Origin of the sequence: Bradyrhizobium sp. PMVTL-01, assembly GCF_051861855.1 — a bacterium.
Taxonomy (GTDB): domain Bacteria; phylum Pseudomonadota; class Alphaproteobacteria; order Rhizobiales; family Xanthobacteraceae; genus Bradyrhizobium.
Genome location: NZ_CP193982.1, coordinates 786515 through 1011204 on the forward strand (window position 1 = coordinate 786515; position 224690 = coordinate 1011204).

Below are 224690 nucleotides of genomic sequence, written 5' to 3' on the forward strand. Positions count from 1 at the left end.
AGGTTCAGCCCCAGCACGGAGATCAGGATGGCGACGCCGGGAAATACGGTGATCCACCAGGCCTGGCGGATCACGGTGCGGCCGGCGCCGACCATGTAGCCCCATGAGATCAGGTTGGGATCGCCGAGGCCGAGGAACGCCAACGAGGATTCCAAGAGGATCGCGGTCGCCACCATCAGCGAGGCCAGCACGATCACCGGCGACAGCGCGTTGGGCAGGATTTCGCGCAGGATGATCCAGCTGTGCGACTGCCCGGTCACGACGGCCGCCTGGACATATTCGCGCGTGCGCAGCGACAGCACCTCGCCGCGCACGAGGCGGGCGACGGGCGGCCAGCTCACCACCGCGATCGAGACCACGATCGAATAGATCGAGGGCTGCAGGATCGCGACCAGCACGATGGCGAGCGCGAAGCTCGGAATGGTCTGGAAGAACTCGGTGAAGCGCATCAAGGCGTCGTCGACCTTGCCGCCGAAATAGCCGGCCATGGCGCCGATGGGAACGCCGACGAGCAACGCGACCAGGGTCGAGACGAGACCGACCAGCAGCGAGACGCGGGCGCCGAAGATCATGCCGGCGAACACGTCGCGGCCGAGCGCATCGGTGCCGAGCGGCACGGTCGAGAGCGTGAAGGGCGGCAGGAACGGCCGCTGCACCATGCGCCAGGGCGAGTTCGGGAACAGCATCGGTCCGAACACGGCGACCGAGATCGCAAGCAGGAGGATGATGAGCCCGATGACGCCGCTGGGGCTCTTCAGCATCGATCTCCAGAACTGTTTCATGTGGCGTATTCGATGCGCGGATCGACCAGGCGATAGACGAGGTCGGTGATGAGGTTGAAGATCAGGACCATGGCCGAGCAGATCACGAAGACGCCGAGCAGCAGGTTGTAGTCACGCTGCAGCAGCGCGTCGTACATCAGCCGCCCGATGCCGGGCCAGGCGAACACGGTCTCGGTGATGACGGCGCCGCCGATCAGCGTGCCGGAATGTACGCCGGCGAGCGTCACGACCGGCAGCAATGCGTTGCGCAGCACGTGGCGGCGCTGGATCACGGCGTCGGAGAGGCCCTTGGCGCGCGCCGTCTTGACGAAGTCGAGCCGCTTCACCTCCAGCATCGAGGCGCGCGTCATGCGGGTGTATGTCGCCATGAAGAACAGGCCGAGCGTCATCGCCGGCATGATCAGGTGTTTTGCGACGTCGACCGCATGGGCAAGGCCGGTGAGGTTGGCGCCGACGGTCTCGTAGCCGAAGCTCGGCAGCCAATCCATGGTGACGGAGAACAACAGGATGCTCATCAACGCCACCCAGAAGATCGGCATGGCGTAGAAGATCAGCGCGAATACGGTGATGGCCGTGTCGAGGAACGTTCCGGCAAAGCGCGCGGCGAAGGTGCCGAACAGGACGCCGAGCGTCAGCGAGATCGCGAAGGCGGTCAGCGTCAGCAGCAACGTCGCGGGCAGCCGCTCGCCGATCAGCCTGGCGACCGGCGCCTGCTGGCGGAAGGAGAAGCCGAGGTCGAGGGTGGCGACCCCCTTGACGTAAATGAAGAGCTGCTCGGGCAGCGGCTTGTCGAGGCCGAACTTCTCCCGGAGCTGCTTGACGAAGACCTGGTCGCTGGCGCCGGCTTCGCCCGCCATCACGATCGCGGGATCGCCGGGCGCAAGCCGGATCAGGAAGAAATTTAGGACGACGATCGCGAGCAGGACGATCACGCCCTTCACTACACGCTGAGCGACGAAGGAGAGCATCTAGCCACGTATGCCGGTTGGTCGAGGCGGTCTCGCCGCGAGGAACACCTCTCCCCGTCGGGGAGAGGTCGCGCCGAAGGCGCGGGTGAGGGGGATCAGGTCCCACGAGAGAGCGCAACCCCTCACCCGCATCGCATCTGGGGATGCGATCCGACCTCTCCCTCCGGGAGAGGTGGACACCGCCGATGCCTGAGTGTCTCGATACGATTTCATCGTGGATCAGTTCGTACCCTGGAACGACACCGCGGCAGGAAATTTACCGCGGTTTCGCATGCAGCCCCTCACTTGTCGAGCCATGCGTCCTTGAAGCCGTCATTGACCCCGATTCCCGTGGTGATCAGGTTCTTGACCTTGCAGCGCATGATGGTCGGGAATTGCAGCTCCAGCATCCAGGCCACCGGCACGTCCTCGACCAGGATCTTCTGTGCCTTGTCGTAGATCTCCTTGCGCTTGGAGTCCGGTGTGGCAACTGCGCCGTCGGCGAACAGCTTGTCGATCTCCGGGTTGGAGTAGCCCTCGACGTTGTTGAAGACCTGCCCTTTGGCGATGTTGCTGGAGATGTAGTTGCGGCCGACGCCGAGCGCGGGATCGCCATACTGGTAGAGATAGGTGAAGGCGATGTCGTAGTCCCAGTCGGCGATCTTCTGGTTGCCGCCGGCAACGTCGGTGGCGATGGTCTCGATGTTCATGCCGACGTCCTGGAGGTTCTGCTTCACCGCTTCACCCCAGCGCTGCCAGGTCTCGCCATAGGCGAGCGGCAGCAGGCGGATCTTCTCGCCCTTGTAGCCGGCTTCCTTCAGCAAGGCCTTGGCCTTGGCCGGATCATACGGATATTTCTTCACATCGTCCGTGTAGTATTTGATGGCCGAGGACGAAGGGCCGGTCGCCACCTTGCCGAGCCCGTTCCAGATCACGTCCTTGGCGAAATCGCGGTCGATCGCGTACATGATTGCCTGCCGCACCCGCTTGTCGGCGAGCGGACCCTGGCGGTTATTCAGCCACAGCCAGGCGAGCGGCGAGAAGAACTCCCAGCCGGCGCCCGTGACGCAGGTGTCTTTCAACTTGGACAGGCGCGGCACGTCGAAATTCTCGACCGAGCCGCCCGGCAGCACGTCGACCTTGCCGGTCTCATACGCCACCGAGCGCGCGGCCGCGTCGGGGATGATCTGCCAGTAGATCTCGTCGAGATAGGGCTTGCCCTTTTCGTGGTAGTTCGGGTTCTTGACCAGGCGGATGAACGAGCCCTTCTGCCACTCCTTGAACATGAAGGGGCCGGTGCCGATGGGCGCGTTGTTGTAGGGGTTGGTCTTCCAGTCGGTGCCTTCGTAGAGATGCTTTGGCACCATCGGCATCGAGCCGACCTCGAAAATGCCGAGGAACGGGCCGAACGGCTGCTTCAGCGTGAACACCACCGTATAGTCGTCCGGCGTCTCGATCTTGTCGACCTGCGCCAGATTGGTGCGGGCACGCGCATGCGTCTGCTTCAGCATCTCCATCGAGAACAGCACGTCGGCGGCGGTGAAGGGCTTGCCGTCATGCCAGGTCACGCCCTTCTTGAGCTTGAAGCTGTAGGTCTTGGCGTCCTCGCTGACGCGCCAGCTTTCGGCGAGCTCCGGCAGCGGCTCGAGCTTCGGGCTGTAGCGCAGCAGCCCCTCGAAGATGTTGCCCGAGACCATCTGGACCGGGCCGTTCTGCACCATCGCCAGCATCAGGCCGGGCGGCTCGGGCTGGATCACGGCATTGATCACGCCCCCCGGTTTCGGCTCTTGCGCCAGCGCCGGGGCCGTGAGGCCGCAAGCGAGGAGGAGACAAAGCAACACGCGTTTTGGCATATCGTATCTTTCTCAAGCGCGGCCAGCCGTAAACGCTTCGCGACGTCCTCGCGCGCAAAGCGACGGCCGGCCCATCCCAGTCCCCATCCGATATCGAGGCTCACACAGTCTCGTTCGGCGCCGCAAGATGAAAGTCTCGACAGGGTTCGCACAAAAAATGTACAGCGCGTCCTGTTTTCCCTTGCCTCCAGGGGAGGGTAAGAACTGTCACCGCAATCCCGCGCGCCGGAATCCCTCCAGATAGTGCTCGCGATCGGCTTCACTGGCCCATGGCAGTTGCGTCGCGATCCAGTGCAGCGAGATGCCCGGCTGGGTGCGGCGGAGCTCGCCGAGTGCCATCTCCGCTAGCGCGCTGTCGCCGGTCATGCCGGCCGAAACGGCGAGAACGCGGTAAGCGCCGGTAAGGTCGCCGCGGTGGCGAATCGCCTCGCGCGCGAGCGCGATGGCTTCGTCATACTGCCGCTCGGTGAAGCGCGCATAGCCGGCGATGCCGTGATAGATCGCCAGCGACGGATCGCGCGGCGAGAGCCGGATCGCCGTCTGCGCCGCCGCAAACGCCTCTTTCGACCGTCCGGCATAGGACAGTGCCAGCGCGTGGTAGCCTTGCGCCAGCGAGAAGTTCGGGTTGAGCGCCAGGGCCTGCTCGAACTCGGACAACGCGTCGGCGAGCCGGCGTGTCGAGAAGTAGACGCTGCCGAGCGCGGCATGCGCCCAGGCATCTTCGTGGTCGCAGCGCACCGCTTTGAGCGCGGCGGCTTCCGCCGCCGGAGCAACCACGGCCAGCTCAGCCCAGCCAAGATGCACGCCGAACATCTCATTCACGGCCAGCACTGACAGCGCCTGGCCATAATTCGGATCGATGGCGATCGCGCGCTCGAGCAGCGCCCTCGCGGCATCGTGATCCTGCCTGGTCACGCGCCAATAATGCGACAGAGCCCGCATCAACAGGTCCCACGCGTCCAGGCTTGCGGGCGGCTTGCGATGGCTGCGAAAATTCTCCGCGGCGTGGATGTGAGGCTCGATCGCTGCGACGATGGCGTTGGTGATCTCGTCCTGCACGGCGAAGACGTCGACGAGCTCGCGATCATAGCGCTCGGCCCAGAGATGGCTGCCTGACGTGGCGTCGTTGAGCTGCGCGGTGATGCGCACGCGGTTGTCCGCCTTGCGCACGCTGCCCTCGACGATGTAGCGGACGCCGAGTTCCTCGGCGATCTGCCTGATGTGGACGGCGCGACCCTTGTAGGTGAAGGATGAATTGCGGGCGATCACCATGAACCACCGCTGCTTCGACAGCGCCGTGAGGATGTCCTCGCTGATTCCGTCGCCGAAATAGTCCTGTGCGGGATCGCCGCTCATGTTCTCGAAGGCGAGCACCGCGATTCCCGGGCGGTCCGTCACGGCGCGCGGCCGGGCCATGGCAGGTTCAACGGGCACTGGCGCGGCCGGCACGTCTTCCCGGACATCGCCGACGAAACGAAAGCCCTTGCGCGGAATGGTCTTGATCAGCCGCTGGGTCGCGCCGTCGTCGCCCAGCGCCTTGCGCGCAGCATTGATGCGGCTGTTCAGGGCGGAATCGGAGACGATCCGGTCGCTCCAGATCTGGCTGATCAGGTCATCCTTGCTGACCACACGGGCGCGCTCGGCAACGAGGTAAAGCAGGAGATCGAACACCTGCGGCTGCAACGGAACGGCCACTCCGGCGCAGGTGAGCTCCCGCAGATCGCTGTCCAGCACGTTGTTTTCAAAGCAAAATCGCACGTTTCTGTCGTCTCAAGCAAAAATCAAAGTCGTCTCAGGCGAAAATCAACCCCCCGCGAAAGCCGGAGGACGTCCGATCCGGCATGGTGCGAAGACCAAACAGTGCCGATGCCTCGGCACAACGGAGCGTTCTATGACCCAACTTGATCACCAGGTTCATTTCATCGGCCCGGAGGTTGCGGGCTCGCGCGTTTTCAGGTTCATCGCCTTTCTGTACGGAATTGCGGCATATCTCGTCTTTTTCGTCACCGTGCTCTACGCCATCGGTTTCGTCATGGGGGTGATGGTACCGAAGACAATCGACACCGGAGCCGAATCGCCCGTCGTTCGCGCGGTCATCATCAATCTGCTGCTGATGTCGCTATTTGCGGTTCAACATAGCGTGATGGCGCGTCAACAGTTCAAGGCGTGGTGGACGCAGTTCGTCCCCCAGCCGGTCGAGCGCTCGACCTATGTGTTGTTCGCGAGCCTGTCATTGCTGCTCCTGTTCTGGCAGTGGCGCCCGCTGCCCACGATCATATGGCAGGTCGAGAACCCGGATCTTGCCGTGACGGTGGTCACGTTGTCCTTCGCGGGCTGGGTGCTGGTGTTCACCTCGACCTTCATCATCAACCATTTCGAGTTGTTCGGCCTGTCTCAGGTGACCGATCATCTCGTCGGCAGGGAAGCCGCGCCGCCGCGCTTCAAGACGCCGCTGCTCTACAAGTTCGTCCGTCATCCGATCTATCTCGGTTTCATCATCGCGTTCTGGGCGGCGCCGGTCATGACTGTGGGCCATCTGCTGTTCGCGGCCGTGACCACGCTCTACATCTTCGTCGGCATCGCGCTGGAGGAGCGCGACCTCGTCGATCTCTTCGGCGACGAGTACCGGCAGTACAAACAACGGGTGTCGATGCTTATTCCCTGGCGCAGATCGGTATAGTCTCTGCCTCGCGCCACGCGTCCACCGAAAGGAGGACGCGTGGCGCCCCGACACGCGATATCGATCCCTCATCATGGAGACGACCAAATGAAACATGTCGGAAACTGCTTCTGCGGCGCGGTCACGGTCGAGGTCACGGGCGCGCCGGAGGCGATGGGCTATTGCCATTGCCGCTCCTGCCGGTCCTGGTCCGGCGGACCGGTGAACGCCTTCAGCCTGTGGAAGCCCGAAGCCGTGCGCATCACCGAGGGCGACCAGCATGTCGAGACCTTCGCCAAGACGCCGCTCAGCCAGCGCAAATTTTGCCGGAAGTGCGGCGGCCATCTGATGACCAATCACCCGCCGCTCGGCCTCGTCGACGTCTTCACCGCCACCATTCCCACGCTCGCATTCGCGCCCGGCGTCCACGTCAATTACGCCGAGACCGTGCTGCCGATGCGCGACGGCCTGCCCAAGCTGAAGGATTTCCCGGCCGAGTTCGGCGGCAGTGGCGAGATGATGCAGGAGTAGAGACGCGCTTTCTTCCTTCTCCCCTTGCGGGAGAAGGTGGCGCGAAGCACCGGATGAGGGGTTCCCTCCACTCATCGGACTATTCGTGAGGAGGGAGACCCCTCACCCGGCTTCGATGCTTCGCATCGAATCCACCCTCTCCCGCAAGGGGAGAGGGTGCACTGCCGCTGTGGCTCGCTACTTCATCCCCGCGCGCCGCAATCCTTCCAGGTAATGCGCGCGGTCCTCTTCCCGCAGCATCGGCAGCTCGCGCGTGATCCAGGCCAGCGATATGCCGGGCTGGGTGCGGCGCAGGCCTTCCAGTGCGGACGCCGCGAGCCCGGGATCTCCTGACATGCCGGCGGCGGCGGTCAGCACGCGATGGGCCCCGACGAAATCGGCGCGCTGCCGCATCGATTCCCGCGCCATCTGCATGGACTGCTCGTAGTTACGGCCGATGAACTGGGCATAGGCGGCGACGCCGCAATAGATCCCCGCGAGCGGATCGCGCGGGCTCAGCCGCAGCGCGCGGCGCGCGGCGGCATCGCCGTCCTGCCATCGCCCCGCGTAGCACAGCGTCACGCCGTAGAAGGCGTGCGCCATCGCGCAGTTCGGATTGAGCCGCAAGGCCAGCTCGAACTCGGCCAGCGCGTCGTCGAAGCGGCGGCGGAACAGGTAGGTGTAGGCGAGGCCGAGATGGGCAAAGGCGTCCTCGCGATCGGCCTCCACCGCCGCAAGCGCGGCGCGTTCGGCGACCGGCACGGTCGCAGCCATGTCGGCCCAGCCCATGTGTGCGCCGAAGATGTGGCTGGTTGCCAGCAGGCCAAGCGCCTTGCCGTAGGCCGGGTCGATCGCGATGGCCTTCGCGAGCAGCCCTTGCGCCGTCGCATTGTCCTCGCGGGTGATGCGCCAGTAATGCGACAGGCCGCGCATCAGGAGGCCCCAGGCATCGAGGCTGCCCGGCGGCTTCTGCTGGGCGCGAAAGCTCTCGGCGGCATAGAGCTGCGGCTCGATCGCGGCGACGATCGCCTCGGTGATCTCGTCCTGCACGGCGAAGATGTCGGCAAGCTCGCGGTCGTAGCGTTCGGCCCAGAGATGGCTGCCGGTCGAGACGTCGTTGAGCTGGGCCGAGACGCGCAGGCGGTCGCCGCTCCGTCGCACGCTGCCTTCGACCACGTAGCGCACGCCGAGCTCGCGCGCGACCTCGTGGATGTGCACGGCGCGGCCCTTGTAGACGAAGGAGGAGTTGCGCGCGATGACGAAGAACCAGCGCAGCTTCGACAAGGCGGTGATGATGTCCTCGCTGATGCCGTCGGAGAAATAATCCTGCTCGCGGTCGCCGCTCATGTTGGTGAAGGGCAGCACGGCGATGGCGGGCCGGTCGGGCAGCGCGAGCACGGCCTGCGGCGACGGGGTGAGGCGACCGAGCTCCGGCGGAACCTTGCCAAGCTGTGTCTGCACGTCACCGACGAAGCGAAATCCCTTGCGCGCGATGGTACGGATCAGCGCCTGGTTCGCTCCATTGTCGCCGATCGCCTTGCGGGCCGCGTTGATCCGGCTGGTCAGGGTGGATTCGGAGACGCTGCGCCCGTGCCAGATCTTGTCGATCAGCTCATCCTTGCTGACCACCCGGTCGCGATTTTCCATGAGATGGACGACGAGATCGAAGACCTGCGGTTCCACGGCAACGGGAACCTCCTCGCGGCTCAGCTCGCGCAGGTCGGTGTCGAGGAGATGATCGCGGAATAGAAACTGCACGTCGAGACTCAGATCCCACAGCGATATCGGCAACAAAAAAATCAAAATCCTTGAAGTCTGTGAGTCCGCCGAACGGTCTTTCCGGTTCACCACGATCGCGTGATGGCAGCCATGCGATTTTCGAAGAGGGATGCAACTCGAATGAGAATCTGGCTGCTTTGGTGATTGTCGCGGGCGCTCTCATTGATGGACGGCCTGTCGTAGTCAGGGATGAGGAAGTGACATCCGGGACCGGTCGTTGCGCAACTCCCGGATGTCACTTCCGCCTTCGCTCGTTGCGCTACGGGGGACAAGGCGTTCATCCGGGCTACAAGACTCCAGGATCAGAAGTACGCTGAATGGAGGTTTGGCCAGGAGCATGGCTCGCGAAGTCGTCATTGCGAGCGCAGCGAAGCAATCCAGAATTCTTCCACGGAGGCAGTCGGAATTGCTTCGTCGCAACAGCTCCTCGCAATGACGGTGCTGGGACAGCGCGGCATCGTGCCGGCTAACGCCCGAGCGACGCCGAGAACATGTGACGAACTGCGAATGTCCATTGCCGAACATCGCGACCTGCGTAAGCTACCCCCACACAGAACAACAGCCACGAAGAAACGGCCATGCCCGCCTTTCACGCCTCGACCACCGTGCTCGATTCCATGCTGTTCCGCGACGCCTTCGGCACGCCGGAGATGCGCGAGGTGTTTTCCGATGTCGCGCTGGTCGGCCGTTATGCCGAGGTCGAGGTGGCACTCGCAAAGGCCGAGGCCGCGTGCGGCGTGATCCCGCGGGACGCTGCCGATCAGATCGCGGCGAGGACCGACGTCGCCGCCCTCGACTTCGATCTGCTCAGGCAGGAGACCGACATCGTCGGCTATCCGATCCTTCCTTTGGTGCATCAGATGGTGAGGCAATGCGGTGAGGCCGGCCGCTACGTGCATTGGGGCGCGACTACGCAGGACATCATGGACACCGCCGTGGTGCTGCAACTGCGTGCGGCGCTCGGGATCGTCGAGCGCGAGATCGCCGAACTGCGCAAGATCCTGGCAGACCTCTCGAAGCGCTATCGCGACACGCCGATGGCGGGTCGCACCCATCTGCAGCAGGCGCTGCCGGTGACCTTCGGCTACAAGACCGCGATCTGGCTCGCGATGTTCGACCGCCATGCCGAGCGTCTGGCGCAGTTGAAGCCGCGCGTCCTGGTCGGACAGTTCGCCGGCGCGGCCGGCACGCTGGCCTCGCTCGGCGACAAGGGTTTTGCGGTGCAGGAGGCGCTCTGCGCCGAGCTGAAGCTCGGCGTTCCCGCTTCGACCTGGCACGTCGCGCGCGACGGCTTCGCCGAGGCGGTCAATTTCCTGGCGCTCGTCACCGGCTCGCTCGGCAAGATCGCGCTCGACATCATGATCATGGCCTCGACCGAGTTCGCCGAGGTCTACGAGCCCTTCGTCAAGGGCCGCGGCGCCTCCTCGACCATGCCGCAGAAGCGCAACCCGATCTCCTCTGAGCTGATGCTTGCGGCGTCCAAGGCGGTGCGCCAGCACGCCGGCCTGATGCTGGACGCCATGGTGCAGGATTTCGAGCGCGCCACCGGTCCCTGGCACGCCGAATGGATCGCGATCCCGGAAAGCTTCGTGCTGACCGCCGGCGCGCTGCACCAGGCCAGGTTCGCGCTCGCAGGCCTCATCGTGGATGAAAGGAAGATGAACGACAATCTCGCCGTCAGCCGCGGCCTGATCGTGGCCGAAGCGGTCATGATGGGGCTTGCGCCGCAGATCGGGCGGCAGGAGGCGCATGAGGTGGTCTATGATGCCTGCCGCGAGGCCAACCACAGGGGGATCAGCCTTGCCGATGCGCTGTCCGCAGATTCCCGGATATCGAGCCGCATCGACCGTGCCACAATCGAGGCGCTCACCTCACCGAAAAATTACCTCGGGCTTGCGCCCGCCATGGTCGACCGGGTGCTGCGATCCTCAACGCGTTGAAAACCAAGATGCGTGAAACACGTATCTTTCCCGTCTCGCAAGGCGCTCGCATACTTGTGTCTCGCGATGCTAGACTTAGATTGAACGAGAGACTTTCGGCAGAGGACCCGGCATGACCGATCAACGCATCACCGCCACTCCCATCGATCCCGCAAAACTCGACCGGCTGGCCGAGGTGGCGGTGAAGGTGGGCCTGGGCTTGCGGCCGGGACAGGATCTGCTCCTGACGGCGCCGGCGATCGCGCTGCCGCTGGTGCGGCGGATCGCTGTGCATGCCTACAAGGCCGGCGCCGGCATCGTCACGCCGATCTTGTCGGACGAGGAGATGACGCTGGCGCGTTACCGCCATGGCCACGACAACAGTTTCGATCGCGCCGCCGGCTGGCTCTACGAGGGCATGGCCAAGGCATTCTCCGACAACACCGCGCGGCTTGCCATCGTCGGCGACAATCCGATGCTGCTGTCGGGCGAGGATCCTTCCAAGGTCGCACGCGCCAGCAAGGCCAACTCGATGGCCTATCAGCCGGCGCTGGAAAAGATCGTCAATTTCGACACCAACTGGAACATCATCGCCTATCCGAGCCCGTCCTGGGCCAGGCAGGTCTTCCCCGGTGATCCCGAGGACGTCGCCGTCGGCAAGCTCGCCGACGCGATCTTCGCTGCGTCCCGCGTCGACCGCGAGGACGCGATCGGCAATTGGGCGAGCCACAACGCCGTGCTGCGCGAGCGCACCAACTGGCTCAACGGCCAACGCTTTCGCGCCTTGCAGTACTCCGGGCCAGGGACCGACCTCACCATCGGGCTTGCCGACGGCCATGAATGGGAAGGCGGCGCGTCGCTGTCCAAGAACGGCATCAGCTGCAACGCCAACATCCCGACCGAAGAGGTCTTCACCACGCCGCATTGCCGCCGCGTCTACGGCCACGTCGTGAGCTCGAAGCCACTGTCCTACCAGGGCACGCTGATCGACAACATCGCGGTGCGTTTCGAGGACGGCAAGATCGTCGACGCCAAGGCCTCGCGCGGTGCGGAGGTGCTCAACAAGGTGCTCGACACCGACGAGGGCGCGCGCCGGCTCGGCGAGGTTGCGCTGGTACCGCATTCCTCGCCGATCTCGCAGAGTGGATTGTTGTTCTACAACACGCTGTTCGACGAGAACGCCGCCTCGCACATCGCGCTCGGCCAGTGCTACTCCAAGTGCTTCGTCAATGGCGCCCAGCTCACGCCGCAGCAGATCGCCGCGCAAGGCGGCAACCAGAGCCTGATCCATATCGATTGGATGATCGGCTCGGCCGAGACCGACATCGACGGCATTCTCGCCGACGGCAGCAAGGTCCCGGTGTTCCGCAAGGGCGAGTGGGCGAAGTAAGGCGATTCACCTCCCCCCGTCGGGCAGCATATGGAAGCAGCTACCCTGCGGCCCTCCTTCGAGACGCCCGCTTTGGGCGGGCTCCTCAGGATGAGGCCGGAGTGTGTGACAGTCGCTTCAGCGGCCACCGATGTCGATTAGCCCTCATCCTTGAGGAGACCGGGGAGCGGTCGTCTCGAAGGACCAGGCGCGCGCACAGGCCGTCCTCACGCCGCCGCGTTGCACAGCATCGGGTGGTTGTCGATGCCGAGGGTCGCGCACTTTGTCGCACCTCGGGAAAGTTGGGTTCATGTGCGCGGAATCACAGCGAAATCGTGACGTTAACCGTCTCGTTCCTGCAACTTGCAGCTGATTTTCGGACCCCGCGTAAGAAAGAATTAAAAACCGGCTACTAGCGTTCCCAACATCTTTTCGAAACGATCCGGGCCGGGGCCCGGCCATACATATTGATATCCCTGGGGAAGCGGATGACGCGCGCATTGATTGAAATCGGTAGTAGCAATGTGGAGCTCGAGCTGCGGCCGATCGAGCCGTCCTGGATCATCGAAGGCAATCCGGTGTCACGCTCGCGCGTGCTGTCGACCAGCGCCGACGGCACCGCCCAGACGATCATCTGGTCCTGCACCGAAGGGCGCTTCAACTGGTACTACGACATCGACGAGACGATCATGATCATGGAAGGATCGATCGTGCTCGAAAGCGACGGCATGCCGCCGAAGCGCTACGGTCCTGGCGACGTCATCTTCTTCCGCGACGGCGCGCATGCGAAATGGCATGTCGAAGGCCACGTCAGGAAGATCGCCTTCTGCCGCAAGTCCAATCCGGTGATGATCGGCTTCCTGATCCGCGTCGTCAACAAGCTCAAGAAGATGTTCGCCTTCGGCGACGAGCGCCGTCCGGCGTCGTTGATGGGCGCCGGCTAGTCAGCTTTCGAATTTCAAGGACGCTTCCCAGCGGCCACGACGAAGAGGGGTCGGGATCAACATCCCGGCCCCTCTTCTCGTCAGGGTGCAGATCCTGTCACGACGGCAATTCGAGCCGGTAAAAGTCGGTCGCGGTCTGCGAGAACAGTGCCGTCTTCTCGGCGTCGCTCAAAGGCGCGGCGATGCGCTTGAAGGCATTGAAGATCACCTGGTAGCTGCACTGGCCCTTGTCCGGCGGAAAATTGCTCTCGAACATCGCGCGCTTCACGCCGAACGCCTCGATGCAGGTCTCGACATAGGGCCGCCATGCCGCGGCAAGCTCTTCGGATGTCGGTGGCTTCTCGCGCAGATGGAAGTCGTAGCCGAGCAGGCACATCGCAAGGCCTCCCAGCTTCACCACCACGTTTTCGCATTTTGCGATCTCCCGGATCGAGGCGCGCCATTGCGGGAACACCTCCTCGCGCCGTCCGGCAAAGCGGCCGACGCCCGCCGGCCCGCCGCAATGGTCGAGCACGATCCTGGTGTCGGGGAAGGCGCGTGCCAGCTCGGTCAGCTCGCCGATCTGCGGATGAAACAGCCAGGCATCGAAGCTGAGGTTCAGGGGAGCCAGGCAGGCAAAGCCCGTGCGAAAGGCCGGGTCCTGCAACAGCCCTCTCGGCCGGTTGGCATACATGCCGGCGACGACGGGGTCTTCGTCCCAGGCGGAGGAATGCCGGATGCCGCGGAAGCGGCCGTTGCCGGCGGCGATCTCGGCCTCCAGCACCGGTTTTGCGGCGTCCCCCAGCAGCAGATTGGCATGGCTGACGATGCCGGCACAGATCGCGGCCTTGCCGTAACCACCGCTCGCACTCATCGCCGCGACGCCATTGGCGAACTCGACCTCGCCGACGGGCCGGAACGCCTCAGGCCCATGCGCCCGATACATCGAGCGGCAGTCGACATAGACGGTGGCGATGACGTTGTGGCCGGAGGCGATGTCGGCTGCCATCTCCTCGATCAGATAGCGATGTCCGCGATTCCAGAGATGGTGGTGAGGATCGACGATCGGCCGCAAGGGGTCGATGATCTCTTCCTGATGCAGCGCGAGCCAGTCCTCGCGCGGCTCGACGAATAGCCCGCTCGTGTTGGCGGGCATACCGCTTGCAGCCATCGGCGTTCACTCCCTTTGTATCTTGTGGCGGAAGCCTAGCAGTTCGTCCTTGCCTGCAGCAGCGCGCTTTGCTCAGAGCACCATGGCAGCAGCGGAGGAGGTGCGCGGAGTGCGCGGCGGCAATTTCAACGGGGACAATGCTGCTTGGCCTCATCCGGAGGAGACCGCGAAGCGGTCGTCTCGAAGAGCGAGGCGCTTGCTCCGGCCGTGACCAGGAAGCCATCTGCGATAGCTCTGCCCGCAAGCGGGAGAGGTTGCAGCGAGTTCGCAGCCCGACGATTCAACCAAATCCATTTGCCTTGCGCCGTTTCGCCCTCACGTCGACCACAAGCCGCCAATCGGTTGCGGTCGCTGGCTTGACCTCGCCGAGCCAGTGGAAGGAATCGTCAGTGATCTCCGTAAAGCTCCAGCGCGTCTGGTCGCCCGCGTCGGTCGTGCCTTCCTGCACGATGTCACCGCCGCGCGGACGGCCGATCTGCTGGCGGAATACGCTGCGACCCGGATCGAACCAGGAAATCCGCCACGCGGATATGGCGGGATCATAGACCCGCAGCGTCGTGCCGTACCAATTTCCGGCGATCGGAAAGGCGGGTGTGCCCGCAGGCCGGGGAATGATCCAAACATCCTGAACGGCGCGGCCCTCCAACACCCAGCCGAAATGGATTTCGCCCGGCGCGGTATGTTTCGTCGCGTCGGGTCCGTGGGCGGTGATCTCGGCCTCCCAGTCGCCGACGAAGCGGCCGTAAAGCTGGAGCGCATCGGCGTGCTCCGGGTTCGGTCCATCGGCGTGTAACAGTCGCGCAAAGTCCGTCATGGCAATCTCCTGTCATGCCGAGATCAGCACGGCCGGATCGCGGAGGACTTGGAGAAAATTGCCGTCGGCCATTCGTCAGGTCTTGCGCGGGGATAGACGCGCCATGCTCCTGTCGGTCCTCTCGTTAGTCCGGCTCCTCCCCGCACGTTCCGCCCACCAAATGACGATGACGGAGACAATGACGAAGCTGGCACCGAGCAGCATCATGCGTGAGAACGGCTCGCCGAGCACGACAGTTCCGAGCAGCACCGCGATCACCGGGTTGACGAACGTGTAGGTCGATACCAGCGAGGTCGAGACGTTCTCCAACAGCCAGTTGTAGGCGGCGAATCCGGTCACGCTGCCAGCGATGATCAGCCATAGCACCGCTGCGAGCGAAGTCGGCGAGACGTTGCCCGGCCTGAAGTCTTCGACCTCGCCCGTCAGCCAGCTGATCGCGAACAAGACGATGCCGCCGATCGACAGCTGCATGCCCGACAGCAGGATCGCGGACGTCTCGCTCGACATGCGTCGCGACAGGACGGTCCCGACCGACCATGAGAAGGCCGCAAGCAGCAGCCAGACGACGGGAAGAATGCTGATGCCGGCCTGCTCGACATTCTGCCATGCCACGAGGCCGACGCCGAAGAAACCTGGCACCAACGCGAGCAGGGCGAGGGGCCTGGGCCGCTGATCGCCGGGGAACAAGGTATCGATCAGCAGGATCCAGAACGGGATCGTGGCGAGCACGATGGCTGCCACGCCCGATGGCACCGATTGCTGCGCGTGGGCAAGCACGCCATGGCAGCCGACGAAGAAGAGCAGCCCGCACAAACACGCCGCCGCCCATGTCTGCGCCGACACGTTCGCGACCTGCCGGCCGGTCATCGCCAGCAGCACGATGCCGCCACAGAAGGAGCGCAGCGCCATCAACAGAAAGGGCGGAATCGATTTCAGGCCCAGCGTGATGGCAAAGTAGGTGGAACCCCACAGCAAATAGATGGCGGCGAATGCGCCGATGACCAGGAACCTTCTGCTCATGGATTGCTCCGACCGAAGACGACCTCGAAGCAACCAAGTCGGAGGAGGTTGATGCGTTCCGGCGTCGCGCCTCAGACGCCGTCGAGGATGATGACCGTCGGCTTGGTCGGCAGCGTATCGCGCGAGATCCGGAACGAGCGATCGATGCGCTGATCGATTTCGAACTGCTGGCCGATCCGGCGCATGAAGTCGTCGAGCGGAGTGGCGAAGCGGTGCATCGGCAGCACCACGGAGGAGCGCAGGCGTCTGGTGATTTCGGAGACGCCGTCGAGCGACATGGTGTAGGTGCCGTCGATCGGCACCATCACGATGTCGAGCCGGCCGATCTGGGCGAAATGGCTGTCGTCGAGCTTGTGGTGGAGGTGGCCGAGATGGCCGATGCAGAGGCCGGCGACCTCGAAAATGAAGATCGAGTTGCCGTCGCGGATCATGTCTGTGCCGGCATCGTCGCCGAAATAGCGGCGGATATCGGTGGTGACGTTGCGGATGAAGGCGTCACCGATGCGCTGGGAGACAATGGCCGGCTTGCCGTCCTCGCCCCAGCCATGCAGCACATGGGGGATGCGCTTGTCCGGAAACAAGGAGTAGTGCGTGCTGTGCGCCCGGTTCATGGTGACGACGTCGGGCAACCGCCCTACCTGATAGGCGCCGCTATAGTCGGTTGCGATGCGCAAGCCGCCGGGTGTGTCGATGAAATAGGTGGAATGGCCGGCATAGGTGATCTCGACTTCGGGCACGGCCGCCGCCTGCCGGAAGGCGACCGGCGTGACCCGCGGCGCGGCGTTGGCCATCGCCAGGCATTCGCTGCGCTGGGGCTGCTCGGCGAGAGCAGGCGAGAGGAGCAAGCCGAAGAAGGCAAAGATCGTTCGGACCAGTCGAGGCATAACGCGATCATCCGTTGCGCATTCGGCGATCCGAAGAGTGTATTGTCTAATTTGGGCGACGTCATGCGCCGCTACGGCAGCCGCGCCAATCCGCCGCTTGCCTCGACCAGCTTCACGGCCTTCTCATCGAATGAAACGAAGGTCTCGGCTCCAAGCCAGTTACCCTCGTGGGCCATGACACCATCGGCGAAATCACCCCCGGCATCGAGGAACGCCAATCCGGCCTCGGCCGCGGGCCGGTCAACAACCGTATTGGAGGCGTCGATCAAGCGGCGGATCGAAGCCGCTATATTGGCCCCCGAAGTCTTGTAGCCTCGAGAGAGAACCCAGGTCAGCTCGCACAAGGCGGGCATCGAAATGGCTATGAGATCTGCCTTCTTGAGAAGCGCTTCGGCCACCTTGCTCTGTTCAGCATGATCTCCGACCAGAACCCTCACCAGCACATTGGTATCGGGTGTTATCTTCATCGCTTACCGGCCCAGCCGTCAGCGATGACTTCGTTCATTTCGTCAATCGACAGCGATCGATCGTTCGTTTTTCCTTTCAGGAAACCGAAGGCATCCGAAATCTTTCCGGTGGGGCGAGCGGCCTTTACCTCGACTCGTCCGCCAGGAAGTTTCTCTATTGAGATCTTGTCGCCCGGGTGTACGCCAAGATGTTCCAGGAGATCCTTCCGAAGCGTAACCTGCCCCTTTGCCGTGACAGTGAGCGTAACCATTGGAGCCTCGATCCTTGCTACCCACCTACTACCTACTACCCACATAAGTAAGGCAATTTAGCCTTACCTTCAAGGCGGGTGGCGGCGAGGAACCCCACTGCCGCTCTTACTCCCGTCTCGGGCTGAACTTCCAGGTGACGGCGACGAGGGCTGCTGTGATCAGCCCGCTGATCAGGCCCGCCAGCGGGAGGGCGAGCAGTAGCGCCGCACTCGCCGCCCAGCCGATCGAGGAGAAGGCTTCGGCAAAGGTCGCAAGCCGCGACGAGGTCTGGCGGCGGCGGAATTGGCTGCGCCGCGCCTGGGTCCGGAACCAGAGCTGGATCGCGGTCGCCGACGCCGCACTGACGATGATCGCGCCGGCACTCACGGCGGCCTGGAACGGTGAGGCGAAGGCCAGCGCTCCGACCAGCGGGCAGAAGATGGCGGCGATTGCGATCAGCACCACCTCGATCTTGGCGCGGATGATGCTCGACGGCGTCAGCGGCGCACTCGCGACCAGATCGGGCGCGTCCTCGCCGGAGATCGTCAGCCAGGCGAGCCCGCCGGCGAGCTGTCCCGCCGCCATCACGATCACGGGCGTGATCAGAGTCAGCGCCGCGGAGCTTTCGGCGAAATTGCGCCAGAGCAGCAGTGCCGGCGGCACCAGATAGAGCAGCTGCATCAGGGTCTGCGAGATCAGCCAGGGATCGCGCCAGAGCAGAGAGAATTCCTTGCGCCGCAGCGCCTGTTGCCGCGATCCGCAGCGGAACGCGCGCTGCGTCGCGCTGCGGCGTCCGGACCTGCCGTAAGCGGCGGCGTCGATCGCGGTGTCGGCAAAGCGGCCCGAGAAGATCGCCATGACGCTGCCGAGCAGCACGAGCGCGAGCGCCAGAAGCAGCAGCAGCGCCTCGTTGTCGCCCATCGTCGCCCGCGCCGGCCACCACCAGATGCTGTCGATGTCGGGGGCGTGGGCGGCCATGCTGTCGGAGGTCAGGATGGTCAAGCGGGACAGCGTCCCGTAGGACATGATCGCGGCGACCTGCAGCGCGATCACGAAGCCGGCGCCGATGATGGCGGCGAGGATCTGCGCCACGAGGCGCGTCCGCGCCGGGCCGATCAGGCGGAACAAGAGGATGGTGACGGCAATCGCGATCGCCGCGGCCGACAGGCCCATCGCGATGACCACGCCGAACGCCGCGAGCCAGCGCGGACCCCCGCCGATCACAAGAACGTCGATGAAAGGCGTCGAGAACAGCAGCGCCATCGCGGTGACGGTGAGCGCGATCGCGGCGATGCGCACCGAGAACAGATTGGCCAGCGTCGCTGGCGAGGACATGATCAGGTCGAGATCGGCGCGGGCGTAGAACACCCGCGTCACCGATTCGATCGCCTGCGACAGCATCAAGGTCCAGGCGAGAAAGATCGTCGCCGTGATCACGATCAGCGAGGATTTGTCGAGCGGCAGCTGCAGATCGGCGAAGCGGCCGATCACCGCCCAGGCCGGCACGTGCAGGAGCGCAGCGAAGAACAGCAGGCCGATCACGGCCGCGCGCGCCCGCGTGCGCCTTCCGCCGGTCATCATGGCAAACCATTCGCGCCAGGCGAGCCGCAGCTCGTGGCGGGCGAACCAGGACAGGGCGGTCGCCGAGCTCATGCGGCTTCCTGCAGCGTCACCAGCGCGATGAAGAGATCTTCCAGGCTGGTGTCGGCATGGCCGTTCTGCTGGCGCAGCTCGGTCAGCGTTCCTTCTGCGACCAGGCGGCCCGAGGCGATCACGCCAATGCGGTCGGCCATGCGCTCGGCCACCTCGAGGATGTGCGTGGTCATGATGACGGTGCAGCCGGCGCGGACGCGCTCGCTGAGCAGACCCTTCACATGGCGGGCGGAGACGGCATCCAGTCCCGTCAGCGGCTCGTCGAGAATGATGAGACGGGGATCGTGCACCAGCGCGCCGGCCAGCGCCACCTTCTGGCGCATGCCCCTGGAAAAGCCCTCGCAGCGCTCATGCCGGTGCGGATCGAGACCCAGCGAGTCGAGCAGCGCCTCGGCGACCGGTTCCGAGATCGACGGTGCGATGCCCCAGAGCCCGGCGACGAATTCGAGATATTCGAGCGGGGTCAGCTTGTCATAGATCATGGGTTCGTCGGACACCCATGCCATCACCTGCTTGGCGGCAACGGGGTTTTGGAGCGCATCGATGCCGAAGATCGAGACCGCGCCGGCGTCGGGCCTGAGCAGGCCCGCAACCATGCGCAAAGTGGTGGTCTTGCCGGCGCCGTTGGGGCCGACCAGGGCGTAGAATTCCCCGGCGTGAATGGTGAGATCGAGGCCGTCGACCGCCAGACGGTCAAAACGCTTCGTTAACCCTCGGACTTCCAGCGCCGAGTTGTCCGGCTTCATGACGGCCATACCATCCCGCTTTTGCATCGCCCGCGACCTTGACTTGAAGATGTTTCGGCACCGTGAATCTACGGCCGACAAATTCGGTCATCCGGATTGGACTAAAGGCAACTCACCTTAACAAGTCACCGTTTGTTGACAGCGCACGGGCGTTCAGGCTGAATTGGCGCCGGGACAAATGGAGCTAACGCGGCGAAACGACTGCGTAGCGACTGGACACAAGATGCGGCGAGGCGGCCAAAAGATCCGCCGGTTGCATCCGGAGGATGCGCGGCGATGCTGGATTTCGTTCAGCAGCTGGTCAGCGGTGTTGCGCTCGGCTGCGTCTACGGCCTGATCGCGCTCGGTTTCGTGCTCGTTTACAAAGCGACCGAGGTCGTCAATTTCGCGCAGGGCGACCTGATGATGCTGGGCGGCTTCTTCGCCTTCACCTTCATCGGCATGATGGGCCTGAACTACTGGATCGGCTTTGCCGGTGCGGTGGCCGCCATGGCGCTGTTCGGCATGCTGGCCGAGCGCGTGGTGGTGCGGCCGATCCTCGGCTATCCGCAATTCTCCATCATCATGGCCACGATCGGCCTCGGCTATTTCCTGCGTTCGATCGCCGGCATGATCTGGGGCACCGACGATCTGAAGATCGAGACGCCGTTCAGCCAGGGCGTGCTGCGGATAGGCTCGCTGGTGCTCGCCTACGACAAGCTGTCCGTCATCGCGGCGACGATGATCCTGTGCACGCTGCTCTATCTGTTCTTCAACAAGACCACGCTCGGCACCGCGATGCGCGCCAGCTCCGAGAACATGCTCGCGGCCTATTACATGGGCATTCCGGTCAAGCGCGTGGTCTCGATCGTCTGGGCGATCAGCGCGGCGGTGGCGACCTGCGCCGGCGTGCTGCTGGCGCCGATCACCTTCATCCATTCCAATGTCGGCCTCGTGCTCGGTCTCAAGGCCTTTCCGGCCGCGGTCCTCGGCGGCTTCGGCTCGATCCCGGGCGCCGTGGTCGGCGGCGTGCTGATCGGCGTGATCGAGAGCATGGCCGGCTTCTATCTGGCGGAGGGCTGGAAGGACGTCGCGCCCTACATCGTGCTGCTCACCGTGCTGCTGCTCAAGCCCGAAGGCCTGTTCGGCCTTCACGTCCGCAAGAAGGTCTGAACGCCATGCGCTTCCTGTTCAAGACCGACTACGAGGACGACATCAAGCTGTTTCCGCATTCCGGCTACGTCGTCTCCTACGGCATCCTGATCGCGCTGCTGCTGATCGCGCCCTACGTGCTCTCCAGCTATCTGATGAGCCAGCTCGTCTTCGTCTGCATCTATGCGACCGTCGGCGTGGCGCTCCTGATCCTGACCGGCTTCACCGGCCAGGCTTCGCTCGGGCATGCCGCGTTCCTCGCGATCGGGGCCTACACCGCGGCGTATTTGCAGAAATACAACGTGCCCTTCCCGGTCTATTTCCTCGCCGCCGGCGCCTTGACCGGCATCGTCGGCGCGATGGTCGGCTTTCCCGCCCTGCGCCTCACCGGCATCTACCTCGTCATCGCCACCATCTCCTTTGCCCTGATCGTCGAGGAAATCCTGGCGCGCTGGGAGAGCGTCACCAACGGCAACGAGGGCATGCGGGTCAAGACGCTGTCGCTGCTCGGCGTCACCGTGCCGCGCGACAGCCCGACCTTTTATTATCTCTGCCTTGCCGTGCTGGTGCTGACCATCGTCGGCACGCTCAATCTGCTGCGTTCGCCGACAGGCCGCGCCTTCGTCGCGATCCGCGACAGCGAGACCGCGGCGCGCAGCATGGGCATCAACGTCGCGCTCTACAAGGTCAAGTCCTTTGCGATCTCGGCCGCGATCACCGGCTTTGCCGGCGTGCTGTTCGCGCACAAGCTCTCCTTCATCTCGCCGGAGATGTTCACGCTCCAGCTCTCGATCGAGTTCATCATCGTGATCCTGATCGGCGGCACCTTCTCTCTGCACGGCGCGGTGCTGGGCGCGATCTTCATCGTGATGATCGATCCCTTCCTCACTTATCTCAAGGACGACATGCCCGGCATCATCGCCGGCGTCGCCGCGACATTCGGCGCGGGCCCGGCGACCGCGGGCAACATCCAGTCGAAGGTCGCGGCCTTCGCCTCGCTCAACGGCCTGAAGGGCGCGATCTACGGCATCATCATCGTTCTATTCGTGCTGTTCGAGCCGCTCGGGCTCTACGGCCGCTGGCTGAAGATCAAGCTCTTCTTCCAGCTGTTCCCGCTCTACAAGCGCGCCACCTTCAAGCGGCAGAAGATCTACGTGAAGTCGGAGCGCAACCGATGAGCTATTTCCGCGCCGAGAACCTGTCGCTGCATTTCGGAGGCCTCAGGGCCGTCGATGCGGTGTCGTTCGCGGTCGAGAAGGGCGAGATCCTCTCGATCATCGGTCCCAATGGCGCCGGCAAGAGCTCGATCTTCAACCTGATTTCGCGAATCTACCGGCCGACCTCGGGTCGCATCTTCTTCGAGGACCAGGACATCACCGAGCAGCCTCCCTACGACATCGCAAAGCTCGGCATCGCCCGCACCTTCCAGAATATCGAGCTGTTCGAGAACGCGACCGTGCTGTCGAATTTGCTGGTCGGGCGTCACCGCCATTCGACCACGCAGCTCTGGCAGGAGCTCTTGTTCCTGCCGAGGGTGCGCTCCAACGAGAAGGTGCACCGCCGCCGGGTCGAGCAGGTCATCGAGTTCCTCGACCTCGAGCCCTATCGCGACAAGCTGATCTCGGGCCTGCCCTACGGCGTGCGCAAGGTGATCGAGCTGGCGCGTGCGCTGTGCTCGGAGCCGAAACTGATCCTGCTCGACGAACCGTCCTCCGGCCTCAACGTCGAGGAGACCGACGACATGTCGTTCTGGATCCGCGACATGAAGAGCGAGCTCGGCGTCACCGTGCTGATGGTCGAGCACGACATGTCGCTGGTCAACCGCGTCTCCGACCGCGTCATCGCGCTGAACTATGGCCGCGTATTGGCGATGGGCTCGCCGGCCGAGGTGCAGCAGCATCCCGACGTCGTCGCGGCATATCTCGGAGCCTGACGCCATGGACGCCGCGGTGACCCCCGATATCATCTTGAAGCTCTCCAACATCGAGAGCTATTACGGGCCGATCATGGCGATCCGCGGCATCTCGCTGGAGGTGCCGCGCGGCCGCATCGTCACGCTGCTGGGGGCCAATGGCGCCGGCAAGACCACGGTGTTGAAGACGATCTCCGGCATCCTCGATCCGCAGAAGGGCGCGATCGAGTTCATGGGCAAGCCGATCCAGCGCATGGAAGCCGACCGCATCGTGCGGCTCGGCCTCAGTCACGTGCCGGAGGGGCGCGAGGTGTTCCCGTTCCTCTCGGTGCGCGAGAACCTGATGATGGGCGCCTATCCGCGCAAGGATCGCGATGGCGTCGCCGAGGACATGGAGCGGGTCTACGGCTATTTCCCGCGGCTGAAGGAGCGCATCAACCAGCCGGCCGGCCAGCTCTCCGGCGGCGAGCAGCAGATGCTGGCGATCGGGCGCGCGCTGATGAACCGGCCGACGCTGCTCTTGCTCGACGAGCCCTCGCTCGGCCTGTCGCCGCTGCTGGTGAAGGAGATCTTCACCATCATCCGCCGGGTCAACGAGGAGCAGGGCATGTCGATCCTGCTGGTCGAGCAGAACGCCAAGGTGGCGCTGGAGACCGCGCATTACGGCTATGTGCTCGAGATCGGCCGCATCGTCATGAACGACAGCTGCGACCGCTTGATGCATTCCCAGGATATCCAGGAGTTCTACCTTGGCGCCAAGGAAGCGGGCGCGCGGGGCGAACGGCGCTGGAAGAAGAAGAAAACGTGGCGTTAGATGGATAACCCCTCCAGCGCACAGACCGCCGGCAAGGCAGGCAGCGGAGGGAAAGGCGACAAGGAGGAGAGGTGCATGGCCCGACCGGCGGTGCTGACGGTCGCTGATACGATCGCAAGGAGCTTCTTGCGCGCAGCGGAGACGCGGGGCGAACGGCCTGCGATCCGCGAGAAGAAGTTCGGCATCTGGCAGCCGACCAGCTGGCGCGAATGGCTGGAGATCTCGAAGGAGACCGCCTATGCGCTGCGTGCCATCGGCTTCGTGCCCGGCGACGTCGCCTCCATCATCGCCAATGCCGTGCCCGAATGGGTCTACGCCGACATGGGCATCCTGTGCGCCGGCGGCGTCTCGTCCGGAATCTATCCGACCGATTCATCCGCCCAGGTCGAGTATCTCGTCAACGATTCCGCGACGAAGGTGGTCTTCGCCGAGGACGAGGAGCAGCTCGACAAGATCCTCACCTGCCGCGCACGCTGCCCGTCCCTGCAGAGGATCATCGTGTTCGACATGGAGGGCCTCGGCGGCTTCTCCGACGACATGGTGATGTCGTTCGACGAGTTTCGCGCTCTCGGCCGCAACCACATGGTCGGCCGCGAGGCGCTGTGGCAGGAGATGATCGACTGCCGCGGCGCCGGCGATCTCGCTGTTCTCGTCTATACTTCCGGCACGACCGGCCCGCCCAAGGGCGCGATGCATGCCAACCGCAGCGTGACGCACCAGATGCGGCACGCCAACGACTTCATCCCGGCGCGCGAGGACGAGGACCGGCTGATCTTCCTGCCCCTCTGTCACGTCGCCGAGCGCGTCGGCGGCTATTACATCTCGGTCGCGCTCGGCTCGGTGATGAATTTCGCCGAAAGCCCGGAGACGGTGCCGGACAATCTGCGCGAGGTGCAGCCGACCGTCTTTCTCGCGGTGCCCAGGATCTGGGAAAAATTCTATTCCGCCATCACCATCGCGCTAAAGGATGCGACGCCGCTGCAGCAATGGGTCTATCGCCGCGCCATCGACATCGGCTATCGCATGGTCGATTGCCGGCTCGAGGGCAGGGCGCCGCCGCTGTCGCTGCGCATCGCCAACCGGGTTGCCTACCTGGTCGCGTTCCGCAACATTCGCCGCATGATCGGGCTCGACCGCTGCCGCATCGCCTTCACGGGCGCGGCGCCGATCGCGCCGGAATTGATCCGCTGGTATCTCGCGCTTGGCATCGACATGCACGAGGTCTACGGCCAGACCGAGAATTGCGGCGTCGCCACCATGATGCCGACGGACCGGATCAAGCTCGGCTCGGTCGGCACCGCCGTGCCCTGGGGCGAGGTCGCGCTGTCGCCCGATGGCGAGATCCTGATCAAGGGCGACTTCCTGTTCATGGGCTACCTCAACCAGCCGGAGAAGACCGCGGAGACGATCGATCAGCGCGGCTGGCTGCATACCGGCGATGTCGGCACCATCGATAATGAGGGTTTCGTCCGCATCACCGACCGGATGAAGGACATCATCATCACCTCCGGCGGCAAGAACATCACCCCGTCCGAGATCGAGAACCAGCTCAAATTCTCGCCCTACATCTCCGATGCCGTCGTGATCGGCGACAAGCGGCCGTATCTCACCTGCCTCGTGATGATCGACCAGGAGAATGTCGAGAAGTTCGCGCAGGATCACGACATCCCCTTCACCAACTATGCCAGCCTGTGCCGGGCGACGGAGATTCAGGACCTGATCTGGCGCGAGATCGAGGCGGTCAATGCCAATTTCGCCCGCGTCGAGACCATCAAGAGGTTCTATCTGATCGAGCGCCAGCTCACGCCCGAGGACGAGGAGCTGACGCCGACCATGAAGCTGAAGCGCAGCTTCGTGAACAAGCGCTATGCCGCCGAGATCGACGCGATGTATCGCGAGCGCGCGGTGGCGTGACGCGCATGCCGACTTGAGATAGCGAAGGAGCGACGGCCCCGCCCTTCGCACAATACGGGCCCAAAGGAGAGGAGTCGTCAATGTCGAAGTCGTTCAACGCGTTCGGCCTTGCTATGGGCGCTATCGCGCTCAGTTGTCTGCCGGCCGTCGCGCAAACCAAGGTCACCAATGCAGGCATCTCGGCAAGCGAGATCGTCATCGGCACCCATCAGGACCTGTCGGGTCCGATCAAGGGCTGGGGCGTGCCCGTCTCCAACGGCATGAAGATGGCCGTCGAGGAGGTCAACGCCGCCGGTGGCATCCACGGCCGCAAGATCCGCCTGGTGGTCGAGGACAGCGGCTATGATCCGAAGAAGGCCGTGCTGGCCTCGCAGAAGCTGATCGAGCGCGACAAGATCTTCGCGATGGTGGGGCCGATGGGATCGCCCACCGTGCTCGCCGCGCAGGATATTTTGCTCGATGCCGGCGTGCTGCAGCTGTTCCCGCTGACGGCGGCCGAGTTCACCTTCAAGTTCGACCCGGCCAAGCCGCAGGAGCGGCTGAAGTTCAACAACCTGCTTCCCTACGTCGAGAGCACGCGCGCGGCGCTCAAATACATGATTGAGGCAAAGAATTTCAAGAAGCCGTGCATCATGCATCAGGACGACGAGTACGGAAAAAACGTGCTCGATGGTTTTAACCAGCAGCTCTCCGCCATGAAGATGCAGCCGGCCTCGATCACAAGCTACAAGCGCGGCGCCTCCGACTTCTCGGCGCAGGTCGCCAAGATGAAGTCCGACGGCTGTGACCTCGTCGTGCTCGGCGCGGTGCTCCGTGAGCCTATCGGCACGATGACCGAAGCGAAGAAGCTCGGATGGGACGTCACCTTCCTCGGTGCCACGCCCGTTAACGTGCTCGAAGTGCCGGCGCTCGGCAAGGAAGTGGTGGAAGGCTTGTATGCCGCTTCGAACTTCGAAATTCCCTACGAAGACACCGCGAAGGGAAAGGTGAAGGACTGGCTCGTCAACTACAAGAAGATGTTCAATGCCGACGCCAACACCCAGGCGATCATCGGCTACAATGCGGTGATGACGTTCGCGCATTATGCCGACAGGGCTGGCAAGGATCTCACTGGCCAGAAGATGCTCGACGCGCTGGAGTCCGGCGACAAGTTCCAGGACATCTTCAATTCGCCGCCGACGGTGTTCTCGAAGACCAATCATCTCGCCACGACCATCACCCAGGTTCAGCAGGTGAAGAACGGCCGCTGGGTTCTGGTGAAGGACAATCTGATGTTTTGATCTCTTGCGGGCATTGATGGTGCACCCTCTCCCCTTGTGGGAGAGGTGGCTTCGCGTGAGCGAAGCCGGGTGAGGGGTCTCTATCCACACGAACGGTTTGCGCGTGGAGAGAACTCCTCATCCGGCGCTTCGCGCCACCTTCTCCACAAGGGGAGAAGGAAGAAAGCACGCCGCGGTCAATGCCCTACGATCCCCCGCCCGCCGTCCCCGAGTTCACCGGCGCCAGCTCGTCCTCGCGGCAGCGCCGGCCGTCGGCGGCTTTGGCGAAGGCGAAGGTTCGCTGGATTCTCAACCGGCGGGTGACGTTGAAGGCGTCTGCGGAACGCTCCTTGTTGCCGGCGCGCGGTTGCGGACGGCCCGTCCCGGCGTCCCAGCAGATGCCGGTGCAGCCGGAGGCGACCTTGCTGCATGTGGTGAAGGGGCCAGCACCACCATTTCGATCTCGCCGGTGACCTGCGCCTCCTGGTCGGTCACCTGGCTGTCGACCGCGTAGACGCGATTGATGCGCAGAAAATTGCCGCAGGAATTGGCTGCGTGGATCCGCGCGGCGCAGAAATCGACGGCGTCGGTGGGCGGGCGAGTGAGCCGCGACCTGCCGGCCGAACACCTTTCTCGGATCGCCCCTGGCGGCGCGGATCTCGTCGGTCTTGCGCGCGAGTAGTCGGCGAGACAATCCTCCGCAGGCTCGAGGGGCGGCGCTTCGCGCCGACCCGTGGGCTCCATCCGGGCTACAAAAGATCAGTGCGCTTCGGCGGGCGCCATCGACAGCCGCACCGGCTCGTCGACATATTTCATCACGGCCGACTGGTAGACGACGAACAGCGGCTGGTAGCTGCGCGCAGCCTCGTCCTCGACCATCGCCATGCGGCGGTTGTCGAGCATCAGCCAGTGGCCGTCCAGCCTTGCGGCCACGACCGCATGCTCTTCGCCGACCCTGACGTCACGCACCACGACGAGGCGGAGGTCGTCGGCGGCGACGCCGGCAAGCCGCAGTGCAGCCAGCTTGGCGATGGCATAGTCCTCGCAATCGCCGGCGCCGCGCGCGAAGGTCGCAAGCGGCGAGCTCCAGACGTCGTCGTTGCCGTCATTGGCGGGGTGGATGGCGAGATTGATGGCGCGGTTGGTCTCGCCCAGCAGGGCACGGCCGTCGCGGGCCCGGGCCTGGTCGACGATGGCGAGCAGCTTGAGGGCCGCGGGCGACGCGCAATTGTCGCGGTCGCCGTCGCACAGCGCGAGCTGCACCATGTCGTCGTCGAGCCTGGACTTCAGCGCAGACCATTTCTGCTGAAGGCCGCCGGACGAGATGGCAAAGGCGAACACGCCGAACGGCTCGGCCGATTTGCGCACGATGACACCGGCGCCCGGCGACAGCAGCGTGCCGGCGCGAAGCTCGGCGGCCGATCCGAATAGGACCAGTCCGCAGAGCACAAGGATTGCGCGCCAGGCGCGCGAGCGAGCAGCGGTCTCCATCTGACATCCCCTTGCGGCTTCGCCCAGGTCTCTCTCGACCTCGACGTGCCGGGCTTTGTTGCTTTCGCGGAGATAGTGCGAGACGGGCCGTTTTGCTCTGCTTAACGCGCCCCGCAGGGGGCGCAAAACCGTGGGACAGGCTGAAACAAGCCCGCCCAAATTGCGTAAAACTTTACGAATCGCCGGATAGGAAGTAATCGGTCTCGGCGAAAATGAGTTGATTGCAAGCGTGGGTTGTAGAGGCGCCGATGCTGCGTCTCAGTAGCCAACAAGGCCGCGATTTCACGGGGTCTGTGAGTTAGGTCGCAGATTTGGCTTCGGCATTTGCTGCAGGACGCCGCGGGGAACCCTTGGGAAAAGCTGACGTGAGTATCGGCTGTCCGATCTTTACAGTAGATTACTTCGGATGCTTGTAAATGTTCGCAAAAAAGCCTAATTCGACTGCATAATACTGCAAATATTACTTCGCTTCCTCGTGGGAGTCGCGGTTTTCCGGGCGTTCGTAGGGTCAGGTGATGCGAAATCACACAAGCAATAGAGGGTTTCGCTAAGGACTTGGTAATGCTAAGCAAGCTTAACCGGTCGATACTTACATAATTATTAACCCTTTTACGGTGCCCCGTTGAACTACGCTGGCAAATTTGACGCCGCGATCCCCCACCACGGCGAAGGTTCCCGCACGCCTGCCTCTGTCAATGTCGACTCTTTTACCGCCAAGGCGCACGGTCAGGTGCCCGATGGGGCCGTCGTTGTTCCCGATCCAAACCTGATCTTCAACGGCGAGTTCAAGCGCTCGGGTCTCGACCTCGTGCTGTCCCACGAGGGCCGCGAGTTCCTCGTTCACGATTATTTTAGAGGCGACAAGCGTGCCGCGCTCGCCTCGTCCGATGGCGCCCACCTCACCGGCAGCGTCGTCAACGCGCTGACAGGGCACGTCCAGGTTGCCCAGGCTACGCCGGGCACGGCTGCGGCCCAGGTCATCGGCCACGTCACGAAGCTCTCCGGCAGTGCGACCGCGATCCGCAACGGTGTTTCGGTCATCCTCAACAATGGTGACAATGTCGAGAAGGGCGACGTGGTGTCGACGGGCGCGGATTCGACGCTCGGCATCACCTTCGTCGACGGCACCGTGTTCGGCCTGTCCTCCAATGCTCGGATGGTGCTGAACGAGATGGTCTACGACCCCAACGGGTCAAACAACTCCTCGCTGCTGAGTCTGGTCGCAGGCACCATCACCTTTGTCGCCGGCGAAACCGCCAAGCACGGCGACATGAAGGTCGACACGCCGGTCGCGACCATGGGCATCCGCGGCACCGCGGTGCTGACCCAGATCAACTTCGTCGTTCCCGCCGGCGGCGGCGACCCGCAGCCGCAGGCGAGCTTCCAGGTGCTGGTCGAGCCGAACGGCACCACGGGTTCCTACATCCTGTACGACAAGATCACGCTGCTGCCGATCGCGACGGTCAACCAGGCCGGCCAGATGATCCAGATCAGCGGCGGCAACGTCTCGATCGGCAACGCGCTGATGTCGCCGGACATTCAGAAGCTGATCACGGACGTGTTCACGCTGAAGTTCACCGACAACAACAGCAACACCAAGCTGACAACGAACTTCACCGACACGCTCACGCCGATGAGCCTGGAGGTGGTGTTCAAGTCGGCGTCCGGTCCGGTCGTGACCGCGACCTTCGTCCATCTCAATCTGCAGGGATCGCAGGTCGCCACCGCCTCCACGCCGCAAGCCGAGCGTATTCCCGGGCAGCCGATCGCGCAGAGCTTCGACGCCGACGGCAACGTGAAGACGGCGTTCGCGTTGACCGAACGTGCCAATGCGACCAGCGACACGCATGCCGACACCATTTCCGGCCTGATCAGATTCCTCGATCAAAACCTCGGCGACCGACCAACGGTGAGCATCAGCCTCGCTGACGCGCCGAACTACAGCTACAAGAACGCCGGCCAGCAGGACGTCACCGGCTCGCTCAGCGCTCTCCAGAAGCAGGACATCGCGGCAACGCTGATCCAGATCGGCGTGGTTCCCGACGGCGGCAACAACAACAACGGCTCGGCGGTCTGGACCTATACGATCCCCGACAATGTCTTCGATTTCCTCGCGGCCGGCGAAACACTGACACTGACCTACATGGTCCGCGTCGATACCAACTTCCAGGTCAACCCGGAATCCGCGTTCATCCCGATCACCATCACGATCACGGGTACCAACGACAAGCCGGTGATCACCGGCAGCGTTCCGACCATCACGTTCGAAGGCGGCACCAGCGTGCCGGGCGGCCCGCTCATCAGCGATGAGGCGACCTCGGGCACGCTGAACTTTGCCGACGTCGATCTGACCGACAAGCATACGGTGTCCGTGGCGCTGACCAGCGCGACGCTGCCTGACGGCAGCACCGTTCCGCCGGGTCCGCTCGCGGCGTTCCAGAAGGCTATGTCGGTTGCGATCGCCTCGGGGGCCGACAGCACCGGCGACGGCACCGGCACCATCAACTGGTCGCTGGCCGACCTTCCGGTCTACCTTGCCGACTTCATTCCGAAGGGCGAGGTGCTGACGCTGGTCTACACCGTGACGGTCAGGGATTCGCAGGGCGCGACCGCGCAGCAGACCATCACCGTCACGATCACCGGTACCGATGCGCCCGCTGTGGTGTGGATCGCGACCGAGAAGCCCGGCGCGCCCTCGGGCGGCTTCTGGAAAGATGCCGCGAACTGGGCGACCGGCACGCTCCCGACCATCGACGACGACGTCATTGTCATCACCGATCAATTGCACGGCCTGACGCCGTCCTATCCGGCCACGATCGACGCGCCCGCCTATGCCAAGTCGATCACGATGAATGATTTCGGCGGTCCGCCGCCGCAGTTGATCAACAAGAACTCGTTGACCATCGCGGGCTCGCTCGACATGAGCGCGGACTCGATCTTCACCAACGCCGCGACCGGCACGGCGTCGGTCGGCGGCCTGGCCGAGATCCTGAACACCAGCGTATTCACCAATGCCGGGCACTCGACGCTCAAGGCCGGCGGCGATTTCGCTGTCGGCGCCACGATCACCAATTCCGGCACGCTCGAACTGTTCGGCGGCACGTTGAAGACGCTGGCCGAGATCCACAATGCCGGCGGCATGCTGAAGACCGATGCAGGCACGACGCTGATCGTCGACGGCACGACCGTCGAGGGCGGAACCATCACCATTCTCGGCACGCTGGAGCTCGACGGCGTCAGCCTGATCGAGAACGGCACGCTGAACAATTCCGGCACGGTCAACGTCAAGGCCACCGCCGAGTTCGTCGGCGAGACCGTGGACAACGCGTCGAGCGGTGTGATCGAGGTGCTGGCAAATGGCTGGCTGACGATCCATCAGGGCTCGAGCGTCACCAATGCCGGCCAGATCACCATCGACGCCTCCGGCAGGCTGGTCGTCAGCGACGCGACCATCGGCGGACCCGGCGTTGTTATCGGCAACGGCGAGGGTGAAGGCGGTCCCATCTTCAACGCTGGTCTCAGCGGGGCTGGCACGATTACCATCGATGGTGAGATTGATCTCACCGGCGACGCCGTCCTGAGCAGCGGCATCCTCAACAACAACGCCCTCTTCAACGTCAGCGGTACCGGCAATGCGCTGAGCGACGAGACCGTCACCAATTCCGGTACCATCGAAGTGCTGGCTGGCGGCGCGCTGGCAATCGATCCGGGCTCGAGCGTCGACAATTCAGCCGGCACGATCGTTGTCGATGATGGCGCCGCACTGACTCTCAACCGCGCCACGATCAGCGGTGGCGCCATCAACAATTACAGTGTGCTGGGCGGCACGATCTACGTCACCGGCAACAGCAGGATCGACGGCCATGCGACGGTGGCCAAGGGCATCCTCACGGTCGACAGCGGCATCACGCTGACGCTCGACGAGGCGACCGTGTCGGGTGCTGCGATCACCAATCGCGGAACAGTCAAGGTCGATGCCGGCAAGAAGCTGACACTGGCAGGATCGAGCCTGACCGGCGGCACGCTCGCACTGTCCGGTACGCTGGAATCGACCGGCATCAGCGGAATCCACGGCGCCAACCTCAACAACACCGGCACCCTGTCCGTCACCAGCGGCACGCTGACGATCGATCTCCACGCCTTCACCAATCACGGCCTGATCGAGGCAGTGACCGGCAGCACGCTGAAGCTGACGACGACAACTGTCGCCAACGCGGGCGGCACGATCTCGGTCGTCGGCACGTCGAAGCTCTATCTGACCGACGCTTCGATCAACGGCGGCAATCTCGGCAATGCCGGAAATCTCTACAGCGTCGGCCTCAATACGGTCACTGGCGGCGTCACGAACACCGGCGGCACCGTCGAGGTCCAGAGCGGCACGCTCAACCTGGCGGGCGGCATCACGGGCGTGGGCACGCTGATCATCGACGACGATGCGACGCTCGAGCTCGGCGGCGCGGACGAGCAGACCGTCACCTTCGCGGGCGGCGCCAATACGCTCAAGCTCGACGACACCAGTCACGACTTTAACGGCACCGTCGCCGGTCTCGCGGCGGGCGGCGGCACCTTTACCATCACTGGCGATGCCAACATCAATTCGGCGAGGGGCGACGCGCTCGACTTCACCGCATCCGGCGGGACGACCGTCAGCCGCGGCAACATCATTCTGACGCCGACCGGCGCGCTGACCGGCGCGACCAACGGCATCGTCGTCACCCAGAACGGCATCGGCGACATCTCGCTGACGACGGTCGGCGCCATCACCGGTCAGACCGGTAACGGAATCGTGCTGCACGACGGCGCGGCCGGCGCCGGCGACATCACGGCTACGGTCGGCGGCGACGTGTGCGGCGCGGTCGGTCTCGACGTCGTCTCCCATGGCGACGGCAACGTCAGCATCTCGAACAACGGGCACATCACCGGCGCGACCTCGTTCGGCATCAATATCGACCAGGACGATGCGGGCGCGACCGGCTCGGCGTACATCACCAACACCGGATCGGTGGTCGGCGCCAACGGTTCTGCCGCGATCTCGATCCAGGAGAACGGCACCGGCGCGGCGTCCATCACCAATTCCGGCACCATCGGGGCCGACGATGCCTGCGCCGTGAGCTCGACGACCTATGCGATCGTTGAGACCGGCGGCGAGATCACGATCAACAACACCGGCCACATCAACGGCAATATCTCGGTTGCCACCGCCACGTTCTGTAATGATGCGAGCGGCATTTGGACGGTCGCCGGCAGCGGCGTGTTCGGCGATGCGTCCTCGATCGTCAACCATGGTGCCATCGATCTGCACTGTGCCTCGATTTCCGGGGTCGACCTGACCATCGAAAATGATGGCGACATCGACAGCTGGGGCACCGCGTCGATCACGGGCGACATCACCAATGCCGACACCGGCTCGATCGAGGTCCACACCGGGACACTGACGCTGTTCGGCTCCCTGTCGGGCTCGGCCACCGGTTCGGTTGTCGTCGACGCCGGCGCGACGCTCGAGGTCAAGGGCACGGTGTCGCAGACGATCACGCTCGCCGGCGACGGCGCCGAGCTTGAGATCGATACGACGGATTTCGGCGGCTCGATCGCGGAGCTGTCCGCGACCGACAAGATCGACCTGACGATGATCAAGTGGGGGCCTGGCACCAGCGCGGTCTATGTCCCCGATGCCGACGATCCCGCGAGCGGTGGCGTGCTGACTGTCACCGGCGACGATGGCCAGACCATCAGCCTGACGCTCGTCGGAGATTATCGCACCGCACACTTCACGGGCAGTGACGAGGGTGGCCACACGCTGATCACCATCCATGCGGATGACGACGCGCCGGTGCTCGACACCGACCATGCGACGCTGACTGCAGGTTTCGCCGAGCGTGAGAGCACCACCGGCTCTGGCGCGTCCGACCCGGTGCCGGCTGCGACCGGTTCGATCGACTTCACCGATATCGATCTGACCGACCGTCCGACGGCGACAGTCACCGGTCAGGTCGTGACCTCGCTCGCTGCGGACGGCACCACTGACCTCACCGCGTCGCTCACGCCTGGCCAGATCGCCGCGTTGAAGGACGCGCTGACCTATGGGCAGACCGGCAAGAACAACGGCACCGTGACGTGGAGCTATTCGATCGCCGACAACGCGCTCGATTTCCTCGCCAAGGACCAGACCGTGAAGGTTGTGTCCACCATTACGCTGTGTGACGGCCAGGGCCAGAAGGTGACGGCGGACGTCGTTGTCACGATCACCGGCACGAACGACGCGCCGACGCTCGACGACACGACGCTGGCCTCGGCCGCGGGTAACAACAGCGATCCGGGTGGAAGCACCATCAGCAGCCTCTTCACGGACAAGCTCCACGACGCCGATGCCGGCGCGACCTTCAAGGCCATCGCAGTGACGTCCGATACCGCCACGGCGGCGCAGGGTGTCTGGCAGTACGAGCTCGCCGGTACCCATCAATGGGTCGATATCGGGGCGGTCAGTGACACGAGTGCGCTGGTGCTGAGCCCGGACACTCTGCTTCGCTTCGTGCCGGCCAACGGCTTCACCGGGATGCCGGACGCGCTGGGCGTGCATGCCCTCGACAATACCTATGTCGGCGGCATCACGACCACTTCGGCGACAACGACAGCCGATATCACGGCCATGAGCACCGACGGCACGGCATCGGTGTCGGACGAGCTCACCACAATCGGCACGAGCGTGACGGCGCCTTCCGCCAGCGGCCCGCTCATCGACACCGAGCACTTCCAGGTCGAGCATATCCGCGAGAACAGCAACGAGATCATCACCGGTCTGGTGGTCACAGACACCGATTCCGGCGCCGCGGCGGACACTTTCACGGTCTCGGTGTCGACCTCGCATCCAGATACCAGCAGCGTCAGTGTCTATCCGGTGTCCGGTTCGCTCGCCCAGATCAATGCCGGCCTCGCAGAAGGTGCCGGCGTCACCTACGACCCGACCGGCGCCAGCACCGATCAGTACCCCGTGCCGCCGGACACCGACCGGATCACGCTGACGGTCACGGACACGACCAAGGGCCTGTCCGACACCGTCAACTTCATCTTCGTCGAGGGCGCCAACAGCCAGGGCATCACTCTGGCAGGGGCCGCCGGCAAGGACGTGATCTTCGCGACCGACTCGAGCGACACGCTCATTGGTGGCGGCGCCAAGGACCAGTTCGTGTTCGCGCCGACGTCGGCGCAGCAGACGGCCCAGCACACCGTGAACGATTTCGAGGTCGGCCTCGACAAGATCGACCTGCGGCAGTTCACCAGTCTCACGTCATGGATGCAGGTATCCTTGCTCGCGGGGCAGCAGGGCGACGATACCTTGCTCACGCTCGATAACAACGACAAGATCCTCCTGAAGAACACTGTTGTCGGCAGTCTCAACGCCGGCGACTTCATCCTACATGTGAGTTAGAGGCGGACACTCCGGGGAAGCGGCTCATCATTCCGCTTTGATCGCGACAAAAAAATCCTTATCTTCCGTCGCCGAACCATTGGCCATTTGCCTCACGGCGATCCAAGATCAGGCCCCAAGCGGTTGCGGGAAACTCGACCAGCATGAGACGTCTCAAGATCCTGCGGCGGTGGTTTGCGCAAAAGTTCGGCCTTGCGCGGCTGATGTGCCTTGCGCTGCTGGTCGTGTTCGCCGCCGCCCGCCTCTGGGACCCGCCGCCGATCCAGGAATTGCGGCTGCGCACCTTCGACATGTTCCAACTGATCGACCCTCGCCACAAGACGATACGGCCGGTCACGATCGTCGACATCGACGACAAGAGCCTTGCCAAGTTTGGCCAATGGCCGTGGTCCCGGACGCGGATCGCGGACGTGATCACCAACCTCACCAACAACGGCGCGGTCGCGATCGGCTTCGACGTGGTGTTTTCAGAGCCCGACCGGCTCAATCCGGACCTGGTCGCCGGCCAGATGCGCTATCTGGACGACGCCACCCGCACCAGGCTGCGCGAGCTGCCGAGCAACGACCAGATCCTCTCGGAAGCGATCGAGCGCTCGCGCGTGGTGCTGGGCGAGACCGGACAATCGGAAATCACGTCGGAAATCGACAAGACGCTTCCCTTCACGGGGGTGGCGACGGTCGGCGAGGAGAATGCCGAGAAGTTTCTGTTCGAGTTCCCCGGCCTGTTGCGCAACGTGCCCGTGATCGAGAAGGTCGCCGCCGGTCGCGGCCTGTTCACGATCAGGACCGAGCGCGACGGGCTGATCCGCCGCGTGCCGATGGTGATGCGCGCCCAGGGCAACATCATGCCCTCGCTCAGCCTGGAGGTCCTGCGGGTCATCACCAGCACGCCGACGCTGCTGGTCCGGACCGACAAGTCCGGCGTGCGGGCCATCCGCCTCAAGGGCGTGGAGATCCCGACCGACAGGAACGGCCAGCTCTGGGTGCACTACGCCCGCTATGATCCCTCGATCTACGTCTCGGCCGCCGACGTGCTCGACAACACGGTGTCGCCGAGCAAGATCGCCGGCAAGCTCGTGCTGATCGGCACCTCCGCGGTCGGCCTGAACGACATCAAGACGACGCCGGTATCCCGGGCCATGCCGGGTGTCGAGATCCACGCCCAGGTGCTGGAGAGCGTGCTCACCGGCGCGATGATCTCGCAGCCGAACTATGCGCTCGGAATCGAGCTGATCGCCGCGCTGTTCATCGGCCTGCTCGTCATCATCTTCACGCCGAATCTCGGTCCCGTGCGCCTCGTGCTTGCCGGTGCGATGTTCGCCGCGATCCTGGTCGGCACGTCCTGGTTCTTCTACGCGCAGTACCGGCAGCTCATCGACTTCACCTATCCGCTGCTCTCGACCACCGCGATCTACCTGACGCTGATCTTCGCCAGCTTCGTGCGCGAGCAGCGCCAGCGGGTGCAGATCCGCGGCATGTTCGCGCAATACATGTCGCCGGTGCTGGTCGAGCAGCTGGCGCAGTCGCCGGAGAAGCTCGTGCTCGGCGGCGAGGAGCGCGAGATGACGATCATGTTCTCCGACGTGCGCGGCTTCACCACGATCTCGGAAAGCTACAAGCACGATCCGCAGGGGCTGATCGCGCTGATGAACCGCTTCCTGACGCCGCTGACCGACGTCATCATCGAGCGGAAGGGCTATATCGACAAATACATGGGCGACGCCATCATGGCGTTCTGGAACGCGCCGCTCGACGATTCCGAGCACCAGGTCAACGCCTGCGAGGCCGCGATCCAGATGCTCGAGAAGATCGACGAGGTCAACAAGGAGCGCGAGCAGGAAGCCGCCGAGGGCGGCCACGTCTATATCCCGCTCAAAGTCGGCATCGGCCTCAACACCGGCATCGGCGTGGTCGGCAACATGGGCTCCGACCTCAAGAAGAACTATTCGGTGCTCGGCGACAGCGTGAACCTCGCCTCGCGCCTGGAAGGGCAGACCAAGGAATACGGCTTCCCGATCATCGTCGGTTCCAGGACGGCGCTCGCCGCCAAGGACAAGTTCGCGATCCTCGAGCTCGACTTCATCATGGTCAAGGGCAAGACCGAGCCGGAGGTGATCTACGCCATAGCCGGCCGCGAGGACGTGATGCATTCGGCCGCCTTCCAGCGCCTGCGCAACATCACCATCGAGATGCTCGGCTGCTACCGCAATCGCGACTGGCAGGGCGCGATGAACGCCATCGAGCGCGGCCGCCGCAGCGAAGACGCCGACACCCTGGAAAAGCTGTTCAAGCTGTACGAGGCGAGAATCAAGGATTTCCAGATCAATCCGCCGCCGGAGGACTGGACCGGGGCGTACGCGCTGCTGACGAAGTAGGGGGCAGGTGGGTCGCTGCCGGTGCCTCACACTCCGTCATTGCGAGCGGAGCGGAGCAATCCAGAGTGTCCCGGCGGAAGGATTCTGGATTGGTTCGCTCGCAAAACGAGTTTGACGCGCCTCTGTGGGCCAAACGTCAACTCCCGTAGGGTGGGCAAAGGCGCCTAGCCGTGCCCAGCAAGCTTTCCGGATCGAATAGAGATGGCGCGCTTCGCTTGCCCACCCTACGGCAGCTGCGTTCGCCCTCACTCCACCCCGATCGTCGTCAGGTCCTGAAACCAGTGCTGCGCCTGCACGAACTGCTTGATCTTGGGCGACAGCGCATGCGGGTTGGTGTCGTGAACGACCCAGACCAGCACGGCGTCATCCACGATGAGCGCATGCGCCTGCGCCAGCAATTCATCCTGCTTGGCGCTGTCGAAGGTCTGCTTGGCCTCGTCGATCAGCGCGTCGACCTTCGGATTCTTGTAGCCGCCCCAGTTGACGCCGACAGGCGCGATCTGGCCGGAGTGGAAGAAGCGGACGATGGCGTAGAGCGGATCGGACGTGACATAGGCGATGTTGTTGGCGGTGATGCCGGCGTTCATCTCGTCCGCCGCGCCCTTGCGCCAATGCGTGTAGAGCGTCTCGAGCTCGACCACCTTGAAGTCGATGTCGATGCCGATCTCTTTGAAACTCTGCTGCAGGAATTCGTTCATAGGCAGCGACAGCATCTGGCCGGTGCCGCCCTGCGCGATGATGAAGGTGGTCTTCAGCGGCTTTGCCTTGGAGTAGCCGGCCTCCTCGACGAGCTTCCTCGCAGCCGCCAGATCATATTTCAGCTCGAAGCTGGGCTTGCCGAACCACGGGCTGGACGGGTCGACCTGGCCCTTGGCGGGTTTGGCGAGGCCGTTCATCAGGCCGACGACCTCGTCGCGGTTGATCGCGAGGTTCAGCGCCTTGCGCAGGCGGATGTCGGTCCAGGGCGAGCCCGGCAGCACGCTGAGGTGATAATTCCAGACATGCGGCGTGACGTTGTCGACCAGCTTCATGCCGGCCGCCTTCAGCTGCGGCACGGCATCAGGCGCCGGCGTTTCGATCAGGTCCACTTGACCGGCGAGCAGCGCATTGGTGCGCGTCAGCGCTTCCGGCATCGGCACCAGCACGATCTTGTCGACCTTCGGAATGCGCTTTGTGTTCCAGTAGTCCGGATTCTTGCTGAGCTCGGCGAGCTCGCGCGGCACCAGCTTGGTCAGCTTGAACGGGCCGGTGCCGGAGGGCTGGCTCGCGAACTTGTCCCAGTCCTTGCCGAGCTTTTCATACTGCGCCGGGCTCGACACCAGGAACCACAGCATCTGATAGGGGAAGAAGGAATCCACCGTCTTGGTGGTGATCTCCACCGTGAAGTCGTCGATCCTGGCGTAGCTGGCGACGGAGGGGAGGCGGGTCTTCACCTGCGCGCTCTGCCGCTTGTCGAATTGCGGCGCCTTGTCGTTGAGCACCTTGTCCAGATTCCAGATCACCGCATCGGCGTTGAACTCGCTGCCGTCGTGAAACTTGACGCCCTTGCGAAGGCTGAAGCGCCACTTGGTCTTGTCGGCATCGTCCACTTTCCATTCGGTGGCGAGGCCCGGCACCAGCTTGCCCGGGCGGTCGGCGACGTCCATCTCCCAGGCGACCAGCGGATCGTAGATCGTGTAGGCCGTGAACTGATAAGCGCCGGCGCCGCGATCGGGCTGGCCTGTCGTCAGCGGAATGTCCGCCATCGAGATGCCATAGCGCACCACCGTTTCGGCGCGCGCCGAGATCGCGGAAACTGTCAGCGCAAGCACGGCAAGACAGGTCGATAGACGAATACGCATGGCCCAAAGCTCCAGGGAGGATCTGAGGCCAAACCTGCAATCTTGATGCCAGAATAGGCAGCGGGGCTGCTTTGTCTTCAATCGATCACAAGGACTTGTCGTCGCAGGGGCAATTTGCAGAATAAGTTTCTCCTTGGCACAGCCATTGCATACGATTGCATCAAAATTAATCATCGAAAGCCGAAGAAGGATCGAGGCGATGCTTATCAAGAACAAGAAGACACGGGCGGCGCTGATCGCGCTCTTGGCGCTTGGCAGCGCGGCCGCATGGCCGCGCGTGGCGAGTGCGGAAACTGTGCTGCGCATCGGCATGACCGCTGCCGATATTCCGCGCACCCTCGGCCAGCCCGATCAGGGTTTCGAAGGCAATCGCTTCACCGGCCTCACCATGTATGACGCGCTGACCGGCTGGGACCTGTCCTCCGCCGACAAGCCGAGCGTGGTGATCCCCGCCCTTGCCACCGAGTGGAAGGTCGACGATGCCGACAAGACCAAATGGACCTTCAAGCTGCGCCCCGGCGTCACCTTCCATGACGGCTCGCCGTTCAATGCCGACGCCGTGGTGTGGAACGTCGAGAAGGTGCTGAAGCAGGACGCGCCGCAATTCGACGCCAGCCAGGTCGGCGTCACGGCCTCGCGCATGCCGACGCTGGCCTCCGCGAAGAAGATCGACGACATGACGGTCGAGCTCACCACCAAGGAGCCCGACAGCTTCCTGCCGATCAACCTCACCAATTTGTTCATGGCGAGCCCGGCGAAGTGGCAGGCCTTCTACGACAAGGCCGAGGGCGCGGATGCCAAGGCGAAGTCGCAGGCCGCCTGGACCGCGTTCGCCAAGGACGCCTCGGGCACCGGCCCGTGGAAGATGGCGAGCTTCACCCCGCGCGAGCGGCTCGAGCTCGTCAAGAACGCGAACTATTGGGACAAGGCGCGCGTGCCCAAGGTCGACAAGATGGTGCTCCTGCCGATGCCGGAGGCGAACGCGCGCACCGCGGCGCTGCTGTCCGGACAGGTCGACTGGGTCGAGGCGCCGGCTCCGGACGCGCTGCCCGAACTCAAGCAGCGCGGCTTCAAGCTCTACGCCAACGAGCAGCCGCATGTCTGGCCGTGGCAGTTCTCGCGCGTCGAGGGCTCGCCCTGGAACGACATCCGCGTGCGCAAGGCCGCCAATCTTTGCGTCGATCGCGAAGGCCTCAAGGACGGCCTGCTCGCCGGCCTGATGGTGCCCGCGACCGGCACCTTCGAGCCCGGCCATCCCTGGCGCGGCAAGCCGGCCTTCGAGATCAAGTACGACAAGGCGGCAGCGCAGAAGCTGATGCAGGAGGCCGGCTTCGGCCCGAGCAAGAAGCTCTCGGTGAAGATCCAGACCTCGGCCTCCGGCTCGGGACAGATGCAGCCACTGCCGATGAACGAATATCTCCAGCAGGCGCTCGCCGAATGCTATTTCGACGTGAAGCTCGACGTCATCGAGTGGAACACGCTGTTCACCAACTGGCGCCGCGGCGCCAAGGATCCCAGCGCCAACGGCTCGAACGCGACCAACGTCACCTATGCGGCGATGGACCCGTTCTTCGCGCTGGTGCGCTTCCTGCAATCGGGCATGGCGCCGCCGGTCTCGAACAATTGGGGCTTCATCAACGATCCCAGGTTCGACGAGCTGGTGAAGAAGGCGCGTCAGACGTTTGACCCGGCCGCGCGCGACGCCGCGCTCGCCGAGCTGCACGCGGCTTCCGTCGATGACGCCGCCTTCCTCTACGTCGCCCACGACGTCGGCCCCCGCGCCATGAGCCCGAAGGTGACGGGCGTCGTGCAGCCGAAGAGCTGGTTCATCGACTTCTCGCTGGTGTCGATCCAGTAGGCATCTGGCGGCTTGCTCAGTGCACCCTCTCCCCTCCTGTCCGCCGAAGCCTTGGCGAAGGCGGATACGGGAGAGGGTGGCTTCGCGGCAGCGAAGCCGGGTGAGGGGTCTCTCTCCGCGGATACCCCTTTCGCGTTCGTAACTACTGTATCCGCGGATAGAACCCCTCATCCGGCGCCGTAGCCGAAGTTTCGCTTCGGCGTCGACTTAAAAAACGGCCGCCGGAGGCGGCCTATGCCACCTTCTCCCACAAGGGGAGAAGGAAGAAAGAAGACCCGTGCTCGCCTATACCGCCAGACGCATTGTCTATGTCGTCCCGATCGTCATCAGCGTGGCGCTGGTGTGCTTCCTGCTCGTGCACATCACGCCGGGCGATCCGCTGGTCGCCGTGCTTCCCGCGGACGCCTCGCAGGAGCTCGCGGCGCAGCTGCGCGCCGCCTATGGCTTCGACCGGCCGCTGCCGGTGCAGTTCGGGCTCTGGCTGCTGCGAGCCCTGCATGGTGATCTCGGCAATTCCATCGCGACGGGGCGCCCGGTGCTGGCCGAAGTCATGCGCGCGGTCGGCAACACCGTCACGCTCGCGATCGCAGCGGCGATCATCGGCTTCACCATGGGCATCCTGCTTGGCCTGATCGCCGGCTATTTCCGCGAGACGTGGATCGACAAGGTCGCGACCTCCTTTGCCATCGCCGGCGTTTCCGTGCCGCATTACTGGCTCGGCATGCTGCTCGTCATCATCTTCTCGGTCCAGCTGAACTGGCTGCCCGCGGTCGGCGCCGGCCCCAGCGGCTCGAACTCCTGGGCCTGGGACTGGGCGCACTTGAAATATCTCGTGCTGCCGGCGATCACGACATCCGTGATCCCGATGGGCATCGTCACCCGCACGGTGCGCGCGCTCACCGGCGATATCCTCAGCCAGGATTTCGTCGAGGCGCTGCGCGCAAAAGGCCTGCGCGAAACCGGCGTGTTCCGCCACGTCATCAAGAACGCCGCGCCCACCGCGCTCGCGGTGATGGGGCTCCAGCTGGGTTACATGCTTGGCGGCTCAATCCTGATCGAGACCGTATTCTCCTGGCCGGGCTCAGGCTTCCTGCTCAACTCGGCGATCTTCCAGCGCGACCTGCCGCTGCTGCAGGGCACGATCCTGATTCTGGCCCTGTTCTTCGTCTTCCTCAACCTGCTCGTCGACATCGCGCAAGCCGCGATCGACCCGCGCATCCAGCGGGGCTAGCCAATGAGCCCAGCTGTCGCCATGCAACCGGTGCGCTCCCTCCCCCGCCTGCGGGGGAGGGCTGGGGAGAGGGTGTCTCCTCTAGGGAGAACCCCCCAGAGGAAAAAACCCTCACCCGGCGCGTTGCGCCGACCTCTCCCGCAAGCGGGAGAGGTGCACTGCCTTGCGGGCTTGCATCGCTTGAAGCAATCCGCACCGGGAGCCAGTCAATGAGCGAGCTTCCGTTGTCAGCCACCGCCGATGCCGCGCTGCAGGCCGCGCCCGCCACCAAGGCACGCGGCTATTGGGCAACCGTCGGCCGCCGCATCATGCGGGACAAGGTCAGCATGGCCTGCGCGCTGGTGCTGCTGCTGATCTTCCTCTCCGCGATCCTCGCGCCATGGCTCGGCCTCGAGGACCCCTACAAGGGCTCGATGATCCGCCGCCTCCGCCATATCGGAACGGTCGGCTATCCGCTCGGTACCGACGAACTCGGCCGCGACATGCTGGCGCGGCTGATCTATGGTGGGCGGCTGTCGCTGGTGATCGGCATTTTGCCCGTGATCCTGGCCTTCTGCATCGGCACCTCGCTCGGCATCATTGCCGGCTATGTCGGCGGCAAGCTCAACACCGCGATCATGCGCACCGTGGACGTGTTCTACGCCTTCCCGTCCGTGTTGCTGGCGATCGCGATCTCCGGCGCGCTCGGGGCCGGCATCCTCAACTCCATCGTGGCGCTGACGATCGTGTTCGTGCCGCAGATCACCCGCGTCGCCGAGAGCGTCACGACGGGCGTGCGCAACATGGACTTCGTCGAAGCCGCGCGCGCCTCCGGCGCCGGCGCCTTCACCATCATGCGCGTGCATATCCTCGGCAACGTGCTGGGCGCGATCTTCGTCTATGCCACCAGCCTGATCTCGGTCTCGATGATCCTGGCGGCCGGTCTCTCCTTCCTCGGCCTTGGCACAAAACCGCCGGAGCCGGAATGGGGCCTGATGCTGAACACGCTGCGAACCGCGATCTACGTCAACCCCTGGGTCGCGGCACTCCCCGGCGCGATGATCTTCGCGGTCTCGATCTGCTTCAATCTCCTTTCGGACGGCCTGCGCAGCGCCATGGACATCAGGAACTGAAGCAATGGGAAAGATTCTGATTGCGGCAATGCCGGTACCACACCTCTCCCGTGGGGAGAGGCATAGGCCGCCTTTGGCGGCCGTTCTTAAGAACGCCGAAGCGAAGCTTCGGCTATGTTGCATCGTAAGATGCAATCCGGGTGAGGGGTTACGCTCGACCGAGTTTGCGGCGCCCCCTCACCCGGCGCTGCGCGCCGACCTCTCCCCGATGGGGAGAGGTGAAGGAGCGCGGCCATGAGCGAAACCAACACATCTGTCGAAATGCTGGAGCAGTTCGAGGACCGCGGCGGCCTCGCGCAGCCGCTGCTCCAGGTCAACGGCCTGACCAAGCATTTCCCGGTGCGCGGCGGGCTGTTCGCCGCCAAGCGCACCGTGCGTGCCGTCGACAATGTCTCCTTCTCCGTCGCCAAGGGCGAGACGGTCGGCATCGTCGGCGAGTCCGGCTGCGGCAAATCCACCACCGCGCGGCTCCTGATGCATCTGATGCCGCGCGATGACGGCGACATCATCTATGACGGCATGACCGTCGGCCAATCCTTGTCGCTGCGCGAGCTGCGCCGCGGCATGCAGATGGTGTTCCAGGACTCCTACGCCTCGCTCAATCCGCGCCTCACAATCGAGGAATCCATCGCCTTCGGCCCGAAAGTTCACGGCATGGCGGATGGCACGGCCAGGGCGCTGGCGCGCGAACTGCTCGGCAAGGTCGGCCTGCGTCCGGAAAACTTCGCCAACCGCTATCCGCACGAGATTTCCGGCGGCCAGCGCCAGCGCGTCAATATCGCCCGTGCGCTGGCGCTGTCGCCGCGGCTGGTGATCCTGGATGAAGCCGTCTCCGCGCTGGACAAGTCCGTCGAGGCGCAGGTGCTCAATCTGCTCGCCGATCTCAAGCGCGAGTTCGGCCTGACCTATCTCTTCATCAGCCACGACCTCAACGTGGTGCGCTACATCTCCGACCGCGTGCTGGTGATGTATCTCGGCGAGGTCGTCGAGCTCGGCCCGGTCGACCACGTATGGGACAGCCCCGCGCATCCCTATACGCGTGCACTGCTGGCCGCGATGCCGTCGTCCGATCCTGACAAGCGCACTGAGAAGCCGCCGATCACGGGCGATCCGCCCAATCCGATCGACCCGCCCCCGGGCTGCCGCTTCCACACCCGCTGTGCGTTTGCGGAGCCGCTCTGCGCAAATGCAGCACCAAAGCTCACGGCGGTCGATACAATGGGCCACGAGGCCGCGTGCTACATGGCGATCCCGGGTTCAGGCCATAGCCGCGCGCCCGGAGGGGAAACAGCATGACAAGACCGACACCAAAAGAGATCAAGCCGATCGCGCAAGTCGCGGGCATTCCCGTCGACGATGAGACCGCAACGCGCATATCGGGCGCCATCGGCCCCGCCTTCGAGGGCTTTGCCGCGATCGCCGGGACCTTGCCGTTCGACCTCGAGCCCGCGTCCTACGTGGTGGCGCAGTCGCAGAAGGTGTCGAAATGAACGCCGACCCTGCCCTGATGACGCTCACCGAGGTCGCGCGTGCGATCGCGATGAAGCAGCTGTCCTCGCATGAGGTGACGCGTGCGCTGCTGCACCGCATCGCGCAATGGCAGCCCCATCTCAACGCCTTCATGTCGATCGAGGCGGAGGCCGCGCTGAAGGCGGCCGAAGCCACCGACGCCGAGCTCGCCAAGGGCAATGTCCGCGGTCCGCTGCACGGCGTGCCGCTCGCGCACAAGGACATGTATTACGACGCCGGCCACGTCGCGACCTGCGGCTCGCTGATCCGCCGCGATTTCGTCCCGACCGTGTCGTCCACGGCCTTGCAGCGCCTGAAAGACGCCGGCCAGGTCCGCCTCGGCACGCTGCATCTTGCCGAATTCGCTTACGGCCCGACCGGGCACAACGCCCATTACGGCCCGGTGCGCAATCCCTGGAACGTCGCGCACATCACCGGCGGCTCGTCGTCCGGGTCCGGCTCGGCGGTTGCCGCGCGCCTGACCTATGCGGCGCTCGGCTCGGACACCGGCGGCTCGATCCGCATGCCCGCGCATTTCTGCGGCGTCACTGGTCTGAAGACAACCTGGAGCCGCGTCAGCCGCGCCGGCGCAATGCCGCTGTCGCAATCGCTCGACACCGTCGGCCCGCTGGCGCGCACTGCGGAGGACTGCGCGCTGCTGCTGGCGCTGATGGCCGGTCCCGATCCCGAGGATCCGACCTGCAGCCACGCGCCGCTGTCGGACTATGTCGCCGCCACGAAGGGTTCGCTCAAAGGTCTCACGATCGGCGTGCCTGCGTCGTTCTATGTCGACGATCTCGACAGCGAGGTCGCGCGCGTGCTGGACGAGACCATCGCGGTGCTCAAGCGCGAGGGCGCCGATATCGTCAAGGTCGAGCTGCCCGACCAGCGGCAATTGTCCTCGGCCAGCCAGCTCGTGCTCGCCGCGGAAGCCGCCGCCTTCCACAAGCGCTGGATGATCGAGCGCCCTCAGGATTACGGCGCGCAGGTCCTGATGCGGCTGCAGAACGGTCTCACGGTGCCTGCCATCACTTACCTCGAGGCGATGCGCTGGCGCGGCCCGGCGCTTGCCGCGCACAATGCGGCGACCGCGGGCGTCGACGCGGTGATCGCACCGGCATCCCCAGTGCCGGCGCCGTCGATCGAGGAGAGCGATGTCGGTGGCGGACCGAACGCGCCGGCGCTGTTGCAGCGGCTGACGCTGTTCACCCGTCCGGTGAATTTTCTCGGTCTGCCGTCGCTCACTGTGCCATCCGGCTTCACCAAGAGCAGCCTGCCGGTCGGCATGCAGCTGATCGGCCGCTCCTTCGACGAAGCGACCCTGCTCACCATCGGTGCGGCCTTCCAACGCGCCACCGACTATCACGACCGGATACCCAAGCTGCCGTCATGACCAAGCTCGTCGAGATCTCAGGCCTCAACATCCGCTTCACCGGCGAGCGCACGGTCTATGCCGTGAACGATCTCAATCTCTCGCTTGGTGATGGCGAGGTGCTGGGCCTGCTCGGCGAATCCGGTTCGGGCAAGAGCGTGACCCTGCGTGCCCTGATGCGGCTGTTGCCGAAGAAGCGCACGCAGATTTCGGGCACGGTCAACGTCATGGGACAGGACGTGCTCGCCATGAACGACGAACAGCTGTCGTGCTTCCGCGGCCAGACCGTCTCGATGATCTTCCAGGAGCCCGCGCTAGCGCTTGACCCCGTCTACACCATCGGTGCGCAGATCGCCGAAAGCGTGGTACGCCACGAAGGCAAGTCTTATGAGGAGGGCAGGGCACGTGCGCTGGAGATGCTCGACGTCGTGCGCATTCCCTCGGCGAGGCGCAGGTTAGATGCCTATCCGCACGAGATGTCCGGCGGCATGCGCCAGCGCGCGATGATCGCGCTCGCGCTCGCCTGCCGGCCAAAAATCCTGCTGGCGGACGAGCCGACCACGGCGCTCGATGCCACCGTGCAGATCCAGATCCTCCTGCTGCTGCGCGAGCTGCAGCGCGAGTTCGGCATGTCCGTGATCTTCGTCACGCACGACATCGGTGTCGCGATCGAGATCTGCGACCGCGTCGCGGTGATGTATGCCGGCCAGATCGTGGAGCAGGGGAGCCTGCGGGACATCGTCCGCAGCCCCGTGCACCCCTACGCCAAGGGCCTGCTTGCCTCGACAATCCACGGCGCCAAGCGCGGCGCGCGGCTCGAGACCATCCCCGGCACCCCGCCCTCGCTGGCCGAGAAACCCCACAACTGCTCCTTCGCCCCGCGCTGCGCCGTGGCGCAGCCGCGCTGCCTCGAGCAGTTGCCGGCAAATGTCGAGGTCGGCCCCGGCCGGGCAGCCAGGTGCGTGCTGGCGGAGCCGGTGGCGGCGACGTAGTTCGTTCTCCAGCTCAAGTGCATCCCCGCGCAAAACTGCCTCCCTCCCGCCTTGTGGGAAGGGCGGGGGAGAGGGGTCGCCAAGGAAATGGTCTGACCCTCTGCGATCCTGCCGCGCGGACTGATCGAGACAGTCTCCGTTGTCACAAACCGGGCCGAGTCCTGATGGTTTAGACCGGGTTGATCCCTGCTGTTGGCGCGTCGCTCGCGGAACCCATTCAGACCCCATTCATCCCGGTTCCGGTTCCATCCGCCCGTTCACGGAGAGGGACTTCAACTTATGTACATTTCTGGCCAAAGCCTCATCGTCATCCTGTTCGTCGGCCTGGTCGCCGGCTGGCTTGCGGGCAAGGTGGTCCGCGGGAGCGGGTTCGGCATCATCGGCGACATCGTGATCGGCATCGCCGGCGCGTTCGTCGCCACCTTCCTGTTCCCGAAGCTCGGTATCCATCTTGGCGTCGGGCTGGTCTCCGAGATCATCTATTCTGCGATCGGCGCCATCATCCTGCTGCTGGTTGTCCGCCTGGTTCGGGGTGGCGGGCGGCTCTAGCCACAACCGACCTGGCGCCTCCCCGTCTTGGTAAAGGCGTCAGGTCCGCAAGAAAAAGCCGCAAGCCTGTGAGATTCCGGGCTTGCGCGCGGGGCCATCAGGGGTAGTAGATGTGGCAACCAGGGGTTTGAATTTGAATTCAACCGCGCTGACGGAGGGGGCGAGAACGCGATGTTAATCCAGGTCAATTACTCCTGAAATTGCCTTTGAAATCAGGGGGCTTGCCCCATACCCGAAAGAGATCAGACTGATGGCAGCCGTACTCGGCGTTCGCCGTTCAGAGCTTGCTGACGCGCTGCGCGCCTGTCGCACGGCGTTCGTCGGCGTCGGCCTGATGAGCTGCGTGATCAACCTGCTCTATCTGACCGGGTCGATCTTCATGCTGGAGGTCTACGACCGGGTGCTGCCGAGCCGCAGCGTTCCAACCCTGGTCGGCCTCATCATCCTCGCCAGCTTCCTCTACGTGGCGCAGGGCGTGCTCGACATGATCCGCAACCGGATCCTGGGGCGGATCGGAACCTCGCTCGATGATGCCCTCAACAAGCGCGTGTTCGACACCATCGTGCGCCTGCCGCTGCTGGTCGGGAGCCGGAACGAGGGCCTGCAGCCGCTGCGCGACCTCGACAATGTCCGCTCCTTCCTCGGCGGCATGGGCCCGAGCGCGTTCTTCGACCTGCCCTGGCTGCCGCTCTACCTCGCCATCTGCTTCGCCTTCCACGTCATGATCGGGGTGACCGCCCTGGTCGGCGCCATCATCCTGGTGGGCCTGACACTGGTCACCGAATTCTTGTCCCGCCAGCCGGCCAAAGAGGCGATGGGCCTTGCCGCGCAGCGCAACGATCTCGCCCAGTCCAGCCGCCGCAACGCCGAGGTGATGGTGGCGATGGGCATGAGCGGGCGGATGAACCAGCGCTGGAGCGAGGCCAACGAAAAATATCTCGCCGGCAATCAGCGTGCGAGCGACGTCGCCGGCGGCCTAGGGGCGGTCGCGAAAGTGCTGCGCATGATGCTGCAATCGGCGGTGCTCGCCGTCGGCGCTTATCTCGTCATTCACCAGGAGGCGACCGCGGGCATCATCATCGCCGGCTCGATCCTCTCCGCCCGCGCGCTGGCGCCGGTCGATCTCGCCATCGCGCACTGGAAGTCGTTCGTCGCGGCCCGCCAGAGCTGGCAACGGCTCACGCGCCTTCTGGAGCAGATGCCGGCGCAGACGATGCCGACCCAGTTGCAGCCGCCGACCAGCCGCCTCACGGTCGAGGGCGTCACCATGGTGCCGCCGGGCGACCAGCGCCTCATCGTGCAGGACGTCAGCTTCGCGCTCGCCGCCGGCAACGGTCTCGGCGTGATCGGGCCGAGCGGCTCCGGCAAATCCTCGCTGATCCGCGCGCTCGTCGGCGTCTGGCAGCCGGTGCGCGGCAAGGTGCGGCTCGACGGCGCGGCGCTCGATCAATGGTCGAGCGACGTGCTCGGCCGCCACATCGGCTATCTGCCGCAGGACGTCGAACTGTTCGGAGGCACCATCGCGCAGAACATCAGCCGGTTCGATCCCGAGGCCACCTCCGACGGCATCATCGCCGCCGCCAAGGAGGCCGGCGTGCACGAGATGATCATCAAGATGCGCGAGGGCTACAACACGCAGGTCGGCGAACAGGGCACGGCGCTGTCCGCTGGCCAGGCGCAGCGAGTCGCGCTGGCCCGCGCGCTCTACGGCAGCCCGTTCCTGATCGTGCTCGACGAGCCCAACTCCAATCTCGATACCGAGGGCGACGAGGCGCTGACCCGCGCCATCCGCTCGGCGCGCGAGCGCGGCGCCATCGTCATCGTGGTGGCGCATCGCCCCATCGGCGTCGAGGCGGTCGATCAGATCCTGGTGCTGCGCGATGGCCGCATGCAGGCCTTCGGCCCGAAGGAGCAGGTGCTCGCCCAGGTGCTGCAGCCGCGGGTGACGCCGCCGGCCCCGATCAAGGTCGTCAGTGAAGGCGGAGTGGCCAAATCATGAGCACGATGGCGATCGGCGGCGCGAAGCCCGCCGCCAAGAAGACCGTGCGTGATTCCATCAGGTTTCACCTGATGCTCGGTCTTGGCATCGTGCTGGTCCTCGTCGTCGGCCTAGGTGGCTGGGCGTCGACGGTGCTGATCTCGGGCGCGTTGATCGCGCCGGGCCAGATCGTGGTCGAATCCAACGTCAAGAAGGTGCAGCATCCGACCGGCGGCGTGGTCGGCGAGCTGCGCGCCCGCGACGGCGACGTGGTCAAGGCCGGCGACATCCTGGTGCGGCTCGACGACACCGTCACCAGGGCGAATCTCGCCATTGTCGTCAAGAATCTCGACGCCGCGCTGGCGCGCACGGCGCGGCTTCAGGCCGAGCAGCGCGGTCTCGACAAGATCGAGTTTCCGCAATCCCTGCTCGATCGCAGCAGCGATCCCGACGTCAAGGCGCTGCTCTCCGCCGAGAGCAAGCTGTTCGACGTCCGCGTCAACGGCCGCGCCGGCCAGAAGGCGCAGCTCCGCGAGCGCGTCCTGCAGCTCAACGAGGAGATCGAGGGCCTGTCCGCGCAGGAGACGGCCAAGGACAAGGAGATCGCGCTGGTCCAGAACGAGCTCACCGGCGTACGCGATCTCTACGACAAGCGTCTGGTGCAGATCTCGCGACTGACCCAGCTCGAGCGCGACAGTGCCCGTCTCAACGGCGAGCGCGCGCAGTACATCGCCTCGCGTGCGCAGGCCAAGGGCAAGATCACCGAGACCGAGCTCCAGATCATCCAGGTCGACAAGGACATGGTCAGCGAGGTCTCCAAGGATCTGCGCGAGACCAACGACAAGATCGGCGAGCTGATCGAGCGCAAGGTGGCCGCCGAGGACCAGCTTCGCCGCGTCGACATCCGCGCGCCCCAGGACGGCATGGTGCTGCAATCGACCGTGCACACCCTGGGCGGCGTCGTCACCGCCGGTGACACTCTGATGCTGATCGTGCCGCAGGCCGACGACCTCCAGGTCGAGGCCAAGGTCAATCCGGTCGACATCGACAAGCTCCAGATCGGCCAGAAGACGCTGCTGCGCCTGTCGGCCTTCAACCAGCGCACCACGCCCGAGCTCAACGGCGTGGTCAGCCGAGTCTCGCCCGACGTCACCACCGAGCAGCGCACCGGCCAGAGCTACTACACCATCCGCGTCTCGATGCCGCCGGAAGAGATCGCCCGTCTCGGCGACGTCAAGATCATCCCCGGCATGCCCGTGGAAGCCTTCGTCCAGACCGGCGACCGCACCATGCTGTCCTACCTGATGAAGCCGCTGCACGACCAGCTGATGCGGGCCTTCCGGGAGAAGTGACGCGCGGAAGCGCGTCGTCTTGCCTCGTCATTGCTTCGCCGCGCTCGCAATGACGACTTGGTTGTCAGTTTGCTATACTGCGATTGCAAGCAGCAACCCGGCGGTCGAACAATGCAATCCCCACCCTCCATCGCTACCAAATCCTTCTCCGATGCGTCGGCGGCCGTCGCCCGGCTCGAAGAGATCTACGAGCGTAACACAAAATTCCTGCGCGACCGGTTCGAGGCTTATGTCGGCGGCGAAGCCGTCACCACGCGGGTGCGGGCCTACTATCCCTTCGTCCGCCTCACCACCGCGACGCATGCGCGGCTGGATTCGCGGCTGTCCTACGGCTTCGTCGCCGGGCCCGGTGTGCACGAGACCAGCGTCACGCGGCCGGACCTGTTCCGCGCCTATCTGACCGAGCAGATCGGTTTGTTGATCCAGAACCATGGCGTGCCCGTGGAGATCGGCGAATCGGCCGAGCCGATCCCGATCCATTTCGCCTATCGCCGCGACATCAACATCGAGGCCGCCATCACCACCAGCGAGAACTCGTCCGTCACGCGCTCGCTGCGCGATGCGTTCGACGTGCCTGACCTCGCCACCATGGACGATGCCATCGCCAACGGCACCTTCGAGCTGCAGCCGGGCGCGCCCGAGCCGCTGTCGCTGTTTCGCGCCGCCCGCGTCGACTACTCGCTACGCCGGCTCTACCACTACACCGGCACCGATCCCGAGCATTTCCAGAACTTCGTGATCTTCACCAACTACCAGTTCTATATCGACGCCTTCGCGCAGCTCTGCCAGCAGCGGCTTCAGGCTGGCGAAGCCGGCCTCGAGGCCTTCGTCGCGCCCGGCAACGTCATCACGCACGCCGGTGGCGTGACGACGACGGGGACAGCTCCCGTGCGCACGCCGCAGATGCCGGCCTATCACCTGGTCGAACCCGATTATCGCGGCATCACGCTGATCAACATCGGCACCGGCCCGTCCAATGCGCGCAATGTCACCGACCATGTTGCGGTGCTGCGCCCGCACGCCTGGCTGATGCTCGGCCATTGCGCGGGCCTGCGCAACACGCAGCGGCTCGGCGACTACGTGCTTGCGCACGGCTATGTGCGCGAGGACCATGTGCTCGACCGCGAGCTGCCGCTCTGGGTGCCGATCCCGGCGCTTGCCGAGATGCAGGTCGCCCTCGAGGAAGCCGTCGAGGACGTCACGGGCCTCGAAGGTTTCGAGCTCAAGCGCCTGATGCGTACGGGGACCGTCGCGAGCGTCGACAACCGCAACTGGGAGATCTCGGGGCCCGAGGTAATCCGCCGCATGTCGCAGTCCCGCGCGGTGGCGCTCGACATGGAATCGGCCGCGATCGCCGCCAACGGTTACCGCTTCCGCGTTCCCTACGGCACGCTGCTGTGCGTCTCCGACAAGCCGCTGCACGGCGAGATCAAGCTCGCGGGCATGGCCAGCGAGTTCTATCGCCGTCGCGTCGGCCAGCATCTCGAAATCGGCCTGAAGGCGCTGGAGCGGCTCAAGCAGCAGGAATCGGAGCGCCTGCATTCGCGAAAGCTCCGCAGTTTTGCCGAAGTCGCGTTCCAATAGGACGGCGTCCCGTCGCTTTGCTGCTGACATGGCGGGGAATTTTCAGCATTGTAGGCGCGGGGGCCGACCGGATCTATTTCAATGCCGCTGACGCGCGACAAGATCATCGGCCATGACCTCGAACGGCTGGCCTTCCGTTTCACCATGCTGAACGATGGCGATGTCGTCGACTGCCAGATCAGCGACGCCGCCATGGACGAGCTCGCGGGCATGCAGGGCACCGAAAGCAGCGCGCGGCAGGCCCAGTTCCTGTCCCTGCGCGAGACCATCGAGCGGATCGCGTCGGACCTCTACGACGAGGCGCCGAGGGTGCAGGGCTATGTGGTGCGGATTTTCATGCGGCATCTGGGGCGGTAACTGTCGTGCCATCTTCCGTCGTCCCACCCTCCGCCGTCATGCCCCGGCTTGACCGGGGCATCCGGTACGCCGCGGCCGGTGTGGCGAGAGCGAGCTCTTCAACGCCGGCCTCTGGAATACTGGATCGCCCGGTCAAGCCGGTCGATGACAGCAGTATTGTTGCAAGACCATCTCGACCCACTGTGAAGACCACGGCAGTTCACCCCTCAAGCTTCCTCAGCAACAACTTCAACGCCGTCGCTGCAAACGCCTGCATGTTCGCAAACCGGTCATTGCTGCCGGTCTCCAGCGTCATCACCCCTGACGCAGGCCCCGCGACCGCCATGCAGCTGTGGCCGGCGGCGTCGCCGTAGCGGTTGCCGGTGGGGCCGGCGGCGCCGGTCTCGGACAGGCCCCAGTCGCTGCCAAAGCGGCTGCGCATCTGCTCGGCGAGCAGCTTTGCGTAAGGCTCAGATGAGGAACGAAAGCCCTTCATTCCTTCATCCGAAATATCCATCAGCACGCGCCTGGCATCGCGGGTGTAGACCACGGCGCCGCCGAGGTAATAGGCGGACGCGCCGGGCACCGCGAGCAGGCTGGCCGAGATCAGTCCGCCGCCGGACGATTCCGCCACCGCAATGGTCTGTTTGCGCGCGATCAGTTTCGCCGCGACCTGTTCCGCAATGCCGATGAGCTCTTTCATCCCAAGACCCCTTGTTCCTTCGCAACCGAGCTCAGCCTTCCTAGCATATGACAGCAGGCTTGGCCGAGTTGCGGGCGACGGACAGGCCTGCTTGAATGGCAGGTACAAAACGAGACATGCGAGGAAACGTGAGAAGGGAGACGTCATGGCGTCCCTGATCGCCGGCGGCATCGATTGCGACGTGCATCCGGCCGTGCCGCATCTGACCAGCCTGCTGCCGTACCTCGACGACTACTGGCGCGATCAGGTGACGACGCGCGGCATGGTCGACCTCGTATCGCAATCCTATCCGAAGAATTCGCCGATCACGGCGCGACCCGACTGGCGCCCCGAGAGCGGCAAGCCGGGCGAGAGCCTCGAGGCCATGCAGCGCCATGTGCTCGATTCCTTCCGGCTCAAGCATGCCATCTGCAATCCGCTCTATGGCGTGCAGATGGTGTTCTCCGAGGACATGCAGGCCGCGTTCTGCCGCGCGCTGAACGACTGGCTCGTGAAGGAATGGCTCGATCGCGATTCACGGCTGCGTGGTTCGATCGTGATTCCCACGCAAAGCATCGAGAAGGCCGTCGCCGAGATCGAGCGCTGCGCGCAGGACAGGCGCTTCGTGCAGGTGCTGATGCTGGTGATGGGCGACACGCCGCTCGGCAAGCGCGCGCTGTGGCCGATCTATGAAGCCGCGGAACGGCTTGGCCTGCCGATCGGCATCCACGCCGGTTCCGCCTATCACAATCCGCCGACTGCGGTGGGATGGGGCTCTTATCACATCGAGGATTATGTCGGTCAGGCCCAGGCGTTCCAGGCGCAGCTCACCAGCCTGATCGTCGAAGGCGTGTTCGCCAAATATCCGCGGCTGAAAATGGTGTTGCTGGAATCCGGCGTCTCCTGGATCGCGCCCTATCTCTGGCGGCTGCACAAGTTCTGGCGCGGGGTGCGGATGGAGACCCCGTGGGTCGATCGCGCACCGCTGGAACTTGTGCGCAGCAACATCCGCTTTTCGTTACAGCCATTTGATGCGCCGCCGGAACCCGAGACATTAATTCGCCTGTTTGAGCATATGCAGTCGGACGAATTGGTCTTATTCTCCACGGACTATCCGCACTGGCAGTTCGACGACCAGGACGCGCTGCCCGAAGGTCTGTCCCCCGATCTCGTGCGCAAGATCATGATCGACAATCCGTATGCGACCTATCCCCGCCTGACGTGAGCCCGCTGCCAAAGGAGGCAAGGCGATGAATATCCAGTTCCGCGAGAACCAAGAAGCCGCTTCCCCACTGACCGTCAAAACCGCGATCGCGGACTGCGACATCCACCCGGCACGCGCCACCCGCACCGAGCTCTATCCCTATCTCGCCAAGCGCTGGCAGCATCATCTCGAGATCTACGGCGTTCATGCCTATCAGGGCATGATGGAGGGCCCGCCCTACCCGAAGGCGCAGCCCAACGCCTCGCGCCGCGATGCCTATCCGCCCGAAGGCGGCCCGCAGGGCTCCTCGCTCGCCTTCATGCAGAAGCAATTGCTTGATCCCAACAATGTGCAGCTCGGCGTGCTCAATCCGCTCAACACCGGGCAGGGCATCCGCAATCACGAGCTCTCGGCCGCGCTGTGCTCGGCGATCAATGACTGGCAGATCGACAAATGGACCAGCAAGGACAAGCGGCTGAAAGCGTCGATCGTCGTGGGCAATGAGGACGGGCTGTCGGCCGCCGCCGAAATCCGCGAGCGCGCCGGCGACAAGAATTTTGTGCAGGTGCTCTTGCTCAGCCGCAATGTCGAGCCGCTCGGCCAGCGCCGCTACTGGCCGATCTATCAGGCCGCGGAAGAGGCCGGTCTTCCCGTCGGCGTCCACGCCTTCGGTTTCGGCGGCAACCCGATCACGCCGTCGGGCTGGCCGAGTTACTACATCGAGGAGATGGTCGGCCACTCGCAGTGCCAGCAATCGGCGCTGGCGAGCCTCGTGCTGGAGGGTGTGTTCGAGCGCTTCCCGAAGCTGAAAATGGTGATGATCGAGGCTGGCTTCGGCTGGGCGCCGTCATTGGCATGGCGGCTGGACAAGGCCTGGCAGCGGCTGCGCAGCGAGGTGCCGCACGTGAAGCGGCCGCCGTCGGAATATATCCGCGAGCAGGTGTGGTGGACGACGCAGCCGATGGAGGATCCTGAAAGCCGCGAGGATCTCTTCGACGTCATCAAATGGATCGGCTGGGACAGGTTGCTGTTCGCGACCGACTATCCGCATTGGGACTACGACGAGCCCTCGCGCGTGCTGCCGGCGGGCGTCAGCGAAGCCAACCGCGAGGCGTTCTATCTCGGCAATGCGAAGAAGCTGTACGGCATTTCCTGATGGCAAGACACGTCATTGCCGCGGTCGATGAGCTTCCGCCCGGCACGCGAAAATTCCTGGAGATCGACGGCCGGCCGATCGCGGTCTTCAACATCAGGGGCGAATATTTCGGCCTGATGAACCGCTGCCCGCATCAGGGTGCGGCATTGTGCGAGGGGCCGCTGATCGGCCTTGCGCAGTCGAGCAATCCCGGCGAGATCGAGTACACCAAGCTCGGCGAGATCATCCGTTGCCCCTGGCATGGCTGGGAGTTCGATATCCGCACGGGGCAATCCTACTGCGATCCCCGCCGCTTCCGCGTGAAGGCCTATCCGGCCCATGTCGAGCCCGGCGCAAGCGTGATGAAGGGCCCGTATGTGGCGGAGACGATTCCTGTGAAGGTCGAGAGCGATTACGTGGTGGTGGAGCTGTAGCCGCGCCGGTGGTGCGCGCCCGTTCTTACGGGGTCGGGACGAGCTACGCTCGCCCTGAGAGGATTTGCGGTGAGGGGCCTCTCTGAACACGAGCGGTCGTCGAGAGACCTGTACCCCCTCACCCGGATCGCAAGAGCGATCCGACCTCTCCCCGCAAGCGGCCCGCAATCGGGGAGAGGTGACGACAGCCCGTCAATGCCCCGCAACCGGCTCCGCCGTCGTATCGTATGTCGGCACCGCCTTACCACCGCCGCGATACACGATCGAGGCCGCGATGATGCCGAGCAGCGCCGCGAACATCAGCCAGGCGCCGGGCGCGGCCTTGTTGCCGGTGGTGTCGATCAGCCAGGTCGAGGCGAACGGCGTGAAGGTGCCGAACAGCGCGGCGGCGAGCGCGAAGGCGAGCGAGAAGCAGGTGGTGCGCACATGCGCGGGCACGATCTCCACGAGGGCGCCGAGCATGGTGCCGCTGTACATTCCGAAATAGAACGAGAACATCATCTCGACGGCGAGCAGCTTGCCGAAGGTCGGCGCGGACACCAGCCAGGACAGCGCCGGATAGGCGGTGAGGAGCGAGAGGCTGGCGATCCCGATCAGCACCGGCTTGCGGCCGATGCGGTCGGACAGCGCGCCGCCGACTGGATTCCAGATGAAGTTGGTGACTGCCACCAGCAGCGTCACCAGCAGCGCGTCCTGCGTCGACAGCTTCAGCACCGTCTTGCCGAAGGTCGGTGTGTAGACGGTGACGAAGTAGAACGTTGTCGTGGTCAGGACCGCGATCATCATGCCGAGAATGACGATGCGCCAGTTGGCGAGCGCGGAGGCGAACACTTCGCTGGCCGTCGGGTGCTTCTTCATGGCGAGGAAGGCCGGCGTTTCCTCCAGCGTGCGCCGCAGGAAGAAGATCAAGGGAATGATCAGGCAGCCGACGAAGAACGGAATGCGCCAGCCCCAGGACGCGACGGTGTCGGCCGGCATCACCTCGGACAGGAGATAGCCGAGGATCGACGCCACGAAGATCGCGACCTGCTGGCTCGACGACTGGAACGAGGTGTAGAAGCCGCGATTGCCGGGCGTGGAGATCTCAGCGAGATACACCGACACGCCGCCGAGTTCGACTCCGGCGGAGAAGCCCTGGAGCAGGCGGCCGATCAGCACGATGACGGGCGCCGCGATGCCGATGGTCGCATAGGTCGGGCAGAACGCGATGACGACGGTGCCGAACGCCATGATGCCGAGCGTGACGATCAGGCCCTGGCGCCGGCCGATGCGGTCGATATACGCGCCGAGCACGATCGCGCCGACGGGGCGCATCAAGGCGCCGAGCCAGAACACGCCAAACGTGTTGAGCAGCGAGGCCGTCTCGTTGGTCGAGGGGAAGAACGCCTTGCCGATCGCGGCGGCGTAGAAGCCGAACAGGAAGAAATCGAACTGCTCGAGGAAATTGCCGCTGGTGGCGCGCAGGATCGCGCCGATGCGCGACTTGATCTCGGGCGGATTGGTTGAGGCGGCTGGTCCAGCCATGACGTTGCTCCCCGTGGAAAGGCGTGGCCGGACCGGAACTCATGTCACGGCTGGGCGACAGATTGGTCTGCGGCAATCTGCCCTACCCCTTCCTGCGCGGGGCGGACCGAGTCAATCCGTTTCGCCACGAAGCTGCTGATTTTCAGGCCTTATTTTGCGTTGCAGCAACCAGCCATTGGCGGAACGCGGTCAGCTTCGGCGTCTCGCGGCGGCCGTCCGGTGCGACCAGGTAGAAGCCGGCATCGGCCGGCAGCGCGATCTTGAACGGCACCACCAGCCGGCCCTTGGCGATGTCGTCCTGCACGTAGGAGGTCCGCCCCATCGCCACGCCGATGCCGTCGATCGCGGCCTGGATGGTCATGAAGATCATGTCGAAGGTGATGCCGGGGTGCTGCGCGATATTGGCCGGCAGGCCTGCCGCCGTCAGCCATAGCCGCCAGTCGTCGCTGTTGGCGTTGGAGGTGTGCAGCAGCGGATGGTTGCGCAGATCCTCGGGCCGGCGCAGCGGCTTCTCGCCGCGCAGCAGCGAGGGGCTGCACACCGGAAACAGCTCGTCGGCCATCAGCCAGTCGGCGCGCAGGCCCGGCCACTGGCCGCGGCCGTAGCGGATCGCGGCATCGACGTCATCGCGCTGGAAGTCGACGAGGCTGGTCGAGGTGGTGATGCGGACGTCGATGCCGGGATGCTGCTCCTGAAAATCGGCCAGCCGCGGCAGCAGCCATTTTGCCGCGAGCGAGGCCAGCGTCGACACCGTCAGCACCTTGTCGTCGTCCTTGCGCAGGAGACGATCGGTGGCAAGGCGCAGATCGTTGAAGGCGGCGCGCACGCCCGGCAGATAGTCACGCGCCTCCGGCGTCAGCGCCAGCGCGCGATTTTGCCGGATGAACAGGCGGATGCCGAGCTCCTCTTCGAGCCGGCGGATCTGATGGCTGATCGCGGTCTGGGTCACGTTCAACTCGCTGGCGGCCAGCGTGAAGCTGAGATGGCGCGCGGCGGCCTCGAACGCCCGCAATCCGTTCAGCGAGGGCAATCTGGCAGTCATCTGGCAGCAGGATGCATGACGTTATTTCATGCGAAAGGGTACAAATTGTCGTTTGTCGTAGCGGACTTAGAAGCAGATATTGGCGGCCAACTTAGCTCCAGGAGCTGAAAATGTCTACGTTGACTGACAATTCGATGACAAATCATCATGCAAACGGCCTGATCCATCAGATCGGCGAGACGCTCCACGTCTGGCACGAGCGCTACCGGACCCGGCGCGAGCTGACCCACTGGACTGCCCGCGACCTCCATGACGTCGGGCTGTCCTGGTCCGACATCGCCGACGAGGCCCACAAACCCTTCTGGCGGGCCTGATTGGCCGCCAGGCCGGCGCCGCCTGATCATAGGGGCGCCGGCGGTCCCTTTTCGTGAAGGGCTCGTGTCATGAGCACTCTCCGTCTCGAAGACCTGAAGCAATATTCGGACACGTTGCGCACCCCGGACGGTACCGCGCTGAACGTTCGCTTCGTCGAGCCGCGCGACACTGATGAGCTGCAGCATTATTTCCGCTCGCTCTCGACCCGCTCCCGCTACAACCGCTTCTTCGGCGCGATCAGCGAATTGCCGAAGGGCCTGCTGCACGACTTCCTCGAGGTCGGTGAGCGCGAGCGTTTCACCGTCGTCGCGACCATGATGGTCGACGGCTACGAGGCCATCGTCGCCGAGGCACGCTATGCCTTGCATGCGGAAACTGCGACGCTCGAATTCGGCCTTTCGGTCGATGACCGCTGGCAGGGCCACGGCATCGCCACCGCGCTGATGAAGAACCTCGAATGCCGCGCAGCCGCGCTTGGCGCTGAGCACATGTTCGGCGATACGCTGCGCTCCAACGAGGCGATGGTTTCGCTCGCGCGCAAATCCGGCTTCGCCTTCGTCAATCATCCTGATGACTGGAAGCTGGTGCGCTTCGACAAGGAAATCAGCGTCGCACCGAAGGAGATTCCCTGCGCGAGCTGGCGCATCGCCGCCCTTTCCCGTCAGGCCGACAGTCCCTCAGCCTCGGCCTGACACCACTGCAAGCCCGGCCTGGTCATCCAGAGCCGGGTATTTTTTTGCCTGCAGTCTCTCTCCAGCGTCATTCCGGGGCGCGCATAGCGCGACCCGCAATCCATTTCACCGGGTGTCCTGCGGCCCCATGGATTCCGGGTTCGATGCTCCGCATCGCCCCGGAATGACAGCTACTTCCCCGTGAACACCGCTTTCCGCTTCTCGATGAACGCCTGCACCGCCTCCTTGTGATCGGCGGTCGTTGTCAGCCGGACCAGCCGTTCGGCCTCATGGTCGCGGGCGGTTTCGAAGTCGAACAGCAGGGCCTCGTCGAGATTGTCCTTCATGTAGCGTAGCGCGAGGCGCGGGCCTTCGGCGAGTGATCTTGCCAGCGTGAACGCCTCATTCTGCAATTTGTCGTCGGGCACAACACGGTTGACGAGGCCGATCGCTTCGCAGCGCGCGGCATCGACGCGCTCGCCGGTGAACATCAATTCGCGCGCCCGCGCGGTGCCGACGAGGCGGGTGAGCAGCCAGGCGATGCCGTAGTCGCCGGAGAGTGCGATGCGGGCGTAGCCGGTGGCGACGAAGGCCGATTGCGCGGCGATGCGGATGTCGCAGGCCATGGCGATGGCAAGTCCGGCGCCGACCGCGGGGCCGGGCAGGGCGGCGATGGTCGGCTTGCGCACCGACACCAGCGCGCCGGTGAGCAGCCGCTGCCGCTCCTGCAGGTCGGCGATGCGGTCGTCCAGCGACATCTCCAGCTTTTTGGAGTCGCGATGCGCGCCCATGCCCTTGACGTTGCCGCCGGCGCAAAAGGCTTCGCCCGCGCCGGTGAGCAGCAGCGCGCCCACGTGCGGATCCTCGGCGCAGGTCCGGATCATGGTGCGCAGCGCCGGCGTCAGCGCGTCCGACAGCGAATTACGCGCCTCCGGCCGGTTCAGCGTGATGATCGCGACGCGGTCGCGGATGACGCAGAGAAGCTCGCTGGTGCCGGTGTCGATGGTGGTTTCGGTGGTCATGTCGCCTCACTCCCTTCGTCATTGGGAGCGAGGCGAAGCAATCCAGTCTGCTTCCGCGGAGACATTTCTGGATTGCTTCGCTTCGCTCGCAATGACAGTTGCGATTAAGTTATTGTCTCAAAACTTCTCCACCCAGGGCCGCAGCTCCAGCTCCCAGCTCCAGGCGCTGCGCGGCTGCTGCAATACATTCCAATAGCTCGCCGCGATGGCATCGGGATCGAGCATTGAATCCGGCTTGTCGGCAGGCTCGGTGCGCGCCGCGCTGCGGATGCCGCCGTCGATCACGAAATGCGCGACATGGATGCCTTGCGGCGAGAGTTCGCGCGCCAGGCTTTGCGCCAGCCCGCGCAGCGCGAACTTGCCCATCGCGAACGAGGCGGACTGGGCGTAGCCCTTGACGCTGGCGGAAGCGCCGGTGAACAGGATCGCGCCGTGCTGGTTCGGCAGCATGCGCTTGGCCGCCTGCTGCGCCACCAGGAAGCCGCCATAGGCGCTGACCGCGATGGCCTGCGCGACGTCGGCCGGGATCAGGTCGACGAACGGCCCGCGGGTGCGGCCGCTGGCATTGTAGACGACGAGATCGGGCGTGCCGATCTCGCGCTCGACCAGGCCGAACAGCCGCTCGACCTCCTCCGGCTCGGTGGCGTTGCAGGCGTAGGCCTTCGCGCCGGTCTCGCTGCAGAGCGCGCCGAGCTTCTCGATTTTTCGCGCGGCAAGTGCGACGCGGATGCCCTGGGCGGACAGCAGCCGGGCCAGAGAGGCGCTCAGGCCTTCGCCGGCACCGACGATAAGCGCGATCTTGTAGTTCGGGTGTTCCATGGCGTGATCTCTCAGGACGGGGAGCCGCTGATCTATGCATGGGTCGCGCGGACAACCAGCCAAGAACCGACGGCCCGCTGATCACAATTCCGCAGAGCGAATTGCTCCATCACGGCGATCATGCCTCCCTGACAATTTGCGGCTTTATCGCGCTTCCTGGCTGGAGCATGATCGACATCATCCAAAGCGGCAAGCGCCAAAACAGCCAAAATGTCCGCGGGATGGAAACGAAGAGGACGATCATGGTCAAGCCGGTCAGAGCGCAGCCAGGAAATGCCTCGGCCGAGCCATCCGGCCTGCTGGCACCCGACACCACCGGCATGAATTTCTATCGCGCCGATCCGGCGCTCACGGACCTGCTTCGCATCCATCTGCCGGACAATCTGTTCCGCCACATCGAGCCGCATCTCGATCGCCTCGGCGAGCTCGCCGGTGGCCGGCTCGACGAGTGCGCGCGGCTAGCCGACCGGCACACGCCGGTGCTGCATCAGCGCGACAAGTTCGGCCGCGACGTGCAGTCGATTGAATATCATCCGGCCTATCGCGAGCTGGAGAACGCCGCGTTCGGCCAGTTCGGCATCCACGCGCTCTCGATCCGCAAGGGCATCATGGGCTGGCCGGACAAATATCCCGTCGTTGCCAAGCACGCCTTCACCTTTCTGTTCAACCAGACCGAGTTTGGCATGGGCTGCCCGATCAACGTCACTGACGGCTGCGCGAAACTGCTGGCGAATTTCGGCAGCGAGGCACTGAAGTCGAAATATCTTGATGGCCTGACCTCGACCGACATGAGCAAGCTGACGCAAGGCGGCCAGTTCATGACCGAGAAGGAAGGCGGCTCCGACGTCGGCACGCTGACCACCCGCGCCGTGCAGGAGGGCGATCATTGGCGCCTCTATGGCGAGAAATGGTTCTGCTCGAATGCCGATGCGAAAGTGGTGATGCTGCTGGCGCGCCCCGAAGGCGCAGGTCCGGGCACGCGCGGCGTCGGCCTGTTCCTGATGCCGCGCTTCCTCGACGACGGCTCGCAGAACCACTACCGGATCGTGCGCCTCAAGGACAAGCTCGGCACGCGCTCTATGGCTTCGGGCGAGATCAAGCTCGAAGGCGCGATCGCCTATGCGGTCGGCAAGCTCGACCGCGGCTTCGTGCAGATGGCCGAGATGGTGAATTCCTCGCGGCTCTCCAATGGCGTCAAATCCACCGCGCTGATGCGCCGGGCCTATCATGATGCCATGACCGTGGCGAAGAATCGCGTCGTGTTTGGCCAGCGCATCATCGACCTGCCGCTCGGCCGCCGCCAGATGCTGAAGATCATGCTGCCGGTCGAGCAGGCGCTGTCGATGAGCTTTCTCACCGCCGACACGCTCGACCGCGCGGAAGCCGGCAGCCAGTCTGCCGCAGCGCTGCTGCGCATCCTGACCCCGACACTGAAATTCCGAGCCACGCGCGATGCGCGAAAAGTCTGCGGCGATGCGCTCGAGATGCGCGGCGGCATCGGCTACATTGAGGAGTTCGCCACTGCCCGGCTGTTGCGCGATGCGCATCTCGGCTCGGTCTGGGAAGGCACCGGCAACATCGTCGCGATCGATGCGCTCCGGCGCGCAGTCGGCCGCCACGGCGCGGAATCCGCGCTATCAGCCGATCTGCATGCCCGGCTCGACGACAGCGCCGCGGTGCCGCAAGCCTGGCGCGACAATCTGCGCGGCCTTGTCGATCGTGCAGTGGGCTTCGCGCGCGAGGTCGCGGGCAAGTCAGAGAACGAAGCCGATGCGCGCCGCGCAACGAGCCTGCTCTATCACGTCGGCAGCGCGGTCGCGCTCGCCTGGGAAGCACATCGCATCCACGAGATGCGCGGCGACGCGCGCCGCCTGCTGTTGTCGCGCCTCGTGATCGACCACCGCGTCTCGCCGAGCGGTCCGTTCCGGCTGACGGAAAATGCCGCGCAGGCGAAGATCGCCGCATTGCTGCTCGGCGATCGCGATGCCGGCATGAGCGAGGTTGGCGAACTGGTTCTGGCAGCGTAGGCTCTCCCTTCATCTCTCCCATTCGAGAGGTGAAGTTCCTGCAAGCAACGAAACAAAAACAACGAGGGAAACACCGATGAAGGCCGCTGTCCTCTATGAAGTCAACCAGCCGCTGGTCATCGAGGATGTCAGCCTGCCGAAGCCCGGCCCGCGCGAGGTCCTGGTCCGCACCGCTGTGGCCGGCCTCTGCCACTCCGACCTGCACTTCATGGAAGGACTCTATCCGCATCCGCTGCCGGCGGTGCTCGGGCATGAGTCTGCCGGCGTGGTCGAGCAGGTCGGCTCCGACGTGACTTACGTGAAGCCGGGCGATCACGTCGTCACTTGTCTCTCGGTATTCTGCGGCACCTGTGACAATTGCACCACCGGCCGCACCGTGCTCTGCACCGATGCGACGGTGAAGATGCTGCCGGGCGTCTCCAACCGCATGCAGTGGTCGAAGCCCGAGAAGCTGCACCAGTTTCTCAATCTTTCGTCCTTTGCCGAGCAGATGCTGGTGCACGAGAACGCGATCGTGAAGATCCGCAAGGACATGCCGCTCGATCTCGCCGCGCTGATCGGCTGCGGCGTCATCACCGGCTACGGCGCGGTGGTGAACACGGCGAAAGTGACGGCCGGCGAGACCGTGGCGGTGATCGGCTGCGGAGGGGTCGGCATGGCGGCGATCAACGGCGCGCAGATCGCGGGTGCCGGACGCATCATCGCCATCGACACCAATCCGGCAAAGCTCCAGCTCGCGACCAAGCTGGGCGCCACCGACATCATCAATCCTGCCGACGGCGACGTCGTGAAGCAGGTCCGCGACCTCACCAATGGCGGCGTGCATCACGCCTTCGAGGTGCTCGGCCGCAAGGAGACCGCGGAGCAGGCGTTCGGCATGCTCGCCGCCGGCGGCACCGCCACCATCGTCGGCATGATCCCGTTCGGCCAGAAGATCGAGCTGCACGGCTTCGATTTCCTGCGCGAGCGCAGGATCCAGGGCTCCTCGATGGGCTCCAACCATTTCCGCGTCGACATGCCGCGGCTGGTCGATTTCTATCTGCGCGGCCGGCTGCATCTGGAGGACTGGATCTCGGCCAAGCTGAAATTGTCGGAGATCAACGAGGGCTTCGCCAACATGAAGGCCGGCAAGACGCTGCGCAGCGTGATCGTGTTCGATAGTTGACGCTTCACCTCACCCCGCTCTTTGCCGGGAGAGGTGAAGAGCTCACCGCGACACGTGCGCCGACACGGCCAGCCATGTCCCGTTCTTCTTCGCCCAGCAATCGGTATACCGCCCCGTCGCCTGCTGACCGTCCGCCGTGGTGTAGCTGGTCGCGGCGTGGATGATCGCGAAGTCGCCCATGATGCGGATGATGACGTCGTACGCATGCAGGTTGCGGATCGCGATCGGCCGCGCCGTCTGCTCCAGGAAGGCGGCGCGATCGACCAGCGTCTTGTCGGGATTGGAGCAGTAGAACTCGGGGGCCAGGATCTCGTCGAAGCGCCTGACGTCGCAATTCTGAACGGAGGCGACGTAGTCGCGATTGAGCGCGGTGAGCTGTTCGAGGTCCTGGCTCATTGTGCTTCCTCCCTCTCTGTCATTCCGGGGCGCGCGGAGCGCGAACCCGGGATCGCGATGTTTACTCCGTCATTGCGCGCGCAGCGAAGATTCCATGGGGAGTGGATAGCGACCAGGTCTGAGGCCAGACTGAGGTTGCTACATCCATTCGACCTGAACTCCGTTCCGATCTGCCCAAGGCGCTTCTCCCGCTCTGGGTGTTGGAGGATGATGCGCAGTTTGGCCTAGCGCTGCAATCGATGTTTGATGGCGATTGACGTGTCTGACCGGTGGTCATCGGGTCGGCCGACAACAACGTCGGTGTCATCGCCCGGCTTGACCGGGCGATCCAGTACGTCGCGGCGGAAATGTGAACGAACTGCTGCCGCAGCGTACTGGATGCGCCGGTCAAGCCGGGGCATGACAGCCGAGTGTGGGGCCGCTACGCCGCGCCGATCAATATCCCCACCGCCAGCACGATGGCGCCGCCGAGAACGATCTGGAACACCGCCTGGAGGAACGGCGTGTCCATGTAGCGCGAGCGGATGAAGGCGATCGCCCATAATTCGAAGAACACGACGACGCAGGCGATTCCCGTCGCGATCCAGAACGCGTTGGCCCATGTGTCGGGCACCAGATACGGCGCGGTGTGGCCGAGTCCGCCGAGCGTCGTCATCGCGCCGCAGGTGACGCCGCGCAGCCAGGGCGAGCCGCGCCCCGTCAGCGAGCCGTCGTCGGACAAGGCTTCCGCAAAGCCCATGCTGATGCCGGCGCCGATCGAGGCGGCGAGGCCGACGAGAAACGTCTGCCAGTTCTGATGCGTGGCGAAGGCCGCCGCGAACAGCGGCGCCAGCGTCGAGACCGAGCCGTCCATCAGGCCGGCGAGGCCCGGCTGCACATATTGCAGCACGAACATGCGCCGGCGCGTGCGGTCCTCCTCGGCGCGCACGTCGGGCTTCAGGATCTCGTCGGTCAGCCTGGCGGCGGTGTGCTCGTGGCCCTTCTCGGCCTCGGCGAGGTCGCCGAGCAGCCGGCGCACATTGACGTCTTCGGCCTGCTCGGCGGCCTTGGCGTAGAAACGCTCGGCCTCGAGCTCCATGGTCTCGACTTCCCTTCGGATCGTGTCGAGCGGCAGGTTCTTGGTCAGCCAGATCGGCCGGCGGCGCAGAAAACCCTTCACGTCCTCGCGGCGGATCGGCGGCAGATGCTGGCCGAAGCGCTGCTCGTACATTTCCAGCAGCATGTGGCGATGGCCGCGCTCCTCCTCGGCCATCTGCTCGAACAGTTTTGCCGAGTCCGGATAGCGCTCCTTCAGATCCTCGGCGAAGGTCATGTAGATGCGGCTGTCCTCCTCCTCCGAGGAGATCGCGACCGCCAGCACCTCGCGCTCGGTCAGATCGGCAAAATTCTTCACGGCGGCCCTGTTTTTCAAGTTTAGAATTATTCTAAACTATATAATGCGCCGCCGTTTCGGGGTCAAATCAGGCCTTGCCGGCCTTTGCGAGGAAGTCGAGCAGCAGCCGGCTCACCTCGGCTGGCTGCTCCTGCTGCACCCAATGGCCGGCGCCATCGAGGAGATGGCAGCCGAGCATCTTCGTGCAGCCGCGTCCCTGCATCGCCTCGAATACGCCGGGGCGCTGATAGGTGCCCCAATCCTGCTTGCCGGAGATGAAGCAGGAGGGCACGTCGATGCTGCGACCGGCGAACAGCTGCATCTCGCTGTTGAGCATGCCCGACGTGCCGTAGCGATACCATTGCAAGCCCCCCTGGAATCCGGTGCGACCGTATTCGGCGCTGTAATAGGCAAGATCGCTGTCCGGCAGCCATTGGTTGGCGGCGATCGCGGCGGGCGACGGCATCTCCTTGGCGACCGTCTCGGCCATGGTCTCGTTCAACTCCATCACATAATAGCTCGGCAGCTTCGCCAGCTCGTCCGCCGTCCACGCCTTGAGCGGATATGGCTTGTTGTCGGTCCAGTCCGCGCTCTTGTGATGATAATACGCGCGCAGGAAATCATGCACGCCCTGCGGCGCGTGCTGCATGTCGTCGTTGGCCGGACGTGTCGAATAGTACCACTGATAATGCTTGCGCGGCCGTGGCAACCCGGCGAGCTCGCGATGCACGGGGTCTTCGGTTGGCGGCTTTGCCGGCGCATCGACCGTGTTGAATGGCAGCGGCGGCGCTCCGCCGAACGGCGCGCTCATCAGTGTCACCGAGCGAAACACGTCGGGCCGGATCAGCGCGCACCACGCCGCGACCGGGCTGCCGAAATCGTGCCCGGCGAGATCGACCTGCCTGTAGCCGAAGGCCGACACCAGAGCGAGCGCATCGCGCACGAGGTTGAGAAGAGAGAACGGCGCGAGATCGCCGTCATAGTCCGCGGTCCATCCCGTGGTGCGGCCATAGCCGCGCTGGTCCGGCGCGATCACGTGATAGCCGGCATGTGCGAGCGACGGCATCACCTTGCGCCAGGAGAAGGCGAGTTCGGGAAAGCCGTGCAGCAGCAGGATGCACGGCCGACCCCTGGTCTCGAACCCGGCTTCGAGCACATGCATGCGCAAGCCGTTGATGCCGTCGACATAGCGCGAGCGGATTCCCGCCGGGAGGGGAATGTCGGGAAGATCGGCCATCGTTTCCTCCGTGGGCGTCTCTTACCCCCGCCTGGAGAGGCCCCCCTCCAGGGGAGGATGGGAGTTCGCGGTGCAACCGCCTTACATCAAACCGCCGCACACACGAACGCGTTGCCCTTGCGCTTGATCTTCCCCACCGACGGCGACGGAAAATGCGCGGTGCAGCACAGCGTGTCGGTCTCGCAATAGCGCTCCAGGAGCTGCGGCGCGTCGTGGCCGCCCTGGCCGGATCGACGTCGAACTTGATCGACAGCTCCGGATAGAGCGTCTGCAACGGTGAGTGCATGAGGTCGCCGGAGAACACCGCGTCGTCCTTGCCGCGTCCCATCGTGACCGCGATATGTCCCGGCGTTGGCAGGATGCGGACGTGATCGCCGATCTGGTGATCATTCCCGACGAGCTCGTGCCTGTTGGCCTCGACCACCGGCAGCACGCTGTCGACGAAAGGCGGAATCTCCGTCTTCGCATTCTCGGCGGACCAGTGGTCGTATTCCTGCCTGGCGAAGACGTAGCGCGCCTTGGGGAAGGTCGGCACCCAGCGGCCGTTCTCCAGCCGCGTGTTCCAGCCGACGTGATCCACGTGCAGATGCGTGCACATCACGAAGTCGATGTCGTCGACCGAAAACCCCGCGGCGTTGAGGCCGCGCAGATAGGTGTCGTCGGTCTTCATGTTCCATTTCGGCCGATTGGGGCGCGGCTTGTCGTTGCCGATGCAGCTGTCGATCAAAACGGTGTGGTGCGGCGTCTTCACCACATAGGACTGGAAGCACAGCATCAGCACGTCGTTGTCGTCGAGTGCCTTGGCCTGCCGCATCCATGCCCGGTTCTGGGTCAGCACCTCCGGTGTCAGCCCCGGCAGCATTTCCAGCGCCGGGACGAACGAGGTTTCCTGCTCGATGACGCGATGGATGGTGAGATCGCCGACCGCGTATTTCAGGCTCATGAGAACTCCCGCGTATGTTACGCCCGAGGCGGCACCGAGATCTTCACGGAGGGCCGCTCCAGCATCTTCTGATGGAAGGCGTCGAGCTTCGGATAGGCCTTGCGCCAGCCGCAATCGGCGAAGCGGAAGTCCGCATAGCCGAGCACGCAAACGAGGCCGATCTGCGAGATGTCGAACGGGCCGTTCAGCACCTCGGGCATGTTCTCGAAGCGCGCCATGCCGGTCCAGGCCCGGTTCCAGTGATCGTCCGACCACGCCTGCCACTGCAGGCCCTGCGGCCGCACCATCTTCTCGTATCGGCACAGCAGCATGGAATCGAGCATGCCGTTGATCAGCGAATGATTGGTCTTGGCCTCCCAGCGCCGCGGCCCGTGATCCGGGATCAGGCTGCCGCCGGCGATCTCGTTGAGATATTCGACGATGACGTAGGAATCCAGGATGACGTCACCGTCATTGGTGATCAGCACCGGCAGCTTCTTCAGCGGCGTGATCTTCGAATAGTCCTCGTTGGCGGTGCCCGGCGTCACGGTCGCGGGTGTCAGCTCGATCTTGTCGATCAGCCCGAGCTCGATCGCGGCGATGCGCACCTTGCGGGCAAAGGGCGAGGCGGGGGAGAAGGTGAGCTTCATGGCGAGCATCCCAAAATGAAAGCCGTGGTTCGTCATTGCGAGGAGCGAGGCGACAAAATTGCGAAGCAATTTTGCGCTGGAGCGACGAAGCAATCCAGACTGTCTCTGTAGGACGATCTCTGGATTGCTTCGCTTCGCTCGCAATGACGGGGAGAGGGCGGAGGCTTACGCCGCGACGATCTCCTGGCGCTGCTCGCCGAGGCCCTCGATGCCGAGCGTCACGACGTCGCCGACATTGAGGAAGGTCGGCGGCTTCATGCCGAGGCCGACGCCGGGCGGGGTGCCGGTGGTGATGATGTCGCCCGGCAGCAGCGTCATGAACTGCGAGACATAGGAGACGCACTTGGCCATGGAGAAGATCATGGTCTTGGTCGAGCCGGTCTGGCGGCGCTGCCCGTTGACGTCGAGCCACATCGACAGGTTCTGCACATCCTTGATCTCGTCCTTGGTCGCGAGCCAGGGGCCGACCGGGCCGAAGGTGTCGTGCGACTTGCCCTTGGTCCACTGGCCCAGGCGCTCGATCTGGAAGGCGCGCTCGGAGACGTCGTTGCAGACGCAATAGCCGGCAACGTAGTTCAGCGCGTCGGCTTCCGAGACGTATTTGGCGCGGGTGCCGATGATGGCGGCGATCTCCACCTCCCAGTCGAGCTTGGTCGAGCCGCGCGGCTTCTCGACCGCGTCGTTCGGGCCCGAGAGCGAGGTGTTGGCCTTCATGAAGATGATCGGCTCGGTCGGGATCGCAGCGCCGGTTTCCTTGGCGTGGTCGCTGTAATTGAGCCCGATCGCGACGAATTTCGAGATGCCGGTGACCGGCGCGCCGAACCGCGGCTTGCCGGAGACGGCCGGCAGCGAGGCAGGGTCGAGAGCCGCCAGCTTCTTCAGGGACTCCGGCGAATAGGCCTCGCCCGTGAGATCCTTCACATGCGCCGACAGGTCGCGCAACTGGCCGGATTTGTCGATCAGGCCGGGCTTTTCCGCACCCTTTTCGCCATAACGTACAAGCTTCATTCTCGTTTCTCCCTGAAAGATGGACCGATCGGTTAACAGCTTCATGGAACAGCGCGGCGGGAAATTCAACCGCTCAAAACGGCGTGCATTGCAGCCCTTCATTCGGCAGGGTGGGTTAGTCGAAGGCGTCACCCACCCTGCGAAGCCTACGATTCCAGCCCCACAAACCTGAACGCGTCCCCATCCCGCTTGATATGTCCGGCCGAGAAATGTCCGCCGATCACCAGCGTCGGGGTGTCGGCAAAGCGCGAGAACACCTCCTGGCGGGTCGCCGCTGATTGGGCGGGATCGGTATCGACGACCGAGCACCAGTCGAGACGAGCCATCTGGCAGGGGTGATGGGCGACGTCGCCGCTGAGCAACGCCTGTTCGCCGCTGGATTCGATCAGGACGCTCATGTGCCCGGGGCTGTGGCCGGGGGTCGGGATCACGCTGATCTCCTCGCAAATCCGGTGATCGCTCGGGATCAGTTCGACCCGCCCCGCATCGAGGACCGGCTTCACGGAATCGTTGAACACCGCGACCTTGTCCGCCTCGGCCGTATAGTCGCGCCAATAGTCGTACTCGGTCTTGCCGAACAGATAGCGTGCGTTGGGGAAGGTCGGCACCCATCTGCCATCGACCAGCTTCGTATTCCAGCCGACATGGTCGACGTGAAGATGCGTGCACAGCACCGTGTCGATGCCGTCGGGGGGAAAGCCCGCCGCGATCATGGTCTCTAGGAACGGCGTGTTGCGGTTGTTCCAGACCGGGACGCCGCGGCCCTGCTTGTCGTTGCCGAGCCCGGTGTCGACCACGATGCGGCGCGTCGGCGTCTCCACCACCAGCGAGTGGATCGACATTTTCAGCCGGCCCTCTTCGGTGGCGAAATGCGGGATCAGCCAAGGCAGCTTCTGGATCTCATCATGGGTTGCGGCCGGCAGGATGAAGCGGGTCGAACCGACCGTCTCCATTTCAGCGAGTTTCGTGATCTTGACCTTGCCGACCGTCCAGTGCATCGGGCGTCCCCCTGTTCTTGTTTGCGCCTTCACCGTCTTGGCGCCGAAAGATGCGCATTTTCGGTCAGGGAGCGCAATGGATCATCTGGCGTGACGTTGCGTTATCCGGGGAACCGGAACCCGCGCCGAGGGGAGCCCATGCCAGAGCTTGCAATTTCCGCCGAGAAAGTCGCCTTCATCATCGAGAAGGCCCGCGAATTCGACGTCAAGGAAGGGGATGCCGATCCCGATTCGGGCTCGAATCCGAGCGATGACGATGCGGTCGATGTGCTCGAGGATGACGGCTCCGATCCCGTCGCCAGCGAGCTCGGCGGCTTCATCGTTGCCCTGAACGAGGACGAGCAGGTCGACCTCGTTGCGCTGACCTGGCTCGGTAGGGGCGACGGCACGATCGATGATTGGGATGACTTACGAGCCCGCGCGGTGGAGGCGCGGTCCGAGTATCGCAAGCCCCGGCACGAAACGGTGCACTATCTGCTCGGCGAGCCGATGCTGGGCGACCTGCTCGCCGATGGTCTCGATGCCTTCGGCATCGACTGGACCGACGAGCGCCTCACCGCCGATTCCTCCGATCCCAGCGAACGGGACGAGGACGAGCCGACGAAGCGGCGGTGATCTTGTTTACCTCGCCCCGCCAGGTAGCGGGTCTCTCGCCTCTCCCCGCTTGCGGGAAGAGGCCGGATTGCATCGAAGATGCAATCCGGGTGAGGGGGAGTCTCCGCGAGTCCGATTGCCACCGTCTTTGCGGAGAGAGCCCCTGACCCAACCCTCTCAGCGCGAGCGAAGCTCGTCGCGGCCCCGTAAGAACGGGGAGAGGGAGAGGACCAGTTACAGCGTCCCCGGGAACGCGCCGCCATCGAGCAGGATGTTCTGCCCCGTGATGAAGCCCGCCTTGGCGCCGCAGAGGAAGGCGCAGGCATAGCCGAACTCGTCGGGCTGGCCGAAGCGTCCCGCGGGATTGAGCTTGGCGCGCTCGGCAAGGATCTGCTCGGGCGTCGTGCCGCGCTTGTCGGCCTCGGCCTTCGCGGTGCCGGTCAGGCGATCGGTCTCGAACGGGCCCGGCAACAGGCCGTTGATGGTGACGTTGTTGATCACTGTCTTGCGCGACAGGCCGGCGATGAAGCCGGTGAGGCCGGCACGCGCGCCGTTGGAGAGGCCGAGGATGTCGATCGGCGCCTTCACCGCGGCCGAGGTGATGTTGACGATGCGGCCGAACTTGCGCGCCATCATGCCGTCCACGGTCGCCTTGATCAGCTCGATCGGGGTCAGCATGTTGGCGTCGATCGCCTTGATCCAGTCGTCTCGGGTCCAGTTGCGGAAATCCCCGGGCGGCGGGCCGCCGGCATTGTTGATGAGGATGTCCGGATCGGAGCAGGCCTTCAGCACGGCTTCGCGCCCCGCCGGCGTCGTGATGTCGCCGACGATCTCGGTGACCGTCACATCAGGATAGGCCTTCCGGATCTCGTCGGCCGTCTTCTTCAGCGCTTCGGCGCCGCGCGCCGTCAGCGTGACGTGAACGCCGGCTTCCGCCAGCGAAATGGCACAGGCGCGGCCGAGGCCCTTGCTGGATGCGCAGACGATGGCGCGGCGACCTTTGATCCCAAGATCCACTGTTTCACTCCCGAAAATAGCAGGCTGGTTTTGGACTGGCCGCACTCTAGCCAATCGTAGTGTCGCTGATAAGGGATCGGCCCGCGTCAAAATGCATGCGCGCCGGCGCAAGCGATGCAAATGCGCCTGATCAGATCCGCCGCTCCTGCTTCAGGCGGTCGATCACGGACGCCGCCTCCGGCGGCAGTGACTTGACTCCCATCTGGCCGACCGTGGAGAACAACGGCCGCAGATGCGAGCCGGCGAGGAATGGCGGCTGGTGGTTGGCGGGCACGATCCGGTCGAACACCAGCACCAAGGTGGTGGCGACGAGGCCGACCCTGACCGCTCCGAGGGCGGCCCCGCCGAGCCGGTCGCCGATGCCGGCCTCACCGATGGTGTCGTTCAGCGCGATGCGGCCGATATGGCCGAACAGCATGCCGACGACGACGAAGATGCCGAAGAACCAGATCCAGTTCTGCAGCAGCGGCGCGTTCGGATTGCCTGCGATCTGCGGCGCGATCAGCGGCATCAGCGCGACCGCGATCGGCGCGGCGAGCAGATAGGCGAGAATGGTCATGACGCTGCGCAGCAGGCCGGTCCTGAAACCGAGGCCCACCGCAACGGCGAACGCGGCGTAAACGGCAAGATCGAAACTGTTCATGAGCACAACCCAGGATAGATAGAACGAATGAACGCCGGGCCGGTCGTTCCGGTTTCAGATCGTTAAAATCGTCTGTATTGATGGCTGCAAAAGACCAGGGGCACGCTCGAGGACATCGTCATGCCAGGCCTATTCGACGTCAGTAAGGAAACCATCCTCGTCACGGGCGCCAGCCAGGGGCTGGGGCGGCAGTTTGCCCGGGTGCTGGCGGCGCATGGCGCCGCCGTCGCGCTCGCCGTCACCGACACTGCCTCGATCGCGAAGGCCGTCGATGCGGCGGAAGCCGCGCTCGGTCCGGTCACGGTGCTGATCAACAATGCCGGCATCGCCATCGAGAAGCTCGCGACCGAGCAGACCGAGGCCGATTGGGATTCCGTGATCGGCGCCAATCTCAAGGGCGCCTATTTCCTTGCGACCGAAATCGCCCGCCGCATGATCGCGCGCAAGCAGGACGGAAACATCGTCAACATCGCCTCCGTGCTCGGCACCGGCGTGCTCAAAGCGGTCTCGCCTTACGCGATCTCCAAGGCCGGCATCATCCAGGCGACGAAAGCGATGGCGCTGGAGCTTGCGGGACAAAACATTCGCATCAACGCGCTCGCGCCCGGCTATATCGACACCGAGATGAACCACGCCTTCTGGTCGACGCCCGCGGGCGAGCGATTGACAAAGCGCATCCCCCAGCGCCGCGTCGGCGCCGAGTCCGATCTCGACGGCGCGATCCTGCTGCTGGCATCGAAGGCGTCGCGATATATGACGGGGAGCGTGGTGACGGTGGACGGCGGGTTCCTGCTGAATTGAGACTCCCTTCGCCTCTCCCCGCATGCGGGGAGAGGCCGGAATTTGCGTGAGCAAATTCCGGGTGAGGGGAGCCTCCGCGTGAGGGGAGCCTCCGCGTCTCCAGATGTTGACACAGGTACAGCTCCATCCACATCGTCATTGCGAGCGCAGCGAAGCAATCCAGGCTGTAGCCGCGGAGGGTCTCTGGGTCGCTTCGCTGCGCTCGAACTGACGCGTCGTTCGCCCGTTACGACATCAACCGCATCAACTTCTCCAGCCGCGCGATCTTGCCGCCATAGGGCGGATAGAGATCGGCGAGGCGGTTGAACTTCGAGCGGTAGAACACCGGCTTCAGCTTGCTGAACGTGCGAAAACCCCATTCGCCGTGATAGACGCCGCTGCCGGATGCGCCGACGCCGCCCATCGGCTGGTTGATTTGTGCGAAGTGAAACAGGCAGTCGTTGACGGTGACGCCGCCGGAGATGGTGCGCGCCAGCACCTCGTCGCGGGCCACGCGGTCCCTGCCGAACCAGTACAGCGCGAGCGGCCGCTCGCGCGCGTTGACGAAGGCGATCGCCTCATTTGAATCGCGAGTGTCCAGCACCGGCAGCACCGGGCCGAAGATCTCCTCCTGCATCACCGCCATGGCTTCGGTCGCACCGAGGATCAGCGTCGGCGGGAATTTGCGGTGCGCCTTCCAGTTCGGATCGTCCGCCTTCGCCAGCGCGTGGTCCATGACCTTCTTCCTCAAAAGGCGTTTGCCCCGATTTTTGTTGCTGCAAGCTGGCGCTTTGCGGAACTTCTGGCAAGTCCGGGGCAAATCGACCGGAATCCGGTCCCTCTACCTGTCATAAAGTCGAAAAAAACGTCCGCGCAGCCCTTTCCAAAGGCAGCCCGCCTTGATACATACCCCCCGCACCCGACGGGCTTTGCCCCGGGTAGCCTTCCAAGGAAGCCTTTGGGACGGAAGAGAAAAGCCACGCGAACAGCGCCGGCCCTCATCCACCGTCCCCGGCTTTTCGACGAAGGCAAAGCGACGGTTTAACGCGGGGTGGAGCAGCCCGGTAGCTCGTCAGGCTCATAACCTGAAGGTCATAGGTTCAAATCCTATCCCCGCAACCAAATTCGGATTTTACCGGATCCGATACGAAAACGGCCCGCTCGATGCGGGCCGTTTTTGTTTTTGGAGCCGCCTCAGTCGCGCAGAGCCGCTCGACCAAATCGGCTTTCCCGGATGTCACCGCAATAGCTATACCGTCGCCATTGCCCCTGCCGTCCTACCTTCCATCAAGTGAGCTATCCGATGATCGAGGTCGAGCTTGTCAACGTGTTCACTCAGTTGCGGCAGGGCGGCAATCCCTGTCCCATTGTCATCGATGCATCGAACCTTCCTGCTGCGGGGATGCAGTCGGTAGCTCAGCATTTTAAGCACGAGTCGGGCTTCGTTCTGCCGACGGCAGGCCCGTCGGCTGCCTGCTCGGAGGTTCTGTGGCGGCCGTGGAGTCGCATGTCTTGCAGCTCTGAGCAAACGAGGGCCGCGGCCGGTTGACACATCACTTCGCGCCGCGATCGCGATCGCCTCAGTGGCGCGCGGCCGCTGCAGCAGAAGGCCGGGGCGACGCTGAACGAGATGCTCGCCCGCGGCGACGCGCTGACCTGACCTTCGGCGTTCAACGGTTTGGCGTGCGATCATACCGCCACACCGTTATTTTCGCTCGAGGAGCGTCTTTTATTTCATAATCAAATCAATGGTTTATTCTTAAGAATCTACTGTGCATGGGGTTGTTTTCGATATTTTCGTCAGCCGGTCGCCGCTTCGGCGCGGTCCGGCGGTGGCCGGCGCCGTCGCGGGCGAACAAAGTCCCTTGCGCGGACACAGAGGTCGGCTACCGTGGGCGGGCAGCTGTCCATCGGGTCAGGGTGACCTTTTGATTTGCATTTTTTAGCATTCCATTTCGCCGGCGCCGCCACGGCGCGACGCCCACCGGAAGAGGGGGGCCATGATTACAAAGGACCAGTCAGCACTCCATGCGCCGATCGAGCGCGACCTGCGGCTCGATCTGTTCCGTGGCATCGGGTTGTGGATGATCTTCCTCGACCACATCCCGCACGACGTCGTGGCCTGGCTGACCTTGCGCAATTACGGCTTCAGCGATGCCGCTGAGTTCTTTGTCTTCATCTCCGGCTACCTGGTCGGCTGGATCTACGGGCCGATCGTCGCGGGCGGCTGGTTTCTCGCCGCGCTCAAGCGGTTGTGGCGGCGGGCGGCCGAACTGTATGTCGCCCACATCATGCTGTTCCTGCTGTTCACCGCGCAGATCGCGCGCACCGTGCGACGCTTCGACAATCCGATGTACGAGCACGAGTTCAACGTGTTCAATTTCCTGTCGCATCCGGACGAGTTGATCGGCCAGGCGATCCTTCTGAAATACAAGCCGGTCAATCTCGACGTGCTGCCGCTCTACATCACGCTGGTGTTGGCCTCACCCTTCATCGTCTGGTTTCTGGTGCGCCGGCCCAACCTGACGCTCGCCGGCTCCGTCGTGCTCTATGTGCTGTCGCGCTGGTTCGACTGGAACATCGCCTCCTATCCGCCCGGCACGAAATGGTACTTCAATCCGTTCTGCTGGCAGCTGATGTTCGTGTTCGCAGCCTGGTGCGGTATCGGCCAGATCGAGACGATTGCGAAATGGGTCTGGTCCAGGACGACGATGGCGCTCGCGGCGGCGTGGCTGGTGTTCGCGCTGCTGATCGTGATGACCTGGCACATCCACGCGCTCGAGGCCCTGATCCCGAAATGGATGATCAAGCTGATCTACCCGATCGACAAGACCGACCTCGACATGCTGCGGTTCACGCATTTCCTGGCGCTGGCGATCTGGGTGACCTATTTCATCTCGCGCAAATGGCGGGCGCTGCATAGATCCTGGCTGCGGCCGGTCATCCTCTGCGGCCAGCATTCGTTGCCGATTTTCTGCCTCGGTGTGTTCCTGTCGTTCTCCGCGCACTGGATCCTGACGCAATACACAAAGGGCGTCTGGGAGCAGTTCGCCGTCTCCATCGCCGGCATCGTCATCATGGTCGGCGCGGCCTGGCTGCTTGGTCGGGCCGAGCGCGTGCCGAACCTGTTCGTGAAGGTGACGGAGATCGAGCAGCCGGAGCTGGCTGCCGAGAGCGGCGCAAGCGCCACCGTCGCCCCTGCGAGCCGCTGAAGTATCGCGCCGCCTGCTTCTCACGGACAGGTCCAACGGAGAGCTCAATGTCCAGACGTTTGTTGACGATCGCCGGCACTCTCCTGTTTCTCGTCTGCGACGCAGCGGCACAGGCGCCGTCGCCCGAGGCGATGAGCGTGGCGCGCAAGCTCGTCGTCACCTTGAAGATTCCCGACCAGTATCGCGCCTTGCTGCCACAGCTTCTGCTCAAGCTGCGGCCCGTGGTCTCCCAGGACAGGCCGGAGATCGAGCGCGACTACGATGCAGTGACGGCGCCCGGCTCGGAGATCTATGCTCCGTTCGTTGCGTCCATAGTCGAGCAGATCGCGGCGCTCTATGCCCAAACTTTCACGGTGGACGAGCTGCGCCAGATCGACAGCTTCTACGCCGAACCGGCGGGCCGAAAGCTCCTGGAGAAGTCGGATGCGCTGGCGCAGGCGAGCGGGCAGATCAGCCAGGACGTCAGCCAGAAGGCCGCAGACGAATTGAAGCAGCGTCTCATCGAGGCGCTGCGTCAGAAGGGGCACAAGCTTTGAGGTTCGTCCCGGGGCGATCGGCACGAAGCTTTCGAGGGGATGACCGCCGCGGTCGGTGGCAACGGCATGAAGCCGGTAATCGATCGCTTGTTCGGCTTCGACGCATTGCCCAATGCGCTGCGGCTGATGCAGCAGGGCGGCCATTTCGGCAACATCGTGGTGGAATTTTCCTGAGGTCTGTTCGTCTCAATACTTCTTCACCGCTGCTCCGAACGCCAGCCAAAGCGCGGTCGACGCGAGGCCAAAGCTGCCGAGCAGGAGGAAGGTCGGACCGTAGCCGATCCATTGCGCGATCCAGCCGCCGAGCGCGGGACTGAGGCTGCCGCCGACACCCTGCACCGTGATCACCGCACCCTGGCCTAGATTGATGCGGCCGGTGCCGTTGAGCGAACGCGCGATCATGCCGGGGACGGCGACCGTTTGCAGTCCGGTGCCGATGCCGTCGAGCACCTGCATCGGCACGACGCCCCACCATCCCGTGACGAAGAAGGCGAGCACGCCGCGGACCGGCAAGAACATGAAGGAGACCAGGATCACCGGCCAGTAGTTGCGCTTGCCCGCGACCTGCATCGCGATGAGCGAGGTCACGATCATCACGCCTTGCGCGATCACGACAGTGGTCGCGACGAAGCTCGGTCCGTTGGCCTGTCCCTCGGCCACGGCCGCAAGCCCGTAGAGCGGCACGATCGCCGCATTGCCGAGATGGAATAGCGCCAGCGCCAGCGCCAGCACCAGAAGCGGCTTGTGCTTGAGGAGGACGGACATGCCGTCCGGAGGAGCCTTGCTGTCGTCTTCCCGGCTGCCGCGTGCAGCCCGATCATCGATCGATTTCGCCGGGATCATCAGCACGCAGGCGATCGCGATGGCGCCGAACACGGCCGCCAGCACGAACACGGAGACGTAGCCGAAGTTGTAGCCGAGATAGCCCGACAGTGCCGCGCCGACCATGTTGCCGGCGTGGTTGAAGGCCTGGTTGCGTCCGTTCAGCGCGTTGAAGCCCTTTTGCCTGGCAATGCCGAGCGTGATGCCGGTGACCGCCGGAACGATGGCGGCGCTCGCCAGCGATTGCGCGACCTGGGAGAACGTCACCGCCCAGAAATTTTGCGAAATGAGGATGATCGCGGAGGCCGCGACCACGCAGATGCCGGGAATGACGACCCACATGCGCTTGTTGCGGCTCGCATCGATGAAGCCGCCGATCGGCGTCGTGATCAGCATGCCGGCGATGTTGCCGATCGTCATGGCGGTGCCGATCAGCCCGCTCGCCCAGCCGCGCTCCTGCAGGAACACGCCAACGAAGGGGCCGATGCCGGACTGCATGTCGGCCATGAAGAAATTGACTGCAAACAGCGGCCAGGTGCGGGTTGCTGGGGGGCGCGATGTCATCGAGACGCTGAAATGTTCCTGCCGTCGAGTAGGTCTCGTGCAAAAGCCGATCGTGATGACCGGCCAATTGCGCCGGCATGGACCAGAACGTAACCTGCGATAATAGCGTTGGTTCCTAACCGCTTGCCTCGGCGGGACGATGTCGCGTCACGCCTTTCCGGCTTCTATCGGATCCTGACCATGCCCCTCTGGACTTGCGAAACCTGCGGAGCGCAATTCTCGGACAGCGGACGACCGCCCGAATGCTGTCCGATCTGCGAGGACGAGCGGCAATTCGTGAACTGGAAGGGACAGACCTTCCTGACGCGCGAGGCGCTGGCGGAAGGTCACCGCGTGGTCTGGCGCGACGATCTCGGCCTCACCGGTCTCGGGCTCGAGCCGGGCTTTGCCATCGGCCAGCGCGCGCTGCTGGTGCCGCTCAGCGACGGCTGCATGATGTGGGACTGCGTGCCGCTGGCGACGCCGGAGGCGATCGCTCATGTGCGCGCGCTCGGCGGGCTGAAGGCGATCGCGATCTCGCATCCGCATTATTATGGCGCGCTCGCCGACTGGAGCGATGCCTTCGGCGGTGTGCCGGTCTATCTGCACGCGGACGATGGCCAATGGGTGACGCGGCCACATTCAAGGATCGTGCACTGGACCGGCGATCAGCACCGCATCTCCGACGATGTTCTGCTGCTGCGCACCGGCGGCCATTTCGCCGGCGCCACCATGCTGCACTGGGCACGCGGCGCGGAGGGCAGGGGCGCGCTGCTCACCGGAGACATCGCGCAGGTGACGATGGACCGCCGCTTCGTTAGCTTCATGTACTCCTACCCGAACTACATGCCGCTCAACGCAGCCGCGGTGTGGCGGATCGCCGACGCCGTCGAGCCGCTCGCCTTCGAGCGCATTTATGGCGCCTGGTGGGGACGCAACATCGCCAGCGGCGCCAAGGCCGCGTTCGCGGCATCGGTGGCGCGATATCTCGCGACCATCGCCTGAAACCGGCGCCGCCGACCGGATTCATCTTGCTGATTTGGAATAAATGGACTAAAGGTACAGTTATTGAGCGTGGCGCGATGGCCGCATCTGCGGGCCGGCACAATCGATGCATCGGCGTTTCCGCGGCGCGTTGTGGAGCCGCGTGACCGAGGATGAGACGCAAAATGGCTGAGCGCGACTACGAGATCTTCGAGGCCGGCGACGTCGCGCTCCAGTCCGGCGCCGTCGTCCCGAGACTGAAGCTCGCCTACAAGACTTACGGCACGCTGAGTCCGGCCAGGGACAACGTCATCCTCTATCCCACGTCCTTCAGCGCGCAGCACTTTGACACCGAGTGGCTGATCGGGCGCGATGGCGTGCTTGACCCCTCGCGCTATTTCATCGTCATTCCGAATCTGTTCGGCAACGGCCTGTCATCGTCGCCATCGAATTCCGCCGCGCCGTTTCCGCAAGTCACCTATCACGACGCCATCGCCGTCCAGCATCGCCTTCTCGCCGAGCGCTTCGGCATCACCAAGCTCGCGCTGGTCTATGGCTGGTCGATGGGCGGCATGCAGGCCTATCACTGGGCGGCGCTGCATCCTGACATGGTCGAGCGCGCCGCGGTCGTCTGCGGCAGCGCGCGTTGCGCGCCCTACAACTATGTCTTCCTGGAAGGCGTAAAGGCGGCGCTGACCGGCGATCCCGCTTTCCAGCATGGCCGTTTCGTCGAAAGGCCCGTCGCCGGCTATCGTGCCATGGGGCGCGTCTATGCCGGCTGGGCGATGTCGCACGGCTTCTATCGCGACGAGCTCTGGCGCGAGGCCGGATTCACCTCGCTTGAGGATTATCTCGTCCGGGCCTGGGACCGGACCTTCGCCCGGCGCGATGCCAACGATCTGCTGTCACAGATCGGCATCTGGCAGCGCGGCGACATCAGCCGTTGCGAGGCTTTCGGCGGCGATCTCGATCGCGCGCTCGCGGCAATCACGGCGCATATGCTGCTGATTCCGGGCGCGACCGATCGCTATTTCGACGTCCGCGACAACGAGGATGAGCTCGGCAAGCTGGTCAACGCAAAGTCGGCCGTGCTGCATCCGATCCCGTCGCTGCACGGCCATCGTGCCGGCAATCCCGTCAACAATTCGCGCGACCAGGCCTTCATCAAGGCCGAGATCGCAGCGCTCCTCGCCAAGTAGCACAGGCATCCGATCATGACCGACGCGACCGTTTCAGAGCCTGGGCATCGCCTGAAGCCGCTGAGCCCGGCGATGCTGCGCGAATTGTCGGTGCGCTCGAACCTCAGGGGGGCGGCGCAAAGCCTCGGCCATTACGGCGTGATCGCGCTCGTCGGCACTCTGATCTGGTTGGTGACCTCGCGCTACGGCGCGCTCTCGGCGCTGCCGCTGATGGCAGTGCAGGGCTATGTCGTCGCCTTCCTGTTCATGGCGGTGCACGAGACCGCGCACAAGACCGCGTTCCGAAGCCGCGGCTTCAATCTCGCGGTCGGCTATCTCTCGGCCTTCATCATCGGATTGCCGTACGAATATTACTGCCTGTTCCACTGGGACCATCATCGCTACACCCAGGATCCGGAGAACGATCCCGAGCTGATCGTCGGGGTGAAGCCCACGTCGGACGCCCAACTCGCGATCGTCTATAGCGGCGTGCTCCAGGTCGCCGGCCGTCTTCGGCTGATGCTCGGCCATGCCGTCACCGGCAAGGTCGTCGTGCCCTGGATCCCCGAAAACAAGCGCGCCACCATCGTGGGCGAGGCGCGCGCCTATGTCGCGCTCTACGCACTGTTGCTCGCGCTGGCGCTGTGGTTCGCCTCAGTGCTGCTGATCTGGGTCTGGATCGTGCCGCTCGTGATCGGGCAGTTCTTCCTGCGGCCCTATCTCTATGCCGAGCACACCGGTTGCGACCGTACCCGCAGCGCCTTTCAGAACACCCGCACCACCTATACCGCCGCCATCGTCAAATGGTTCGCGTGGAACATGCCCTACCATGTCGAGCACCACGCCTACCCGTCGATTCCGTTTCACGCCCTGCCGAAGCTGAACGAGATCGTCGACGGCGAGATCGTCCATCGCGGGCGTGGTTACATCCAAACGACGCGCGAGACCTGGGCCTGGCTTCGCCGGCAGCGGCAAACCGGCTGACGAACAGCTTGCATAAACGCAAAAACTCCAGCCGCGAAGCGACCGGAGCTTTGTCGTAAGAGCGAGATATCAGTAAATCCCGTAGGCGCAGACGTTCACGACCCGGACGCGCACGCCGTGACGGGTCTGGACGACGCGCTCCTGGTAGCAATTGCTGACGCCGCTATTGACGTAGATGCCGCCATAACCCCAGCCCGGGCCCCAGCCATGACCCCAATGATGGAAGCCGTGAGCCGAAGCGGCGGTGGGCGCGAGAGCGGCAGCGCCGAGCGAGCCGGCGGCGATCAGACCAAGAGCAAGCTTACCAAACATCTTCATTCTCCAATGTGGCGCGAAGCCGTTGTTGTGTCCCTGCATCTCGGTCGGGTTGAGCCGCGAATGCGTTCACGGCGGTGCTTGAGAATCGTGTTTCAGGATTGTTTCGTCCGCTGCGGAAAGGCGCGCCGCCGTCAGGCTTTCCGCGCCGCCCCATAGCGCGCGGCCATGACCCGGGTCATCTCGGCCATCTTCTCGCGGAGGTCTGCGGGCTCCAGCACCTCGGCCTCGGGACCGAGCCGCAGCAATTCGGCTGCGGCGTGCCATGACGTCTTGCCGGTCGGCACCCGCGCGATGCGCCAGCCGTCCGCATCGGTGACATCTTCGATCTCCGTGCGCGCCTTGACGTAAGGCTGGCTCAAGGCGTCCAGCAGCTTGACGCCGAATGGCGACAGCCGGACGACCGCGACATTGGGATGCATCTCCGCTTCCAGGCGAAGTGTCGCGGCCTGCCAATATGCAGCGAGATCGAAATTGGCGGGACGCTCGAAGCGGTCGTCGAGCGCAGTACAGTCGAGCACGCGCGCGACGCGATAGGTCCGCACGCTGCCGTCGACCCGCCCGGCGAGATACCAGCTGCCGCCCTTGAGCACGAGGCCGAGCGGGGCGACACGGCGCTGCTTCTCCGAGCGCCAGCTCCGATAGCGGATTTTGATCAGCGTCCCGCGCAGCACAGCGCCCGCGACGGTGCGAAGATGGGTTGGCTCCTCCGCCTCGCCGAACCAGCCGGGCGCATCCAGGTGAAAGCGCTCCTGCATGCGGCCGGCGTCTTCGCGCAAGTTCGCGGGCAGCGCCGCCATCAGCTTGTTCTGCGCGGCGATCATTGCCGCGTCCAGCCCCAGCGCCGCCGCCGGCCCCGGAAGTCCCGCGAGGAACAGCGCGCCGGCTTCGCTCTGCGACAGGCCGTTGAGCCGGACGCGATAGCCGTCGAGCAGACGATAGCCGCCCTCCGCGCCGCGGTCGGCATAGACAGGGACGCCGGAGGCCGCGAGCGCGTCGATGTCGCGATAGATCGTGCGCACCGAGACCTCGCAGGCCTCCGCGAGCTCGGGCGCGGTGACCTGTCCCCGGGCCTGGAGAGTGGTGAGGATCGACAGCATCCGGCTCGCGCGCATGCTTTCTTAAAACATACCTGACACAGGATGTCAGGTATGGATCGGTAAAAGATGCGCCTCGCCAGACGGCACCCGAGGAGCCCCGCCATGATCGATTCGAACCGCATCACGCTGTATTATTCGCCACAGACACGCGCCACCGGCACGCGGGTGCTGCTGGAGGAATTGGGGGCGCCCTACGATCTCCATGTCCTCAACATGAAGGCCGGCGAACAGCGTCAGCCGGCCTATCTCGCCCTCAATCCGCTCGGCAAGGTGCCGGCGGTCCGCCACGGCGAGGCGCTGGTGACCGAGCAGGTGGCGATCACGATCTATCTCGCCGATCTGTTTCCGCAAGCGGGCCTCACGCCCGCGCTGAACGATCCGCTGCGCGGCCCCATATTTGCGCTGGATCGCCTATTACGGCGCCTCGTTCGAACCGGCCCTGATCGACAAGTTCATGCACCGCGAGCCGGCGCCGATCACGCAATCGCCCTATGCCGACTACGACACCATGCTCGGTGCGCTGGAGGCGCAGCTGTCGAAGTGCCCGTATCTGCTCGGAGAGCGGATGACGGCTGCGGACGTGCTGTGGGGCGTCGCCTTCAGCTGGACCATGATGTTCGGCATCGTGCCGAAGAAGGACGTGTTCGTCCGTTATGCCGAGCGCATGACCGCGCGCCCGGCATTCCAGCGCATCACTGCGGCCGATGAGGAGATGGCGGCGCAGCATGCCAAGGCGGCTGGGGTCTGAGCCGGCGCCTCAATCTCCGCTGTGGTCCCGGACAAGCGTAAGCGCGGATTGGGCGCGCTTGTCCGGGACGACGGCGGGGCGATTCAAAACCGCGGCTCACGCTTCTCCGCGAACGCCTTGATGCCTTCCTTGATCTCGTCGCCGCGCATGCTGTCGCGGTGGCGCCGGTCGGCGGCCTGCTCGTCGAGCTCGCCGCGCGCGAACTCGTTGATCGCGCGCTTCATGCCGCGCATCGCCTGCGGGGCGTTGCCGGCGAGGATATTGGCGAGCCTGTCGACCTCCTCGTCAAGCGTCTCTTCCGGCACCATGGCGGTGAGATAGCCGATGCGCAGCATCTCCGGGGCGCTGATCTTCTGCGCGGTCAAGAACAGCTTCTTGGCATTGTCGACGCCGAGCCGGGTGACGTAGCGTTTGATCCCGCTCGGGTAATAATGCAGCCCCAGTCGCGCCGCCGGCATGAACATCTCGGCGGTGTCGACGCCGATGCGGAAATCGCAGGCGAGCGCGAGGTCGGTCGAGCCGCCATAGACGCCGCCGTTGAGCCGGCAGATGGTCGGGACACCCAGGTCCTCGAGACGGTTGACGACGACTGCGAAGGCCGAGCCCGCGCTCTGCTGCTCGTTCGCGCTCACCGCGCGCTCGGCGACCGAGTTGAGGTCATAGCCGGCGGAGAACGCGCGGCCCGTGCCGGTCAGCACCAGCACGCGGATGGCGGGATCTGCCTCGACACGGTCGAACAGTTTCAGCAGTTCGCCGAGATCCTCGGCCTGGAGCCGGTTGAGATGCTTCGGTCGGTTGAGGCGGATGGTGGCGCGTGCGCCCGCGATGTCGAGCACAGGGCTTGAGGCCGCGTCGGCGGTATCCGACATTCTTGTCTCCTTTCATTTGTTCTCGAGCGCGCGCCGTTTGGCCTCGGCATCGATGGTCTCGGCGAGATCGGGATGCCGCGCCATCAGCACGCGGAAATCGACGAGGTCGAGCACCAGCAGCCGCGACACCTTCGTGGTCGAGACGTTGGCGCCCCGCATGTTGTTGCCGAGCAATGCCATCTCGCCGAAGAAGGCGCCTTCGCCGAGCTGCACCTTCTTGCCCGGCAGGTCGACCTCGACCTCGCCGGCGGCGATGAAATACATGCAGTCGCCCTGCGTGCCCTTGCGGATGATCATGGTGCGCGCCGGCAGCTCCATGGTGCGCAGCATGTGGGTGACGTCGGCGATGGCGGCAGGTCCGAGCGCGGCGAAGAACGGCACCTTGCTGACGGATTCCCAGGTCTTGAGGAAATTGTCGCGGCGGGTCTCCGCGGCAAAGCCGGTCGCCAAGATACCGGTCCAGAGGCCGAACACGCCGAGGCCGGAGATCATCACCAGCGCCGCCACGATGCGACCCAGCGGAGTGACCGGCACGACGTCGCCGTAGCCCGTCGTGGTGAGGGTTACGACCGCCCACCACAAAGCGTCCGGGACGCTGCCGAACGTCTGCGGCTGCACGTCCCGCTCCAGGAAATATTCGGCGACGGAGGCGAGGAAGACCACCATCAGGAAGATCACGAGCACGCTGACCAGCGGTCCCGATTCCAGCACCAGCACGCGGCGGAGCTGACGCAGGCCGGGAATGCCCGGCACCACCTTCAGCCCCCAGAGCACGCTGAGCAGCCAGGCCGTCTTCGGCTCGACGCCGAGAACCAGCGCGGCCGGCACGGCCAGCGCCCCGACCGCGTCGACGATGCCGGCCGAGGAGGACATGTAAAGCGCAAGGCGCCCCGTTCGCGCCATGTGGCGCAGCCGGACCACCCATTCGAACACGAAATAGACGAGACAGGCCCAGAGCAGGCCGTGGACCCAGCCGCGCGCCTCATTGGCGCGGTTATCCGTCAGCAGCACCATGCTGAGCACACCGACGCCGACGGCCACATAGGCCGCCTTGGTCATGTTGCGGCCGGCCGTGGCGGCCGCAAACTGGGCCAGAGCGGAGATCAGCGGCTTGAACATGCAGGAAGGCGGCTCGTCTTGGTTCTTGGGCCCCGGCTGGGATCCCGGCGCCAAAGTGCCCGCCCGCGCCAAGGCCGTCAACGACGGGCGCGGGCGGCAGCATCGTCGAATCGGGGAGCGAAGGCGGGGACGGCGGCCGGCCGAGTCGCTACCTGAAATGCGGCGGCTCGTCGTAGCCGCGGCGGCTGCTGAAGAACAGCAGGACCATCAGGCCGATGCCGACGATCACGGAAAATCCTGCCCCCAGGGCGAGGGCCACATAGCCTTCCGTCGGGATCGGCTCGCCTTCGACCGCCATCGCGGAATAAGCGAAATAGCCGACCGCCCCGAGCATTCCCAGGAGGAAGATCATGAGGAGGATACGCATGGTGCGTTTCTCGGGTTGTATCTGATAGCCAACGGTTGCGGATTGGGCCGGTTCCTGGCGGCCGGCCCTTGATGAGAGGGGCCCCTTCGACAGTTCCGGGCTTGGTGGCCGCGCATTGCTTATGCCGCCTCGGCGGCGGTCCGCGCGCGCCTCGTCCCTCGAGACGACCGCTCCGCGGTCTCCTCATCAGGATGAGGCTAAGCCCCACCGGTATCGTCCCTGCCGCGTACTCCGCCCTCATCCTGAGGAGCCCGCCAAAGCGGGCGTCTCGAAGGATGGCGGCAGGGAAAATCCGCCCGGCCCTCGAGGGCTGCCATCAAGCGCTCTGCGCGGTCTTCACCACCACGACATTGCTGTCGTCGTGCGAGGGCCCTGCGGCGTCGCGGCCGGTCTTGTCGGCTTCGCCGGCGTGGCGCTTGAGATAGTCGCGGCGCATGCCGATCTCGTCGCGGACGAATTCGTAGCCGAGCTTGAAGGTGTCGAGTCCGTCGGTGCTGATCGTACCGTCTCTGAGCCCGATAACGGCGCCGCGTAAGATGCCTTCCAGCTCGTCCTGCAGACATTCGAGCTGGTCCAGCGAATGGGCGTGCTCGATGCGCTCGCCGATGTCGAGAATGGCGGTCGAGAGTTCGCTGGCCTTCTCCGGCGCGATCCTCGTGATCTTGGCGTAGATCGCGGCGAAGATCGAGCCGATGACGCTGAGCGCGGCGGCGCCCAGATACATCAAGTCGCTGTACTTATCCATGAACGACTTGGTGTCGTCGTTGATGTAGTCGGCCGCACCCTGATGCGCCATCACGAAGGCGTCCTTCTCGACGGAGGCCGGCTCGATCCTGCTGGCGAAGCCGTTGTCGAGCCCGAGGGCGGACTTGTTCTCGTAGATGGTGCGTGCCAGTTCGCCCGCCGTGGTCACCGACATCCGGGATTGCGTGACCAGCAGCCATTCGAGCCCGATGGTCTCGAGATCGTCGTCGGGAATTTCCGGCGAGGCCGACAGCGTTCCTGCCGTCAGCGTCTCCTCGGAAATGCCGGGGAATTTGCGGGCCAGCGCCTTGGCTTGGTCGATCGCGTTGAGGGTGAAGCCGCCGCGTTTGGCGACCTGCTCATAGCTCTTATCCCGCACCGCTTTCGAAGCGTGGACGATGGCGATCACCGCACCGAGGCCGTTTGCCGGCGCAAACAGCTTGTCGAGCGTTGCGCCCTGCGGCGCCAGCTGGACCTTTGCGGCATCAAGCCCGTCGGGAATGTCGAGGATGCCGCGGACGAAGGCGAGAGAGGATTCGTTCTCGGCGAGGACCGCAACCTTCTTCTTCTTCAGCTCGGCGAGCGATTTGATCTTCTTGTTGCCGGGACCGAGCAGGAGCACGAGGTCGTGCTCGAGGATCGCAAGCGTGCGCGCCCGCAGCGGCACCTTGGCATCGGTGCGCAGCACGGCGAGGTCGGCCTGCCTGCGGTCGAACTGCGCGAGCGCCTTGGCGTTGTCGGGATTGTTGACGATCTTGATCCGGAAGCGGGAGGCGTTTTTTTTCATCACCGTCGCGAGCTTGGTAGCGAACAGCGCCTCTTCGCTGTTGGGGGCGCCGACGGCAAAGGTCAGCGTCTCCGAACTGTGCAGCAGGGCACGGCCGCCCCAGACGGTGGCAAGCGACAGCAGCAGGGTCAGCACGATGTAAAGCAGCACCTGCTGCTGATTGGTCTTGATCACCTTGGCACGCCGCGGCGGCGGCTCGGTCGGGGATGAGGTCGGGCCTTCAGTACTCATGGCAGCACTCTTGGCCTTATTTTTCGGCGGTGGGCGGCTCGCTCTTGTGAGCGATGCGGATGCCCCGTAATTCGTAAACGCCTGAAAAGAGAACGATATTCTCTGCCACCGATGATAGCGCGCCGATACCGGAATGCAAATTTCGAGCCGCAGGTAACCTTACTCGGCGCGGGAGCAGCGATTGGTCATCCTATCGCCAGTTAGCCACAGTTTACGATTTTCCGGTTCCCCCCGGCTGCATTCCGCCGCGGGAGATGTCATAAATTATCCGTCCCGGCGATTTGGCCGGTCCAAGAAGAAGCTGCGCTGAACGCTCCAATCTTTCTTGTCACGTCAATGAGGGCGTCAGCTTTGTCGTTTCCATCCCTGTCATCGGCGGTTCCGGTCGAAGCGCTCATTGGCTGGATGCTGTTGCTCACCTTCAAGCACATCATCGCCGATTTCGTCCTCCAGACGGCCTGGATGGCGCATGGCAAGGACCAGAAGCACGGCTGGGCCCTGCCACTGCTGGTGCATTGCCTGGTCCACCTTGCGGTGGCACTGCCGCTGATCGTGATCGTCGCGCCGAAATTCTGGTTCGTGGCCTTCATCGACTTCGTGATCCACATCACGATCGATCGCGCCAAGGGCTTCGTTTCCGCCAATTTCGGGGTCGACCTTGCGCATCCCTGGTTCTGGACCCTGATCGGCATCGACCAGGCGCTGCACCACCTGACCGGCTTCGGTCTCTCCATCTTCATGGCGGCGAACTGAGGGGGCCACGGCTGGCTGCTCGGCCTTCATGGTTCGAGACGCGCCGTTGAGGGTCGGGCATTTCACCAAGAGCCAGGGCCTCATCCTGAGGGCCCGCCGAAGGCGGGCGTCTCGCAGGACGGCCGCAGGGAAGCTGCCGGCCGGACCCGTCTGATTCGTGGCCAGGGCGCAAGGGAGCCCCGGGTGACTACCGCCCGGCGTGGTTAACCTTTCATTAGAGAATTGCGCTGCATCTTCCCGACACGAGGGAGAACTGCAATGTTTTCAAGCCGCGACGCCTTTGAAAGCGATTTCTGCCCGGTTCGCGACGAGCTCCTTGGCGAGATGTATCGCGCCAGCGAGAGTGGCCTGCCGAGGCTGGTTGAGAGTGTTTCCCCTGACGCGCGCGCCAGGCTGGCGCTGTTCTGCTACCGACGCAGCCATCTGCACTCGCTGGCGGTCGCGATCGCAGCGAGCTGCAGGGAGCGCGACCTGATCGACAACGGCGGCCGCGTCGGCTCGACGCTCTACGCACTCTCGCGTGAGAGATCGGTCAAATCGTCGCCATCGCTGTCGGGTGGCCGCAAGCCGATCACGCTGTCGACCAAGCCATTGTCGGTGCTCGCACCACTCGATGACGAGATCGACGACGAGATCAGCGAAGCCGTCCCGGCCTAAATCGGTTCGATCGCAGGAAGCTTGAACTTCCGCCGCGCCATCGCGCATTCGGCATCGCCCGGCATGCAGGTGCGGCACACCTCCGGTCGCACCTCATAGATGCCGCAGGCGGTCGCTTGTCCGATCTCTCCCTGCAACGCCGCGCAGCGATCGCCCTCGCAGCGCATGCCGGACTGGCGGTCGTTGACCAACACCTCCGGAATCGCCGCAAGCTCCTCGTCGCTCTCGATCGAGAAGCGCGGCCAGTTCTGCGAATAGCCGCAGCAGGCGCCGCAGCTCTGGCAGCAGCTCGACAGATCTGTCTCTTGCATCTCGCTCACGTGTCCTTCGGCGGGCCCCAGACCAGGCTCTGCCGCCATTTCGCGCGCAGCACGTCGCGCCTTTCAGGATATCTCTCGTCGAGATAGGTTGCGTCCACCACGCGGTCCGTGCGGAAGCTGCGGAAATCGCTGCGCAGCTCGCACCAGGCCGCGAGCAGGCGCACGGCTTCGAGATAGCCGACAGAGATCGGCCAGATCATGCGTTCGCTGGCCCGGCCCTGCTCGTCGCGATAGCGCAGCATGATCTTCTTGCCCTCGTGGATCTGGGTGCGCGTGCGCACCATGTCGAGGCGATCAGGCTCCCTGTTCCAGCTCGGCCGCGCCCGGCTCGCCGGCTCCAGCACGAAGGGACGCAGGCGCTCGGGGACAGTGTCGGCGATCTTGGCCATCAGGTCTTCGGCCGCGCGCGCCAGCGCCGAATCGGCATGGCCCGCAACCCATTGCGCGCCCAGCACCGCCGCCTCGATCTCGTCGGGCGTCAGCATCAAAGGCGGCAGGTCAAAACCCTTTTCCAGGATGTAGCCCATGCCCGCCTCGCCGCGGATCGGCACGCGCTGGCCGATCAGCGTCGCGATATCGCGGTAGATCGTGCGCTTGGAGGTCTCGAGCTCGGCCGCGATCGCGTCCGCCGTCAGCGGCTTACGCGTGCGCCGGAGCAGCTGGATGATCTGAAACAGCCGGTCGGCACGTCTCATGACAATTCTCTTCTCGAACGACGGATCAGAAATCGGCGCATGGCTGCTGACAGGATGTTGGCAGCAGGGGGCTTCTATACCGGGACAACACATCGACTGAAGAGGGTTTGTCCATGATCACTCCAATCCATCTCGGCCTGGCCGGTCCGCTGTGGCGGGCGCAGCAATGGCAGGACCAAATGTTGCGGGCTTGGGCGTTTGGCCGCCTCGTTTCGCTCGATCTCATGGCCGTCGATCTCCGATTTGCACTGGCAAGCGTGGTGGCACGCTCGCTGACCCAGGCCGCGGACGCGCTGGTCCGTCACTTCATGGGCCGCGCCTGGCAGGGGGCCCGTTTCGCAGAAGATATCACGGCTGCTGCCACCATGGTGGCAGCAGCCCGTCACTAGGTTCCGTCAAACTTGGCAGGTTCAGGAGAGCTTTCATGATCACGCTTTACGGCTTTGGCACCGGCTTCGGCCTGCCGGAAATCAGCCCCTTCGTCACCAAGACGGAGGTGCAGCTCAAGATGGCGGGACTGCCGTACCGGAAGGAGCGCGCGATGCCGCCCGCTTCGCCCAAGGGGCAATTGCCGTTCATCGACGATGGCGGCGAGGCTGTGGCCGATTCCACCTTCATCCGAGCCCATATCGAGCGCCGCTACGGTTTCGACTTCGACGCCGGCCTCTCCTTGGCCGAGCGCGCGCAGGCCTGGGCGTTCGAGCGGATGATCGAGCATCATGTCTATTGGGCCCTGGTCGGCGCGCGCTGGGTTGATCCGGTCAATTTCGCCAAGGGCCCTGCGCATTTCTTCGACGGCGCGCCGGAGCACAACCGCGAAAAGCTGCGCGAGGACGCACAGTTCCGCGTCGCCGAGAATTATCTGCTCTCCGGCCTCGGCCGCCATGCGCCTGATGACGACATCGACCTCGCCGTCCGCTCGCTGTTCGCACTTTCGGTGCAGCTCGGCGACAAGGCATATCTGATGGGCAACAAGCCCTGCGGCGTCGATGCGACCGCCTTCGGCGCCCTCGCAGGGATCTTGACGCCGTTCTTCGAATCCGGGCTGCGGCAGCGGGCCGAGGGATTTCCGAACCTCACGGCGTATGTCGACCGCATGATGGACAGCTACTATCCGGAGTTCGCCTGGACCCCGCTGCGGCAAGCGGCGTGAGTCTGCTGCAATGAAGCTCCTCTCGCGCTCCGAAGGAGGTCCGTTCCCTCCCCCACAAGGGGGGAGGGAACGGAGAGAGCGGTGATGTTGGCTTAATTGCTTCGACTTCGCGCTCGCTGATATTCAAGCCAAAAACAAAAGAGCCGGCCCATCGGGCCGGCTCTCGTCTTTTCGCAACCGCTGTCTGCCTTACTTCACCAGCGTGTACTTGCCGTTCTTCACGGTGAGCAGGATGCGCGAGCGCTCGTCGAGGCCGTAGCGGTCCTTTTCGGTGAAGTTGTAGACGCCCTGGCTCGCCGCCAGCTCCTTCTCCGTCAGCAAGGCCTGACGGATCGCCTCGCGGAATTCCGGAGTGCCGGGTTTTGCGGTTTTCAGCGCGGTCGGGATGACGCGCTTCAGGATCTCGAACGCATCGTAGGAATGACCGGCGAACTGGCTGCGGCTGTTCGGGCCGTATTTGGCTTCATAGGCCGTGTTGAGCGCGAGGCCGGGCTTCTTGGTGGCGGCTTCGTCCGGCTGGTCCTCGGGGTCCATGACGGGGCCTGATGCCATCAGCACGCCCTCGGCCGCTTTGCCGGCGATGCGGATGAAGTCCATGCTGGCGGCACCGTGGGTCTGGTAGATCAGGCCCTGATAGCCGCGCTCGCGCAGCTCGGTTTGCGGCAGCGCTGCCGCGGTGCCGGAGGCGCCGACCAGGATCGCGTCGGGATTGGCCGCGACGAGCTTGAGCACCTGTCCGGTCACCGACGTATCGGGACGGGCGAACCGCTCCTCGTCGACGATGGTCATGCCCATCGGCACGGCCTGGGCCTTCAAATCGTTGAACCAGAGGTCGCCGTAGGAGTCGGAATAGCCGATATAGCCGAGGGTCTTGATGCCCTTCGACTTCATGTGATCGTACAGCACCTTGCCGACGATCGGGATCGGCTGCGGCATCGCCACCGACCACTTCATGCGCTCCGGCGTGATCGGGAAGGGGGCCAGACCGAAGTGCGGAATGCCGGCTTCTTTGGCGACGTTGGAGACCGCGATCGTCGGCGGCGTCAGCGCCGAGCCCATGATGATGTCGGCCTTGGATTCGGTGACGAAGCGGCGGGCATTGGTGGTCGCGGTGGTGGGATCGCCGCCGTCGTCGAGCACGATCACCTTCAGCGGCACGCCGCCGATCTCCTTCGGCACGAATTCCAGCGCGTTGCGCTCGGGAATGCCGAGGGCGGCGCCCGGGCCGGTCGTGGTCGTGGTGATGCCGATGGTGATTTCGCTGGTCTGGGCCAGCGCGGGCAGCGCCGGCAGGGCGAGCGTCGCCGCGGCAATGGCGGCGGTCAGGTAAAAGCGTTTCATCTATTCCTCCCTTGACGTGTTTTCTCTGAAAGCAGAAATCAATCGTGAATTCAGCTCCGTCTTTTGGTGATGCGGCGATTTAGCTTCCCGTGAATTTGGCGATCATCTCCGCCGGAAACGGTGCCGATTTCAGCTTGTCGGGGTTGGCAGGATCGCGGCCGACCAGGACGCGGGTCTCGAACCCCTCGATCGCCAGCGAGTCCCCCTTGTAGACGTTGTGCTTCACCTCGAAGCTCGAGCGCTTGATGCTCTCGATCCTCGTCTCGATGGTGATCCAGTCGCCATAGGTCGAGGGGATGTAGAACTTGGCCCGCGTGTCGACCATGGGGATGCCCACCAGGCCGTATTTGCGGACCAGGTCCTGCTTGGAGAATCCTGCGACCTCGAACAGGGTCGAGGTCGAATCGTCGAACATCGCGAAATAGCGCGGGTAATAGACGATGTTGGCGGGGTCGCAATCGCCCCACTGGATCTGGACCTCGCGCCGGTTCACGAACATGCGTGGCGCCTTATTTCGGCGCCATGCGCAGCGAGCCGTCGAGGCGCACGACTTCGCCGTTCAGATATGCGTTCTCGACCATGTGCAGCGCGAGCGCGGCGAACTCGTCGGCCTGGCCGAGCCGGCGCGGGAAGGGGATCGCTGCGGCGAGCGAGTCCTGGGCTTCCTGCGGCAGGTTCGCCAGCAGCGGCGTCAGGAACAGGCCGGGCGCAATGGTCAGCACGCGCACGCCGAACTGCGCGAGCTCGCGCGCGATCGGCAGCGTCATGCCGACGATGCCGCCCTTGGAGGCCGAATAGGCCGACTGGCCGATCTGGCCGTCATAGGCGGCGACGGAGGCGGTGTTGATGATGACGCCGCGCTCGCCGGTCGCCTGCGGCTCGAGCTTGGACATCTCGGTCGCGGCGAGGCGCAGCATGTTGAAGGTGCCGATCAGGTTGACCTTGATCACCTTGTCGAAATCGGCGAGTGCCATCGGGCCGTCGCGGCCGACGACGCGCTTGGCAACGCCGATGCCGGCGCAATTGACCAGCACGCGGGCCGGGCCATGGGCCTTGGTCGCCTGCGCGATCGCAGCTTCGGCCGAAGCGGCGTCGGAGACGTCGCAGGTCACGGCCACGCCCTTGATCTCGGCGGCAACGGTTTCCGCAAGCTTGGCATTGAGGTCGCAGACCGCGACCCTGGCGCCCTGCGCCGCCAGTTTTCGCGCGGTGGCAGCGCCAAGTCCTGATGCGCCGCCGGTGACAATGGCTGCCTGATCCTTCAACAACATGGCGTTCTCCTTTGGCGATTTTAATTCAGACGCGATCGTATCCGAGCGCTCGGTGCGCTCCCTCGCCCCGCTTGCGGGGAGAGGTGAAGAATAGAGCCGACTGGTTCATTCCCATTGTCATATTAGCCGACCGATATCACACGGTCCGACGGATTGGCAGCATAGAGCTCGTCGATCAATGCGGTGCGATGTTCCAGCACCGCGCGCTGGTTGATCGAGCCCTTGTCGGTGACCTCGCCCTTGTCGATCGAGAGCGGCGTGTCCATCAGGATCGCCCGCGTGATCCGCGTCGAGGATCCCGTGGCCTGGCTGAGGAAACGGGTCAGGCGCTCGCGGAAAGCCTCGCGCACCAGCCGGTCGCGCGTGGCGACGACGAGATCGTCCGCCGGCAGCGTCGGGTTGATCAGGCGGCAACCGTCGAGATCGAGCACGACCAGCGCGGAGATCTCGTCGCGGTTGATGCCGGCGATGACGACGTCGCGCACCAGCGGCGCGCAGGCCGCGGTGAGGCGCGCGCGCAGGGGGCCGACGCTGACCCAGGTGCCGCTGGCGAGCTTGAAATCTTCGCTGACGCGGCCGTCGAAATCGAAGCCGGCGTTGAAATCGTCAGGGTCGGCCGGCTTGAGCGCATCGCCCATCTTGTAAAATCCTTCCTCGTCGAAGGATTTTGCGGTGATGTCGGGTTGGCGCCAGTAACCGGGCATCACGTTCGGCCCCTTGGCGCGGACCTCCAGCTTGCCGTTGTTCGGCACCAGCTTGGCGTCATTACCGGACACGGGCAGGCCGACATGGCCGGAGCGGCTGGTGCGCGGATTGACCGACATGAAGAACGGCGCCGTCTCGGTCGCACCCAGGCCGGTCAACATCGGCACGCGATAGCCCTTTTCCTTTACCGCGAGCTCGTCGAGGCTGTTCCAGACGAACGGCGACAGCGCGGCGCCCGAGAAGAACATCGCGTGCAGCCGGTCGAAGAACTTTGCGCGCAGGCCCTGGTCGTCGCGCAAATAGGGCAGCAGCGATTCATAGCCCTTGGGCACGTTGAAATAGACCGTCGGCGAAATCTCCCGGAGATTGCGCACCGTCTCCTCGATCCCGCCGGGCACCGGCTTGCCGGCGTCCAGATACATCGAGCCGCCATTGTAGAGCGTCAGGCCGATATTGTGATTGCCGCCAAAGGTGTGATTCCACGGCAGCCAGTCGATGATGACGGGCGGCTCGTCCTTGAGGAAGGCGAGCGTCTCGCGCAACATCACCTGGTTGGCGCAGATCATGCGCTGGGTGTTGATGACGGCCTTGGGATTGCCGGTCGAGCCCGACGTCAGCAGGAATTTTGCGATCGTGTCGGGGCCGATCTTGCCGTGGACCGCGTCGAGATCGCCGCGGATCGGCGTCGCCATGAGGTCTGCGAGCAGGGTGACGTCGCGGCCCGGCACGGCGCCCCATGAGGCCGCGATCTCGGTGCCGAGCGAGACATTGGCCGCGAGCGCGTCGGCGAACTTGTCGGCGTCCTCGGCGAAGACGAGGCCCGGCGTCAGCAGCTTCATCAGGTAGGACAGCTTGCCGTAATCCTTCGAGACCAGCGAATAGGCCGGTGACACCGGGCAGAACGGAATGCCGGCATAAAACGCGCCGAAGGCCAGCAGCGCATGGTCGATCGAGTTGCCGGAGAGAATGACGACCGGACGCTCGGCCGACAGGCCGCGCGCGATCAGGCTCGATGCAATATGCCGGCTCGCGGTGAGCAGCTCGGCATAGGTGATCTTGCGCCAGCCGCGGCCGCCTTCGCGCTCGGCCATGAAGACGCGGTCCGGCGTCGTCGTCGCCCAGTGGTGCAGGCGGTCGGTGATGCGGTCCGGATAGTCGCCGAGCGGGTGCTTGGGCCTGAGGTAAATCGTGCCGTCGTCGCTCCGCTCGACATTGACGACGGGATCGCCGAACGAAATGGGCCGCAGCGGAGAAGTGCTCGCGCCGCGCTCCATGCTGGAAGAGGACGGCTGCGCGCTCATGACTTGGGTTTCACCTTCGCGGTCTTGTGCTCGAGGAATTCGCGGATCCTGCGCTTTGCCTCTTTATCGCTCTGCGCGACGGTGGCCATCAGCGATTCCATCAACAGGCCCGTTTGCGGGTTGGCTTCCGCGATCATGGGCAGCGCCTGGAGCACGGCGAAATTCGTGAGCGGCGCGTTGGAGGCGATCTTGGTCGCAAGCTCGAGCGCCTTGCCGAGCCCGTTGGCGGCCTCCGTGACATATTGCGCGAAGCCGTAGGATGCGCCTTCGGTCGCGCTGTAGACGCGGCCCGTCAGCATCATGTCCATCATCCTGGCGACGCCGATCAGCCGCGGCAGCCGCACCGAGCCGCCGCCGCCGACGAAGATGCCGCGCTGGCCCTCCGGCAGCGCGAAATAGGTCGAGGGCTCGGCGACGCGGATATGCGCCGCGCAGGCAAGCTCCAGCCCGCCGCCGATCACGGCGCCCCTGAGTGCCGCGATCACGGGCACGCGGCTGTACTGGATACGGTCGAACACCCGGTGCCACATCTGGGAATGCAGCAGCCCGCCGGTGGCGTCATGCTCGGTCAGCTCGGACAGGTCGAGGCCTGAGGAGAAATGGTCGCCGATGCCGTGGATGACCACCGCGCCGATGTCCTCGGGCAGCGAGGCAAAACACTCGCCGATTTCCAGGATGATGCCGTCATTGAGCGCATTGCGCTTGGCCGGCCGGTTCAGCCCCACGGTCAGAACCCGGTCCGCCCGCTCGATCCTCAAAAGCCCGGAGGCACCCGCGCCAGCGGTCTCGGCGTTTCCCTGTGTCATTTGCGTCCTTGTCAGAATAGTTATGTTGTATAACGAATTTTGGCAGAGTCAAGGTCTCACCCGCCCCTTGAGGGGGCGGGTCGCTCGCGCTTCAGCGCGAGCGGGGCGGGGTGACAGTCCCTCAACGCCAACGGTGTCTGCGGTGAGATCACCCCCCGCGCGCCTTCCGCTGCGCTCCTCAGCGGAGGGTAAAAAAAGACAGTCCCTCACACCACCTGATGCACGTCGATCACCACGCGGTCCGCATGGCGCGCGGCCGAGCCGACGAAAATGTGCTCCATCAGCCAGCGATACGTCTTGTGCCCGGTTTCAAACTTCGGCACGGTGCGGAAATAGATCAGCTTAGGATCGACCGGCTCGCCGCGCTTGAGCTTCTGCAGGAGTTCGACGGGCCCGAAGCGCATGCCCTTGTTCTCGATATAGACGACGGCGCCGTCGTCGGTTTCGAAGGCGTACTTGGCCTCTAAGTCGATCAGCTCGTTGGGGCGGATGGTCTGGAAGTCGGCGCCGAAGGGCAGCACTTTTCCGGTGATCGCGCCCGTCACCTCGCCGCCGATGATCGGGATGATGCGGCGGACGCCGATCCCGGTCTCGCCGGCGGTGACGACGTCCCCGATGCGCGCGGTGATGGTGAAGACGTATTTGGTTTCGAGTGTGGGGGTGGTCATCGCTCAACTCCAATCGGTCACTCCAAGCGCGGTGCCCTTCGTTCTCCCCTTGTGGGAGAAGGTGGCGCGAAGCGCCGGATGAGGGGTTGCTTCCGCAAACGCGGGGTGCATGCCGAGAGAGACCCCTCACCCGTCTCGCCGCTATTGCGGCGAGCCACCCTCTCCCACGAGGGAGAGGGAAGCGACCGCGCCGTGCGGCATTCAATCTCATCACCTCTAATGCGCCATCATCTGCATCGGCAGCCACGTCGCCAGCAGCGGGAAGGCGATCAGGATCAACAGCCGCACCAGATCCGTCGCTACGAACGGGATCACGCCCTTGAAAATGGTGGAGAACGAGACGTCCTTCACCACGCTCTTGATGACGAAGACATTCATGCCGACCGGCGGGTGGATCAGGCCGAGCTCGACTGTCATGACGATGATGACGCCGAACCAGATCGGGTCGAAGCCGAGATGCATGATGACGGGAAAGATGATCGGCACGGTCAGGATGATCATCGCCATGGCATCCATCAGGCAGCCGAGCACGAGATACATCACCATGATCAACGCCAGCACGCCGTAGGGCCCGAGGCCGAGACCGGTGAGGAACTCCGTCACCTTCTGCGGCGTCTGCGTCACCGTGAGGAAATAGCCGAAGATCAAGGCGCCGATCAGCACGGTGAACACGGCCGCTGCGGTGCGCGTCGCCTGCAGCAGCGAGGCCAGCACCTTGTCGCGGTCGAGCCGTCCGGTGACCATGCCGATGATGAAGGCGCCGGTGGCGCCGACGCCGCCGGCCTCGGTCGGCGTGAAGCGCGGCAGGAACGGCAGGCCGTAGAGGCCGCCGATCACGAATACGAACAGCAGCACCGGCGCCCAGATGTCCTTCAGGCCGGCAAAGCGCTCGCGCCACGGCAGCACCTTGCCCTTGGGCAGGAAATCGGGCCGGAAATATCCGATCAGGAAGATCGTGATCATGTACATGGTCATCGCCAGGAGGCCGGGGATGATGCCGGCGATGAAGAGTTTTCCGATGTCCTGCTCGGTGATGATGCCGTAAACCGCGAGCACGGTGGAGGGCGGCAGCATTGCGCCGAGCGTGCCGCCCGCCGCGATCACGCCGGTGGCGAAGGATTGCGGATAGCCGAAGCGGCGCATCTCGGGATAAGCGACCGCGGAGAACGTCGCGGCAGTCGCGACCGACGAGCCACAGATCGCGGCGAAGCCGCCGCAGGCGCCGACGGTGGCGATGCCGAGCCCTCCGCGCAAGTGTCCGACGAAGCCGTTGGCGGCGCGGAACAGCTCGCGGCTCATGCCGGAATTGGAAACGAACGAGCCCATCAGCAAGAACATCGGGATGACGCCGAAGGTATAGTCGGTGACAGTACGCATCGAGGTCTGGCCGACCAGTTTCAGCGCGGCCGTCCCGTTGACGAGATAGGCGAAGCCGGACACGCCGACGAGGCCCATGGCCATGCCGACGGGCACGCGCAGCAGCATCAGGACGAAGAGGGAAACGAAGCCGATTAAGGCGACGGCATCGGTGCTCATGGTTACTCCGTCGCCTTCAGCTTGGGATCGTGCATGTCTTCGGGATGGAAGATCAGCCGGTAAGTGCGGATCGCGATCAGCAGTACGGCCGCGCCATCGCCGATCCAGGCGACCGCGAAGAACGGCCAGGTCGGCATGTGCATGTCGAAGGTCTGGACGTTGTCGTTGTAAGTGCCGCGTACCTTGTCGAACAGCGTCCAGGTCTGCACGGTCACGACGAACAGCAGCACCAGCGTTGCGAACACGTCGATCCAGCGCTGATAGCGCGGGCTGACATTGCCCCAGACGAGATCAACGGTGATGTGGGTGCCGCGATAGGAGGTCGCGGCGATGCCCCAGAAGATGAGGATGCCGAGCAGCATGCGGCCGATGTCGAAACTGTCGGGGATCGAGTAGTTCAGCGTGTTGCGCAACAGCACCGACAGGAAGATATCGAGCGCGACGAGGCCGACGAAGCCGGCCGCGATCCATTCGATCGTGTCGATAAAGCGATCCATCCAGGCGCGCTTCATGGGTGTGTCCCGTGTGATGCCATTCTCGCTCTCGACTCGCGGTTCCGGGTGAGGGGGACTCTCCACGAGTCCAACTCTCACCATCTATGCGTATGCAGCCCCTCACCCCAACCCTCACCCCGTAAGAACGGGGAGAGGGGGAGAGAGAGCCTGCCATCGCCTCACTCCGCCAGCGCGTTGTACTTCTTCAGCGACGCCTTCAGATCGCTAAGCGCCGCATCGGGATCGGCGCCGGCCCTCTTGGCGCCGTCGCCCCAGGTCTTGACCAGCGGCTCCGCGGCCTTCTTCCAGGCGGAGGTCTGCTCGGGCGTGAGCTTGTAGACCTCGTGGCCGGATTCCGCCTTCACCTTGTCGATGCCGGCATCCTCGAACTTGCCCCAGTGCTCGCCGACCGCGCCTGCCATCTCGACCGTGCAGTTCTTGTCGATCGCGGCCTTCTGCTTGTCGGACATCGCGTTGTATTTGTCCTTGTTGATCACGAACACGAAGGTCGTGGTGTAGAGCGGCGCCTCCAGGTCGTACTTCGTCACCTTGTCGATGCCGAACAGCACGAGGGAGCCCCACGGGAAGGTGACGCCGTCGGCGACGCCGCGCTCGATGATGTCGCGCACTTCCGGTGCCGACGACTGCACATTGGTGCCGCCGAGCGAGGTGACGAAATTCGCCATGGTGGCGTGGGCGGGACGGATCTTCAGGCCCTTCACGTCCTCCGGCGCGACGATCTTCTTGGTCTTGGAGTGGAAGGAGGAGGGCGAGTGGACGAAGGCGAGACAGTATTTGACGTCCTTCATCTCCTTCTCGGCATATTTGCGGTACCAGGCATCGAGCCCCATCGAGCCGCCCTTGGCGTCCGAGATCAGGAACGGCAATTCGCCAGCGCCGATGATCGGGAAGCGGCCGGGCTGGTAGCCGGGATTGACGTAGGTGACGTCGGCGATGCCGTCGCGCGCCATGTCGTAATGATCGAACGCCTTGCCGAGCTGCTGGGCCGGAAACACCTTGCCCGTGATGGTGCCGCCGGAGTCCTTGTTCACCGCGGCCACCCAGTCTTCCAGCGATTTCTGCAGCGGATGCGAGGCCGGCACCCAGTGCGAGACCTTCAAATCGAAGGTCTTGTCCTGCGCCAGCGCAGGGCTCACGCTTGCTGCCAGCAGCAAAGCCAGACAGGCTTTTCTCATCACGCGTCTCTCCCTCTTTTCAAAGGCGGGCTTATGGCCCGTCCTCATTATTTAACATGTTATATAATTGGCCGGCGCGTTCAAGCCGGAACTGACGCTTCATCTACGTCAGCCATATTGCATGGATTTGTCGCTGCCCCTGCGACCGCACTCCTTTTGCCCAACGATTATATGTTATAATTATCGTCTGCGGATCGGCGCGACAAGCGCGTCCGCCGCCGCACCTTACAGAATCGGGAGGAGCAAGTATTGCGGACAAAGGTCGCAATCATCGGGGCCGGGCCGGCCGGATTGTTGCTTGGGCAACTGCTGCATCGATACGGCATCGACAACGTCATTCTGGAGCGGCAGAGCCCGGATTACGTGCTCGGCCGCATCCGCGCCGGCCTCCTGGAGGAGGGAACCGTCGCGCTGCTCGACCAGGTCGGCGCCGGCACGCGGGCGCATGCCGAAGGCCTGGTGCATGAAGGCATCGAACTCGCCTTTTCCGGCAGCCGCCACCGCATCGACATGAAGGGTGCGACCGGCAAGACGGTGATGATCTACGGCCAGACCGAGGTCACGCTCGACCTGATGAACGCGCGCAAGGCCGCAGGGCTCGTTTCGGTCTACGAGGCCAGGGACGTGCAGCCGCACGATTTCGAGGGCAGTCACCCGCGCGTAACCTATGTGAAGGACGGCGTCACCCACACGCTCGATTGCGATTTCATTGCCGGCTGCGACGGCTTCCACGGTATCAGCCGCGCCAGCGTTCCGGCCTCGGCGATCGAGGAGTTCGAGCGGGTCTATCCCTTCGGCTGGCTCGGCATCCTCTCCGAGACGCCGCCGGTCAGCCATGAGCTGATCTACTCCAATCACGCGAGGGGCTTCGCGCTCTGCACCATGCGCTCGACGAAGCGCAGCCGCTACTATGTGCAGTGCTCGCTCGACGACCACGTCGACCAGTGGCCGGATGATCGCTTCTGGGACGAACTGAAGCGCCGGCTCGACCAGGAGGCGGCCGACAGCCTCGTCACGGGACCCTCCATCGAAAAGAGCATCGCGCCGCTGCGCAGCTTCGTCGCCGAGCCGATGCGCTTCGGCAAAATGTTCCTGTGCGGCGACGCCGCCCACATCGTGCCGCCGACCGGCGCCAAGGGACTGAACCTCGCCGCCAGCGACGCGCATTACCTGTCGAGTGCGCTGCGTGAATTCTACGACGAGAAGTCGAGCGCCGGCATGGATGCCTATTCCGCCAAGGCGCTGGCGCGGGTCTGGAAAGCCGTGCGCTTCTCCTGGTGGATGACCTCGATGCTGCACAAATTCCCGGATACCGGCAGCATCGGCGCGCGCATCCAGCTCGCCGAGCTCGACTACGTCACGCAGTCGCACGCCGCGATGACGTCACTGTCGGAGAATTACGTGGGGCTGCCGTTTTAGAGCGGCACCGCCGTTTCAGGACGGTGTCTCCACATCGTCATTGCGAGCGCAGCGAAGCAATCCAGCCTGTTTCCGCGAAAGGTTTCTGGACTTGCTTCGTCGCAAGGGCTCCCCGCAATGACGGAGTGCCCGTTTCAAACACCCGCGCAAATCCCGTTTTAAACTTTGTAGGCGGTGAAACGCTCATCCACATCGCGTTCAATGTCGGCGACACAGCAACGCGAGACAACCATGACCTCCAGCGACATCCCCGCCGGCTTCGAGCCGCTCTTTCGCAAGAGCCCTCTCACCGAGCCGTGGGAGCCGCTCTACGCGAAGAAGACCGACAAGGCCGTCGTCATCGGCCTGCGGCTGGCGAAGCCGCACACCAACGGCCGTGGCCTGATCCATGGCGGCCTCATCACCGCGCTCGCCGACAATGCCATGGGCTACAGTTGCGCGCAGGCGACCGGCTGGACCACGTCGTTCGTGACGGTCTCGCTCTCGGTCGATTTCGTTGGCTCCGCCGAAATTGGCCAGTGGTGCTCGATCGAAAGCGACGTGATCAAGACCGGCAAGACGATCTGCTTCGCGCAGTGCCTGATCAAGGCCGACGAGGTCGCGATCGCACGCGCCAGCGGGACGTTCCGGGTGGTGCCGAAGAAGGCATGACGCTCCTGCGGTGGGTGTCGCCCCTTGCTCCGTCATTGCGAGCGCAGCGAAGCAATCCAGACTGCCGGGAAAGATTCTGGACTGCTTCGCTGCGCTCGCAATGACGATGTGGAGATGGTGGTGCGGCACACTGCGCTCGCGTGCTCCGGAAGCAGCGCTGCGAAACCTCCGGGGCACGATCCTCACCCGAACCTCCACTCCGCCGTCTCCACCACGAGGTCGATGAACGCGCGCACCTTGGCCGAGAGCAGGCGCGAGGTCGGGTAGACGATGTGGATCGGCAGCGCCGGCTGCTCGTATTTCGCCAGCACGATTTTCAAGCGCCCGCGCTTCAACCCCTCGGCGGCCTGATAGGCCAGAACCCGCGTCACGCCGCCGCCGGCCTCGGCATATTGCAGGGCGGCGTCGGCGCTGTTGCTGGCGAAGCGCGGTGACGGCGTCACCTCGATGTCCCTGCCGCCCTGCACGAAGTGCCAGCTGGCGGACGGGCCGAACTGGATGGTCTGGTGTTCGTGTAGCGCTTCCGGCGTCTTCGGCTCGCCGTGGCGGTTGAGATAGCCGGGCGCCGCCACCACGATGCGTCGCATCTGGCCGACCTGGCGCGCCACCAGCGACGAATCGGCAAGGTGGCCGATCCGCACCGCGGCGTCGACGGCGTCTTCCACGAGATTGACGAAGTGGTCGGACAGCCTGAGTTCGGCGGCGACCTCGGGATAGCGCTTGAGATAGGCGGTCATGACCGGCCCGACATGCAGCCGGCCGAAGCCGACCGGCGCCGACACCACCAGCCGCCCGCTCGGCCGGTTGCGCTCCTCGCGCGCGGAGCCGTCGGCCTCCTCGACATCGGCGAGGATGCGCCGCGCGCGCTCCAGATAGCGTGTGCCGACGTCGGTCAGCGTCACCTGCCGCGTGGTCCGCTGCAGCAGGCGCGCGCCGAGATGCTCCTCCAGCGCCGCGATCATCCGCGTCACCGCCGAGGGCGACAGCCGCAGCTTTCGCGCTGCCGGCGCAAAGCCGCGCAGATCGGCGACGGTGACGAAGACGTGCATGGCTTCGAGGCGGTCCACGGGAATTATTGCGTATATTGCAATGATGAAGTGTCAAGTCGCTTGATTGTTTTAGAAGCCGAAAAGTCCAGATTAACGGTCGAAAGACGCAGGAATGCGCCCGGAATTCAGGAGATGTTCCGATGACTGCCGTACACACCTATGCCAGCGACGTCGCCTTCTCGCCGGCGGTGAAATCGATCCAGGCCCGAAAGGGATCGCGCGAGGGCTATGCCCATGCCGAACAGCGGGGATGGCGCACCGAGGTCGACGAGAACCTCGCGGCGTTCCTCGCTGACGCCAACAGCTTCTACTTTGCGACGGCCTCGGCCGACGGCCAGCCCTACATCCAGCACCGCGGCGGCCCGAAGGGGTTCTTGAAGGTGTTGGACAAGCAGACGCTCGCCTTCACCGACTACACCGGCAACCGGCAATATATCACCCAGGGCAACCTGTCCGAGAACTCCAAGGCGTATATCTTCGTGATGGACTACGCCCATCGCCGGAGGGTGAAGATCTGGGGCGAGGCCCGGGTGGTCGAGGATGACGAGGCGCTGACGACGTCGCTGATGCCGAAAGGCTATCGCGCGCGGGCGGAGCAGGTGATCCTGTTCAAGCTCGCGGCCTGGGACACGAATTGTCCGCAGCACATTCCGCAAAAGTTCGATGCGCCGGATGTCGCGGCAGCGCTGGCGGCGAGGGACCAGCGCATCGCTGAGCTGGAAGCGGAGGTCGCGGCGTTGAAGAGGGAGAAGCGGACGATGACTTGAGCCGCCCGCTTCGCCTCTCCCCGCGTGCGGGGAGAGGCAGGATCGCATCGCAGATGCGATCCGGGTGAGGGGGAGCCTCCGCCAGCCGGGTCAGGTTGATATGGCGCCTGCTCCATCCACACCGTCGTTGCGAGCGAAGCGAAGCAATCCAGTGTCTCCGCGGAAGGATTCTGGATCGCTTCGCTGCGCTCGCAATGACGAGGAGAGAGAGCGAGCTAAGCTATCACCGTCTGCGCGGCGGCAGCCCCTCACCCCGACCGTCCCCCGTGAGAACGGGGAGAGGGGGAGGAAAGACCTAGATCACACTCGCGCCTTCATGCTGGAAGCCGAGATAGCTTGCCGCGACGCGCTCGTTCGCGGCGATGTCGCTGGCCTTGCCGCTGAGCACGAACTCGCCGAGCTCCATCACATAGGCCTGGTCCGCGATCTTCAGCGCGGCCTGCGCGTTCTGCTCGACCAGCAGCACGGAGACGCCGCTAGCGCGCAGCTCGGTGATGATGCGGAAGATGTCGGCGACGATGATCGGAGCGAGACCGAGACTCGGCTCGTCCAGCATCAGGAGCTTCGGCTCGCCCATCAGCGCGCGGCCCATGGCGAGCATCTGCTGCTCGCCGCCGGACAAGGTGCCGGCGAGCTGCTTGCGGCGCTCCTTGAGGCGCGGAAACAGCGCATAGACCCGCTCGATCGAGGACTTCGCCCGGCTGCGCTCGATGCGGAAGGCCCCTAATTCGAGATTGTCCTCGACATTCATGGTCACGAACAATTCGCGGTGCTCCGGCACGAGGCCGAGCCCCATCGCGACGCGGTCCTCGATGTCGAGCCGGGCGAGATCCTGGCCGGCGAAGGCGACGCGGCCCTTCAGCGGCAGGATGCCCATGATGGCCGACAGCAGCGTGGTCTTGCCGGCGCCGTTGGCGCCGACGATCGTGACGATCTGGTTTTGGCCGACCTCGAGCGAGACCGAGCGCACGGCCTCGACCTTGCCATAGGCGACATGGGCCTCGGTGACGGACAACAGCGCGCTCATGCCGCCACTCCGAGATAGGCCTTGATCACTTCGGGATTGGTCTTGATCGTGGCGGGCGTGCCTTCCGCGATCTTGGTGCCGAAATCGAGCACCACGATGCGGTCGGCGAGGTTCATGACGAAGCCCATGTCGTGCTCGACCAGGAGCACACTCATGCCGCCGTTGCGCAGCTCGCGGAGGAGCGAGGCGAGGCGCTGCTTCTCCATGTGACGCAGGCCCGCGGCCGGCTCGTCGAGCAGGAGCAGCATCGGGTCGACGCACAGCGCACGGGCGATCTCGACGATGCGCTGCTGGCCAAGCGAGAGCGAGCCTGCGAGCTGGTGCATCTGCTCGGTGAGGCCGACGCGCTCGATCTGCCGTGCCGCTTCCGCAAGCAGTTTTGCCTCGTCGGCGCGGTCGAGCCGCAGCATTGAGGAGATCGGGCCGGAATGGCCGCGCAGATGCGCGCCGATCGCGACATTCTCCAGCACGGTCATGTCGGGGACCAGCTTGACGTGCTGGAAGGTGCGGGAGATGCCGAGCTTGACGATCTCCTGCGGCGGCGCCTTGTCGACCTTCCTGCCGAGCACCGAGATCGCGCCCGAGGTCGCCGACAGCACGCCGGTGATCAGGTTGAAGGTGGTGCTCTTGCCGGCGCCGTTCGGCCCGATCAGTGCGACGATCTCCCTGGCGTGGACGTCGAAGGAGACGTTGTTGACCGCGACCACGCCACCGAACTGTTTTCGCGCCTTTTCGACCTGGAGCAGCACGCCTGCCTCGGCGGGCGCGCGGCTGCGCTGCTCCAGCTTCAGCGAGGTGTCCGGCTTCCTGCCACTCGTACGCTCGGGCAGGAACGACATCAGCCAGGGCCAAAGGCCGCCGGGGGCGAACTGCAGCAGCGCCACCAGCATGATGCCGAACACGATGGTCTCGACCTGGCCGGAGCCGGGCAGGATCAGCGGCAGATAGCTCTGCAGCACCTCCTTCAGCACCACGACGATCGCCGCGCCCAGCACGCCACCCCAGACATAGCCGGCGCCGCCGACCACGGCGATGAAGAGATATTCGATGCCTGCTTGCGCGCCGAACGGCGTCGGGTTCACCGCGCGCTGCAGATGGGCGTAGAGCCACCCCGACAGGCCGGCCAGCACGGCGGCATGGATGAACACCAAGAGCTTGGCCCGCGGCGTGTGCACGCCGAACGCCTCGGCCGCGACATGGCCGCGCCGCAGCGCGCGGATGGCGCGGCCGGTGCGGGAGTCCAGGAGGTTCATCGTCAGCAGCGCCGAGAGGATCACGGCGACCCAGATCGCGTAATAGATCGAGCCGGGCGAGAGCATCTTGAACGTGCCGATCGACAGCGGCGGGATCGCCGAGATGCCATCGTTGCGGCCCAGAAACTCCAGCTTGCTGAAGAGGTAGAACAGCCCGAGCCCCCAGGCGAGCGTGCCAAGCGGCAAGTAATGGCCCGACAGGCGGACCGTGATCAGCCCGAGCAGCACCGCCAGCGATCCGCTGACCACCAGCGACAGCGGCAGCGTCAGCCAGGGCGACAGGCCGTAGGACGCCGACAGCACGGCGGTCGTGTAGGCGCCGAAGCCGACGAAGGCCGCCTGTCCGAACGACGTGAGGCCGCCGACGCCGGTCAGCAGCACGAGGCCCATCGCGACCAGGGCCGCAAGGCCGATATTGTCGAGCAGCACGATCCAGAACGGGGGCATGCCCGGGATGAACGGGATCGCCGCCATGAGAAGCGCGAAGACGATGATGGGAAGCCGGCTCTGCATGCGCGTCAGTCCTTCTCTTCCTCGACCGCGGGCGCTGCGAGCGAGCGCAGCAGCAGCACGGGGATCAGCAGCATGAAGACGATCACTTCCTTGTAGTTGGAGGCATAGAACGACGAGAACGCCTCGACGATGCCGACGACCAGCGCGGCGACGGCGGTGAGAGGATAGCTGACGAGCCCGCCGATGATCGCGGCAACAAAACCCTTCAGGCCGATCAGGAAGCCCGAGTCATAATAGAGCGTCGTGATCGGCACGATCATGATGCCCGACAGCGCGCCGATGACCGAGGCCAGCAGGAAGGCGATCTGCCCCGACAGCGTGGTGCGGATGCCGGCGAGCCGCGCGCCGAGCCGGTTCACGGCGGTCGCGCGCAGCGCCTTGCCATAGAGCGTCAGGCCGAAGAACAGCCAGAGCCCGATGATGAAGGCGATGGTGATGGCGTAGACGGTGATGCTCTGGCCGGTGAAGCGCAGCGCGCCGGCGGTGAAGGCGCCGGACAGTACGGCAGGTCCGCGCTGGCCCTCGGCGCCGAAGAACAACAGGCCGAGCCCCTGCAGCGCGAGATGTACGCCGACGGATGCGATCAGCAGCACCAGCACGGAGGTGTGCGCCAGCGGCTGGAAGGCGATGCGGTAGAGATAGAGGCCGATCATCGCCACGATCACCAGCGACAGCGCGATGCAGATTGCGACCGGCGGCTTCTGGGCGGCGAAGTAGATGGTCAGGGCCAGCACGACGGAAGGCAGCACGATGTTGGTGATGAAGCTGCGGACCACCAGCCGGCCATGCAGCGCCTTGCGCGCCACGAACAGGTCGAAGGCGAAGGCGCCGATGCCGAGCGCCAGCGCGAGCTTGGCCGTGCCGGGCATCTGGCCCGCGGCCAGCGAGGCGTAGGTCAGCGCGCCGTAGGTGACGAATTCGCCCTGGGGAATGAGGATGACGCGGGTGACGGCGAACACCAGCACCAGCGCCAGGCCGAGCAGCGCGTAGATTGCGCCATTGGTGATGCCGTCCTGCACCAGGAACAGCATGATAGTGGTGTTCAAGACCGGACGCTCCCCCTCAAGATCGAGGACCGGACTCCGCAATTGCGGTGGATGGTCCCCACACAGCCATTGAAATACGCTGACGATATTTGATATGGTCCATAACAATTATCAAATATAACATCAAGGGTGGGGAGCGACCCGTCCCGAATTTAGCGGGATTACGAGCACGAGGCGATGACCGTTTCCAAAACCGCTGAAAAGACTTCCGAAAAGACGGCCGACCTGGCCAAGGGCCGCAAGGACGCGGGCGAGCCGCAGGCGGAAGCCCTCCAGCTCGGCGAGTTGTCCGAGCAGCTCGGCTATGTCCTGAAGCGGGCGCAGCTCAAGGTGTTCGAGAACTTTTTGCGCTGCATGGCCTCGCTCCAGCTGACGCCGGCGCAGTTCTCGGTGCTGCTGCTGGTCGAGAAGAACCCCGGCCGTAACCAGACCGAGATCGCCTCGACGCTCGGCATCCTCAGGCCGAACTTCGTGGCCATGCTCGACAATCTCGAGAGCCGCGACCTTTGCGCGCGGATCCGCTCCACCAACGACCGCCGCTCGCACATCCTGGTGTTGACCGACAAGGGCAAGGCCGTGCTGGCCCGGGCCAAGAAGCTCGTCGCCTCCAAGCACGAGGCACGGCTGAACGATCTGCTCGGCCAGGCCAATCGCGAAGCCCTGATCGGGATGCTCTCGAAGATCGCCAACGAGTTTTGAAGGGGCCCGCCGTCACCTCCCGTCATTGCGAGCGTAGCGAAGCAATCCAGAGTGTCTCTGCCGAGGGATTCTGGATTGCTTCGCTACGCTCGCAATGACGGTGGAGGAACCGGCGCGCCTCAATCCACCAAGATCACCCGGATGTCGTTGACGTTCGTCAGGGTCGGGCCGGGCTGCAGCAGATCGCCTGTCGCCTCGAAGAAGGTCGTGGCGTCGTTGTTGTCGAGATAGGCCTGCGGCTGCAGTCCTTGCGCCTTCATCTTCGCGAACGTCGCGACATCGATCAGCGCGCCGGCGGGGTCGGTGGGGTGGCCGGCGCCGCCATCGGCGCCGTCGGTATCGCCGGCAAGGGCTGAAATGCCAGCCGTGTCCTTCAACAGCTCCGCGAGCGCCAGTGCGTATTCCTGGTTGGGGCCGCCGCGCCCATTGCCGCGCACGGTCACCGTGAGCTCGCCGCCGGAGAGGATCGCGACGCGCTTGCCTTGCGCGCGCGCATCGAGCGCCAGCCTGGCGTGATTGGCGGCGACCTCGCGCGCTTCGCCTTCGAGATCGGCGCCGAGGTCGATGGTCTCGTAGCCGGCGTGCCTGGCGAGCTTGACCGCCGCGTCGAGAGATTGCCTGGGCCGCGCGATCAATTCGAACGACGCGCGCGCGAAGGCGGCATCGCCCGGCTTGCAGCTTTCATTGCCGGGATCGTCGAGCGCGCGGCGCACGGCCTCGTCGATGTCGAGCCTGTACTTCGCCACGATCGCGCGCGCGTCGGCGAGCGTGGTCGGATCCGGCACGGTGGGGCCGGAGGCGATGGCGGAGGGATCATCGTGCGGCACGTCGGAGATCGCGAGCGTGACGATCTCGGACGCGTTCCTGCCGGCGCGCGCGAGACGCCCGCCCTTGATGCGCGAGAGGTGTTTGCGCACGACATTCATCTCGCCGATCGGCGCGCCCGAGCGGAGCAGCGCCTTGTTGACCGCCTGCTTCTGCGCGAAGCTGATGCCGTCCACCGGTGCGATCCAGTTCGCCGAGCCGCCGCCGGTGAGCAGCACCAGCAGCAGATCGTCGGGGCCGGCCTCGCCGGCAAGCGCGAGCGTGTCGGCGGCGCCCTTGAGGCCGGCTTCGTCGGGCACGGGATGACCGGCCTCGACCACTCGGATGCGCCGCGTCGGCACGCCATGGCCGTGGCGCGTGGTGGCGATGCCCACCAGCCGCTCCGGTGCCAGTTTGAGGGTGTCGACATAGTGCCGCTCAGCGGCTGCGGCCATCGCACCGGCGCCCTTGCCGGCGGCAAGACAGATCACGCGTCCCCTGGGCGCGGGGCGCAAGTGCGGCGCCAGGATCGTATTCGGATGGGCGGCGGCAACGGCGGCGTCGTAGAGCGCGCGGAGCAGGGGACGTCGGTCGGTCATGGCGAAGGCCTTCGGCGGACAGGAGAGATCGGCGGCGAGCGCCAGTGACATGCCTACCGCATCAGGCGCAAAAGCGTAAGCAGGCTTTCCTGTCATTCGATTGTGCAATCGCGTGATCATAATCGGAGGGGCGAACGAAAAGCCCCCTGCGTGAGGCCGCAGGGGGCTTGTTTTTCCAGCCCTTGTGCGGCTAGCCGCCGGCGTCGGCGCTGATCACGTCGCCGAACAGATCCCATTTGTCGCCCTTGAACTTCATGAGCTGCAGCGAACTGATCGGTGCGAAGTCGTTGGGGCCGGTGTTGATCTTGATGCCGGGGAGCAGCACTTCGGTGCGGAAATCCTTCAGGCTCGCCGCCTGCTTCATGACGTTCTCGCGCGTGAGATTGTCGCCGCACTTCTTCAGCACTTCGACCAGCGTCTGTGCCACGCCGTAGCCGACGATGGTGCCGCCGTCGAGCTTGTCGCCCTCCGGGAAGTATTTCGTCATGAAGTCAAGGAAGCCCTTCATGCCGGGGTCGTCCTTCCACTGCGGATCGGAAACGTCCTTCAGATATGCGGCCGAGATAATGTCCTGCGAATTCTCGAAGCCGGCGGGCTTGATCACGCTGCCGACCGAGGCCGAGACGTTGTTGAGGAAGTGAGTCGGTTTCCAGCCGATTTCGGAGATCTTCTTGATCGCCTGCGCCGCGAACTTCGGCGTGGTGATGTTGATGAAGACGTCAGCGCCGGTCGCCTTCAGCTTGACGATGTGATTGTCGATGGTCGGCTCTGAAGTCTCGTAGCTTTCCTCCAGCACGATCATGCTTGCGCCCTTGGCGCCGAGGCCGTCCTTCAGGCCCTTCAGGTAGTCCTTGCCGTAATCGTCGTTCTGGTAAAGGACGCCGATCTTGGCGTTTGGCATCGTCTTCAGGATGTATTTCGCATAGATCTGCGTCTCGCTCTGGTAATTGGGCTGCCAGCCCATCGTCCACGGGAAGTTCTGCGGATCGTTCCACTTGGTGGCGCCGGTGGCGACGAACAGCTGCGGCACCTTCTTCGTGTTCATGTATTTCTGGATCGCCGAGTTGGGCGGCGTGCCGAGCGAGTTGAAGATGAGCAGAACCTCGTCGCTCTCGACCAGCTTGCGCGCCTGCTCCACGGTCTTGGGCGGCGAATAGGCGTCGTCATAGCTGACGAAGTTGATCTTGCGGCCGTTGATGCCGCCCTCTTCATTGATCTTCTTGAAATAGGCGGCCTCGGTCCGCCCGATGATGCCGTAGGCGGAAGCTGGTCCGCTGTAGGGCATGATGTTGCCGATCTTGATCTCGGTGTCGGTCGCGCCGGTATCGTATTTCTTCTGGGCCGATGCAGTGGCGGCCGAGGCTGCGATGAGCGCAAGTGCCAGTGACGCGGCCGCAAGTTTGCCGGTGACAGCGGGCATTCCTATCTCCCTGATTTTCTTGGTGTGTGCATCCCTTTTCTTGACTTGATTGTTTTTGGCGACGCGGCCTCAATTCAATACGATTTAACCGGTGCCTTCAACAGAAAGGCCCCGCGACGGCGTCGCGGGGCCTCCTCCTTTAGTAGTCAGGGACAGGCGCGAGATGTGTGCGCTGCAAGATGCGGTAACCGCCTTGAGTTCCCGATTTATCAGGGCGATTGCGAGTTGACAGGCTCAGTGGCTCACCTCGCTCGAGATGACCTCGCCGAACAGCTCCCATTTCTTGCCCTTGAACCGCATCATCTGGAGCTGCTCGATCGGGGCGAAATTGTCAGGTGCGGTGTTGATCTTGATGCCGGGCAGCAGCGTGTCGGGGGCGAAATCCCTGATGCCGGCGGCCTGTCTCATGACGTTCTCGCGGGTGAGATCGTCGCCGCACATCTGCAGCACCTTCACCATGGTCTGGGCCGCGGCATAGCCGAACACCACGCCGGCATCGAGCTTGTTGGCCTTGGGCTCGTACTGCGCCAGGAAATTGTAGAACTTCTTCATGCCGTCGTCGGCATTCCATTGCGGGTCCGAGCCGTCCTTGGTGTAGGTGGCCGACAGGATGCCTTGCGAGATCTCGAGCCCCGCCGGCTCCAGCACGCCGCCGACCGAAGCCGAGACGTTGGAGATGATGTGGACCGGGCGCCAGTTGATCTCCGCCGCCTTCTTGATCGCCTGCGCGGCAAATTTTGGCGTGGTGATGCTGATGAAGACGTCGGCGCCCGAGGTCTTCAGTTTCACGACGTGCTCGTCGATCGCGGGCTCCGAAGTGTCGTAGCTCTCTTCCAGCACGATCATCGAGGCCTTGGGCCCGAGGCCCTCCTTCAGTCCCTTCAGATAGTCCTTGCCGAAATCGTCGTTCTGGTAGAGCACGCCGATCTTCGCGTCCGGCTTCTCTTTCATGATGTACTTGGCGTAGATGCGTGCCTCGCTCGCGTAGCTCGGCTGCCAGCCCATGGTCCAGGGGTATTGCTTCGGATCGTTCCACTTCGAGGCGCCGCTCGCCACGAACAATTGCGGCACCTTCTTCTCGTTCATGTATTTGCGGATCGCGCCATTGGTGGAGGTGCCGAGCGAGCCGAAGATCAGCAGCACCCCGTCGCTCTCGACCAGCTTGCGCGCCTGCTCCACCGTCTTCGGCGGCGAATAGCCGTCGTCGTAGGAGATGAACTTGATCTTGCGGCCGTTGATGCCGCCCTCGGCATTGATCTTGTTGAAATAGGCTTCCTCGGTCTTGCCGATCGCGGAATAGGCGGAGGCCGGCCCGCTATAGGGCATGATGTTGCCGATCTTGATTTCGGCATCGGAAGCGCCGCTGTCGTATTTCTTTTGCGCCTGTGCCGGGCCGCTCATCGCAGTGCACAACGCGAATGCGGCGAGCAAGGCCGCAATCTGAAATCGAACGGCAGTCATCTTTCTCCTACCCCGGCTGGATCGGCGCAGCATTGAACAAGATTGACGCCCGGCGTCAACAAAAAGCCCCCGCGATCGCTCGCGGGGGCATATCGATGCCAGGACTATGACGTCAGCGTGTCACTCGGAGGGGACGTCGCCGCTGATGATCTCGCCGAACAGTTCCCACTTCTCGCCCTTGAAGCGCTGCATTTGCAGCTGCGAGATCGGGGCGAAGTCGGTGGCGCTGGTGTTGATCTTGACGCCGGGCAGCAGGGTGTCCGGGGCAAAATCCTTCAGCGAGGCCGCCTGCTTCATCAGGTTGGCGCGGGTGAGATCGTCACCGCACATCTCCAGCACCTTGGCCAGCGTCGAGGCCGCGCCATAGCCGTAGACCATGCCGGTGTCGGTCTTGTCGGCGCCGGGCATGTACTTGTCGACGAACTCGTTCCACTTCTTCATGCCGGGATCGTTGTTCCACTGAGGATCCGTGGAATCCTTGGCATAGGCCGCCGACAGCACGTCCTGCGAGGCTTCGAAGCCGGCTGGCTTCATCACGCTGCCGACCGAGATCGAGACGTTGGTCAGGATCTGCAGCGGCTTCCAGGTGAGCTCGGCGGTCTTCTTGATGGTCTGCGCCGCGAACTTCGGCGTCGCATAGATCAGCAGCACGTCGGGATTGGCGGCCTTGATCTTGACGATGTGGCCGTCGATCGACGGCTCCGACACCTCATAGCTCTCTTCCATGATGATCATGGAGGAGGCCTTGGCGCCGAGGCCGTCCTTGGTGCCCTTGAGGTAGTCTTTGCCGAAATCGTCGTTCTGGTAGAGGATCGCGATCTTGGCGTTCGGCTTCTCCTTCATCAGCCATTTCGCGTAGATCTGCGCCTCGCTCTGGTAGGAGGGCTGCCAGCCCATGGTCCAGGGGAAGTTCTTCGGATCGTTCCACTTGGTGGCGCCGGTGGCGACGAACAGCTGCGGGATCTTCTTGGCGTTCAGGTATTTCTGGATCGCGGTGTTCGAGGGCGTGCCGAGCGGGTTGAACACCGCCAGCACCTCGTCGCTCTCGACCAGCTTGCGGACCTGCTCGACTGCTTTCGGCGGCGAATAGGCGTCGTCATAGGTGACGAAGTTGACCTTGCGGCCGTTGATGCCGCCCTTGTCGTTGATCATCTTGAAATAGGCTTCTTCAGTCTTGCCGATGATGCCGTAGGCCGACGCCGGACCGCTGTACGGCATGATGTTGCCGATCTTGATCTCGGTGTCGGAAGCGCCGGTGTCGTATTTCTTTTGGGCAAATGCCGCGCCGGAGTTGAAAGTGATGGCCGCCGTTGCCGTGACCAGCGCGGCGGCTCGCAGTGTTCTTGCAAAAGACAATTCGGGTCTCCTTTGTACGATTACGGGGTTCAATTCTTTCTGAGCTTTCCAGCGAGTTGCTGGCCCAGGATTGCGATCTGCCTTGCGCCATGCGGCACGAGGTAGATGACGAGGAACAGGAGCACGCCGAACACGGCGCCGGAGAGGCCCTTGGAGATGCTCTCCGCCATGTTCGGCACGAAGATGATGAAGGCCGCACCGACGAACGAGCCGGGCAGCCAGCCGACGCCGCCGACCACCATGCCGAGGAACAGCGAGATCGCGAGCGTGATGGTGTAGCTGTCGGGCGCGACGAACTGCACCGCGATGGCGCCGAGCGAGCCGGCGATGCCGGTGATCGCCGCCGACACGCCGAAGGCCAGCGTCTTGTAGAGCGCGACGTTGACACCCATCGAGGAGGCCGCGATCTCGTTGTCGCGGATCGCCATGAAGGCGCGGCCTGACCTCGAGCGCAACAGGTTCACGGAGAAGATATAGATTGCGATCGTCACGATCAGCGTGAAGTAGTACAGCCACATGTCCTGCGACATCGGCAGGCCGAACGGCGCGTCGGGCTTGGTGACGACGAGGCCCTGCACGCCGCCGGTCCAGTGCTCAAGGAAGTTCAGCTTCAGGAGCTGCGGCATGGCCGTGGCGAGCGCGAAGGTCGCGAGCGCGAGATAGACGCCCGACAGCCGCAGGGCCGGTTTGCCGAAAAGGTAACCGAATGCGAAACAGACCACGGCGGAAATCGGAATGGTCAGCGCGTAGTTGATGTTGGCGTGCTCCATCAGTACTGCCGAAGTATAGGCGCCGACCGCGTAGAACGCGCTCTGGCCGAGCGAGAACTGGCCCGAGCCGCCGGTCAGGATGTTCAGCGCCAGCACCGCGAGCCCGTAGATCAGCAGCATCGTCATCTGGAAGATGATGAAGTTCTTGACGAAGACGGGCACGATCAGGAGCGCGGCGAGCACCACCAGCGACGTGCCGGTGCCCAGCGTCATGGCCCGCTTCGGAACGGCCTCGACCGCCTGGTGGCCTTCTGCAACGACTTCTTCTGCAGCGCTCATGATCAAACTCGCTTGACGATGTGCCGGCCGAACAGGCCGGCGGGTTTGACGACCAGGACGGAGATGATCAGCGCAAGCGCGATCGGGAGTTTCAGCTCGTTGCCGACGCCGGGGATGTAGGTGCCGGCGAGATTCTCGAAGATGCCGACCAGGAAGCCGCCGACCACCGCGCCGAACGGGCTGGTGAGGCCGCCGAGCACCGCGGCGGCAAAGCCGTAGATCAGGACGCCGCCCATCATGTTCGGCTCGAGGAATACGACGGGAGCGATCAGCATGCCGGCGATCGAGCCGATCGCCGAGGCCATGCCCCAGCCCAGCGCGATCATCCAGCTCGTGTTGATGCCGACGAGGCGCGCCGATTCAGGCACCGAGGCGGCCGCGCGCATGGCAAGGCCGATGCGGGTGTACTGGAAGAAGAAGTACAGGCCGAGCAGCAGCAGCACGGTGACGCCGATCATGCCGGCCTGGTGGGTCGAGATCAGCTGGCTGCCCAGGAACGGCGCGGAGCCGAACGGGGTCGGGTACTGCTTGATGGTGAAGTCCCAGATCAGGCCGGCCGTGGAGTTGATGATCGCAAACAGCGCGATGAAGCCGGCGACGTTGGTCAAAACCGGCGCCTTGGCAAGCGGCTTGAACAGGATGCGCTCGATTGCGATGCCGCCGACGAAAGAGAACGCCAGCGTGATCGCGAACGCGGCCCAGTAGGGCACGCCCCACTGCATCAGCTGCCAGGAGATGAAGGTCGAGAACATCGCCATCTCGCCCTGCGCGAAGTTGAGATGGTCGATGGCCTGGTAGATCATGACCACGGCGAGCGCCATGCAGGCGTAGATCGCGCCCGTGGCGATGCCGGCCAGGACCTGGTTGGTGAACAGCTCCATTGTCCCGGCTCCCTAAAACTTGCCCGATTGGGTTTGAACTGCAACGGCGTTGGAGGTCCACCTCTCCCTAAGGGAGAGGTCGCGCCGAAGGCGCGGGTGAGGGGTTACGGTCGCAGGGTGAAGCTGCGGCCCCTCACCCGGATTGCTCAGGCGCGCAATTGCGCGCCTGAGCAATCCGACCTCTCCCCGTCGGGGAGAGGTGAAGCGAGTGCGCGGATAATCCATTGCCATCATCCCACCTCAGTAACCCAGATAGGATTTGCGGATTTCTTCGTTGTTCGCGATGTCCTTGGCGTTGCCCGACATCACGATGCGGCCGGTTTCGATCACATAGGCCTGGTCGGCGAGCTCGAGCGCGAGCTGGGCGTTCTGCTCGACCACCAGGATCGACACCTTGTCCTCGCGGTTGATCTTGCCGAGGATGCCGAACAGGTCGCGCACCACCAGCGGCGCGAGGCCGAAGGAGGGCTCGTCCAGCAGCATCAGCCGCGGCCGCAGCATCAGCGCGCGGGCGACCGCGAGCATCTGCTGCTCGCCGCCGGAGAGCGTGCCGGCCTGCTGGGTGTGGCGCTGCTTCAGCACCGGGAAGTGCGCATACATGCGCTCGATGTCGGAGATGATGCCGGCGCTGTCCTTGCGGGTTATCGCCCCTAACTGGAGGTTCTCCTCCACCGTCATGTTGGTGAAGGTGCCGCGGCCCTGCGGCACGTGGGCGATGCCGAACCGCACGATGCTCTCGGTCGAGCGATTGTTCAGCGGCTTGCCGTCGAACTCGATGCCGCCGGTGGAGCGCACCATGTTGCAGATCGCGCGCAGCGTGGTGGTCTTGCCGGCGCCGTTGGCGCCCAGCAGCGTCGTCAGCGAGCCCTCGTTGAGGGAGAAGGAGAGGCCATGGAGCGCCTGGACCTGGCCGTAATAGGCGCGCAGGTCCTTGACGTTGAGCAGAGTCGTCATTGGTCCTTGCTCCCGAGATAGGCCTTGATGACGTCGGGGTCCGCCTGCACCTGGGCCGGCGTGCCTTCCGCGAGCTTCTTGCCGAAATTCAGCGCGACGACGTGGTCGGCGATCGACATCACGAGACCCATGTGATGCTCGACCAGCAGCACCGTCATGTGGCGCTCGTCGCGGATTTTGCGGATGAGGTCGCCGAGCACATAGACTTCCTCGTGGTTGAGGCCGCCGGCAGGCTCGTCGAGCAGCAGGATCTTCGGATCGGCCGCGAGCGCGCGTGCCAGCTCGACGCGCTTCTGCGTGCCGAAGGGCAGGCCGGACACGGTGGTGTGGGCGACGTCCTCGAGGTCGAGATAGGCGAGGATCTCGTGCACCTTCTTGTTGACGTCGTTCTCGCTGCGACGGACCCAGGCGAGCCGCAAGGAGTCGCTGATGATGTCGCTGGAGGTCTTCGAATGGGCGCCGACGCGGACATTGTCCATCACCGACAGGTTCGGAAACAGCGCCACGTTCTGGAAGGTGCGGCCGATGCCGATCTCGGCGATCCGGTGCGGCGGACGCGACAGGATGCTGACGCCTTCCATCAGGATGTCGCCGGACGACGGCTGATAGAGCCGCGAGAGGCAATTGAAGAGCGTGGTCTTGCCGGCGCCGTTGGGGCCGATCAATCCCAGGATCTGGCCCTTGTGCATGTTAAACGACACGCCGTTGAGCGCGATGATGCCGCCGAACACGACGCTGACGTCGCGAACCGCGAGCAGGGGCGATGTACCCTGCGCGAGCTGTGCCTGCGTCATCTCGTCTCGCCCACGGTGTTCAGTGGGCGAAGGGGCGATGCGAACCGCTCCCTGTGATGACAAAGGCTATCTGATCCCCTCGGCCACACGCGCAACTTTTCCTCCTGATTTCAGCTTTTTGCTGACTTCTTTTTTTGAATGCGGCATCAGACCCCCGAGTGCCGATTCGATGTTCCTTACCATCGCAAGCAGACGCGGTCCAATGTCGTTGATCAAACGCTCTTCCGTGAAACGGAATGCGGGCGCTCCGCAATTGAATGCGTAAGGACCGGTTCCATCGTTGAGCTTGAGTGCGACGCCGGCGGCGCCGATATCGTCGTGCCAGTCGCCGACGGAGATTGCAAAGCCGTATTTCGCGACGGTCTCGCCGGAACGTTCGAGGCCATCGCGCATCTTGGGCCAGCGGCTGCCGTAATGTTCGCGCAGCATGCGCGAGACCTCGGCGCGATTGTCTTCGTCGAGCGCCCAGAAATAGGCGCGGCCCATCGCGCTGGTTGCAATCGGCACGCGCGAGCCGACGTCAAGTTGAACACCGACGGTCTCGCTGCCGCGGCTCTGCCCGAAATAGATCATGCTGTGACGGTCGCGGCCGCCGACGGCGACGGCGCCCCCGGTCGCGCGCATCACTTCCTCGCGAAACGGCTCGGACAAATGCCGAACACCGAGGTTGGCGAGCGCGGCGTAGCCGAGCGACATCGCGGCGGGTGCGAGCTGGTACTTCTCGAAACGGGGAACCGGCGTCAGATAACCGAGCTTGGTCAGCGTATAGGTCAGCCGCGACACCGTCGGCTTCGGCAGGTTGGTCCGCGCCGCGATCTCCTGATTGCCGAGCAGGCCGTCATTGGGTTGGAATGCGCGCAATACGTCCAGTCCGCGGGAAAGCGCGACGACGAAATTCCGATCGGTCGCAATCTTCTTTCCTGTACGCTTCATCCCTGATCTGCTTCTTGCGCGGAGTCGTTGACAACGTCCGTGCTTCAAAATAACCCTGCCGTCAAGATGCGGAATTAAATTCCGCACCGCGAAATCGAACAAAAGTTAATCCCACCAAGGAGGGAAACCGTGAGCGAAGTGGTCAAGCTTGAGCGTCATGACGAAGTCGGGATCGTCACGGTCGACAGCCCTCCGGTCAATGCGCTGAGTGCCGCAGTCCGCGGCGGTATCCTGGAATGCATCACGGCCGCAATCGCCGATCCCGCCATCAAGGGCATCGTGCTGACCTGCGGCGGCCGCACCTTCATCGCCGGTGCCGACATCACCGAATTCGGCAAGCCGCCGAAGCCGCCCGCCCTCAACGACGTCCTCGCCGAGATCGAGCATTCGCCCAAGCCCGTGGTGGCAGCGATCCACGGCACCGCGCTCGGCGGCGGCCTCGAGGTCGCGCTCGCATGTCATTTCCGCGTCGCGGTGAAGGAGGCCAAGCTCGGCCTGCCCGAGGTGAAGCTGGGCCTCTTGCCCGGCGCCGGCGGAACCCAGCGCCTGCCGCGCGCGGTCGGGCCTGAGCTTGCGGTCAAGATGATCGTCGGTGGCGACCCGATCGGGGCCGCGGAAGCGCTCGAGAACGGCCTGATCGAGGAGATCATCGAGGGGCCTGCCTCCGGCGGCGAGGCTTTCGTCCGCAAGGTCATCGCCGAGAAGCGTCCGCTGCGCCGCCTGCGTGACGACGATTCCAAGATCGCGGCGGCCAAGGCCGACCGCTCGATCTTCACCAACGCCGTCGCCGCCATGACCAAGAAGTCGCGCGGCCTGGAAGCCCCGTTCGCGGCCGCCGACGCCGTCGGTTACGCCATCGACCTGCCCTTCGACGAAGGTCTGAAGAAGGAGCGCGAGGGCTTCCTCAAGCTCGTTGCCAGCGACCAGTCCAAGGCGCAGCGCTATGCCTTCTTCGCCGAGCGCGAGGCCGCCAAGATCGCGGGCGTCCCTGAGGCCACCAAGCCGCGTCCCGTGAACCGCGTCGCCATTCTCGGCGCCGGCACCATGGGCGGCGGCATCGCGATGTCCTTCGCCAATGCCGGCGTGCCCGTCACGCTGATCGAGACCGGCGAGGAGCAGCTCAGGCGCGGCATGGGAATCATGCAGAAGAACTGGGAAGCGACCGCCGCGCGCGGCGGCATCCCGGCCGACGCGCCGGCCAAGCGCATGGCGCTGATCAACGGCGTCGTCGGCATCGAGAATGTCGGCGATGCCGACCTCGTCATCGAGGCCGTGTTCGAGACCATGGCGGTGAAGAAGGAGGTGTTCGGCAAGCTCGACCAGTACGCCAAGCCCGGCGCCGTGCTCGCCTCCAACACCTCGTATCTCGACATCGACGAGATCGCGAAGTCGACCAAGCGTCCGCAGGACGTGCTCGGCATGCATTTCTTCTCGCCGGCCAACGTCATGAAGCTGTGCGAGATCGTGCGCGCCGACAAGACCGCGCCGGACGCGCTGGTGACTGCGGTGGCCATCGCGCGAAAGATCGCGAAGGTGCCGGTCGTGGTCGGAGTTTGCGACGGCTTCGTCGGCAACCGCATGCTGGCCCAGCGCGGCAAGCAGTCGGAGAAGCTGTTGTTCGAAGGCGCGCTGCCGCAGCAGGTCGATGCGGTCGTCACCAAGTTCGGCATGCCGATGGGCCCGTTCGCGATGGGCGACCTCGCCGGCCTCGACATCGGTTGGCGCTCGCGGAAAGACCGCGGCATCAAGTCGGAGATCGCGGACGCGCTATGCGAAGCCGGCCGCTTCGGCCAGAAGACCGGCAAGGGCTACTACAAGTACGAAGCCGGCTCCCGCGCGCCGCTGCCCGATCCCGAGGTCGAGAAGCTGATCGACGAGACCTTGCTGCGCCTCGGCCGCAAGAAGCGCGTGGTCAGCGACGAGGAGATCCTCGAGCGCATGATGTACCCGATGATCAACGAGGGCGCGAAGATTCTCGAAGAGGGCATCGCGGCGCGTCCCTCCGACATCGACGTGGTCTGGCTCTACGGCTATGGCTGGCCGATCTATCGCGGCGGCCCGATGTTCTGGGCCGACACCGTCGGCCTCAAGCACATCGCCGATCGTCTGTCGTTCTACGCCAAGGAAACCAACGATCCGGGCCTCGAGCCCGCCCCGCTGCTGAAGAAGCTCGCGGCGGAAGGCAAGACCTTCGCCTCGCTCGCAGCCGCTTCGAAAGCGGCGTGATCGGATTGGATGCCGTGGCTGCCGATATTTCGTCCGAGGCAAAGCTCTTTCCGTTCCCTCCCCCCTTGTGGGGGAGGGTCAGGGAGGGGAGTAGGCTCGGGCGAGGCCGGAGTTCGTGGCACCCCCTTCCCCAACCCTTCCCCACAAGGGGGAAGGGAGCCCGTCCGCCGGTGCCCGCCTCACACGACCCGGCTGCTACCGCTTTGCAGAGTATCGATCGCCTATGACCCATCCCGGCGAACAGTTTTACCCCGAGGGCGTGCGTTGGGACGATCCCATCGCCCAGGGCTCGCTGCCTGACCTCTTGTCGAAAGCCGCCGCGAATTACGGTCCGCGCACCGCGCTGGAGTTTCGGGATCGTGCAATCAGCTACACCGAGCTTGCCACCATGGCCGATCGTGCGGGGGCTGCGTTCCTGCGCGAAGGCATCGGCAAGAACAGCTCGGTCGCGCTGTTCCTCGGCAACACGCCGGACCATCCGGTCAATTTCTTCGGCGCGCTGAAGGCAGGCGCCCGCGTCGCCCATCTGTCTCCGCTGGACGGCGAGATCGCGCTGACCCACAAGGTCTCCGACTCCGGCTCGCGCCTGCTCGTCACCTCGAACCTCCAGGGCCTGCTGCCGACCGCGCTGAAATTCCTGGAGAAGGGCCTGATCGACAAGCTCGTCGTCTGCGAGGACGACAATTGGGGCAAGGTCGGCACGCCGCAGGCGGCGATCCCCGATGATCCCCGCATCGTCACCATCAGGACCTTCGTCGAAGGCGCCACCGCTCCGGCAGAGTGGCCGAAAGTCACGGCCGACGACGTCGCGCTGCTGCAATATACCGGCGGCACCACCGGCCTGCCCAAGGGCGCGATGCTGACCCACGGCAATCTCACCTCGGCGGTGTCGATCTACGACGTCTGGGGCAAGCCGGCGCGCGCTGCGCGCGGCGATGTCGTCGAGCGCGTCATCTGCGTGCTGCCGCTGTTCCACATCTACGCGCTCACCGTCGTGCTCTTGTCCTCGCTCAGCCGCGGCAACCTGATCTCGATGCATCAGCGTTTCGACGTCGAAGCCGTGATGCGCGACATCGAGGTCAAGCGCGCGACCTATTTCCCGGGCGTGCCGACGATGTGGATCGCGATCGCCGCGCTGCCCGATCTCGACAAGCGTGACTTCTCCTCGCTCGCCACCATCGGCTCCGGCGGAGCGCCGCTGCCGGTGGAGATCGCCAATTTCTTCGAGCGCAAGGTCGGCAAGAAGCTGCGCAGCGGCTGGGGCATGACCGAGACCTGCTCGCCCGGCACCGGCCACCCGCCCACGGGCCCCGACAAGCCCGGCTCGATCGGCCTGATGCTGCCCGGCATCGAGCTCGACGTCGTCGCGCTCGACGATCCCAGACGCGTGCTGCCGCCGGGCGAAGTCGGCGAGATCCGCATCAAGGGCCCGAACGTCACCAAGGGCTACTGGAACAAGCCGGAAGGATCCGCAGATGCCTTCGTCGACGGCCGCTTCCTCACCGGCGACATCGGCTATGTCGACACCGACGGCTATTTCTTCCTGGTCGACCGCAAGAAGGACATGATCATCTCCGGCGGCTTCAACGTCTATCCGCAGATGATCGAGCAGGCGATCTACACCATTCCGGGCGTGCACGAGGTGATCGTGCTCGGCATTCCCGACCAGTACCGCGGCGAAGCCGCAAAAGCCTTCATCAAGCTCAAGCCCGACGCAAAGCCGTTCACTCTGGACGAGCTGCGCACACAGCTTGCGGGCAAGCTCGGCAGGCACGAGCTGCCGGCTGCGCTCGAATTCGTCGCCGACCTGCCGCGCACGCCGGTCGGAAAATTGTCGCGCCACGAATTGCGCCAGCAGCAGAAACCGTCACAATCCCCCAGAACCGTATCAGGAGGTCGCTCTTGACCGACGCCGTCATCGTTTCCACCGCCCGCACCCCGATCGGCAAGGCCTATCGCGGCATGCTCAACGCCACCGAGGGCGCAACCCTGCTCGGCCATGCCATCGGCGAGGCCGTTGCCCGCGCCAAGGTCGACCCGAAGGAAATCGAGGACGTCGTGATGGGCGCAGCGCTCCAGCAGGGAGCGACCGGCGGCAACATCGCGCGCAAGGCGCTGCTCCGCGCAGGTCTCCCGGTCACCGTCGCCGGCACCACCATCGACCGGCAATGCGCCTCGGGCCTGCAGGCGATCGCGCTCGCTGCGCGCTCGGTGATCTTCGACGGCGTCGAGATCGCGGTCGGCGGCGGCGGCGAGTCGATCTCGCTCGTGCAGAACGACAAGATGAACGGCTTCCACGCCCAGGACCCGGCGCTGCTCGAGATCAAGGGCGAGGTCTACATGCCCATGATCGATACCGCCGAGGTCGTCGCCAAGCGCTACGGCATCTCGCGCGAACGCCAGGACGAATATTCGCTGGAGAGCCAGCGCCGCACTGCTGCAGCCCAGCAGGCCGGCAAGTTCAAGGACGAGCTCGCCCCGATCACGACGCAGATGGCGGTCACCGACAAGGCGACCGGCGCCGTGTCGATGAAGGAGGTCACGCTGTCGCAGGACGAGGGCCCGCGCCCCGAGACCACCGCCGAAGGCCTTGCTGGCCTGAAGCCCGTGCGCGGCGAAGGCTTCACCATCACCGCCGGCAATGCCAGCCAGCTCTCCGACGGCGCCAGCGCCTCGGTGATCATGAGCGACAAGGAAGCCTCAAAGCGCGGCCTTGCGCCGCTCGGCATCTTCCGCGGCTTCGTCTCGGCCGGCTGCGAGCCGGACGAGATGGGCATCGGCCCGGTCTTCGCCGTGCCGCGCCTGCTCAAGCGCCACGGCCTCACCGTCGACGACATCGGCCTCTGGGAGCTGAACGAAGCCTTCGCGGTGCAGGTGCTGTATTGCCGCGACAAGCTCGGCATCGACCCCGAGAAGATCAACGTCGACGGCGGCGCGATCTCGGTCGGCCATCCCTACGGCATGTCGGGCGCGCGCCTCACCGGCCACGCCCTGATCGAAGGCCGCCGCCGCAAGGCGAAGTACGCGGTCGTCACCATGTGCGTCGGCGGTGGCATGGGCGCGGCCGGCTTGTTCGAAGTGCTGCAGTAATTCACAGGAGGATCCGATGGATCTCGCATTCACGAAAGAAGAGCAGGCGTTTCGCGAGGAAGTGCGGCAGTTCTTCCGCGACAACGTGCCGCCGGATACGCGGCGCAAGCTGGTCGAGGGCCGCCACCTCACCAAGGACGAGATGGTGACGTGGTGGCGCATCCTCAACAAGAAGGGCTGGGGCGTCAGCCACTGGCCGACGCAGTATGGCGGCACGGGGTGGACTTCCGTCCAGCACTACATCTTCAACGAGGAGCTGCAGTCCTATCCGGCGCCGCAGCCGCTCGCCTTCGGCGTCAGCATGGTCGGCCCCGTCATCTACACCTTCGGCAACGAGGAGCAGAAGAAGAAGTACCTGCCGCGCATCGCCAATGTCGACGACTGGTGGTGCCAGGGCTTCTCCGAGCCCGGCTCCGGCTCCGACCTCGCCTCGCTGAAGACCAAAGCCGAGCGCCGTGGCGACAAGTGGATCATCAACGGCCAGAAGACCTGGACCACGCTGGCCCAGCACGCCGACATGATCTTCTGCCTCTGCCGCACCGACAACAACGCCAAGAAGCAGATGGGCATCTCCTTCATCGTGTTCTCGATGAAGTCGAAGGGCGTCACCGTGCGCCCGATCCAGACCATCGACGGGGGCCACGAGGTCAACGAGGTCTTCTTCGACGACGTGGAAGTCCCGATCGAGAACCTGATCGGCGAGGAGAACAAGGGCTGGGACTACGCCAAATTCCTGCTCGGCAACGAGCGCACCGGCATCGCCCGGGTCGGCGTCTCCAAGGAGCGCATTCGCCGCATCAAGGATCTCGCCTCCAAGGTCGAATCCGGCGGCAAGCCGATCATCCAGGACGCCGCCTTCCGCGAGAGGCTGGCGGCCTGCGAGATCGAGCTCAAGGCGCTCGAGCTGACGCAGCTGCGCGTCGTCGCCGACGAGGGCAAGCACGGCAAGGGCAAGCCCAATCCGGCCTCCTCGGTGCTGAAGATCAAGGGCTCCGAGATCCAGCAGACCACCACCGAGCTGCTCATGGAAGTGATCGGTCCGTTCGCCGCGCCTTACGACGTGCATGGCGACGACGGCTCGAACGAGGCCATGGACTGGACAGCCCAGATCGCGCCGAGCTACTTCAACAACCGCAAGGTCTCGATCTACGGCGGCTCCAACGAGATCCAGCGCAACATCATCGCCAAGGCGGTGCTGGGGCTGTGAGGCTCTTCCCCCTCGCCCCGTTCTTACGGGAAGAGGGTTGGGGTGAGGGCCTCTCGAACAGAGATCGTGGAGAGAGCGGTACCCCCTCACCGGATTTGCTTCGCAAATCGACCTCTCCCCGCAAGCGGGGAGAGGTGAAGAGGAGCCAGCGCAACGCACACACTTGCTAGTTTGAGGAAACAGAAATGGATTTTGATCTGTCCGAGGAGCAGCGGCTTCTCAAGGAAAGCATCGACGGCCTGCTGACCGATTCCTACGATTTCGAGCAGCGCAAGAAATACATGAAGGAGAAGGGCGGCTGGAGCAAAGCGGTCTGGCTCAAGCTCGCCGAGCAGGGGCTCTTGGGCCTGCCCTTCAGCGAGGCCGATGGCGGTTTCGGCGGCGGCGGTGTCGAGACCATGATCGTGATGGAAGCGCTCGGCAAGGCGCTGGTGCTGGAGCCGTATCTGGCCACGGTCGTGATCGGCGGCGGCTTCCTGCGCCATGCCGGCACCGACGCGCAGAAGGCCGCGCATGTGCCTGGCATCATCGACGGCAGCAAGACGCTGGCCTTCGCCCAGCTCGAGAAGAACTCGCGCTATGATCTCTTCGATGTCACCACGACCGCGAAGAAGAAGGGCGACGGCTGGGTCATCGACGGCGAGAAGTTCGTCGTGCTCAACGGCGAGAACGCCGACACGCTTGTGGTCACAGCGCGCACCAAGGGCGAGCGCCGCGACAAGACCGGCATCGGCGTGTTCCTGGTCCCCGCGAATGCCAAGGGCGTCACCAAGAAGTCCTATCCGACCCAGGACGGCCTGCATGCCGCCGACATCACCCTTACCGGCGTCGAGGTCGGCGCGGATGCCGTGATCGGTAATCCCGACGACTCGCTCGCGCTGATCGAGCGCGTGGTGGACGAAGCCCGCGTCGCGCTCTGCGCCGAAGCGGTCGGCCTGATGGATGAATCGCTGAAGACCACCGTCGAGTACATCAAGACGCGAAAACAGTTCGGCGTTGCGATCGGGTCCTTCCAGTCGCTCCAGCACCGCGCCTCCGACATGTTCGTCGCGACCGAGCAGGCGCGCTCGATGTCGATGTTCGCGACCATGGCGAGCGATTTCGAGGACGCCAAGGAGCGCTCCAACGCCATCGCCGCGGCCAAGGTGCAGATCGGCAAGTCGCTGAAATTCGTGGGCCAGCAGTCGATCCAGCTCCACGGCGGCATCGGCATGACCATGGAGGCGAAGATCGGCCACTACTTCAAGCGCCTGACCATGATCGAGAACACCTTCGGCGACACCGACTATCACCAGCGCCGCGTCGCCGATGCGGGCGGGTTGGTCTAAGGTACGGCGGGTTGGAGGCGAAACGGTCGACGGTACCGCTCTCTCCGTTCCCTCCCCCTTGTGGGGGAGGGGCAGGGAGGGGGTGCCACTCGGGGATTCGATCCGTCGCGCTCCCGTTTTCAGTCCATCGTCAACACCGGCACCTTTTTCTGGGCTACCCCCCTCCCTAGCCCTCCCCTGCAAGGGGGGAGGGAACGCAACTTTGTTGGGACGACGTATCTCACACCATCAGGATCAGTCACCATGTTGCGTGGAAGGACCGAAACACCAAACCAAAAGCCCCGGAGACATCTCCGGGGCTTTCGTCGCTTCTGACCTTGTTCGCGGTCCAGGACCTCACGTCCGCGTGCGCATGCGCATCATGAAGCTGTCGTAGCTGAGCTCGGCGACCTGCATCCAGGCCAGCGATTCGTTCCGGAATGCCGACAGGCTCGTATACATCTTCTTGAAGTGCGGGTTGGTCTTGGTGAGATCGGCGTAGATCTCGTTGGCGGCGCTGTAGCACGCTTCGAGCACCTCCTGCGGGAACGGCTTGAGGATCGCGCCGGCCACCAGCAGGCGCTTGAGCGCCGGCGGGTTGACGTAGTCGTACTTGCCGGTGACCCAGGTGAAGGTGTCGCGCGAGGCCATCTCGATCGCGGACTGGTAGTGCTTGGGCAGCGCGTTCCATCTGTCGAGATTGATGATGTTGTGTCCTTGGCCGGTACCTTCCCACCAGCCCGGATAGTAATAGAACTTCGCGACCTTCACGAAGCCGAGCTTCTCGTCGTCATAGGGGCCGACCCATTCGGCCGCGTCGATCGTGCCCTTCTCCAGCGCCGGATAGATGTCGCCGCCCGCGATCTGCTGCGGCACGCCGCCGACCTTGGCGATGATCGTACCGGCGAAGCCGCCGACGCGGAATTTCAGTCCCTTGAAATCCTCCATCGACTTGATCTCCTTCCGGAACCAGCCGCCCATCTGGGCCCCCGTCGAGCCGGTCGGAATGCCGAGCGCGTTGTATTCCTTCAGAAGGTCGTTGAGCATCTCCTGTCCGCCGCCGAACAGCAGCCAGGAAATATGCGCCCGCGTGTTCAGGCCGAACGGCAGCGACGTGCCGAAGGTGAAGGCGGGGTTCTTGCCCCAGTAGTAGTACAGCGCGGTGTTGCCCATCTCGACGGTGCCGTTCGAGACGGCATCCAGCACCTGCAGGCCGGGGACGATCTCGCCGGATGCGAATGGCTGGATCTGGAACTTGTTGTCGGTGACCTCGGCGACGCGCTTGCAGAAATATTCGCAGCCGCCATAGAGCGTATCGAGCGCCTTGGGCCAGCTCGCGGCGAGCCGCCATCTCGTCTCCGGCGAAGATTGCGCGATCGCCGGCGCGGCAATCGCCGTGCTTGCCGCCAGCCCCGCGCCGGTCACTTTCAGGAATTCACGACGTTTCATGCGTACCCTCCGTTGCGCCGATGTCCTCGACTAAGGCAACGATCTTGCTGTCGTCTTGGCCTCGCCGGGTACCGACGTGGTGTTGTGCCGATTGTTTTTGGCGTTTCCGAAGACCCTTCAGGGCTCTTTGTGGATCCCGCACGTCGCGGTTTCGATGCGAGGATGACCGTTCGCCTGGCCATAATCAAGCGCCGTTGGGATGCTCGCAGTTGCGAAGGCGCGCTCTTCCCCTCTCCCCTTGTGGAGAGAGGGTGGCTCGCCGCATTAGCGGCGAGCCGGGTGAGGGGTATCTATCCGCGAGTCCAACTCGCATCTGAGTTCGCGAAGAGATACCCCTCATCACACCTTCTCCCGCAAGGGGAGAAGGGAAGAAGCCAATCAACAAAAGCCCCGGAGACATCGCCATCTCCGGGGCTTCTCATTCTTTAGTCGTGTGCCGCTCAGCGCCTCACGTCTTCGTCCGCATCCGCATCATGAAGCTGTCGAAGCTCAGCTCGGCGACCTGGAACCAGGGCAGGGCCTCGCCGCGATAGGCGGTCAGGCTCGCATACATCTTGCCGAAATGCGGGTTGGACTTGGAAAGTTCGGCATAGGTCTCGGTGGCGGCCGCGTAGCAGGCTTCGAGAACTTCCTGCGGGAAGGCCTTCAGGACCGCGCCCGCCACCAGGAGCCGCTTCAGCGCCGGCGCGTTCAACGCGTCGTACTTGCCGGTGATCCAGGTGAACGTGTCGCGCGAGGCGGCATCGATCGCCGCCTGATAGTGCTTCGGCAGCGCATTCCACTTGTCGAGGTTGATGATGTTGTGGCCCTGGCTCGTGCCTTCCCACCAGCCCGGATAATAGTAGTACTTCGCAACCTTGACGAAGCCGAGCTTCTCGTCGTCGTAAGGGCCGACCCATTCGGCCGCGTCGATCGTGCCCTTTTCCAGCGCCGGATAGATGTCGCCGCCGGCGATCTGCTGCGGCACCGCGCCGAGCTTGGCCATGATCGTGCCGGCAAATCCGCCGATGCGGAATTTCAGGCCCTTGATGTCGTCGAGCGACTTGATCTCCCTCCGGAACCAGCCGCCCATCTGCGCGCCGGTGGAGCCGGTCGGAATGCCGTAGCAATTGTGCTCCTTCAGCAGGTCGTTCACGAGCTCCTGCCCGCCACCCCACAGCAGCCACGAGATCTGCTGGCGCGTGTTGAGCCCGAACGGCAGCGCGGTAGCGAAGGTGAAGGCGGGATTCTTGCCCCAGTAGTAGTAGAGCGCGGTGTTGCCCATCTCGACGGTGCCGTTCGAGACCGCATCCAGTACCTGCAGGCCCGGGACGATTTCGCCCGCCGCGAACGGCTGGATCTGGAATTTGTTGTCGGTGATCTCGGCGACTTTCTTGCAGAAATATTCGCAGCCGCCATAGAGCGTGTCGAGCGACTTCGGCCAGCTCGTGGCGTAACGCCACCTGACCTCGGGCGTCGATTGCGCGATAGCCGGCGCAGCAACGGCGCTCGCGGCCAGGCCCAATCCACCTGCCGTCAGGAATTTACGACGTTCCATGCACTTCCCTCCGTTATTGCCGATGCTTCGACGTCAGGGAACGATCTTTGATGTCGTCTTGTCGCGGTCGAGATCGACGTTGTTGTTGAGACTTGTGAGGCGTTTCCGAATGGCCCTGACGGGCTCTTGTTATTGGAATTCCGATCATTGCGGTTCCCTCATCAAGGATGACCGGTCACCTCCAGATAATCAAGCCTCATGCCTTCCTCGCACTTGCGAATGCGGGACAGACGAAAGTCGGAGATTGGCGAACTGCTGCATGATTGGGCAACAGCGTGGCGACGATGCGCTTGCGAGGGGAAGTGAAGGCGTTCGTCGAAGCGACAGACTCACTGGCGGCAATGGAGGTGCGTTCCCTCCCCCCTTGTGGGGGAGGGCTAGGAGGGGGGTAGCCCAGCAAAAGGTGCCGATTGTGATGATGCACAGATGGCGATGCGCGATGGATAGGGTCCCCGCGTGGCATCCCCCTCCCTGACAAGGGGAGGGAATGGAGAGAGCGCTGGTGTCCGCCAAATAACCCAACGCTATCCCTGCTTCGCGAACGCCGCCTCCATCGCCTTTCTTGTCCTGATCGTCTCGTTGTTCGCATCGAACTCGACATCGCTCCAGCGGACGATCTCGCCATGGGCGACATCGTGCTTCAGCTTCAGGCGATGCGCGAGGCCGATCGGCAGGGCGCTCGCCTTCAGGCTCGCGGCGGACGGCACCAGCTTGCCCCATACCGTGTAGCCGCCTTCGCCGTCCAGCATCTCCCCGGCGCGCAAGTGGCGCTTGGCGATCGCCGCGACGTCGCCGCGGAAGCCGTAGGGCTGACCGGTGGACTCGCCGCGCAGTGCGGCCGACAGGATCGAGATGTTCAACTCGAGCCCGATCAGGTGATAGGGCTTGTACATCGCGGCGAAGCGTCCGCTGGCATCGGTCTTCAGGCCGTATTGTCTGAAGCAGTCGGCGGCGTAGTCGTTCGGCGCCTCCAGCACGACATAGACGCCCCAGCGCAGGTCGCGAAACACCGGCCGCCCGTCGCGCTCCAGCGAGGAGACCACCTCCACCACGCCGGACTGCTCCAGCACGCCGCCGCGCGAGCGCGGCCGCATGATGTGCGGCAAATCGTCCACGCCGCAGGGCGGAAACAACAATCCTTCCGCAGGCACGTCGAGGCCGCAGGCGTTGGCGATCGCGGCCATCTCGATCGCCGATTTGGTGCCGTCGAGGAAGGAATTGAACATCTGCGGGTTCATGCCGGCCGACTGCGCTTCCCCTGCGGTCAGGCCGTAATGCTGCCAGACGCCGTCGGGCGTCACGTCGTGATAGGCCGGCAGGTACTTTGTGCCCTTGCCGGCGGCGACGACGCGAAAACCGGTGGCGCGGGCCCAGTCGACCATCTCAGCGGTCAGCGCCGGCTGGTCGCCATAGGCGAGCGAATAGACCACGCCCGCTTTGCGCGCTTCCTCGGCGAGCAGCGGGCCCGCCAGCACGTCGGCCTCGACATTGACCATCACGACATGCTTGCCCGCCGCGATCGCGGCACGCGCGTGACGGATGCCGACGGCGGGATTGCCGGTTGCTTCGACCACCACGTCCATCGCCCCGCCGGCGATCGCGCGCGCGCCGTCATCGGTGAATACGGTCCGGGCGATGCGATCAGCGTCCCAGCCGACGGTGCGGCACGCCTCGCGCGCGCGCTCGCGGTCGATGTCGACGATGATGGGCACTTCGAGTCCCGGCGTGTGCGGCACCTGTGCGAGGAACATCGAGCCGAATTTGCCGGCGCCGATCAGCGCGACGCGAACGGGCTTGCCGGCGCATGCGCGGGCCTGGAGGAGGCGGAAGAGGTTCATGGCGGATGTCCAAGACTCAGTGTTGCTGGTGCGGCTTGCGCTCGGCCAACCTCTCCCCGGAGGGGAGAGGTGAAGCACGCCCGCGACTGCGACGTTACTCCGCCGCCTGCCTCGGCGCACGAGCGAGCCGCACCAACGCGTCATCATCCACGGTCTTGATCGGCGTAAAGTCGCGATGCGCGATGTACTCCGGCCGTGTCGGGGTTCGGATGTAGTTCGAGACCGCGTTCAGTGTCAGGTACACGATCTTGCGCGGGTAGGGCGTGATGTTGCCGCTCGAGCCATGCACGAGATTGCCGTGGAACATCAGCATGCCGCCGGGCTTGCCGGTGGGCGCCACGATGCCGCCCTGCTTGACGAGGCGCGTCACCGTGTCCTCGTCCAGCGTCCACAGCGGATAGGAGGTGGTGGCGAGGTCATGCGATGCTTCGAGATCGCCGGCGTTCTGGCTGCGCGGCACCAGCATGAGGGGACCGTTGATCGGCATCACCTCGTCGAGGAAGATCGCGATGTTCATCGCGCGCGGCTCCGGCATGCCATCGTCGCGTTTCCAGGTGCCGTAATCCTGGTGCCATTGCCACACGTCGCCGGTGAAGGCCGATTTCGCGTTGATCTTGAACTGGTGCATGTAGACGGGCTCGCCGAACACCTGCTCGACCGGCTCGATCATGCGCGGATGCGCGCCGAGAATGCGGAAGGCCTCGTTGTAGAGATGCGCGGCAAAGGCCGTGCGCGGCGCGCCGCTCTTCTCGCGCCAGACTTCCGGCCGGTTGGCGTCGTAGATGCCGACCGCCTCGCGCGCGAGCAAATTGACCTCCTCCTGGCTGAACAGCTCGGGCAGGAACAGCCAGCCCTCGCGGTGGAAGAACTCCAATTGCTCCTGGGACAGTTTCATGGGTCGTCCTCCTTGTGCCGTTTTTGTCGCCATTCCGGGGCGCGACGAAGTCGCGAGGCCGGAATCCATTTCTCCGCAATCTGCGCCGCCCGATGGATTCCGGGCTCGATGCTGCGCATCGCCCCGGAATGACGGTGGCTGTGGCTACGCCGCCGCCTCTTCGCCGGCCCTCAATCTCTCCTCGGTCAACCGTCCCGCCGTCTGCGCGTGCGCCAGCGCCGCGCGTTCGGCGGCCTTCGCATCGCCGCTCAGAATGCATCCGGCAATATCGGCATGCTCCGCCCAGGCGCTGCCGCGATAGTCGAGCTCCGACAGCACGGTCGCCATCGAACGGCGCATATGCGGCCATTGCGGCGCAATGGTTGCCTCGATCACGGGATTGCCGGCGAGCTGATAGATCGCGCGGTGGAAATCGACGTCGAGCGCGATGAGCTCGCCGAGCGACGTGTTGCGGTCGATACCGCGCCCGGCGGCGAGCGCCGCCTCGAGCCGCGCGCGTCCCGCCGCGTCGCTCGCTGCGCGCGCGGCGGCGAGCCGTGCGGCCAGCCCATCGATGGCGCCGCGCACCTCGTAGAGCTGGCGAATGCGTGAGGGATCGAGCTGGGTGACTTCAAAGCCGCGCTTGCCGCTCTCGGCGACGAGGCCTTGCCGGTGCAACAGATGCAGCGCATGCGACACCGGCTGGCGCGACACGCCGAGCTTGTCGGCGAGCTCGTTCTGCCGGATGCGCTGGCCGGGCTCGAGCGAGCGATCGGAGATCGCTTCCAGGATCCGTTCATAGACCTGGTCGATCAGGTTCGGGAGCGGGTCGAGAGGGATCACGCCGGCAGCTCCGAGGAGGGAATACGGAATTCCGTATTCAAACTACGCTGGGAGGGGCAGGACGTCAAGCGCGGCCCAGGGCCGCGCCAGCGCTCTTTTGAGGTGCTACCCAAGCTATTGATATTGCTTGGGTCGCCTACTGTGCATGGGGTTGTTTTCGAGCAACGGACCGGGCGCAGCTCGGCGCCTACTTCTTCTTCCCCTGCTCGATCAGCATCCGGCTCATCAGGTAGAGCCGTGGCACGATCGAGTTGGTGTCGATGAACTCGTCGCGGGCGTGATAGCCGAAGCCGGCGAGGCCAAAGCTCTCGACCACCACCGCCTTGCCACTGCGATTGGCATAGCCGGCATCGGTGGCGCCGCCGGTCATCTCGGCGATGTCGAGCTTGCGATCGATCTCGGCATAGATCGCCTGTCCCATCTCCGCCAGCGCGCGGCCGCGGTCGCTGGCTACGAAGGGCGGACGGCCGGCCACGATCTTCATGGTCGTCTCGGTGTCCGGCACGAGGCGATTCTTGATCTTCTCGTCCAGCGCCGCCTGCAGCCTGGCGATGCCGTCGGGAATGGTGAGGCGGATGTCGGCGCCAGCCTCCGCGTCATCCGGAATCTGATTGCGCACCGTGCCGGCCTTCGCCGTCGTCCAGTTGAGCTGGGTGCCGGGAATCGACTTGGCGACGTCCTGCGTCTGCAGCAGTTGATGCGAGAGCTCGATCAGCGCGTTGCGGCCGCGATCGGGTGCAGCGCCGGCATGCGCCGCGCGGCCCTTCACGTTCAGGATACCTGTCGCCGTGCCGCTGGCACCCAATAGCAGCGAGTCGTTCTTCGCCGGCGGCGAGGCCGCCGTCGGCTCGCAGGAGAGCACGACGTCGTGCTGGTCGGCGAGCTCCGCGATGATCTCGCCCGATCCGATCGAGCCGACCTCCTCGTCCGGATTGAACGAGACGGTGAGCGTGGCGTAGTCGTTCCAGCCGGCGTCCTTGAGGATCTTCAGCGCGTGCAGCACCACGGCGATGCCGCCCTTGTCGTCGGCGATGCCGGGGCCGAAGATCTTCGTGCCATCGACGCGATAGGGCTCGCTCGCGAGAATGCCGCGCTGATAGACCGTGTCCATGTGCGCGATCAGCATCAGCTTCCGCGTGCCCCTGCCCTTGAAGGTCGCGATCACCATGTCGGCGCCGGCGCCCGCCGTGGTCTTGCGCCGCTCGGTGGCGGCGCCGAGCGCCTTCAGGCGCGCTTCGGTGAAGTCGGCCATCTTCTTCAGACCCTCGAGGTCGCTGCTGCCGCTCTCGATCATCACCATGTCGCGTAAGGTCTCGATCAGCGGCGCCTTCTCCTGCTCGGCCGCGGCCTTCAGCTTCTCGTCAGCGGCCGCGAACGCGGACGTCGCGCTGGCGGCGAGGCCGAGCAGCGACAAAGCGAGCAGGGGAGTGAGGCGGAAGGTCATGAGTTGCGTCCTTTTGCATCTTGCGCGCGGGCACCGCGCGATGGTGCGAAAAGCCTAGCACCCGCAACGGCGCGATGCCACGCCAGCCTAGCGCTCCAGCACCCAAGAAGAGGAGAAGGAAAGGAAGAGAGCTACTGCGTCAGAAATCTGTTCACGACCTCGCCGAACTCCAGCGGCGCCTGCTCGAACATCCAGTGGCCGGCATTCTCGATCACGGCCGTCTTGCTGCCCACGATGTGCTCGGCCAGCACGCGCCATAGCACCGACAGGCTGCCGGTGGTGGCGCCGCCGCCGATCAGCAGTGTCGGCGTTTTGATCGCCTGCGCATCGCCGAGCGTGTAAGGCTTCCGCTGCTCGTTGATCTGGCCCAACAACGTGAGCGCGTTGTCGCGCAGTTGCTGCTTCGCCGCCGCCGGCACGCGCCGCCAGGAGCCATCGCCCTCGATGCCCTCGTAGAAATTCTGCAACGCGCCCTCGAGGTCGCCGGCGCGGATCATCTCGACCGAGCGCGCGGTGCGCGCGGCGAGCGGCGGATGCGCGGGCGTGCCTTCGGGCAGCGGCAGGCTGGCATCGAGGTCGCCGCCGGGCTCGGCCAGCACCAGCTTGCGCAGCAGATCCGGCCGCGCCTGCGCGACGCGAAAGGCGATGTGGCCGCCGCGCGAATGGCCCATCAGGTCGACCGGGCCGCGTTTCACCTGCTCGATGAAGGCGATCGTGTCCGAGACGTGCTGCGCCATCTTGTAGTCGTCGCCCACCGCGTCGCAGTGCTCGGGAAAGAAATGCCGCAGGCTCACCGAGATCACCCGATGATTCTTCGACAGCGGGCCGAGCACCGAATACCAGGTGCGGAAGTCCCCTAGCGTGCCATGCACGCAGACCAGCGGAGGGCCTTCTCCGGCTTCGAGATAGGCCATTTCATATCCGTTGACGCGAAAGCTCTGCATGATCAGCTCGCCAGAAACTCGAGAACCACTTCGGAGTATTTTTGCGGCGCCTGCTCGAACATCGGATGCGTCGCGTTCGGGATGATCGCCGTCGTGGAGCAGGGCACATGGGCGGCCAGCGCATGCAGCACCTTCGGCAACAGGCCCTTGGTCCGCCCTCCCAGGATGAACAGCGTCGGCATCTTGATCGCTTCCGCATCCGCCTTCGAGAACGGCGGCCGGTTGTCGCGGACCTGGCCGATCAGGGTATAGGCGTTGTCGCGCAGATTCTGCTTCACCATCGCCGGCAGCCGCGGCCAGGTGCCGGCGCCTTCCAGCGTGTCGACGAAGACGGCGAGGCCGCCGTCGACATCGCCCGCCGCGATCTTCTCGGCCGAGGCGGTAAAGCGCGCCAGCAGCGGCGAGGGACCGCCGGCATAGTCGGGATCGAGGCTCGCATCGAGCTCGCCGCCGGGCTCGGCCAGGATCAGCCGGCGCAGCAGATCGGGGCGCCGCTGCGCGACGCGAAGGCAGATGTGCCCGCCGCGGGAATGCCCCATCAAATCGACCGGGCCGAGGTCGAGCTTCTCGACGAAGGCGATGACGTCGTCGACATGCTGGGCGATGGAATAAGTGTCGCCCACACCGTCCCAGCGTTCGGGAAAGAAGTGCCTCAGGCTCACAGCGATCACGCGATGCCGCTGCGTCAGCGGCCCCAGCACGCAGCCCCAGATGCGGAAGTCGGAGAGCGAGCCGTGCACACAGACCAGCGGCGCGCGACCTTTGTCCTCGCCCACGTCGAGATAGGGCATATCGTATCCATTGACGTGGAGGCTCTGCATTCTGGGCTCGCGGGAAGGGAGGAGGAACTCCTGTGCAAGATTCCCGGAAACCGGGTGGATCGCAACTATTTCCAAGCCTAGATTTGGGCGGAGATCACATTGGGGGCATGCGACAAGGACGCAAGCTCAGGAACCATCCCATGACCGACCAGCACTTTGCCCTGTTCGACACCCGGATCGGCCTCTGCGCCATCGCCTGGGGCCCTCGCGGCATCAACGGCACGCAATTGCCGATGGGTGGCGAAGACAAGATCCGCACCCGCATCAGCCAGCGCCATGCCGAGGCGACTGAAGCCGAGCCGACGCCTGAGGTACAGCAGGCGATCGACCGCATGACAAGACTGCTCGCAGGTGAGCGCGACGATCTCACCGACATCGCGCTCGACCTCGATGGCGTGCCCGAGTTCAACCGCGGCGTCTACGAGATCGCCCGCGCCATTCCGCCCGGCAAGACCATCACCTATGGCGACATCGCCAGGCAGCTCGGCGGCGTCCAGCTGTCGCGCGACGTCGGCCAGGCGCTCGGCCGCAACCCGTGCCCGATCGTCGTGCCCTGCCATCGCGTGCTCGCGGCCGGCAACAAGCCCGGCGGTTTCTCGGCGAATGGCGGCGTGGTGACGAAGCTGAAGATGCTCGAGATCGAAGGCGCGCTGGTGAACCACACGCCGAGCTTGTTTGATTGAGGGTTCGCTTACCCTCCAGGGGACGGTAAGAAGGAGTTCGCTACATCTTCGCTGCGGTCTTCGGCCAATACCTGTCCCGCAGATGCCGCTTCACCAGCTTGCCTGTCGGCGTGCGCGGCAGCTCGGCTTCGAAGTCGATCGAGCGCGGGCATTTGATTGCCGAAAGCCGCGTCTTGCAATAGGCGATCAGCTCAGCCTCGAGTTCCTTGCCGGCGCGCGTCATGTCGTGCGGCTGCACCACCGCCTTCACCTCCTCGCCCATCTCCTCGTTCGGTACGCCGAACACCGCGACGTCGGCGACTTCGGGGTGGGTGATGAGCACGTCCTCGGTCTCCTGCGGGTAGATGTTCACCCCGCCCGAGATGATCATGTAGGACTTGCGATCGGTGAGGAAGAGGAAGCCGTCCTTGTCGAGATAGCCGACGTCGCCGAGCGTCGACCAGCCCCTGGCGTTGTAGGCCTTCTTCGTCTTCTCGGGATCGTTGTGATAGGTGAAGGCGGGCGCGTCGGCGAAATAGACGGTACCGATCTCGCCAACCGGCTGCTCCTCGTCGTTCTCGTCCAAAATCTTGATCTTGCCGACCACGGCGCGGCCGACGCTGCCGCGATGCTCCAGCCATTCCCTGGAGTTGCAGACCGTGACGCCGTTGCCTTCCGAGCCGGCGTAGTACTCGATCAGGATCGGGCCCCACCATTCGATCATCTTTGCTTTCACCTCGACGGGGCAGGGCGCGGCGGCGTGGATCGCGCCCTTGAGCGTGGAGACGTCGTACTTGGTGCGAATCTCGTCCGGCAGCTTCAGCATGCGCACAAACATGGTCGGCACCAGCTGTGACTGTGTCACCTCATACTTCTCGACGAGCTCCAGGAATTCCTCGGCGTCGAAATGCTCCATGATGATGGAGGTGCCACCGAGCACGATCGCCATCATGTTGAAGCGCAGGGGAGCGGCATGATAGAGCGGCGCCGGTGACAGATACGTGCTCTCCTCATTCATGCCGCACATGTCGGCGCAGAGCACGCGCAGGAACGCGTTCGGCACGTCGATCCTGTTCCCCTCGAACGCCTTCTTGATGCCCTTGGGCCGGCCGGTAGTGCCGGACGAATACAGCATGTCGTAGCCGGCGACCTCGTCCGCGATCGGCGTGGTCGGCTGCGCGGCGGCTTCCTTGTCGTAGGAGCGGAAGCCGGGCAGCGGCTCGTCCATCATGTAGAAGATCGGTTCGCTCGGCGTGCCCTTGATCAGGGCCTTGATCTGGTCTGCGCATTTCGGCGTGGTGATGACGACCTTGGCCCCGCAATCGCCGATGATGTAGCCGATCTCGTCCTGCTTCAGGTAACGGCTGATAGCGGTGTAATAGAGCCCGCTACGCTGTGCCGCCCAGCAGAGCTCCATGAAGGCGAGACGGTTCTCCATCAACAGCGCGATGTGATCGCCGGCCTTGAGGCCAAGCGAGCGGAACAGATGCGCGCCCTGGTTCGAGAGCTCGTCGAGTTCGCGATAGGTGATCGCCTTGCCTGTGCCCGCCATCCGGTAGGCGATCTTGTCGGGCGTGGTCTTCGCGTAGACAGACGGATGAGTCATGAACGTTGGTCTCGCAACAAGTAAGGTGTCATCCCGGCGAAGGCCGGGATCCATAACCACAGGCCTTGATTGTTGAGACGGGATGGAGCTCCAGCGCGGCAGAACCACGGAGTCCCGTGGTTAGAGGTCCCGGAGCGGCGCGCGCTTGAGGCGCGCTGGTCCGGGACGACACCATCTGTGTGGCAGAAACCTACAGCCGCTCCACGATCGTCACATTCGCCATGCCGCCGCCTTCGCACATGGTCTGCAGGCCGTAGCGCTTGCCGCGCTGGTGCAGGGCGTGGACCAGCGTGGTCATCAGCTTGGTGCCGGAGCCACCGAGCGGATGGCCGAGCGCGATGGCGCCGCCGTTGACGTTGAGACGCTCCGGATCGGCGCCCGTGGTCTTGAGCCACGCGGTCGGCACGGAGGCGAAGGCCTCGTTGACCTCGAACAGGTCGATGTCGCCGACCTTCATGCCGGCCTTCTCCAGCGCACGCTTGGTGGCGTGCAGGGGAGCATCGAGCATGATCACGGGATCGCCGCCCATCATGGTCATGTGATGGATGCGGGCGAGCGGCTTGACGCCGAGCTGCTTCAGGCCCTTCTCGTTCACCACCATGACGCCTGAGGCGCCGTCGCAGATCTGGCTGGCGCTGGCCGCCGTCAGCTTGCCGTTCTCGGCGATCAGCTTGACGCCCTTGATCCCTTCGATCGTGGCGTCGAAGCGGATGCCTTCGTCGATGTGGTGGGTGTCCTTGCTGCCGTCGGCGCGAGTGATCTCGAGCGGCACGATCTCCTTCTTGAAGTGACCGGCTTGCGTCGCCGCAATCGCGCGCTGATGGCTGCCGAAGGAGTATTCGTCGAGCTGGTCCTTGGAGAGGCCATACCGCTCCGCCATCATCTCCGCGCCGGTGAACTGGCTGAACACGATGTTGGGATATTTTGCCTCGATGCCGGGGCTCTTGTAGGTGCCAAAGCCGTTCTTGGCCGGAAGCTGCGAGGACAGGCCCATCGGCACGCGCGTCATCGATTCCACGCCGGCGGCGATCACGATGTCCATCGTGCCGGACATCACGGCCTGCGCCGCGAAGTGCAGCGCCTGCTGCGAGGAGCCGCACTGGCGGTCGATCGAGGTGCCCGGCACGCTCTCCGGCAGTTTCGAGGCCATCACCGCGTTGCGCGCGACGTTGTTGGACTGCTCACCGACCTGCATCACGCAGCCCATGATGACGTCCTCGACCAAGGCGGGATCAACATTGGTACGGTCGACCAGCTCGTCCAGCACCTTTGCGGCGAGATCGGCTGGATGCCAGCCGGCGAGGCGGCCCCCCTTGCGCCCGCCGGCGGTGCGCGCGGCGGCGACGATGTAAGCCTCGGCCATGTCGGTTTTCTCCCTGGATTTGTTCTGGTGGTTTGATTGTCGGGGGCGGATTAAACGGGTACGAGATCATTTAGTCAATCGATCAATTAACTCTTGTGATGAGGCGCTGCTTGCGGTTATCTGCGACCCGCTTCACGCGGCCAAAACAGGGATCTCCGTGGCTACCAGCGTACCGAACAGGCTCCCCGGCGGAAAAAATTCCACGGCAGAGAAATTGCTCCTGGCCGCCAGCGAGCTGATGATCGAACGCTCCTCGATCGAGATCTCGCTCTCCGACATTGCGCAGAAGTCCGGCGCCAATGCCGCGCTGGTCAAATATCACTTCGGCAACAAGGACGGCCTGCTGCTGGCGCTGCTGGCGCGGGATGCTGCGACCGAGATGTCCAATCTCGAATATCTCTTGGCGCAGCCGATCACCTCGACGGCGAAGCTGAAGCTGCATATCGGCGGCATCATCCGCGCCTATCACCGGTTCCCCTACATGAACCGGCTGATCCATTATCTTCTGCACGAAACCAGCGCCGACTCCGCGGACGAAGTCTCAAAATTCTTCGTCGCGCCTCTCCTGGATTTCCATCGCCGCTTGCTTGCAGAAGGCATCAGCCGTGGCGAATTCCGTGCCACCGATCCGGTGCTGTTCTACACCAGCCTGATCGGCGCCTGCGATCATCTGTTCTTCGGCCGGCACGCGATGTCCCGCGCGACCGGCGTCGGCCCGGTCACCGACGAAGTCTGCCGGCGATACATCAAGCACATGGAAACGCTGATCTGCGGCGGCATCCTCACGCAAGCCGCGGAAGCTGCCGCTGCCGGATAGTCCGGCCAACACTTCACAAGTCTAGAGAAGAAACGTCCCAAGGAAAGGTACAAGCGATGCAGTTGAAAGACGTAGCCGTTCTCATCACCGGCGGTGGTTCGGGCCTTGGCGCCGCGACCGCCCGCGCGATGGCCGCCAAGGGCGCCAGGATCGGCGTGATCGACCAGAGCAGGGAAAACGCCGAGAAGGTCGCAGCCGAAGTGAACGGGGTCGCGTTGCATGCCGACGTCACCAGCGAGGAGCAGATCAAGGCGGCGATCGCGAAAGCAGAGGCCGCGCACGGCGTCGCGCGTGTGCTGATGAACTGCGCCGGCATCGGCGGCTCGCAGCGCATCGTCGGCCGCGACGGCGTCTACCCGCTCGAAAAATTCGCGCGCATCATCAACGTCAACCTGATCGGCACTTTCAACTGCCTGCGGCTGTTCGCCGAACGCCTCGTCACCATCGAGCCGGTTGGCGAGGAGCGCGGCGTCATCATCAACACGGCGTCGGTTGCCGCTTACGAGGGCCAGATCGGCCAGATCGCCTATTCGGCGTCGAAGGGCGGCGTCGTCGGCCTGACCCTGCCGGCCGCGCGCGACCTCGCCAGCCAGAAGATCCGTGTCAACACCATCGCGCCCGGCCTGTTCTTCACGCCGCTGCTGATGGGGCTCAACGAGGAGGCCCGCAAGAGCCTCGGCGCCCAGGTGCCGCATCCTTCGCGTCTCGGCGATGCCGCCGAATACGGCATGCTCGCGGTGCACATCGTCGAGAACCCGATGCTGAACGGCGAGACCATCCGTCTCGACGGCGCGATCCGCATGGCGCCGCGGTAGGTACTTTCTTTCTTCTCCCCTTGTGGGAGAAGGTGGCGCGAAGCGCCGGATGAGGGGGTTTGCATCCGCGGAGACAGACCCCTCACCCAAGCGAGTATGCGGCTAGCGATTTACATGCCCTCTCCCACGAGGGGAAAGGGCGCAGCGCCGCGACCCGCGGCAAGTGCGAGGCCCCATGTCCCAACCGCTGCTGATCGAGCATCATGACGCTGTCGACCGGGTGACGCTGAACCGGCCCGAACACCTCAACGCGCTTGATCCGGCGCTGATCGACGCGCTCAACAGCTATTTTGAAACTCTCCAGCGCAACCGCGACACGCGCGTGGTGGTGCTGAAGGGCGCCGGCAAAAGCTTCTGCGCGGGCCTGGATCTGAAGGCGGCGATGGCGCGCCGCGCCGGGCAGCAGGAGCCGCCCGGCGTCACGGAGTCCTTGGACTCGCAGCGGCGCATCGCCGACATCGTGATGCTGATGCGGCGTTGCCCACAGCCGATCCTGGCGCTGGTGCAGGGCGCGGCGGCCGGCGGCGGTTTTGCGCTGGCGCTCGCGTCCGACATCCGCATCGCCGCGAGGTCGGCGCGGATGAACTGCGCCTTCATCAAGCTTGGGCTCGGCGGCTGCGACATCGGCACCAGCTATTTTCTGCCGCGTCTCGTCGGCGTCTCCGTGGCGTCCGAATTGATCCTCACCGGACGCTTCATCGGCGCCGAGCGCGCGCTCGCGGTCGGGCTGGTCTCGGAAGTTGTCGACGAGGACAGGCTCGATGATGCGGCCGAGCCTTATGTCGATGCGATGGTGACCGCCTCGCCGGTCGGGCTGCGTCTGTCCAAGGAATGTCTCAACATGAGCGTCGATGCTGGTTCGCTGGAAGCTGCGATCGCGATGGAGGACCGCAATCAGGTTCTGTGCAGTCGCTCCGAGGAATTTTCGGAAGGCATCAGGGCCTTCCTTGAGAAGCGAAAGCCTGTCTATATCAGGCGCTGAACGACGAAGATCCGCAAAGGACAATAATTCCGGGAGACGCAAAATGAGTGGGAGCGCGGCGGCGGTGATGAGGAAGCCCGCCTTTCGCAAGGTCGAGTGGCTCAAGCGCGACATCGACGTCGAGCGCCGCGCCGACGGCACGGTGGTGCTCAAGTCGCGCATTCCGCTGCAAGCTTACGAGACGCACATCCCGGCCTCGCTGGCGAAATGGGCGAAGGAACACCCCGAGCGCATCTGGCTCGCCCAGCGCGGTGGCCCGAACCGCGAATGGCGAAAAGTCTCCTATGGCGAAGCCAAGCGCACCGTGGACGCGCTCACGCAAGGCCTGCTCAACCTCAAGCTCGAAGGGCGCCCGGTCGCGATCCTCTCCGGCAACTCGATCGAGCACGCGCTGATGACGCAGGCGGCGATGCAGGCGCGTTCGCCCGCAGCTCCTGTGTCGCCAGCCTACTCGCTGATGAGCCACGATCACGTCAAGCTGAAGTACCTGTTCGACCTGATCAAGCCGGCCGTGGTGATGGTGCAGGACGGGCCGACCTTCGAGAAGGCGCTGAAAGCGCTCGACCTCACCGGTGCCACCGTCGTGCACGTCTTGCGGCGCTGCGAGGGCATCAAGAGCGTCAGCTTTGCCGAGCTCGCGGCAACGCCCGTCACCGCCGATGTCGAGACGTCGATCGCAAAAATCACGCCGCAGACCGTCGGCAAGCTGCTGTTCACGTCAGGCTCGACCGGCATGCCCAAGGCCGTCATCAACACACAGGAGATGATGTGCGCGAATGCGGCGATGATGATGCAGGTGCGGCCGCGCACGCCTGACGGTCCGATCTCAACCATGCTGGACTGGATGCCGTGGAACCACACCATGGGCGGCAACGCGGCTTTCCATCCCGTCCTGGTCGACGGCGGCACGCTCTATATCGACGACGGCCGCCCGATGCCGGGCCAGTTCGAGGAGACGCTGCGAAACCTGCGCGAGATCTCGCCGACCTATTACGCCAACGTTCCCGCCGGCTATGCCGCGCTTGCGGCCGCGATGGAGAAGGACGACGCGCTCTGCCGCTCGTTCTTCAAGAACCTGTCGATCATGGCCTATGGCGGTGCGCGCCTGCCGGACGATCTCTACGAGCGCATGCAGGCGCTGGCGGTGAAGACAACCGGCGAGCGCATCGTGTTCTACACCGGCTGGGGCTCGACCGAGACCGCGCCGACATCGACCGGCACCTATTGGGACACCGAGCGCGTCGGCCTGATCGGCCTGCCGTTCCCCGGCGTCGAACTGAAGATGGTGCCGTGCGGCTCGAAATACGAGCTGCGCCTGCGCGGCGTCAACGTCACGCCCGGCTATTTCGGTCAGCCGGAGCTGACCAGGAAGATGTTCGACGAGGAAGGCTTTTATTGCATCGGAGATGCCGGCGTCTTCGTCGATGATGCCGATCCGGTAAAGGGCATCATCTTCGCCGGCCGTGTGGTCGAGGACTTCAAGCTCACCACCGGCACCTTCGTCCATGTCGGCTCGCTCCGCACCGACGCGATCGCGGCGGCGACACCCGTCGTGCATGATGCGCTGGTCGCGGGCCAGGATCGTGCCTTCATCGGCCTGCTTGCCTGGCCGAACCTGCACGCCTGCCGCCAGCTCGTCGGCAATCCCGATTTGAGCTTTGCGGATGCGGTGAAGCACCCGGACGTGCTCGCCTGCTTCAGGCGGGGGCTGGAGGCCCACAACAAAGAGTGCGAGGGCGCCAGCAGCCGCGTCATCGCACGCGCGATGCTGATGGTCGATCCGCCGTCGATCGACGGCAACGAGCTCACCGACAAGGGCTACATCAACCAGCGCGCCGGTCTCGAGCGCCGCGCGGCGCTGGTGGAGCGGCTCTATGCCGACAAGCCGGATGAAGATGTGATCGTGCTGCGATGAATGCACAAATCTGTCACCTCGTCATTCCCAGGGCGCAACGCGAACCCGGAATCCCTCGGGCCGCATTGACGCGGTGGAATAAATTGCGGGCTCGCGACTTCGTCGCGCCCCGGAATGACGGTTTCAACGATACTGAATAAGAGGTAGCCCGCCATGAACTTCGATTTCTCCGACGACCAGAAGCAGCTCCGCGACCAGGCGCGCAAATTCCTCGCGGAAAAATGCTCGCCCAAGGCGGTGCGCGTCGTACTCGACGGCAAGGCGCCCTACGACAAGGAGCTGTGGAAGGGCCTCGCCGAGATGGGCTTTCTCGGCGTCGCGATCCCGGAAGAGTTCGGCGGCGCCGGCGCCGGTCATCTCGAGCTCTGTGTGATCGCCGAGGAGATGGGCCGGGCCAATGCGCCGGTGCCGTTTTCCTCGACCGTCTATCTTGCCGCCGAAGCGCTGCTGATCGCGGGCAGCGACGCGCAGAAGAAGAAATGGCTGCCGACGATCGCCGCGGGCGAGGCGATCGGCACGTTGGCGCTGTTCGAGGGCACGGGCAATCCGTCGCCGAAGAACGTCAAGCTGACGGCTGCGAGTGGTGTGCTCAACGGCGTGAAGAAGCCGGTCGCCGATGGCGGCATCGCCGATTTCGCGGTGGTCGCCGCACGCACGGGATCGAGCGGGCGCGAGAACGACATCTCGCTGTTCCTGGTCGATCTCAAGGCCGGCGGCGTCGAGGTCAAAAACCTCACCAATCTCGATCCGACCCGCGGGCAGGCTGAGCTCACCTTCAAAGACTGCAAGGCCGAGCCGCTCGGCGCTGCCGGTGAAGGCTGGAGCATCCTGACCCAGGTGCTCGACCGCGCTGCGGTGTTGTGTGCATTCGAGCAGGTCGGCGGCTCCGACCGCGCGCTGGAGATGGGCCGCGATTACGCGCTCGACCGCATCGCCTTCGGCCGTCAGATCGGCTCGTTCCAGGCGGTCAAGCACATGCTGGCCGACATGTATGTGTCGGCGACGCTGGCACGCTCCAACAGCTACTACGGTGCCTGGGCGCTCTCGACCAATGCGGCTGAATTGCCGGAAGCGGCAGCCGCCGCCCGCATCAGCGCGACGCAGGCGTTCCAGCACTGCGCCAAGAACAACATCCAGGTTCACGGCGGCATGGGTTTCACCTGGGAGTTCGACTGCCACATGTATTACCGCCGCGCCAACGCCATGGCGCTCGGGCTCGGCAGCCTGTCCTATTGGGAGGACCAGCTGATCGACCGGATGCGCAAGAAGAACGCGGCGTAAGGGAGGGGAAACGTCATGAACTTCGACGACACCCCGCAGGAAGCCGAATTCCGCGCCACCGCGCGCGCCTGGATCAGCGCCAATGCGCCCAGGCAATACGAGGAACAGCTGCGCAAATCCTCGCTCGGCCGCACCGTGCTCAGGGACGCCAACGTTCTGGACGTCGCGAAGGCCTGGCAGAAGAAGAAGGCTGACGCCGGCTGGGCCTGCCTGCACTGGCCGAAGGAGTATGGCGGCCGCGGCGCCTCGCCGATCGAGCGCGTGATCTGGCAGCAGGAAGAGGGGCCGTTCGGCCAGCTGTCACGCATGTTCATCATCGGTCACGGGATGTGCGGGCCGACCATGATGGCGTTCGCACGCGAGGAGCATAAGCGCACCTATCTGCCGCCGCTCGCCTCCGGCGAAAAGATCTGGTGCCAGCTGTTCTCCGAACCCGCCGGCGGCTCGGATGTCGCGGGCTTGCGCACGCGCGCCGAGAAGGACGGCGACGACTGGATCATCAACGGCCAGAAGATCTGGACCTCGGGCGCGCATTATTCCGACTACGGCATCTTGCTCACCCGCACCGATCCGACCGTGCCCAAGCACAAGGGCCTCACCATGTTCTTCCTGGACATGAAGAGCCCCGGCGTCGAGGTGCGGCCGATCAAGCAGGCGAGCGGTGCGTGCGACTTCAACGAGGTCTATTTCACGAACGTCCGCATTCCCGACCATCAGCGCCTCGGCGAGGTCGGCGACGGCTGGAACGTCTCGCTGACCACGCTGATGAACGAGCGCAGCGCGATCGGCGCGGCTGTCTCGACCGGCTTCCCGGAGCTGTTCGAATATTGCTCCAGCCTGATGCTTGACGACGGCCCGGCGATCGAGAATCGCGCGGTGCGCTCGAAGCTCGCGAACTGGGCGGTGAAGGCGAGCGGGCTGAACTACACCAGCATGCGCGCGATCTCCGCGTTGTCGAGAGGCGAGCGCCCGGGGCCGGAGAATTCCATCGGCAAGCTGGTGGCGGGCTCGATGATCCAGGATGTCGCGACCTACGCGCTCGACCTGCAGGGCGCCGCCGGCGTCGTCAGCGGCGAGGATGCCGAACTTGCCGGCCGTTTCCAGGCCATGCTGCTGCGCGCGCCGGGCACCCGCGTCGAAGGCGGCACCGACGAGATCATGCGCAACATCATCGCCGAGCGGGTGCTGGGCCTGCCCGGCGATATCCGTGTCGACAAGGACGTGCCGTTCAACAAGATCCCGACCAAGGGTAGAGGGTAGAGGTCCGCCATGAATTTCGACGACACGCCGCAGGAAGCCGCATTCCGCGACACCGCGCGCAAATGGATCGAAGCCAACGCGCCGAAGGAGCTGCATGGCGAGCTGTCAAAGTCTTCGCTCGGCCGCATTCGCCTTGCCAAGCACGACATCGTCGATGTCGGCAAGGCCTGGCAGAAGAAGAAGTTCGAGGGCAACTGGGCCTGCCTGCACTGGCCGAAAGAGTATGGCGGCCGCGGCGCTACGCCAATCGAGCGCGTGATCTGGCAGCAGGAAGAAGGCGTCTACGGCAAGCTGACGCAGCCGTTCCAGATTGGCGAGGGCATGTGCGGCCCGACCGTGATGGCGTTCGGCAGCGAGGACGCAAAGCGCCGCTATTTGCCGAAGCTCGCCTCGGGCGAGGAGATCTGGTGCCAGCTGTTCTCAGAGCCGTCTGCCGGCTCCGACGTCGCAGGCCTGCGTACGCGCGCGGAGAGGAAGGGCGACGATTGGGTCGTCAACGGCCAGAAGATCTGGACCTCGGGCGCGCATTATTCCGATTATGGTCTTCTGATCGCGCGCACTGATCCGAACGTGCCCAAGCACAAGGGCCTCACCATGTTCTTCCTGGACATGAAGAGCCCCGGCGTCGAGGTGCGGCCGATCAAGCAGGCCAACGACATGCAGGAGTTCAACGAGGTCTATTTCACCGACGTCGTCATTCCGGACAGCCAGCGTCTCGGCGCCGTCGGCGAAGGCTGGAGCGTGTCGCTGACCACGCTGATGAACGAGCGCATGTCGATTGGTGCGCGGCTTGCGACCGGCGTGCCTGAGATGTTCGAGTTCTGCTCGAACCTGATGCTGGAGCATGGCCCGGCCATCGACGATCCCGCCGTGCGCTCGAAGCTTGCGAGCTGGGCGGCGAAGTCGAGCGGGCTGAAATACACCAGCTACCGCACGATCTCGGCGCTGTCGAAGGGCGAGCGGCCGGGGCCGGAGAACTCGATCGGCAAGCTGGTGTCGGGCATGATGCTGCAGGACATCGCGACCTACGCGATGGACCTGCAGGGCGCGGCGGGTGTTCTCACGGGCAACGACGAGGAGACGGTGCAGGGCCAGTTCCAGCAGATGTTGCTGTCCTCGCCCTCGATGCGCATCGCCGGCGGCACCGACGAGATCCTGCGCAACATCATCGCCGAGCGCGTGCTGGGGTTGCCGGGCGATATCCGCGTCGACAAGGATGTGCCGTATAACAAGATCCCGACGAAGGGGCGGTGATGTCACGTCTCGCGGCATCTCGTCGGGTGGGCAAAGCGAAGCGTGCCCACCATATGCAAGTGCGCCGGGGTTAGTCTGTCTGTGGGCACGACCTTGCGCGTCTTTGCCCACCCTACGAAGAGAAGGGCGCGAGCTGATCCATGGACGCTACTGTGCAACAAAACGACCGCATCGGCGTGCTCGAGGAGCTCCTCAACGAGCGCTACTCGGTCCGCGCCTTCCTGCCCAAGGAGGTCGACCGCGCCACCATCGAGCAGGTGCTGACCACCGCCCAGCGCACCGCGTCCTGGTGCAACAGCCAGCCCTGGCAGGTCATCATTGCCAGCGGCGAGGCCAAGGAGCGTTTTCGCAAGGCGATCTACGCGGAGGCCTCGAGAGGGCTCGGCGACGATTACGATTTCACCCCGCCGCGCGAATATGTCGGGGTCTATCTCGAACGCCGCCGCGAGAGCGGCTTCCAGCTCTACAACACGCTCGGCATCGCCCGCGGCGACAAGGCCGCCTACGCCAAGCAGGCCCTGGAGAACTACAATTTCTTCGGGGCGCCGCATGTTGCCATCATTCACACCGACGAGCCGCTCGGCATCTATGGCGCGATCGATTGCGGAGCCTATGTCTCCAATTTCATGCTGGCCGCGCAGGCGCTCGGGCTCGGCACGATTCCGCAGGCGGCGCTGGCGCGTCACTCCGGCCTGATTCGCCGCCACTTCAACCTGCCCGACGATCGCCGCATCGTCTGCGGCATCTCGTTCGGCTATGCCGACCACGCCCACAAGGTCAACAGCTACCGCACCTCGCGCGCGAGCGTGGCTGACACGGTGACATTCGTGGCGGAGTGAATACTTGCGCGAAGACGGCCGCGCGACCGGCCGCCTTCACACGTCTGCTGAGGGCCCGATGGCTGCGCTATCCGCCGCTGCCGCCGATCACGGCGCGCACGGTCTCGTCGGGCCCGAAGTCTTCGGCGCCGTCGACATAGAGCAGCGCGGCGAGCTTCGAGCGCGCGCGATTGACGCGGCTCTTGATCGTGCCGACCGCGCAGCCGCAGATCGAGGCCGCATCCTCATAGGAGAACCCGGAGGCGCCGACCAGGATCAAGGCCTCGCGCTGGTCCTGCGGAAGCTTCTCAAGCGCGCCGCGAAATTCCTCGAATTCGAGATGCGCATTCTGCGAGGGCTGCGTCTTCAGCGTCTTGGCATAATTGCCCTCGGCATCTTCGACCTCGCGCCGCCGCTTGCGATAGTCGGACCGAAACAGGTTGCGCAGGATCGTGAACAGCCAGGCCGGCAGATTGGACCCGGGCTGGAACGAGTCGATGTTGGCGAGCGCGCGCAACAGCGTTTCCTGAACCAGATCGTCGGCGCGGTCGGCGTTGCCGCTGAGCGAGATCGCGAACGCGCGCAGACTTGGCACGGCCGCAAGGATGTCGTTGCGCAGGGATTCCGTGAGAGGCATTAATCCCTCCCATTGTTGTTGTCGCCGGAGCCCCCATCGGTTTCGACTTGGGGTGCGCCTCCCGGCGCATCAAGTCTCTTGATCAATTCCGCGAACCGGTCCGGAACCCCTTGCCGGACGACATCGTCGTACATGGCGCGCAGTTGATGCCCGATCCGGGACTGGATCTCCGGAGTGAGGCCTCCCTTGCCGGGGGTCGTGCTTTTGCTGGCTTGAGACTTGAGATCTTTCATGACCTGTTCCACGTTTCCCCGAGTTAAGTTACTGTAAATCGATAAGTTTTCTCAACCGGGAGCCGTTCCCTGGATAGGCACAATTCCAGGTTCGTCAAAAAGTTCCCCCTCTCGCGGAACTTTTCTTGTCCTGAGGCGTAGTCAGCCCAGCAGGGGAACCCGGGCCTCCCCTCGTTGTTCCTGTTCTCTGAGGTCGGCCCGAAGATGAATGGAGTGGGGATGTCCCGTTCACAGCTTGTCGCTGAACACTTGCCGTTGCTGCGCCGGTACGCACGCGCCCTCACGGGCAGCCAGGCCTCCGGTGACGCCTATGTCGCAGCCATGTTGGAAGCCATGCTGGGAGATCCGTCGGTCCTCGACGAGAGCCATGGGCCCCGCGCGGGCCTGTTCCGGCTGTTCACCCAGATCTGGAATTCGGTGTCCGTCAACGACGATGCCGAGGTGACGACGCTGCCGATGCCGCCGGAACGGCGGTTGTCGAACATCACGCCGCTGCCGCGGCAGGCATTCCTGCTGCTGTCGCTGGAGGGATTTTCGGAAGAGGAGGTCGCCTTCATCCTCGGCACCGACGTTGCCGAGACGCGGCGTCTGGCCGATGCCGCAGGGCGCGAGATGGCGGCCGAGATCGCCACCGACGTGCTGATCATCGAGGACGAGACCTTCATCGCCATGGACCTCGAGAGCCTGGTGAAGAATCTCGGCCACAATGTCGTCGGCGTCGCGCGCACCCATGCCGACGCGGTGGCGCTCGCCAAGAACAAGCGGCCCGGCCTGATCCTTGCCGACATCCAGCTCGCCGACGGCTCGTCGGGGCTCGATGCCGTCAACGAATTGCTGCGCACCTTCGAGGTGCCCGTGGTGTTCATCACCGCCTATCCGGAGCGCTTCCTCACCGGCGAACGCCCGGAGCCGGCGTTCCTGATCTCAAAGCCGTTCCAGCCGGCGATGGTGTCGGCGGTGGCGAGCCAGGCGCTGTTCTTCCAGCGCAACTCGCGCAACCGCGCGCCGAAGATGCCGGCGGCGTAAGGAAGCTTCGATCGGACAAGAAGATGGCGCGTCGCAAGACGCGCCGTCTTTATATGTATATGTGGCGGAGAGTTGGTTTGCTCTGCCTCAGCAGCCGCGGCAGATGCTGCGACGCACGGAAGGCGCCGGAAACGGTTGGGCGCGGGCGACGATCTCCAGCGCAGCATCATCGAGCAGTCGCGAGCCGGTCCTCGCAGCCAATGCCCGCGAGACCAATTTGCCGGACCGGTCGATGACGAAGCCTACCTTGGCCTCACCGGTTTGCCCCAGTGCCCCGGCTGGAAATACCCCGCTCTTGGCGCTGTGTGCCGACAGCTTCGCCTTCCAGGCCTCGGCATTTCGCTTCGAGTATCCGTCTGCGCATGGGAAGGGAAGGCCGCGAGCAATCCGAGAAGTGCGGCGAGCAAAGGGAATTTCATCTGCATCGGTGCGGATACTAATCGCGGTCCGGTTGATGGCAAGGCTCGTTGCCCGTATCGCGTTCTCTCGTTGTGGGCAATTCGAGCGGCCGCGAAGCACCGGGCGCTTGACGCCAACCTCATTGCCCCGTTGATATTTCGGGCCGATGACATTCATCGCCGCCGGGGAGGGCCGTACCATGGACCAGCAGCTGCTCGATCGTCTCGCCATCCGCGATCTCGTCGAGAACTGGGCGGTGTGGCGCGATGCCGGGGACTGGGACCGCTTTGCCACGGTCTGGCACGAGGAGGGCTGGATGTCCGCTACCTGGTTTCAGGGGCCGGCGCGAGACTTCATCCGCGTCAGCCAGGAGGGGTTCGCCAGGGGCGTCCGCATCCTGCACTTCCTCGGCGGCACAAGCATCGATCTGTCCGGTGACCGCGCCATCGCCCAGACCAAGATGACGATCTCGCAGCGCGCACCCGTGCACGACGTGCTCTGCGACGTCGTCTGTACCGGGCGCTTCTACGATTTCCTGGAGAAGCGGCCAGACCAATCAGGCGTTGGCAAATGGGGCATCGTCCGCCGCCAGCCGATCTACGAGAAGGACCGGATCGACCCGGTCGATCCGGCCGCGACGCTTCAGCTCGACCAAAAAGCGCTCGCCGCGCTGCCCGAAGGCTACCGCCACCTCGCCTACATGCAGGAGCTGATCGGCTACAAGGTCAAGCGCGACATGCCGGGCCTCACCGGTGCCGAGGTCGAGGAGCTCTATGGCGAGGGGCGGGACTGGCTGGCGGGGAAAGCGAAGTGAGCCGCAGAAAAAAGTAAGGCGCGACTGGCATCACCACAGTCGCGCCCTACGTCGCCGGCTTATGGGGCAGGGGGGAATAGCCGGCTGCAGAGACGACTCCTGACCGCCGGAGTCGTTCCAGACTATTGCGGATTTTTTTGCATGGGCCCCCGAGCTTTTCGCACACGGTTAAGTGATCGTGACCGTCGAGAACCCCCGGTCCTTGGCTTGCGTTCTTCCCTTGATCGCCATGGGGCGAGGGATTGACAGCCATGTCACAGTTTCAAAAGTCACAGTTTCAAAAGGTATTTTTGAGCGCCGCCGCGATTGCCGCAACGCTTGGCGCCGTGCAGTTCGCCTCCGGTCACGATCTGGCCGACCGCTGGCAGGCGGTCGCCGACAAGTCTGACAAGCCGAGCCACAACGTCAATCGGGCCGGCAAGACCGACCGGCTCGGCGACATCAAGCAGGCAGCGGTTGCCACCCGCACCGTGTCGATGCGGCTGAACGACCTGGCCGATACCTCGGTGCTGCTGCGGGTCCCGGCGGTGATCGAGACCGGCAACGCCAAGCCGCCGGCGTTGCTGAACCAGGACCAGAAGAAGCAGGGCCGCAGCAACAAGCCGACGATTGCCTGCGAGCCGATGGTCAGCTCCCTGACCGAGGTCGCCAAGCTTCTCCAGCCCGGCCGCTGCGTGACCTGATCGCCCATCGTCCATGGGCAGCGTCGCTTCCGCCGCCGGCGGGGGGTAACCGCTTCACGTCCTCTTGATCCGCCCTCTCATCGCGCTATATCCGGGCTTTCCTTTGATTGACCGGGTAAACGCATGACGACGTCAGATACGGCTGTGCACACGCAGCCATTCCAGGCCGAGGTTTCCGAGCTTCTGCACCTCATGGTGCATTCCGTCTATTCGGAGACCGACATCTTCCTGCGCGAGCTCGTCTCCAACGCCTCGGATGCCTGCGACAAGCTGCGCTACGAGGCGATCGCCAGCCCGGCGCTGCTGGGCGAGGGCGACGCGCTCAAGATCCGCATCATCCCGAACAAGGCGGCCGGAACGCTCACGATCGCCGACAACGGCATCGGCATGGAGCGGCAGGAGCTGATCGACCATCTCGGCACCATCGCCCGTTCCGGCACCAAGGCCTTCGTGTCGAAGCTGAAGGAGGCCAAGGACGGTCTCGGCCTGATTGGCCAGTTCGGCGTCGGCTTCTATTCCGCTTTCATGGTCGCCGACAGGATCCTCGTCATCAGCCGCCGCGCGGGCGAGAGCGACGTCTGGACCTGGACGTCGTCCGGCGGCTCCGGCTTCGAGATCGCACGCGCCAGCGAGGAGGACGCCGCGCGCGTCGTGCGCGGCACCGAGATCGTCCTGCACCTCAAGGACGACGCCAAGAAATACCTGCAGACCTACGAGATCGAGCGCATCGTCGGCGCCTATTCCGACAACATCCTCTTCCCCATCGAGCTGGTCCCCGAAGAGGGCGAGCCGCGGCAGATCAACTCGGCGAGCGCGCTGTGGCAGCGCGCGAAATCCGAGCTCACGGCGGAGGATTACAAGAAGGCCTATCAGCAGATCGCCTCGGCCTTCGACGATCCCGCGATGACGCTGCACTACCGTGCCGAGGGCCGCTACTCCTACGCGGTGCTGTTGTTTGCGCCGTCGACGAAGCCGTTCGACCTGTTCGAGCCGAACCGCAAGGGCCGCGTCAAGCTCTATGTCCGCCGCGTCTTCATCACCGATGATGCCGATCTCTTGCCGGGGTACCTGCGCTTCATCCGTGGCGTCGTCGATAGCGAGGATCTGCCGCTCAACATCTCGCGCGAGATGCTCCAGAACAATCCGCAGCTGGCGCAGATCCGCAAAGCCGTGGCGACCCGCGTCGTGTCCGAGCTGGAACGCCTCGCCGACAAGGATGCCGAGAACTTCGCCAAGATCTGGGACGCCTTCGGCGCGGTGATGAAGGAAGGCATCTACGAGGATTTCGAGCGTCGCGAAAAGCTGCTGGCGCTGTCGCGCTTCACCACCACGTCGGGCGAGAAGCGGTCGCTGAAACAGGTCGTCGCCGATTTCAAGCCGAACCAGACCGAGATCTATTACCTCGTCGGCGACAGCATCGAGCGCCTCAAGTCCAACCCACGGCTCGAGGCCGCGACCGCCCGCGGCATCGAGGTGCTGCTGCTGTCGGATCCCGTCGACGCCTTCTGGACTTCGATGCCGACCGAGTTCGAGGGCAAGCCGCTGAAGTCGCTGAGCCAGGGCGATCTCAATCTCGACCTGATCCCGCGCCTCGACGACAAGGACGAGGCGAAGAAGGACGAGCCCGTTGCCGATGAAGCGGCCACCATCGCCGTGATCAAGGCCGCGCTCGGCGAGCGCGTCAGCGACGTCAAGGCTTCGACGCGCCTCACCAGCTCGGCCTCCTGCCTCGTCGCGGACAGCCAGGGCCCGAGCCGCGAGCTCGAGCGCATCCTGTCGCAGCAGAACCGCGGCATGCGCACCAAGCCGGTGCTCGAGATCAATCTGTGCCATCCGATGGTGGGCGCGATCACCAGGGCCCAGGCCGGCTCCAAAGTCGTCGACGATCTCAGCCTGCTGCTGCTCGAGCAGGCGCAGATCCTGGACGGCGAGTTGCCGGAAGACCCCGCGGCGTTTGCGGCGAGGCTGAACCGGCTGGTGCTGCGGGGGCTCGGCTAGCTTCGCGCGGCTTCGTTGGTCGTCATGGCAGGGCCCGGCCATGACGGCGGCGTCGCGAGAGGCCCTGCCGGCATATGCCCCCAGGAACAGTCGCCTCCGGCGCGGTGTTATGCCATAGGAGGCCGCCGGCATCGGATCTGCCGACGCCACCGATTCGAGGATGTCTCCATGCGTTTGCCGCTCCTGACCCTTACCGCGATTGCCACGCTGTTTGCTGCGGCGGAGGCCGCCGCGCAGACCTATGATCCGCGCTATCCGGTGTGCATGCACGTCTACATGCCGGGCGGCTTCGGCGGTGGCGGCGGCGATTATTTCGATTGCTCCTTCACCTCGCTGCCGCAGTGCCGCGCTACGGCGTCGGGCCGCTCCGCGACATGCGACCTCAATCCCTATTACGCCTTCGACGAACCGCCGCCGCCTCCGCGCAGGCGTCACAAGAAGGTGTACTGAGCAATCCGGAGCGCAGGAGCGTTCTTCATGCGTGTCTCGTTCGGCCAGGTCTTGATCGTCGGTGCAGTGCTCGCAGCCGCGCCGTCGCACGCGCAGACTTTTGACCCACGTTTTCCCGTCTGCATGCACGTCTATTCAGGCGCGAACAGCGGCGGCGGGGAATGGTACGATTGCTCCTTCGCATCGCTGTCGCAGTGCCGCGGCACGGCCGCGGGCCGTGCCGCCACCTGCGATCTCAATCCGCTTTATCCGCTCAACGCACCGCCGCCGCGTCCGCGCCGCTGGAGAAGCGGCTGAAGCATGATCCGGAAAAGTGCGAAGCGGTTTTCCGGAAAGATCATGGGCAAACAATAATCTGAAGCGCGATGACGATTCACCCAAATCTCATCGCGCTTTAGCGCTTCCTTTTTGCGGATCGCGCTTCAGGTGCCGTGAGGCGCCTTGCTGGTCGCGGCGGCGATCGCGTCGGCCAATTGCCAGGTCATCTTGTCCGTGGTCCAGTCGCTGGCGTGCAGCCTGGTATCATCGCCCGGGTCCACCAGGCGGTCGAACGAGATCTGCGCGACCTCGTACCAGGCCTTCATCAGCGCGAAGCGGCGGAAGGCGTTGACGCCCTTCTCATGCGCGATCCGGCCGATCGCCTCGACCATGGCCTCCGCCTTCTCGCGCTTGGCCGGTGTCAGCACTGCAGGCACATATTGCAGGTCCATCAGGATCACGTCCATCCGCGCGGCACCGAGCAATTGGTCGACACCGTCACGGATGGCCCTCGTGGTGTCCGCGAACGAGGGACCGTCGGCTTGCCACACCGAATTGGTGCCGACCTGCCAGATGACGAGATCGGGACTCAGGTCGAAGACGTCGTGATTGAACCGCTTCAACTCCAAAGGCGCGTCTTCGCCGCCGACGCCGCGATTGATCACCTCGATTGCGACATTTGGAAACTTGATCCGGAGGGCCGCAAGCAGCCGCTGCGGATAGGGAGCGATACCGCCTTCGCCCGCCGTGGTCGACGAGCCGATCGCGATCACCCTGGCCTGCCCACCATTCACGCGGGCGGCGAAATTCGTCAGTGGCTGCTCGAACGGCGCGGCCTGGACGGGAAATTCCGAGGGATCGAGAGCCACGGGTCGCCTCCCTTCAAACTTCGACAACGCAGAGTAGCAAAGAATAACCCGTTTGCCCGGGATCGCCTAGCCGCGGCGAGGCTGGGTCATTATTCCTTCCTGATTCCCGACAACTCGACCACCTTGCGCCAGCGCTCGGTCTCCGCCGTCAGCATGCCGCCGAACGCGCCGGCGTTGCCGTGCAGCGGGATCGCGCCGAGTTCGGCGACGCGGGCCTTGATCTCGGCGTCGGACAGGGCGGTGTCGATCTCGCCATTGAGAAGGTCGACGATTTCGAGCGGTGTGTCGTGGGGCGCACCGACGCCGTAGAACGAGCTCGTCTCATAGCCGGCAAGCGTGTCCGCGATCGGCGGCACGTCGGGGAGGATCTCCGAGCGCTCACGCGTGGTGACGCCGAGCGCCCGCAGCTTGCCCGCGCGCACCAGCTCGAAGGACGAGGTGACGTTGTCGAACATTCCGTGGATCTGGCCGCTCATCACGTCGGTCAGGCCCGGCGCCGACCCGCGATAGGGCACATGGGTGAACTGCACGCCCGCGAGCGACTTGAACAACTCGCCGGACAGATGCAGCGAGGTGCCGATGCCGGAGGAGGCGATCGACATCTTGCCCGGATTGGCTTTGGCGTAGGCGATGAAGTCGGCAATGCTCTTCACCGGCAGATCGTTGTTGACGACCAGCACCAGCGGGATCCGCGCGAGGCCTGCCACCGGCGCGATGCCCTTGGCGAAATCATACGGCAGCGCCGGATCGAACGAGGCATTGATCGCGTTCGCGGTCGAGGTCAGCAGCAGCGTGTACCCGTCGGGGGCCGAGGCGATCACGGCCTGCGTCCCGATATTGCTGCCGGCGCCGGGCTTGTTCTCGACTACAAAAGTCTGGCCGAGCCGTTCGGACAGGCGCTGGCAGACCAGCCGCGACAGCACGTCCGTCGCGCCGCCCGGCGCATAGGGCACCACCCATTTCACGCTGCGCGAGGGATAAGAGGGGTTGCCGAGCGCAAACGCACGCGGCGCGACGAGCGTGGCTGCGGCAAAGGCAGAGGTTGGAAGGAAATGTCGTCTGGTGATCATGATCTGCATCCCCGCTCTCGCTGCACCTCTCCCACAAGGGGAGAGGGAGCTTCCGTACGTGATGAGATATTGCAAAGGTCGTGCGCTCGCACGCCGTTCTCGCCGGCTTGGTAAAGGATGACTAGAGTTAATCGCGCACTAACCGGCTTTTACCTTGTCTCTTAACACCTGGGCAGGGCGCGCCAGCTAAGCTGCCCAAACGAGCAGACACGTTCCGAAAGAATGAATGGCATGACCACCGGCGTCATCGAGCAAGCGAAAGCCGTGCGCGCGCCCTCGGCATCCAGGATCTGGCTGAAGGCCATCGAGCTCACGGCGCGGATCGAGACGCTTCCGGGCCGGCTGTTTGCCGATGTCGTCGACGATTGGGCGCGGCGTCAGCCTGACTGCATCGCGCTGGTTACGGATGACGCAAGCCTCGATTATGAGAGCCTGTCGAACCGGATCAACCGCTATGCGCGCTGGACGCGCTCCGTCGGCGTGGCCAAGGGCGACACCGTCGCACTGATCATGCCGAACGGCATCGACTATGTCGCGGCGTGGCTCGGCATCAGCCGCGTTGGCGGCGTGGTCGCGCTGATCAATACAAAACTGGTCGGCCAATCGCTCGCGCATTGCCTCGATGTCGCAAGGCCCCTGCACATCATCGTCGCGCGCGATCTGACGCCGACGCTGGAGAGCGCGAAGCCGCATCTGAAGACGAATGCGAAGATCTGGACCCATGGCGATGCCCGCAGCGAGCGCGCCATCGATGTCGCGCTTGCCGCGCTCGCCGACGGTCCGCTTCTGGCGGAGGAGCATGGCGGCGTCACCATCGATGACCGCGCGCTGCTGATCTACACCTCCGGCACCACCGGCCTGCCCAAGGCGGCCAGCATCAGCCATCGCCGCATCCTCAATTGGGGTTTCTGGTTCGCCGGTCTTACCGGCGCCACGCCGCAGGACCGCCTCTACGACTGCCTGCCGCTGTTTCACTCGGTCGGCGGCATCGTCGCGCCCTGCAGCATGCTCGCTGCCGGCGGCTCGGTGGTGATCGCCGAAAAATTTTCGGCCTCGAATTTCTGGCTGGACATCGTGCGGCACGACTGCACGCTGTTCCAGTATATCGGCGAGCTCTGCCGCTATCTGCTCAAGGCGCCGCCGTCGGAATACGAGAACCGGCACCGGCTGCGGCTCGTCTGCGGCAACGGCCTGCGCGGCGACATCTGGGAAGATTTTCGGGCGCGTTTCGCCATTCCCCGCATCCTCGAATTCTATGCGGCGACCGAGGGCAATTTCTCGCTGTTCAACGTCGAGGGCCAGGCCGGTGCGATCGGCCGCATTCCGCCGCTGCTTGCGCATCGCTTTCCGGCCAGCCTCGTCAAGCTCGATCCCGACAGCGGCGCGCCGCTGCGTAATGAAGACGGCTTCTGCCTCGCCTGCGCCCGTGGCGAGGCAGGCGAAGCCATCGGCCGCATCGGCACCGCGGATCAGGGCGGCGGCCGCTTCGAGGGTTACACCGATGCCGGTGAGACCGAGAAGAAGATTTTGCGCGACGTCTTCGCCAAGGGCGATGCCTGGTTCCGCACCGGCGATCTGATGCGGCTCGACGACAAGGGCTTCTTCCATTTCGTCGATCGCATCGGCGACACCTTCCGCTGGAAGGGCGAGAACGTCGCGACCTCGGAGGTGAACGATGCCGTGCGCGATTTCACCGGCGTGGCCGATGCCACCACCTACGGCGTCCGTGTCCCCGGTACCGACGGCCGCGCCGGCATGAGCGCGATCGTCGTGAACGAGGGCTTCGACATCGCCGCACTGCCTGCCCATCTCGCCCAGCGCCTGCCAACTTACGCCCGTCCGGTCTTCATCCGCATCTCGTGCGAGCTCGAAGCCACCGAAACCTTCAAGCAGAAGAAGGGTGAGCTCGCCCGCGAGGGCTTCGACCCGGGCGCGATCTCCGATCCACTGTTCATGCTCGAGCCGAAATCCGGTGCCTACGTCGCGCTGGACGGGGAGGCGTATGCGGCAATCTCGGAGGGCGCAATCCGGCTGTAGCGCAACCAAAATCGGGAGATAGGTCCAATTTTATCTGAATTGTCCAAGAAGCCATTTACTTCTGTCGGGTAAACAGACGGCCATGGGGAGGCGGTGATCAAGAGCCGCCGCAACACGGACGAGCCATAACAAAAGCGAGCCAGCCATGTCGGTAAAGTCCAAGGTCATTGAGGCGATCCAGCAGATCGCCAAGGAGCAGCACGTCACGCTTCCCGCGCTCTCGGACGATCTGTCCCTGCACGAGACGGGTTTCGACTCGCTCGCCTTCGCCATCCTGGTCGCGCGTCTCGAGGACGAGATCGGCGTCGACCCCTTCACCATTTCCGAGGACGCAGCGTTCCCCGCCACGGTGGGCGATTTCGTGCGGGCCTACGAAAATGTCCCCGCGTGAGATCTTCGCGCTCCGCGACCATCTCGACGCGGAGCTGAAGGACCGCACCATCTCCGATGCGCACGATGTCGTGTCGCTGACCGACATCCTGTCGCACACGGTTCTCGGCGGCCGCCTGCACGAATTGTCGGGCCGCGCCGTGCTGCTCAAGCTGTCCGACCAGCTCCGGTCGGGCCTTGCCATGATCGAGCTCGACGGTATTGCCAGCCGCATGCTGCTCTGTCCGCCCGATCTCAATCCGTCGTATCTCGAAGCGCTGATCGCCGATGCCGGGATCGATGCCGTCGTCACCGACGAGCCCGATCGCTGGGCCGAGACCGGCGTGCCGCTGGTCATCACCGCACAATTGCCGATTCAAGCCACTACGCCCGCGCAGACGGAGCGTGCCACCGAATGGCTGATGCTCACCTCCGGCACGTCAGGCGTGCCGAAGATCGCGGGCCATACGCTGGAAGCGCTGACCGGCGCCATCGTCGCCGAAGGCCCCGCGCGCAGACCTGCGCCGGTTTGGGCCACGTTCTACGACATCCGCCGCTATGGCGGCCTACAAATCTTCCTCCGCGCCGTCCTCTCCGGCGGCTCCTTGGTGCTGTCCGATCCGCATGAGGCGCTCGCCGATCATATCGCGCGGCTGAATGCGCGCGGCGTCTCGCACATCTCGGGGACCCCGTCGCATTGGCGCAAGCTCCTGATGAGCGGTTCGGCTGCGCAATTTGCCCCGCGCTACGTTCGTCTGTCCGGCGAGATCGCGGATCAGGCCGTGCTCGACGGCTTGAAGGCTACGTTCCCGGATGCCTCCGTCGGCCACGCCTATGCTTCGACCGAGGCCGGCGTCGGCTTCGCCGTCAATGACGGGCTCGAAGGCTTTCCGGCCAATTATCTCGGCACGCGCAATGGCGTCGAGATGAAGGTCGTGGACGGCTCGCTGCGCCTCCGCTCGACCCGCACGGCGCATGCATACATCGGCCGCAATACCGCCCTGCTCACCGATTCCGACGGGTTCGTCGACAGCGGCGACATTGTCGAGCTGCGCGGCGACCGCTATTATTTTGTCGGCCGACGCGGCGGCATCATCAATATCGGCGGACTGAAGGTCCACCCCGAGGAGATCGAAGCGGTGATCAATCGTCATCCTGATGTGCGGATGTCCCGGGCGAAATCGCGCAAGAGCCCGATTACCGGCGGCATCGTCGTCGCCGACGTGATCCTCGCTGAGGGCACCGATCAGGCGCGGGTGAAGGAGATCCGCGATCAGATCCTGGAGCAGTGCCGCGCCCAGCTTGCGTCCCACAAGGTGCCGGCGGTGATCCGCTTCGTCGAGGCGCTCGACGTCACCCCGGCCGGAAAACTGGCGCGCACCGATGCATAATGTTCTCGTCACCGGCGGCAGCCGCGGCATCGGGCTCGCGATCGGCAGGCGCCTGGTCGGCGCCGGCTTCAACGTGATCGCGGCCGCGCGGCGCGAGAGCGACGAGCTCAAGGCTGCGATTGCCGAATCCGACGGCCACCTGCATTTCCGCGCCTGCGATCTCGCCGTGATCGACGCGATCCCGGCTTTCGCAAAGCTCGTGCGCGATGAATTCGGTCCGATCTACGGTCTCGTCAACAATGCCGGCCTTGGCACCGAAGGCCTGCTCGCCACCATGCACAATTCCGAGATCGAGGCGCTGGTGCAGCTCAACGTGCTGTCGCCGATCATCCTGACCAAATATGTAGTGCGCCAGATGATGGCTGATGGCGCCGGTCGCATCATCAATATCTCTTCGATCATCGCGACCACCGGCTATAACGGCCTCTCCGTCTATGGGGCGACCAAGGCGGCCGCGACCGGCTTCACCCGTTCGCTCGCACGCGAGGTCGGCAGGCTCGGCATCACCGTGAATGCGATCGCGCCCGGTTTCATCGACACCGAGCTGACACACAATCTCTCGGACGAAGGCCGCAAGCGCATCGCCGGCCGCAGTGCGCTGCGCCGTCTGCCGCAGACGGAAGACGTCGCGCGTATGGTCGAATACCTGCTCGGCGAGGGCGGCCGCAATGTCACCGGTACCGTGTTCACGATCGATGCGGGCAACACGGCGTAATGGGAACCGGGCTGCCATAATTGAGTTGATCCGGCGCAATGACAGCAAGCCGGATTTGGTCGTAAGATGCCTCGCAATCGATTGGGTTACGTCAATCGATCTGCCCTAACCGCAGGGGAGCAGTCGATGGCCATTTCAAACATGACCGCTTCAAGTCAGGCTCCGACCGAGCCATCGTGCACGAAGCCGGATGACATCCGCTGTCCGCCGATGTCGCATCAGAATTCCGGCGATCATGGCTACGAAATGTACCCGCAGCAATTCGTGCGTCTGGTCGGTTGCCACGACGTGCCTGCATCCACGCTGCGCAAGCGCCAGGACGAGAAGGTGCACTAAACGCTTCAGGTCCGATGCTGCCTTGGCAGGTCAATCCGCTCGTGTGAGAATTCCGGCGGCCCCTCGGTGAGGCGGCGGATGCGGCGCTCGCGTTCGTCGTCGGGCAATGCCGGATCGAGCAGGCGCGCGATCTCGTGCACCGCCAGCTCCTCGATCCGGGTGGCCTCCGATGCGACCGAGTGTGCTGATGCCGGCGCGGCGGGCGCGATCTTAAGGCCGAGCTCGACCAGCTTGCAGATGGCATCCGAGCGCGACAGTTGATGCGCCTCGGCCCAGGCATCGACGGCGGCGGTGAGCATCTCCGGCATTTTCACCGCACTGATTGCGTCGAGCCCCGTGCGCCGACGTACCGGATCCTTGCTGCCGAAATCGGACACCCTGATCGTCCCCGCGCGCGACCGTTACAGATGGATCGACCGTAAACGTCATTTACGGACGGCTGTTTGATGCCGATCAATGACGAACTGCGGCATTGCGGCGCGGAGCGGCTTGTTGTCCGGCTCCATTTCGGCCAATGATCGGGAAGCGAACCCCGATCGACCCTGCCACGTATCTGATTTCGGACGCGTCCCAACCATCCGGCATCACCCGATGACATCAGGCGATTCCTTCTACGGCGGCATTCCCGTTTTCCGCGGCTTCACCAGCCTGATGGATCCCGCGCTCTACGTGCCGCTGCCGGACGATTGGAGCATCGGTGTCGCCGACATCGTCGATTCCACAAAGGCGATCGCGGCGCAGCGCTACAAGGCGGTCAACATGGCCGGCGCGGCCGTGATCGCGGCGGTGACCAATGCGCTGGAGGGGCGGGAATTTCCGTTCGTATTCGGCGGCGACGGCGCGAGCTTTGCGGTCGCGCCTTCGGATCTCGATGCTGCGCGCGAGGCGCTGGCCGCCACCGCAACCTGGGTGCGGGAGGGTCTCGATCTGAAGATGCGCATCGCGCTGGTGCCGGTGAGCGCCATCCGGACGCAGGGGTTCGACGTGCGCGTCGCGCGTTTCGGCCCGTCGCCGAACCTGTCCTATGCGATGTTCTCCGGCGGCGGGCTCGCCTGGGCCGATGCCGCGATGAAGCGCGGCGAGTTCGCCGTGACGGAAGCGCCCTCAGGCACGCAGCCGGATCTCTCGGGTCTCTCCTGCCGGTTCGAGGTGATGCCGTCCGCGCGCGGCCTGATCCTGTCGGTGCTGGTGATGCCCGCGCGCGACGCCGATCCGCATGCCTTCCGCAAGGTGATCGAGGACATCATCCATCTCGTCGAGCGCAGCCCGGAGGGCGGCCGCCCGGTGCCGCCGCAGGGGCCGCCGCTGAAATGGCCGCCGCAGGGGCTGGACTTTGAGGCGCGCACCAAACGTGGCGGTCCGCTGCTCGCGCGCAGAGCCAGCGTGCTGGCCTATACGCTGTTCGCCTATCTGATCATGCGCTTCGACATCAGGATCGGCGGTTTCGTGCCCAGCCTCTACAAACGGCAGGTCGTCGATAACTCTGACTTCCGCAAATATGATGATGGCCTGCGCATGATTCTCGACTGCACGCCGCAGCTCGAGCGCGCGCTGAGCGATCGTCTCGCGGCCGCCGCGCGCGACGGCATCGTGCGCTACGGCCTTTATCGGCAGGATGCCGCGATGATGACCTGCTTCACGCCGTCCGCGCTGCGCAGCGACCACGTCCATTTCATCGACGGCGCGCGGGGAGGTTACGCCTCGGCGGCGACGGCGCTGAAGGCGATGAGGGCGTGAGGCCGGACTACCGCCCCGCCCGCGTCCAGGTCTCGCCGCCGCAAAGTGCGCCGACGCAGCCTTCGACCCGCAGCGAATCCGCGCCCGTCACCGTGACGCTGCTGGCATAGGTGCTGCCGTCATCGGCATTGTAGATCTGGCCGGACCATTTGTTCGGACCTGAGGGCTGCATGGCGCTGAACAGCGGCAGGCCGATCATCGGGCGCTTGGCGAGCGCGGGATTGGGGTTCTTGCTGTCGGTTGCGGGCTGGCCGGTCGCGGTGTCCATGGGCTCGCGTAGCCAGACGATGTGGCCGCAGATGCCGCCCCCGCACTTGCTGATCCTGACGCGGGCATCGCCGGCCTGGGTGAGCCAGATCCCGTCGGCGCTCTGCGCGTGCGCGGCTGTCGCGCCAAGCAGCGCAGTCAGGATGACGGAGAGGATGGCGAATCTGCTGAACATGGAGCGGTCCTGAAAAATGGAGGCGCCTCCATAGCAGTCCGACCGGATAGTGCAACGCCTGATTGAATCACTTTCCTGCGCGTGATTTGCCTGCGCTCATTTGCCCCAGCGCACGAACGCGACCGAGGCCGCGGTCAGCAGCCCGAACACGGCCATGGCGCCGCCAACCAGCGCGAACAACGTCCAAGCCGGCGCCTGCGCCGTCATGAGGCCGATACCGCCGATCGCGACGATCAGCAGCCGCGCGGTGGAGGCCAGCACCGGGCCACCGACCCGTGCGGCGCCCTGAGAGGAGAAATACAGCGATACGCCCATGCCGAAGAACACGAAGGCTGGACCTGCCCAGTGGAAATAGCTGTGCGCCGCCGTCGTGACGCCGGGATCGCGCGTGAACAGCGACACCCACAGCGCAGGATCGAACGCGACGACGAGGCCGATCGTGCCGACCGCAAGCCCCGAGGCCGCCGCTGCCGTCCACGCCACGCGCCGCGCGCGCGCGACATGTCCGGCGCCCATCGCCATGCCGACCATCGGCACCGAGGCGATGCCGAAGGCGAAGGTGATCGGGATCAGCAGAAACTCCAGCCGCGAGCCGATGCCGTAGCCGGCCAGCATCTCGGTGCCGAAAGTCGCGAGGATCTTCGTGAAGATCAGGATGGTGAGCACGGTCTGGAGCGGCGACAGGCAGGCGACCGCGCCCACTTTAAGGATGTCCAGGAACATCGCGCGCTCGAAATGGAAGGCGCGGAAGTCGAATTGCAGCCGGCTGCGGCCGGAGAGGAGATACCAGAGCAAGAAGATCGTGGCGCAGCCGAACGCGATCAGCTGGCCGCTCGCAACGCCGGGCATGCCGAATTGCGGCGCGCCGAACAGGCCGAGCCCCAGCGTGCCGCCGAGCGCGATCTGGAGCACGCTCGCTCCGATCAGAATCATCGAAGGCAGCCGCATGTCGCCGGTGCCCCGGATCACCGAGGCCAGCGTGTTGACGAGCCAGATCGCGACCGCGCCGGAGAACAGCACCCGTGAATAGCCGCTGGCTTCTTCGAGCACGCGCTCTCGCCCGCCGAGCAGCATGAAGAACGAGCGACCGAACACCAGCATCGTTACCGTGAAGAACAGTCCACCGCACAGGCCGATGATGGCGGCATGCAGCGCCAGCGTCGCGGCGCCCTCGCGATTGCCGGCGCCGAGCGCCCGGCTGATCGCCGACGAGACGCCGCCGCCCATCGCGCCCGCGCTCATCATCTGCGTCAGCATCGCGAACGGAAACACCAGCGCGATCGCAGCCAGCGGAACGGTGCCGAGCCGGCCGATGTAGGAGGTCTCGGCAATCGCAACCAGCGTGCTGCCGACCATCGCGATCATGTTGGGGACGGCGAGCCGCAGCAGCGTCGGCAGGATCGGCGCGGTCAGCAGGCTCGCGACGGGGGAGGCGACCGGGGCTGGGGGCGGCACGGCGTCTATGGGAGCGTCGATCGTCATGTGCCACGGTGCGGAATATTGGATGATGAGCGACATCTTATAGGCGCGCGAGGCCTGCGCCAGCCCCCGTCTCACGCAGGGCTCACCAGGGCAGGCCGCATAGGTCGATGGTGCCTCGCGTCGGGGCCCGTACGATGTCGAAGACGTAGGGCGCCATGTAGTCGAAGCGAATCCGCCCCTCCGGCTGCTCGCAAAAGACATCACCCTTGAACGGTTGCCATTTGCGTGCCTCGTAGAACGCGAAATTGTGCGGCTCGCAGAACAGGAGCCCGAAGCGGACCGCCTCGTTGGCGCGCATGGTATGCACAGCCGCGTCGATCGCGATCGTCGCGTAGCCGCGCCCGCGCCTGTCCTCCCGTGTGCAGACACCGCCGATGCCGCCGACGTGGACCTTCTGTCCATTCCAGGTGACGGTGCGGAAGTAGACACCGACGTGGCAGACGAGGCCGTCCTCGGGCGTCTCGAGCAGCACGCGCAGATGGGCGTTGTCCCACTTGACGTGTGCCCAGGGCTTGCCCGCGACCATGTGCGGTCCCCAGACCGCCTGATGCAACGGCTCCGCAATCGGCCATGAGGCGTCGCCGTTCAAAATGTCGATCTCGATGCTCATGGCGTCGTCCTTCAGCTCCGCTTCGTGGCGCGTTTGTTCTGTCTTAAGCGCTTCAAAGGCAATGATATTTTATGGCGAACCGCAGGTTCGATCGACCGCGGCCCGTTGCGACGGATTTGTGCATCCGGGCGAGGCCGCCCCATCACGCCTTTTCGCAAATTCAGAGGTATTTAATGGCGGCGGAACCTTCTATAAGGGGTGACCGTTAGAACTCGTTCCCCACCAGTTGCGGACAAGAACCCATGACCTTTACGCTGCCCCCACTCCCTTACGCCTATGACGCCCTTGGCCAGTACATGTCGAAGGAGACGCTGGAATATCACCACGACAAGCATCATCAGGCCTACGTCACCAACGGCAACAACGCGCTCAAGGGGACCGAATGGGAAGGCAAGTCCCTTGAGGAGATCGTCAAGGGCTCGTTCGGCAAGAACCCCGCGGTGTTCAACAATGCCGGCCAGCACTATAACCACATCCACTTCTGGAGCTGGATGAAGCCCAATGGCGGCGGCACCAAGCTGCCCGGCAAGCTCGAGAAGAAGATCAACGAGGACCTCGGCGGCTTCGAGAAGTTCAAGACCGACTTCCAGGCGGCCGGCGTCGGCCAGTTCGGCTCCGGCTGGTGCTGGCTCCAGGTCAAGAACGGCAAGCTGGAGATCTCCAAGACCCCGAACGGCGAGAATCCGCTGGTGCACGGCGCCACCCCGATCCTCGGCTGCGACGTCTGGGAGCACTCCTACTACATCGACTACCGCAACCGCCGTCCCGACTATCTCAAGGCGTTCGTCGAGAACCTCGTGAACTGGGAATACGTCGAGTCGCTGTTCCAGAAGGCGTAAGCTTTACTCCGTCATTCCGGGGCGGCGCATCAGCGCCGAGCCCGGAATCCATCGGACGTCAGTCCGCGAGGAGCTTCGCGCGCCCGGAATGACAACAAGGGCGGTCGCTCGCGCGGCCGCCTTTTTTGCTGTGCGGAATTGCCCTGCGCGGCTCGCGCACGGGTCTGTCATCGTTCCGTTTGCATCACCTCGATGCCGCCCTTAATCAGGAGGGGCATCACCCCCGATACGACCGAGCCGTTGTCAGAACCTTCCCCGAACAATCCGGCGCCTGCCGAGGACGCGGAGTCCGAGCCGCGGCCGGGGCGCGTGCGCAAGCCGATCGGCTGGTCGACGATCATCATCGCGGCCCTGGTGGCGGTGAGCGCGGCGCTGGTCTGGCGGCGCGACGGCACCGACGGTGTTCTCGACATCCTCACCCACGATCTGTCCCTTTTCGGCGGCATCCTCCCGCGTGTGCTGGCCGGCTGCCTGCTCGGGGCCTTCATCTCCGAGATCCTGCCGCATGAAAAGGTCTCGCGCTCGCTCGGGCCGAAATCCGGCCTGATGGGCCTTCTGATCGGCACCGCCTTCGGCGCGATCCTGCCCGGCGGCCCCTTCACCGCCTATCCGGTGGCGAGCGCGCTGCTCGCGGTGGGCGCCGATTTCGGCGCCACCATCGCCATGGTGGTGAGTTGGACGCTGATCGGCTATGGCCGGGCGGTCGCCTGGGAAATCCCGATCATGGGCACCGATTTCACGCTGTGGCGGATCCTGATCTCCTTGCCGCTGCCGGTGCTCGCAGGCGCCCTCGGCCGCTTCGTCTATGTCCGGCTCTATCCGAAGCCGCTCGTGAAGGACGACGAGAGTTGAGCGCAGCGCTTCTGATCGACATCCTGCTGTGGGGTTCGGTGCTCGGCGTCGGGCTGATCGCCTTCCGCCGTGGCCCACCGGTGTTCAAGGCCTCCTTGCGCGAAGGTTCGATGGACTTCATCAACATCGTGCCGCGGATTGCGCTTGGCGTGATCGGCTCCGGCTACATCGCTGCGATCATTCCGCAGGAGGTGATCACCGGCTGGCTTGGCCCCGACAGTGGCTGGCTCGGGATTGCCACCGCCGTGGTCGCCGGCGCCGCCACCCCCGGCGGCCCCGTGATCGGCTTCTCGATCGGCACGGTCGCGCTGAAGTCCGGCGGCGGGGTACCCCAGGTGGTCGCCTATGTCGTCGCCTGGGCGCTGTTTGCCTTCCAGCGGGTGATCTTGTGGGAAATCCCGTTCATGCCGGCCCGCTTCGTCTGGTTCCGCTGCGCCGTCTCGGTGCCGTTCCCGTTCGTGGCTGCCGCCATCGCCATGGTGATCGGGAAGCCCTGAGCCCGGCGTGGACAGGGGTAATGTTATATTATAACGTTCTGGCATGGTTCCCGCCGCGTCCCACGCCCACCAGCACGACCATGCCCACGGCCATTCCCACGACCATGCGCATGCGCATGGGCACGACCATACCCACGCCCATGTCCATGATGCGGCCTCGCCGCATCCGGCCCAGGCGGCGCCCTGGTCGATCCTGCGCATGACCATGGCGGGCCGCCTCGCGGCTGCGCTCGCCGTTTGTGCCGTGCTGTGGGGCGTGGTCTTCCTGGCGATGAGGTGAGGATGGCGGCGCTGCATTTCCACAACGTCACGCTCGGCTATGACCGGCATCCCGCCGTGCATCATCTCAGCGGCGATGTCGCCCCGGGCGCGCTGGTTGCCGTGATCGGCCCGAACGGCGCCGGCAAGTCGACCCTGCTGCGCGGCATCGTCGGCATCCTGAGGCCGCTCGAGGGCAGCATTCATCTCGGCGGGCTCGATGCCCGCGACATCGCTTATCTGCCGCAGAGCGCGGAGATCGACCGCAGCTTCCCGATCTCGGTGTTCGATTTCGTCGGCACCGGGCTGTGGCGCGAGGCCGGCCTGTTCGGCGGCATCGGCAAGGCAGCGCGGGACAGGATCCTGCGTGCGATCGCGTCCGTCGGCCTCAATGGCTTCGAGAACCGCCCGATCGGCACGCTCTCCGGCGGGCAGATGCAGCGCGTGCTGTTCGCGCGCGTGCTGCTCCAGGATGCGAGCCTGATCGTGCTCGACGAGCCCTTCAATGCCATCGACAGCAAGACCACGGCCGACCTGCTCGCGCTGGTCAAGCATTGGCACGGCGAGGGCCGCACGGTGCTGGCCGCGCTGCACGACATGGAGATGGTACGCAACCATTTCAGCCAGACGCTGGTGCTGGCGCGCGGTCCCGTGGCCTGGGGACCGACCGCGGAGGTGCTGACGCCGGAGAATCTGATGGTCGCGATGCGGATGTGCGAGGCCTTCGACGATACCGCCGCGGCCTGCGCGGCCGATCATATCAGTTCGCGGGCGGCCTGATATCAGATGGTCTATGACGCGCTGATCGGCCCGTTCACCGAATTCGAGTTCATGCGGCGGGCGCTGGCCGCCGTGATCGCACTGTCGCTGGCGGGCGCGCCGATCGGCGTGTTCCTGATGCTGCGGCGGATGAGCCTCGTCGGCGACGCCATGGCGCATGCGATCCTGCCCGGCGCCGCAATCGGCTTCCTGCTCTCCGGTCTCAACCTGTTCGCAATGACGGCCGGCGGCCTGATCGCCGGCTTTGCGGTGGCGATCCTCGCCGGCGTGGTCGCGCGCTCGACCGGGCTGAAGGAGGATGCTTCGCTCGCGACCTTCTATCTGGCCTCGCTCGCGCTCGGCGTCACCATCGTCTCGATCAAGGGCACCAATATCGACCTGCTCCATGTCTTGTTCGGCAACATCCTCGCGATGGACGACCAGACGCTGCTGGTGGTCGCCTTCAACGCCACGGTGACGCTGCTGGTGCTCGCGGTGATCTACCGCCCGCTGGTGATCGAGAGTGTCGATCCGCTGTTCCTGCGCACCGTGAGCCGGGCCGGTGGCCCCGCGCATCTCGCCTTCCTGGCGCTGGTCGTCATCAACCTCGTCAACGGATTTCAGGCGCTGGGCACGCTGCTCGCGGTGGGCCTGATGATCCTGCCCGCGGGCATCGCCAGGTTCTGGTCGCGCGATCTCACCGCGATGATCTGCATCGCCGTGGTGGCCGCTGCCGTCTCCGGCTATGCCGGCCTCGTGCTCTCGTTCCAGACCCGGGTGCCCTCGGGTCCCGCGATCATTCTCGTCGCGGCCGTGCTCTACGTCGTCTCCGTGCTGTTCGGCCGCGTCGGCGGCATCGTCCGGCAGCTGTTTCCCGGCCGGCATCTGGAAGCCTGACGATGCGGCATATCCTGCTTTGCGCGCTCCTGCTGATCGCCTCGCCGCTGCACGCCGCGGAGCGGCTCAATGTGGTTGCGAGCTTCTCGATCCTCGGCGACTTCGTTCGCAATGTCGGTGGCGACCGCATCAACCTGACGACGCTGGTCGGGGCCGACAGCGACGTCCACGTCTACACGCCCGCGCCAGCCGACGCGAAGCGGGTCGCGGAAGCGAAGCTCGTCATCGTCAACGGACTCGGGCTGGAGGGCTGGCTGCCGCGCCTCGTACAGTCGGCAAGCAGCAAGGCGCAGGTGGTCACCGCGAGTGCCGGCATTGCGCCGCTGAAACTCGGCTCGGCGGCTGATCCCCATGCCTGGCAGTCGGTGCCCAATGCCAGGATCTACGTGACCGACATCGCCAACGCACTGGCCACAGCTGCTCCCGACGATGCGGACTTCTTCGGCGCCCAGGCCAAGGCCTATCTGGAAAAGCTCGACAGGCTCGACCGCGAGGTCCGCGAGACCATCGGCAAAATCCCGGCAGAGCGGCGCAAGGTGATCTCCACCCACGACGCCTTCGGCTATTTCGCCGCCGAATATGGCATTCAGTTCATCGCCCCCCTGGGCGTCTCCACGGAAACCGAGCCCAGCGCGCGGGACATTGCGGCCATCATCGGCCAGATCAAGGCCCAGAAAATCCCGGCCGTGTTCCTGGAGAATATCAGCGATGACCGCCTGATCCGCCGGATTGCCGCCGAGACCGGCGCAAAGGTCGGCGGGACCCTGATTTCGGACGGTTTGACCGGCGAAAAGGGCCCTGCACCCACTTACATTGACATGGTCAGGCACAATATAAAGGCCCTGACCAGCGCGCTTGACCATTAAGGCAGGGGCCACCCCGCCTCGCGTCGCGCGGACAAAGCCTTAAAGTCTGGAGTTGTTATGTCTGAAGCGACCTCTCAGAAAATTCCCGTGACCGTCCTGACCGGCTATCTCGGCGCCGGCAAGACCACGCTGCTCAACCGCATCCTGTCGGAGAACCACGGCAAGAAATACGCCGTCATCGTCAACGAATTCGGCGAAATCGGCATCGACAATGACCTCATCATCGGCGCCGATGAGGAAGTGTTCGAGATGAACAACGGCTGCATCTGCTGCACCGTGCGCGGCGACCTCGTCCGCATCATGGACGGCTTGATGAAGCGCAAGGGCAAGTTCGACGCCATCATCGTCGAGACCACCGGCCTTGCCGATCCCGCGCCGGTCGCCCAGACCTTCTTCGTCGACGAGGACGTGCAGAAGAACGCGCGCCTCGACGCGGTCGTCACCGTCGCCGACGCCAAATGGCTGTCCGATCGGCTCAAGGACGCGCCCGAGGCCAAGAACCAGATCGCCTTTGCCGACGTCATCGTCCTGAACAAGACCGATCTCGTGACCAAGCCCGAGCTCGCCGAGGTCGAGGCCCGCATCCGCGGTATCAATCCCTATGCGAAACTCCACCGCACCGAGCGCTGCTCGGTGGCGCTGGCCGACGTACTCGATCGCGGCGCGTTCGACCTCGACCGCATCCTCGACATCGAGCCGGATTTCCTCGAGGCCGACGATCATGATCACGACCATGATCATCACCATCATCAGGGCCACGACCATCACCACCATGATCACGGTCACGGACTGAAGCACTATCACGACGAGGACATGCAGTCGCTGTCGCTGAAGACCGACAAGCCGCTCGATCCCAACATGTTCATGCCCTGGCTGCAGAACCTGGTGCAGGTCGAGGGCGGCAAGATCCTGCGCTCCAAGGGCATCCTCGCCTTCCACGACGACGACGACCGTTACGTCTTCCAGGGCGTCCACATGATGCTGGAGGGCAACCACCAGCGGAAGTGGAAGGAGGGCGAGCCGCGCGAGAGCCGCCTCGTCTTCATCGGCCGCGAACTGCCGGAAGAGGCGATCCGCAAGGGTTTCGAGAGCTGCATCGTCTCGTGATGAAAGAGTTTTCGCCGCCCCCCGATTCCGCCTCGATCGTCTCCGTCACCGACCGCGTCAAACCGGTCGCACTCGGCATGACGGTTACGTCCGTGCATTTTCTCGGGCCTCGCGCCGCCTTCGTCGGCGGCGAGGAGAACGTCAAGTTCGTCGATAGCGGGGGCGAGATCACCACGGTCGCCGTGCATGGCGGCGGCATTCTCTCGACCGCTTCCGACGGCAAGCGCATCGTGATGGGTGGCGACGACGGCAAGGTGGTCTCGCTCGATGCCAAGGGCGAGGTGATGCTGCTCGCCACCGACCCCAAGCGGCGCTGGATCGACGCGGTGGCGCTGCACGCCGACGGCGCCTTCGCCTGGTCAGCCGGCAAGACCGCGACCGTCAAGAGCGGCAAGAACGAGGAGAAGTCGCTCGACGTGCCCTCGACCGTCGGCGGTCTCGCGTTTGCGCCAAAGGGCCTGCGGCTCGCGATCGCCCATTACAACGGCGCGACGCTGTGGTTTCCGAACATGGAGGGTTCGGCTGAATTTCTGCCCTGGGCCGGCTCGCACCACGCGGTCACCTTCAGCCCCGACAACAAATTCCTGGTCACTGCGATGCACGAGCCGGCGCTGCATGGCTGGCGGCTCGCTGACAACAGGCACATGCGCATGACCGGTTATCCCAGCCGGGTCCGCTCGATGTCCTGGAGCGCGGGTGGCAAGGGGCTGGCGACCTCGGGCGCCGACACCGTCATCATCTGGCCGTTCGCCAGCAAGGACGGCCCGATGGGCAAGGAGCCCGCGATGCTCGCGCCGCTGCAGGCGCGTGTCTCGGTCGTCGCCTGCCATCCCAAGAACGACATCCTCGCCGCCGGTTACAGCGACGGCACCGTGCTGATGGTGCGTCTTGAAGACGGCGCGGAGATCCTGGTCCGCCGCAATGGCACCCCGCCGGTGGCCGCGCTCGCCTGGAATGCCAAGGGCACGCTGCTGGCGTTCGCTGACGAAAATGGGGATGGCGGCCTGCTGGAGCTTTAATCTGTCAACGTTCCCGCCGTATAGGGGACCATGCGGTTTCTGACGACCTTCCAGCTTGCTGATTTCGCCGACACGCTGGTCAGCCTGACCACGGCCTTTGTGCTGGGCACGCTGATCGGCGCCGAGCGGCAATATCGCCAGCGCACCGCGGGCCTGCGCACCAACGTGCTGGTCGCGGTGGGCGCGGCCGCCTTCGTCGATCTCGCCATGCATCTGACCGGCGCCGATGGCGCGGTGCGGGTGATCTCCTATGTCGTCTCCGGCATCGGCTTCTTAGGGGCCGGCGTCATCATGAAGCAGGGCATGGACGTCCGCGGTCTCAACACCGCGGCGACGCTGTGGGCCTCCGCCGCGGTCGGCTCCTGCGCCGGGGCCGACCTCGTCGCCCAGGCCGCGGTGCTGACCGTGTTCGTCCTCGCCGGCAACACCATGCTGCGCCCGCTGGTCAACGCCATCAACCGCATCCCGCTGAACGTGAAGGCGCTCGAGGCGACCTACTTCTTCAAGCTGGCGGTCGCGACCGACGCCCTGCCTGATATGCGCGACCGCCTGGTCGACAAGCTGGAGACCGCGAAATACCCGGTCGCCGATATCGAGGTCGCCGAGATCGGCGAAGACAATCTGGAGATCGTCGCAAGGCTGGTTGCGACCGCGGTCGATCCGAACGAGCTGAACGCTGTGGCGACCGATTTGCAGCATCTGCCGGGCGTGCGCCACGCCACCTGGGAAGTCAGCACGACGGAGTGAGAGCGGCGTTTGGGCGCGTGTGGCTGGTTCCCGGCATTCGGTCTCGGAACCGGCGCGCTCCAGTTTCGTTGATCCCGCGGATAAAGGCGGTGATCGACATGCCCGGCCCAAATGACAAGCGCAGATTGAACCTCGACCTGACAATTGCCGCCTCGCTGTTCGCAGCTGGCGTCGTGGTGTCGGTGATGTCGCTGGCGCAAATCCGCGCCGAAAGCCGGTCGGAGCTGGCGCAGGCGACGCAGCCGCTCCAGGGCACGCCGTCCGACGAGCAGAGTAAGACGCCCGCGGAAGCCAAGCCCGGCGGCGATCGGCCGACCACGCCCGCCCCCGAGCCGGCGCGGCCCGAGCCGCAGACGCAAGGTGCGGCGACCAAGCCGGCGCTGCCCCCGGCTCCAGCGGAGAAGATCGCGCCGCCGATTGAGAAGAAATAGGCGATCGGCCGCGCTTCTGGCCGCGCACCCGGTGTCATCGCCGCGAAGGCAAGCCGGGGCATGACAGTGGAGTGTGGGGCGGTGTCACTCCGTAATGACTGACGGAACGCCTCGCGCGCCCCTTACCGCACCAGAATGTTCTTGAACTGCCACGGATCAGACGTATCGATATCCTCCGGGAACAGTCCCGGACGATCCGTCAGCGGCGTCCAGCCGGTGTAGAACCCCTTGACCGGGCCGAGATAGGGCAGCTGGATTTCCAGCAGGCGATCGAAATCCATCTCGTCGGCTTCGACGATGCCTTCGTTCGGGTTTTCCAGCGCCCACACCATGCCGCCGAGCACGGCGGAGGTCACCTGCAGGGCAGTGGCGTTCTGGTAGGGCGCGAGCGCGCGGGTTTCTTCGATGGAGAGCTGCGAGCCGTACCAATAGGCATTGTTGTCGTGGCCGAACAGCAGCACGCCGAGTTCGTCGATACCGTCGACGATTTCGTCCTCTTCGAGGATGTGGTGCTTCTCCTGCATCTTCCCGGCGCGGCCGAACAGTTCATGCAGCGACAGCACGGCATCGTCGGCCGGGTGATAGGCGTAGTGGCAGGTCGGCCGGTAGACGGCCTTGCCCGATGGGTCCCGCACCGTGAAGTAATCGGAGATCGAGATCGACTCGTTGTGCGTGACGAGGAAGCCGTACTGCGCACCACGGGTCGGGCACCAGGTACGCACGCGCGTGTTGGCGCCGGGCTGCATCAGATAGATGGCCGCGCCGCAGCCGGCTTCGTGGGTATGCGCATTCTCGGGCATCCATTTCTCATGGGTGCCCCAGCCGAGCTCGGACGGCTGCATGCCCTCCGACAGGAAACCTTCCACCGACCAGGTGTTGACGAAGACATCCGGATCCTTCGGCTTCTTCGAGCGCTGGGTGTCGCGTTCGGCGATGTGGATGCCCTTGACGCCGGCCTGCCGCATCAGGTCCGCCCATTCCGCCTTGGTCTTGGGCCGCGGGGCATTGAGCTTCAGATCGGCGGCGACATTGAGCAGCGCCTGCTTGACGAAGAAGGAGACCATGCCGGGATTGGCGCCGCAGCAGGAGACGGCCGTGGTCGAGCCCGCGGGACGCGCCCGCTTGGCGGCCAGCGTCACCTCGCGCAGTGCGTAGTTGGAGCGCGCTTCCGGGCCCTTCGACGCATCGAAATAGAATCCCAGCCAGGGCTCGTTGACGGTGTCGATATAGAGCGCGCCGAGCTCGTTGCAGAGCTCCATGATGTCGGTCGAGCCGGTGTCGACCGAGAGGTTGACGCAAAAGCCCTGGCCGCCGCCTTCCGTGAGCAGCGGGGTCAGCACCTCGCGAAAATTGTCCTTGGTCAGGCCTTTCTGGATGAAGCGGACGTTGTGCTTCTCGCAAAGCGCCTTGCGGCCCTCGTCCTTGGGATCGAGCACGGTGATGCGCGACTTGTCGTAGTCGAGATGCCGCTCGATCAGCGGCAGCGTGCCTTTGCCGATGGAGCCGAAGCCGACCATGACGATGGGGCCGGTGATCTTCGCGTAGATCTGCGAGGGAGGGCTCATGGGATGGTTTCTCCGGAACGTGCTGGCGGACAATTGTTGAGGGTGGATCAGGCGCTGCGGCGCTTGTCAGACGCTGCGGCGCTTGGCGGTGACTTCGATCTCGACCTTCATCTCGGGCTTGGCGAGAGCGGTGACGACCAGCAACGTCGCAGCCGGCCTGACGTCGCCCAGGACCTCGCCGCAGACGGCGAAGTGGGCATCGATGTAGCTCGCATCGGTGACGTAGTAGGTCGCACGGACGATATCGGCCATCTCGAATCCGCCCTCCTTCAGGGCGCCTTCGATGGTCTTGAAGCAGTTGCGTGACTGGCTCGTGACATCGCCCGGCATGGTCATCGTGGTGTAGTCATAACCGGTGGTTCCCGCGACGAAGGCGAAATCGCCGTCGATCACGGCGCGGCTGTAGCCGACGGTCTTCTCGAGCGGGGAGCCGGTGGAGATCAGGCGACGGGACATCGGTCTGGGCCTCGACTGAAGGAGAATTTCGTGGGGTTTAGGGGCAATTTGCGGGCCTGCGCAACCCCAAAGCAAGTGAGCCTGACGCACGCGCTACCGGGCGAAGCCGCTCAACGCGGCCTCGCTCGTCACCGTCATGGCGAGGTCTCAGGCCGCGTGCGCCTGGAGGGGACGAACTAGCCTCCGTTTGGACAGGGCCGCGCCGGTCGGGACGATCATCCCCTCGGCGCCATCGAGCGCACCTTCGGCGAACTCGATCGCCAGCAGGCGGTCGCGCTCGAACGGGCCGGGCAGCACCAGGGTGCCGGTCTTCTCGGCCGAGAAGCCGAAGCGGGCGTAGTAGGGCGCATCGCCGAGCAGGATCACGGCTTCATGCCCGCGCGCCCGGGCGGCGGCCAGCGCTTGATGCATCAGCGCGGCGCCGATCCCGAGCTCGCGGCAGGCAGGGTCGACCGCCAGCGGTCCAAGGACCAGGGCGGGCCTGCCTCCGGCGCTGACGTGCCACAGCCGCACGGTTCCCACGAGTGTCCCCTCGCGCACGGCCGACAGGGCAAGGCCTGCGGCAGGTGCGCGTCCGTCGCGCAGGCGCTGGCAGGTGCGGTCATGGCGGTTCTCGCCAAAGCAGGCATCCAGCAGCGCTTCACGGGCGGCGACGTCGACAGCACGTTCCGCACGGATCGCGAACGGAGCGGCTTTCGAGGTGAGGGCGACTTGTGGCTTCCGAAAAGCAGTCATGGCGCGTCAGTCCCCGCTTGAACCGGCGTGCGTTCAGCACGCCGCCTCAAGGCGTCGTCAGAAAATCGAGATGTCAGGGAGGAGCCGGCAAGCCGGCTCCCGGGTTCGTTCGTCAGGCCTCAGACAGTGAGGCGGATCAGATGTGATATGTCTTCAGCGGCGGGATGCCGTTGAACGCCACTGACGAGTAGGTCGACGTATAGGCCCCGGTGCCCTCGATCAGCACCTTGTCGCCGATCTCGAGCGTGACGGGGAGCGGATACGGGTTCTTCTCGTACAGCACGTCGGCGCTGTCGCAGGTCGGACCTGCGAGCACACACGGCGTCATGTCCGCGCCGTCGTGAAGGGTGCGGATGGCGTAACGGATCGACTCGTCCATCGTCTCGGCGAGACCGCCGAACTTGCCGATGTCGAGGTAGACCCAGCGCACCTCGTCCTCGTCGCTCTTCTTCGAGATGAGCACGACCTCGGATTCGATGACGCCGGCGTTGCCCACCATGCCGCGGCCCGGCTCGATGATGGTCTCCGGAATCTGGTTGCCGAAGTGCTTGCGCAGCGCGCGGAAGATCGAACGGCCGTAGGTGATGACCGGCGGCACGTCCTTCAGGTACTTGGTCGGGAAGCCGCCGCCCATGTTGACCATGGTGAGGTTGATGCCGCGCTCGGCGCAGTCGCGGAACACCTGCGAGGCCATCGCCAGCGCACGGTCCCATGCCTTCACCTTGCGCTGCTGCGAGCCGACGTGGAAGGAGATGCCGCAGGGCTCGAGGCCCAGACGCTTGGCGAGGTCGAGCACCTCGACCGCCATCTCCGGGTCGCAGCCGAACTTGCGCGACAGCGGCCACTCGGCGCCGGCGCAGTCATAGAGGATGCGGCAGAACACCTTCGCGCCGGGAGCGGCACGCGCGACCTTCTCGACCTCGGCGGCGCAATCGACCGCGAACAGCCGGATGCCGAGCGCGAAGGCGCGCGCGATGTCGCGCTCCTTCTTGATCGTGTTGCCGAAGGAGATGCGGTCGGGCGTCGCACCGGCGGCCAGCGCCATCTCGATCTCGGCGACGGTCGCGGTGTCGAAGCAGGAGCCCATCGACGCGAGCAGGGCCAGCACTTCCGGCGCCGGGTTTGCCTTGACGGCATAGAACACGCGGCTGTCGGGCAGCGCCTTGGCGAAGCTCTGGTAATTGTCGCGCACGACCTCGAGGTCGACGACGAGGCACGGCTCGGTGTCGAGGCCTTCGTTGCGGCGGTTGCGCAGGAATTCCTGGATACGTTCGGTCATGGCACTCTCCGGCGGTCCCAGCGACGGGATCCGTATCAACGTGACGTCTGATGAGAGTGCTTCAGCCGCATCGCGCGATGGAGGCGCGCTGAGGCCAAAAAACTCAAACCAGACTGTGCTGCCGTGGATTGGTTGGGAGAGTTTCCCGCCCGCTCACCTGGCAATGAAGGACAAGCCTTTTCAGTAGCCCGCGCCGGCGTTTGGACTGCCGGTAGAGACCAAAAAAGCCCGATCCGTCGTTGCTTTAAGTCGCGTCCCCCGTTGAGAGCGGGGTGCGCCGGTTCGCCTCCGGCTGCCAGTCACGGTTGCAAAGAGCGAAGTCACCTTCGACATGGCATCTCTTTGAGAGAGATGCTGGACACTCCGGGTTTGCCTCCGTCACTCGACCTTTCAGTCTTCGACTTCCGCACTTCCGAAGAGCCCCTCGGCTTCCTCACCCCTTGGCGGCTGTCCGGCCTCTTGTCCGGATACCTACCGACTGACACACGACCACAGGCACGTGCGAAATTGGGCAAGTCCGCACATAAGCGTTTTGACTCTGCTTCGCAAGAATTTTTTTAGGCTGAGAGCAGAATTGCCTAACGTCTGCTTGCGCGCTGTTGCGCGAGCGACGCCGAAGATGAACGAGCGTTAAGTTTTCGCTGCGCTGCGCGAGTTGCTCACGCGCATGAAGCGTCAGCCGCGCTTCGTGAAGGGCTCGACGCGTTGAGCGGCGCGGATGAAGGCGGTCATCACGAGCACGCCGAGCGTGAACAGCACGGCCTGGAGGATGTGCGCGCCCTGATCGCCGAGCCCGAACAGGATCGCGAGGGCCCAGCCGCCGGCAAAGGCCGCGCCGAACACTTCCGCACCGATCAGGATGGCGGCGCTGATGACGGTGATGACGCTGGGCCAGACGATCTGGCGGGACGAGGAAGCAGGCGCGTTCATGAGCTCGGGGATCCCTGGTCTTCGAGGGCCGCAATCTCCCCGAAAAGCTGGCCGGGAGCAAGGCCAAATGGCCCAAAAAAGCCCCATCGCGTGCTATAGCTGGCCGCAACAATCGAGCCACAAAAATCGAGACTTGCGATGTCAGCACCCCGCCAAACCACGGACTCCGGGATCAATCCGCTGCTGAAGGCCTGGGTGACGCCGTTTGCGACCCCACCCTTCGACGAAATCAAGCCGGAGCACTTCCTCCCGGCCTTCGAGCAGGCCTTCGCCGATCATGCCGCCGAGATCGCGGCGATCACCAACGATCCTGCCGCGCCCGACTTCGCCAACACCATCACGGCGCTGGAGCGCTCCGGCAAGCTGCTGAGCAAGGTCGCGGCGGTGTTCTACGACCTCGTCTCGGCGCATTCCAATCCGGCCATCCTGGAGATCGACAAGGAGGTCTCCTTGCGGATGGCGCGGCACTGGAATCCAATCATGATGAATGCCGTGCTGTTTGGTCGCATCGCCCAGCTGCACGAGAACCGCACCTCGCTCGGTCTTTCGCCCGAGCAGCTCCGTCTGCTGGAGCGCACTTACACCCGCTTCCATCGCGCCGGCGCCGGCCTCTCCGAAGAGGCCAAGGTCCGCATGGCCGAGATCAACGAGAGGCTGGCCCAGCTCGGCACCGGCTTCAGCCATCATCTGCTCGGCGACGAGCAGGAGTGGTTCATGGAGCTTGGCGAGGGCGATCGCCAGGGCCTGCCCGAGAGCTTTGTCGCCGCCGCCAAGGCTGCGGCGGAAGAGCGCGGCATGGCCGGCAAGGCCATCGTCACGCTGTCGCGCTCCTCGGTCGAGACGTTCCTGAAGAGCTCGGCCAGGCGCGACCTGCGCGAGAAGGTCTACAAGGCCTTCATCGCCCGCGGCGACAACGGCAATGCCAACGACAACAACGCGACCATCGTCGAGATATTGAAGCTGCGCGAGGAGAGCGCCCACCTCCTGGGCTACCCGACCTACGCCGCCTACCGGCTCGAGGACTCCATGGCCAAGACGCCGGAAGCGGTGCGGAGCCTTTTGGAGCGGGTCTGGAAACCGGCCCGCGCCCGGGCGCTGGCCGACCGCGACGAGATGCAGGCGCTGATCACGGAAGAGGGCGGCAATTTCAAGCTCGCTCCCTGGGACTGGCGCTTCTATGCCGAGAAGTTGCGCCTGCAGCGCGCCAATTTCGACGATTCCGCGATCAAGCCGTATCTCGCGCTCGACCACATGATCGCCGCCGCCTTCGACTGCGCCACGCGCCTGTTCGGCGTCACCTTCGAGGAGCGCAAGGACGTTCCGGTCTGGCACCCCGACGTCCGGGTCTGGGAGGTGAAGGGGTCCGACGGCAAGCACAAGGCGCTGTTCTACGGCGACTACTTCGCCCGGCCGTCGAAGCGCTCGGGCGCCTGGATGACCTCGCTGCGCGACCAGCAGAAGCTCGACGGCGACGTCGCGCCGCTCATTCTCAACATCTGCAATTTCGCCAGGGGCGCCGACGGCGAGCCCTCGCTGCTGTCGCCTGACGACGCCCGCACCCTGTTCCACGAGTTCGGCCACGGCCTGCACGGCATGCTCTCCAACGTGACCTATCCCTCGCTGTCGGGAACCTCGGTGTTCACCGACTTCGTCGAGCTGCCGTCCCAGCTCTACGAGCACTGGCAGGAGCGGCCCGAGGTGCTGCAGAGGTTCGCCCGTCACTACCAGACCGGCGAGCCGCTGCCCGACGACCTGCTGCAGCGCTTCCTGGCCGCGCGAAAATTCAACCAGGGCTTCGCCACGGTCGAGTTCGTCTCCTCGGCGCTGATCGATCTCGAGTTCCACACCCAGCCGGCCGCCGCCGCGCAGGATGTCCGGGCATTCGAGAGACGCGAGCTGGAGAAGATCGGCATGCCCGAGGAGATCGCGCTGCGTCACCGGCCCACGCAGTTCGGTCACATCTTCACCGGCGACCACTATGCCGCCGGCTATTACAGCTACATGTGGTCCGAGGTGATGGATGCCGACGCCTTCGGCGCGTTCGAGGAGGCCGGCGACATCTTCGATCCGGCGGTGGCCAAACGCCTGCATGACGACATCTACTCGAGCGGCGGATCGGTCGATCCGGAGGCCGCCTACGAGGCCTTCCGCGGCCGTCCGCCGGAGCCCGACGCGCTGCTCCGCCGCCGCGGCCTGCTCGACGACGCCAAGGCGGCCTGATGCGCATGCGGGCCCTGTTCGTATGGCTGCTCGCCGCCGCGATGACGCTCGTGGCGGGTGCGGCGAATGCGCACCCGCACGTCTGGATCACGGCGACCAGCGAGCTGCTCTACGCCGCCGACGGCAGCATCACCGGCGTGCGCCACGCCTGGACCTTCGACGACATGTTCTCGGCGTATGCGGTGCAGGGGCTCGAGAGCAAGACCAAGGGCGATTATACGCGCGAGGAGCTCGGGCCGCTGGCACAGACCAATGTCGAGTCGCTGAAGGAATACGCCTATTTCACCTTCGCCAAGGCCGACGGCAAGAAGGAGCGCTTCCAGGAGCCGGTCGACTATTTCCTCGACTACAAGGACACGGTCCTGACCCTGCACTTCACGCTGCCGCTGAAGAGCCCGGTCAAGCCGAAGCAGCTGGTGCTCGAAGTGTTCGACCGCTCCTTCTTCATCGACTTCCAGATGGCCAAGGACAATCCGGTCAAGCTGGTCGGCGCGCCCTCGGGCTGCCAGATGAAGCTCGACCGTCCAACCGACGGCTCGGCCACCGCCCAGAAGCTCAATGAGCAGACCTTCCTGAACGGCGAGAACAGCAATTTCGGCATGATGTTCGCCAACAAGATCACGGTGGATTGCCCTTGAAGCAGCATCTCTTCGCGCTCACCGGCGGGCTGATCGCCTGCGCTGGCGTCCTGCTGGTCATGGCCGCGGCCGATGCCGGGCTTCACGATCTTCTCGCGCAAAACCCCTTCGGCGCGGCGCGGCCGGCGCAGGCTGCCGAACCCGAGGCCAGCGGCCTCATTGGCTGGCTCCTGGCAAAGCAGTCGGAATTCTATCGCCAGATGTCGTCGACCATCCGCGCGGCGAGGTCCGACGGCTCGGCGGTGTGGACGCTGCTGTTCATCTCGTTTGCCTATGGAATCTTCCATGCCGCCGGTCCCGGCCACGGCAAGGCGGTGATCGCCTCGTATCTCGTCGCCAACCGCGAGACCGCGCGGCGCGGCATTGCGCTGTCCTTTGCCTCGGCGCTGATGCAGTCGCTGGTGGCGATCCTCATTGTCGGCATCTCGGCCTGGATCCTGAATGCGACCGCCAGGACCATGTGCAAGGCGGAAGGGGTGATCGAGATCGCTAGCTACGCCCTGATCGCGCTGTTCGGCCTGCGCCTCGTCTGGGTCAAGGGCCGCACCTTCCTCCGCGCGCTGCAGGCGGCCCAGCCGGTGCCGGCGATGGCGGGCGTGCCGCATGACCGTGATCACGGCCATCACCATCATCGAGATGCGCATGATGATCATGAGCATGATCATCATCACCATGATCATGCACATGCCCATGACCATCACGGGCACGATCAGGTCCATGACGAGCATTGCGGCCATTCCCACGGGCCCACCCCGAGCGAGCTCGCCGGCCCCGGCGGCTGGCGGCGCGGCCTTGCGGCGATCCTCACCGTCGGCATCCGCCCCTGCTCGGGTGCGATCCTGGTGCTGGTGTTCGCGCTCGCCCAGGGCCTGTTCTGGGCCGGCATCGCCGCCACCTTCCTGATGGGGCTCGGCACCGCGATCACGGTCGCCGCCATCGCGGTTATCGCCGTCTCCGCCAAGGACGTCGCCGCCCGCCTCAGCGCCGGCCGCGACGGCGGCGGCGCGCTGTTCATGCGCGGCATCGAATTCGGCGCCGCCGCCCTCGTGCTGCTGTTCGGCCTCGGCCTCCTGTTCGGTTACATCGCCGCCGAACGGACGACGTGTTTTTGAGGGCGCATCTGCATTTCGCGGCGCTAATGGGCAAGACGGCCGAGCGCCTTGCTCCGTCATTGCGAGCGCAGCGAAGCAATCCAGAATGTCTCGGCGGCGGCAGTCTGGATTGCTCCGTCGCAAGGGCTCCTCGCAATGACGAGCCTGAAATATCTCGGTCGGGGGATTCCATGTCGCGCGAAAACTTCTGGTTCTTTCATCCGTTCCGGGTGCGCTATTCCGAGATCGACGGTCAGGGCGTCGTCTTCAACGCGCACTACCTGACCTATTTCGACACCACCATCACTGAATATTTCCGCGCGCTGGGCTACGACCAGTACGCGGATGCAAAGGCGACCGGCATCGATTTCCACGTCGTGAAGTCGCTGATCGAATACAAGGCGCCGGTCCGGTTCGACTGGGAGCTCGACTTCGGCGCGCGGGTGGCGCGGATCGGCAATTCGAGCCTCGTGTTCGAACTCGCCATTTTCCGCAAAGGTGGCGCGGATGCGCTGGTCACCGGCGAGATCGTGTGGGTCTACACCAATCAGGAGACCCATCGGCCGGTGCCGATCCCGGCATGGATCCGCGATCTCATCGCCACGCGGGAGCGCCATCTTTCGGCGTGAAGCCGCCTCACACCGGCAGGAACCGCTTCAGCATCGGCATGAAGAAAATCCCGAGATTGATCGCAAAGCCGATGCTCCAGAGGATCGAGCGCAGCGTCGGGCGATTGCCGAGATAGGTCAGCACATAGGCGATCCGCACGATCAGGAACAGCGCGGCGAGTTCGTCGATCAGCCGCTGCGGCGAGTCCCTGAATTCGGCGAGCAGCACGGCGAAAGCGAAGAAAGGCCAGGTCTCGATGCCGTTCTGGTGGGCGCCGAGGGCGCGCTGCGCGATGGCGTCCTCATAGAAGGCGGGATCGCGCGGCCGTGAATTGTCGAAGCGGCGAAACCGGATCCATTTGATCGAGACGATCGTGGACAAATAGAGCAGCAGCGCCCCGAACACGCACCATTCCGCGAGCGTCATCGTCCCTCCCCCCGCTTGGGTGCGACCCTAGCGAAACCGCCCTCATCTTGACAAGTTCGGACCAACGCGCGACCCAACCAGCCATGAACAGCGTCGTCCCCCTCGAGACTGCGAAACCACCGGCCACCAGATCCGCCCTGCCGCGCGTCGGCGTGCTCCTGGTCAATCTCGGCACGCCCGATACGGCCGACGCGCCCGGCGTCCGGGTCTACCTCAAGGAGTTCCTCTCGGACGCCCGCGTCATCGAGGACCAGGGCCTGATCTGGAAGCTGGTGCTGAACGGGATCATCCTGCGCAGCCGTCCCCGCACCAAGGCGCTCGACTACCGCAAGATCTGGAACACCGAGAAGAACGAGTCGCCGCTGAAGACGATCACGCGGTCGCAAAGTGACAAGCTCGCGGCCGCGCTGTCGGACCGCGACCATGTCGTCGTCGACTGGGCGATGCGCTACGGCAATCCCTCGGTCAAGGCGGGCATCGACGCACTGATTTCGAAGGGCTGCGAGCGCATCCTCGCCGTGCCGCTTTATCCGCAATATTCCGCCTCGACTTCGGCGACCGTCTGCGACGAGGTGTTCCGCGTGCTCGCGCAGCTTCGCAACCAGCCGACGCTGCGGGTGACGCCGCCTTACTACGAGGATGCCGCCTATATCGAGGCGCTTGCGACCTCGATCGAGACGCATCTGGCGACCCTCTCGTTCAAACCCGAGCTGATCGTCGCCTCCTTCCACGGCATGCCGAAATCCTATGTCGACAAGGGCGATCCCTACCAGCAGCACTGCATCGCCACGACCGCGGCGCTGCGCCGCCGCCTCGGGATGGACGAGGCAAAACTGCTGCTGACCTTCCAGTCGCGGTTTGGCAATGACGAGTGGCTGCAGCCCTATACCGACAAGACCATGGAGCGGCTCGCGAAGCAAGGCGTGCGCCGCATCGCGGTGGTGACGCCGGGCTTTTCCGCCGACTGCCTGGAGACGCTGGAGGAGATCGCGCAGGAGAACGCCGAGATCTTCAAGCACAATGGGGGCGAGCGGTTTTCCGCAATCCCCTGCCTCAACGACAGCGAACCTGGCATGGACGTGATCCGCACCCTGGTCCTGCGCGAGCTGCAGGGCTGGATTTAATGATGTCTCCCTTGAATCGCCGCGACTGCCTGGCGCTTCTTGGGATCATCGCCGCGCTGCCGTCATCGGTGCTGGCACAGCAACCGAATGCGGCACGCCGGCTCGGCGTGCTCACGGTCACCGCCGCCGATGATGCGATCGCGCAGACGCGGAGCGCGATCCTGGTCGAGGCGCTCGCGGCCCACGGCTGGAAGGAGCACGACAATCTCAGGATCGATTGGCGCAGCGGCGCCGGCGACCGGGCGCGGATCGCCAGCCTCGCCGACGAGTTGATCGCGCTCAAGCCGGACATTCTGCTCGCGGTCGGCACGCCCTCGGTCGAAGAGCTGCGCCGGCGTACGACGATGATCCCGATCGTGTTCGCCGTCGTCACCGATCCCGTCAGCCAGGGCTTCGTCCAGAACCTTTCGCATCCCGGCGGCAACATCACCGGCTTCACCGATTACGACGGCCCGCTGGCCGGCAAATGGCTCGAGATGCTGACGCAGGTCACGCCGAAAGTGTCCCGAGTCTTCGTCGTCTACAATCCCGCCACCGCGCCGTTCGCGCCGTTGATGCTGCGCACGATCGAGGACGCCGCGCGGACGCTTCACGTCACGGTCGAGCCCGCGCCGGTCCATGACGCCGCTTCGATCGCGGCACTGGCGCTGCGGCAGGACGGCGGCCTGCTGATCCTGCCGGACTTCTTCACCATGGCCAACCGCGCCCATCTCTTGGCGGCGATCGGGCAGGCGCGCGTCCCGGCGGTGTTCTGGAGTCACACCTTCGTCGAGGAGGGCGGGCTGATGTCCTACAGCACCGACAGCGCCGAGCAGCTCCGCCGCGCGGCTTCCTACATCGACCGCATCCTCAAGGGCGCGCGGCCGGCCGATCTGCCGGTCCAGAACCCCACCAAGTTCGAGCTCGCGGTCAACCTGAAGGCGGCAAGGGCCCTCGGCGTCACGCTTTCCCCGGGTCTGCTCGCAATTGCGAATGACGTGATCGAATGAAGCCGCCCACATCGGACCTCGCCTGAATTCGTTAATTTCCGCCGGTAGGTCTGCGCCCGCGCGGTTTCAAGATCCCGTCGCAAATACATATCGTGACCGCTCTCTTGCTGTGCGTCTTGTGTGGAATCGCACCGATACCGACGTGAATTGCGACCGCTGAACCGGTAGGGTGGTGATCCCGACCAATGACAGCGCCGGAAAGGGCCTTTTGCAGGCTTCCTTTCCGCTTTGGAGGAGTTATGAGCGGTTTCGACATTTTCGCGATTGTTCTGGTCTTGCTCGTCATCGTCACGCTGCTCGCCGGCGTGAAGACGGTGCCGCAGGGCTATGACTGGACCATCGAACGTTTCGGCAAATACACCCAGACGCTGAGCCCTGGGCTCAATTTGATCGTGCCCTATTTCGATCGCGTCGGACGCAAGATCAACATGATGGAGCAGGTGATCGACATTCCCGAGCAGGAGGTGATCACCAAGGACAACGCCACCGTGACGGTGGACGGCGTTGCCTTCTTCCAGGTGTTCGATGCTGCGAAAGCGAGCTACGAGGTCGCAAACCTCAACCAGGCGATCACGGTCCTGACCATGACCAACATCCGCTCGGTGATGGGCTCGATGGACCTCGACCAGGTGCTGTCGCACCGCGACGAGATCAACGAGCGCCTCTTGCGCGTCGTCGACGCCGCGGTCTCGCCCTGGGGCGTCAAGGTCAACCGCATCGAGATCAAGGACATCGTGCCGCCGGCCGACCTCGTCGAGGCCATGGGCCGGCAGATGAAGGCGGAGCGCGTCAAGCGGGCCGATATTCTCGCCGCCGAAGGCCAGCGCCAGTCCGAGATCCTGCGCGCCGAGGGTGCCAAGCAGGGCCAGATCCTGCAGGCCGAAGGCCGCCGCGAGGCCGCCTTCCGCGACGCCGAGGCGCGCGAGCGTCTGGCCGAGGCCGAAGCCAAGGCGACCCAGGCGGTGTCGGAAGCCATTTCCAAGGGCGACGTCGCCGCGTTGAACTATTTCATCGCCGACAAATATATCAAGGCGTTCGGCCAGTTCGCCGAAGCGCCGAACCAGAAGATCATCATGCTGCCGATGGAGGCGACGAGCATGCTCGGCTCGCTCGCCGGCATCGGCGAGATCGCCAAGGCGACGTTCGGCGAAAGCGCGGCGTCCGCGGCGGCAGCCGCGCGCCGGACCGGCTCGGTGCCGTCGTCCGGCCCGACACCGCCGGCCGTGCCGCAGCAGTAACGGGGGCTACGCGCATGCCCCCGACCCGGCGGGCCACGTTAGTGCAAAGCGGGTACCGGTTTTCCCTCGCCACGAGCGCGGAATGTGTTTGCGCCGAGGGCATGCGCCACTCTGGAGAGGTCGTGTCATGACCGACATGTTCGTATCGCTCGGCACCTGGAATTGGCTGATCTTCGGCTTCATCCTGATGGCGCTGGAGACGATCGCGCCAGGCGTCTTCCTGTTCTGGCTCGGGCTCGCTGCTTTGCTGGTGGGCCTGATCTCGTTCGCCGTCCTTCTGTCCTGGCAGATCCAGCTCGTGATGTTCGCGGTGTTCGCGGCGGCAGCCGTCCCGGTCTGGCGCCGCCTCGCCCGGCCGAAACCCAATGAAAGCGCAAGCCCGTTCCTCAACAAGCGCACCGAGGCGCTGCTCGGGCGTGAGTTCACACTGGAGAAACCGATCATCGGCGGCAACGGCACGGTGCGTATCGATGATACGGTGTGGCGCGTTGCCGGCCCGGATACGCCCGCGGGCACGCGGGTCAAGGTGGTGCAGGTGGACGGCGCGAATTTGACGGTCGCGGCGGCGTAAAGACTCTTCCCCTCTCCCGTTGTGGCCCCTTGTGGGAGAGGGTGGCTCGCCGCGCAGCGGCGCTCCCGCAAGGGGAGAAGGAAGATCGGAGCGCGCATCGGCCTTACGAACTCTACCTCTTCCACCTCTCCGCAAACCGGTGCAGCGGCAAGACGATCTCGCACAACTCCCGCCCCAGCGCCGTCAGCCCATAGCCGCCGCCGTCGCCGAGCTCCACGAACCCCGCCTCGCGTAGCTCGGTCAGCCGTGCTTGAAGCACCGTGGGCGAAGCCTCGTCGCAGGCGGTGCGCAGGGCGCGCGAGGTGAGGGGCGCCTCGCGCAATTCCCATAATATTCGCAAGGCCCAGCGCCGGCCGAGCAGGTCGAGCAGCGCCATGATCGGCCGCCCGGTGCGCGAACCGCGGACGCTGCGTGTCTTTGAGCCGGCCTGGCTCGCCATCGGCGGTCCCTTGCGTCGTGCTACAAATAGTGTAGCGTATTGCTACGATAATTGTAGCAACGGAGACGGCACATGTCTTCCGCAGTGTCCCGGGCCATGCCGCGCATCGCGCCGCTCACCCCGCCTTATCCCCCGGAGATCCAGGCGCAGTTCGACCGCATCATGCGCGGCGCGCCGCCGCTGGTGCTGTTCCGGGTGATGGCGGGCCACACCCGCGCCTGGGACAAGTTCCGCGCCGGCGGACTGCTCGATCCCGGGCCGCTGTCGCTTCGCGACCGCGAGATCGTCATCGACCGCACCTGCGCGCTCAACAAATGCGAATATGAATGGGGCGTGCATGTTGCGATCTTCAGCGGGCTGGCAAAGCTTAGCGAGGACGAGGTCCGTGCCACCGTGCAGGGCGATGCGGCCTCACCCTGCTGGTCGCCGGCCGAGCAGGCGCTGATTGCGGCGGTGGACGCGCTGCACCACCGTGCGACGTTGGACGACGGAGAGTTCGCCGCGCTCGCGGCGCATTACGTCGAGGCGCAGATCCTGGAGATCATGCTCCTGTGCGGCTTCTATCGCACGGTGTCGTACCTGGCGAACGGGCTGCGACTGCCGCTGGAGGGGAAGGCGGCGCGGTTTCCGGCCGCGCTCTAACCGCCGTCATTGCGAGGAGCCCTTGCGACGAAGCAATCCAGCCTGTCTCCGCAGAGAGATTCTGGATTGCTTCGCTGCGCTCGCAATGACGGAGGAGAGAGGCGTGCCTCACCTCCACTGTCGTTCCGGGGCGCGCGAAGCGCGAGCCCGGACTCAATCGGGCAGCGACCTCGGAGTGAAATGGATTCCGGGCTCACGCCCAAGCAGGCGCGCCCCGGAATGACGTCGTGGAGAGATCGCGCCTTACGCCACGCCCGCCCTCAGCAAATCGTGCAGATGCACGATCCCCACCACCTTGTTCGCCTCGGTCACCAGCAGCGTCGTGATCTTGCGGGTGTTCAGCACTTCGATCATCTCGCTCGCCAGCATCGACGGCGGCACGGATTTCGGCTGCGTGGTCATGATCTCGTCGACCGTCGCCGTCAGAAGATCGGGCCGCATGTGGCGGCGCAGATCGCCGTCGGTGATGATGCCGACGGCCTCGCCCGCGTCGTTGACGATGCAGACGCAGCCGAGCCCTTTCGCGGACATCTCGACCACGGCGTCCGACATCCTGGTGCCCTCAGGCTTGACCGGGATCTCCGCGCCGGTGCGCATGTAGTCGCGGACGAATTTCAGCATCGCGCCCAGCTTGCCGCCGGGGTGGAAATGCGCGAATTCCAGCGCGGTGAAGCCGCGGCCTTCGAGCAGCGCGATCGCGATGGCATCGCCGATCGCCACCTGCATCATGGTCGAGGTGGTCGGCGCCAGATTGTGCGGGCAGGCCTCGCGTGCCTTGGGCAGCTCGATCACGATGTCGGCAGCCTGTCCCAGGGAGGACGCAGCGTTCGACGTCACCGCGATCATCGGGATCGCAAAGCGCGCCGAATAGTTCACGAGCGTCTTCATCTCCGGCTGCTCGCCGGACCAGGACAGCGCCATGATGACGTCGTCGGCGGTGATCATGCCGAGGTCGCCATGGGCGGCTTCCGCGGTGTGGACGAAGAAGGCGGGCGTGCCGGTCGAGGCCAGCGTCGCCGCGATCTTGCGCGCCATGTGCCCGGACTTGCCGAGCCCGGTGACGATGACGCGGCCCTTGGCGTTGCGGATCAGGTCGACCGCCTTGGCGAAGGTCGCGCCCAGCGGGCCGCGCAGCGCGGTGGCGAGGGCGTTGATGCCGCCGCTCTCCGTCTCAAGTGTGCGGAGCGCGGATTCGACGCTGGTAGGGATGGAGCCGGATGATTGGGTCATCAGCGGTTTCGAACTCGGCATGTCCAGATCCAGGGAGGAGGGGCGTTGGCCCGTTGGCGCCTGCTTAGCACGCCGCGGCGAGCGAGGCGACGAGTGCCCTAATGCCCTCAACCGGTCATTAACCATAATTGTTTTAAGTCCATTAACGATGGGTTCCCGCCAGCCGGTCGGAGGCCGTCTTGAAAGTATTTGATTTCGTTGGAGTTATACCGTCGTGGGGTCGTCTCCAGGCAGGGGCCGGAGCAAACGCGCGCATTTCCTGCGCGCCGCTTTGCCGTGCCTCGCGCTGACGGCCCTCGGCACCGTTCCGGCGGCGGCCCAGAGCATCACGCCCGACCTGTTCAATCCCAACCGCGGCGGCTTCGCCTCGCCCGACACGCTGCCGACGCGCCGCACGGCGGCCGTGCCGCAGGCGCCCTCGGACGCGCTGCCGACGCTCCCAGATCCCAATGCCGATCCGCGCAAGAGCCAGCAGGTGCCGGCGACCTCGCGCGTCGGGCAGGTGCCGACCTATGGCCTGCCCGCCGCCAATGGCGCCAGCGGCTCGGGCTACGACTCGTTGAACCGCAAGCGGCAGCAGCCAAAGCTCTATCCCGGCCAGCCGAAGCCGAAGCGCCCGCTCGGCCCGGGCTCGCCGCCCCCGTCGGCAACGCCGGTCAGGACGCTGGGTCCGCCGCGCATCGCGCCGCCGCCGTCCGAGAATGCGCACAAGACGCCGGTCGCCCCGGCGATGGCGGGCCACGTGCCCGGCCAGCCGCTGCGCCGTCGCCTCAAGGCCGATGACGACGCGTTCGGCGCGGTCGGCGATTACGCCGGCAGCTTCCTGATCAAGGGCGGGCTCGAGCTCTCCACCGGCTACGACACCAACCCGGCGCGCCTGAACAAGCCGGTGGGATCGCCGGTCTATGTCGTCGCGCCCGATCTTCTTGTCGCGTCCGACTGGGAGCGCCACGCGCTGATCGCGGACCTTCGCGGCTCGTTCTCGGGCTACACCAACAACATGCCGGCGACGATCAACGGGTTTGCCTCGCCATCTCCGGTCGAGATCGATCGCCCCGACTTCACCGGCCATGTCGACGGCCGCCTCGACGTCGACCGCGATCTCAAGCTGGCCTCGCAGCTGCGCCTGCGGCTCGCCACCGACAATCCCGGCAGCCCCAACGTGCAGGCCGGCCTGCAGAAATATCCGGTCTATGCCACCTATGGCACGACGATCGGCTTCGACCAGACCTTCAACCGCTTCGAGGTCGCCGCCGGCGCCACCGTCGATCGCACCGCCTACACCGATTCAAAGCTCACCGACGGCACGACGTTCAGCAACAACGACCGCGACTTCAACCAGTATGGCGGCGTCGGCCGCTTCTCCTACGATCTGAAGCCGGGGCTGAAGCCGTTCGTCGAGATCCAGGGCGACACCCGCGTCCACGACCAGGCCGCCGACCGCAACGGCTACCTGCGCGACTCAAACGGCGGCTACGCCAGGGTCGGCTCGTCCTTCGAGTTCTCGCGCATCCTCACCGGCGAGATCTCGGTCGGCTATTCCGCGCGCAACTATGTCGATCCGCGCCTCAGCCAGCTCTCCGGCTTCCTCACCGCGGGCTCGCTGATCTGGAATGCGAGCGGCCTCACCACGGTGAAATTCTTCACCGACACGCAGATCAACGAGACCACCGTCCCCGGCTCCTCCGGCGTGCTGGTGCACACCTACGCCGCCGAAGTCGACCACGACTTCCGCCGCTGGCTCACCGCCATCGGCAAGTTCACCTATGGCACCTACGACTACCAGAACCAGGGTCGCAACGACAAAACCTACTCGCTCGAAGGCAACCTGATCTACAAGCTCAACCGCAACCTCTGGATCAAGGGCACGCTGCGGCATGACATCCTGGATTCGAACCAGGCCGGATCGAGCTCGCAGGGCACGGTGGTGATGGTGGGCGTGAGGCTGCAGAATTAAGCGGGGCGGCGAGGCAGTGCTTGCCTGCACCGGCGCGGGTCGTGGGGCCGCTCTCGCCACCCACTCCGCTGTCAGGCCCCGGCTTGACCGGGGCATCCAGTACGCCGCGGCTCATCCGTCGTCTCGAATGCTGGATCGCCCGGTCAAGCCGGGCGATGACACCGTTTGCTGATTTGGCGGCCGAGCAAAAACTCAGCGCGGCAGATCCGTCTTCCCCATCAGGAACGTATCGATCGACCGGGCGCACAGCCGGCCCTCGCGGATCGCCCACACCACCAGCGACTGGCCGCGGCGCATGTCGCCGGCCGTGAACACGTTCGGGCGCGAGGTCTGGTAGTCGAGCGTGTTGGCCTTGACGTTGCCGCGCGGGTCGAGCTCGACCGAGAGCAGCTTCAAGAGGCCCTCGTGCACCGGGTGCACAAAACCCATCGCGAGCAGGACGAGCTCGGCATCGAGCTCGAACTCGGTGCCGGCAATCGGCTTGAACTTGTCGTCCACACGCACGCAGTGCAGCTTCTTGACCTTCCCGTTCTCGCCCGAGAACCTCTGGGTCAGCACGGCGTATTCGCGGATCGCGCCCTCGGCCTGGCTGGAGGAGGTGCGCATCTTCAGCGGCCAGTTCGGCCAGGTCAGGCCCTTGTTCTCGCGCTCGGGCGGGGCGGGCATGATCTCGAGCTGGGTCACCGAGAGCGCGCCCTGGCGCAGCGAGGTGCCGATGCAGTCCGAGCCGGTGTCGCCGCCGCCGATGACGACCACATGCTTGCCGCCGGCCAGAATCTCCTGGACGCCGTTCAGCGGCTCGCTGGAGACGCGGCGGTTCTGCTGCGGCAGGAAGTCCATGGCGTAGTGGATGCCCTGGAGATCGCGGCCGGGGATCGGCAGATCGCGCGGGGCTTCGGCGCCGCCGGTCAGCGCCAGCGCGTCGTACTCGTTGAGCATCTCGCGCGGATCGACATTGCCCTCGGCGCCGACATGGCTGTTGTAGTGGAAGGTGACGCCTTCGGCTTCCATCTGCTTGACGCGGCGGTCGATGACGCCCTTCTCCATCTTGAAGTCGGGGATGCCGTAGCGCAGCAGGCCGCCGGCCTTGGCATACTTCTCGTAGACATGCACGTCGTGGCCGGCGCGCGCGAGCTGCTGCGCGCAGGCCATGCCGGCCGGACCCGAGCCGATCACGGCGACCTTCTTGCCGGTCTTCACCGCGGCGACTTCCGGCTTCAGCCAGCCATTGTCCCAGGCGCGGTCGACGATCGCGCATTCGATGGTCTTGATGGTGACGGGGTTGTCGTCGATGTTGAGCGTGCAGGACGCTTCGCACGGCGCGGGGCAGATGCGGCCCGTGAACTCCGGGAAATTGTTGGTGGAGTGCAGATTGCGCGAGGCCTCTTCCCAATTGCCCTGGTAGACGAGGTCGTTCCAGTCGGGAATCTGGTTGTTGACCGGGCAGCCGGGCGTGCCGGGCGCGACCGAGCCGGTGCCGTGGCAATAGGGAATGCCGCAGTTCATGCAGCGCGCGGCCTGGTCGCGCACTTCCTTCTCGCTCAAGGGAACGACGAACTCGTTGTAATGCTTCACGCGCTCGGCGACCGGGGTGTACTTGCGGTCATGCCGTTCGATTTCCAGAAAACCCGTGATCTTGCCCATTAAACCCGAAGTCCCTGCCGCTTAATTCGTTTGTTGCTTCTTCAACCGTCATTGCGAGGAGCTCGTGACAAAATTGCTAGGCAATTTTGCACTGTAGCCACGAAGCAATCCAGTCTGTTGCTGAGGAGAAAGTCTGGATTGCTTCGCTGCGCTCGCAATGACGGGCGCTCTACTGTTACGCCCCGATCGCGATTTTCGGCTCGGCGTCCGCGTTGGCGGCCATTTCGCGCAGCGCGCGCCGGTACTCGACCGGCATCACCTTGCGGAATTTGGGCAGCCAGTCCTTCCAGCTGGCAAGGATCTCGGCGGCGCGCTTCGAGCCGGTCGCCTTGGCGTGGCGCGAGATCAGGACGTGCAGCCGCTCGACGTCGGAGGCGAGCAGGTTCTTGAACACGTCGACCCGGCCGTGCGCCTCGAGGTCACCGGAGTGGTTATAGGTGCCGGCATTGATCAGCTCTTCCGACAGCACCGGCTCGAGCTCGACCATCGCCATGTTGCACAGCTTGTCGAAGTCGCCGGCCTCGTCGAGCACGTAGGCAATGCCGCCCGACATGCCGGCCGCGAAGTTGCGCCCGGTCTTGCCGAGCACGACCACGATGCCGCCCGTCATGTATTCGCAGCAATGATCGCCCGCGCCCTCGACGACCGCCACGGCACCCGAGTTGCGCACGGCAAAACGCTCGCCGGCGATGCCGCGGAAGTAGCACTCACCCTCGATCGCGCCGTACATCACGGTGTTGCCGACGATGATGCTCTCTTCCGGCACGATGCCGCCGTTGCGCGGCGGCTTGACGATGATCTTGCCGCCCGAGAGGCCCTTGCCGACATAGTCGTTGCCTTCACCTTCGAGCTCGAAGGTGACGCCGTGGGCGAGCCAGGCGCCGAAGGCCTGGCCGGCGGTGCCCTTGAGGCTGACATGGATGGTGTCGTGCGGCAGGCCGGCATGGCCGTAGATCTTGGCGACCGCGCCCGACAGCATCGCACCAGCGGAGCGGTTGGTGCTGTTGATCGTGGCCTCGATCTTCACCGGCGCGCCGCGGTCGAGCGCGGGCTGCGCCTTCTCGATCAGCGTGCGGTCGAGCACCGCCTCCAGATGATGGTTCTGGCGCTCGGAGTGATAGATCTTCTGGCCCTTCTCTTCCTTCTGCTTGACGAACAGCTTCGAGAAATCGAGCCCCTTGGCCTTCCAGTGCGCGACCAGGCGGGTCTGGTCGAGCAGCTGCACCTGGCCGACCATCTCGTTGAAGGTGCGGAAGCCGAGCGAAGCCATGATCTCGCGGACTTCTTCCGCAACGAAGAAGAAGTAGTTGATTACGTGCTCGGGCTGGCCGGTGAAGCGCTTGCGCAGGACGGGGTCCTGGGTGGCGACGCCTACGGGGCAGGTGTTGAGATGGCACTTGCGCATCATGATGCAGCCGGCCGCAATCAACGGGGCGGTGGCGAAGCCGAACTCGTCGGCGCCGAGCAGCGCGCCGATCACGACGTCACGGCCGGTGCGGAAGCCGCCGTCGACCTGGACCACGATGCGGCTGCGCAGCCGCTCGCGCACCAGGGTCTGATGGGTCTCGGCGAGGCCGATCTCCCAGGGCGAGCCGGCGTGCTTGATCGAGGTCAGCGGCGAAGCGCCCGTTCCGCCCTCGAACCCTGCGATGGTGACATGGTCGGCGCGCGCCTTGGCGACGCCCGCCGCAACCGTGCCGACGCCGATCTCGGAGACCAGCTTGACCGAAACGTCGCCCGTCGGGTTGACGTTCTTGAGGTCGTAGATGAGCTGCGCCAGATCCTCGATCGAGTAGATGTCGTGGTGCGGCGGCGGCGAGATCAGGCCGACGCCCGGCGTCGAGTGCCGGACCTTGGCGATGGTCGCGTCGACCTTGTGGCCGGGCAACTGGCCGCCTTCGCCGGGCTTGGCACCCTGCGCCATCTTGATCTGCATCATGTCGGAGTTGACGAGATACTCCGTGGTGACGCCGAAGCGGCCCGAGGCGACCTGCTTGATCGCCGAACGCATGGAATCGCCGTTCGGCATCGGCTTGAAGCGGTCCGCTTCCTCGCCGCCTTCGCCGGTGTTCGACTTGCCGCCGATCCGGTTCATGGCGATCGCGAGCGTGGTGTGCGCCTCGCGCGAGATCGAGCCGAAGCTCATCGCACCGGTGGCGAAACGCTTGACGATGTCCTTGGCCGGCTCGACCTGGTCGATCGGGATCGGCTTGCGCTTCTCTTCCTCGGCGCTCTTGATCCGGAACAGGCCGCGCAGCGTCAAGAGGCGCTCCGACTGCTCGTTGAGGATCTTGGCGAAGGCGCGATAGCGCTCCTGCGAATTGCCGCGCGCGGCGTGCTGCAGCAGCGAGACCGATTCGGCGGTCCAGGCATGGTCCTCGCCGCGGCTGCGATAGGCATATTCGCCGCCGACATCGAGCGCGCTCTTGTAGACCTGCGCCTCGCCGAACGCGTCGGCATGGCGGCGCACGGCCTCTTCCGCGATCTCGGCGAGACCGACGCCCTCGACGCGGGTATGCGTGCCGGCGAAGAACTTCGAGACGAAGTCGGCCTTGAGGCCGACAGCGTCGAAGATCTGCGCGCCGCAATAGGACTGGTAGGTCGAGATCCCCATCTTGGACATCACCTTGAGCAGGCCCTTGCCGATCGACTTGATGTAGCGCTTGACGATCTCGTAGTCGTCGAGCGAGCCGGGCAGGCGGTCCTTCATCGCGATGATGGTCTCGAACGCCAGGTACGGGTTGATCGCTTCGGCGCCGTAGCCGGCGAGGCAGGCGAAGTGATGCACTTCGCGCGGCTCGCCCGATTCGACGACGAGACCGACCGAGGTGCGCAGTCCGACACGGATCAGATGATGATGCACGGCGGCGCAGGCCAGCAGTGACGGGATCGGCACGCGGTCGGTGCCGACCATGCGGTCGGACAGGATGATGATGTTGACGCCCTCGCGCACGGCGCTTTCGGCGCGCGCGCAGAGCTCGTCCAGCACCTGGTCCATGCCGGCCGCGCCGAGACCGGCGTGGAACGTGGTGTCCAGCGTGCGCGACTTGAAGTGGGAGTCGGCGACGTCGGAGATCGAGCGGATCTTTTCGAGGTCCGCGTCGGTCAGGATCGGCTGGCGCACTTCCAGGCGCTTGGTGGTGGCCATGCCCTGCAGGTCGAACAGGTTCGGCCGCGGTCCAATGATGGAGACGAGGCTCATCACCAGCTCCTCGCGGATCGGGTCGATCGGCGGGTTGGTGACCTGCGCGAAGTTCTGCTTGAAGTAGGTGAACAGCGGCTTGGCCTTGGCCGACAGCGCCGAGATCGGCGTGTCGTTGCCCATCGAGCCCGCGGCCTCCTCGCCCGTGGCCGCCATCGGCGTCATCAGGATGGTGATGTCCTCCTGGCTGTAGCCGAACGCCTGCTGACGGTCGAGCAGCGACAGGTTCGAGCGCACGCCTGTGGTCGGCACCTTCGGCAGCTCTTCGAGCACGATCTGGGTCCGCTCGAGCCACTCCTTGTAGGGATGGCTCCTGGCGAGCTCGGCCTTGATCTCGTCGTCCGGGATCAGGCGGCCCTGCTCGAGGTCGACCAGCAGCATCTTGCCGGGCTGCAGGCGCCACTTGGTGATGATCTGGTCCTCGGGGATCGTCAGCACGCCCATCTCGGACGCCATCACGATGCGGTCGTCCTTGGTCACGAGATAGCGCGCCGGCCGCAATCCGTTGCGGTCGAGCGTGGCGCCGATCTGGCGGCCGTCGGTGAACGCGATCGCGGCGGGGCCGTCCCACGGCTCCATCACCGCGGCATGATATTCGTAGAAGGCGCGCCGCTTCTCATCCATCAGCGGATTGCCGGCCCACGCCTCCGGAATCATCATCATCACCGCGTGCGGCAGCGAGTAGCCACCCTGCACCAGGAATTCCAGCGCGTTGTCGAAGCAGGCGGTGTCGGACTGGCCTTCGTAGGAGATGGGCCAGAGCCGGTTGATGTCCTTGCCGTAGAGCTCGGAGCTGACCGAAGCCTGGCGCGCCGCCATCCAGTTGACGTTGCCGCGCAGCGTGTTGATCTCGCCGTTATGCGCGATCATGCGGTAGGGATGCGCCAGCGACCACGCCGGGAAGGTGTTGGTGGAGAAGCGCTGGTGAACGAGCGCGAGCGCGCTCTCGAAGTCCGCCTCGTGCAGATCGGGATAGTACTTGCCGAGCTGGTCGGCGAGGAACATGCCCTTGTAGATCACGGTGCGGCAGGACATCGAGCACGGGTAATAGCCGGCGAGGCCGCGGTCGCGGCGCTGGTAGATCGCCTGCGAGATCGACTTGCGCAGGATGTAGAGCCGGCGCTCGAACTCGTCCTCGGTCTTGGCGGTGCCGTTGCGGCCGATGAACACCTGCATGCAGGCGGGCTCGGTCGGCTTCACGGTGACGCCGAGCGAGGAATTGTCGGTCGGCACGTCGCGCCAGCCGAGCAGGGTCAGGCCCTCTTCCTTGATCTGGTCGGCGATGATGCTCTTGATGACGTTGCGCCAGGCCGTGTCGCGCGGCATGAACAGCGCGCCGATGGCATACTCCCCGGGCGCCGGCAGCGCGAAGCCGAGCTCCTTGGCCTTGCGGCTGAAGAAGGCGTGCGGGATCTGCACCAGGATGCCGGCGCCGTCACCGGCGCGCGGGTCGGCACCGACGGCGCCACGATGCTCGAGGTTGCAGAGGATGCCGAGCGCGTCCGAGACGATCTCGCGCGACTTCTTGCCCTTGATGTTGGCGATGAAGCCGACACCGCAAGAGTCCTTCTCCAGGCTCGGATCGTAGAGACCTTCGGCCTTGGGCCGCGAATTGTGCTCCTGAATCGGATCGGTCGTTTTCGAGGCGACCGTCGCCGACAGCTCTTCTGCCACGATGTTTGCGCGCTCGAATTGCGACCCGTTCATTGTTCCTGTCCTCTCCATGCGGCAAGCTGCCTCACCGCTCTCTTCGGCGCACCTTGGGCGTTCCGCGGCACCCGCCTCTGGGTCACCGCTCGTCCGTTGCGAGCCGCATTTTCTTAAATTCAGGCCTCCGCGTTCTTCGTCCCCGAGAACGGCTTGGCCTGTTGCCTTATTGGTGCTCGAGAGCACCGACTTTCGTTGCAATCCCTGTGCCGGAACCGCAAACAAATTAAGACAGCTTTCCTGTCCTAACCATCACCTTGCCAAATTTTTGTCTACCACACAAGCGTGCGGAAGTCCCGATTCCCGATAAGTCAATCGATCGCTTTCCAAAAGTTGCGCGGCCCCGGTTTTGAAGCAAACGCGCCCTGAATCGGCCCTGCGGACGCCGAAATCGCCGCTGAAGCTTCGGATCGGCCCTCCGGGGGGCGCACCACGCCGCAAGAAGCGAAAGAGCTCACCCCGTTCGGGGGCCTGACAGGAGCGTCTCCACCATGAAGTTTTTCACAGGATGTATCACCGCTGCCGCGCTGGCGCTGGCCGCAGGCACGGCTCAAGCGCAGGTTCCCCCGAGCGGTATTTCGGGAGGGGCGATGATCGTGGTGTCGGATTTCGAGGGGCCCTATGCGCCGCCCGACGCCGCGCCGCCACCGCCGCCGCGCTATGGCTACGGCTATGACGAGCATGGCCCGGCCCCGGCACTGCTGCCGTCGACCGAAGTCTACGCGGTGCTGCGTGACAACGGCTTCTTGCCGCTCGGCATCCCCCGGTTGCGTGGCAGCGTCTACACCATCGCGGTGGTCGACCGCCGCGGCGACGACGGCCGGCTGGTGATCGACGCCCGCGACGGCCGGATCATCCGCTTCATGCCGGCGGCCGATGCCTACGGCATGGCGCCGCCCCATGAGGAGCGTGCGGTCGGCTCTTACGGCCCGCAGACCGCGCTGCCGCCGCCGACCATGATCCGCAGCGGCCCGCCGCGCCCGCCCGCTCCAATTCCGCATGTTGCCAAGCGCACCGTGCCGCTGCCCAAGGCGGCTCCGCAGCGCGGCGAGACGCCGGTCGCGCCGGTGGCGCAGCAGCCCGCACAGGCGCAAGCTCCGCAGCAGACCGCCGCCGTGCAGGCAAAGCCCGCCGAGGCCGCGCCGCAAGCCGCCGCGCCAACCGTCGGCGAGCCCAAGCCTGCTCCGACGATCCACCCGACGCAGGAGATGCCGGCCGCGCAGGGGCTGGATTAGCGCGACGCGAGTTTGACGCGGCAGTGCGCATCACACCTTCGCGCGGAGAGAGCTGGGCAAAACAAAAGGCGCCTGAGCAGTCAGGCGCCTTTTGCATTTCCGCCATCACCTCAGCTCCGCGGATACCCCGCCGCCTCCAGGATCAAATTCGCCACCTCCTTCGGATGCGACACCAGCGAGAGGTGGCCGGCGTCGAGCTCGACCGTGGTGGCGTTCATGCGCTTGGCGAGGAAGCGTTCGAGATCGGGATTGATGGTGTAGTCGTTCTTCGACACTGCGTACCAGCTCGGCTTGCTATGCCATGCCGCTTCCGTGGTGCGGCCGGCGAAGATCGAGGCTGCCGTCGGCCATTGCACGGCGTAGAGCTCCTTGGCCTGCTCGGGCTTCAGGCCATTGGCGAAATATTTCAGGAAGGACTCTTCCGACAGCTTGGTGTAGCCGTCGCGCTCGATGATGCCGGCGCGCACGGGGCCGGTCGGAAACTGTTTTGACAGTCCGACGAAATCTTCGTTCGCGTCGGGCGCGCGTGCGGCGACATAGACGAGCCCGGTGACCTTCTGATCGGTGCCGACCTGGCTGATCACGGTGCCGCCCCAGGAATGCGCGACCAGCACGGTCGGCCCATCCTGCTCGGCCAGCGCACGCCTGGTCGCCTCGACGGAGTCGGCGAGGGACGACAGCGGATTCTGCACGGCTGTCACGTGAAGGCCCGCGGCCTGGAGGATCGGGATCACCTCCGACCAGCTCGAGCCGTCGGCCCAGGCGCCGTGCACCAGCACGACGTTCTTCGCCTTCACCGTCTGCGGTGTCTGCGCGTGGGCAAGGCTGAGAGGGGCCGCCAGCAGGCTCGCGGCGAGGAAAAGGCTGCGCCAAAGGGTCATGATCGTTCTCCGTCTCGTTTCGGTGTTCGATGTCCAAAGGACGGGGCGCGGGGCAGCGGCGTTACGCTCGGTCACTTACCTGTGAGAAGCGTCCCGGCCGGGCTCGTACGGGACGCGTGCGCGAGCTTACGCGGCGGGAGCAACGTAGAGCGGCCGGCCCAACCTGTATTTCCATTTCAACCGAAAACTGCCGCTGGATTCTGCGGCGATACGAAATAGCGACGGAGGCGTAGCCGGGGGGCTACTCGCGGCGTTTCGCGACCACGGTGGGCGCAAATAAAAAAACGCCCCGGGGCACCGGGGCGTTTTCTCAAACCTGGAAGTGGCGTGCCGTGCTTAGGCGGCGTGCGCGGCCGAGTTCTCGATCACTTGCGCCTTCGGGGCGCTGGTGTTGATCGCGATCTGGCGCGGCTTCTTGGCCTCGGGAATCTCGCGGACGAGATCGACGTGAAGCAGGCCGTTCTCGAGCGAGGCGTCCTTCACCTGCACGAAGTCGGCAAGCTGGAAGGCGCGCTCGAAGGCACGCGCGGCGATGCCGCGATAGAGCACTTCGGATTTCGAGTTCTCGTTGGCGACCTTCTCGCCCTTGATCGTCAGCGTGTTTTCCTTCGCGACGATGGAGAGCTCGTCCTTGGCGAAGCCCGAGACCGCGACAGTGATGCGGTAGGCGTTCTCGCCGGTGCGCTCGATATTGTAGGGGGGATAGCCGGGGCTGCCGTCAGAGCCGGCCTGGTCGAGCAGGTTGAACAGACGGTCGAAGCCGACGGTGGAACGATAGAACGGGGTGAGATCGTAGGTACGCATGGTCAAGTCCTCCATTGAGCGACTGTTGGGTAACCCGCCCGCCATCGGGCCGGGCTTTAGTCTGTGTGCAGCCTGATGTTCCGGTTCCGAAACACTGGTAGCGGCCTGCACGAAGGTGATATGGGTGGGGTGAGACGGCGTTCAAGAGGGCGGCAACAGCGCCTTTTCGGCGCTCCCGCCCTTGATTTGCAGCACTTCGCGCCCAGCCCTCCGAACCATGACGCTGCTCTCGATCCCGTCCAACCCCGTTCCCGAAAACGTCGTCAGCGGCACCATCAAGACGCCCGATGGCGCCGAGCTGCGCTTTGCGCGTTGGGCGCCTCCGGCGGGCCGCAAGGGCACGGTCTGCATCTTCACCGGGCGCAGCGAGCAGATCGAGAAATATTTCGAGACCGTGCGCGACCTGCGCGACCGCGGCTTTGCGGTGGCGATGATCGACTGGCGCGGGCAGGGCCATTCCTCGCGGCGGCTGCGCGATCCGCGCAAGGGCTATGTGCGCGATTTCTCCGATTTCGAGATCGACGTCGAAACCTTCGTGCAGCAGGTGGTGCTGCCGGATTGCCCGCCACCCTTCTTCGCGCTTGCCCATTCCATGGGCGGCACGGTGTTGCTGCGGGTTGCGCATGCCGGCAAGCGCTGGTTCGACCGCATGGTGCTGTCGGCGCCGATGATCGACCTGCCCGGACGCACCACCGCGTTTCCGGCGCGGGCGCTGCTGAGGACGATGCGCCTGATGGGGATGGGCGGCCGCTATGTTCCCGGCGGCAGCGATCGCATCACCGGGCTCGACCCCTTCATCAACAATCCCCTGACGAGCGATCCCGTTCGCTATGCACGCAACGCCGCGATCCTGGAGGAGGATCCGACGCTCGGGCTCGCCTCACCCACGGTCGCCTGGGCCGACACCGCCTTCCGTACCATGCAGACCTTCAAGGGCATGAACTATCCCTCCGAGATCCGCCAGCCGATCCTGATGCTGGCGGCCTCCAACGACACCGTGGTCTCGACCGCGGCGATCGAGGAGTTCGCCTATCACTTGCGCGCCGGGTCGCATCTCGTGATCGCCGGCGCCAAGCACGAGATCCTCCAGGAGCAGGACCGCTACCGCTCCCAGTTCTGGGCCGCCTTCGACGCCTTCGTGCCGGGCACGCCATTGTTCAAGTGAGGTCTATCCGCGAGGGCGGTGCGCTCCCTCGCCTTGCGGGGAGAGGGTCGGGGTGAGGGGGAGTCCCCGCGGGGGCGGTGAGAGTCGGACTCTCGGAGAGCGCCCCCATTCTCCGTCATCGCGAGGAGCCCTTGCGACGAAGCAAATCCAGACTGTCTCCGCGGAGAGATTCTGGATTGCTTCGCTGCGTCGCAATGACGGCGTGGATGTATCCTGACCGCTTCCTGCATCCGCCTTCGCTGCTGCTTCGGCGGACAAGAGCGGGTAAAGCCAGCTCACAGCGTCTTCAGATACTCGATCAGGTCGTAGCGCTCTTGCTCCTTGAGGACGCGGCCGATGGTGCCGTCCTTGCCGGGGCCTGGCGTGCCGTCGAAGGAGTGGCCGGCATTGCTGTTGCCGTACATCTCGGTGCCGTCGGACGCGCGCGTCGAGAAGCGCGACTGCCCGGTCTTGCAGCTTTCGCCGTCGGAAACTGCAAAGCCCACCTGCTTCGGATCGTAGTCGCGGCCACCACCCATGCAGAACGATTTGGGGCGCTCGGCCGCGGGGCTCAGCATCCAGTAGAGCGACGGCACCGATCCGTTGTGCAGGTACGGTGCGGTGGCCCAGACGCCGTTGAGCGGGCGCGCGCGATACCAGGGCCCCGGCTCCTTCTTGTCGGGCGGCTGCGGACCGGGATTCGGGCAGTTCTTGCGCTTGCCCCACCAGGCCTGCTGGACCTTCGGCTCGATCTTGGCATCGTCCATCGCCTTGCGGGCGACGATGTCGACGAGCACCATCAGGCCGAGCGAGTAGGGCATGTCGGTCGACGAAACATCCGGCAGATTGCAACTCCACCAGGCATTGAGGTTCTGCGTGGGATCGAGCTTGAGAAAGCCCGGCACCTGAACCGTCCGCGTCGCCAGCACGTTGGCCTGGGCGGGGTCGGTCCCCATGCCCTTGGCGCTTTTCTGGACCTCGTTCAGGAATTTGTCGTCGCCGATGGTTTCCCAGCGTGCCGACGACCAGATGCTTTGCTGCGGAAATTCGGTGTCGAACACGGGATCGTTGACCGGACCGAGATGACATTCGGTGCAGATCTCCGCATAGAGCTTGCGGCCGCGTTTGACGCGGTCGCCATCGATCTTCCAGGCATCATCGCCGAAGATGTCCGACGGCCATTTCGGCGACGTCAGCCCGGAGAGCTGCTTCTTCGGATAGGGCGCCTGCCCCTTCAGCAGATCCTCGATCCAGTTCAGGTTCTTGATGTCCATCGAGGAGCGGAACAGCGTGTCCCTGGGCGTATTGTCGGACAAATTGAGCAGCGCGGTCACGCCCAGCGCTTCGCCGGAATTGCGGATCAGCGGCTGTTCGATCGACGCGTCGTATTGCGCGTATTTGAGCCAGGGCACGGTCCAGATCGGCGGGAAGCTGACCGGCGCGTCCTTGGCGTGCAGATTCTTCTCGAAGCCGCTGAGGCCGCTGAGCGCCATGTCCTGGGAGAAGACCTGGTTGCCGATGCGGTTGAGCGCGTCGAGGCGGCCATAGCCTTCCTCCGTGTCCTGCTGCGGCTCGTCCCGCTTGGTCTTCTCGTTGAACCGCGTCTTGCCCTCGATGGTCTTGGTGTAGGTCTTCTCCCAGTCAACCAGGAACGTGCCGATCGCGCTCAGCTTCTGCTTCAGCGCATCGCGGTCCGCATCGCTGGCGGAGGGGCCGAGCACGCGGTCGGCGAAGCGCGTGAAGCGGCCCGGGACGTAGAGCGTGTAGGCGATCGACAGGCCGGTCGTGATCTCGAGCTTCCGGAGGTCGGTCATCGCCGGGCCGCCGTCGAAACGAATGTCGATGCCCTTGTAGTGGATCTGGCCAGTGTGGCAGGCAGCGCAGGTCAGGCCGATCCGGTCCTCGCCGATCTGCCCCGTCGCGGGATCGGGTACGCCGGTCATGCGTGCAAAGCCGACGGGCAGGCCGCCAACGTTCTCGGCCTGGGCACCCCAGTTGACCGGCGGCTCCCAGAGCCGCGCCGGCACCGGCTTCGTCTTGTCGTAGACGTTGGCATAGCCGAACCGGCGCAGCGTGGCGTCGTCGGCGTTGATCGTCGGCGGGCTCGGGATGAAGCCGAAGCGCTGCAGATGGTCGCTGTCATGCAGCATCCCGGGCATTGCGAAGAAATGAAGCCGCGGCTGCTCGAGCGCCATGAACCAGCGATAGGGCACCGGGAAGGTCGCGGTGCCCTGGCTGGTGTGATGAAACCAGTGCCGATCCTCCAGCGCCCAGTTCTGCTCGAGCCAGTACGCGGCGCGCGCTTCGACGTGCGCAGGCAATGGCGGCGCCACCAGGTTGCCGAGCATGCCGGGCAGCATCGGCTGGAATTGATCCGGAAAGCGCAGCGCCACGATGCCAAAGACGAGGAGCGCGGCGACGAGTCCGCCGGCAGCGCGCAAGATCAGCGACGGCGGGGTGACCGGCTGGCTGACCATCCGCTGCGTGATCCTGTCGGGAAACTTGCGCTCGTTGAACAATGTCCTCACCTCGGCCACGCTGAGATAGCGGTCATCACCCTGACCCTTGCCCATGATCTTGAGCAGAACTGGCCATTCGAACTTCATCAGGATCGGGTAGTACCAGCGCGCTTGCCTGCCGGCGCGCTTGAGGTTGTCCTTCATGAAGGTCTGGATTTGCGAGGCGTCGAGCCCCGTCTCTGTGCCGCCATCGGGGTCGGTATAGGTGCCGCCGAAGCTGGCGAGCCGCGCGATCTCGTCCTCGTTGACGTGTCCGTCGACGCCGAGGATGCGCGAGCCGGCGCCGAGCTTGTCGAGCGGGCCGCCGCGCAAGCCATTGAGCTGCGCGCCCCAGAAGATGCTTTGCAGGATGTGACAGGCGCCGTTGGCGATCAGCGCGACGCCGCGGACCTCGATGCGGGCCGAGGTCTTCTTGAGCCCCGTCTCGCCGCTTGCATTCGCGATGGTCTGCGACAGCGTCCGCAGCGGGACGGTGCCGCCGTCGACGAAGCCTTCGCCGACGAGGCCGCGCAGGAATGGACAGGGATTGTTCGGCGAGACCTGGATCGAGGGGTCGAAGGGCGGCTTCGAAGCGCGGTCATGCATGGCCCAAAATCCTGAAAACAGCGAATCGAAAAAAGACGCGCTGATCAAGCGCGCAAAGTCCTAACAAACCGACAGCAGAGTATACTACTTCAGCGTGTGATGAAGTGTGGCTGATTTCACTGTCCTGTCAACAACAGCGGACGCGAGCAGCTTGCCGCGCAGGATGGGGCCGTCGCGGCTCGTCAGGACTCGGCGGCGCGTTTGACGTCGCTCTGGACCAGGGTCAGCTTGCCGAGCGGCACGCCGGCCTTCAGCAGTCCCTCGCGGTAATGGGCGAGGTTCTCCGGGCGCTTCCAGTGAAAATTGCGCAGGTGACGGTCAACGTTCAGGGTCGGGTAGTTCGTCATGAGCACCTTGGTGGCCTCGTCGGCCTCGTCGGTCCGCCCGAGTTGCGCCAGCGCCGCGGCGCGGATCGCCAGCGCCTGCATGTGGTTCGGGTTGATGTAGAGCTGCTCGCGGGCCCACGACAGGGTCGCGTCATATTGTCTTAGGAGATAATGGCTGAAGGCGTTCAGCGCGGCCCATTGGTAGCGCGGGTCGCTGTTGTCGCGCTGCGCCGCCATCGAGAACAGCTCGATCGCCTCGCGATGCTCGCCGATGACGAAATGGCAGATGCCGAGCACGCCGCGTGCGCCGTGGTCATAGGGGTTGAGCGCGACCGCCCGTTTGGCGGCGTCCATCGCGGCCTCGTAATGTCCCTCCATCGCATGGGCCCAGGACAGGATCGAGAACGCGAAGGAGGAGCGCGGGTCGAGCCGGACGCTGGTCTCGGCGAGGTTCATCGCCTCGGCCCACATCTCCCTTGTGCCCTTGACCCAGCCGAACTGGATGCTCTGGATCTGGATCGTGGCGAGATAGGCATGCGCGATCGACAGCTTGGGATCGAGCTGGATCGCCTCCCGGAACAGGTCGACCGCGGCGGCCAGATCTTCCTTGGTCTGCCGGTAGTAGTGCGACAGTCCCTTGAGGAAGCGGTCCCAGGCCGAGACGTCGGTCGAGAGCCGCGCCGGCGAGGATGCTTCCGCCCGGACGATCTCGGTGGCGATGGCGGCGGACAGGTTGGTGGTGATCTCGTCCTGCATCGCGAACAAATCGCCGATGTCGCGGTCGTAGCGCCCGGTCCAGAGCTGCTCGCCGGTCTCCGGCGCGATCAGCTCGGCGGTGACGCGGATCTTGGCGCCGGCGCGCCGCACCGAGCCCTGGATCAGATAGGTGGCGTCGATCTCGCGCGCGATCAGGCGCGTGCTCAGATTCTTGCCCTTGAAGGCGAAGGTCGAGTTGCGGCTCAGTACGCGATAGAAGGATTGCAGCGAGAGCGCGTGGATCAGATCCTCGGTGAGGCCGTCGGAGAAATATTCGTCCTGGGCGTCGCTGAGATTGGCGAAGGGCAGCACGCCGACGATCGCCGTGCGGTACTGCTGCGAGAGGACGGATGCCTCCCGAAGCTCCGGCGCGAGCGCGGGCGCGCCCTCGGGCATCCAGGTAAAGACCCCGACCGCATCCTTGATGTTCTTGAAGCGATGGTTGCCGGCATCGGTCAGCGGCACGGTGAGATGCTTGCACGCCTCCCGGTAGGCCTTGGCCGAGATGGCGAAGCCGCCGGGGCGCGCCACCGATTCGAGGCGGACGGCAATATTGACATCGTCACCGAAGACCTCGTCCTCGTCGGCGATGACGTCGCCCATGTGGATGCCGAGCCGGAATTGCATGGCGCGATCGGCGGGCAGATGGTGGTTCCGCTCCGCCATCAGCGTCTGCATCGCGATCGCCGCCTCGGTGGCGCCGACGATGGAGGCGAACTCCAGCAGGAAGCCGTCGCCGGTGTTCTTCACGACGCGGCCGCCGTGATTGAGGATGATGGGGTGAATCGCAGCGCGATGGGCCTTGAAGGCGGCATGGGTGCCGGCTTCGTCGCTGCCCATCATGCGCGAATAGCCGGCGACATCGGCGCAGACGATGGCTGCCAGACGTCTTTCCATATCCTCGGAGCTCCAAGGGAGGGGGACCGGCCACGGCGTGGCAGTCGCCTCGAATCGCGGATTTCAAGAACCCTGCCTTTATAAAGCAGATGCGGCCGTGTGAAAGTATCAACCGCATTGCAAATTCGACGTAAATCCTGCGCAATCCCGGCGGTGGACGGGGCGGAGCGAACCGATTAAGCCCGGTTTGACGGCACCGGGGGGCATTTCGCATGGTGGGCATTCACGAAATCTGGCTCTTCGTCCTGTCCGGCATACTGCTCAACATCACGCCCGGGCCCGATAGCGTCTACGTGATCGGCCGCAGCATGCAGATGGGCTGGCGGGGCGGAGCCGCCGCCGCTTTCGGTATCAGTTGCGGCTGCTTTTTCCATGTCGCGGGCGCGGCGATCGGCCTTTCGGCCCTGCTGATGGCCTCCTCGACGGCTTTCTCGATCCTGAAGCTGGTCGGCGCGGCCTATTTGGTCGTGACAGGCCTCCTGATGCTGTGGTCGCGGCCGGCGCTGGCGTTGGCCACCGACGAGCCGGAGCGGAGTTCGCTGAGGCGGGTGTTCCTGCAGGGCGTCTTCACCAACGCGCTCAATCCCAAGGTCGCGCTGTTCTTCCTGGCTTTCCTGCCGCAATTCGTCGCAGCTGACGCGCCCCACAAGCCGCTCGCCTTCCTGACGCTCGGGCTGATCTTCATCTTTACGGGAACGCTGTGGTGCCTGGTGCTCGCGGCCTTTGCGGCCAAGGCCTCCCATCGCCTGCGGAGCTCCGAGGGCGCGATCGCCTGGGTCAATCGCGCGCTCGGCGGCCTCTTCATCTATCTCGGTATCCGCGTCGCAATGCTGGAGAGCCGGTAAATCGTTCGAATTACGCGAACTCCTTCGCCAGCGCGCTGCCGGCGAGATACAGGCCAAGCAGGATCATCGCGATCAGGAACCAGCGGCGAAACGCTTCCGCCGGCATCCGCTGCCGCACCGACTGGCCGATGAACATGCCGGCAAAGGCCATGGCAAGGCCCACGGCGCCGGGCACGGCATTGGCCGGCGTCAGCAATCCGCCGGCGGTGAGGTTGAAGGCGAGCGCCAGCGTCGCGGTGGTGAAGAACACGCCGAGCGCCTGCACCAATTCGTCCTTCTCCATGCCGATCGCTTGCATGAAGGGCATCGAGGGGATCACCTGCACGCCGGTCGAGGCCGAGATCACGCCGGTAATGACGCCGACCACGCCGCCGACCCATCTCTCGTTCCTGGGCGCAACGCGGAAGTGGAACTTGTTCAGCCCGATCGCGGAATAGATGATGAGCAGCACGCCGAGCACGATCGTGCCGTAGCTCGCATGAGGACCGGTCAGCGCGCCGGCATTGAGCCAGCAGCCGATCACGGTGCCTATCATCAGCGGCCACAGCCGCTTGAGGATGTCGCGCAAGTAGGGGCCGACGAATGTCTGCCAGATATTGGTGACGATGGCCGGCACGATCACGATGGCGATCGCGCGGCTCGGCGCCATGCTCACCGCGAGCAGGCCCATGGAGACGGTCGGCAGCCCAAGCCCGATCACGCCCTTGACGAATCCGGCGACCAGGAACACGGCGGCGATGATGAAGAGGAGCGGGTCGATCATGCCGGCACATTGACCGAAGCCGCGATCAGGCACAATCTGGAGCTTACGGAGACAGCCTTCGGGCCTTGCGAAGGCTGGGGAGAAATCCGCCCATGCGTTTCGATCTCGTCGATCTCCAGCTATTCATCGCGGTCGCCGACCAGCGCAGCATCACGCGCGGCGCGGAGCGGTCGCATCTGGCGCTCGCCTCGGCCAGCGCGCGCATCAAGGGACTCGAGGATGCGCTCGGCGTCGCGCTGCTCAAGCGCGGGCGCCGCGGCGTCGAGTTGACGGCGGCCGGCGAGAGCCTGCTCGACCATGCCCGGCTGGTGATTCACCAGATCGACGCCATGCGTGGCGATCTCGCGGGCTTTGCCAGCGGCGTGCGCGCCAGCGTGCATTTCCTCGTCAACACCTCGGGCCTGTCGGAGCACCTGCCCAAGGCGCTGGCCGCATTCCTGCACGAGCACCGCGACGTCGCCGTCGACATCGAGGAGCGCGAGAGCACGGATATCGCGGCCGCGATCACCGCGGGCGCCGCCGATCTCGGTTTCGCCGCCGAGCATGCGCTGCCGGACCACATCGAGCGCTTCGTGTTCAGCGAGGATCATTTGACGCTGGTGACATCGCGGCGCGGCCCGTTCGCCGGCCGTCGCCAGATCGATTTTCAGGAGACGGGCGCTTGCGACTTCGTCGGGCTGACCAGCGCCACCGCGCTCCAGATGCACATTTCGAAACACGCCGCCCGGCTCGGCATGCGCCCGCATTACCGCGCACGCATGCGCGATTTCGATGCGATCTGCCAGATGGTCGCCGCCGATGTCGGCATCGCGCTGGTGCCGATATCCGCCGCGCGCCGCTGCGCCAGGCTGATGCCGCTCACCATGATCCGCCTGCGCGACGCCTGGGCCAACCGCAAGCTCGTGATCTGCGCGCGCAGCTTCAAGACGCTGCCAAGGCCGGCGAAGCTGCTGGTGGAGCATCTGCGGGCAGAGGCGGTGTGAGGGGACGCTTAGCGCGTTCTGCATCGGAGGTGCGCTCCCTCTCCCGCAAGCGGGAGAGGGTTGGGGAGAGGGTGTCTCCGCCGGGGTGATTCCCCGAGAGGCGAAAGCCCTCACCCGCCGCGCTCTCGTTGGGCCCGCCGTCCGGGAACGGCACGATCAGCTTGATCGGTTTTGTGGGAAAATTCTGCGCCGATGCCAATGACGGCAGCAGCACGCTCGCCTTTGTTATTGGTTGAGCAGCCGCAAGGCTTCTTCGTGAACCCTGGCATCGCCCGCGGCAACAATGCGGCCGCCGCCCTGGGCCGGCTTGCCTTCCCAGGTGGTGACGACGCCGCCGGCGCCGGTCACGATCGGGATCAGGGCCGCGATGTCGTAGGGCTTCAGTTCGGTCTCGACCACGAGGTCGACATGGCCAGCCGCCAGCATGCAATAGGAGTAGCAATCGCCGCCATAGCGCGACAGCCGGGCGCCCTGCTCGATCCGGCCGAAGATGGCCCGGTCGCGCTCGTTCATGAGCAGCGGCGAGGTGGTGTAGGTCGTGGCTTCCGCGAGCGAGGCGCAGCGGCGGACCTGGAGCCGGCGCTCGCCGGAGGGGCCCTTGTAATTGGCCGAGCCGTTGTCGCCGGAAAAGCGCTCGCCAATGAAGGGCTGGTGCATCATGCCGTACACCGGCGTGCCCTTGTGCAGCAGCGCGATCAGCGTGCCCCAGATCGGGAAGCCGCCGATGAACGACTTCGTGCCGTCGATGGGGTCGAGCACCCAGACATAGTCGGCGTCCTCGCGCTCATTGCCGAATTCCTCGCCGACGATGCCGTGCTGGGGGAAGCTCGCCTTGATCAGCCGCCGCATCACCGCTTCAGCCGCGCGGTCGGCCTCCGTCACGGGGTCGAAATCCTTGGTCTTGCTCTTGTCGTCGATCGACAGCGAGGTGCGGAAGAACGGCAGGATGGTTTCGCCGGCGGCGGTGGCGAGCCGTCCGATGAAGGCGGAGAAGTCGATCACCGTCACGGCGAGTTCCTCGAAACGAAAGTCAGTGTGAAGCTCGCTCCTGCGTAGCTCAATTCGCCTCTCGCGTGCAGCGCTGTCTTGATTTGCACCCCGGTATTTTGAATACCCGACATGGCTGCCCCAAGTGAGCCATTTGCTGGCCAAATATCGATCACAGAGTTGAAAACTTGGTTCCGACCATGCCTTGTTTGTATGCAAATGATGATCAACCAATTGAAATTCCTTATCAAAGGAACTGAATCTAGGTTTCTCTTAAAGCAACTGAGCCATGTGCGTAGTGCATGGGAATCGACGCAAAAGCCCTTGCACTTTGTGCGGCGCGGCCGCATATTGTTGCGGTGCGGTAGCGCTCTGCGTTACCGCTGCCCTCCTTGGGCGTTTCCTCCCTAGACTTGGGCCGCTTCTTCATCAGAAGCGGCCCTTTTTTCTTTGGCCCTGCTTTCGTTTCAGAGCGCGCAACAAGGCGAAGCGCAAATGCGTTCGCGCCGGATGCGCGCGCCGAGCGCGCGAAAAGAAAAGCTGTCGTCTATTCCGCCGCGGCCTGGAACGGGCCGAGATCTCCGAACGGGATCGTGGTGGCCAGCACGTCGGCGAGCACCGCGAAATCGGCGGCGACTTTCGCAAAGCGCGGGCTGCGCTCGCGCCGTCGCTCGTCCATGTAGATGGCGCGATTGAGCTCGAGCTGCACCGCGTGCAGGCCGCTCGCGGGGTTGCCGTAGTGCTCGGTGATGAAGCCGCCGGCATAGGGCTTGTTGCGGCCGATCGAATAGCCGAGCCCCGTCATGGTCTCCTCGACCCTGTCGGGCAGCAGCGGCGTGCAACTGGTGCCGTAGCGGTCGCCGATCACGACGTCGGGCCGGCGCGGCTCGTCCCTGCTGACGCCGACCGACGGCATCGAATGGCAGTCGACCAGCACCACGGTGCCGAACATCTGGTGCACCTTGTTGATCAGCCGGCGCAGCGCGCGATGATAGGGCTTGTACAGCGTCTCGATCCGCCCCAGCGCGTCGTCGACCAGGATGCGGTCGCGATAGATCTCCTGGCCGTCGCCGACCACGCGCGGAATGGTGCCGAGGCCGCCGGCGACCCGCATCGAGCGGGTGTTGGCAAAGCTCGGCAGGCGGCCGGTGAACATGCGGGGGTCGAGCTCATAGGGCTCGCGGTTGACGTCGACATAGGAGCGCGGAAAGTTGACCCGCACGGTTGGAAAGCCGCGCGCGCTCAAGTGGCCGATCAGCTCGTCCATGAACGAATCTTCCGAGCGCCGCAGCGTCGGCAGGTCGATCCGCGACGCTGCCAGAAATTCGTCCGGATAGGTCGAGCCGGAATGGGGCGAGTTGAAGATGACAGGCGCGCGCCATTCGGCGGGCTCGAAGATCTCGAACGCTGGCGACATCTCGCCGTCAAACCGGGTCATCTTCTCAGGCTTCGTCCCTTGCTCAGGCTTCGCCCCCTGTGGCGCCGCACGATCCGGCATGGCCCCGGATCGAATGATTCGGCCGGTCGAGCGGCTCTTATGTGTCGTCATTGTCCGGAATCGCAACCATTCTGCCAAGCGAAAAGATGTGATGGACGCTGGAACTGGTCTTAACCGTGCGGGCTCCGGGGTGGGGACCGGCTCGTCCGGCTCGATTGATTCGGAGCCCGTTCGGGTCCACAAAGAGCAGGCAGCGCAGCCGGCCCATGGTAAAGATTTTCACCCCAAATTTACCCTCTGTCGGGCTAAGTGACCTCTGCTGATATCCTCTGGGGATTCGACGTTTCCTGCCATGCCAAAGATCCTGCTCGCCGAAGACGACAACGACATGCGCCGTTTCCTGGTCAAGGCGCTGGAAAACGCCGGTTTTCAGGTCTCGTCCCATGACAACGGCATGGCCGCCTATCAGCGGCTGCGGGAGGAGCCGTTCGAGATGCTGCTGACCGATATCGTGATGCCGGAAATGGATGGCATCGAGCTCGCCCGCCGGGCCTCGGAACTCGACCCCGACATCAAGATCATGTTCATCACCGGCTTTGCCGCGGTGGCCTTGAACTCGGATTCGGACGCCCCCAAGAACGCCAAGGTGCTGTCCAAGCCCGTGCATCTGCGCGAATTGGTCAGCGAAGTGAACAAGATGCTGGCGGCCTAAATCGGCGCCGTTCCGTCCTTGCGCCGGGTCCCCTGAGCCGTTATAGGGACCCCACCGATGAAATGACCTCTAGGGCACGTAGCTCAGCGGGAGAGCACTACCTTGACATGGTAGGGGTCACAGGTTCGATCCCTGTCGTGCCCACCATCCTTCGCTCGCGATAGCAGAGAGAAGGATGCCACGCCGGAGCCCAACGGGCGCAGGCGGCTCGCAGTCGCGAGCCACGGTCGGCAAGCCCAATCCCCTCTATCTCAGTTCCGTATTCGCGACCGGCATGATCGAGGCGACGTGCCAGCCGGTCGCGTCCTGAACATAGGTCTGGCTGATCAGAAACGTATTCTGCTGCGGCGGCTCGCCCGGAAGCGCGCGCGTGAAAACGATCGGGACGAGGATCTGCATGGCCTCGTTCGAGAGCACGGCGACGTGGAATTTCGACATGTCGGGCTCGAGGTGCCAGGTGCCCTCGTAATAGCCCTTGAAGCGCGCGGCGACGTCATCGCGGCCGCGCGTCTCGATGCCTCTGGCAAACAGCAGTGTGCCGGGCGAGTTCAGTAGCATGGCCTTCACCGCGTCCGCGTCATGCGCATTCTGCGCCGCGATGAATCTTTCGAAGATGGCTCGTGCCTCGGCGTCGTTTGCGGCAGCACGCGCCCCTCCGGCCGACCAGAACGTTGCGGCGAGAAACAGCGCCGCGGTCACCGCCGCAACATGACGACGTCCTGAAAATCGCGGTGGCCTGATGGTGCTTGGAGACGTTTCGGGCCGGGTCATGTTCACCTCTGCGTTTGCAGGATTGTTTGAATGCTGATCGTCATACCATTGCTGGTAGCGCCCGCGTTTTCAGGATTGCATGATCGGCGGTAGTCACGAGATCACGGAAGGGTTAGTCGAGGCTGTCGGCTGTCGTGGCACGCACGAGGCAAGCTCTCGCCGCCCGCCCGAAGTTGAGTTATCGTCCGGTGCATCCATCGGGGCTACCGGCGCGACGGAGATGAATCGCAGTGAGGGGAACGATGCGGACGAGCTGTCTTGCCGCAGCGCTGGCGCTGATGGCGTCGCGCGCCGACGCCGCGATCATCGACTGGCAGGCCGAGCTTCAGCGCTGCCGCGAACTGCGTCAGAGCGTGGCGCCGCTGCTGCAGGCCGGCGAGGGGATCTCCGCCGTCGGCCGCTCCAACAGATCCGTCCGCCGCTGCATCTGGATACAGCGCATGGCGGTGCGGAAGAAAATTCCGGGCGCGGAGGTCTGGTAGTGTTACGGGCCATGCTATCGCGCCAGATTCCGTCGTTGCGAGCGCAGCGACTCGTCCGCCGAAGCCTCGGCGAAGGCGGAAGCAATCCAGAATCGTTCCGCCGTAGCGGTCTGGATTGCTTCGTCGCAAGGGCTCCTCGCAATGACGGTGGTGAAGAGTTGCGGCCTTGCGCAATTGCACACTAGGCCAGGACGACGTCGTCCTTGCGGCGCACTCCGTGATCACCCCACCAGATACTTTTTCACCGCCGCTTCGTCCCACGCGATCCCGTTGCCCGGCTCCTCGCCCGGGATCGCAAAGCCGTCCTTGATCGTCAGCCGGCTCGCCAGCACCGCGTCGGCCCAGTCGACATATTCCAGCCAGTGCGCCGTCGGCGTGACGCAGAGCAGATGCGCGCTGACTTCCGAGAACAGGTGCGTCGACATCTCGATGCCGGCAGCGTGCGCGAGCGCAGCGGCGCGGAGCCAGCCGGTGACGCCGCCGATGCGCTGCACGTCGGGCATCACGTAGTCGCAGGCTTCCGCCGACAGCGCGGACTGCATCGCAAACGCGCCGTCAAAATTCTCGCCGACCTGGACCGGCGTGCACAGCGCATCCGCGATGCGGGCGCAGCCGGCGTAGTCGTCGTGGCGGATCGGCTCCTCGATCCAGGTGAGGCCCTCGTCGTCGAGCATCTCGCCGCGGCGGATCGCTTCGGTGACCGTGAGCGCCTGGTTGTAGTCGCACATCAGCGTCACCTCGTCGCCGACGGCCTTGCGCACCGCGCGCACCACGGCGAGGTCCTCCCGCGCCTCGGGCCGGCCGACGCGGATCTTTGCGGCATGAAAGCCCTCGGCCAGCAGCTTGTGCGCCTCCTCAACTGCGGCGCCCGCCGGCATGATGCCGAGGCCCTTCGAATTGTAGGCCCTGACCGGTTTCGGTGTGCCGCCGAGCAGGCGCGCCAGCGGCAGGCCGCGTGTGCGGGCGAGCGCATCCCAGGCCGCCATGTCGATGCCGGATTGCGCCAGCCGCTGCAGGCCGGCGAGGCCCAGCAAGGTGAAGCGCTGGCTCAGCTTGCGCTCGATCTCGAACGGCAGCAGCTCGTCGCCGGCAACGAGCTCCGACATCTCCGTGACCATCGCGGTCAGCGGCTTCAAGGCGGAGGGCGTGATCGAGAACAGGTAGGCGTGCCCCACCGCGCCCTGGTCGGTCTCGCAGTCGATCAGCACCAGCGGCGCCCTGGCGACCGCCCCGGTCGAGGTCAGGAGCGGCAGGTTCATCGGCACGATCACGGGGCGCGCGTGGAAGCGCTTGATGCGGATGGTCTCGGTCATGGCACTGGTTCCGGAAGATCAATGCAGGTTCATGCCGATCTTAGACATTCGTCATGAAACGAAAAGGCGCCTGGCGCGACCACCATAAAATGGGGTTGCGCGGACCTGCTTTTATTGGCTCTGTGCCGCCGGAGGCCGTGCCGCAAATCCCGGGGGTTTGCGACAAAACCGCACACAACGGAGCCACAGGGTGAAACAAGAGATCACCGAAGAACAGCGCAAGAGCGGCGTCCTGACAGGTGCCGCGTTCGCTTTCCTGCTGCTCGCTTTGCCGCTCGCGGTATGGCTGGACCTGACCGAGCTCTCCAAGACCGCGCTGCGCCGGCAGGCCGCCGATCTCAATTCGGTGATCACCAGCGTGCGCAGCTATTACGCGACCAACGTGGTCGGGCGGGTGCTGGCCAATCCGAACGGCACCACCCGGGTCGTTCATAATTACGAATCCGTGCCCGGCGCGATCCCGATCCCGGCGACGCTGTCGCTCGAGCTCGGCCGGGTGATCGGCGCCCAGCAGGAGAACATCACCTACCGCTTCGTCTCGGACTTTCCGTTCCAGAACCGCGCCCCGCACCAGCTCGACAAGTTCGAGAAGGACTCGCTCGATGCCCTGCGCAAGGACCCCGAGCAGAAGATGGTGGAGACCGAGACCTCGCTGTTCTCAGACAAGGTCCGCCTGATCGCGCCCGTCACCATGGGGCCGGCCTGTGTCAGCTGCCACAACAGCCATCCCGAGAGCCCGAAGAAGGACTGGAAGGTGGGGGATATCAGGGGCATCCAGGAGGTGATCATCGCCCAGCCGATCGCCGCCAACATCTTCTCGTTCAAGTTCCTGCTGGCTTATTTCCTGATCGCCGCCGGCAGCGGCCTGTCGTTCCTGTCGCTGCAGCGCCGCCAGGCGCGCCGCATCAAGACCATGAACAAGGAGCTCGAATCCGCCAACGACTTCCTGGCCTCGCTGTCGATGAAGATCTCGCGCTACATCCCGCCGCAGGTCTACAAGAGCATCTTCTCCGGCCAGAAGGACGTCACCATCCACACCGAGCGCAAGAAGCTCACCATCTTCTTCTCCGACATCCAGAACTTCACCGCGACCGCGGAGCGGCTCCAGCCCGAATTGCTGACCCAGCTCCTCAATGAATATTTCACCGAGATGTCGGCGATCGCCCTCGAATATGGCGGCACCGTCGACAAGTTCATCGGCGATGCCATGCTGATCTTCTTCGGCGACCCCGAGACCAGGGGCGACCGCGCCGATGCGCAGGCCTGTCTGCAGATGGCCTGGCGCATGCAGCAGCGCCTTGCCGAGCTCAATGCGAAATGGCGGGCGTCCGGCATCGAGCAGCCGTTCCGCTCGCGCATGGGCATCAATTCCGGCTATTGCAATGTCGGCAATTTCGGCAGCACCGACCGCATGGACTACACCATCATCGGTGCCGAAGCGAACCTTGCCGCGCGCCTGCAATCGATCGCCGAGCCCGGCGGCATCGTGCTCAGCTACGAGACCTTCGCCCTCGTCAGCGACATCGTCCGCGCCCACGCCCTGCCCGCGATCACGATGAAGGGCATCAGCCGCGAAGTGATTCCCTATTCGGTCGACGCCCTGAACGACGCCGCGGCGGAAAAGAGCGGCATCATCACCGAGCGCGCGCCGGGGCTCGAGCTCTATCTCGACCCGGCGATGGTGAAGTCAGGCGACGCCGCCCGCGTGCGCTCACTACTGGAGAACGCACTGGCCTCGCTGAGGCCGGCGTGAGGGGGCGGGTTCGTTCTGAGTGTGCCCGACTGTGGGCCAGGAGACTGGTGCATCGCCTCTCCCGCTTGCCGGAGAGGTCGGCGCGAAGCGCCGAGTGAGGGTTCTGTCCTCTTGGGGGTTCTCGATTGCGGATGCACCCTCTCCCCAACCCTCCCCGCAAGCGGGGGAGGGAGCGCACCTCCTTCTTCGAGACGGTACAGCGCCGCTCTCCTACAAGCGGCTAAAGCACTACGCACCTCACCGCGCCGCGCCTTCCGTGAACGCCGTCTCGATCACGTCCCCAAACGGCTGCCACGAGCGGCCGTCGAATTGCACCAGCCGCATCTGCCTGATCGGCAGATAGCGCTCCGGCGAGGTGTTCATCCTGATGTTGGGCAGGGCGACCGACGGCTGATAGTCCCTGAGCGAGGCCGCCTGGCGCATGATGTTCTCGCGCGAGAGATCGTCGCCGCATTGCTTCAGCACCTGCATCAGCGCCTCGGCCGCGGCGTAGCCGTAGACCGCCGCGCTGTTGTTGGTGCTCTCGACCTGATGATACCTGTCCATGAACGTGAACCATTCCTTCATGGCTGGATCGTCTTTCCAGGCGGGATCGCTCGGATCCTTCAGGAAGGCCGCCGAGATCACGCCGGCCGAATTCTCCAGGCCCGCCGGCGCCATCGCATTGGCGATCGTGGCCGAGGCATCGTTCACGATGAAGACCGGGCGCCATTTGAGCGACGCCGCCAGCTTGATCACCTTGGACGCGTTCGACGGCACGCCGAGAAAGACGAAAATGTCGGCGCCCGCGCGCTTGAGGATCGAGATGTGTCCTTCGAGATGCTCGTCGTTGATGTCGAAGGCGATGTCGACGAGGACGTGGCGATTCAGGTCACCGAGGCCTTCCTGGATGCCCTTGTAGAGCTGGCGTCCGAACTGGTCGTTCTGCCAGAGCACGACGATCTTCTTCAGGGGATAATAGGCCTGGATGTAGTTGGCGTAGATGCGCCCCTCCGACCGGAACGACGGCTGCCAGCCCATGGTCCACGGAAACGCCCGGGCCTGGCTCAGCTCCTCGTCCCCGGAGGCGACGAACAACTGCGGGATCTTCTTCTCGTTCAGGTACCAGCGCGTGGCGAGATTGCCGGGCGTGCCAAACGAGCCGAACATCACATGCACGTCGTCCTTCTCGACCAGATTGCGCGTCAGCTCAAGCGCGGCCGCCGGATCGGAATTGTCGTCGCGGGTGATGAAGCGGATCTTGCGCCCGTTGATGCCACCGCGCGCGTTGACCATGTCGAAATAGGCAGCTTCCGCCTGGCCGATCGCGCCGAATTCCGACAGGGGTCCCGAATACGGCATGACATTGCCGATCCGGATTTCGTTCTCGCTTGGCACTTGCTCTGAATGCTGTTGCTGCGACATCGCGCCGAGCGATGCGACGGCAATCATGGACACGAACAGCATCCTGCCGATGACGCGCATGTTCGAACCCTTGTCGTTGGCCCCCAACGAGGTCGGCTCAATCCGCACCGAGGCGAGTTGATCTACGTCAAGCGTTTGGCGATCGTGTGGCTGGGGCGTTTGCTACAAAGCAGCGCAACTGGTGACGCCGACGAAAGCGGCAGGCGTGTTGACGCGCTGCATCGATTTCTGATCGAGTGGTCGTGTGGCACTTGCTCTTACCCTCCCCTGGAGGCAGGGCTATCGCATATGGATTTCACCGGGATCGTCCGCGGGCTTGCTCTGCCTCTCCCGCTTGCGGGAGAGGCCGACGCGTCGCAGAGCGCGGCGAGTGAGGGCTCTCTCCACGCTGGGCTACTCCGCAACCCTGGGCAATTCCGCCGCGGAGACAGCCCACCCGTGGCCCAGCAAAAGGTGAGGGTGGATGGCCGAGTGCAACCTACGGCAACCCGCGCGCCTCGAGCTGATGCACCAGCAGCAGCGTCGGTTCCGCAAGGCTGTCGCCGGAACCGTCTAAGCCAAACGCGGCGGCGATGCCGTCGCGGCTGCGCAGCAGCGCGCTGCGCGGGCAGTGGCCGGCGCCGCAGAGCGTCTTCTTCAGGGTCTCGCCCTGCGCCACCAGGCCGGCGGAATCGTCCGCGGCCCAGGCCAGCACGATGGGGACGTCGACATTGAGGATGCCGGGAAAGACCGATCGCTTGTCGTATTGCGTGGCGTCGGTACCGAGATAGGCCTTCTCGCTGTCGCTGGCGTCCTTGCCGACGCGGTAGATACCGGACACCAGCACGACGCCGGCGACGTCGGCGCGATCGGTCTGCAGTTCCGGATGCGCCAGCAGGGTGGCGACGTGAAAGGCGCCGGCGCCATAGCCAACCGCGACGATCTCGCGGGCATCGCCGTTGAACAGGTCGATATTGCCGTGAATCCAGGACAGCGCCGCCGCCACGTCGGTCGCCCCGGCAGGCCAGGTCGCCGATGGTGCCAGGCGATAGTTGACGCGGACCCCGATCATGTCGTTGCGCGCGGCAAAGCACATGGCCTGGTCCTGGATCTGGCGCGACAGCTCCGGCGCGGCGCGATCGCCGGTGAAGGTGTCGCCGGTCACGAACAGCAGCACCGGCCGCGGCGTATCCGCCTTGGTCGCGCTGGTGACGACATCGAGCACGTTGGCTTCGGCCTCGCCGTAGCGCAGGCCGCGCGAGAACGTGACCTGCTCGCACAGCCGCGCGGTGCCGCCGGCGGTGGTGTCGGAATCGGTGAGGCCTGCCAGCACAAGATCGGACGGCACCGCCGGCAGCGGCCCGTGCGCGGAGGCGCCAGTCGCGGTCAAAAGCAGGAAAAATGCGAGGTAATTCTTCATCATGATGCGGGCTTTGCGGGCCTTATATTCGCTCGCTTCCGGGGCCAGTCTTCTCAATTCGCCTTATTACTTGGCTGGCGTTGAGGCGATTTCACGGCGCCTGCGGCTCGTGCGCCCGGCCCGATCAATTCCCCGGCTGGAACGTGCAATCCGCCCCGCTGCCGTCTTTCCGCCTGATGGCGTTGGGATCGATCGTGCAGCTCAGCTCGGAGAGGCTCTCGAAGTTCGATCCCGCCCCGCCGTCGGGCGGCACGCCCGCCAGCGCTTCGGTGGCGAAGATCTCGTTGGCG

202 protein-coding genes, 2 tRNA genes and 5 pseudogenes (2 of these 209 running past the window's edge) are annotated in these 224690 nt (G+C 64.8%); 105 read left to right on the forward strand and 104 right to left on the reverse strand.

Annotation, left to right across the window (positions count from 1 at the left end):
• The 4 genes from ACRQ5Q_RS03695 to ACRQ5Q_RS03710 all read right to left on the reverse strand — a co-directional run.
• A protein-coding gene (locus ACRQ5Q_RS03695) for an ABC transporter permease (RefSeq protein WP_439372806.1) crosses the window boundary here: on the reverse strand, positions 1-782 show its 5' portion. Its footprint begins 58 nt before the window's first position; only the first 782 of its 840 coding nucleotides appear in the window; the start codon lies at positions 780-782; its stop codon lies beyond the left edge, outside the window.
• Positions 779-1750: an ABC transporter permease gene (locus ACRQ5Q_RS03700; protein WP_439372807.1), complete on the reverse strand. Its 972-nt coding sequence runs from the start codon at positions 1748-1750 to the stop codon at positions 779-781. The genes ACRQ5Q_RS03695 and ACRQ5Q_RS03700 overlap by 4 nt, the downstream gene beginning before the upstream one ends.
• Positions 1751-2031: 281 nt before the next feature.
• Positions 2032-3582: an ABC transporter substrate-binding protein gene (locus ACRQ5Q_RS03705; RefSeq protein ID WP_439396089.1), complete on the reverse strand. Its 1551-nt coding sequence runs from the start codon at positions 3580-3582 to the stop codon at positions 2032-2034.
• Positions 3583-3789: 207 nt separating this feature from the next.
• Entirely contained in the window at positions 3790-5340 is a 1551-nt protein-coding gene (locus tag ACRQ5Q_RS03710) for a winged helix-turn-helix domain-containing protein (protein ID WP_439396091.1), read from the reverse strand.
• A gap of 133 nt (positions 5341-5473) precedes the next feature.
• Between ACRQ5Q_RS03710 and mddA the strand changes: the two genes are divergently transcribed.
• Both mddA and ACRQ5Q_RS03720 read left to right on the forward strand, forming a co-directional pair.
• Positions 5474-6262 (forward strand): methanethiol S-methyltransferase, encoded by a 789-nt coding sequence (gene mddA / locus ACRQ5Q_RS03715; protein ID WP_439372810.1) that lies wholly within the window; start codon positions 5474-5476, stop codon positions 6260-6262.
• 87 nt (positions 6263-6349) lie between these two features.
• Positions 6350-6772 (forward strand): GFA family protein, encoded by a 423-nt coding sequence (locus tag ACRQ5Q_RS03720; protein ID WP_439396093.1) that lies wholly within the window; start codon positions 6350-6352, stop codon positions 6770-6772.
• Between the two features lie 177 nt (positions 6773-6949).
• Here the strand turns inward: ACRQ5Q_RS03720 and ACRQ5Q_RS03725 are convergent, their stop codons facing one another.
• Positions 6950-8509 (reverse strand): winged helix-turn-helix domain-containing tetratricopeptide repeat protein, encoded by a 1560-nt coding sequence (locus tag ACRQ5Q_RS03725; protein ID WP_439396094.1) that lies wholly within the window; start codon positions 8507-8509, stop codon positions 6950-6952.
• 599 nt (positions 8510-9108) lie between these two features.
• On the opposite strand from ACRQ5Q_RS03725, the gene ACRQ5Q_RS03730 reads away from it, so the two are divergent.
• The 3 genes from ACRQ5Q_RS03730 (at position 9109) to ACRQ5Q_RS03740 (ending at position 12762) form a co-directional block, all read left to right on the forward strand.
• On the forward strand, positions 9109-10470 hold the full coding sequence (locus ACRQ5Q_RS03730; protein ID WP_439396096.1) for a class-II fumarase/aspartase family protein: 1362 nt from the start codon (positions 9109-9111) through the stop codon (positions 10468-10470).
• 112 nt (positions 10471-10582) lie between these two features.
• Positions 10583-11839: an aminopeptidase gene (locus tag ACRQ5Q_RS03735; RefSeq protein WP_439372814.1), complete on the forward strand. Its 1257-nt coding sequence runs from the start codon at positions 10583-10585 to the stop codon at positions 11837-11839.
• A gap of 467 nt (positions 11840-12306) precedes the next feature.
• Complete coding sequence (locus ACRQ5Q_RS03740) at positions 12307-12762, forward strand: cupin domain-containing protein (RefSeq protein WP_439396098.1); 456 nt, start codon at positions 12307-12309, stop codon at positions 12760-12762.
• Positions 12763-12859: 97 nt separating this feature from the next.
• Here ACRQ5Q_RS03740 and ACRQ5Q_RS03745 read toward each other — a convergent pair whose 3' ends face one another.
• From ACRQ5Q_RS03745 to ACRQ5Q_RS03780, 8 genes are all read right to left on the reverse strand, one after another.
• Positions 12860-13912, reverse strand: a complete 1053-nt coding sequence (locus ACRQ5Q_RS03745; RefSeq protein ID WP_439372815.1) for an amidohydrolase family protein — start codon at positions 13910-13912, stop codon at positions 12860-12862.
• Between the two features lie 280 nt (positions 13913-14192).
• Positions 14193-14726 carry a hypothetical protein gene (locus ACRQ5Q_RS03750; RefSeq protein WP_439372816.1) on the reverse strand — a complete coding sequence of 178 codons (534 nt, stop codon included), beginning with the start codon at positions 14724-14726 and terminating at the stop codon, positions 14193-14195.
• A 75-nt stretch (positions 14727-14801) separates the two neighbouring features.
• Complete coding sequence (locus ACRQ5Q_RS03755; protein ID WP_439396100.1) at positions 14802-15746, reverse strand: EamA family transporter; 945 nt, start codon at positions 15744-15746, stop codon at positions 14802-14804.
• Positions 15747-15817: 71 nt separating this feature from the next.
• On the reverse strand, positions 15818-16630 hold the full coding sequence (locus tag ACRQ5Q_RS03760) for an MBL fold metallo-hydrolase (RefSeq protein ID WP_439372818.1): 813 nt from the start codon (positions 16628-16630) through the stop codon (positions 15818-15820).
• A gap of 71 nt (positions 16631-16701) precedes the next feature.
• Positions 16702-17097, reverse strand: coding sequence for a type II toxin-antitoxin system VapC family toxin (locus ACRQ5Q_RS03765; RefSeq protein WP_439396102.1), 396 nt, complete (start codon positions 17095-17097; stop codon positions 16702-16704).
• Positions 17094-17348, reverse strand: coding sequence for an AbrB/MazE/SpoVT family DNA-binding domain-containing protein (locus tag ACRQ5Q_RS03770; protein ID WP_439396103.1), 255 nt, complete (start codon positions 17346-17348; stop codon positions 17094-17096). The genes ACRQ5Q_RS03765 and ACRQ5Q_RS03770 overlap by 4 nt, the downstream gene beginning before the upstream one ends.
• A gap of 106 nt (positions 17349-17454) precedes the next feature.
• Positions 17455-18981: a permease gene (locus ACRQ5Q_RS03775; RefSeq protein ID WP_439396105.1), complete on the reverse strand. Its 1527-nt coding sequence runs from the start codon at positions 18979-18981 to the stop codon at positions 17455-17457.
• A complete protein-coding gene (locus ACRQ5Q_RS03780; protein ID WP_439372822.1) occupies positions 18978-19727 on the reverse strand; it encodes an ABC transporter ATP-binding protein in 750 nt (249 codons plus the stop codon). The genes ACRQ5Q_RS03775 and ACRQ5Q_RS03780 overlap by 4 nt, the downstream gene beginning before the upstream one ends.
• A gap of 276 nt (positions 19728-20003) precedes the next feature.
• Between ACRQ5Q_RS03780 and ACRQ5Q_RS03785 the strand changes: the two genes are divergently transcribed.
• The 6 genes from ACRQ5Q_RS03785 to ACRQ5Q_RS03810 all read left to right on the forward strand — a co-directional run bounded on the left by ACRQ5Q_RS03785 (position 20004) and on the right by ACRQ5Q_RS03810 (position 26778).
• Positions 20004-20879 (forward strand): branched-chain amino acid ABC transporter permease, encoded by an 876-nt coding sequence (locus tag ACRQ5Q_RS03785; protein ID WP_260387773.1) that lies wholly within the window; start codon positions 20004-20006, stop codon positions 20877-20879.
• Between the two features lie 5 nt (positions 20880-20884).
• Positions 20885-22036 (forward strand): branched-chain amino acid ABC transporter permease, encoded by a 1152-nt coding sequence (locus ACRQ5Q_RS03790; RefSeq protein WP_439396107.1) that lies wholly within the window; start codon positions 20885-20887, stop codon positions 22034-22036.
• Positions 22033-22791 carry an ABC transporter ATP-binding protein gene (locus ACRQ5Q_RS03795; protein ID WP_439396108.1) on the forward strand — a complete coding sequence of 253 codons (759 nt, stop codon included), beginning with the start codon at positions 22033-22035 and terminating at the stop codon, positions 22789-22791. The genes ACRQ5Q_RS03790 and ACRQ5Q_RS03795 overlap by 4 nt, the downstream gene beginning before the upstream one ends.
• Positions 22792-22795: 4 nt before the next feature.
• Complete coding sequence (locus tag ACRQ5Q_RS03800; protein ID WP_211412350.1) at positions 22796-23584, forward strand: ABC transporter ATP-binding protein; 789 nt, start codon at positions 22796-22798, stop codon at positions 23582-23584.
• A gap of 75 nt (positions 23585-23659) precedes the next feature.
• Positions 23660-25498, forward strand: a complete 1839-nt coding sequence (locus ACRQ5Q_RS03805) for an AMP-dependent synthetase/ligase (RefSeq protein WP_439372825.1) — start codon at positions 23660-23662, stop codon at positions 25496-25498.
• Positions 25499-25578: 80 nt separating this feature from the next.
• Positions 25579-26778, forward strand: coding sequence for an ABC transporter substrate-binding protein (locus tag ACRQ5Q_RS03810; RefSeq protein ID WP_439396110.1), 1200 nt, complete (start codon positions 25579-25581; stop codon positions 26776-26778).
• Between the two features lie 184 nt (positions 26779-26962).
• Here ACRQ5Q_RS03810 and ACRQ5Q_RS03815 read toward each other — a convergent pair.
• Both ACRQ5Q_RS03815 and ACRQ5Q_RS03820 read right to left on the reverse strand, forming a co-directional pair.
• Positions 26963-27471 (reverse strand): annotated as a pseudogene (locus tag ACRQ5Q_RS03815) (lysozyme inhibitor LprI family protein); the annotation flags it as partial.
• A gap of 45 nt (positions 27472-27516) precedes the next feature.
• Complete coding sequence (locus ACRQ5Q_RS03820; RefSeq protein WP_439396112.1) at positions 27517-28248, reverse strand: transglutaminase-like cysteine peptidase; 732 nt, start codon at positions 28246-28248, stop codon at positions 27517-27519.
• 622 nt (positions 28249-28870) lie between these two features.
• Here ACRQ5Q_RS03820 and ACRQ5Q_RS03825 point away from each other — a divergent pair.
• Positions 28871-35674: a FecR domain-containing protein gene (locus tag ACRQ5Q_RS03825; RefSeq protein WP_439396114.1), complete on the forward strand. Its 6804-nt coding sequence runs from the start codon at positions 28871-28873 to the stop codon at positions 35672-35674.
• A gap of 143 nt (positions 35675-35817) precedes the next feature.
• Positions 35818-38049, forward strand: coding sequence for a CHASE2 domain-containing protein (locus tag ACRQ5Q_RS03830; protein ID WP_439396116.1), 2232 nt, complete (start codon positions 35818-35820; stop codon positions 38047-38049).
• Positions 38050-38294: 245 nt separating this feature from the next.
• On the opposite strand, the gene ACRQ5Q_RS03835 is transcribed toward ACRQ5Q_RS03830, so the two are convergent.
• Complete coding sequence (locus ACRQ5Q_RS03835) at positions 38295-39890, reverse strand: ABC transporter substrate-binding protein (protein WP_439372830.1); 1596 nt, start codon at positions 39888-39890, stop codon at positions 38295-38297.
• A gap of 199 nt (positions 39891-40089) precedes the next feature.
• Here ACRQ5Q_RS03835 and ACRQ5Q_RS03840 point away from each other — a divergent pair, with 199 nt between their 5' ends.
• From ACRQ5Q_RS03840 to ACRQ5Q_RS03895, 12 genes are all read left to right on the forward strand, one after another.
• Positions 40090-41748 carry an ABC transporter substrate-binding protein gene (locus tag ACRQ5Q_RS03840; protein ID WP_439372831.1) on the forward strand — a complete coding sequence of 553 codons (1659 nt, stop codon included), beginning with the start codon at positions 40090-40092 and terminating at the stop codon, positions 41746-41748.
• A 277-nt stretch (positions 41749-42025) separates the two neighbouring features.
• On the forward strand, positions 42026-42979 hold the full coding sequence (locus tag ACRQ5Q_RS03845) for an ABC transporter permease (RefSeq protein WP_439396118.1): 954 nt from the start codon (positions 42026-42028) through the stop codon (positions 42977-42979).
• Positions 42980-43188: 209 nt separating this feature from the next.
• Positions 43189-44091 carry an ABC transporter permease gene (locus tag ACRQ5Q_RS03850; RefSeq protein WP_080133372.1) on the forward strand — a complete coding sequence of 301 codons (903 nt, stop codon included), beginning with the start codon at positions 43189-43191 and terminating at the stop codon, positions 44089-44091.
• A 234-nt stretch (positions 44092-44325) separates the two neighbouring features.
• Complete coding sequence (locus tag ACRQ5Q_RS03855; protein WP_439396119.1) at positions 44326-45387, forward strand: ABC transporter ATP-binding protein; 1062 nt, start codon at positions 44326-44328, stop codon at positions 45385-45387.
• Positions 45384-45581 (forward strand): hypothetical protein, encoded by a 198-nt coding sequence (locus ACRQ5Q_RS03860; RefSeq protein ID WP_439372834.1) that lies wholly within the window; start codon positions 45384-45386, stop codon positions 45579-45581. The genes ACRQ5Q_RS03855 and ACRQ5Q_RS03860 overlap by 4 nt, the downstream gene beginning before the upstream one ends.
• Positions 45578-46993 carry an amidase gene (locus ACRQ5Q_RS03865; RefSeq protein ID WP_439372835.1) on the forward strand — a complete coding sequence of 472 codons (1416 nt, stop codon included), beginning with the start codon at positions 45578-45580 and terminating at the stop codon, positions 46991-46993. The genes ACRQ5Q_RS03860 and ACRQ5Q_RS03865 overlap by 4 nt, the downstream gene beginning before the upstream one ends.
• Entirely contained in the window at positions 46990-47964 is a 975-nt protein-coding gene (locus ACRQ5Q_RS03870) for an ABC transporter ATP-binding protein (protein ID WP_439396120.1), read from the forward strand. The genes ACRQ5Q_RS03865 and ACRQ5Q_RS03870 overlap by 4 nt, the downstream gene beginning before the upstream one ends.
• Positions 47965-48243: 279 nt before the next feature.
• Positions 48244-48513, forward strand: coding sequence for a GlsB/YeaQ/YmgE family stress response membrane protein (locus ACRQ5Q_RS03875; RefSeq protein ID WP_354110521.1), 270 nt, complete (start codon positions 48244-48246; stop codon positions 48511-48513).
• A gap of 250 nt (positions 48514-48763) precedes the next feature.
• Positions 48764-50512 (forward strand): type I secretion system permease/ATPase, encoded by a 1749-nt coding sequence (locus ACRQ5Q_RS03880; RefSeq protein WP_439372837.1) that lies wholly within the window; start codon positions 48764-48766, stop codon positions 50510-50512.
• A complete protein-coding gene (locus ACRQ5Q_RS03885; RefSeq protein WP_439372838.1) occupies positions 50509-51843 on the forward strand; it encodes an HlyD family type I secretion periplasmic adaptor subunit in 1335 nt (444 codons plus the stop codon). Before ACRQ5Q_RS03880 ends, ACRQ5Q_RS03885 begins: the two co-directional genes overlap by 4 nt.
• Before the next feature lie 111 nt (positions 51844-51954).
• Complete coding sequence (locus ACRQ5Q_RS03890) at positions 51955-53427, forward strand: AMP nucleosidase (protein ID WP_439396121.1); 1473 nt, start codon at positions 51955-51957, stop codon at positions 53425-53427.
• 81 nt (positions 53428-53508) lie between these two features.
• Positions 53509-53784 (forward strand): DUF1488 family protein, encoded by a 276-nt coding sequence (locus ACRQ5Q_RS03895; RefSeq protein ID WP_439372839.1) that lies wholly within the window; start codon positions 53509-53511, stop codon positions 53782-53784.
• 199 nt (positions 53785-53983) lie between these two features.
• Here ACRQ5Q_RS03895 and ACRQ5Q_RS03900 read toward each other — a convergent pair whose 3' ends face one another.
• A complete protein-coding gene (locus ACRQ5Q_RS03900) occupies positions 53984-54466 on the reverse strand; it encodes a CinA family protein (protein ID WP_439396123.1) in 483 nt (160 codons plus the stop codon).
• Positions 54467-54611: 145 nt separating this feature from the next.
• Between ACRQ5Q_RS03900 and ACRQ5Q_RS03905 the strand changes: the two genes are divergently transcribed.
• Genes ACRQ5Q_RS03905 through ACRQ5Q_RS03915 form a run of 3 tightly spaced genes read left to right on the forward strand, consistent with a single transcriptional unit; the run spans position 54612 to position 57218 of the window.
• Positions 54612-55670 carry an amidohydrolase family protein gene (locus ACRQ5Q_RS03905; protein ID WP_439396125.1) on the forward strand — a complete coding sequence of 353 codons (1059 nt, stop codon included), beginning with the start codon at positions 54612-54614 and terminating at the stop codon, positions 55668-55670.
• A 25-nt stretch (positions 55671-55695) separates the two neighbouring features.
• A complete protein-coding gene (locus ACRQ5Q_RS03910; protein ID WP_439372842.1) occupies positions 55696-56805 on the forward strand; it encodes an amidohydrolase family protein in 1110 nt (369 codons plus the stop codon).
• Positions 56805-57218, forward strand: coding sequence for a Rieske (2Fe-2S) protein (locus ACRQ5Q_RS03915; RefSeq protein ID WP_439372843.1), 414 nt, complete (start codon positions 56805-56807; stop codon positions 57216-57218). Before ACRQ5Q_RS03910 ends, ACRQ5Q_RS03915 begins: the two co-directional genes overlap by 1 nt.
• A 192-nt stretch (positions 57219-57410) precedes the next feature.
• On the opposite strand, the gene ACRQ5Q_RS03920 is transcribed toward ACRQ5Q_RS03915, so the two are convergent.
• On the reverse strand, positions 57411-58742 hold the full coding sequence (locus ACRQ5Q_RS03920) for an MFS transporter (RefSeq protein WP_439372844.1): 1332 nt from the start codon (positions 58740-58742) through the stop codon (positions 57411-57413).
• A gap of 142 nt (positions 58743-58884) precedes the next feature.
• On the reverse strand, positions 58885-59784 hold the full coding sequence (locus ACRQ5Q_RS03925; RefSeq protein ID WP_439372845.1) for a transcriptional regulator GcvA: 900 nt from the start codon (positions 59782-59784) through the stop codon (positions 58885-58887).
• Positions 59785-59894: 110 nt separating this feature from the next.
• On the opposite strand from ACRQ5Q_RS03925, the gene ACRQ5Q_RS03930 reads away from it, so the two are divergent.
• Together ACRQ5Q_RS03930 and ACRQ5Q_RS03935 are read left to right on the forward strand one after the other, a co-directional pair.
• Entirely contained in the window at positions 59895-60098 is a 204-nt protein-coding gene (locus ACRQ5Q_RS03930; protein WP_439372846.1) for a DUF1127 domain-containing protein, read from the forward strand.
• A gap of 69 nt (positions 60099-60167) precedes the next feature.
• Positions 60168-60791 carry a GNAT family N-acetyltransferase gene (locus tag ACRQ5Q_RS03935; protein WP_439396127.1) on the forward strand — a complete coding sequence of 208 codons (624 nt, stop codon included), beginning with the start codon at positions 60168-60170 and terminating at the stop codon, positions 60789-60791.
• 170 nt (positions 60792-60961) lie between these two features.
• Here ACRQ5Q_RS03935 and ACRQ5Q_RS03940 read toward each other — a convergent pair whose 3' ends face one another.
• The gene (locus tag ACRQ5Q_RS03940) at positions 60962-61792 is read right to left on the reverse strand and encodes an enoyl-CoA hydratase (RefSeq protein WP_439396129.1); all 831 of its coding nucleotides are present in this window, start codon (positions 61790-61792) and stop codon (positions 60962-60964) included.
• Positions 61793-61909: 117 nt separating this feature from the next.
• A complete protein-coding gene (locus ACRQ5Q_RS03945) occupies positions 61910-62611 on the reverse strand; it encodes an SDR family NAD(P)-dependent oxidoreductase (RefSeq protein WP_439372849.1) in 702 nt (233 codons plus the stop codon).
• A 242-nt stretch (positions 62612-62853) separates the two neighbouring features.
• Between ACRQ5Q_RS03945 and ACRQ5Q_RS03950 the strand changes: the two genes are divergently transcribed.
• Both ACRQ5Q_RS03950 and ACRQ5Q_RS03955 read left to right on the forward strand, forming a co-directional pair.
• A complete protein-coding gene (locus tag ACRQ5Q_RS03950) occupies positions 62854-64638 on the forward strand; it encodes an acyl-CoA dehydrogenase family protein (protein ID WP_439396131.1) in 1785 nt (594 codons plus the stop codon).
• Positions 64639-64714: 76 nt separating this feature from the next.
• On the forward strand, positions 64715-65803 hold the full coding sequence (locus tag ACRQ5Q_RS03955; RefSeq protein ID WP_439372851.1) for a Zn-dependent alcohol dehydrogenase: 1089 nt from the start codon (positions 64715-64717) through the stop codon (positions 65801-65803).
• A 42-nt stretch (positions 65804-65845) separates the two neighbouring features.
• Here the strand turns inward: ACRQ5Q_RS03955 and ACRQ5Q_RS03960 are convergent, their stop codons facing one another.
• The 7 genes and pseudogenes from ACRQ5Q_RS03960 to ACRQ5Q_RS03990 all read right to left on the reverse strand — a co-directional run bounded on the left by ACRQ5Q_RS03960 (position 65846) and on the right by ACRQ5Q_RS03990 (position 72386).
• Positions 65846-66199: a nuclear transport factor 2 family protein gene (locus ACRQ5Q_RS03960; RefSeq protein WP_018643355.1), complete on the reverse strand. Its 354-nt coding sequence runs from the start codon at positions 66197-66199 to the stop codon at positions 65846-65848.
• 421 nt (positions 66200-66620) lie between these two features.
• Entirely contained in the window at positions 66621-67592 is a 972-nt protein-coding gene (gene mbfA / locus ACRQ5Q_RS03965; RefSeq protein ID WP_439375461.1) for an iron exporter MbfA, read from the reverse strand.
• A gap of 67 nt (positions 67593-67659) precedes the next feature.
• Complete coding sequence (locus ACRQ5Q_RS03970) at positions 67660-68808, reverse strand: alpha/beta fold hydrolase (protein WP_439396133.1); 1149 nt, start codon at positions 68806-68808, stop codon at positions 67660-67662.
• Between the two features lie 86 nt (positions 68809-68894).
• Positions 68895-69751: pseudogene (locus tag ACRQ5Q_RS03975) on the reverse strand (MBL fold metallo-hydrolase).
• A gap of 17 nt (positions 69752-69768) precedes the next feature.
• On the reverse strand, positions 69769-70380 hold the full coding sequence (locus ACRQ5Q_RS03980; protein WP_439372854.1) for a glutathione S-transferase family protein: 612 nt from the start codon (positions 70378-70380) through the stop codon (positions 69769-69771).
• A gap of 165 nt (positions 70381-70545) precedes the next feature.
• Entirely contained in the window at positions 70546-71388 is an 843-nt protein-coding gene (locus ACRQ5Q_RS03985) for a fumarylacetoacetate hydrolase family protein (protein ID WP_212342270.1), read from the reverse strand.
• A gap of 146 nt (positions 71389-71534) precedes the next feature.
• The gene (locus ACRQ5Q_RS03990) at positions 71535-72386 is read right to left on the reverse strand and encodes an MBL fold metallo-hydrolase (protein ID WP_439396134.1); all 852 of its coding nucleotides are present in this window, start codon (positions 72384-72386) and stop codon (positions 71535-71537) included.
• Between the two features lie 138 nt (positions 72387-72524).
• Here ACRQ5Q_RS03990 and ACRQ5Q_RS03995 point away from each other — a divergent pair, with 138 nt between their 5' ends.
• Positions 72525-73001, forward strand: a complete 477-nt coding sequence (locus ACRQ5Q_RS03995; RefSeq protein ID WP_439372856.1) for a DUF3775 domain-containing protein — start codon at positions 72525-72527, stop codon at positions 72999-73001.
• Positions 73002-73214: 213 nt separating this feature from the next.
• Here the strand turns inward: ACRQ5Q_RS03995 and ACRQ5Q_RS04000 are convergent, their stop codons facing one another.
• Both ACRQ5Q_RS04000 and ACRQ5Q_RS04005 read right to left on the reverse strand, forming a co-directional pair.
• Positions 73215-73997: an SDR family oxidoreductase gene (locus tag ACRQ5Q_RS04000; RefSeq protein ID WP_439396136.1), complete on the reverse strand. Its 783-nt coding sequence runs from the start codon at positions 73995-73997 to the stop codon at positions 73215-73217.
• Between the two features lie 130 nt (positions 73998-74127).
• Positions 74128-74640 carry a CvpA family protein gene (locus ACRQ5Q_RS04005; RefSeq protein WP_439396138.1) on the reverse strand — a complete coding sequence of 171 codons (513 nt, stop codon included), beginning with the start codon at positions 74638-74640 and terminating at the stop codon, positions 74128-74130.
• Between the two features lie 120 nt (positions 74641-74760).
• Between ACRQ5Q_RS04005 and ACRQ5Q_RS04010 the strand changes: the two genes are divergently transcribed.
• Positions 74761-75441 (forward strand): SDR family oxidoreductase, encoded by a 681-nt coding sequence (locus ACRQ5Q_RS04010; RefSeq protein WP_439396140.1) that lies wholly within the window; start codon positions 74761-74763, stop codon positions 75439-75441.
• Between the two features lie 226 nt (positions 75442-75667).
• Here the strand turns inward: ACRQ5Q_RS04010 and ACRQ5Q_RS04015 are convergent.
• Positions 75668-76141: pseudogene (locus tag ACRQ5Q_RS04015) on the reverse strand (aldehyde dehydrogenase family protein); the annotation flags it as partial.
• A 324-nt stretch (positions 76142-76465) separates the two neighbouring features.
• On the opposite strand from ACRQ5Q_RS04015, the gene ACRQ5Q_RS04020 reads away from it, so the two are divergent.
• The 4 genes from ACRQ5Q_RS04020 (at position 76466) to ACRQ5Q_RS04035 (ending at position 79342) form a co-directional block, all read left to right on the forward strand.
• Positions 76466-76542, forward strand: a tRNA-Met gene (locus ACRQ5Q_RS04020).
• Between the two features lie 878 nt (positions 76543-77420).
• Entirely contained in the window at positions 77421-78632 is a 1212-nt protein-coding gene (locus ACRQ5Q_RS04025) for an OpgC domain-containing protein (RefSeq protein WP_439372859.1), read from the forward strand.
• Positions 78633-78679: 47 nt separating this feature from the next.
• Positions 78680-79168, forward strand: a complete 489-nt coding sequence (locus ACRQ5Q_RS04030; RefSeq protein WP_439396141.1) for a DUF2059 domain-containing protein — start codon at positions 78680-78682, stop codon at positions 79166-79168.
• A 39-nt stretch (positions 79169-79207) separates the two neighbouring features.
• The gene (locus tag ACRQ5Q_RS04035) at positions 79208-79342 is read left to right on the forward strand and encodes a hypothetical protein (protein ID WP_439396143.1); all 135 of its coding nucleotides are present in this window, start codon (positions 79208-79210) and stop codon (positions 79340-79342) included.
• A gap of 12 nt (positions 79343-79354) precedes the next feature.
• Here the strand turns inward: ACRQ5Q_RS04035 and ACRQ5Q_RS04040 are convergent, their stop codons facing one another.
• A complete protein-coding gene (locus tag ACRQ5Q_RS04040; RefSeq protein WP_439396144.1) occupies positions 79355-80554 on the reverse strand; it encodes an MFS transporter in 1200 nt (399 codons plus the stop codon).
• 180 nt (positions 80555-80734) lie between these two features.
• Here ACRQ5Q_RS04040 and ACRQ5Q_RS04045 point away from each other — a divergent pair, with 180 nt between their 5' ends.
• From ACRQ5Q_RS04045 to ACRQ5Q_RS04055, 3 genes are all read left to right on the forward strand, one after another.
• The gene (locus ACRQ5Q_RS04045) at positions 80735-81538 is read left to right on the forward strand and encodes an MBL fold metallo-hydrolase (RefSeq protein WP_439396146.1); all 804 of its coding nucleotides are present in this window, start codon (positions 80735-80737) and stop codon (positions 81536-81538) included.
• 164 nt (positions 81539-81702) lie between these two features.
• Entirely contained in the window at positions 81703-82716 is a 1014-nt protein-coding gene (locus ACRQ5Q_RS04050; protein WP_439372864.1) for an alpha/beta fold hydrolase, read from the forward strand.
• A gap of 15 nt (positions 82717-82731) precedes the next feature.
• Positions 82732-83679 (forward strand): fatty acid desaturase, encoded by a 948-nt coding sequence (locus ACRQ5Q_RS04055; RefSeq protein ID WP_439396148.1) that lies wholly within the window; start codon positions 82732-82734, stop codon positions 83677-83679.
• A gap of 69 nt (positions 83680-83748) precedes the next feature.
• On the opposite strand, the gene ACRQ5Q_RS04060 is transcribed toward ACRQ5Q_RS04055, so the two are convergent.
• Both ACRQ5Q_RS04060 and ACRQ5Q_RS04065 read right to left on the reverse strand, forming a co-directional pair.
• Positions 83749-83991, reverse strand: a complete 243-nt coding sequence (locus ACRQ5Q_RS04060; RefSeq protein WP_439396150.1) for a hypothetical protein — start codon at positions 83989-83991, stop codon at positions 83749-83751.
• A gap of 137 nt (positions 83992-84128) precedes the next feature.
• Positions 84129-85109, reverse strand: a complete 981-nt coding sequence (locus ACRQ5Q_RS04065) for a helix-turn-helix transcriptional regulator (protein WP_439372867.1) — start codon at positions 85107-85109, stop codon at positions 84129-84131.
• 87 nt (positions 85110-85196) lie between these two features.
• Here ACRQ5Q_RS04065 and ACRQ5Q_RS04070 point away from each other — a divergent pair.
• Positions 85197-85842 (forward strand): annotated as a pseudogene (locus tag ACRQ5Q_RS04070) (glutathione S-transferase family protein).
• Between the two features lie 83 nt (positions 85843-85925).
• Here ACRQ5Q_RS04070 and ACRQ5Q_RS04075 read toward each other — a convergent pair.
• From ACRQ5Q_RS04075 to ACRQ5Q_RS04090, 4 genes are all read right to left on the reverse strand, one after another.
• Complete coding sequence (locus ACRQ5Q_RS04075; RefSeq protein ID WP_439372869.1) at positions 85926-86711, reverse strand: enoyl-CoA hydratase/isomerase family protein; 786 nt, start codon at positions 86709-86711, stop codon at positions 85926-85928.
• Positions 86712-86723: 12 nt separating this feature from the next.
• The gene (locus ACRQ5Q_RS04080; protein ID WP_439372870.1) at positions 86724-87830 is read right to left on the reverse strand and encodes a cyclic nucleotide-gated ion channel; all 1107 of its coding nucleotides are present in this window, start codon (positions 87828-87830) and stop codon (positions 86724-86726) included.
• A 148-nt stretch (positions 87831-87978) separates the two neighbouring features.
• Positions 87979-88197, reverse strand: a complete 219-nt coding sequence (locus ACRQ5Q_RS04085; RefSeq protein WP_439372871.1) for a hypothetical protein — start codon at positions 88195-88197, stop codon at positions 87979-87981.
• Between the two features lie 316 nt (positions 88198-88513).
• Positions 88514-89959, reverse strand: coding sequence for a TAXI family TRAP transporter solute-binding subunit (locus tag ACRQ5Q_RS04090; RefSeq protein ID WP_439396152.1), 1446 nt, complete (start codon positions 89957-89959; stop codon positions 88514-88516).
• A gap of 405 nt (positions 89960-90364) precedes the next feature.
• Between ACRQ5Q_RS04090 and ACRQ5Q_RS04095 the strand changes: the two genes are divergently transcribed.
• Positions 90365-90712, forward strand: coding sequence for a DUF3307 domain-containing protein (locus ACRQ5Q_RS04095; protein WP_439375462.1), 348 nt, complete (start codon positions 90365-90367; stop codon positions 90710-90712).
• Positions 90713-90970: 258 nt separating this feature from the next.
• Entirely contained in the window at positions 90971-91369 is a 399-nt protein-coding gene (locus ACRQ5Q_RS04100; protein ID WP_439372873.1) for a hypothetical protein, read from the forward strand.
• Here ACRQ5Q_RS04100 and ACRQ5Q_RS04105 read toward each other — a convergent pair.
• Both ACRQ5Q_RS04105 and ACRQ5Q_RS04110 read right to left on the reverse strand, forming a co-directional pair.
• Positions 91366-91680 carry a YkgJ family cysteine cluster protein gene (locus ACRQ5Q_RS04105; RefSeq protein ID WP_439396154.1) on the reverse strand — a complete coding sequence of 105 codons (315 nt, stop codon included), beginning with the start codon at positions 91678-91680 and terminating at the stop codon, positions 91366-91368. The two genes, ACRQ5Q_RS04100 and ACRQ5Q_RS04105, sit on opposite strands and share 4 nt — an antisense overlap.
• A 5-nt stretch (positions 91681-91685) precedes the next feature.
• Positions 91686-92384: a helix-turn-helix transcriptional regulator gene (locus ACRQ5Q_RS04110; RefSeq protein ID WP_439396156.1), complete on the reverse strand. Its 699-nt coding sequence runs from the start codon at positions 92382-92384 to the stop codon at positions 91686-91688.
• Between the two features lie 113 nt (positions 92385-92497).
• Between ACRQ5Q_RS04110 and ACRQ5Q_RS04115 the strand changes: the two genes are divergently transcribed.
• Positions 92498-92773 carry a hypothetical protein gene (locus ACRQ5Q_RS04115; RefSeq protein WP_439372875.1) on the forward strand — a complete coding sequence of 92 codons (276 nt, stop codon included), beginning with the start codon at positions 92498-92500 and terminating at the stop codon, positions 92771-92773.
• 35 nt (positions 92774-92808) lie between these two features.
• Complete coding sequence (locus tag ACRQ5Q_RS04120; RefSeq protein ID WP_439372876.1) at positions 92809-93537, forward strand: glutathione S-transferase family protein; 729 nt, start codon at positions 92809-92811, stop codon at positions 93535-93537.
• Positions 93538-93726: 189 nt separating this feature from the next.
• Here ACRQ5Q_RS04120 and ACRQ5Q_RS04125 read toward each other — a convergent pair whose 3' ends face one another.
• The 9 genes from ACRQ5Q_RS04125 to ACRQ5Q_RS04165 all read right to left on the reverse strand — a co-directional run bounded on the left by ACRQ5Q_RS04125 (position 93727) and on the right by ACRQ5Q_RS04165 (position 102855).
• Positions 93727-94878: an ABC transporter substrate-binding protein gene (locus ACRQ5Q_RS04125; protein WP_439396158.1), complete on the reverse strand. Its 1152-nt coding sequence runs from the start codon at positions 94876-94878 to the stop codon at positions 93727-93729.
• Positions 94879-94957: 79 nt separating this feature from the next.
• Positions 94958-95377, reverse strand: a complete 420-nt coding sequence (locus ACRQ5Q_RS04130; RefSeq protein WP_439396159.1) for an acyl-CoA thioesterase — start codon at positions 95375-95377, stop codon at positions 94958-94960.
• A gap of 10 nt (positions 95378-95387) precedes the next feature.
• Entirely contained in the window at positions 95388-96149 is a 762-nt protein-coding gene (locus ACRQ5Q_RS04135) for an SDR family NAD(P)-dependent oxidoreductase (protein WP_271583899.1), read from the reverse strand.
• 122 nt (positions 96150-96271) lie between these two features.
• Complete coding sequence (locus ACRQ5Q_RS04140) at positions 96272-98155, reverse strand: feruloyl-CoA synthase (protein ID WP_439396161.1); 1884 nt, start codon at positions 98153-98155, stop codon at positions 96272-96274.
• A complete protein-coding gene (locus ACRQ5Q_RS04145; protein ID WP_439372880.1) occupies positions 98152-98961 on the reverse strand; it encodes a crotonase/enoyl-CoA hydratase family protein in 810 nt (269 codons plus the stop codon). The genes ACRQ5Q_RS04140 and ACRQ5Q_RS04145 overlap by 4 nt, the downstream gene beginning before the upstream one ends.
• Positions 98962-99167: 206 nt before the next feature.
• Positions 99168-99629, reverse strand: coding sequence for a DUF3237 domain-containing protein (locus ACRQ5Q_RS04150; RefSeq protein ID WP_439372881.1), 462 nt, complete (start codon positions 99627-99629; stop codon positions 99168-99170).
• A gap of 216 nt (positions 99630-99845) precedes the next feature.
• Entirely contained in the window at positions 99846-101165 is a 1320-nt protein-coding gene (locus tag ACRQ5Q_RS04155) for a TRAP transporter large permease (protein ID WP_439372975.1), read from the reverse strand.
• Between the two features lie 2 nt (positions 101166-101167).
• Complete coding sequence (locus ACRQ5Q_RS04160; protein WP_439372976.1) at positions 101168-101677, reverse strand: TRAP transporter small permease; 510 nt, start codon at positions 101675-101677, stop codon at positions 101168-101170.
• A 161-nt stretch (positions 101678-101838) separates the two neighbouring features.
• Positions 101839-102855 carry a TRAP transporter substrate-binding protein gene (locus ACRQ5Q_RS04165; protein ID WP_439372977.1) on the reverse strand — a complete coding sequence of 339 codons (1017 nt, stop codon included), beginning with the start codon at positions 102853-102855 and terminating at the stop codon, positions 101839-101841.
• 249 nt (positions 102856-103104) lie between these two features.
• On the opposite strand from ACRQ5Q_RS04165, the gene pobA reads away from it, so the two are divergent.
• Both pobA and ACRQ5Q_RS04175 read left to right on the forward strand, forming a co-directional pair.
• Complete coding sequence (gene pobA, locus ACRQ5Q_RS04170) at positions 103105-104274, forward strand: 4-hydroxybenzoate 3-monooxygenase (RefSeq protein ID WP_439396163.1); 1170 nt, start codon at positions 103105-103107, stop codon at positions 104272-104274.
• 231 nt (positions 104275-104505) lie between these two features.
• Complete coding sequence (locus ACRQ5Q_RS04175) at positions 104506-104925, forward strand: PaaI family thioesterase (RefSeq protein WP_439396165.1); 420 nt, start codon at positions 104506-104508, stop codon at positions 104923-104925.
• A 182-nt stretch (positions 104926-105107) separates the two neighbouring features.
• Here ACRQ5Q_RS04175 and ACRQ5Q_RS04180 read toward each other — a convergent pair whose 3' ends face one another.
• Entirely contained in the window at positions 105108-105992 is an 885-nt protein-coding gene (locus ACRQ5Q_RS04180; protein ID WP_439372980.1) for a LysR family transcriptional regulator, read from the reverse strand.
• 122 nt (positions 105993-106114) lie between these two features.
• On the opposite strand from ACRQ5Q_RS04180, the gene ACRQ5Q_RS04185 reads away from it, so the two are divergent.
• The gene (locus ACRQ5Q_RS04185) at positions 106115-106741 is read left to right on the forward strand and encodes a pyridoxamine 5'-phosphate oxidase family protein (protein WP_439396167.1); all 627 of its coding nucleotides are present in this window, start codon (positions 106115-106117) and stop codon (positions 106739-106741) included.
• 295 nt (positions 106742-107036) lie between these two features.
• Here the strand turns inward: ACRQ5Q_RS04185 and ACRQ5Q_RS04190 are convergent, their stop codons facing one another.
• The 3 genes from ACRQ5Q_RS04190 to ACRQ5Q_RS04200 are packed head-to-tail and all read right to left on the reverse strand — an operon-like array spanning position 107037 to position 110580.
• A complete protein-coding gene (locus ACRQ5Q_RS04190; protein ID WP_439372982.1) occupies positions 107037-107768 on the reverse strand; it encodes an ABC transporter ATP-binding protein in 732 nt (243 codons plus the stop codon).
• Entirely contained in the window at positions 107765-109534 is a 1770-nt protein-coding gene (locus ACRQ5Q_RS04195; RefSeq protein ID WP_439372983.1) for a branched-chain amino acid ABC transporter ATP-binding protein/permease, read from the reverse strand. Before ACRQ5Q_RS04195 ends, ACRQ5Q_RS04190 begins: the two co-directional genes overlap by 4 nt.
• Positions 109535-109539: 5 nt before the next feature.
• A complete protein-coding gene (locus ACRQ5Q_RS04200) occupies positions 109540-110580 on the reverse strand; it encodes a branched-chain amino acid ABC transporter permease (protein WP_439372984.1) in 1041 nt (346 codons plus the stop codon).
• 177 nt (positions 110581-110757) lie between these two features.
• Here ACRQ5Q_RS04200 and ACRQ5Q_RS04205 point away from each other — a divergent pair, with 177 nt between their 5' ends.
• Positions 110758-111279, forward strand: a complete 522-nt coding sequence (locus ACRQ5Q_RS04205; protein ID WP_439372985.1) for a MarR family winged helix-turn-helix transcriptional regulator — start codon at positions 110758-110760, stop codon at positions 111277-111279.
• 119 nt (positions 111280-111398) lie between these two features.
• Here ACRQ5Q_RS04205 and ACRQ5Q_RS04210 read toward each other — a convergent pair whose 3' ends face one another.
• The 9 genes from ACRQ5Q_RS04210 to ACRQ5Q_RS04250 all read right to left on the reverse strand — a co-directional run bounded on the left by ACRQ5Q_RS04210 (position 111399) and on the right by ACRQ5Q_RS04250 (position 121530).
• Complete coding sequence (locus ACRQ5Q_RS04210; RefSeq protein ID WP_439399680.1) at positions 111399-112682, reverse strand: glycerate kinase type-2 family protein; 1284 nt, start codon at positions 112680-112682, stop codon at positions 111399-111401.
• A 190-nt stretch (positions 112683-112872) separates the two neighbouring features.
• Positions 112873-114102, reverse strand: a complete 1230-nt coding sequence (locus tag ACRQ5Q_RS04215) for an ABC transporter substrate-binding protein (protein WP_439396169.1) — start codon at positions 114100-114102, stop codon at positions 112873-112875.
• 234 nt (positions 114103-114336) lie between these two features.
• Positions 114337-115563 (reverse strand): ABC transporter substrate-binding protein, encoded by a 1227-nt coding sequence (locus ACRQ5Q_RS04220; protein WP_439396171.1) that lies wholly within the window; start codon positions 115561-115563, stop codon positions 114337-114339.
• A gap of 120 nt (positions 115564-115683) precedes the next feature.
• Complete coding sequence (locus ACRQ5Q_RS04225; protein WP_439372988.1) at positions 115684-116919, reverse strand: ABC transporter substrate-binding protein; 1236 nt, start codon at positions 116917-116919, stop codon at positions 115684-115686.
• 29 nt (positions 116920-116948) lie between these two features.
• On the reverse strand, positions 116949-117968 hold the full coding sequence (locus ACRQ5Q_RS04230; protein ID WP_439372989.1) for a branched-chain amino acid ABC transporter permease: 1020 nt from the start codon (positions 117966-117968) through the stop codon (positions 116949-116951).
• Between the two features lie 2 nt (positions 117969-117970).
• Complete coding sequence (locus ACRQ5Q_RS04235; RefSeq protein ID WP_439372990.1) at positions 117971-118849, reverse strand: branched-chain amino acid ABC transporter permease; 879 nt, start codon at positions 118847-118849, stop codon at positions 117971-117973.
• 240 nt (positions 118850-119089) lie between these two features.
• Positions 119090-119803, reverse strand: coding sequence for an ABC transporter ATP-binding protein (locus tag ACRQ5Q_RS04240; protein ID WP_439372991.1), 714 nt, complete (start codon positions 119801-119803; stop codon positions 119090-119092).
• The gene (locus tag ACRQ5Q_RS04245) at positions 119800-120597 is read right to left on the reverse strand and encodes an ABC transporter ATP-binding protein (RefSeq protein WP_439372992.1); all 798 of its coding nucleotides are present in this window, start codon (positions 120595-120597) and stop codon (positions 119800-119802) included. The genes ACRQ5Q_RS04240 and ACRQ5Q_RS04245 overlap by 4 nt, the downstream gene beginning before the upstream one ends.
• Before the next feature lie 66 nt (positions 120598-120663).
• Positions 120664-121530 carry an IclR family transcriptional regulator gene (locus ACRQ5Q_RS04250; protein ID WP_439372993.1) on the reverse strand — a complete coding sequence of 289 codons (867 nt, stop codon included), beginning with the start codon at positions 121528-121530 and terminating at the stop codon, positions 120664-120666.
• A 129-nt stretch (positions 121531-121659) separates the two neighbouring features.
• Here ACRQ5Q_RS04250 and ACRQ5Q_RS04255 point away from each other — a divergent pair, with 129 nt between their 5' ends.
• The 5 genes from ACRQ5Q_RS04255 (at position 121660) to pimD (ending at position 129381) form a co-directional block, all read left to right on the forward strand.
• Positions 121660-123756, forward strand: a complete 2097-nt coding sequence (locus tag ACRQ5Q_RS04255) for a 3-hydroxyacyl-CoA dehydrogenase NAD-binding domain-containing protein (RefSeq protein ID WP_439396173.1) — start codon at positions 121660-121662, stop codon at positions 123754-123756.
• Positions 123757-123979: 223 nt separating this feature from the next.
• Positions 123980-125662 carry a dicarboxylate--CoA ligase PimA gene (pimA, locus tag ACRQ5Q_RS04260; protein ID WP_439396175.1) on the forward strand — a complete coding sequence of 561 codons (1683 nt, stop codon included), beginning with the start codon at positions 123980-123982 and terminating at the stop codon, positions 125660-125662.
• On the forward strand, positions 125659-126846 hold the full coding sequence (locus tag ACRQ5Q_RS04265; RefSeq protein WP_439372996.1) for an acetyl-CoA C-acyltransferase: 1188 nt from the start codon (positions 125659-125661) through the stop codon (positions 126844-126846). Before pimA ends, ACRQ5Q_RS04265 begins: the two co-directional genes overlap by 4 nt.
• Before the next feature lie 16 nt (positions 126847-126862).
• Entirely contained in the window at positions 126863-128053 is a 1191-nt protein-coding gene (gene pimC / locus ACRQ5Q_RS04270) for a pimeloyl-CoA dehydrogenase large subunit (RefSeq protein WP_439372997.1), read from the forward strand.
• Positions 128054-128238: 185 nt separating this feature from the next.
• The gene (pimD, locus tag ACRQ5Q_RS04275; protein ID WP_439396177.1) at positions 128239-129381 is read left to right on the forward strand and encodes a pimeloyl-CoA dehydrogenase small subunit; all 1143 of its coding nucleotides are present in this window, start codon (positions 128239-128241) and stop codon (positions 129379-129381) included.
• A 336-nt stretch (positions 129382-129717) separates the two neighbouring features.
• On the opposite strand, the gene ACRQ5Q_RS04280 is transcribed toward pimD, so the two are convergent.
• The 8 genes from ACRQ5Q_RS04280 to ACRQ5Q_RS04315 all read right to left on the reverse strand — a co-directional run bounded on the left by ACRQ5Q_RS04280 (position 129718) and on the right by ACRQ5Q_RS04315 (position 139110).
• Positions 129718-130809, reverse strand: a complete 1092-nt coding sequence (locus tag ACRQ5Q_RS04280; protein ID WP_439396179.1) for a TRAP transporter substrate-binding protein — start codon at positions 130807-130809, stop codon at positions 129718-129720.
• A 448-nt stretch (positions 130810-131257) separates the two neighbouring features.
• A complete protein-coding gene (locus ACRQ5Q_RS04285) occupies positions 131258-132346 on the reverse strand; it encodes a TRAP transporter substrate-binding protein (RefSeq protein ID WP_439396181.1) in 1089 nt (362 codons plus the stop codon).
• Between the two features lie 524 nt (positions 132347-132870).
• Complete coding sequence (locus tag ACRQ5Q_RS04290) at positions 132871-134184, reverse strand: NAD(P)H-dependent oxidoreductase (protein ID WP_439396183.1); 1314 nt, start codon at positions 134182-134184, stop codon at positions 132871-132873.
• 94 nt (positions 134185-134278) lie between these two features.
• Entirely contained in the window at positions 134279-135079 is an 801-nt protein-coding gene (locus ACRQ5Q_RS04295) for a phytanoyl-CoA dioxygenase family protein (RefSeq protein WP_439373002.1), read from the reverse strand.
• A gap of 144 nt (positions 135080-135223) precedes the next feature.
• Entirely contained in the window at positions 135224-135901 is a 678-nt protein-coding gene (locus ACRQ5Q_RS04300) for a GntR family transcriptional regulator (RefSeq protein WP_439396185.1), read from the reverse strand.
• Positions 135902-136088: 187 nt separating this feature from the next.
• A complete protein-coding gene (locus ACRQ5Q_RS04305) occupies positions 136089-137345 on the reverse strand; it encodes a M20/M25/M40 family metallo-hydrolase (RefSeq protein ID WP_439396187.1) in 1257 nt (418 codons plus the stop codon).
• Between the two features lie 131 nt (positions 137346-137476).
• Positions 137477-138289 (reverse strand): alpha/beta fold hydrolase, encoded by an 813-nt coding sequence (locus ACRQ5Q_RS04310; RefSeq protein ID WP_439396188.1) that lies wholly within the window; start codon positions 138287-138289, stop codon positions 137477-137479.
• Between the two features lie 2 nt (positions 138290-138291).
• Positions 138292-139110, reverse strand: a complete 819-nt coding sequence (locus tag ACRQ5Q_RS04315) for an alpha/beta fold hydrolase (RefSeq protein WP_439396190.1) — start codon at positions 139108-139110, stop codon at positions 138292-138294.
• Positions 139111-139250: 140 nt separating this feature from the next.
• Here ACRQ5Q_RS04315 and ACRQ5Q_RS04320 point away from each other — a divergent pair, with 140 nt between their 5' ends.
• Positions 139251-139793: a methylated-DNA--[protein]-cysteine S-methyltransferase gene (locus ACRQ5Q_RS04320; protein ID WP_439373007.1), complete on the forward strand. Its 543-nt coding sequence runs from the start codon at positions 139251-139253 to the stop codon at positions 139791-139793.
• A gap of 40 nt (positions 139794-139833) precedes the next feature.
• Here ACRQ5Q_RS04320 and ACRQ5Q_RS04325 read toward each other — a convergent pair whose 3' ends face one another.
• Entirely contained in the window at positions 139834-141378 is a 1545-nt protein-coding gene (locus ACRQ5Q_RS04325; RefSeq protein WP_439373008.1) for an acyl-CoA synthetase, read from the reverse strand.
• A gap of 190 nt (positions 141379-141568) precedes the next feature.
• Positions 141569-142741, reverse strand: a complete 1173-nt coding sequence (locus ACRQ5Q_RS04330; RefSeq protein WP_439373009.1) for an acetyl-CoA C-acetyltransferase — start codon at positions 142739-142741, stop codon at positions 141569-141571.
• A gap of 157 nt (positions 142742-142898) precedes the next feature.
• On the opposite strand from ACRQ5Q_RS04330, the gene ACRQ5Q_RS04335 reads away from it, so the two are divergent.
• The 8 genes from ACRQ5Q_RS04335 to ACRQ5Q_RS04370 all read left to right on the forward strand — a co-directional run bounded on the left by ACRQ5Q_RS04335 (position 142899) and on the right by ACRQ5Q_RS04370 (position 151904).
• Complete coding sequence (locus tag ACRQ5Q_RS04335) at positions 142899-143558, forward strand: TetR family transcriptional regulator (protein ID WP_439396192.1); 660 nt, start codon at positions 142899-142901, stop codon at positions 143556-143558.
• Positions 143559-143614: 56 nt separating this feature from the next.
• Complete coding sequence (locus tag ACRQ5Q_RS04340) at positions 143615-144373, forward strand: SDR family NAD(P)-dependent oxidoreductase (RefSeq protein ID WP_439373011.1); 759 nt, start codon at positions 143615-143617, stop codon at positions 144371-144373.
• A 175-nt stretch (positions 144374-144548) separates the two neighbouring features.
• Positions 144549-145355, forward strand: coding sequence for an enoyl-CoA hydratase/isomerase family protein (locus ACRQ5Q_RS04345; RefSeq protein WP_439373012.1), 807 nt, complete (start codon positions 144549-144551; stop codon positions 145353-145355).
• A 43-nt stretch (positions 145356-145398) separates the two neighbouring features.
• Positions 145399-147270 (forward strand): AMP-binding protein, encoded by a 1872-nt coding sequence (locus tag ACRQ5Q_RS04350; protein ID WP_439373013.1) that lies wholly within the window; start codon positions 145399-145401, stop codon positions 147268-147270.
• A 153-nt stretch (positions 147271-147423) separates the two neighbouring features.
• On the forward strand, positions 147424-148551 hold the full coding sequence (locus ACRQ5Q_RS04355) for an acyl-CoA dehydrogenase family protein (RefSeq protein WP_439396194.1): 1128 nt from the start codon (positions 147424-147426) through the stop codon (positions 148549-148551).
• Between the two features lie 15 nt (positions 148552-148566).
• Entirely contained in the window at positions 148567-149811 is a 1245-nt protein-coding gene (locus ACRQ5Q_RS04360; RefSeq protein ID WP_439373015.1) for an acyl-CoA dehydrogenase, read from the forward strand.
• Positions 149812-149820: 9 nt separating this feature from the next.
• Positions 149821-151065, forward strand: a complete 1245-nt coding sequence (locus ACRQ5Q_RS04365) for an acyl-CoA dehydrogenase (protein ID WP_439396196.1) — start codon at positions 149821-149823, stop codon at positions 151063-151065.
• A 140-nt stretch (positions 151066-151205) separates the two neighbouring features.
• A complete protein-coding gene (locus ACRQ5Q_RS04370; RefSeq protein ID WP_439373017.1) occupies positions 151206-151904 on the forward strand; it encodes a nitroreductase in 699 nt (232 codons plus the stop codon).
• A gap of 67 nt (positions 151905-151971) precedes the next feature.
• Here ACRQ5Q_RS04370 and ACRQ5Q_RS04375 read toward each other — a convergent pair whose 3' ends face one another.
• Both ACRQ5Q_RS04375 and ACRQ5Q_RS04380 read right to left on the reverse strand, forming a co-directional pair.
• On the reverse strand, positions 151972-152520 hold the full coding sequence (locus tag ACRQ5Q_RS04375; protein WP_018646832.1) for a sigma-70 family RNA polymerase sigma factor: 549 nt from the start codon (positions 152518-152520) through the stop codon (positions 151972-151974).
• Positions 152520-152753: a NepR family anti-sigma factor gene (locus ACRQ5Q_RS04380; RefSeq protein WP_439373018.1), complete on the reverse strand. Its 234-nt coding sequence runs from the start codon at positions 152751-152753 to the stop codon at positions 152520-152522. Before ACRQ5Q_RS04380 ends, ACRQ5Q_RS04375 begins: the two co-directional genes overlap by 1 nt.
• Before the next feature lie 219 nt (positions 152754-152972).
• On the opposite strand from ACRQ5Q_RS04380, the gene ACRQ5Q_RS04385 reads away from it, so the two are divergent.
• Positions 152973-153779 (forward strand): response regulator, encoded by an 807-nt coding sequence (locus ACRQ5Q_RS04385; protein ID WP_439373019.1) that lies wholly within the window; start codon positions 152973-152975, stop codon positions 153777-153779.
• An 87-nt stretch (positions 153780-153866) separates the two neighbouring features.
• Here ACRQ5Q_RS04385 and ACRQ5Q_RS04390 read toward each other — a convergent pair whose 3' ends face one another.
• Entirely contained in the window at positions 153867-154355 is a 489-nt protein-coding gene (locus tag ACRQ5Q_RS04390; protein ID WP_439396198.1) for an energy transducer TonB, read from the reverse strand.
• A 22-nt stretch (positions 154356-154377) separates the two neighbouring features.
• Between ACRQ5Q_RS04390 and ACRQ5Q_RS04395 the strand changes: the two genes are divergently transcribed.
• The 5 genes from ACRQ5Q_RS04395 to ACRQ5Q_RS04415 all read left to right on the forward strand — a co-directional run bounded on the left by ACRQ5Q_RS04395 (position 154378) and on the right by ACRQ5Q_RS04415 (position 158420).
• Positions 154378-154992: a nuclear transport factor 2 family protein gene (locus ACRQ5Q_RS04395; protein WP_439373021.1), complete on the forward strand. Its 615-nt coding sequence runs from the start codon at positions 154378-154380 to the stop codon at positions 154990-154992.
• Between the two features lie 251 nt (positions 154993-155243).
• Positions 155244-155675 (forward strand): hypothetical protein, encoded by a 432-nt coding sequence (locus ACRQ5Q_RS04400; RefSeq protein WP_439396200.1) that lies wholly within the window; start codon positions 155244-155246, stop codon positions 155673-155675.
• A 123-nt stretch (positions 155676-155798) separates the two neighbouring features.
• The gene (htpG, locus tag ACRQ5Q_RS04405) at positions 155799-157673 is read left to right on the forward strand and encodes a molecular chaperone HtpG (RefSeq protein ID WP_439396202.1); all 1875 of its coding nucleotides are present in this window, start codon (positions 155799-155801) and stop codon (positions 157671-157673) included.
• 168 nt (positions 157674-157841) lie between these two features.
• Positions 157842-158123 (forward strand): DUF3551 domain-containing protein, encoded by a 282-nt coding sequence (locus ACRQ5Q_RS04410; RefSeq protein WP_439371357.1) that lies wholly within the window; start codon positions 157842-157844, stop codon positions 158121-158123.
• Positions 158124-158150: 27 nt separating this feature from the next.
• Positions 158151-158420: a DUF3551 domain-containing protein gene (locus ACRQ5Q_RS04415; RefSeq protein ID WP_439371356.1), complete on the forward strand. Its 270-nt coding sequence runs from the start codon at positions 158151-158153 to the stop codon at positions 158418-158420.
• 125 nt (positions 158421-158545) lie between these two features.
• On the opposite strand, the gene ACRQ5Q_RS04420 is transcribed toward ACRQ5Q_RS04415, so the two are convergent.
• Positions 158546-159250: an SGNH/GDSL hydrolase family protein gene (locus ACRQ5Q_RS04420; protein ID WP_439371355.1), complete on the reverse strand. Its 705-nt coding sequence runs from the start codon at positions 159248-159250 to the stop codon at positions 158546-158548.
• Positions 159251-159339: 89 nt separating this feature from the next.
• Positions 159340-160320 carry a Bug family tripartite tricarboxylate transporter substrate binding protein gene (locus tag ACRQ5Q_RS04425; protein ID WP_439371354.1) on the reverse strand — a complete coding sequence of 327 codons (981 nt, stop codon included), beginning with the start codon at positions 160318-160320 and terminating at the stop codon, positions 159340-159342.
• A gap of 222 nt (positions 160321-160542) precedes the next feature.
• On the opposite strand from ACRQ5Q_RS04425, the gene ACRQ5Q_RS04430 reads away from it, so the two are divergent.
• From ACRQ5Q_RS04430 to ACRQ5Q_RS04450, 5 genes are all read left to right on the forward strand, one after another.
• Positions 160543-162357 carry a long-chain-acyl-CoA synthetase gene (locus ACRQ5Q_RS04430; RefSeq protein WP_439371353.1) on the forward strand — a complete coding sequence of 605 codons (1815 nt, stop codon included), beginning with the start codon at positions 160543-160545 and terminating at the stop codon, positions 162355-162357.
• Positions 162358-162502: 145 nt separating this feature from the next.
• The gene (locus ACRQ5Q_RS04435) at positions 162503-162748 is read left to right on the forward strand and encodes an acyl carrier protein (RefSeq protein WP_439371352.1); all 246 of its coding nucleotides are present in this window, start codon (positions 162503-162505) and stop codon (positions 162746-162748) included.
• Positions 162735-164117 (forward strand): class I adenylate-forming enzyme family protein, encoded by a 1383-nt coding sequence (locus ACRQ5Q_RS04440; RefSeq protein ID WP_439396204.1) that lies wholly within the window; start codon positions 162735-162737, stop codon positions 164115-164117. Before ACRQ5Q_RS04435 ends, ACRQ5Q_RS04440 begins: the two co-directional genes overlap by 14 nt.
• Positions 164110-164832, forward strand: a complete 723-nt coding sequence (locus tag ACRQ5Q_RS04445; protein ID WP_439396206.1) for an SDR family NAD(P)-dependent oxidoreductase — start codon at positions 164110-164112, stop codon at positions 164830-164832. The genes ACRQ5Q_RS04440 and ACRQ5Q_RS04445 overlap by 8 nt, the downstream gene beginning before the upstream one ends.
• Before the next feature lie 126 nt (positions 164833-164958).
• Positions 164959-165168 carry a hypothetical protein gene (locus ACRQ5Q_RS04450; protein WP_439371349.1) on the forward strand — a complete coding sequence of 70 codons (210 nt, stop codon included), beginning with the start codon at positions 164959-164961 and terminating at the stop codon, positions 165166-165168.
• 5 nt (positions 165169-165173) lie between these two features.
• Here the strand turns inward: ACRQ5Q_RS04450 and ACRQ5Q_RS04455 are convergent, their stop codons facing one another.
• On the reverse strand, positions 165174-165545 hold the full coding sequence (locus ACRQ5Q_RS04455) for a hypothetical protein (protein WP_439371348.1): 372 nt from the start codon (positions 165543-165545) through the stop codon (positions 165174-165176).
• A 214-nt stretch (positions 165546-165759) separates the two neighbouring features.
• Here ACRQ5Q_RS04455 and ACRQ5Q_RS04460 point away from each other — a divergent pair, with 214 nt between their 5' ends.
• On the forward strand, positions 165760-166905 hold the full coding sequence (locus ACRQ5Q_RS04460; protein WP_439396208.1) for a DUF3095 domain-containing protein: 1146 nt from the start codon (positions 165760-165762) through the stop codon (positions 166903-166905).
• Positions 166906-166912: 7 nt separating this feature from the next.
• Here ACRQ5Q_RS04460 and ACRQ5Q_RS04465 read toward each other — a convergent pair whose 3' ends face one another.
• From ACRQ5Q_RS04465 to ACRQ5Q_RS04475, 3 genes are all read right to left on the reverse strand, one after another.
• The gene (locus tag ACRQ5Q_RS04465) at positions 166913-167347 is read right to left on the reverse strand and encodes a DUF2147 domain-containing protein (RefSeq protein WP_439396210.1); all 435 of its coding nucleotides are present in this window, start codon (positions 167345-167347) and stop codon (positions 166913-166915) included.
• Between the two features lie 96 nt (positions 167348-167443).
• Positions 167444-168829: an MATE family efflux transporter gene (locus tag ACRQ5Q_RS04470; RefSeq protein ID WP_439399682.1), complete on the reverse strand. Its 1386-nt coding sequence runs from the start codon at positions 168827-168829 to the stop codon at positions 167444-167446.
• Between the two features lie 82 nt (positions 168830-168911).
• A complete protein-coding gene (locus ACRQ5Q_RS04475; RefSeq protein WP_439371345.1) occupies positions 168912-169439 on the reverse strand; it encodes a GNAT family N-acetyltransferase in 528 nt (175 codons plus the stop codon).
• Between the two features lie 242 nt (positions 169440-169681).
• Between ACRQ5Q_RS04475 and ACRQ5Q_RS04480 the strand changes: the two genes are divergently transcribed.
• The 11 genes from ACRQ5Q_RS04480 to ACRQ5Q_RS04530 all read left to right on the forward strand — a co-directional run bounded on the left by ACRQ5Q_RS04480 (position 169682) and on the right by ACRQ5Q_RS04530 (position 177711).
• A complete protein-coding gene (locus ACRQ5Q_RS04480; RefSeq protein WP_439371344.1) occupies positions 169682-170278 on the forward strand; it encodes a superoxide dismutase in 597 nt (198 codons plus the stop codon).
• Positions 170279-170518: 240 nt separating this feature from the next.
• The gene (locus ACRQ5Q_RS04485) at positions 170519-171130 is read left to right on the forward strand and encodes a permease (RefSeq protein ID WP_439371343.1); all 612 of its coding nucleotides are present in this window, start codon (positions 170519-170521) and stop codon (positions 171128-171130) included.
• Entirely contained in the window at positions 171127-171627 is a 501-nt protein-coding gene (locus ACRQ5Q_RS04490; RefSeq protein WP_439371342.1) for a hypothetical protein, read from the forward strand. The genes ACRQ5Q_RS04485 and ACRQ5Q_RS04490 overlap by 4 nt, the downstream gene beginning before the upstream one ends.
• Before the next feature lie 43 nt (positions 171628-171670).
• Positions 171671-171907 (forward strand): hypothetical protein, encoded by a 237-nt coding sequence (locus ACRQ5Q_RS04495; RefSeq protein ID WP_439371341.1) that lies wholly within the window; start codon positions 171671-171673, stop codon positions 171905-171907.
• Between the two features lie 2 nt (positions 171908-171909).
• Positions 171910-172665, forward strand: coding sequence for a metal ABC transporter ATP-binding protein (locus tag ACRQ5Q_RS04500; RefSeq protein ID WP_439396212.1), 756 nt, complete (start codon positions 171910-171912; stop codon positions 172663-172665).
• A 6-nt stretch (positions 172666-172671) separates the two neighbouring features.
• The gene (locus ACRQ5Q_RS04505) at positions 172672-173541 is read left to right on the forward strand and encodes a metal ABC transporter permease (protein WP_439371339.1); all 870 of its coding nucleotides are present in this window, start codon (positions 172672-172674) and stop codon (positions 173539-173541) included.
• Between the two features lie 2 nt (positions 173542-173543).
• Positions 173544-174407: a metal ABC transporter substrate-binding protein gene (locus tag ACRQ5Q_RS04510; protein WP_439371338.1), complete on the forward strand. Its 864-nt coding sequence runs from the start codon at positions 173544-173546 to the stop codon at positions 174405-174407.
• A gap of 57 nt (positions 174408-174464) precedes the next feature.
• On the forward strand, positions 174465-175514 hold the full coding sequence (locus ACRQ5Q_RS04515) for a CobW family GTP-binding protein (protein ID WP_439396214.1): 1050 nt from the start codon (positions 174465-174467) through the stop codon (positions 175512-175514).
• Positions 175514-176533 (forward strand): WD40 repeat domain-containing protein, encoded by a 1020-nt coding sequence (locus ACRQ5Q_RS04520; RefSeq protein WP_439396216.1) that lies wholly within the window; start codon positions 175514-175516, stop codon positions 176531-176533. The genes ACRQ5Q_RS04515 and ACRQ5Q_RS04520 overlap by 1 nt, the downstream gene beginning before the upstream one ends.
• Positions 176534-176563: 30 nt before the next feature.
• Complete coding sequence (locus ACRQ5Q_RS04525) at positions 176564-177280, forward strand: MgtC/SapB family protein (RefSeq protein ID WP_439371335.1); 717 nt, start codon at positions 176564-176566, stop codon at positions 177278-177280.
• Between the two features lie 98 nt (positions 177281-177378).
• Positions 177379-177711 carry a hypothetical protein gene (locus tag ACRQ5Q_RS04530; RefSeq protein ID WP_439396218.1) on the forward strand — a complete coding sequence of 111 codons (333 nt, stop codon included), beginning with the start codon at positions 177379-177381 and terminating at the stop codon, positions 177709-177711.
• A 122-nt stretch (positions 177712-177833) separates the two neighbouring features.
• On the opposite strand, the gene ACRQ5Q_RS04535 is transcribed toward ACRQ5Q_RS04530, so the two are convergent.
• The 5 genes from ACRQ5Q_RS04535 to ACRQ5Q_RS04555 form a co-directional block, all read right to left on the reverse strand.
• Positions 177834-179276, reverse strand: a complete 1443-nt coding sequence (locus ACRQ5Q_RS04535) for a homospermidine synthase (RefSeq protein ID WP_439396220.1) — start codon at positions 179274-179276, stop codon at positions 177834-177836.
• Between the two features lie 66 nt (positions 179277-179342).
• Positions 179343-179732, reverse strand: a complete 390-nt coding sequence (locus tag ACRQ5Q_RS04540; protein WP_439371332.1) for a RidA family protein — start codon at positions 179730-179732, stop codon at positions 179343-179345.
• A 147-nt stretch (positions 179733-179879) separates the two neighbouring features.
• Positions 179880-180467, reverse strand: a complete 588-nt coding sequence (locus ACRQ5Q_RS04545) for a GNAT family N-acetyltransferase (protein ID WP_439396221.1) — start codon at positions 180465-180467, stop codon at positions 179880-179882.
• 136 nt (positions 180468-180603) lie between these two features.
• The gene (locus ACRQ5Q_RS04550) at positions 180604-181746 is read right to left on the reverse strand and encodes a type III PLP-dependent enzyme (RefSeq protein ID WP_439371330.1); all 1143 of its coding nucleotides are present in this window, start codon (positions 181744-181746) and stop codon (positions 180604-180606) included.
• Between the two features lie 675 nt (positions 181747-182421).
• Positions 182422-182676 carry a hypothetical protein gene (locus ACRQ5Q_RS04555; RefSeq protein WP_439371329.1) on the reverse strand — a complete coding sequence of 85 codons (255 nt, stop codon included), beginning with the start codon at positions 182674-182676 and terminating at the stop codon, positions 182422-182424.
• Positions 182677-182814: 138 nt separating this feature from the next.
• Between ACRQ5Q_RS04555 and ACRQ5Q_RS04560 the strand changes: the two genes are divergently transcribed.
• The 4 genes from ACRQ5Q_RS04560 (at position 182815) to ACRQ5Q_RS04575 (ending at position 187254) form a co-directional block, all read left to right on the forward strand.
• Positions 182815-184896: a M3 family metallopeptidase gene (locus tag ACRQ5Q_RS04560; RefSeq protein WP_439371328.1), complete on the forward strand. Its 2082-nt coding sequence runs from the start codon at positions 182815-182817 to the stop codon at positions 184894-184896.
• Positions 184896-185534 (forward strand): DUF1007 family protein, encoded by a 639-nt coding sequence (locus ACRQ5Q_RS04565; RefSeq protein WP_439396223.1) that lies wholly within the window; start codon positions 184896-184898, stop codon positions 185532-185534. Before ACRQ5Q_RS04560 ends, ACRQ5Q_RS04565 begins: the two co-directional genes overlap by 1 nt.
• Before the next feature lie 59 nt (positions 185535-185593).
• On the forward strand, positions 185594-186646 hold the full coding sequence (locus ACRQ5Q_RS04570; protein WP_439399684.1) for a nickel/cobalt transporter: 1053 nt from the start codon (positions 185594-185596) through the stop codon (positions 186644-186646).
• A 170-nt stretch (positions 186647-186816) separates the two neighbouring features.
• A complete protein-coding gene (locus tag ACRQ5Q_RS04575; protein ID WP_439396225.1) occupies positions 186817-187254 on the forward strand; it encodes an acyl-CoA thioesterase in 438 nt (145 codons plus the stop codon).
• Between the two features lie 7 nt (positions 187255-187261).
• Here ACRQ5Q_RS04575 and ACRQ5Q_RS04580 read toward each other — a convergent pair whose 3' ends face one another.
• Entirely contained in the window at positions 187262-187660 is a 399-nt protein-coding gene (locus tag ACRQ5Q_RS04580; RefSeq protein WP_439371325.1) for an MAPEG family protein, read from the reverse strand.
• Between the two features lie 83 nt (positions 187661-187743).
• Between ACRQ5Q_RS04580 and hemH the strand changes: the two genes are divergently transcribed.
• The 4 genes from hemH to ACRQ5Q_RS04600 all read left to right on the forward strand — a co-directional run bounded on the left by hemH (position 187744) and on the right by ACRQ5Q_RS04600 (position 191582).
• Complete coding sequence (gene hemH / locus ACRQ5Q_RS04585; protein WP_439396227.1) at positions 187744-188784, forward strand: ferrochelatase; 1041 nt, start codon at positions 187744-187746, stop codon at positions 188782-188784.
• Between the two features lie 11 nt (positions 188785-188795).
• Complete coding sequence (locus ACRQ5Q_RS04590; protein ID WP_439396229.1) at positions 188796-189773, forward strand: ABC transporter substrate-binding protein; 978 nt, start codon at positions 188796-188798, stop codon at positions 189771-189773.
• A 239-nt stretch (positions 189774-190012) separates the two neighbouring features.
• Positions 190013-191011, forward strand: coding sequence for an SPFH domain-containing protein (locus tag ACRQ5Q_RS04595; RefSeq protein WP_439396231.1), 999 nt, complete (start codon positions 190013-190015; stop codon positions 191009-191011).
• A 127-nt stretch (positions 191012-191138) separates the two neighbouring features.
• A complete protein-coding gene (locus ACRQ5Q_RS04600) occupies positions 191139-191582 on the forward strand; it encodes an NfeD family protein (protein ID WP_439371320.1) in 444 nt (147 codons plus the stop codon).
• Positions 191583-191694: 112 nt separating this feature from the next.
• Here ACRQ5Q_RS04600 and ACRQ5Q_RS04605 read toward each other — a convergent pair whose 3' ends face one another.
• The gene (locus ACRQ5Q_RS04605; protein WP_439371318.1) at positions 191695-192021 is read right to left on the reverse strand and encodes a winged helix-turn-helix transcriptional regulator; all 327 of its coding nucleotides are present in this window, start codon (positions 192019-192021) and stop codon (positions 191695-191697) included.
• Between the two features lie 72 nt (positions 192022-192093).
• On the opposite strand from ACRQ5Q_RS04605, the gene ACRQ5Q_RS04610 reads away from it, so the two are divergent.
• Positions 192094-192663: a carboxymuconolactone decarboxylase family protein gene (locus ACRQ5Q_RS04610; protein ID WP_439396233.1), complete on the forward strand. Its 570-nt coding sequence runs from the start codon at positions 192094-192096 to the stop codon at positions 192661-192663.
• Positions 192664-192906: 243 nt separating this feature from the next.
• Here ACRQ5Q_RS04610 and ACRQ5Q_RS04615 read toward each other — a convergent pair whose 3' ends face one another.
• Positions 192907-193914 carry a KpsF/GutQ family sugar-phosphate isomerase gene (locus tag ACRQ5Q_RS04615; RefSeq protein WP_439396234.1) on the reverse strand — a complete coding sequence of 336 codons (1008 nt, stop codon included), beginning with the start codon at positions 193912-193914 and terminating at the stop codon, positions 192907-192909.
• Between the two features lie 193 nt (positions 193915-194107).
• Between ACRQ5Q_RS04615 and ACRQ5Q_RS04620 the strand changes: the two genes are divergently transcribed.
• Entirely contained in the window at positions 194108-195850 is a 1743-nt protein-coding gene (locus tag ACRQ5Q_RS04620; RefSeq protein WP_439396236.1) for an outer membrane beta-barrel protein, read from the forward strand.
• A 192-nt stretch (positions 195851-196042) separates the two neighbouring features.
• On the opposite strand, the gene ACRQ5Q_RS04625 is transcribed toward ACRQ5Q_RS04620, so the two are convergent.
• On the reverse strand, positions 196043-197494 hold the full coding sequence (locus ACRQ5Q_RS04625) for a glutamate synthase subunit beta (protein ID WP_439396238.1): 1452 nt from the start codon (positions 197492-197494) through the stop codon (positions 196043-196045).
• 175 nt (positions 197495-197669) lie between these two features.
• Positions 197670-202403 carry a glutamate synthase large subunit gene (gltB, locus tag ACRQ5Q_RS04630; protein ID WP_439396240.1) on the reverse strand — a complete coding sequence of 1578 codons (4734 nt, stop codon included), beginning with the start codon at positions 202401-202403 and terminating at the stop codon, positions 197670-197672.
• Positions 202404-202894: 491 nt separating this feature from the next.
• Between gltB and ACRQ5Q_RS04635 the strand changes: the two genes are divergently transcribed.
• Positions 202895-203638: a hypothetical protein gene (locus ACRQ5Q_RS04635; RefSeq protein WP_439396242.1), complete on the forward strand. Its 744-nt coding sequence runs from the start codon at positions 202895-202897 to the stop codon at positions 203636-203638.
• A gap of 110 nt (positions 203639-203748) precedes the next feature.
• Here the strand turns inward: ACRQ5Q_RS04635 and ACRQ5Q_RS04640 are convergent, their stop codons facing one another.
• Together ACRQ5Q_RS04640 and ACRQ5Q_RS04645 are read right to left on the reverse strand one after the other, a co-directional pair.
• Positions 203749-204519, reverse strand: a complete 771-nt coding sequence (locus ACRQ5Q_RS04640) for an alpha/beta fold hydrolase (protein ID WP_439396244.1) — start codon at positions 204517-204519, stop codon at positions 203749-203751.
• Between the two features lie 336 nt (positions 204520-204855).
• Positions 204856-205323: an Hsp20 family protein gene (locus ACRQ5Q_RS04645; RefSeq protein WP_439371308.1), complete on the reverse strand. Its 468-nt coding sequence runs from the start codon at positions 205321-205323 to the stop codon at positions 204856-204858.
• A gap of 217 nt (positions 205324-205540) precedes the next feature.
• On the opposite strand from ACRQ5Q_RS04645, the gene ACRQ5Q_RS04650 reads away from it, so the two are divergent.
• Positions 205541-206488, forward strand: coding sequence for an alpha/beta fold hydrolase (locus tag ACRQ5Q_RS04650; RefSeq protein WP_439371306.1), 948 nt, complete (start codon positions 205541-205543; stop codon positions 206486-206488).
• Between the two features lie 275 nt (positions 206489-206763).
• Here the strand turns inward: ACRQ5Q_RS04650 and ACRQ5Q_RS04655 are convergent, their stop codons facing one another.
• Positions 206764-209571: a di-heme-cytochrome C peroxidase gene (locus ACRQ5Q_RS04655; protein ID WP_439371304.1), complete on the reverse strand. Its 2808-nt coding sequence runs from the start codon at positions 209569-209571 to the stop codon at positions 206764-206766.
• Between the two features lie 182 nt (positions 209572-209753).
• Positions 209754-211550, reverse strand: coding sequence for an adenylate/guanylate cyclase domain-containing protein (locus tag ACRQ5Q_RS04660; RefSeq protein WP_439396245.1), 1797 nt, complete (start codon positions 211548-211550; stop codon positions 209754-209756).
• Between the two features lie 212 nt (positions 211551-211762).
• Here ACRQ5Q_RS04660 and ACRQ5Q_RS04665 point away from each other — a divergent pair, with 212 nt between their 5' ends.
• Complete coding sequence (locus ACRQ5Q_RS04665; protein ID WP_439396246.1) at positions 211763-212395, forward strand: LysE family translocator; 633 nt, start codon at positions 211763-211765, stop codon at positions 212393-212395.
• A gap of 10 nt (positions 212396-212405) precedes the next feature.
• Here the strand turns inward: ACRQ5Q_RS04665 and ACRQ5Q_RS04670 are convergent, their stop codons facing one another.
• Positions 212406-213158 carry a sulfite exporter TauE/SafE family protein gene (locus tag ACRQ5Q_RS04670; protein WP_439371299.1) on the reverse strand — a complete coding sequence of 251 codons (753 nt, stop codon included), beginning with the start codon at positions 213156-213158 and terminating at the stop codon, positions 212406-212408.
• 92 nt (positions 213159-213250) lie between these two features.
• On the opposite strand from ACRQ5Q_RS04670, the gene ACRQ5Q_RS04675 reads away from it, so the two are divergent.
• A complete protein-coding gene (locus ACRQ5Q_RS04675) occupies positions 213251-214141 on the forward strand; it encodes a LysR substrate-binding domain-containing protein (protein WP_439396248.1) in 891 nt (296 codons plus the stop codon).
• Between the two features lie 115 nt (positions 214142-214256).
• Here the strand turns inward: ACRQ5Q_RS04675 and ACRQ5Q_RS04680 are convergent.
• The 3 genes and pseudogenes from ACRQ5Q_RS04680 to ACRQ5Q_RS04690 form a co-directional block, all read right to left on the reverse strand.
• Positions 214257-214370, reverse strand: a pseudogene (locus ACRQ5Q_RS04680) (tripartite tricarboxylate transporter substrate binding protein); the annotation flags it as partial.
• On the reverse strand, positions 214367-215149 hold the full coding sequence (hisN, locus tag ACRQ5Q_RS04685) for a histidinol-phosphatase (protein WP_439371296.1): 783 nt from the start codon (positions 215147-215149) through the stop codon (positions 214367-214369). The pseudogene ACRQ5Q_RS04680 and the gene hisN, both read right to left, overlap by 4 nt.
• Before the next feature lie 526 nt (positions 215150-215675).
• Positions 215676-216566, reverse strand: coding sequence for an N-formylglutamate amidohydrolase (locus ACRQ5Q_RS04690; protein WP_439371295.1), 891 nt, complete (start codon positions 216564-216566; stop codon positions 215676-215678).
• Positions 216567-216918: 352 nt separating this feature from the next.
• On the opposite strand from ACRQ5Q_RS04690, the gene cpdR reads away from it, so the two are divergent.
• Positions 216919-217278 (forward strand): cell cycle two-component system response regulator CpdR, encoded by a 360-nt coding sequence (gene cpdR / locus ACRQ5Q_RS04695; RefSeq protein ID WP_007597092.1) that lies wholly within the window; start codon positions 216919-216921, stop codon positions 217276-217278.
• A gap of 72 nt (positions 217279-217350) precedes the next feature.
• Positions 217351-217425: transfer RNA gene (locus tag ACRQ5Q_RS04700), tRNA-Val, on the forward strand.
• 99 nt (positions 217426-217524) lie between these two features.
• On the opposite strand, the gene ACRQ5Q_RS04705 is transcribed toward ACRQ5Q_RS04700, so the two are convergent.
• A complete protein-coding gene (locus tag ACRQ5Q_RS04705; protein ID WP_439396249.1) occupies positions 217525-218049 on the reverse strand; it encodes a DUF4440 domain-containing protein in 525 nt (174 codons plus the stop codon).
• Between the two features lie 242 nt (positions 218050-218291).
• Here ACRQ5Q_RS04705 and ACRQ5Q_RS04710 point away from each other — a divergent pair, with 242 nt between their 5' ends.
• Positions 218292-218531 carry a hypothetical protein gene (locus ACRQ5Q_RS04710; RefSeq protein ID WP_439371293.1) on the forward strand — a complete coding sequence of 80 codons (240 nt, stop codon included), beginning with the start codon at positions 218292-218294 and terminating at the stop codon, positions 218529-218531.
• A 221-nt stretch (positions 218532-218752) separates the two neighbouring features.
• Here ACRQ5Q_RS04710 and ACRQ5Q_RS04715 read toward each other — a convergent pair whose 3' ends face one another.
• Positions 218753-219844 (reverse strand): enolase C-terminal domain-like protein, encoded by a 1092-nt coding sequence (locus ACRQ5Q_RS04715; protein ID WP_439371292.1) that lies wholly within the window; start codon positions 219842-219844, stop codon positions 218753-218755.
• Positions 219845-220034: 190 nt separating this feature from the next.
• On the opposite strand from ACRQ5Q_RS04715, the gene ACRQ5Q_RS04720 reads away from it, so the two are divergent.
• Entirely contained in the window at positions 220035-221597 is a 1563-nt protein-coding gene (locus tag ACRQ5Q_RS04720) for an adenylate/guanylate cyclase domain-containing protein (protein ID WP_439396251.1), read from the forward strand.
• Between the two features lie 237 nt (positions 221598-221834).
• On the opposite strand, the gene ACRQ5Q_RS04725 is transcribed toward ACRQ5Q_RS04720, so the two are convergent.
• From ACRQ5Q_RS04725 to ACRQ5Q_RS04735, 3 genes are all read right to left on the reverse strand, one after another.
• A complete protein-coding gene (locus tag ACRQ5Q_RS04725; protein WP_439371290.1) occupies positions 221835-223061 on the reverse strand; it encodes an ABC transporter substrate-binding protein in 1227 nt (408 codons plus the stop codon).
• Between the two features lie 418 nt (positions 223062-223479).
• Positions 223480-224400 carry an alpha/beta hydrolase gene (locus tag ACRQ5Q_RS04730; protein WP_439399686.1) on the reverse strand — a complete coding sequence of 307 codons (921 nt, stop codon included), beginning with the start codon at positions 224398-224400 and terminating at the stop codon, positions 223480-223482.
• A 124-nt stretch (positions 224401-224524) separates the two neighbouring features.
• Positions 224525-224690 carry the final stretch of a hypothetical protein gene (locus tag ACRQ5Q_RS04735; RefSeq protein ID WP_439371289.1) on the reverse strand. It continues 323 nt past the right edge of the window, so only the last 166 of its 489 coding nucleotides appear in the window; its start codon lies beyond the right edge, outside the window — the gene reads right to left on this strand; it ends in the stop codon at positions 224525-224527.

Excerpts from the sequence above, each read along its gene's own strand:
- ACRQ5Q_RS03925 (WP_439372845.1), bottom strand. The coding sequence starts at position 59,784 with ATGACTGCCAGATTGCCCTCGCTGAACGGATTGCGGGCGTTCGAGGCC.
- ACRQ5Q_RS04495 (WP_439371341.1), top strand. The coding sequence starts at position 171,671 with ATGGTTCCCGCCGCGTCCCACGCCCACCAGCACGACCATGCCCACGGC.
- htpG (WP_439396202.1), top strand. The coding sequence starts at position 155,799 with ATGACGACGTCAGATACGGCTGTGCACACGCAGCCATTCCAGGCCGAG.
- ACRQ5Q_RS03910 (WP_439372842.1), top strand. The coding sequence starts at position 55,696 with ATGAATATCCAGTTCCGCGAGAACCAAGAAGCCGCTTCCCCACTGACC.
- ACRQ5Q_RS04280 (WP_439396179.1), bottom strand. The coding sequence starts at position 130,809 with ATGAAACGTCGTGAATTCCTGAAAGTGACCGGCGCGGGGCTGGCGGCA.
- ACRQ5Q_RS04155 (WP_439372975.1), bottom strand. The coding sequence starts at position 101,165 with ATGAGCACCGATGCCGTCGCCTTAATCGGCTTCGTTTCCCTCTTCGTC.
- ACRQ5Q_RS04085 (WP_439372871.1), bottom strand. The coding sequence starts at position 88,197 with ATGCGTATCCTCCTCATGATCTTCCTCCTGGGAATGCTCGGGGCGGTC.
- ACRQ5Q_RS04365 (WP_439396196.1), top strand. The coding sequence starts at position 149,821 with ATGAATTTCGACGACACGCCGCAGGAAGCCGCATTCCGCGACACCGCG.
- ACRQ5Q_RS04535 (WP_439396220.1), bottom strand. The coding sequence starts at position 179,276 with ATGAGCCCTCCCTCGCAGATCTACGCGAAGATCACCGGCCCCATCGTC.
- ACRQ5Q_RS03720 (WP_439396093.1), top strand. The coding sequence starts at position 6,350 with ATGAAACATGTCGGAAACTGCTTCTGCGGCGCGGTCACGGTCGAGGTC.
- ACRQ5Q_RS04545 (WP_439396221.1), bottom strand. The coding sequence starts at position 180,467 with ATGACTGCTTTTCGGAAGCCACAAGTCGCCCTCACCTCGAAAGCCGCT.
- ACRQ5Q_RS03805 (WP_439372825.1), top strand. The coding sequence starts at position 23,660 with ATGGCCCGACCGGCGGTGCTGACGGTCGCTGATACGATCGCAAGGAGC.
- ACRQ5Q_RS04580 (WP_439371325.1), bottom strand. The coding sequence starts at position 187,660 with ATGACGCTCGCGGAATGGTGCGTGTTCGGGGCGCTGCTGCTCTATTTG.
- ACRQ5Q_RS04115 (WP_439372875.1), top strand. The coding sequence starts at position 92,498 with ATGATCACTCCAATCCATCTCGGCCTGGCCGGTCCGCTGTGGCGGGCG.
- ACRQ5Q_RS04605 (WP_439371318.1), bottom strand. The coding sequence starts at position 192,021 with ATGGCGAGCCAGGCCGGCTCAAAGACACGCAGCGTCCGCGGTTCGCGC.
- ACRQ5Q_RS03840 (WP_439372831.1), top strand. The coding sequence starts at position 40,090 with ATGCTTATCAAGAACAAGAAGACACGGGCGGCGCTGATCGCGCTCTTG.
- ACRQ5Q_RS04425 (WP_439371354.1), bottom strand. The coding sequence starts at position 160,320 with ATGATCACCAGACGACATTTCCTTCCAACCTCTGCCTTTGCCGCAGCC.
- ACRQ5Q_RS03735 (WP_439372814.1), top strand. The coding sequence starts at position 10,583 with ATGACCGATCAACGCATCACCGCCACTCCCATCGATCCCGCAAAACTC.
- ACRQ5Q_RS04185 (WP_439396167.1), top strand. The coding sequence starts at position 106,115 with ATGACTGCCGTACACACCTATGCCAGCGACGTCGCCTTCTCGCCGGCG.
- ACRQ5Q_RS04690 (WP_439371295.1), bottom strand. The coding sequence starts at position 216,566 with ATGACCCGGTTTGACGGCGAGATGTCGCCAGCGTTCGAGATCTTCGAG.
- ACRQ5Q_RS04145 (WP_439372880.1), bottom strand. The coding sequence starts at position 98,961 with ATGACACAGGGAAACGCCGAGACCGCTGGCGCGGGTGCCTCCGGGCTT.
- ACRQ5Q_RS04600 (WP_439371320.1), top strand. The coding sequence starts at position 191,139 with ATGACCGACATGTTCGTATCGCTCGGCACCTGGAATTGGCTGATCTTC.
- ACRQ5Q_RS04475 (WP_439371345.1), bottom strand. The coding sequence starts at position 169,439 with ATGAGCATCGAGATCGACATTTTGAACGGCGACGCCTCATGGCCGATT.
- ACRQ5Q_RS04500 (WP_439396212.1), top strand. The coding sequence starts at position 171,910 with ATGGCGGCGCTGCATTTCCACAACGTCACGCTCGGCTATGACCGGCAT.
- ACRQ5Q_RS03830 (WP_439396116.1), top strand. The coding sequence starts at position 35,818 with ATGAGACGTCTCAAGATCCTGCGGCGGTGGTTTGCGCAAAAGTTCGGC.
- ACRQ5Q_RS04295 (WP_439373002.1), bottom strand. The coding sequence starts at position 135,079 with ATGAAACTGTCCCAGGAGCAATTGGAGTTCTTCCACCGCGAGGGCTGG.
- ACRQ5Q_RS03700 (WP_439372807.1), bottom strand. The coding sequence starts at position 1,750 with ATGCTCTCCTTCGTCGCTCAGCGTGTAGTGAAGGGCGTGATCGTCCTG.
- ACRQ5Q_RS04220 (WP_439396171.1), bottom strand. The coding sequence starts at position 115,563 with ATGACTGCCGTTCGATTTCAGATTGCGGCCTTGCTCGCCGCATTCGCG.
- ACRQ5Q_RS04575 (WP_439396225.1), top strand. The coding sequence starts at position 186,817 with ATGTCGCGCGAAAACTTCTGGTTCTTTCATCCGTTCCGGGTGCGCTAT.
- ACRQ5Q_RS03730 (WP_439396096.1), top strand. The coding sequence starts at position 9,109 with ATGCCCGCCTTTCACGCCTCGACCACCGTGCTCGATTCCATGCTGTTC.
- ACRQ5Q_RS04030 (WP_439396141.1), top strand. The coding sequence starts at position 78,680 with ATGTCCAGACGTTTGTTGACGATCGCCGGCACTCTCCTGTTTCTCGTC.
- ACRQ5Q_RS04570 (WP_439399684.1), top strand. The coding sequence starts at position 185,594 with ATGGCCGCGGCCGATGCCGGGCTTCACGATCTTCTCGCGCAAAACCCC.
- ACRQ5Q_RS04505 (WP_439371339.1), top strand. The coding sequence starts at position 172,672 with ATGGTCTATGACGCGCTGATCGGCCCGTTCACCGAATTCGAGTTCATG.
- ACRQ5Q_RS04375 (WP_018646832.1), bottom strand. The coding sequence starts at position 152,520 with ATGCCTCTCACGGAATCCCTGCGCAACGACATCCTTGCGGCCGTGCCA.
- ACRQ5Q_RS04240 (WP_439372991.1), bottom strand. The coding sequence starts at position 119,803 with ATGACGACTCTGCTCAACGTCAAGGACCTGCGCGCCTATTACGGCCAG.
- ACRQ5Q_RS03755 (WP_439396100.1), bottom strand. The coding sequence starts at position 15,746 with ATGAGCAGAAGGTTCCTGGTCATCGGCGCATTCGCCGCCATCTATTTG.
- ACRQ5Q_RS03880 (WP_439372837.1), top strand. The coding sequence starts at position 48,764 with ATGGCAGCCGTACTCGGCGTTCGCCGTTCAGAGCTTGCTGACGCGCTG.
- ACRQ5Q_RS04480 (WP_439371344.1), top strand. The coding sequence starts at position 169,682 with ATGACCTTTACGCTGCCCCCACTCCCTTACGCCTATGACGCCCTTGGC.
- ACRQ5Q_RS03950 (WP_439396131.1), top strand. The coding sequence starts at position 62,854 with ATGGTCAAGCCGGTCAGAGCGCAGCCAGGAAATGCCTCGGCCGAGCCA.
- ACRQ5Q_RS04055 (WP_439396148.1), top strand. The coding sequence starts at position 82,732 with ATGACCGACGCGACCGTTTCAGAGCCTGGGCATCGCCTGAAGCCGCTG.
- ACRQ5Q_RS03945 (WP_439372849.1), bottom strand. The coding sequence starts at position 62,611 with ATGGAACACCCGAACTACAAGATCGCGCTTATCGTCGGTGCCGGCGAA.
- ACRQ5Q_RS03770 (WP_439396103.1), bottom strand. The coding sequence starts at position 17,348 with ATGGTTACGCTCACTGTCACGGCAAAGGGGCAGGTTACGCTTCGGAAG.
- ACRQ5Q_RS04710 (WP_439371293.1), top strand. The coding sequence starts at position 218,292 with ATGCGGACGAGCTGTCTTGCCGCAGCGCTGGCGCTGATGGCGTCGCGC.
- ACRQ5Q_RS04705 (WP_439396249.1), bottom strand. The coding sequence starts at position 218,049 with ATGACCCGGCCCGAAACGTCTCCAAGCACCATCAGGCCACCGCGATTT.
- ACRQ5Q_RS04400 (WP_439396200.1), top strand. The coding sequence starts at position 155,244 with ATGTCACAGTTTCAAAAGTCACAGTTTCAAAAGGTATTTTTGAGCGCC.
- ACRQ5Q_RS04250 (WP_439372993.1), bottom strand. The coding sequence starts at position 121,530 with ATGAAGCGTACAGGAAAGAAGATTGCGACCGATCGGAATTTCGTCGTC.
- ACRQ5Q_RS04515 (WP_439396214.1), top strand. The coding sequence starts at position 174,465 with ATGTCTGAAGCGACCTCTCAGAAAATTCCCGTGACCGTCCTGACCGGC.
- ACRQ5Q_RS03860 (WP_439372834.1), top strand. The coding sequence starts at position 45,384 with ATGACAAGACCGACACCAAAAGAGATCAAGCCGATCGCGCAAGTCGCG.
- ACRQ5Q_RS04010 (WP_439396140.1), top strand. The coding sequence starts at position 74,761 with ATGCCAGGCCTATTCGACGTCAGTAAGGAAACCATCCTCGTCACGGGC.
- ACRQ5Q_RS04120 (WP_439372876.1), top strand. The coding sequence starts at position 92,809 with ATGATCACGCTTTACGGCTTTGGCACCGGCTTCGGCCTGCCGGAAATC.
- ACRQ5Q_RS04625 (WP_439396238.1), bottom strand. The coding sequence starts at position 197,494 with ATGGGCAAGATCACGGGTTTTCTGGAAATCGAACGGCATGACCGCAAG.
- hemH (WP_439396227.1), top strand. The coding sequence starts at position 187,744 with ATGAACAGCGTCGTCCCCCTCGAGACTGCGAAACCACCGGCCACCAGA.
- ACRQ5Q_RS04675 (WP_439396248.1), top strand. The coding sequence starts at position 213,251 with ATGCGTTTCGATCTCGTCGATCTCCAGCTATTCATCGCGGTCGCCGAC.
- ACRQ5Q_RS04380 (WP_439373018.1), bottom strand. The coding sequence starts at position 152,753 with ATGAAAGATCTCAAGTCTCAAGCCAGCAAAAGCACGACCCCCGGCAAG.
- ACRQ5Q_RS04465 (WP_439396210.1), bottom strand. The coding sequence starts at position 167,347 with ATGTTCAGCAGATTCGCCATCCTCTCCGTCATCCTGACTGCGCTGCTT.
- ACRQ5Q_RS03885 (WP_439372838.1), top strand. The coding sequence starts at position 50,509 with ATGAGCACGATGGCGATCGGCGGCGCGAAGCCCGCCGCCAAGAAGACC.
- ACRQ5Q_RS03920 (WP_439372844.1), bottom strand. The coding sequence starts at position 58,742 with ATGGCTGGACCAGCCGCCTCAACCAATCCGCCCGAGATCAAGTCGCGC.
- ACRQ5Q_RS04210 (WP_439399680.1), bottom strand. The coding sequence starts at position 112,682 with ATGACCGACCGACGTCCCCTGCTCCGCGCGCTCTACGACGCCGCCGTT.
- ACRQ5Q_RS03745 (WP_439372815.1), bottom strand. The coding sequence starts at position 13,912 with ATGGCTGCAAGCGGTATGCCCGCCAACACGAGCGGGCTATTCGTCGAG.
- ACRQ5Q_RS04450 (WP_439371349.1), top strand. The coding sequence starts at position 164,959 with ATGGCCATTTCAAACATGACCGCTTCAAGTCAGGCTCCGACCGAGCCA.
- ACRQ5Q_RS03985 (WP_212342270.1), bottom strand. The coding sequence starts at position 71,388 with ATGAAGCTTGTACGTTATGGCGAAAAGGGTGCGGAAAAGCCCGGCCTG.
- ACRQ5Q_RS04385 (WP_439373019.1), top strand. The coding sequence starts at position 152,973 with ATGTCCCGTTCACAGCTTGTCGCTGAACACTTGCCGTTGCTGCGCCGG.
- ACRQ5Q_RS04635 (WP_439396242.1), top strand. The coding sequence starts at position 202,895 with ATGAAGTTTTTCACAGGATGTATCACCGCTGCCGCGCTGGCGCTGGCC.
- ACRQ5Q_RS04325 (WP_439373008.1), bottom strand. The coding sequence starts at position 141,378 with ATGACTCATCCGTCTGTCTACGCGAAGACCACGCCCGACAAGATCGCC.
- ACRQ5Q_RS03905 (WP_439396125.1), top strand. The coding sequence starts at position 54,612 with ATGGCGTCCCTGATCGCCGGCGGCATCGATTGCGACGTGCATCCGGCC.
- ACRQ5Q_RS04195 (WP_439372983.1), bottom strand. The coding sequence starts at position 109,534 with ATGCAGAGCCGGCTTCCCATCATCGTCTTCGCGCTTCTCATGGCGGCG.
- ACRQ5Q_RS04235 (WP_439372990.1), bottom strand. The coding sequence starts at position 118,849 with ATGGAGCTGTTCACCAACCAGGTCCTGGCCGGCATCGCCACGGGCGCG.
- ACRQ5Q_RS04665 (WP_439396246.1), top strand. The coding sequence starts at position 211,763 with ATGGTGGGCATTCACGAAATCTGGCTCTTCGTCCTGTCCGGCATACTG.
- ACRQ5Q_RS03970 (WP_439396133.1), bottom strand. The coding sequence starts at position 68,808 with ATGGCCGATCTTCCCGACATTCCCCTCCCGGCGGGAATCCGCTCGCGC.
- pimC (WP_439372997.1), top strand. The coding sequence starts at position 126,863 with ATGGATCTCGCATTCACGAAAGAAGAGCAGGCGTTTCGCGAGGAAGTG.
- ACRQ5Q_RS04345 (WP_439373012.1), top strand. The coding sequence starts at position 144,549 with ATGTCCCAACCGCTGCTGATCGAGCATCATGACGCTGTCGACCGGGTG.
- ACRQ5Q_RS04290 (WP_439396183.1), bottom strand. The coding sequence starts at position 134,184 with ATGAACCTCTTCCGCCTCCTCCAGGCCCGCGCATGCGCCGGCAAGCCC.
- ACRQ5Q_RS04390 (WP_439396198.1), bottom strand. The coding sequence starts at position 154,355 with ATGAATGTCATCGGCCCGAAATATCAACGGGGCAATGAGGTTGGCGTC.
- ACRQ5Q_RS04340 (WP_439373011.1), top strand. The coding sequence starts at position 143,615 with ATGCAGTTGAAAGACGTAGCCGTTCTCATCACCGGCGGTGGTTCGGGC.
- ACRQ5Q_RS04330 (WP_439373009.1), bottom strand. The coding sequence starts at position 142,741 with ATGGCCGAGGCTTACATCGTCGCCGCCGCGCGCACCGCCGGCGGGCGC.
- ACRQ5Q_RS04065 (WP_439372867.1), bottom strand. The coding sequence starts at position 85,109 with ATGCGCGCGAGCCGGATGCTGTCGATCCTCACCACTCTCCAGGCCCGG.
- ACRQ5Q_RS04005 (WP_439396138.1), bottom strand. The coding sequence starts at position 74,640 with ATGAACAGTTTCGATCTTGCCGTTTACGCCGCGTTCGCCGTTGCGGTG.
- ACRQ5Q_RS03785 (WP_260387773.1), top strand. The coding sequence starts at position 20,004 with ATGCTGGATTTCGTTCAGCAGCTGGTCAGCGGTGTTGCGCTCGGCTGC.
- ACRQ5Q_RS04370 (WP_439373017.1), top strand. The coding sequence starts at position 151,206 with ATGGACGCTACTGTGCAACAAAACGACCGCATCGGCGTGCTCGAGGAG.
- ACRQ5Q_RS04100 (WP_439372873.1), top strand. The coding sequence starts at position 90,971 with ATGTTTTCAAGCCGCGACGCCTTTGAAAGCGATTTCTGCCCGGTTCGC.
- ACRQ5Q_RS04050 (WP_439372864.1), top strand. The coding sequence starts at position 81,703 with ATGGCTGAGCGCGACTACGAGATCTTCGAGGCCGGCGACGTCGCGCTC.
- ACRQ5Q_RS04510 (WP_439371338.1), top strand. The coding sequence starts at position 173,544 with ATGCGGCATATCCTGCTTTGCGCGCTCCTGCTGATCGCCTCGCCGCTG.
- ACRQ5Q_RS03990 (WP_439396134.1), bottom strand. The coding sequence starts at position 72,386 with ATGCACTGGACGGTCGGCAAGGTCAAGATCACGAAACTCGCTGAAATG.
- ACRQ5Q_RS04175 (WP_439396165.1), top strand. The coding sequence starts at position 104,506 with ATGACCTCCAGCGACATCCCCGCCGGCTTCGAGCCGCTCTTTCGCAAG.
- ACRQ5Q_RS04230 (WP_439372989.1), bottom strand. The coding sequence starts at position 117,968 with ATGAGCGCTGCAGAAGAAGTCGTTGCAGAAGGCCACCAGGCGGTCGAG.
- ACRQ5Q_RS03980 (WP_439372854.1), bottom strand. The coding sequence starts at position 70,380 with ATGAAGCTCACCTTCTCCCCCGCCTCGCCCTTTGCCCGCAAGGTGCGC.
- ACRQ5Q_RS03870 (WP_439396120.1), top strand. The coding sequence starts at position 46,990 with ATGACCAAGCTCGTCGAGATCTCAGGCCTCAACATCCGCTTCACCGGC.
- ACRQ5Q_RS04415 (WP_439371356.1), top strand. The coding sequence starts at position 158,151 with ATGCGTGTCTCGTTCGGCCAGGTCTTGATCGTCGGTGCAGTGCTCGCA.
- ACRQ5Q_RS04430 (WP_439371353.1), top strand. The coding sequence starts at position 160,543 with ATGAATGGCATGACCACCGGCGTCATCGAGCAAGCGAAAGCCGTGCGC.
- ACRQ5Q_RS04150 (WP_439372881.1), bottom strand. The coding sequence starts at position 99,629 with ATGACCACCCCCACACTCGAAACCAAATACGTCTTCACCATCACCGCG.
- pimA (WP_439396175.1), top strand. The coding sequence starts at position 123,980 with ATGACCCATCCCGGCGAACAGTTTTACCCCGAGGGCGTGCGTTGGGAC.
- ACRQ5Q_RS04060 (WP_439396150.1), bottom strand. The coding sequence starts at position 83,991 with ATGTTTGGTAAGCTTGCTCTTGGTCTGATCGCCGCCGGCTCGCTCGGC.
- ACRQ5Q_RS04105 (WP_439396154.1), bottom strand. The coding sequence starts at position 91,680 with ATGCAAGAGACAGATCTGTCGAGCTGCTGCCAGAGCTGCGGCGCCTGC.
- ACRQ5Q_RS04565 (WP_439396223.1), top strand. The coding sequence starts at position 184,896 with ATGCGCATGCGGGCCCTGTTCGTATGGCTGCTCGCCGCCGCGATGACG.
- ACRQ5Q_RS04640 (WP_439396244.1), bottom strand. The coding sequence starts at position 204,519 with ATGACCCTTTGGCGCAGCCTTTTCCTCGCCGCGAGCCTGCTGGCGGCC.
- ACRQ5Q_RS04715 (WP_439371292.1), bottom strand. The coding sequence starts at position 219,844 with ATGACCGAGACCATCCGCATCAAGCGCTTCCACGCGCGCCCCGTGATC.
- ACRQ5Q_RS03760 (WP_439372818.1), bottom strand. The coding sequence starts at position 16,630 with ATGCCTCGACTGGTCCGAACGATCTTTGCCTTCTTCGGCTTGCTCCTC.
- ACRQ5Q_RS04090 (WP_439396152.1), bottom strand. The coding sequence starts at position 89,959 with ATGAGTACTGAAGGCCCGACCTCATCCCCGACCGAGCCGCCGCCGCGG.
- ACRQ5Q_RS03810 (WP_439396110.1), top strand. The coding sequence starts at position 25,579 with ATGTCGAAGTCGTTCAACGCGTTCGGCCTTGCTATGGGCGCTATCGCG.
- ACRQ5Q_RS04360 (WP_439373015.1), top strand. The coding sequence starts at position 148,567 with ATGAACTTCGACGACACCCCGCAGGAAGCCGAATTCCGCGCCACCGCG.
- ACRQ5Q_RS03940 (WP_439396129.1), bottom strand. The coding sequence starts at position 61,792 with ATGACCACCGAAACCACCATCGACACCGGCACCAGCGAGCTTCTCTGC.
- ACRQ5Q_RS03780 (WP_439372822.1), bottom strand. The coding sequence starts at position 19,727 with ATGAAGCCGGACAACTCGGCGCTGGAAGTCCGAGGGTTAACGAAGCGT.
- ACRQ5Q_RS04245 (WP_439372992.1), bottom strand. The coding sequence starts at position 120,597 with ATGACGCAGGCACAGCTCGCGCAGGGTACATCGCCCCTGCTCGCGGTT.
- ACRQ5Q_RS03890 (WP_439396121.1), top strand. The coding sequence starts at position 51,955 with ATGCAATCCCCACCCTCCATCGCTACCAAATCCTTCTCCGATGCGTCG.
- ACRQ5Q_RS04525 (WP_439371335.1), top strand. The coding sequence starts at position 176,564 with ATGCGGTTTCTGACGACCTTCCAGCTTGCTGATTTCGCCGACACGCTG.
- ACRQ5Q_RS04610 (WP_439396233.1), top strand. The coding sequence starts at position 192,094 with ATGTCTTCCGCAGTGTCCCGGGCCATGCCGCGCATCGCGCCGCTCACC.
- cpdR (WP_007597092.1), top strand. The coding sequence starts at position 216,919 with ATGCCAAAGATCCTGCTCGCCGAAGACGACAACGACATGCGCCGTTTC.
- ACRQ5Q_RS03775 (WP_439396105.1), bottom strand. The coding sequence starts at position 18,981 with ATGAGCTCGGCGACCGCCCTGTCCTGGTTCGCCCGCCACGAGCTGCGG.
- ACRQ5Q_RS04645 (WP_439371308.1), bottom strand. The coding sequence starts at position 205,323 with ATGCGTACCTACGATCTCACCCCGTTCTATCGTTCCACCGTCGGCTTC.
- ACRQ5Q_RS04650 (WP_439371306.1), top strand. The coding sequence starts at position 205,541 with ATGACGCTGCTCTCGATCCCGTCCAACCCCGTTCCCGAAAACGTCGTC.
- ACRQ5Q_RS04470 (WP_439399682.1), bottom strand. The coding sequence starts at position 168,829 with ATGACGATCGACGCTCCCATAGACGCCGTGCCGCCCCCAGCCCCGGTC.
- ACRQ5Q_RS04730 (WP_439399686.1), bottom strand. The coding sequence starts at position 224,400 with ATGAAGAATTACCTCGCATTTTTCCTGCTTTTGACCGCGACTGGCGCC.
- ACRQ5Q_RS04305 (WP_439396187.1), bottom strand. The coding sequence starts at position 137,345 with ATGACCTTCCGCCTCACTCCCCTGCTCGCTTTGTCGCTGCTCGGCCTC.
- ACRQ5Q_RS03795 (WP_439396108.1), top strand. The coding sequence starts at position 22,033 with ATGAGCTATTTCCGCGCCGAGAACCTGTCGCTGCATTTCGGAGGCCTC.
- ACRQ5Q_RS04095 (WP_439375462.1), top strand. The coding sequence starts at position 90,365 with ATGCTGTTGCTCACCTTCAAGCACATCATCGCCGATTTCGTCCTCCAG.
- ACRQ5Q_RS04655 (WP_439371304.1), bottom strand. The coding sequence starts at position 209,571 with ATGCATGACCGCGCTTCGAAGCCGCCCTTCGACCCCTCGATCCAGGTC.
- ACRQ5Q_RS03705 (WP_439396089.1), bottom strand. The coding sequence starts at position 3,582 with ATGCCAAAACGCGTGTTGCTTTGTCTCCTCCTCGCTTGCGGCCTCACG.
- ACRQ5Q_RS04440 (WP_439396204.1), top strand. The coding sequence starts at position 162,735 with ATGTCCCCGCGTGAGATCTTCGCGCTCCGCGACCATCTCGACGCGGAG.
- ACRQ5Q_RS04110 (WP_439396156.1), bottom strand. The coding sequence starts at position 92,384 with ATGAGACGTGCCGACCGGCTGTTTCAGATCATCCAGCTGCTCCGGCGC.
- ACRQ5Q_RS03900 (WP_439396123.1), bottom strand. The coding sequence starts at position 54,466 with ATGAAAGAGCTCATCGGCATTGCGGAACAGGTCGCGGCGAAACTGATC.
- ACRQ5Q_RS04725 (WP_439371290.1), bottom strand. The coding sequence starts at position 223,061 with ATGCGCGTCATCGGCAGGATGCTGTTCGTGTCCATGATTGCCGTCGCA.
- ACRQ5Q_RS04320 (WP_439373007.1), top strand. The coding sequence starts at position 139,251 with ATGACCGACCAGCACTTTGCCCTGTTCGACACCCGGATCGGCCTCTGC.
- ACRQ5Q_RS04160 (WP_439372976.1), bottom strand. The coding sequence starts at position 101,677 with ATGAAGCGCGCCTGGATGGATCGCTTTATCGACACGATCGAATGGATC.
- mddA (WP_439372810.1), top strand. The coding sequence starts at position 5,474 with ATGACCCAACTTGATCACCAGGTTCATTTCATCGGCCCGGAGGTTGCG.
- ACRQ5Q_RS04670 (WP_439371299.1), bottom strand. The coding sequence starts at position 213,158 with ATGATCGACCCGCTCCTCTTCATCATCGCCGCCGTGTTCCTGGTCGCC.
- ACRQ5Q_RS04165 (WP_439372977.1), bottom strand. The coding sequence starts at position 102,855 with ATGAGAAAAGCCTGTCTGGCTTTGCTGCTGGCAGCAAGCGTGAGCCCT.
- ACRQ5Q_RS04205 (WP_439372985.1), top strand. The coding sequence starts at position 110,758 with ATGACCGTTTCCAAAACCGCTGAAAAGACTTCCGAAAAGACGGCCGAC.
- ACRQ5Q_RS04025 (WP_439372859.1), top strand. The coding sequence starts at position 77,421 with ATGATTACAAAGGACCAGTCAGCACTCCATGCGCCGATCGAGCGCGAC.
- ACRQ5Q_RS03875 (WP_354110521.1), top strand. The coding sequence starts at position 48,244 with ATGTACATTTCTGGCCAAAGCCTCATCGTCATCCTGTTCGTCGGCCTG.
- ACRQ5Q_RS04045 (WP_439396146.1), top strand. The coding sequence starts at position 80,735 with ATGCCCCTCTGGACTTGCGAAACCTGCGGAGCGCAATTCTCGGACAGC.
- ACRQ5Q_RS04395 (WP_439373021.1), top strand. The coding sequence starts at position 154,378 with ATGGACCAGCAGCTGCTCGATCGTCTCGCCATCCGCGATCTCGTCGAG.
- pimD (WP_439396177.1), top strand. The coding sequence starts at position 128,239 with ATGGATTTTGATCTGTCCGAGGAGCAGCGGCTTCTCAAGGAAAGCATC.
- ACRQ5Q_RS03820 (WP_439396112.1), bottom strand. The coding sequence starts at position 28,248 with ATGGAGACCGCTGCTCGCTCGCGCGCCTGGCGCGCAATCCTTGTGCTC.
- ACRQ5Q_RS04595 (WP_439396231.1), top strand. The coding sequence starts at position 190,013 with ATGAGCGGTTTCGACATTTTCGCGATTGTTCTGGTCTTGCTCGTCATC.
- ACRQ5Q_RS03930 (WP_439372846.1), top strand. The coding sequence starts at position 59,895 with ATGTCTACGTTGACTGACAATTCGATGACAAATCATCATGCAAACGGC.
- ACRQ5Q_RS04310 (WP_439396188.1), bottom strand. The coding sequence starts at position 138,289 with ATGCAGAGCTTTCGCGTCAACGGATATGAAATGGCCTATCTCGAAGCC.
- ACRQ5Q_RS03955 (WP_439372851.1), top strand. The coding sequence starts at position 64,715 with ATGAAGGCCGCTGTCCTCTATGAAGTCAACCAGCCGCTGGTCATCGAG.
- ACRQ5Q_RS03855 (WP_439396119.1), top strand. The coding sequence starts at position 44,326 with ATGAGCGAAACCAACACATCTGTCGAAATGCTGGAGCAGTTCGAGGAC.
- ACRQ5Q_RS03850 (WP_080133372.1), top strand. The coding sequence starts at position 43,189 with ATGAGCGAGCTTCCGTTGTCAGCCACCGCCGATGCCGCGCTGCAGGCC.
- ACRQ5Q_RS03740 (WP_439396098.1), top strand. The coding sequence starts at position 12,307 with ATGACGCGCGCATTGATTGAAATCGGTAGTAGCAATGTGGAGCTCGAG.
- ACRQ5Q_RS04560 (WP_439371328.1), top strand. The coding sequence starts at position 182,815 with ATGTCAGCACCCCGCCAAACCACGGACTCCGGGATCAATCCGCTGCTG.
- ACRQ5Q_RS03800 (WP_211412350.1), top strand. The coding sequence starts at position 22,796 with ATGGACGCCGCGGTGACCCCCGATATCATCTTGAAGCTCTCCAACATC.
- ACRQ5Q_RS04555 (WP_439371329.1), bottom strand. The coding sequence starts at position 182,676 with ATGAACGCGCCTGCTTCCTCGTCCCGCCAGATCGTCTGGCCCAGCGTC.
- ACRQ5Q_RS04315 (WP_439396190.1), bottom strand. The coding sequence starts at position 139,110 with ATGCAGAGCCTCCACGTCAATGGATACGATATGCCCTATCTCGACGTG.
- ACRQ5Q_RS04355 (WP_439396194.1), top strand. The coding sequence starts at position 147,424 with ATGAACTTCGATTTCTCCGACGACCAGAAGCAGCTCCGCGACCAGGCG.
- ACRQ5Q_RS04080 (WP_439372870.1), bottom strand. The coding sequence starts at position 87,830 with ATGTTCAAGCCGCTGATCTCCGCTCTGGCCCAGTTTGCGGCCGCCACG.
- ACRQ5Q_RS03835 (WP_439372830.1), bottom strand. The coding sequence starts at position 39,890 with ATGCGTATTCGTCTATCGACCTGTCTTGCCGTGCTTGCGCTGACAGTT.
- ACRQ5Q_RS04550 (WP_439371330.1), bottom strand. The coding sequence starts at position 181,746 with ATGACCGAACGTATCCAGGAATTCCTGCGCAACCGCCGCAACGAAGGC.
- ACRQ5Q_RS04135 (WP_271583899.1), bottom strand. The coding sequence starts at position 96,149 with ATGTTGTTGAAGGATCAGGCAGCCATTGTCACCGGCGGCGCATCAGGA.
- ACRQ5Q_RS04410 (WP_439371357.1), top strand. The coding sequence starts at position 157,842 with ATGCGTTTGCCGCTCCTGACCCTTACCGCGATTGCCACGCTGTTTGCT.
- ACRQ5Q_RS04460 (WP_439396208.1), top strand. The coding sequence starts at position 165,760 with ATGACATCAGGCGATTCCTTCTACGGCGGCATTCCCGTTTTCCGCGGC.
- ACRQ5Q_RS04215 (WP_439396169.1), bottom strand. The coding sequence starts at position 114,102 with ATGCCCGCTGTCACCGGCAAACTTGCGGCCGCGTCACTGGCACTTGCG.
- ACRQ5Q_RS04140 (WP_439396161.1), bottom strand. The coding sequence starts at position 98,155 with ATGAGCGCGCAGCCGTCCTCTTCCAGCATGGAGCGCGGCGCGAGCACT.
- ACRQ5Q_RS03790 (WP_439396107.1), top strand. The coding sequence starts at position 20,885 with ATGCGCTTCCTGTTCAAGACCGACTACGAGGACGACATCAAGCTGTTT.
- ACRQ5Q_RS03915 (WP_439372843.1), top strand. The coding sequence starts at position 56,805 with ATGGCAAGACACGTCATTGCCGCGGTCGATGAGCTTCCGCCCGGCACG.
- ACRQ5Q_RS04445 (WP_439396206.1), top strand. The coding sequence starts at position 164,110 with ATGCATAATGTTCTCGTCACCGGCGGCAGCCGCGGCATCGGGCTCGCG.
- ACRQ5Q_RS04130 (WP_439396159.1), bottom strand. The coding sequence starts at position 95,377 with ATGTTCGTGAACCGGCGCGAGGTCCAGATCCAGTGGGGCGATTGCGAC.
- ACRQ5Q_RS03750 (WP_439372816.1), bottom strand. The coding sequence starts at position 14,726 with ATGACGGACTTTGCGCGACTGTTACACGCCGATGGACCGAACCCGGAG.
- ACRQ5Q_RS03960 (WP_018643355.1), bottom strand. The coding sequence starts at position 66,199 with ATGAGCCAGGACCTCGAACAGCTCACCGCGCTCAATCGCGACTACGTC.
- ACRQ5Q_RS03995 (WP_439372856.1), top strand. The coding sequence starts at position 72,525 with ATGCCAGAGCTTGCAATTTCCGCCGAGAAAGTCGCCTTCATCATCGAG.
- ACRQ5Q_RS04435 (WP_439371352.1), top strand. The coding sequence starts at position 162,503 with ATGTCGGTAAAGTCCAAGGTCATTGAGGCGATCCAGCAGATCGCCAAG.
- ACRQ5Q_RS04520 (WP_439396216.1), top strand. The coding sequence starts at position 175,514 with ATGAAAGAGTTTTCGCCGCCCCCCGATTCCGCCTCGATCGTCTCCGTC.
- ACRQ5Q_RS04075 (WP_439372869.1), bottom strand. The coding sequence starts at position 86,711 with ATGTCGGATACCGCCGACGCGGCCTCAAGCCCTGTGCTCGACATCGCG.
- ACRQ5Q_RS04035 (WP_439396143.1), top strand. The coding sequence starts at position 79,208 with ATGACCGCCGCGGTCGGTGGCAACGGCATGAAGCCGGTAATCGATCGC.
- gltB (WP_439396240.1), bottom strand. The coding sequence starts at position 202,403 with ATGAACGGGTCGCAATTCGAGCGCGCAAACATCGTGGCAGAAGAGCTG.
- ACRQ5Q_RS04350 (WP_439373013.1), top strand. The coding sequence starts at position 145,399 with ATGAGTGGGAGCGCGGCGGCGGTGATGAGGAAGCCCGCCTTTCGCAAG.
- ACRQ5Q_RS03895 (WP_439372839.1), top strand. The coding sequence starts at position 53,509 with ATGCCGCTGACGCGCGACAAGATCATCGGCCATGACCTCGAACGGCTG.
- ACRQ5Q_RS04660 (WP_439396245.1), bottom strand. The coding sequence starts at position 211,550 with ATGGAAAGACGTCTGGCAGCCATCGTCTGCGCCGATGTCGCCGGCTAT.
- ACRQ5Q_RS04040 (WP_439396144.1), bottom strand. The coding sequence starts at position 80,554 with ATGACATCGCGCCCCCCAGCAACCCGCACCTGGCCGCTGTTTGCAGTC.
- ACRQ5Q_RS03865 (WP_439372835.1), top strand. The coding sequence starts at position 45,578 with ATGAACGCCGACCCTGCCCTGATGACGCTCACCGAGGTCGCGCGTGCG.
- ACRQ5Q_RS04285 (WP_439396181.1), bottom strand. The coding sequence starts at position 132,346 with ATGGAACGTCGTAAATTCCTGACGGCAGGTGGATTGGGCCTGGCCGCG.
- ACRQ5Q_RS03935 (WP_439396127.1), top strand. The coding sequence starts at position 60,168 with ATGAGCACTCTCCGTCTCGAAGACCTGAAGCAATATTCGGACACGTTG.
- ACRQ5Q_RS03765 (WP_439396102.1), bottom strand. The coding sequence starts at position 17,097 with ATGAAGATAACACCCGATACCAATGTGCTGGTGAGGGTTCTGGTCGGA.
- ACRQ5Q_RS04190 (WP_439372982.1), bottom strand. The coding sequence starts at position 107,768 with ATGAGCGCGCTGTTGTCCGTCACCGAGGCCCATGTCGCCTATGGCAAG.
- ACRQ5Q_RS04540 (WP_439371332.1), bottom strand. The coding sequence starts at position 179,732 with ATGTCCCGTCGCCTGATCTCCACCGGCTCCCCGCTCGAGAAGACCGTC.
- ACRQ5Q_RS04615 (WP_439396234.1), bottom strand. The coding sequence starts at position 193,914 with ATGCCGAGTTCGAAACCGCTGATGACCCAATCATCCGGCTCCATCCCT.
- ACRQ5Q_RS04125 (WP_439396158.1), bottom strand. The coding sequence starts at position 94,878 with ATGAAACGCTTTTACCTGACCGCCGCCATTGCCGCGGCGACGCTCGCC.
- ACRQ5Q_RS04530 (WP_439396218.1), top strand. The coding sequence starts at position 177,379 with ATGCCCGGCCCAAATGACAAGCGCAGATTGAACCTCGACCTGACAATT.